Annotated in this window: 174 protein-coding genes and 1 tRNA gene (1 of these 175 cut by a window edge); 101 read left to right on the forward strand and 74 right to left on the reverse strand. The window is 59.8% G+C overall.

Annotated features, from left to right (window positions below; genetic code table 11):
• The 3 genes from acs to FJU08_RS16780 all read left to right on the forward strand — a co-directional run.
• Positions 1–1064, forward strand: partial view of an acetate--CoA ligase gene (acs, locus tag FJU08_RS16770; protein WP_141150187.1) — the 3' portion only. It extends 904 nt beyond the left edge of the window; 1064 of the gene's 1968 nt are visible here — the last part of the coding sequence; its start codon lies off the left edge, out of view; the stop codon is at positions 1062–1064.
• A 143-nt stretch (positions 1065–1207) separates the two neighbouring features.
• The gene (locus FJU08_RS16775; protein ID WP_141150188.1) at positions 1208–1984 is read left to right on the forward strand and encodes a pyrroline-5-carboxylate reductase; all 777 of its coding nucleotides are present in this window, start codon (positions 1208–1210) and stop codon (positions 1982–1984) included.
• Positions 1981–2211, forward strand: a complete 231-nt coding sequence (locus FJU08_RS16780; protein WP_210245263.1) for a DUF1413 domain-containing protein — start codon at positions 1981–1983, stop codon at positions 2209–2211. The genes FJU08_RS16775 and FJU08_RS16780 overlap by 4 nt, the downstream gene beginning before the upstream one ends.
• A 6-nt stretch (positions 2212–2217) precedes the next feature.
• On the opposite strand, the gene ispG is transcribed toward FJU08_RS16780, so the two are convergent.
• The 9 genes from ispG to FJU08_RS16825 form a co-directional block, all read right to left on the reverse strand.
• Positions 2218–3471, reverse strand: a complete 1254-nt coding sequence (gene ispG / locus FJU08_RS16785) for a flavodoxin-dependent (E)-4-hydroxy-3-methylbut-2-enyl-diphosphate synthase (protein ID WP_141150189.1) — start codon at positions 3469–3471, stop codon at positions 2218–2220.
• An 81-nt stretch (positions 3472–3552) separates the two neighbouring features.
• Positions 3553–4725, reverse strand: a complete 1173-nt coding sequence (locus FJU08_RS16790) for an MFS transporter (protein ID WP_235890762.1) — start codon at positions 4723–4725, stop codon at positions 3553–3555.
• Between the two features lie 10 nt (positions 4726–4735).
• The gene (locus tag FJU08_RS16795; protein WP_141150190.1) at positions 4736–5122 is read right to left on the reverse strand and encodes a VOC family protein; all 387 of its coding nucleotides are present in this window, start codon (positions 5120–5122) and stop codon (positions 4736–4738) included.
• Positions 5119–5898, reverse strand: coding sequence for a DeoR/GlpR family DNA-binding transcription regulator (locus tag FJU08_RS16800; protein WP_141150191.1), 780 nt, complete (start codon positions 5896–5898; stop codon positions 5119–5121). Before FJU08_RS16800 ends, FJU08_RS16795 begins: the two co-directional genes overlap by 4 nt.
• Positions 5899–6248: 350 nt before the next feature.
• Positions 6249–9713: a pyruvate carboxylase gene (pyc, locus tag FJU08_RS16805; RefSeq protein WP_141150192.1), complete on the reverse strand. Its 3465-nt coding sequence runs from the start codon at positions 9711–9713 to the stop codon at positions 6249–6251.
• Between the two features lie 111 nt (positions 9714–9824).
• Positions 9825–10766 carry a helix-turn-helix transcriptional regulator gene (locus tag FJU08_RS16810; RefSeq protein ID WP_141150193.1) on the reverse strand — a complete coding sequence of 314 codons (942 nt, stop codon included), beginning with the start codon at positions 10764–10766 and terminating at the stop codon, positions 9825–9827.
• 76 nt (positions 10767–10842) lie between these two features.
• Positions 10843–14043: an efflux RND transporter permease subunit gene (locus FJU08_RS16815; RefSeq protein ID WP_141150194.1), complete on the reverse strand. Its 3201-nt coding sequence runs from the start codon at positions 14041–14043 to the stop codon at positions 10843–10845.
• Positions 14040–15035 (reverse strand): efflux RND transporter periplasmic adaptor subunit, encoded by a 996-nt coding sequence (locus FJU08_RS16820; protein WP_235890764.1) that lies wholly within the window; start codon positions 15033–15035, stop codon positions 14040–14042. The genes FJU08_RS16815 and FJU08_RS16820 overlap by 4 nt, the downstream gene beginning before the upstream one ends.
• A 20-nt stretch (positions 15036–15055) precedes the next feature.
• Positions 15056–15256, reverse strand: coding sequence for a YgaP family membrane protein (locus FJU08_RS16825; protein WP_141150195.1), 201 nt, complete (start codon positions 15254–15256; stop codon positions 15056–15058).
• 433 nt (positions 15257–15689) lie between these two features.
• On the opposite strand from FJU08_RS16825, the gene FJU08_RS16830 reads away from it, so the two are divergent.
• The 6 genes from FJU08_RS16830 (at position 15690) to coaBC (ending at position 23643) form a co-directional block, all read left to right on the forward strand.
• A complete protein-coding gene (locus tag FJU08_RS16830) occupies positions 15690–16451 on the forward strand; it encodes a SapC family protein (RefSeq protein WP_141150196.1) in 762 nt (253 codons plus the stop codon).
• Between the two features lie 152 nt (positions 16452–16603).
• Positions 16604–17224 (forward strand): invasion associated locus B family protein, encoded by a 621-nt coding sequence (locus FJU08_RS16835; protein ID WP_181409894.1) that lies wholly within the window; start codon positions 16604–16606, stop codon positions 17222–17224.
• A gap of 552 nt (positions 17225–17776) precedes the next feature.
• Positions 17777–18874, forward strand: coding sequence for a carboxynorspermidine decarboxylase (gene nspC, locus FJU08_RS16840; RefSeq protein WP_181409904.1), 1098 nt, complete (start codon positions 17777–17779; stop codon positions 18872–18874).
• Between the two features lie 141 nt (positions 18875–19015).
• Entirely contained in the window at positions 19016–20260 is a 1245-nt protein-coding gene (locus FJU08_RS16845; RefSeq protein ID WP_141150199.1) for a saccharopine dehydrogenase family protein, read from the forward strand.
• Between the two features lie 456 nt (positions 20261–20716).
• Positions 20717–22333, forward strand: a complete 1617-nt coding sequence (locus FJU08_RS16850) for a GMC family oxidoreductase (RefSeq protein ID WP_141150200.1) — start codon at positions 20717–20719, stop codon at positions 22331–22333.
• A gap of 86 nt (positions 22334–22419) precedes the next feature.
• Entirely contained in the window at positions 22420–23643 is a 1224-nt protein-coding gene (coaBC, locus tag FJU08_RS16855) for a bifunctional phosphopantothenoylcysteine decarboxylase/phosphopantothenate--cysteine ligase CoaBC (RefSeq protein WP_141150201.1), read from the forward strand.
• Here the strand turns inward: coaBC and FJU08_RS16860 are convergent.
• From FJU08_RS16860 to FJU08_RS16870, 3 genes are all read right to left on the reverse strand, one after another.
• Positions 23627–23956 carry a chaperone modulator CbpM gene (locus FJU08_RS16860; protein ID WP_210245264.1) on the reverse strand — a complete coding sequence of 110 codons (330 nt, stop codon included), beginning with the start codon at positions 23954–23956 and terminating at the stop codon, positions 23627–23629. The two genes, coaBC and FJU08_RS16860, sit on opposite strands and share 17 nt — an antisense overlap.
• A complete protein-coding gene (locus FJU08_RS16865) occupies positions 23953–24894 on the reverse strand; it encodes a DnaJ C-terminal domain-containing protein (RefSeq protein ID WP_141150202.1) in 942 nt (313 codons plus the stop codon). The genes FJU08_RS16860 and FJU08_RS16865 overlap by 4 nt, the downstream gene beginning before the upstream one ends.
• Before the next feature lie 606 nt (positions 24895–25500).
• Entirely contained in the window at positions 25501–26904 is a 1404-nt protein-coding gene (locus FJU08_RS16870) for a helix-turn-helix domain-containing protein (protein WP_141150203.1), read from the reverse strand.
• 133 nt (positions 26905–27037) lie between these two features.
• Here FJU08_RS16870 and FJU08_RS16875 point away from each other — a divergent pair, with 133 nt between their 5' ends.
• The 5 genes from FJU08_RS16875 to FJU08_RS16895 all read left to right on the forward strand — a co-directional run bounded on the left by FJU08_RS16875 (position 27038) and on the right by FJU08_RS16895 (position 34447).
• Positions 27038–28570 (forward strand): acyl-CoA carboxylase subunit beta, encoded by a 1533-nt coding sequence (locus FJU08_RS16875; protein WP_141150204.1) that lies wholly within the window; start codon positions 27038–27040, stop codon positions 28568–28570.
• An 11-nt stretch (positions 28571–28581) separates the two neighbouring features.
• Entirely contained in the window at positions 28582–30585 is a 2004-nt protein-coding gene (locus FJU08_RS16880; protein ID WP_141150205.1) for an acetyl-CoA carboxylase biotin carboxylase subunit, read from the forward strand.
• 12 nt (positions 30586–30597) lie between these two features.
• Positions 30598–32733 carry a methylmalonyl-CoA mutase gene (gene scpA, locus FJU08_RS16885; protein ID WP_141150206.1) on the forward strand — a complete coding sequence of 712 codons (2136 nt, stop codon included), beginning with the start codon at positions 30598–30600 and terminating at the stop codon, positions 32731–32733.
• A gap of 7 nt (positions 32734–32740) precedes the next feature.
• Positions 32741–33136 carry a methylmalonyl-CoA epimerase gene (mce, locus tag FJU08_RS16890; protein ID WP_141150348.1) on the forward strand — a complete coding sequence of 132 codons (396 nt, stop codon included), beginning with the start codon at positions 32741–32743 and terminating at the stop codon, positions 33134–33136.
• A gap of 204 nt (positions 33137–33340) precedes the next feature.
• Complete coding sequence (locus FJU08_RS16895; RefSeq protein WP_141150207.1) at positions 33341–34447, forward strand: linear amide C-N hydrolase; 1107 nt, start codon at positions 33341–33343, stop codon at positions 34445–34447.
• A gap of 60 nt (positions 34448–34507) precedes the next feature.
• On the opposite strand, the gene FJU08_RS16900 is transcribed toward FJU08_RS16895, so the two are convergent.
• The 8 genes from FJU08_RS16900 to FJU08_RS16935 form a co-directional block, all read right to left on the reverse strand.
• A complete protein-coding gene (locus FJU08_RS16900) occupies positions 34508–35479 on the reverse strand; it encodes a quinone oxidoreductase family protein (RefSeq protein WP_141150208.1) in 972 nt (323 codons plus the stop codon).
• Positions 35480–35491: 12 nt separating this feature from the next.
• A complete protein-coding gene (locus FJU08_RS16905) occupies positions 35492–35896 on the reverse strand; it encodes a carboxymuconolactone decarboxylase family protein (RefSeq protein WP_141150209.1) in 405 nt (134 codons plus the stop codon).
• A gap of 35 nt (positions 35897–35931) precedes the next feature.
• Positions 35932–37431 (reverse strand): sugar ABC transporter ATP-binding protein, encoded by a 1500-nt coding sequence (locus FJU08_RS16910; protein ID WP_141150210.1) that lies wholly within the window; start codon positions 37429–37431, stop codon positions 35932–35934.
• Between the two features lies 1 nt (position 37432).
• Positions 37433–38491 carry an SMP-30/gluconolactonase/LRE family protein gene (locus tag FJU08_RS16915; protein ID WP_141150211.1) on the reverse strand — a complete coding sequence of 353 codons (1059 nt, stop codon included), beginning with the start codon at positions 38489–38491 and terminating at the stop codon, positions 37433–37435.
• On the reverse strand, positions 38488–40611 hold the full coding sequence (locus FJU08_RS16920) for an ABC transporter permease (protein WP_141150212.1): 2124 nt from the start codon (positions 40609–40611) through the stop codon (positions 38488–38490). The genes FJU08_RS16915 and FJU08_RS16920 overlap by 4 nt, the downstream gene beginning before the upstream one ends.
• 85 nt (positions 40612–40696) lie before the next feature.
• The gene (locus tag FJU08_RS16925; RefSeq protein WP_141150213.1) at positions 40697–41722 is read right to left on the reverse strand and encodes a sugar ABC transporter substrate-binding protein; all 1026 of its coding nucleotides are present in this window, start codon (positions 41720–41722) and stop codon (positions 40697–40699) included.
• A gap of 67 nt (positions 41723–41789) precedes the next feature.
• A complete protein-coding gene (locus FJU08_RS16930) occupies positions 41790–42761 on the reverse strand; it encodes an ABC transporter permease (protein ID WP_141150214.1) in 972 nt (323 codons plus the stop codon).
• A gap of 156 nt (positions 42762–42917) precedes the next feature.
• Positions 42918–43865, reverse strand: coding sequence for a LysR family transcriptional regulator (locus FJU08_RS16935; RefSeq protein WP_141150215.1), 948 nt, complete (start codon positions 43863–43865; stop codon positions 42918–42920).
• A 147-nt stretch (positions 43866–44012) separates the two neighbouring features.
• Here FJU08_RS16935 and FJU08_RS16940 point away from each other — a divergent pair, with 147 nt between their 5' ends.
• The 4 genes from FJU08_RS16940 to FJU08_RS16955 are packed head-to-tail and all read left to right on the forward strand — an operon-like array spanning position 44013 to position 47661.
• Positions 44013–44939 carry a MurR/RpiR family transcriptional regulator gene (locus FJU08_RS16940; protein WP_141150216.1) on the forward strand — a complete coding sequence of 309 codons (927 nt, stop codon included), beginning with the start codon at positions 44013–44015 and terminating at the stop codon, positions 44937–44939.
• Positions 44940–44943: 4 nt separating this feature from the next.
• Complete coding sequence (locus FJU08_RS16945) at positions 44944–45594, forward strand: cysteine hydrolase family protein (protein ID WP_235890766.1); 651 nt, start codon at positions 44944–44946, stop codon at positions 45592–45594.
• 4 nt (positions 45595–45598) lie between these two features.
• Positions 45599–46915 carry a type I glutamate--ammonia ligase gene (locus tag FJU08_RS16950; RefSeq protein ID WP_141150217.1) on the forward strand — a complete coding sequence of 439 codons (1317 nt, stop codon included), beginning with the start codon at positions 45599–45601 and terminating at the stop codon, positions 46913–46915.
• The gene (locus FJU08_RS16955; RefSeq protein ID WP_141150218.1) at positions 46915–47661 is read left to right on the forward strand and encodes an N-formylglutamate amidohydrolase; all 747 of its coding nucleotides are present in this window, start codon (positions 46915–46917) and stop codon (positions 47659–47661) included. Before FJU08_RS16950 ends, FJU08_RS16955 begins: the two co-directional genes overlap by 1 nt.
• Before the next feature lie 3 nt (positions 47662–47664).
• On the opposite strand, the gene eutC is transcribed toward FJU08_RS16955, so the two are convergent.
• From eutC to FJU08_RS22810, 11 genes are all read right to left on the reverse strand, one after another.
• Positions 47665–48450 carry an ethanolamine ammonia-lyase subunit EutC gene (gene eutC, locus FJU08_RS16960; RefSeq protein ID WP_141150219.1) on the reverse strand — a complete coding sequence of 262 codons (786 nt, stop codon included), beginning with the start codon at positions 48448–48450 and terminating at the stop codon, positions 47665–47667.
• Positions 48447–49823 carry an ethanolamine ammonia-lyase subunit EutB gene (locus FJU08_RS16965; protein ID WP_141150220.1) on the reverse strand — a complete coding sequence of 459 codons (1377 nt, stop codon included), beginning with the start codon at positions 49821–49823 and terminating at the stop codon, positions 48447–48449. The genes eutC and FJU08_RS16965 overlap by 4 nt, the downstream gene beginning before the upstream one ends.
• 99 nt (positions 49824–49922) lie before the next feature.
• Positions 49923–50906 (reverse strand): ABC transporter ATP-binding protein, encoded by a 984-nt coding sequence (locus FJU08_RS16970; protein ID WP_141150221.1) that lies wholly within the window; start codon positions 50904–50906, stop codon positions 49923–49925.
• 3 nt (positions 50907–50909) lie between these two features.
• A complete protein-coding gene (locus FJU08_RS16975; protein WP_141150222.1) occupies positions 50910–51929 on the reverse strand; it encodes an ABC transporter ATP-binding protein in 1020 nt (339 codons plus the stop codon).
• Positions 51929–52900, reverse strand: coding sequence for an ABC transporter permease (locus tag FJU08_RS16980; RefSeq protein ID WP_141150223.1), 972 nt, complete (start codon positions 52898–52900; stop codon positions 51929–51931). Before FJU08_RS16980 ends, FJU08_RS16975 begins: the two co-directional genes overlap by 1 nt.
• Before the next feature lie 12 nt (positions 52901–52912).
• Positions 52913–53941, reverse strand: a complete 1029-nt coding sequence (locus tag FJU08_RS16985; RefSeq protein ID WP_141150224.1) for an ABC transporter permease — start codon at positions 53939–53941, stop codon at positions 52913–52915.
• 70 nt (positions 53942–54011) lie between these two features.
• On the reverse strand, positions 54012–55703 hold the full coding sequence (locus FJU08_RS16990) for an ABC transporter substrate-binding protein (protein ID WP_235890768.1): 1692 nt from the start codon (positions 55701–55703) through the stop codon (positions 54012–54014).
• A gap of 92 nt (positions 55704–55795) precedes the next feature.
• On the reverse strand, positions 55796–56737 hold the full coding sequence (locus FJU08_RS16995) for a proline iminopeptidase-family hydrolase (RefSeq protein ID WP_141150225.1): 942 nt from the start codon (positions 56735–56737) through the stop codon (positions 55796–55798).
• Positions 56709–57299: an ANTAR domain-containing response regulator gene (locus FJU08_RS17000; protein WP_141150226.1), complete on the reverse strand. Its 591-nt coding sequence runs from the start codon at positions 57297–57299 to the stop codon at positions 56709–56711. The genes FJU08_RS16995 and FJU08_RS17000 overlap by 29 nt, the downstream gene beginning before the upstream one ends.
• Complete coding sequence (locus tag FJU08_RS17005; RefSeq protein WP_141150227.1) at positions 57296–58474, reverse strand: transporter substrate-binding protein; 1179 nt, start codon at positions 58472–58474, stop codon at positions 57296–57298. Before FJU08_RS17005 ends, FJU08_RS17000 begins: the two co-directional genes overlap by 4 nt.
• A gap of 226 nt (positions 58475–58700) precedes the next feature.
• Positions 58701–58862 carry a hypothetical protein gene (locus FJU08_RS22810; protein WP_181409895.1) on the reverse strand — a complete coding sequence of 54 codons (162 nt, stop codon included), beginning with the start codon at positions 58860–58862 and terminating at the stop codon, positions 58701–58703.
• A gap of 41 nt (positions 58863–58903) precedes the next feature.
• Here FJU08_RS22810 and FJU08_RS17010 point away from each other — a divergent pair, with 41 nt between their 5' ends.
• On the forward strand, positions 58904–59893 hold the full coding sequence (locus FJU08_RS17010) for a phosphotransferase enzyme family protein (protein ID WP_141150228.1): 990 nt from the start codon (positions 58904–58906) through the stop codon (positions 59891–59893).
• A gap of 9 nt (positions 59894–59902) precedes the next feature.
• Positions 59903–61234, forward strand: coding sequence for an aspartate aminotransferase family protein (locus FJU08_RS17015; protein WP_141150229.1), 1332 nt, complete (start codon positions 59903–59905; stop codon positions 61232–61234).
• Between the two features lie 77 nt (positions 61235–61311).
• On the opposite strand, the gene nifA is transcribed toward FJU08_RS17015, so the two are convergent.
• From nifA to FJU08_RS17070, 11 genes are all read right to left on the reverse strand, one after another.
• Positions 61312–63045, reverse strand: a complete 1734-nt coding sequence (gene nifA, locus FJU08_RS17020) for a nif-specific transcriptional activator NifA (protein ID WP_141150230.1) — start codon at positions 63043–63045, stop codon at positions 61312–61314.
• A gap of 426 nt (positions 63046–63471) precedes the next feature.
• Entirely contained in the window at positions 63472–63771 is a 300-nt protein-coding gene (locus FJU08_RS17025; protein WP_141150231.1) for a ferredoxin family protein, read from the reverse strand.
• Positions 63772–63796: 25 nt separating this feature from the next.
• A complete protein-coding gene (locus FJU08_RS17030; protein WP_141150232.1) occupies positions 63797–65104 on the reverse strand; it encodes an FAD-dependent oxidoreductase in 1308 nt (435 codons plus the stop codon).
• Positions 65105–65117: 13 nt separating this feature from the next.
• Positions 65118–66224: an electron transfer flavoprotein subunit alpha/FixB family protein gene (locus FJU08_RS17035; protein ID WP_141150233.1), complete on the reverse strand. Its 1107-nt coding sequence runs from the start codon at positions 66222–66224 to the stop codon at positions 65118–65120.
• A 13-nt stretch (positions 66225–66237) separates the two neighbouring features.
• Positions 66238–67089, reverse strand: a complete 852-nt coding sequence (locus FJU08_RS17040) for an electron transfer flavoprotein subunit beta/FixA family protein (protein WP_141150234.1) — start codon at positions 67087–67089, stop codon at positions 66238–66240.
• Between the two features lie 245 nt (positions 67090–67334).
• A complete protein-coding gene (gene nifW, locus FJU08_RS17045) occupies positions 67335–67715 on the reverse strand; it encodes a nitrogenase stabilizing/protective protein NifW (RefSeq protein WP_141150235.1) in 381 nt (126 codons plus the stop codon).
• A complete protein-coding gene (nifV, locus tag FJU08_RS17050) occupies positions 67712–68893 on the reverse strand; it encodes a homocitrate synthase (RefSeq protein ID WP_235890769.1) in 1182 nt (393 codons plus the stop codon). The genes nifW and nifV overlap by 4 nt, the downstream gene beginning before the upstream one ends.
• Positions 68886–70073, reverse strand: a complete 1188-nt coding sequence (locus tag FJU08_RS17055) for an aminotransferase class V-fold PLP-dependent enzyme (RefSeq protein WP_235890771.1) — start codon at positions 70071–70073, stop codon at positions 68886–68888. The genes nifV and FJU08_RS17055 overlap by 8 nt, the downstream gene beginning before the upstream one ends.
• Entirely contained in the window at positions 70070–70363 is a 294-nt protein-coding gene (locus FJU08_RS17060; protein ID WP_235890774.1) for a NifU family protein, read from the reverse strand. Before FJU08_RS17060 ends, FJU08_RS17055 begins: the two co-directional genes overlap by 4 nt.
• A 10-nt stretch (positions 70364–70373) precedes the next feature.
• Positions 70374–70694: a HesB/IscA family protein gene (locus tag FJU08_RS17065; protein WP_141150237.1), complete on the reverse strand. Its 321-nt coding sequence runs from the start codon at positions 70692–70694 to the stop codon at positions 70374–70376.
• 175 nt (positions 70695–70869) lie between these two features.
• Positions 70870–71496, reverse strand: coding sequence for a LysE family translocator (locus FJU08_RS17070; protein ID WP_141150238.1), 627 nt, complete (start codon positions 71494–71496; stop codon positions 70870–70872).
• Positions 71497–71822: 326 nt separating this feature from the next.
• Between FJU08_RS17070 and nifH the strand changes: the two genes are divergently transcribed.
• The 15 genes from nifH (at position 71823) to FJU08_RS17145 (ending at position 85764) form a co-directional block, all read left to right on the forward strand.
• Positions 71823–72707: a nitrogenase iron protein gene (gene nifH, locus FJU08_RS17075; protein ID WP_141150239.1), complete on the forward strand. Its 885-nt coding sequence runs from the start codon at positions 71823–71825 to the stop codon at positions 72705–72707.
• Positions 72708–72807: 100 nt separating this feature from the next.
• Positions 72808–74316, forward strand: a complete 1509-nt coding sequence (nifD, locus tag FJU08_RS17080) for a nitrogenase molybdenum-iron protein alpha chain (RefSeq protein ID WP_141150240.1) — start codon at positions 72808–72810, stop codon at positions 74314–74316.
• Between the two features lie 125 nt (positions 74317–74441).
• On the forward strand, positions 74442–75983 hold the full coding sequence (gene nifK, locus FJU08_RS17085; protein ID WP_141150241.1) for a nitrogenase molybdenum-iron protein subunit beta: 1542 nt from the start codon (positions 74442–74444) through the stop codon (positions 75981–75983).
• A gap of 79 nt (positions 75984–76062) precedes the next feature.
• Entirely contained in the window at positions 76063–77568 is a 1506-nt protein-coding gene (gene nifE, locus FJU08_RS17090; RefSeq protein WP_141150242.1) for a nitrogenase iron-molybdenum cofactor biosynthesis protein NifE, read from the forward strand.
• A complete protein-coding gene (nifN, locus tag FJU08_RS17095; protein ID WP_141150243.1) occupies positions 77568–78959 on the forward strand; it encodes a nitrogenase iron-molybdenum cofactor biosynthesis protein NifN in 1392 nt (463 codons plus the stop codon). The genes nifE and nifN overlap by 1 nt, the downstream gene beginning before the upstream one ends.
• Positions 78922–79425, forward strand: coding sequence for a nitrogen fixation protein NifX (gene nifX / locus FJU08_RS17100; RefSeq protein WP_141150244.1), 504 nt, complete (start codon positions 78922–78924; stop codon positions 79423–79425). Before nifN ends, nifX begins: the two co-directional genes overlap by 38 nt.
• Before the next feature lie 4 nt (positions 79426–79429).
• Positions 79430–79918: a NifX-associated nitrogen fixation protein gene (locus FJU08_RS17105; protein ID WP_141150245.1), complete on the forward strand. Its 489-nt coding sequence runs from the start codon at positions 79430–79432 to the stop codon at positions 79916–79918.
• A gap of 10 nt (positions 79919–79928) precedes the next feature.
• Positions 79929–80132, forward strand: a complete 204-nt coding sequence (locus FJU08_RS17110; RefSeq protein ID WP_141150246.1) for a CCE_0567 family metalloprotein — start codon at positions 79929–79931, stop codon at positions 80130–80132.
• On the forward strand, positions 80129–80449 hold the full coding sequence (gene fdxB / locus FJU08_RS17115) for a ferredoxin III, nif-specific (RefSeq protein WP_141150247.1): 321 nt from the start codon (positions 80129–80131) through the stop codon (positions 80447–80449). Before FJU08_RS17110 ends, fdxB begins: the two co-directional genes overlap by 4 nt.
• 155 nt (positions 80450–80604) lie before the next feature.
• Entirely contained in the window at positions 80605–81249 is a 645-nt protein-coding gene (locus tag FJU08_RS17120; protein ID WP_141150248.1) for a nitrogen fixation protein NifQ, read from the forward strand.
• Between the two features lie 149 nt (positions 81250–81398).
• Positions 81399–82259 carry a TOBE domain-containing protein gene (locus tag FJU08_RS17125; RefSeq protein WP_210245265.1) on the forward strand — a complete coding sequence of 287 codons (861 nt, stop codon included), beginning with the start codon at positions 81399–81401 and terminating at the stop codon, positions 82257–82259.
• 24 nt (positions 82260–82283) lie between these two features.
• Positions 82284–83030 (forward strand): molybdate ABC transporter substrate-binding protein, encoded by a 747-nt coding sequence (gene modA / locus FJU08_RS17130; protein ID WP_181409896.1) that lies wholly within the window; start codon positions 82284–82286, stop codon positions 83028–83030.
• Between the two features lie 39 nt (positions 83031–83069).
• Positions 83070–83735: a molybdate ABC transporter permease subunit gene (modB, locus tag FJU08_RS17135; protein WP_141150250.1), complete on the forward strand. Its 666-nt coding sequence runs from the start codon at positions 83070–83072 to the stop codon at positions 83733–83735.
• Positions 83732–84823, forward strand: a complete 1092-nt coding sequence (modC, locus tag FJU08_RS17140) for a molybdenum ABC transporter ATP-binding protein (RefSeq protein ID WP_141150251.1) — start codon at positions 83732–83734, stop codon at positions 84821–84823. The genes modB and modC overlap by 4 nt, the downstream gene beginning before the upstream one ends.
• Positions 84824–84915: 92 nt before the next feature.
• Positions 84916–85764: an NAD(P)-dependent oxidoreductase gene (locus FJU08_RS17145; protein WP_141150252.1), complete on the forward strand. Its 849-nt coding sequence runs from the start codon at positions 84916–84918 to the stop codon at positions 85762–85764.
• 21 nt (positions 85765–85785) lie between these two features.
• Here the strand turns inward: FJU08_RS17145 and FJU08_RS17150 are convergent, their stop codons facing one another.
• The gene (locus FJU08_RS17150; RefSeq protein WP_141150253.1) at positions 85786–86175 is read right to left on the reverse strand and encodes a cupin domain-containing protein; all 390 of its coding nucleotides are present in this window, start codon (positions 86173–86175) and stop codon (positions 85786–85788) included.
• 57 nt (positions 86176–86232) lie between these two features.
• Positions 86233–87717 carry a pyruvate kinase gene (locus FJU08_RS17155; protein ID WP_141150254.1) on the reverse strand — a complete coding sequence of 495 codons (1485 nt, stop codon included), beginning with the start codon at positions 87715–87717 and terminating at the stop codon, positions 86233–86235.
• A 67-nt stretch (positions 87718–87784) separates the two neighbouring features.
• On the opposite strand from FJU08_RS17155, the gene FJU08_RS23220 reads away from it, so the two are divergent.
• Positions 87785–87913, forward strand: a complete 129-nt coding sequence (locus FJU08_RS23220; protein WP_268932141.1) for a hypothetical protein — start codon at positions 87785–87787, stop codon at positions 87911–87913.
• Between the two features lie 4 nt (positions 87914–87917).
• Complete coding sequence (locus FJU08_RS23225; RefSeq protein WP_268932142.1) at positions 87918–88052, forward strand: hypothetical protein; 135 nt, start codon at positions 87918–87920, stop codon at positions 88050–88052.
• A gap of 129 nt (positions 88053–88181) precedes the next feature.
• Here FJU08_RS23225 and nth read toward each other — a convergent pair whose 3' ends face one another.
• Positions 88182–88934, reverse strand: a complete 753-nt coding sequence (gene nth, locus FJU08_RS17160) for an endonuclease III (protein ID WP_141150354.1) — start codon at positions 88932–88934, stop codon at positions 88182–88184.
• A 15-nt stretch (positions 88935–88949) separates the two neighbouring features.
• Between nth and FJU08_RS17165 the strand changes: the two genes are divergently transcribed.
• From FJU08_RS17165 to FJU08_RS17200, 8 genes are all read left to right on the forward strand, one after another.
• Positions 88950–89447 carry a DUF2244 domain-containing protein gene (locus FJU08_RS17165; protein WP_181409897.1) on the forward strand — a complete coding sequence of 166 codons (498 nt, stop codon included), beginning with the start codon at positions 88950–88952 and terminating at the stop codon, positions 89445–89447.
• Positions 89448–89519: 72 nt separating this feature from the next.
• Positions 89520–90404, forward strand: a complete 885-nt coding sequence (locus tag FJU08_RS17170) for a methylated-DNA--[protein]-cysteine S-methyltransferase (protein WP_141150255.1) — start codon at positions 89520–89522, stop codon at positions 90402–90404.
• A gap of 284 nt (positions 90405–90688) precedes the next feature.
• Positions 90689–91645 (forward strand): transaldolase, encoded by a 957-nt coding sequence (gene tal / locus FJU08_RS17175; RefSeq protein WP_141150256.1) that lies wholly within the window; start codon positions 90689–90691, stop codon positions 91643–91645.
• A gap of 387 nt (positions 91646–92032) precedes the next feature.
• Positions 92033–92272 (forward strand): hypothetical protein, encoded by a 240-nt coding sequence (locus FJU08_RS17180; RefSeq protein ID WP_141150257.1) that lies wholly within the window; start codon positions 92033–92035, stop codon positions 92270–92272.
• Between the two features lie 77 nt (positions 92273–92349).
• Entirely contained in the window at positions 92350–92598 is a 249-nt protein-coding gene (locus FJU08_RS17185; protein WP_141150258.1) for a hypothetical protein, read from the forward strand.
• Positions 92599–92696: 98 nt separating this feature from the next.
• Positions 92697–92945, forward strand: coding sequence for a hypothetical protein (locus FJU08_RS17190; RefSeq protein WP_141150259.1), 249 nt, complete (start codon positions 92697–92699; stop codon positions 92943–92945).
• A gap of 105 nt (positions 92946–93050) precedes the next feature.
• Positions 93051–93299, forward strand: a complete 249-nt coding sequence (locus tag FJU08_RS17195; protein ID WP_141150260.1) for a hypothetical protein — start codon at positions 93051–93053, stop codon at positions 93297–93299.
• Positions 93300–93404: 105 nt separating this feature from the next.
• Positions 93405–93635: a hypothetical protein gene (locus FJU08_RS17200; RefSeq protein WP_141150261.1), complete on the forward strand. Its 231-nt coding sequence runs from the start codon at positions 93405–93407 to the stop codon at positions 93633–93635.
• A gap of 142 nt (positions 93636–93777) precedes the next feature.
• On the opposite strand, the gene pgi is transcribed toward FJU08_RS17200, so the two are convergent.
• On the reverse strand, positions 93778–95403 hold the full coding sequence (gene pgi / locus FJU08_RS17205) for a glucose-6-phosphate isomerase (protein ID WP_141150262.1): 1626 nt from the start codon (positions 95401–95403) through the stop codon (positions 93778–93780).
• Positions 95404–95703: 300 nt separating this feature from the next.
• A complete protein-coding gene (locus FJU08_RS17210) occupies positions 95704–96120 on the reverse strand; it encodes a hypothetical protein (protein WP_141150263.1) in 417 nt (138 codons plus the stop codon).
• Positions 96121–96674: 554 nt separating this feature from the next.
• On the opposite strand from FJU08_RS17210, the gene cyoA reads away from it, so the two are divergent.
• The 6 genes from cyoA to guaD all read left to right on the forward strand — a co-directional run bounded on the left by cyoA (position 96675) and on the right by guaD (position 103105).
• Entirely contained in the window at positions 96675–97778 is a 1104-nt protein-coding gene (gene cyoA, locus FJU08_RS17215; RefSeq protein ID WP_235890776.1) for a ubiquinol oxidase subunit II, read from the forward strand.
• Positions 97775–99760 (forward strand): cytochrome o ubiquinol oxidase subunit I, encoded by a 1986-nt coding sequence (gene cyoB, locus FJU08_RS17220; RefSeq protein ID WP_141150264.1) that lies wholly within the window; start codon positions 97775–97777, stop codon positions 99758–99760. The genes cyoA and cyoB overlap by 4 nt, the downstream gene beginning before the upstream one ends.
• Complete coding sequence (cyoC, locus tag FJU08_RS17225) at positions 99757–100368, forward strand: cytochrome o ubiquinol oxidase subunit III (RefSeq protein WP_141150265.1); 612 nt, start codon at positions 99757–99759, stop codon at positions 100366–100368. Before cyoB ends, cyoC begins: the two co-directional genes overlap by 4 nt.
• Positions 100365–100814: a cytochrome o ubiquinol oxidase subunit IV gene (gene cyoD, locus FJU08_RS17230; protein ID WP_141150266.1), complete on the forward strand. Its 450-nt coding sequence runs from the start codon at positions 100365–100367 to the stop codon at positions 100812–100814. The genes cyoC and cyoD overlap by 4 nt, the downstream gene beginning before the upstream one ends.
• A 159-nt stretch (positions 100815–100973) precedes the next feature.
• A complete protein-coding gene (locus FJU08_RS17235) occupies positions 100974–101729 on the forward strand; it encodes an SURF1 family protein (RefSeq protein WP_141150267.1) in 756 nt (251 codons plus the stop codon).
• A 5-nt stretch (positions 101730–101734) separates the two neighbouring features.
• Positions 101735–103105, forward strand: coding sequence for a guanine deaminase (guaD, locus tag FJU08_RS17240; protein ID WP_141150268.1), 1371 nt, complete (start codon positions 101735–101737; stop codon positions 103103–103105).
• Between the two features lie 16 nt (positions 103106–103121).
• Here the strand turns inward: guaD and FJU08_RS17245 are convergent, their stop codons facing one another.
• Positions 103122–104186: a dipeptidase gene (locus FJU08_RS17245; protein ID WP_141150269.1), complete on the reverse strand. Its 1065-nt coding sequence runs from the start codon at positions 104184–104186 to the stop codon at positions 103122–103124.
• Positions 104187–104971: 785 nt separating this feature from the next.
• On the opposite strand from FJU08_RS17245, the gene nrdH reads away from it, so the two are divergent.
• The 4 genes from nrdH to nrdF are packed head-to-tail and all read left to right on the forward strand — an operon-like array spanning position 104972 to position 108795.
• A complete protein-coding gene (gene nrdH, locus FJU08_RS17250) occupies positions 104972–105193 on the forward strand; it encodes a glutaredoxin-like protein NrdH (RefSeq protein WP_141150270.1) in 222 nt (73 codons plus the stop codon).
• A gap of 31 nt (positions 105194–105224) precedes the next feature.
• Positions 105225–105626, forward strand: a complete 402-nt coding sequence (nrdI, locus tag FJU08_RS17255) for a class Ib ribonucleoside-diphosphate reductase assembly flavoprotein NrdI (protein WP_141150271.1) — start codon at positions 105225–105227, stop codon at positions 105624–105626.
• Positions 105623–107797: a class 1b ribonucleoside-diphosphate reductase subunit alpha gene (nrdE, locus tag FJU08_RS17260; RefSeq protein ID WP_407943721.1), complete on the forward strand. Its 2175-nt coding sequence runs from the start codon at positions 105623–105625 to the stop codon at positions 107795–107797. The genes nrdI and nrdE overlap by 4 nt, the downstream gene beginning before the upstream one ends.
• A 23-nt stretch (positions 107798–107820) precedes the next feature.
• The gene (gene nrdF, locus FJU08_RS17265; protein ID WP_141150273.1) at positions 107821–108795 is read left to right on the forward strand and encodes a class 1b ribonucleoside-diphosphate reductase subunit beta; all 975 of its coding nucleotides are present in this window, start codon (positions 107821–107823) and stop codon (positions 108793–108795) included.
• Between the two features lie 425 nt (positions 108796–109220).
• Here the strand turns inward: nrdF and FJU08_RS17270 are convergent, their stop codons facing one another.
• From FJU08_RS17270 to FJU08_RS17295, 6 genes are all read right to left on the reverse strand, one after another.
• Entirely contained in the window at positions 109221–110363 is a 1143-nt protein-coding gene (locus FJU08_RS17270; protein ID WP_235890778.1) for a tlde1 domain-containing protein, read from the reverse strand.
• 395 nt (positions 110364–110758) lie between these two features.
• On the reverse strand, positions 110759–111268 hold the full coding sequence (locus FJU08_RS17275; protein WP_141150275.1) for a hypothetical protein: 510 nt from the start codon (positions 111266–111268) through the stop codon (positions 110759–110761).
• A complete protein-coding gene (locus FJU08_RS23085) occupies positions 111261–112565 on the reverse strand; it encodes a hypothetical protein (RefSeq protein ID WP_235890780.1) in 1305 nt (434 codons plus the stop codon). Before FJU08_RS23085 ends, FJU08_RS17275 begins: the two co-directional genes overlap by 8 nt.
• A 2-nt stretch (positions 112566–112567) precedes the next feature.
• The gene (locus FJU08_RS17285; protein ID WP_141150276.1) at positions 112568–113323 is read right to left on the reverse strand and encodes an ABC transporter ATP-binding protein; all 756 of its coding nucleotides are present in this window, start codon (positions 113321–113323) and stop codon (positions 112568–112570) included.
• On the reverse strand, positions 113320–114375 hold the full coding sequence (locus FJU08_RS17290; RefSeq protein ID WP_141150277.1) for a FecCD family ABC transporter permease: 1056 nt from the start codon (positions 114373–114375) through the stop codon (positions 113320–113322). Before FJU08_RS17290 ends, FJU08_RS17285 begins: the two co-directional genes overlap by 4 nt.
• A complete protein-coding gene (locus FJU08_RS17295) occupies positions 114372–115457 on the reverse strand; it encodes an ABC transporter substrate-binding protein (RefSeq protein ID WP_141150278.1) in 1086 nt (361 codons plus the stop codon). The genes FJU08_RS17290 and FJU08_RS17295 overlap by 4 nt, the downstream gene beginning before the upstream one ends.
• A 299-nt stretch (positions 115458–115756) precedes the next feature.
• Here FJU08_RS17295 and FJU08_RS17300 point away from each other — a divergent pair, with 299 nt between their 5' ends.
• Complete coding sequence (locus FJU08_RS17300; protein ID WP_141150279.1) at positions 115757–117583, forward strand: SLC13 family permease; 1827 nt, start codon at positions 115757–115759, stop codon at positions 117581–117583.
• Positions 117584–117605: 22 nt separating this feature from the next.
• Here the strand turns inward: FJU08_RS17300 and nadC are convergent, their stop codons facing one another.
• The 4 genes from nadC to FJU08_RS17320 form a co-directional block, all read right to left on the reverse strand.
• Entirely contained in the window at positions 117606–118460 is an 855-nt protein-coding gene (gene nadC / locus FJU08_RS17305) for a carboxylating nicotinate-nucleotide diphosphorylase (protein ID WP_141150280.1), read from the reverse strand.
• A 3-nt stretch (positions 118461–118463) separates the two neighbouring features.
• On the reverse strand, positions 118464–119996 hold the full coding sequence (locus FJU08_RS17310) for an L-aspartate oxidase (RefSeq protein ID WP_141150281.1): 1533 nt from the start codon (positions 119994–119996) through the stop codon (positions 118464–118466).
• Positions 119993–120964, reverse strand: coding sequence for a quinolinate synthase NadA (nadA, locus tag FJU08_RS17315; protein ID WP_141150282.1), 972 nt, complete (start codon positions 120962–120964; stop codon positions 119993–119995). The genes FJU08_RS17310 and nadA overlap by 4 nt, the downstream gene beginning before the upstream one ends.
• 68 nt (positions 120965–121032) lie before the next feature.
• Complete coding sequence (locus FJU08_RS17320) at positions 121033–121941, reverse strand: NUDIX hydrolase (RefSeq protein WP_141150283.1); 909 nt, start codon at positions 121939–121941, stop codon at positions 121033–121035.
• A gap of 147 nt (positions 121942–122088) precedes the next feature.
• On the opposite strand from FJU08_RS17320, the gene FJU08_RS17325 reads away from it, so the two are divergent.
• A complete protein-coding gene (locus tag FJU08_RS17325) occupies positions 122089–122910 on the forward strand; it encodes a phosphatidylinositol-specific phospholipase C/glycerophosphodiester phosphodiesterase family protein (RefSeq protein WP_181409898.1) in 822 nt (273 codons plus the stop codon).
• Here the strand turns inward: FJU08_RS17325 and FJU08_RS17330 are convergent.
• A complete protein-coding gene (locus tag FJU08_RS17330; protein WP_181409899.1) occupies positions 122896–123414 on the reverse strand; it encodes an NUDIX hydrolase in 519 nt (172 codons plus the stop codon). The genes FJU08_RS17325 and FJU08_RS17330 overlap by 15 nt on opposite strands.
• 160 nt (positions 123415–123574) lie before the next feature.
• Entirely contained in the window at positions 123575–126055 is a 2481-nt protein-coding gene (locus FJU08_RS17335) for a beta-glucosidase (protein WP_141150286.1), read from the reverse strand.
• A 132-nt stretch (positions 126056–126187) separates the two neighbouring features.
• Between FJU08_RS17335 and FJU08_RS17340 the strand changes: the two genes are divergently transcribed.
• From FJU08_RS17340 to FJU08_RS17365, 6 genes are all read left to right on the forward strand, one after another.
• Positions 126188–126841, forward strand: a complete 654-nt coding sequence (locus FJU08_RS17340; RefSeq protein WP_210245266.1) for a TetR/AcrR family transcriptional regulator — start codon at positions 126188–126190, stop codon at positions 126839–126841.
• Between the two features lie 496 nt (positions 126842–127337).
• Positions 127338–128936 carry an ABC transporter substrate-binding protein gene (locus tag FJU08_RS17345; RefSeq protein WP_141150287.1) on the forward strand — a complete coding sequence of 533 codons (1599 nt, stop codon included), beginning with the start codon at positions 127338–127340 and terminating at the stop codon, positions 128934–128936.
• Positions 128937–128995: 59 nt separating this feature from the next.
• A complete protein-coding gene (locus FJU08_RS17350; RefSeq protein ID WP_141150288.1) occupies positions 128996–130003 on the forward strand; it encodes an ABC transporter permease subunit in 1008 nt (335 codons plus the stop codon).
• 10 nt (positions 130004–130013) lie between these two features.
• Positions 130014–130922: an ABC transporter permease subunit gene (locus FJU08_RS17355; RefSeq protein ID WP_141150289.1), complete on the forward strand. Its 909-nt coding sequence runs from the start codon at positions 130014–130016 to the stop codon at positions 130920–130922.
• A gap of 3 nt (positions 130923–130925) precedes the next feature.
• On the forward strand, positions 130926–131768 hold the full coding sequence (locus tag FJU08_RS17360; RefSeq protein ID WP_141150290.1) for an ABC transporter ATP-binding protein: 843 nt from the start codon (positions 130926–130928) through the stop codon (positions 131766–131768).
• On the forward strand, positions 131765–132610 hold the full coding sequence (locus FJU08_RS17365; protein ID WP_141150291.1) for a dipeptide ABC transporter ATP-binding protein: 846 nt from the start codon (positions 131765–131767) through the stop codon (positions 132608–132610). The genes FJU08_RS17360 and FJU08_RS17365 overlap by 4 nt, the downstream gene beginning before the upstream one ends.
• Positions 132611–132757: 147 nt before the next feature.
• On the opposite strand, the gene FJU08_RS17370 is transcribed toward FJU08_RS17365, so the two are convergent.
• The 3 genes from FJU08_RS17370 to FJU08_RS17380 all read right to left on the reverse strand — a co-directional run bounded on the left by FJU08_RS17370 (position 132758) and on the right by FJU08_RS17380 (position 136028).
• Complete coding sequence (locus FJU08_RS17370) at positions 132758–133336, reverse strand: hypothetical protein (RefSeq protein WP_141150292.1); 579 nt, start codon at positions 133334–133336, stop codon at positions 132758–132760.
• A 235-nt stretch (positions 133337–133571) separates the two neighbouring features.
• Positions 133572–134867, reverse strand: a complete 1296-nt coding sequence (locus FJU08_RS17375) for an Hsp70 family protein (RefSeq protein WP_141150293.1) — start codon at positions 134865–134867, stop codon at positions 133572–133574.
• Positions 134868–135074: 207 nt separating this feature from the next.
• Complete coding sequence (locus FJU08_RS17380; protein ID WP_141150294.1) at positions 135075–136028, reverse strand: bifunctional enoyl-CoA hydratase/phosphate acetyltransferase; 954 nt, start codon at positions 136026–136028, stop codon at positions 135075–135077.
• A 453-nt stretch (positions 136029–136481) separates the two neighbouring features.
• Between FJU08_RS17380 and FJU08_RS17385 the strand changes: the two genes are divergently transcribed.
• The gene (locus tag FJU08_RS17385) at positions 136482–136847 is read left to right on the forward strand and encodes an MliC family protein (RefSeq protein ID WP_141150295.1); all 366 of its coding nucleotides are present in this window, start codon (positions 136482–136484) and stop codon (positions 136845–136847) included.
• A gap of 26 nt (positions 136848–136873) precedes the next feature.
• Positions 136874–137404: an AAA family ATPase gene (locus FJU08_RS17390; protein WP_141150296.1), complete on the forward strand. Its 531-nt coding sequence runs from the start codon at positions 136874–136876 to the stop codon at positions 137402–137404.
• 19 nt (positions 137405–137423) lie between these two features.
• Here FJU08_RS17390 and FJU08_RS17395 read toward each other — a convergent pair whose 3' ends face one another.
• Positions 137424–137819: a VOC family protein gene (locus tag FJU08_RS17395; protein WP_141150297.1), complete on the reverse strand. Its 396-nt coding sequence runs from the start codon at positions 137817–137819 to the stop codon at positions 137424–137426.
• A gap of 253 nt (positions 137820–138072) precedes the next feature.
• Between FJU08_RS17395 and FJU08_RS17400 the strand changes: the two genes are divergently transcribed.
• Positions 138073–138960, forward strand: coding sequence for a DMT family transporter (locus FJU08_RS17400; RefSeq protein ID WP_141150298.1), 888 nt, complete (start codon positions 138073–138075; stop codon positions 138958–138960).
• Between the two features lie 272 nt (positions 138961–139232).
• Positions 139233–139308: transfer RNA gene (locus FJU08_RS17405), tRNA-Thr, on the forward strand.
• A gap of 55 nt (positions 139309–139363) precedes the next feature.
• Here the strand turns inward: FJU08_RS17405 and FJU08_RS17410 are convergent.
• The 6 genes from FJU08_RS17410 to FJU08_RS17430 form a co-directional block, all read right to left on the reverse strand.
• Positions 139364–140446 (reverse strand): tyrosine-type recombinase/integrase, encoded by a 1083-nt coding sequence (locus FJU08_RS17410; protein WP_141150299.1) that lies wholly within the window; start codon positions 140444–140446, stop codon positions 139364–139366.
• Positions 140440–140631 (reverse strand): hypothetical protein, encoded by a 192-nt coding sequence (locus tag FJU08_RS17415; protein ID WP_141150300.1) that lies wholly within the window; start codon positions 140629–140631, stop codon positions 140440–140442. Before FJU08_RS17415 ends, FJU08_RS17410 begins: the two co-directional genes overlap by 7 nt.
• Before the next feature lie 11 nt (positions 140632–140642).
• The gene (gene ssb / locus FJU08_RS17420) at positions 140643–141110 is read right to left on the reverse strand and encodes a single-stranded DNA-binding protein (protein ID WP_141150301.1); all 468 of its coding nucleotides are present in this window, start codon (positions 141108–141110) and stop codon (positions 140643–140645) included.
• 12 nt (positions 141111–141122) lie between these two features.
• Complete coding sequence (locus FJU08_RS17425; protein ID WP_141150302.1) at positions 141123–141818, reverse strand: hypothetical protein; 696 nt, start codon at positions 141816–141818, stop codon at positions 141123–141125.
• Between the two features lies 1 nt (position 141819).
• Positions 141820–141975, reverse strand: a complete 156-nt coding sequence (locus FJU08_RS22815; protein ID WP_181409900.1) for a hypothetical protein — start codon at positions 141973–141975, stop codon at positions 141820–141822.
• A 303-nt stretch (positions 141976–142278) separates the two neighbouring features.
• Positions 142279–142926, reverse strand: coding sequence for a LexA family transcriptional regulator (locus tag FJU08_RS17430; protein ID WP_141150303.1), 648 nt, complete (start codon positions 142924–142926; stop codon positions 142279–142281).
• Between the two features lie 59 nt (positions 142927–142985).
• On the opposite strand from FJU08_RS17430, the gene FJU08_RS17435 reads away from it, so the two are divergent.
• The 5 genes from FJU08_RS17435 (at position 142986) to FJU08_RS17455 (ending at position 144764) form a co-directional block, all read left to right on the forward strand.
• Complete coding sequence (locus tag FJU08_RS17435) at positions 142986–143177, forward strand: hypothetical protein (protein ID WP_141150304.1); 192 nt, start codon at positions 142986–142988, stop codon at positions 143175–143177.
• The gene (locus tag FJU08_RS17440; protein WP_141150305.1) at positions 143174–143380 is read left to right on the forward strand and encodes a hypothetical protein; all 207 of its coding nucleotides are present in this window, start codon (positions 143174–143176) and stop codon (positions 143378–143380) included. Before FJU08_RS17435 ends, FJU08_RS17440 begins: the two co-directional genes overlap by 4 nt.
• Positions 143381–143449: 69 nt before the next feature.
• Entirely contained in the window at positions 143450–143905 is a 456-nt protein-coding gene (locus FJU08_RS17445; RefSeq protein WP_141150306.1) for a hypothetical protein, read from the forward strand.
• 2 nt (positions 143906–143907) lie between these two features.
• Positions 143908–144093, forward strand: coding sequence for a hypothetical protein (locus FJU08_RS17450; RefSeq protein WP_141150307.1), 186 nt, complete (start codon positions 143908–143910; stop codon positions 144091–144093).
• On the forward strand, positions 144090–144764 hold the full coding sequence (locus tag FJU08_RS17455) for a GcrA family cell cycle regulator (RefSeq protein ID WP_181409901.1): 675 nt from the start codon (positions 144090–144092) through the stop codon (positions 144762–144764). Before FJU08_RS17450 ends, FJU08_RS17455 begins: the two co-directional genes overlap by 4 nt.
• 17 nt (positions 144765–144781) lie before the next feature.
• Here FJU08_RS17455 and FJU08_RS17460 read toward each other — a convergent pair whose 3' ends face one another.
• A complete protein-coding gene (locus FJU08_RS17460) occupies positions 144782–145897 on the reverse strand; it encodes a hypothetical protein (protein WP_141150309.1) in 1116 nt (371 codons plus the stop codon).
• Positions 145898–145962: 65 nt separating this feature from the next.
• Between FJU08_RS17460 and FJU08_RS17465 the strand changes: the two genes are divergently transcribed.
• Genes FJU08_RS17465 through FJU08_RS17475 form a run of 3 tightly spaced genes read left to right on the forward strand, consistent with a single transcriptional unit; the run spans position 145963 to position 147259 of the window.
• Positions 145963–146352: a hypothetical protein gene (locus FJU08_RS17465; protein WP_141150310.1), complete on the forward strand. Its 390-nt coding sequence runs from the start codon at positions 145963–145965 to the stop codon at positions 146350–146352.
• Entirely contained in the window at positions 146343–146540 is a 198-nt protein-coding gene (locus FJU08_RS17470; RefSeq protein ID WP_141150311.1) for a hypothetical protein, read from the forward strand. The genes FJU08_RS17465 and FJU08_RS17470 overlap by 10 nt, the downstream gene beginning before the upstream one ends.
• Complete coding sequence (locus FJU08_RS17475; RefSeq protein ID WP_141150312.1) at positions 146537–147259, forward strand: hypothetical protein; 723 nt, start codon at positions 146537–146539, stop codon at positions 147257–147259. The genes FJU08_RS17470 and FJU08_RS17475 overlap by 4 nt, the downstream gene beginning before the upstream one ends.
• Positions 147260–147267: 8 nt before the next feature.
• Here the strand turns inward: FJU08_RS17475 and FJU08_RS17480 are convergent, their stop codons facing one another.
• Both FJU08_RS17480 and FJU08_RS17485 read right to left on the reverse strand, forming a co-directional pair.
• Positions 147268–147696, reverse strand: a complete 429-nt coding sequence (locus tag FJU08_RS17480) for a type II toxin-antitoxin system HicB family antitoxin (protein ID WP_141150313.1) — start codon at positions 147694–147696, stop codon at positions 147268–147270.
• Positions 147697–147738: 42 nt separating this feature from the next.
• Positions 147739–147936 (reverse strand): hypothetical protein, encoded by a 198-nt coding sequence (locus tag FJU08_RS17485; protein WP_141150314.1) that lies wholly within the window; start codon positions 147934–147936, stop codon positions 147739–147741.
• 112 nt (positions 147937–148048) lie between these two features.
• On the opposite strand from FJU08_RS17485, the gene FJU08_RS17490 reads away from it, so the two are divergent.
• The 14 genes from FJU08_RS17490 to FJU08_RS17555 all read left to right on the forward strand — a co-directional run bounded on the left by FJU08_RS17490 (position 148049) and on the right by FJU08_RS17555 (position 160264).
• Positions 148049–149290 (forward strand): DUF7146 domain-containing protein, encoded by a 1242-nt coding sequence (locus FJU08_RS17490; RefSeq protein ID WP_141150315.1) that lies wholly within the window; start codon positions 148049–148051, stop codon positions 149288–149290.
• A complete protein-coding gene (locus FJU08_RS17495) occupies positions 149283–151079 on the forward strand; it encodes a DNA primase family protein (protein WP_141150316.1) in 1797 nt (598 codons plus the stop codon). Before FJU08_RS17490 ends, FJU08_RS17495 begins: the two co-directional genes overlap by 8 nt.
• A gap of 412 nt (positions 151080–151491) precedes the next feature.
• On the forward strand, positions 151492–152286 hold the full coding sequence (locus FJU08_RS17500) for a hypothetical protein (protein WP_141150317.1): 795 nt from the start codon (positions 151492–151494) through the stop codon (positions 152284–152286).
• Positions 152287–152409: 123 nt separating this feature from the next.
• Positions 152410–152793 carry an HNH endonuclease gene (locus FJU08_RS17505; RefSeq protein ID WP_141150318.1) on the forward strand — a complete coding sequence of 128 codons (384 nt, stop codon included), beginning with the start codon at positions 152410–152412 and terminating at the stop codon, positions 152791–152793.
• An 85-nt stretch (positions 152794–152878) separates the two neighbouring features.
• The gene (locus tag FJU08_RS17510) at positions 152879–153379 is read left to right on the forward strand and encodes a helix-turn-helix domain-containing protein (RefSeq protein ID WP_141150319.1); all 501 of its coding nucleotides are present in this window, start codon (positions 152879–152881) and stop codon (positions 153377–153379) included.
• Between the two features lie 11 nt (positions 153380–153390).
• Positions 153391–155121, forward strand: a complete 1731-nt coding sequence (locus tag FJU08_RS17515; protein WP_141150320.1) for a terminase large subunit — start codon at positions 153391–153393, stop codon at positions 155119–155121.
• 12 nt (positions 155122–155133) lie between these two features.
• Positions 155134–156354, forward strand: coding sequence for a phage portal protein (locus FJU08_RS17520; protein WP_141150359.1), 1221 nt, complete (start codon positions 155134–155136; stop codon positions 156352–156354).
• Positions 156344–156997, forward strand: a complete 654-nt coding sequence (locus tag FJU08_RS17525) for an HK97 family phage prohead protease (RefSeq protein ID WP_141150321.1) — start codon at positions 156344–156346, stop codon at positions 156995–156997. The genes FJU08_RS17520 and FJU08_RS17525 overlap by 11 nt, the downstream gene beginning before the upstream one ends.
• 39 nt (positions 156998–157036) lie before the next feature.
• A complete protein-coding gene (locus tag FJU08_RS17530) occupies positions 157037–158230 on the forward strand; it encodes a phage major capsid protein (RefSeq protein ID WP_141150322.1) in 1194 nt (397 codons plus the stop codon).
• Positions 158231–158284: 54 nt separating this feature from the next.
• Positions 158285–158800, forward strand: a complete 516-nt coding sequence (locus FJU08_RS17535) for a head-tail connector protein (protein ID WP_141150323.1) — start codon at positions 158285–158287, stop codon at positions 158798–158800.
• Between the two features lie 10 nt (positions 158801–158810).
• The gene (locus FJU08_RS17540) at positions 158811–159083 is read left to right on the forward strand and encodes a hypothetical protein (RefSeq protein WP_141150324.1); all 273 of its coding nucleotides are present in this window, start codon (positions 158811–158813) and stop codon (positions 159081–159083) included.
• A 2-nt stretch (positions 159084–159085) separates the two neighbouring features.
• Positions 159086–159418, forward strand: coding sequence for a phage head completion protein (locus FJU08_RS17545; RefSeq protein WP_210245267.1), 333 nt, complete (start codon positions 159086–159088; stop codon positions 159416–159418).
• The gene (locus FJU08_RS17550; RefSeq protein ID WP_141150326.1) at positions 159415–159828 is read left to right on the forward strand and encodes a DUF3168 domain-containing protein; all 414 of its coding nucleotides are present in this window, start codon (positions 159415–159417) and stop codon (positions 159826–159828) included. Before FJU08_RS17545 ends, FJU08_RS17550 begins: the two co-directional genes overlap by 4 nt.
• Positions 159821–160264, forward strand: a complete 444-nt coding sequence (locus FJU08_RS17555; RefSeq protein ID WP_141150327.1) for an HK97 gp10 family phage protein — start codon at positions 159821–159823, stop codon at positions 160262–160264. Before FJU08_RS17550 ends, FJU08_RS17555 begins: the two co-directional genes overlap by 8 nt.
• A 7-nt stretch (positions 160265–160271) precedes the next feature.
• Here the strand turns inward: FJU08_RS17555 and FJU08_RS23230 are convergent, their stop codons facing one another.
• Positions 160272–160403 carry a hypothetical protein gene (locus FJU08_RS23230; RefSeq protein WP_268932143.1) on the reverse strand — a complete coding sequence of 44 codons (132 nt, stop codon included), beginning with the start codon at positions 160401–160403 and terminating at the stop codon, positions 160272–160274.
• A gap of 165 nt (positions 160404–160568) precedes the next feature.
• On the opposite strand from FJU08_RS23230, the gene FJU08_RS17560 reads away from it, so the two are divergent.
• From FJU08_RS17560 to FJU08_RS17615, 12 genes are all read left to right on the forward strand, one after another.
• On the forward strand, positions 160569–161012 hold the full coding sequence (locus FJU08_RS17560) for a phage tail tube protein (RefSeq protein WP_141150328.1): 444 nt from the start codon (positions 160569–160571) through the stop codon (positions 161010–161012).
• Positions 161012–161569, forward strand: coding sequence for a gene transfer agent family protein (locus tag FJU08_RS17565; protein WP_141150329.1), 558 nt, complete (start codon positions 161012–161014; stop codon positions 161567–161569). The genes FJU08_RS17560 and FJU08_RS17565 overlap by 1 nt, the downstream gene beginning before the upstream one ends.
• Entirely contained in the window at positions 161553–163961 is a 2409-nt protein-coding gene (locus FJU08_RS17570) for a phage tail tape measure protein (RefSeq protein ID WP_141150330.1), read from the forward strand. Before FJU08_RS17565 ends, FJU08_RS17570 begins: the two co-directional genes overlap by 17 nt.
• A complete protein-coding gene (locus FJU08_RS17575) occupies positions 163961–164683 on the forward strand; it encodes a hypothetical protein (RefSeq protein ID WP_141150331.1) in 723 nt (240 codons plus the stop codon). The genes FJU08_RS17570 and FJU08_RS17575 overlap by 1 nt, the downstream gene beginning before the upstream one ends.
• Position 164684: 1 nt before the next feature.
• The gene (locus tag FJU08_RS17580) at positions 164685–165311 is read left to right on the forward strand and encodes a hypothetical protein (protein ID WP_141150332.1); all 627 of its coding nucleotides are present in this window, start codon (positions 164685–164687) and stop codon (positions 165309–165311) included.
• On the forward strand, positions 165308–165733 hold the full coding sequence (locus FJU08_RS17585; protein ID WP_141150333.1) for a DUF6950 family protein: 426 nt from the start codon (positions 165308–165310) through the stop codon (positions 165731–165733). The genes FJU08_RS17580 and FJU08_RS17585 overlap by 4 nt, the downstream gene beginning before the upstream one ends.
• Before the next feature lies 1 nt (position 165734).
• Complete coding sequence (locus tag FJU08_RS17590) at positions 165735–168431, forward strand: phage tail protein (protein WP_141150334.1); 2697 nt, start codon at positions 165735–165737, stop codon at positions 168429–168431.
• Positions 168431–168709: a hypothetical protein gene (locus FJU08_RS17595; RefSeq protein ID WP_141150335.1), complete on the forward strand. Its 279-nt coding sequence runs from the start codon at positions 168431–168433 to the stop codon at positions 168707–168709. The genes FJU08_RS17590 and FJU08_RS17595 overlap by 1 nt, the downstream gene beginning before the upstream one ends.
• Positions 168709–169368, forward strand: coding sequence for a hypothetical protein (locus FJU08_RS17600; protein ID WP_141150336.1), 660 nt, complete (start codon positions 168709–168711; stop codon positions 169366–169368). Before FJU08_RS17595 ends, FJU08_RS17600 begins: the two co-directional genes overlap by 1 nt.
• Before the next feature lie 10 nt (positions 169369–169378).
• A complete protein-coding gene (locus FJU08_RS17605) occupies positions 169379–170584 on the forward strand; it encodes a hypothetical protein (protein WP_141150337.1) in 1206 nt (401 codons plus the stop codon).
• On the forward strand, positions 170584–170823 hold the full coding sequence (locus FJU08_RS17610; protein ID WP_141150338.1) for a hypothetical protein: 240 nt from the start codon (positions 170584–170586) through the stop codon (positions 170821–170823). Before FJU08_RS17605 ends, FJU08_RS17610 begins: the two co-directional genes overlap by 1 nt.
• Before the next feature lie 17 nt (positions 170824–170840).
• A partial coding sequence (locus FJU08_RS17615) for a phage head spike fiber domain-containing protein (RefSeq protein ID WP_141150339.1) occupies positions 170841–171969 on the forward strand: 1129 nt, incomplete at its 3' end.

The raw sequence follows: 171969 nt of genomic DNA on the forward strand, positions 1-171969 counted from the left end.
GGTGCGCCGCCGATGTTGGCTGGGTCACCGGTCACTCCTATATCGTCTACGGGCCGCTTGCCAATTGCGCCACCACGGTGATGTTTGAGGGCACGCCGAATTTCCCTGATTACGGCCGGTTCTGGGAAGTGATCGACAAGCACAAGGTCAATATCCTCTACACCGCGCCGACGGCGATCCGTGCCCTGATGGGTGCTGGCGATGATCTGGTCAAAAAATCCTCGCGCGAAAGCCTGCGCCTTCTGGGCTCCGTCGGCGAACCGATCAACCCGGAAGCCTGGGAATGGTATCACCGTGTGGTCGGCGAAGAGCGCCTGCCAATCGTTGATACCTGGTGGCAGACGGAAACCGGGGGCATCATGATTTCGCCGTTCCCGGGCGCCACTGATCTCAAACCCGGTTCGGCCACAAAACCCTTCTTTGGCATCAAGCCGCAGCTGGTCGACAATGAGGGGAATGTGCTGGAAGGCGATGGTGCGCTTGACGGCAATCTCTGCATCACCGACAGCTGGCCCGGCCAGGCCCGCTCGGTCTATGGTGATCACAACCGTTTCATCCAGACCTATTTTTCCACCTATAAGGGGAAATATTTCACTGGCGACGGCTGCAAGCGCGATGAGGACGGCTATTACTGGATCACCGGCCGTGTCGACGATGTGCTCAACGTCTCCGGCCACCGGCTCGGCACGGCGGAAATCGAGAGCGCGCTGGTCTCGCATCACTTCGTCTCCGAGGCTGCCGTGGTCGGTTATCCGCATCCGGTCAAGGGGCAGGGGATCTATTGCTATGTGACGCTGATGAGCGAGCATGAGCCGAATGAGGCACTGCGACAGGAACTGGTGAAATGGGTGCGCGCCGAAATCGGCCCCATTGCAACGCCGGACAAGATCCAGTTTTCTCCCGGTCTGCCGAAAACCCGTTCCGGCAAGATCATGCGCCGTATTCTGCGCAAGATCGCCGAGGATGATTTCGGTGCGCTCGGCGATACATCGACGCTCGCCGATCCCGGCGTGGTTGATGATCTGATCGAAAATCGCCAGAACCGTTCCGACGCGGCGGCGTAAGTCCGGACCGGCATTCAAGTCGAAGGCCCGCAGCTGAGACAGGCTACGGGCCTTTTCTATGCGTCATCGATTGCAATCATGGTGTCACGGATTATGCTTTCCGCCCAAAATCATGGTTTTGAAACATCGGGAAGGAAAACGGCATGGCACTCGGCTTCATCGGTACCGGCGAAATCACCAAGGCGGTTGTGATCGGGCTCAGCACGGTTGCGGGCGAAAAGCCGGATATCATCCTGTCGCCCCGCAATGCGGATATTGCCGGAGAGCTGGCGACACGTTTCGACAATGTGACGGTGGCGGCAAGCAATCAGGCGGTGATTGATGCTGCGGATATGCTGTTTCTGGCGCTGCGCCCGCTTGGTGCGGCCGATATCCTGAAGACGCTGACCTTCCGCGCCGGCCAGCATGTCGTCTCCTTCATGGCAACCTATGATGTGACGGCCATCAAGGCGCTTGTCGCACCGGCTGACAAGGTGACACTGGTAACGCCGCTCCCGGCGGTTGCCTTCCATGGTGGGCCGACGCCGATCTATCCGCCCGATGACGAGATTGTCGCGATGTTTTCTCCGCTCGGCACGGCTGTCGCGGTTGAAACGGCAGAGGAATATCAGGCGCTCTGCGTTGCCACCTCCACCCTTGCCGGCGCCTTTGCCTATTACGAGACGATTGCCGATTGGCTGGAGGCGAAAAATGTCCCGGCCGACAAGGCGCGGACCTTTTCCGGCGCGGTCTTCTATGCGCTCGCAGCAACAGCGAAGAACGCACCGCATCTGAATTTTTCCGAGCTGACACTGGAATCGGCAACCAAGGGCGGCACCAATGAACAGGTGGTGAAACTGCTGAAGGAACGTGGCGTCTATGATGCGCTCAATGACGGCATGGATGCCATCTGGGAGCGTTTCGAAAACGCGAAGAAATGATGCTTGATGAACGGCTCTGCGAAAAACTGAAAACCAAGCTGTTGGGCCTTGAGCCGGGCGATTTTCATTTCCCGACACTTTACGGTGAAGGCTGGGACGACCTTTATATCGGCGACAAGGTTCGCCTCGGCCGCGAATTTCTGGCCGCCGTGCGCAAGGGCGCATTCTCCGGTGTCAGCGATACCGGGGAAAAGAAAGGCGGCGGACGGATTTACCGGAAGGACTGAGCCGCTCTATTCCGCCGCCTGGCTTCCTGCACCGAAGCGTTTTTCAATGTAATCGGCGACCAGGCCTTCGAAATCGGCGGCGATATTGGGGCCGCGCAGGGTCATGGCCTTCCTGCCGTCGATGAAGACCGGGGCGGCGGGGGTTTCGCCGGTTCCGGGCAGCGAAATGCCGATATCGGCATGCTTGCTCTCGCCCGGACCGTTGACGATACAGCCCATCACCGCGACATTCAACGCCTCGACGCCCGGATATTTCTCGCGCCAGACCGGCATGTTCTTGCGGATATCGGCCTGGATCTTGGAGGCCAGCTCCTGAAACACCGTCGAGGTGGTGCGGCCGCAGCCGGGACATGCGGCAACCACCGGCACGAACTGGCGGAAGCCCATCACCTGCAGCAATTCCTGCGCCACCTGCACCTCGCGGGTACGGTCGCCGCCGGGTTCCGGCGTCAGCGAGACGCGGATCGTGTCGCCAATGCCATGCTGCAGCACGTAGCCCATGGCGGCCGAGGAGGCGACAATGCCCTTGGTGCCCATGCCGGCCTCGGTGAGGCCGAGATGCAGCGCATGGTCTGAACGGCTCGCCAGCATCGAATTGACCGCAATCAGGTCCTGAACCTGGCTGACCTTGGCCGACAGGATGATCCGGTTGCGCGGCAGGCCAATCTCTTCGGCAAGCTCGGCCGACAGAAGTGCGGACTGGACGATCGCCTCGCGGGTGACCTCACGGGCGGAAAGCGGCGAACCGTTTTCGCTGTTTTCATCCATCAGCCTGGTCAGAAGCTCCTGATCAAGCGAACCCCAGTTGACGCCGATGCGCACCGGCTTGTCGTAGCGGATCGCCATTTCGATGATCTGGGCGAACTGCTTGTCGCGCTTGTCCTTGAAGCCGACATTGCCGGGATTGATGCGATATTTGGCCAGCGCCTCGGCGCAGGCCGGGTGATCGGCAAGCAGCTTGTGGCCGATATAGTGGAAATCGCCGATCAGCGGCACATCCATGCCAAGCCGCAGCAGCCGCTCGCGGATCTTCGGCACGGCGGCGGCGGCCTCATCGCGGTCCACCGTGATGCGCACCAGCTCCGATCCGGCCCGGTGAAGGGCGGCGACCTGGGCGACGGTTGCGTCGATATCAGCGGTATCGGTATTGGTCATCGACTGCACGACCACCGGCGCCCCGCCGCCGACAATCACACCGCCGACATCGACGGCAACGGAGGAACGGCGGGGTTTGGGATCAAAATTGTGCTCGGCTGTCATGACAGTCTCCGGCTCGGCTATTTTCATGTCCTTCAGGTGGATCAAAGCTTGGCTCATGTCAACATTGTCGAAGTTCCGGCATCAGCCCCGATCCGCATGGCGGGCGAGCGGGGCCAGTGCGAAAACCACCACGTGAAGCAGGGCAAGTCCGGCATAGACCGGGGCAAAGCCGGTGTGCTCGGCGATGAAACCGATGGCTGACGGTGCCACCAAAATGCCGGAATAGCCAAGCGTTGTCGTGACAGAAAGGCCAATGCCGGGTGCAAGGCCCGGCAGGTTGCCGGCAGCCGAAAAGGCGATCGGGATCATGTTGGAAATGCCGATACCGGCAATGGCAAAGCCCAGGATCACCAGCGGCACGGAAGGCGCAAGGCCAATCATGAGAAGCCCGATAACCGACATGGCGGCGCAGAAGCGCAGGGTCGAGACGGCGCCGAAACGGTCGCGCACCTTGTCGCCGGCAAAGCGCATCGCAGTCATGGCCAGCTCGAAGGCGGCAAAGCCGAAGCCGGACCAGGCGATGGCGACCATGCGCTCATCTTTCAGGTAAAGCGCGCTCCAGTCCATGATTGCCCCTTCCGGGATCATCGAAAACAGTGCCATGATGCCGATCAGCCATGGAAGGGGCGTCAGCGGCAGGCGCAGTTTTTCGCGCCTGGCCTCCGTTTCCGGCGCGTCCGGCGTGACATTTTTCCATGCAATTGCGATTAAGCCGCCGCCGATCAGCGTGGCGATAATCGCGTGGCCGAAAACACCGATGGCGGCGATCAGCATGCCGCCAAGGGCCGCACCGATCAGCCCGCCAAGGCTCCAGAAGGCGTGGCAGGACGACATGATCGAGCGATGCTCGACTTTCTCGACGCTGACCGCATTGCCATTCATCGATACATCCATCATCGCCATGGTGGAGCCGAACAGGATCATGATGATGACGGCGAGCGGTACGCTGGTGACAAGCGTGATCAGCAGCAGCATTGGCAGGAATGAAAGCGCCACGGTCTTCAGCACCCGCGCCGAGCCAAACCGGGCAATGGCGATGCCGGTCACGGGCATGGCGGCAATGGAGCCGAGACCAAAAGTCAGGATCATCAACCCGAGTGCACTTTCAGAGAGGTGAAGCCGTTCGGCAAATTCCGGGATCTTCGGCGCCCATGACCCGGTGAAGAAACCGTTCATGAGGAAGAGCAACGACACGGCGCCGCGCCTTTTCGTCATGTAGCGCGTCGGACGCGCAATGGAGGCAGATTCGGTCATAGCGTTCTCGTCAGGGCGTGATTTCAATCGGATTGCCATCAGGATCGGCAATCACCGCTTCGTAAAAGCCATCACCCGTGAGGCGTGGCGGGCTTTTCAGAAAGCCGTCCATCTCAGCCCTGCGGGCCATCCGGTTGACGGCATCGGCGCTTCCGAGTGCGATTGCCAGATGCGCATAGCCGGGCCGTTCCGCATCGGCAATAGGGGGCCCAAGTTGTGGCAATTGCATGATTTCTATGGCAGGCCCCTGAGACAGGGTGATGAAGCGGGACACGAATCCGGGTCTGCGCCGGCTTTCATAGCGCGGACCGATCGCAGCGCCGAAGTGATCACGGTAAAACGCCGCCATCCGTTCCAGATCACCGGTCCACATGGCCACATGGGCAATCGTCGTCATGGCGCTGTCTCCCTTCCGGCGGAAATCAGCCTGGCACCGGCAGATCGCAATGCCGCGCATGTTTCGCCGTCCAGGGCGGGATCGACGATCAGCCCGTCCAGGGCGGTGAGCGCGGTCACTGCATGCGGCGCACGGGTTGCGATCTTGTCCGCTGTGATAGCTGCGATCATCCGGTCGGCGCGGGCAGCGGCGGCGCGTTTGAACAGCGCATCGTCATAGTGAAAACAGGTCACCCCGGCCTCGATATCGACGCCGCAGGCGCCCAGCACGCAGAGATCAAAATGAAACTGTGACAGCTCCGACACCGCCTTGGCGTCCACAGCACCGCCAATGGTGCGGTGGATGACGCCGCCGATCATAATGACGCTTACAGCGGCATGGGCGTCGAGCGCTGCGGCGATCGCCGGTGCATTGGTGATCAGCGTTACATCTGTATCGGCCATGGCGCGGGCAGCGGCGATGTTGGTGCTGGAGGCATCGAGGAACACGCTCATGCCCGGCTTGATTTCGGCGGCGATGGCGCGGCCAAGCAGCGCCTTGGCGTCGCTGTTTTCATGCTCGCGGCGGCCAAGCCGGCCGCTTGATGGCGCAACCGGCAGCGCGCCGCCATAGACCCGTTCGCACAGGCCGCGCGCGGCAAGTTCACGCAGGTCCCGCCGGATCGTATCCTCGGAAACGGCAAAATCTGCCGCCAGATCGGCGGCAATCACCCGTCCTGCCTGCGAAAGCCGCTGCATGATGGCCGTCTGCCGCTCACGCATCAATATATCATTCATGCCGATCTTCCGGATTAATCGCGTTTGATCATGCATAAACGTGCATGAACCGGCATGCAAGCCCAAAAGCTAAGGGCCGCTTTCGCGGCCCTCAGATTGCAGACAAAGCCTAGCCCCTTCTTTAACGTCATGCCTGTGCTTGTCACAGGCATCCACCCGACGCGCGTCCGCGCGGCGAAAGACTCCGCTTATTCAAATCTTTAAGAGTATGGATCCCCGTGACAAGCACGGGGATGACGGCGGAGGCGATGGCTATTCCACCCCAAACAGACAAGCTGAATGACTTTGTCAGCAAGCTAAGGGCCGCTTTTGCGGCCCTCTCGATCGTCAAGCTGATGGTTTGTAGCGGCTTAAGCCTCGTAGACCACCAGAAGATCCTTGGCGTCGATCTGGTCACCGGCCTTGACATGGACTTCCTTGATCACGCCGTCACGGTCGGCATGAAGCGCGGATTCCATTTTCATCGCTTCGATGGAAACCAGAACGTCGCCGACGGAGACCTGCTGACCTGCCGCAACGGCAACGGTAGAGATCACGCCCGGCATTGGCGCACCGACATGGGCGGTATTGCCGACCTCGGCCTTCGGCCGGGCACCGGCGCCGGCGGCACCATGGGCGCGGTCCGGAACCTTGATGGTGCGCGGGGCGCCGTTCAGTTCGAAGAACACCGAAACCATGCCCTTTTCATCCACCGAGGTGATCGCCTGGTTCTGGATCACCAGTGTCTTGCCGCGTTCGATCTCGGCCAGCAATTCGTCGCCTTCGCCAATGCCGTAGAAATAGGACGGCGTCGGCAGAACGGCGACGGGACCATAGGTTTCCAGCGCCAGCGCATAATCGACGAACACCTTGGGATACATCAGATAGGCGGCAAGCTCGAAATCATCGAGCGGACGGCCGATCTTTTCAGAACCCTCCGCACGTTCCGCTTCGAGATCTGCATCTTCAAGCAGCGAGCCGGGGCGCACGACATAGGGCGTATCACCCTTCAGTGCCTTTTTCTGCAGCGCTTCCGGCCATCCGGCGGGTGGCTGGCCAAGGTCGCCCTTCAGCATCGAGATGACCGAATCGGGGAAGGACATATCCTTACCCGGATTTTCGACATCGGCGACGGAAAGATCCTGGCTCACCATCATCAGCGCCATATCGCCGACAACCTTGGAAGATGGCGTTACCTTGACGATATCGCCGAACATCTGGTTGGCATCGGCATAGGCCTGCGCCACTTCATGCCAGCGGCTTTCAAGGCCGAGCGAACGGGCCTGTTCCTTCAGATTGGTGAACTGGCCGCCCGGCATTTCATGCAGATAGACTTCCGAGGCCGGTCCCTTGAGATTGCTCTCGAAGGCCGAATACTGGTGGCGCACGGCTTCCCAGTAGAAGGAGATGCGGCGGATATAGCCGGTATCGAGACCCGGATCACGCTCATGACCCTTCAGCGCTTCGACAATCGAGCCAAGGCATGGCTGCGAGGTGTTGCCGGAGAAGGCATCCATGGCAGCGTCAACCGCGTCAACACCGGCATCGACGGCAGCCAGAACCGTTGCCGCTGCCACGCCCGACGTATCATGGGTGTGGAAGTGGATCGGCAGGCCGATCTCTTCGCGCAGCGCCTTGAACAGCACCTTGGCGGCCGCCGGCTTCAAAAGCCCCGCCATATCCTTGATGGCGATGATATGGGCACCGGCATTTTCCAGTTCCCTGGCCAGATCGACATAATATTTCAGGTCATATTGCGGACGCTTCGCGTTGAGAATGTCGCCCGTGTAGCAGATCGCCGCTTCGCAGAGCTTGTTTTCCTCGATCACGGCATCCATGGACACGCGCATATTGTCGACCCAGTTCAGGCAGTCGAAGACGCGGAACAGATCGATCCCGCCCTTGGCCGCCTGGCGGACGAAGAATTTCACCACATTGTCGGGATAGTTCTTGTAGCCGACGCCATTGGCACCGCGCAGCAGCATTTGCAGAAGCAGGTTCGGCGCCTTTTCGCGCACCAGCGCCAGCCGTTCCCACGGATCTTCCGTCAGGAAGCGCATGGAAACGTCAAAGGTGGCGCCACCCCAGCATTCCAGTGACAGCAGTTCCGGCAATGCCCGGGCATAGGTGCCGGCGATCGTGGCAATGTCATGGGTGCGCATGCGGGTGGCAAGCAGCGACTGGTGACCGTCACGCATGGTGGTGTCGGTGAAGAGCACGCGCTTTTCGTTGCGCATCCACTTGGCGAATTTCTCCGGCCCCATCTCGTCCAGCAACTGCTTGGTGCCGGCTCTGGGCTCTGTGTCGCCGATATGGGGGACGACCGGCGGGGCGATCTCATCGGATGGCTTCGGCCGGCCCTTGACCTCCGGGTGGCCGTTGACGGTCACGTCGGCGAGGTAGGTCAGAAGTTTGGTCGCACGGTCCTGACGTTTCACCTGCGAGAACAGCTCCGGCGTTTCATCGATGAAACGCGTCGTATAGCTGTATTCCATGAACTTCGGATGCGTGATGATCGCCTCAAGGAAGGTGAGGTTGGTCGCCACGCCGCGGATACGGAACTCGCGCAAGGCGCGGTTCATCCGGCGGGCGGCCTCTTCCGGCGTCGGTGCCCAGGAGGTGACCTTTTCCAGAAGCGGATCATAATAGCGGGTGATCACCGCACCGGAATAGGCCGTGCCGCCGTCCAGGCGGATGCCGAAACCGGTCGCGCCGCGATAGGCGGTGATACGGCCATAATCGGGAATGAAATTATGCTCCGGATCTTCCGTGGTGATGCGGCACTGAAGCGCATGACCGCGCAGCTTGATCTCGTCCTGCGGCGGAACGCCGGAGCCCTCGGTACCAATGGCAAAGCCATCGAGAATGTGGATCTGCGCCTTGACAATATCGATGCCGGTCACGGTTTCGGTGACGGTGTGCTCGACCTGAATACGCGGATTGACCTCGATGAAGTAGAATTTGCCGGTATCGGCATCCATCAGATATTCGACGGTGCCAGCGCCGATATAATTGGTCGCCTTGCCGATACGGATCGAATATTCGGCAAGCTCGGCACGCTGTTCTTCCGACAGATAGGGCGCAGGCGCACGTTCGACGACCTTCTGGTTGCGGCGCTGAATGGAACAGTCACGTTCAAACAGATGCACGACATTGCCATGGGTATCGCCAAGGATCTGGCTTTCGACGTGGCGGGCACGCTCGACCAGCTTTTCCAGATAGACTTCATCCTTGCCGAAGGCGGCCTTGGCCTCGCGCTTGGCTTCGGTCACCTCGCGGGCGAGATCGTCCTTCGAGCGGATGACGCGCATGCCGCGGCCACCGCCGCCCCAGGAGGCCTTAAGCATCACCGGATAGCCGATTGTCTCGGCCATCCTCGCCACTTCGTCCATATCTTCAGGCAGAGGCGGGGTCGCCGGAACCACCGGAACGCCGACCTCTATGGCAAGATTACGGGCAGCAACCTTGTTGCCGAGCCGGCGCATGGTTTCAGCCTTCGGGCCGATAAAGGTAATGCCGGCTTCGGCACAGGCATCGACAAATTCGGGGCTTTCGGACAGAAGGCCGTAGCCTGGATGAATGGCATCGGCGCCGGAAAGCTTGGCGACGCGGATGACTTCTTCGATCGACAGATAGCTTTCGATCGGTCCCAGATCATGGGAAAGATGCGGACCGCGACCGACCTGATAACTTTCATCGGCCTTGAAACGGTGAAGCGCCAGTTTGTCTTCCTCCGCCCAGATCGCGACCGTTTTTATATCGAGTTCGTTTGCGGCACGAAAAACACGGATGGCAATTTCTGAACGGTTGGCAACAAGAATCTTGGAAATCGGCAAGGACGGCCTCCTCAACAGCACGGGCGGAAAATTCGCTTGATAAAATTCATAATCAATGACCCGCTGAAGCGCAAACCGCTTACAGGAGACATCGACTTAATTCTGGCGCAATCAGGAGATTAGCCCAATTCGGAAGGCAGATGCTATCAGATTTTGTCGATTGCGTGCGTCAAGCTTTTCCTGCAGGCCGTTTACATACCAGTCGACGGTGTGGTTCGAAATGCCGATGGCACGGCCAATCTCAACCGAAGTCATGCCCTCGGCAAGCCGGCTGAGTATGCTTTTCTCGCGATCACTCAAAAGCACCTTCTTGCCGGATCCGCGCGGTATACGGGATCTGGTTGCAGGGCCAAATTTCAGGTGGCAATGGTAAGCCACATGCGCCGCGGTCGAGAAAAGAGTCAGTTCGAATGGCGAGAGTTCGATCCTGACATCAGAAGCGATCCACATATTGGCAACGAGGCCTTCGCGACGGAACACCGGCAGACAGAAGCCAGAAACCAGCCCCCGATTGATCGCTTCGGTGCGCAGCGTTTTAATTTGTGAATAGTGCGGATGAGCGCTGTCCACTGCCTGATAGGCCGTTTCCCAGGAATAGGGGGTTTCGGCTGTTTCGAGGTAGAGCATGGTTGGATCAAGACGGTAATATTCCTTGTCGAGATAATGCTCGAACGCTTCGGGCGGCAGGACCTGCCATATGGGTTCGGGAAGCATGGCATTGTCGAAGGCCATGATGCGATAAAGACCGAAATGCTTGAAATTATAGGCATTTACTGCCTTTTTAAGCGCAGCACCAACATCGCCATGGCGATTGACTTCATGCGCTATGACGAGAAATTCCAGAATCGAATTTATCTTGCTCAAAGGACGCTTTGTTCCCTTGTTTAGCCTGACGAGCAGGCAACCCCATTTGACACCCCCCTGAAAGGTGCATCGCAAAAATGTCCGATGAACGAACGGAATGCAAACTAAAATAGAATAGCGGCTCCCAGCAGGCAGCAATGCGGGTAAATTGAAACCTCTTTTCGGCAGCGTTAGCTGCGGCGAATCCAAAAAAGGTGACGCTCCATCGAAAAGCCGGGTCACGCCATAAGACGCGACCCGGCTGATAATTTGCGCTGTTTCCGGTTCAGGTTCTGAGCACCCGATAGATCGCCGGTATGATCAGCACCGTCAAAAGCGTCGATGAGATCAGCCCGAACAGAAGCGAGATCGCCAGCCCCTGGAAGATCGGGTCAGCCAGGATCACGGCCGCACCGATAATGGCGGCGAGTGCCGTCAGCAGGATCGGTTTGAAGCGGATCGCGCCGGCCTCGATCAGGGTTTCGGTCAGTGGCACATCCTCCGACTTTGCATGGCGGATGAAATCGACCAGCAGGATCGAGTTGCGCACGATAATACCGGCCAGTGCGATGAAACCGATCATCGATGTTGCGGTGAAGGGCGCATGGAACAGCCAGTGTCCGGCCATGATACCGATGAAGGTCAGCGGGATCGGGGTCAGGATGACCAGCGGTACCTTGAACGAGCCGAACTGGGCGACGACGAGGATATAGATCGCCAGAAGCGCCACCATGAAGGCCGCTCCCATATCGCGGAAGGTGACCCAGGTCACTTCCCATTCCCCATCCCACAACAGGATCGGACTGGCTTCGTCTTCCGGCTGGCCATGCAATTTGATGACCGGTTTTGGCAGGTCGCCCCAGTCCATCTGGTCAATCGCATCCTGAACGGCCAGCATGCCATAAAGCGGCGCCTCGAAATCGCCGGCAAGCTCACCGGTGACCATGTCGGCAAAATGGCCGTTGTGGCGGAAGATGGTGTAGGAGGTCGGTTCCTCGGAAACCTTCACGACATCGCCGAGTTCAACCACGTCAGACGTCGTACCATCACTGTTGGACGACGGAACGGGGGTTGAGAGGAAGCTCTCGTCCAGCACCTTGTCGCCCTTGGGGCGGCCAATCTCGATCGGGATCGGCTGGCGTCCGCCGCCACGATGCGAATAGCCTATCGTGGTGGTGGCGTTCAGCGCCTCCAGCGTGTCGAAGACATCATCTTCCGAAACGCCGTAATATTCGAGGTCGTCGCCGGAGATTGTCACGCGAAGCCGCTTGGTCTCTTGACCATAGCTGTCATCGACATCGACAATGAAGGGTACGGAATTGAAGGCTTCCCGCACCTTTTCCGCAACGGCGCGCCGGGTTTTTGCATCGGGCCCGTAGATTTCGGCCAGAAGTGTTGCCATGACCGGCGGTCCGGGGGGCGGCTCGACGACCTTGAGGGACGTGCCATCCGGCACGTGGACTTCGGCCAGGATCTGCTTGCGCAGATCCAGCGCGATCTCGTGGCTGGTGCGCGAGCGTTCCCCCTTGGGCGTCAGGTTGATCTGCACGTCTCCCTGCTGCGGCTGTTCGCGCATGTAATAGTGGCGGACGAGACCGTTGAAGTTGAAGGGATCGGCTGTGCCGGCATGGGTCTGCACCGAGACCACTTCCGGTGTCTTCAAGACGACGGCGGCGACCGCCTGGGCAACTGCGTCAGTTTCTTCAACAGATGAGCCTTCCGGCAGGTCAAGCGTGACCTGCAGTTCCGACTTGTTGTCGAAGGGCAGCAGTTTCACCGTGACGTGCTTGGTGTAGAACAGGCTCAGCGAACCGAAAGTGGCGATAACGACGATGGCGATGAAGCTCCAGGCTCTGAACTTGGTTTTCAGGATCGGCCGGGCAACGGCGGCATAGGCCTTTCCGAGAAGGCCACCGCCATGGGCATCCTCATTGTGCAGCTTGGCCGTTCCGGCAATCTTCACCATCAGCCAGGGCGTGATCATCACGGCAACGAAGAACGAGAAGATCATGGCTGCCGATGCCACGGCCGGGATCGGGCTCATATAGGGGCCCATCATGCCGGAGACGAACATCATTGGCAGCAGGGCTGCAACCACGGTGAGCGTCGCGACAATGGTCGGATTGCCGACTTCGGCAACCGCGTCGATCGCCGCGCTGATCCGCGAGCGTCCGTCCTTCATCGCCCAGTGGCGGGCAATGTTCTCGATGACGACGATGGCGTCATCGACGAGAATGCCGATCGAGAAGATCAGCGCGAACAGCGAAACGCGGTTCAGCGTGTAGCCCATGATATTGGCGGCAAACAGCGTTAGAAGGATTGTCACCGGAATGACGATGGCAACGACCAGCGCTTCCCTGAGACCGATGGCGATTGCGACCAGAATGATGATCGAGATTGTCGCCAGCGCCAGGTGGAACAGCAGTTCATTGGCTTTTTCGTTGGCGGTCTCGCCATAGTCGCGGGTCACCGCGACACTCATCGTGTCGGGGATCAGCCGGCTCTTCAGCTCATCCACACGATGCAGGATCTGATCGGCCACGGTCACCGCATTGGCGCCCGCCCGTTTGGCAACGGCAAGGGTAACGGCGGGAACGCGATCGACCGAGCCATCGGCATTGAGCGAGACATTGGCGGTGATGGCATCGGAATCATTGGTGATGAAGCTGACATTGGCAACATCGCGGACATAGACCGGCCGGCCGTCATTCGTGGTGATCAGCAGATTGCCGATCTCCTCTGGCGTTGACAGCGTCTCACCGGCCATGACGTCGATCTGCATATTGCTGTTGCGCACCGTGCCGGTGGAAAAGGCGCGGTTGGCCGCCGTCACCTTGGCCGTCAGGGCCTGCAGGCTGACGCCATAAAGCGCAAGTTTTTCCGGGTCAGGCGCAATCCGGATCGCATCACCTGTCTCGCCGACGAGATAGGTCAGTCCGACATCGTCGATCTTGGTGAGCTCGGTCTGCAATTCGCGGGCAACCCGCGACAGATCGGCCGCCGTCACATCCTGGCCTTTGTCGGTGCTTGGTGTCAGCGTCAGCGCGACAATCGCGACGTCGTCAATGGTGCGGCCGACAATGGAGGGTTCGGGAATGCCAATGGGGATGGCCGACATATTGGCCATGACCTTGTCATGGACGCGCAGCACCGCAGAATCCGCTGGCGTGCCGACCTTGAAGCGGGCGGTGAGCATGACCTGGTTGTCATTGGTCTGGCTGTAGACATGCTCGACGTCGTTAATGCCCTTGATGATGGTTTCAAGCGGTTCGGTGACGAGCTTGACGGCGTCCTCGGCCTTTAGGCCAGGGGCCTGAACGACGACATCGACCATGGGAACGGAAATCTGCGGCTCTTCCTCGCGCGGCAGCGTGAACAGCGCCACGATCCCCAGCGCAAGGGCTGCCAGCAGGAAAAGGGGCGTCAGCGGCGAAGAGATGAAATTCTTCGTCAGACCGCCGGCAATCCCGAGCTTTTGCGGTTTCATGGCAGGATCACCTCATCGCCGGTTTCGACCCCGGTCAGGACCTCGACCATATCCTTGCCATCGACCGTGTCGTGGCGGCCGGTGATTACGGTTTTCTCGCGTGTTTCGCCATTGCCGGCGTCAACGGTCACGAAATCGAGGCCATAACGTGTGGTAACGGCATCGGCGGGCACCATCAGAGCCTGACGGGAGCCGATCGGAACGCGCACGAGAATGCGCTGGCCGACATAGGCGGCCTGAAGATTATCGGCGGTGACATCGACATCGGCGATGATCCGTCCGTTTTCAAGTTCTGGATAGAGTTTGACCAGCCGGCCCTGCTGCAGCGCGCCGTCGGTGGCCCGGCTGATTTCCAGGGTCGAACCCTCCGAGAGCAGACTGGCATGGCGCTCGGGGATCGACAGGCGCAGGAAAATGCCGCCCGAGCCGATCGTCGCAACGGTTTCGCCCGACTGGATGACCGATCCCTTGACCAGCGGCACGGTGAGAACCCTGCCGGTTGCGGGTGCCACGACTTCGCCTTCATGCATCTGCTGCTCGACAACCGCCATGCTGGCCTTGGTCGAGGCGATATTGTTGGTGATCACGTCGGCATTGGTCTGCAGCGTGTCGAGCTGCTGTTTCGACAGCACACCGCGTTCATTCAGCTGCTTGCCGCGTTCGAGTTCCGACTGTGCGTTCTTCAGCGAAGCCTCGAGCCCCTGGAGCTGTGCCTCATAGGCCTTGATCTGATAGTCAAGCTTGTCATCTTCCACGGTTGCGATCACATCGCCGGCCTTGACCATGTCACCTTCGGTCACCACCAGCGTTTCCAGTGTGCCGCCGATACGCGCGCGGGCGGGAATGGTATCACGTGCCTCAACGGCACCATAGACCGCCTTCCATTCCGGAACGGTCACGGGCTCAAGCTTCAGTGTCGCGGCCACGGCCGGCCATGCGGCGAGCATGGCGCCGGCGATCATGGCGGAACGCCAGAACGGTATTTTCATCATCATTGCCCCTCGTCAGGCTTTCAGAATGCGCAGCCGGGTTTGAAGCCGAGCTTGCGGAAGATCATCGCGGCCGGGCAGAAACCGGTGAAAGCGGACTGCAGCATATTGGCGCCGATAAAGGCCGTGAACCAGAGAAAATAGATGCTGACAAACACTGTCAGCAGCACGGAAACCAGAACCATAATGCCAGCAAAAGCCAGAACCATACGATCAAGCGACATGGTGAACTCCCTCGAATTAATATACGTAGTTTCGTATATACGATATTATTGAAAATTTGCAAGCCTTTCCATGCATCTTGCAAACCGTTTATGCGTAAGGAGCCGGCCGGCATGCGTGGGGTTCCCATACGCAGCCACAATGATTGCCCGGGCGGGCGGCCTTTTTTGAACCGGTGCGGAATAAATTTGTTTATCAGGCTCATAGACAGACCACGCTGCGGCTGTGGAGGCGCTGTTTCCGGCGCGAGATGATGGGCCGGAAACCACTCATACAGGCTGGTCAAGCGCCACTCTGTCGGTAGCGGCCAAGTTTTTCGCGCTTTTTTGGACAAGTAATATTGGAGGTAGAAAGTTTCACGTTTATGTTATCTTAGGTTGTAGTAATTAAAATTTAACGTCATCTTATGGCGACCAAGCCAACGGAGCAGAAAAAATGGCTGACGACACGCTTCCGCTTTTCTATAAATCGCCGCAAGTCCTGCGATTTGAAGACCACAAGGACCTTGTGCTGGACACGCAGCCGGACTTTGCCTTTGCGGCAACAACAAATGCCATTCCGCTCCCGCCGAGTGAATTTGTCGCGGCCGCTCGCTGCTATCCGCTTGTCTTTGCCAAGACGGCGGGACTTCCCGCAGCCGTTGCCGTCACCGGTCTCAAGCAGAACCAGAACCTCTTTGTCGATGCCTCCGGCGCCTGGCTGGAGGGACATTATATTCCCGCCTATATCCGGCGCTATCCCTTCATCCTCATTCAGTCGCAGGATGAAACGCAGACCGTGCTTGGCTTTGAGGGGAGCTGCCAGCGTATCAGGCCGGCCGGTGATCTGGCCAAAGGGCTCCGTCTTTTCAATGAGGATGGCACGGCAGGTGAAGCAACCAAGCCAATGATGGAATTCTGCAGCGCCTACCATCAGCAGAGCCTCTTGGGCAATGAATTTATCAAGGCATTGCAGGAACATGATCTGCTGGTTGAAAAGCATGTCGAGATGAGCTTTGCGGACAAGGGCCGCTACCGCCTTGATGGCCTGCTCGTGGTCGATCAGGAGCGCTATCGTGCATTGCCTGAAACCGTTCTGTTCGAATGGCACAAGAAAGGTTTCACCGATGCCGTCGTGCTGCATCTGGCTTCAAGCCAGAACTGGCAGCACCTGCTTGAAATTGAAACCAAGCGCATCAGCGAAGCCAGGGCTGCCTGATTTCCGCCGGACGGCGGATGCGTGGCGATCCGGTCGCATCGATGGCGACCGGAAGGATCTCACGGTCGGCGCAAACGGTCGACCGCCTGGGCGGCCCAGCGCCGACACCCAGTTCAGAACCAATTTCAATTCAGGAAAAGAAGACAAGGATCATGTTGAAGCACAGACAAATTCGCGCCAGCCTCATGGCCATCACCGGTAGCATGTTTTTGGCAGGTCTGGCCTTGGCCCAGAGCGACGATGCCGTGCCGGCTTCGGATACGACAGTCTCCTATGGCGACTGGTCGCAGCATTGCATGCTGGTCCAGATCCAGAAAGAAGGCGATGCCGAGCCCGGAAAGCCGCAGCGCATTTGCGAGGTGACCCAGACATTGAACGCCCAGCAGAAAGATGGCCAGACCCAGCGTCTTCTGACCATTGCCGTGGGCAAGCTGCCGGCAACCGATAATTACCGCGCGGTGGTGCAGACACCGGCAAATGTGGATCTGAGGACCGGGGTAACGATGTCGCTTGGTGACAGCAGCATTGATGAACCCACCAAAGGCGATGCGGTAACCGCAATGCCCAAGCCAAACGACATTTCCCTGACCTATGTGACCTGCGGCCAGTTCTGCACCGCCGATATCGCGCTCAGCGATGCGCAGCTGATGGAACTGAAAAAGACCGATTCGGCGGCAGTGACCTTCAAGATGATGAACGGCAAGGCGCTGAAGGTGCCGCTTTCGATGAAGGGGTTCAAGGCCGCGCTCACGGCAGCGCCGCCGGTCAACTGACCTGAGATCCAAAAGCCGATGTCCGAACCGATCCGCCCTAGGGAAACAGCCGTGACGGTCATCCGCTGAGATTTCGCCCAGACGAACCGGTTTGGCCGCAGAAAGATGAAAGACCAGCTTCATATCAAAATCGGCGGACCCGGGGGCGATTGTTTCCGGGCCCGTTTTCTGTGCGTTGTCGCTTCAGGTATACATCTTGAAATTCAATCATATGAGGGCGTTTGGGAGGGAGGAGCCCCATAGGCCTTTTGCCATGTATCATAGGGTGTCGAGCACAGATTTGCCTGGATCATGAAGTGCAGACGTCTCGTGCGGGACTACAGGCAACTGACCGCTGTCGCCGAAACCCTCACTATCATCGTAGCATCCGCCACACTGATCAGGCGCTGGCGGTAAAGCTTCTCAAACGCGCGCTTAAAAACACCAACATCGCTTGATTTTGCCGACACCTTCGATAGATAGACGGTGCTCGCAACACGATAGATGCGCCGTATATTTCCGGCAGAAGCCGGACAGGATGAAACACCGTTCCCAGCGAAAGGCCGAAAGCAGATCATGCAGACGCCCTATTATCTGATCGACATGCCGCGCCTGAGGGCCAATATGGAAAAGATTGCCTGGCTGCGCGAACATTCCGGTGCCCGCGCATTGCTCGCGCTCAAATGCTTTGCCACCTGGTCCGCTTTCGAGATGATGAGCCGCTATATGGATGGCACGACATCATCGTCACTTTATGAGGTAAGGCTGGGCCGCGAGAAATTCCCGGGCGAAACCCATGCCTATTCGGTTGCTTATGCCGAACATGAGATCGCTGAGGTTCTGGAAAACTGCGACAAGATCATCTTCAACTCGATCGGCCAGCTGACCCGCTTTGAAGACGTCTCCCGCGACAAGATCCGCGGCCTGCGTGTGAACCCTCAGGTCTCCTCGTCCGATTTCGATCTGGCCGATCCCGCGCGCCCCTTCTCGCGACTGGGCGAGCATGATCCGGCACTGATCGAGGCCGTCATCGACCGCGTCTCGGGCTTTATGTTCCACAATAACTGTGAGAACGAGGATTTCGACCGGTTCGAAGCCATGCTGGGCGTAATCGAGCAGCGTTTCGGTCATCTTCTCGCACGGCTCGACTGGGTCTCGCTCGGCGGCGGCATTCATTTCACCGGTAAGGACTATCCGATTGAAAAGCTCGCCGCACGGCTGAAGGCCTTCGCCGAGAAATATCGCGTCCAGGTCTATCTCGAGCCCGGCGAGGCGGCGATTACAGGCGCTGCAACGCTCGAGGTCACCGTCCTCGACACACTCAACAATGGCAAGGATCTCGCCATCGTCGACAGCTCGATCGAGGCGCATATGCTGGATCTTCTGATCTATCGCGAGCGGGCAAAGATCCTGCCGGATAGCGGTCCGCACAAGGTTATGATCTGCGGCAAGTCCTGCCTTGCTGGCGATATTTTCGGCGAATTCTCCTTTGAAAAACCTGTAAAGGTTGGCGACCGCCTGTCGGTTGAAAACGCCGCCGGCTATACAATGGTCAAGAAAAACTGGTTCAATGGCGTTGCCATGCCGGCAATCGCGATCCGCGAGGAAGATGGGACAATCCGCGAAGTCCGGCGTTTCGGCTTCGATGATTATGTCGCAAGCCTGTCTTGAACCGATCCGATGCGATCCGTGAATGGTCGCTGTGTTGAATGTCATGGCAGGCCGCAGGCGGCCTGCCGGAACCTTGCTTTTCGCAGTTTTACCGGAGGGGAGGAACCCCGCCATGCTGCTTGAACCGGAGGTGTTTACCCGATGAAGAAGAATGTGCTGATTATCGGCGCTGGCGGGGTTGCCCAGGTGGTGGCCCATAAATGCGCACAAAATAACGACGTGCTCGGCGATATTCATATCGCCTCGCGCACCGGCGCCAAATGCGAAGCCATTATTGCCAGCATCCATGAAAAGAAGGCGATGAAGGTCGACGGCGTGATTGCCGCGCATGAACTCGATGCGCTCGACATTGCAGCGACAATTGCGCTGATCCGCAAGACCGGCGTCGAAATCGTCATCAATGTCGGCACGGCCTTCCTCAACATGTCCGTTCTGGAGGCCTGCCTGGAGACGGGTGCGGCCTATATCGACACGGCGATCCACGAAGAGCCGAACAAGATCTGCGAAACGCCGCCATGGTATGGAAACTATGAGTGGAAGCGCAAGGAACGCTGCGCCGAGAAAGGCGTTACCGCGATCCTCGGTGCAGGCTTCGACCCGGGCGTCGTCAATGCCTTTGCCCGCCTCGCCAAGGATGACTATGTCGACACGATCACGGATATCGACATCGTTGACATCAATGCCGGCGATCACGGCAAGTATTTCGCTACCAATTTCGACCCGGAAATCAATTTCCGCGAATTCACCGGCGTGGTCTATGCCTGGCAGAACAATGAATGGACCACCAACAAGATGTTCGAGATCGGCAAGGAATTTGACCTGCCGGTGGTTGGCAAGCGCATGGCCTATATGAGTGGCCACGACGAGATCCATTCCCTGTCGAAGAATATGGGTTCGCCCAATGTCCGCTTCTGGATGGGCTTTGGCGAGCATTATATCAACGTCTTTACCGTGCTGAAAAGCCTTGGCCTATTGTCGGAACAGCCGGTGAAAACCGCTGAAGGCCAGGATGTCGTGCCGCTCAAGGTTGTCAAGGCCGTGCTGCCTGATCCCTCTTCGCTGGCACCCGGCTATACCGGAAAGACCTGCATCGGCGATTTTGTCAAGGGAACCAAGGACGGCAAGCCGGCCGAAGTGTTCATCTATAACGTCGCCGACCACAAAGAGGCTTACGAAGAGGTTGGTTCGCAGGGCATTTCCTATACGGCCGGCGTTCCGCCGGTCGCGGCGGCCATGCTGGTTGCCTCCGGCGAATGGGACGCCAGGACCATGGTCAATGTCGAAGAGCTCAATCCCAAGCCTTTCCTCCATATCCTGAACCATATCGGCCTGCCGACCCGGATCAGGGATGAAAACGGCGACCGCGCGATCGACTTCTCGAAATAACGCAGCCTCTTCCGGCGCAGGCCTCAAGGGCTTGCGCCGATTTTCGGTCCTGAAGCATTTATACCAAGAGGCCTGATATGGGGCATAATCATTGGCTCTTGGGATGAGCCCGTCAGGGCGCATTTCCCGCGCTCGCTTTCGCCGTGCTCAGGTGCTGCCATCATTGCGGTCACGTCTGTTGCAGGAGCCAGCATTGCAATGGCCGGGACCGCTCTTCCTTAATTTGCCCCTGCCCCCCGACCTGCAGCCACGTTCTGTTATCTAAACGACAGCTGTGGGGCGGGGATTTCCTCTTCAGTTCACGTCAAATATCTAAGAAGTATAGCTTGAATTTTATTATTATTTTTATACAAGTATAAATATTATCAATACGTAATATCCTTCCTTTGTTTCTTGACCAAGACTTCGTCTTGCGACAAATTTATGCTTTTGACGACTGCGAATTCGGAGGAAAGCATGAAGTTTGACTATGTCATCGTCGGCGGTGGGTCCGGTGGGGCAACGCTTGCGGCGCGCCTGTCGGAAAATCGTCGGGTTTCCGTCTGCCTGCTGGAGGCGGGCGGCCAGGGCAAGCACATCCTGATCCGCATGCCCGCCGGTCTCGTGGCGATGATGCCGGGTTATGGACATATATCGAACTGGGCGTTTGAGACTGTGCCGCAACCTGGGCTGAACGGGCGCAAGGGGTATCAGCCGCGCGGCAAGGCGCTCGGTGGCTCCAGTGCCATCAATGCCATGGTGTATATTCGCGGCCACCGTCTCGATTATGAGCGCTGGGTTGACCTTGGCTGTAACGGCTGGGACTGGGAAACGTGCCTCACCTATTTCAAGAGGGCAGAAAGCCATGAGGACGGTGCAAACGCATTCCATGGCGGCCACGGCCCGCTGCATGTGGCGCATCAAAACAGCCCCCGCCCGATCAGTCGCGCCTTTGTCGAAGGCGGGATTTCACTTGGCTTTCCTGAAACATCCGATTTCAACACTGGCGACAATGAGGGCATCGGTCCATACCAGGTTACCCAGTTCCACAGCGTTGCCAGAAATGGCGAGCGCTGCTCGGCGGCGGCGGGTTATCTTCATCCGGTGCTAAACAGGCCCAACCTCACCGTTCTGACCGGTACCCATGCTCTTAAGGTAAGGTTTGAAGGCCGCCGCGCGACCGGCGTTGATATCCATCGCCGCGGCAAGACCTCGCTGATCGAGGCCGGCCGTGAGGTCATCTTGTGCGGCGGTGCCTTTGCGTCTCCGCAGCTTCTGCAGCTCTCCGGTGTCGGCAGGCCGGACATGCTGAAAAGACACGGCATTGCTGTTGTCCATGACCTACCGGGTGTCGGCGAAAATCTGCAAGATCATCTCGATCTGGTGCTCAGCTACAAAAGCCATGATCGCGACATGTTTGGCCTTGCCCCCTCGGCCCTGCCGAAAATGATCGGGGAAGCGCTGCAATGGCGCAAGGATGGCAATGGCATGCTGTCCTCACCCTATGGAGAGGGCGGCGCCTTCCTCAAAACCCTGCCCGATCTCGCACAGCCCGACATCCAGCTGCATTTTGCCGTGGCCATTGTCGAGGACCATGCCAGGCATATGCGAATGGGCCATGGCTATTCCTGCCATGTCTGCCTGTTGCAGCCCCACTCGCGCGGTACTGTCACGCTCAAGGATAGCAATCCGCTGTCTGCGCCGGCCATCGATCCCGGATTCCTTGATGATCCGCGTGATCTCGAAACAATGATACGCGGCGCCAAAATGACCCGCTCGATCATGCAGTCGCAACCGATGAAGCTCTATATCAAGGAAGAACTCAACGGCGTGAAAGACGGTATGAGCGATGCCGACTGGACGGATATCATTCGCCGCCGCGCCGATACGATCTACCACCCGGTCGGCACCTGCAAGATGGGACGTGATGCCATGGCCGTGGTCGACCCCAATTTGAAGGTGCACGGGCTTGATGGGCTGCGCGTCGTCGACGCCTCGGTCATGCCAACGGTTGTCAGCGGCAATACAAATGCGCCGACGATCATGATCGCCGAGCGCGCAGCCGAATTCATCAAGACCAGCGCCAATAGCTGACGCGACAACCCCGCTGGCCGCAAAGGCGGGGTTTTTCTTTTGCCGCTTCGTGCTAAAACCGTCCGGACGAAACGGGCGAACAAGACATGTCACTGAAAGACAAACGCATTCTGCTGATCATTGCCGGCGGCATTGCCGCCTATAAGAGCCTTGACCTGATCCGCAGGCTGAAAGAACGTGGCGCGGGCGTCACCCCGGTGATGACCAAAGCAGCGGCGGAATTCGTCACCCCGTTGGCCGTTGGCGCGCTTTCCGGGGGAACGGTTTTCACCGATCTCTTCTCCCGCACACAGGAGCAGGATATCGGCCATATCCGTCTGGCGCGCGAGAATGATCTGATTATCGTTGCACCGGCAACCGCCAATCTGATGGCGAAAATGGCCCATGGGCTTGCCGATGATCTTGCCAGTGCCGTGCTTCTGGCGCGCGACTGCCCGGTGCTGCTGGCGCCCGCCATGAACCCGAAAATGTGGTCGGCGGCGCCGACACAGCGCAATCTCGCTACCCTTCTGATGGACGGGGCTGAAACCATTGGCCCGATGAAAGGCGAGATGGCCGAGCGCGGCGAAGCGGGCAAGGGCCGCATGGCCGAACCGATGGAGATCGTTACGGCTGCGGAAAAGCTGCTTGATGACAGCCCCAAACCGCTGGCCGGAAAACATGCGATCGTCACGTCAGGCCCAACCGTGGAGGCCATCGATCCGGTGCGCTACATCGCCAACCGCTCGTCGGGACGACAGGGCCACGCCATTGCGGCAGCACTTGCGCGGCTGGGGGCACAGGTGACCCTCGTATCCGGCCCCGTCGCCATTGCTGATCCTTCAGGTGTTGAAACGCTCCATGTGGAGAGCGCACGCGACATGCTGAAGGCGGTGGAAAAGGCACTGCCTGCCGATATTGCCGTGATGGTCGCGGCCGTTTCTGACTGGCGCGCCGCCGATACCGCGACGCAGAAGATGAAGAAGAAGCCGGGCGAAGCGCCGCCACCGCTGGCGCTCACCGAAAATCCCGACATCCTCAAAACGATCGGCCATCACGCCAGGCGCCCGAAACTCGTGGTCGGCTTTGCCGCCGAAACCCGCGATGTCACCGCCTATGCCACCGACAAGCTTGCCCGCAAGGGCGCGGATCTGATCGTCGCCAATGACGTCTCCGAAGAGGGCGTGATGGGTGGCGGCCATAACCGGGTAACCCTGGTGACAAAGTCGGGCGCGGAGGAATGGCCGGACATGAGCAAGGATGCCGTCGCCGGGCGGCTGGCGCACTGGATTGCCGAACGCTTCGTCGCCCAGGCTAGCCTGCCATTCTGATCCGCTGCAGGATCGCCGAACAGGTTTCCGGTCCTTCCGCCAGAACGGCGGCGTCAAGCGTGCGCACATGACCACGCAGCGTGCTGACCTCATCCAGAAGACCCAGAATGAGCGGCACGGCCTCGTCATTGACCTCCATATCTTCCGTCAGTTCGACAATCAGGGCCAGACGGGCGACATCCGTTTCGTCAAAGGTCGGACCAAGGGCACCAGGCTGCGGCCTGACCCAGCTGCGGGTGATGCAGATGGACAAACGCTCCACTGTCAGCCTGTCGAGCCGTTGAAGAACCTCATTCTCGCTCAGCATGCTCATCTTTGCTCTCCCTTCCAGCCTGCGCGCGGATCATAGGCATGATCCGCCCGCCAGCTGCGGATTGCCTCTGCCAGTGCCTCATCTGCTTTCGGCGGCAGGACAATCTTGAGTGTCACCAGCAGATCGCCGGCGTTGCCGCCGGATTTGGGTACGCCCTTGCCCTTCAGCCGCATGACACGGCCGGAGGAGGAGTTTGCAGGCACTTTGAGATTAACGCGGCCCGTCGGCGTTGGCGCGGAAACACTGGCGCCCAGCACCGCCTCGTCGAGCGAAATCGGCAATTCCATTGCCACATCATCACCGACGCGTTCAAACACCGGATCCGGCGCAACGCTGATGCGGACATAGGCATCGCCGGACGGGCCGCCATTGAGGCCGGGTTCTCCCTTGCCGGACAGCCTGAGCGTCTTGCCATCCTCGATACCGGCAGGAATGGAAAGCTCGATCCGGCCACCCTCCGGCAGGTCGACGGTCTTTTTGGCACCCAGAAGCGCCTCGATGAAACCGACCGTCATCTGGAACTGCCGGTCCTGACCGCGCATCTTCATCCGCGCGCCGCCACCAGCGCCAAAGCCGCCGCGCCGTCCGCCAAAGGCCTGGGAAAAGAAGTCGCCAAGATCATCGAAATTGCCGTCATAGCCATAACGGCCCGACGGATCGGCCTCGGCATGGCTGCGATAATATTGCCGCTGCGGGCGCTCCTGCTGGTTCTCGTCAATCTCGCCCGCATCATAGCGCCGGCGCTTGTCCGGATCCGACAGAAGATCATAGGCAGCGGTCACTTTTGAAAATTCCTCTGCCTTCTTCTTGTCGCCGGGATTGAGATCGGGGTGCAGGGTCTTCGCCAGCTTGCGATAGGCCTTCTTGATATCGGCCTCGCTCGCATCCCTGGCGACGCCAAGCACGTCATAGGGGTTTCTGGTCTCGTTCTGCGCCATCTCGGGTTCCGTTCAAAAGCAGGCAATGTTGCGTTATCTGCCTGAAAATCTAGGTATCAACTCCGATTGTTTCCAGACTAGAAATCAGGCTGCAGCGGGGTTTTGTCGGGTTCAACAGCGAAAACCCGGCTCCGGTTTGCGGGATCGGGCTTTTCATCTGAACGGTGCGATGCTCTCGGTCTTTGTGCTGGCACGTCGGGTTCTCGAAAAAAATGATGCCCTGAATTCCATGCTGGCTACGGAAAGGGTATTCAAATTGGGTTCACTGCTGACCATTACCTCCCCGGGCGTTGTCGCGAATATAGCATATCCTGCTGTCGCTCAGGGGGAGGCATCGTTGCCAGGCTCATCAGCCCTGTTCTTGTTTTCGCCAGCAAGCGTCCGGCATGCTGGAAATTGTTGACAAAGGCGCGGGAAGATCGCAGCCAGCGATGATCTCTGGCGTGGCAAGGGGCTCTGCCCAAGTCATGCAGCTGCGTGAGGTCCCGACAATCCTTCAGGGTGATGGCAAAGTGGTGGGGCCCCTTGCTCCCGAACGGGTGGTGCCCAACGGGGCTTGCTCCTCTGCGCAAAGACACAATGCCGTATCGCGACCGGGCAGCAGGGTTACAGGAAGTCGTAAGGCAGATCGGCACGGCGGTCGGCGTCGATAACGATGTTGCGTTTCAGTGGCGGCTGGGCGCGGCTGGGGCAGTCCGCCCGCTCGCAGATACGGCAGGAAATACCGATCGGGTCGAAGCGTTTGCGATCTGCCGTTGCCAGATCGTCGGCATAGACAAATGCGTCGGCATGGGCAATCTCGCAGCCGAAGGCCAGCACATGGCTGACGCGGGAGCGGCTGAAGCCGCCCGGCCCCCTGGAAACGGCGGTGGCGAGTGACAGATAGCCGACGCCATCGGGGGTTTCAGCCAGCTGGCGGATGATGCGGCCCTGTGCCTCGAAGGCGAAATGGGCGTTCCATAAGGGGCAGGCTGAGCCGAAACGGGCAAATTGCAGCCGGGTGGCGCTGTGGCGCTTGGTGATGTTGCCGGCGCGGTCGATCCGGGCAAAGAAGATCGGCACACCCTTGTCATTCGGCCGCTGCAGGGTGGAAAGCCGGTGGCAGACCTGTTCCAGCGAGGTGCCGAAGCGCAGCGACAGAAGCTCGATATCGTGGCGCATCTCGCGGGCGGCGCGGGCGAAGATGCCGTAGGGCATCAACAGCGCGCCGGCGAAATAATTGGCAAGGCCGAGCCGGCAGATTGCGCCAGCCTCCTCATTGCGGAAACCGGCATCGGCAATCAGCTGGTCCATGATCTCATCGGCTTCCTGCTGGGCAATGGTGATGGCCAGCTGGAAGGCCTGGGAGGAGGGTGGTGCATAGGCGTTCAGGGTCAAGACGCCGGTCTTGCGGTTGTAATCGCGCTGATGCGCCGTGTCGGTGGCATAGGAAACGCGAATGCCGTGACTGCTTTCGAGGTGCTCCGCCAGTGCCGGGCGCTGATCATGGGAGGCCGCCTTCAGCGTTGCCGCACGGTTTTCGGCGGTTGCATCAAGCGCATGAATATAATTGTCGACGAAATGGAAGAAGTCGCGCACTTCCTCATAGGCCGTCATTTCGGTCATGCCGCGCCCGAGATCGCGATCAATGCTGACCAGCTGTTCGGAATTGCGGCGATAGGCCTGGTGGCAGGCAATCAACGCATGGGCAAAGCCTGGCGCGTTCTGGGTGATGAGCTTCAGTTCCTGCGGGCTCGGGCTATAGGCTTCGAACAGCGGATCGCTGAGGGCTTCCGAAAGGGCCGACAGCAGCCGGTCGGTTTCGCCGCTGGCAAGCTCGGAAAAATCCAGCTTGAACTTGTCGACCAGCGCCACAAGCACGGTGGCGGAGACGGGGCGCTGATTGCTCTCGATCTGGTTCAGATAGCTGGTCGAAATGCCAAGCCGTTCGGCAAACTGCGCCTGGGTTTGCCTGCTGGCGAGGCGGAGCTCGCGCACTTTCCGGCCGATGAAGAGCTTGCCTGTTGCCATGGGTCTATCCGGATTTTGCAAATTCGCAATTTCATATTTCCTATTTTATAATTCTGCAATTGCACATTCTCAACTCTTTTCGAGATCGCTCGTCGATTGTAATTTGCGATCGTCAATTTCGGAGGAGGAAATTGTGCGTTCAGTGATAGCGGAGGTGGAGCGCCGCCAGGCCGAAGCATGGCTTGGCGGCGGAGAGCATCGTATTGACGCCCAGCATGGCAAGGGCAAGCTGACGGCGCGTGAGCGTATCGAAGTGCTGCTTGACGAGGGCTCGTTCGAGGAATTCGACATGTACGTCACCCATCGTACGGTCGATTTCAACATGGCATCGCAGAAGATTGCCGGCGATGGCGTGGTGACCGGCTGGGGCACCATCAATGGCCGTCAGGTCTATGTCTTTTCCCAGGATTTCACCGTGCTCGGCGGCTCGCTGTCGGAAACCCATGCGGGCAAGATCTGCAAGATCATGGATATGGCGGCAAAGGTCGGCGCGCCGGTGATCGGGCTCAATGACAGCGGCGGCGCGCGCATTCAGGAAGGCGTTGCCTCGCTTGCGGGTTATGCCGAGGTGTTCCGCCGCAATGCCGAGGTTTCGGGCGTTATTCCGCAGATTTCCGTCATTATGGGCCCCTGCGCCGGCGGAGCGGTCTATTCGCCCGCCATGACCGACTTCATCTTTATGGTTCGCGATACCTCCTACATGTTCGTCACTGGTCCGGATGTGGTGAAGACGGTCACCGGCGAGGTCGTGACAGCCGAGGAATTGGGTGGCGCAAAAACCCATACGCAGAAATCCTCGGTCGCCGATGCCGCCTTCGACAATGATATCGATGCGCTGATGGAAGTCCGGCGGCTGTTTGATTTCCTGCCGCTCAACAATCGCGCGCCTGTGCCTGTCCGGCCGTTTCACGATGATCCCGAGCGGCTGGAAATGCGGCTTGATACGCTGGTGCCGGAAAGCGCGAGCAAGCCCTATGACATGCGCGAACTGATCGCGGCGCTCGCCGATGAGGGTGATTTCTGCGAGATCCAGGCGGCGCATGCGAAGAACATCCTCACTGGCTTTATCCGGCTTGAAGGGGCAACCATCGGCGTCGTCGCCAATCAGCCCATGGTGCTGGCGGGCTGTCTCGATATCGAAACCGCGCGCAAGGCGGCGCGTTTTGTCCGTTTCTGCGATGCTTTCTCGATCCCGATCCTGACACTGGTCGATGTACCGGGCTTTCTGCCCGGTGTGGCGCAGGAGACCGGCGGCGTTATCAAGCACGGCGCCAAGCTGCTGTTTGCCTATAGCGAAGCCACCGTGCCGATGGTGACGCTGATCACCCGCAAGGCCTATGGCGGTGCCTATGATGTGATGGCCTCGAAACATATCGGCGCCGATATCAACTATGCCTGGCCCACGGCCGAAATTGCCGTGATGGGCGCCAAGGGTGCGACGGAGATCCTCTACCGGTCGGAGCTTGGTGATGCGGACAAGATTGCCGCCCGCACTGAAGAATATGAGCGCCGCTTCGCCAATCCCTTTGTCGCTGCCGAACGCGGCTTCATCGATGAGGTGATCCAGCCGCACGCCTCCCGCCGCCGCATTGCCCGTGCCTTTGCCGCGCTCAGAAACAAGCGCCAGGCAACGCATTGGAAAAAGCACGACACGATCCCGCTTTGAGGGTGAGGAACATGATCAGGAAAATTCTCATTGCCAATCGTGGCGAAATCGCCTGCCGCGTGATCCGCACGGCGAAGAAGATGGGCATCCGCACGGTTGCCGTCTATTCCGATGCCGATCGTGATGCGCTTCATGTGGCTGAGGCGGATGAGGCGGTTCATATCGGGCCTGCGCCGTCATCGCAGTCCTATCTGGTGATCGAGCGCATTCTGGCGGCCATCGCGCAAACGGGGGCCGATGCGGTTCATCCGGGCTATGGTTTCCTCTCGGAAAACCAGGCCTTTGCCGAGGCGCTGGAAAAGGCCGGTGTCACCTTCATCGGCCCGCCTGCCGCAGCCATTGCCGCCATGGGCGACAAGATCACCTCGAAGAAACTGGCGGCAGAAGCGGGTGTCTCAACCGTTCCAGGCCATATGGGCCTGATCGCCGACGAGAACGAGGCTGCGGTGATTGCCGGAAAAATCGGTTATCCGGTGATGATCAAGGCCTCTGCCGGCGGTGGCGGCAAGGGCATGCGCATTGCCTGGAATGACGCTGAGGCGCGCGAAGGCTTTCGCCTGTCGAAGAGCGAGGCGCGCTCGGCCTTCGGCGATGATCGCATCTTCATCGAGAAATTCATTGTCGAACCGCGCCATATCGAGATCCAGGTTCTGGGCGACCGGCATGGCAATATCGTCCATCTCGGCGAGCGCGAATGTTCGATCCAGCGGCGTAACCAAAAGGTGATCGAGGAGGCGCCATCGCCCTTTCTCGATGCCGAAACCCGCGCAGCCATGGGGGCGGAGGCGGTGGCGCTGGCGCGTGCCGTCGGCTATTTCTCCGCCGGAACGGTTGAGTTCATCGTTGATCGGAACCGCAACTTCTATTTTCTCGAAATGAATACAAGGCTTCAGGTCGAGCATCCGGTGACCGAGCTGGTGACAGGCCTTGATCTGGTCGCAGAGATGATCCGCGTTGCCGATGGTGCGGAACTTGGCTTCTCCCAGAACGACATCACGCTTAAAGGCTCGGCAATCGAAAGCCGGCTCTACGCCGAAGATCCCTATCGCAATTTCTTGCCCTCGATCGGCCGGCTGACGCGATACCGGCCGCCAAAAGAGGGGCCGCAGCCCGACGGTTCGGTGATCCGCAATGATACCGGCGTTTATGAGGGTGGCGAGATCTCGATGTTTTACGATCCGATGATCGCCAAGCTCTGCGCCTTCGCAGCCGATCGCGAGCGTGCGGTCGCAGCCATGGCGACAGCGCTGGACCGGTTCGAGCTTGAGGGGATCGGCCATAATCTGCCCTTCCTTGCCGCCGTCATGCAGCAGCAGCGTTTCCGCGAAGGCCGGCTGTCGACGGCCTATATCGCCGAGGAATTTCCAGACGGTTTTTCCGGTGTTGCTCCTGACGGCATGGCCGCACGTGAGCTTGCTGCGATCGCCGCCGTTATTCACCACATGCTGGAACTGCGCGCAGCCTCCGTCTCCGGCACGATCGGCAATCATACGCGCAAGGTCGGCGGTGACTGGGTGGTGCGCTTTGGCGGCCACGCGCAGCCGGTTCATGTGGCCGTCGATGGTGCTGATTTTTCCCTCACCTTTCCCGGAGAGCAAAGCTTCGGCCTCGGCACGGACTGGAAGCCGGGGCGCACGCTCGCCCGGTTCGAATTCGGCAATGACGGCATTGACGCCAAGGTCGAGATCACCGGCACGGCGATCCGGCTGCGCTTCCGCGGCATGGATGTGACGAGCCGGGTCTATCGCCCGCGCGTGGCAGCGCTTGCCCGGCTGATGCCGGAAAAGGCGGCGCCCGATACGTCGAAACTGCTTCTTTGCCCCATGCCGGGCGTTATTACCTCGGTTGCCGTCCATGAGGGTGAAACGATCGAGGCGGGGCAGACGCTCGCCACCGTCGAGGCGATGAAGATGGAAAACGTGCTGCGCGCCGAGCGCAAGGCGGTGGTGAAGCGGGTTGCCGCGCAGGCCGGCCAGAGCCTTGCCGTCGATGAGCTGATCATGGAATTTTGCTGAAGGGGCGGGACGATGGCGAAGGAGCAGCTGGAAAACTGGAATGCGCTTGCCGAAAAGGAACTGAAGGCGTCACCCGAAACGCTGGTCTGGCAGACGGCGGAAGGCATTGCCGTCAAGCCGGTCTATACGGCCGATGATCTCGAAGGCATCGGCCATCTCGGCTCCATGCCGGGCGAGGCGCCGTTTCTGCGTGGTCCGCGCGCGACCATGTATACCGGACGGCCCTGGACCATCCGCCAATATGCCGGTTTTTCGACGGCGGAGGAATCCAACGCCTTTTACCGCCGCAATCTCGCTGCCGGGCAGAAAGGTCTGTCGGTCGCCTTCGATCTCGCCACCCATCGCGGTTATGACAGCGATCATCCGCGTGTCGAGGGCGATGTCGGCAAGGCGGGCGTGGCGATCGACAGCGTCGAGGACATGAAGATCCTGTTTGACGGCATTCCGCTGAAGGAGATGTCGGTTTCGATGACGATGAATGGTGCCGTGATCCCGATCCTGGCTGCCTTTATTGTCGCCGGAGAGGAGCAGGGCGTATCACGCGCCGAGCTCTCCGGTACGATCCAGAATGACATTCTCAAGGAGTTCATGGTCCGCAACACCTATATCTATCCGCCGGGACCCTCGATGCGGATCGTTGCCGATATCATCGCCTATACGGCGCGCGACATGCCGAAATTCAACTCGATTTCGATCTCCGGCTACCATATCCAGGAAGCCGGGGCGACACTGGTGCAGGAGCTTGCCTTCACCCTTGCCGACGGGCGCGAATATGTCCGCGCGGCGTTGAAAAACGGTCTCGATGTCGATGCCTTTGCGCCGCGCCTGTCCTTCTTTTTCGCCATCGGCATGAATTTCTTCATGGAGGCGGCGAAACTGCGTGCGGCGCGGCTGCTCTGGAGCCGGGTGATGGAGGGGTTCGATCCGAAGAAGCCGTCGTCGAAGATGCTGCGCACCCATTGTCAGACCTCCGGCGTGTCGCTGGCCGAGCAGGATCCCTATAACAATGTCGTCCGCACGGCTTACGAGGCGCTGGCGGCGGTGCTGGGCGGAACCCAGTCGCTGCATACCAATGCGCTGGATGAGGCCATCGCGCTGCCGACGGATTTTTCCGCCCGCATCGCCCGCAACACCCAGCTGATCCTCGCCCATGAAACCGGTATTTCCCGGGTCGTCGATCCGCTGGCCGGCTCCTATTATGTCGAGAGCCTCACCCATGAACTGGCCGAAAAGGCCTGGTCACTGATGGAGGAGATCGAGGCCGCCGGCGGCATGACCAGGGCCGTGAGCGATGGTCTGCCGAAGCGGATGATCGAGGCCGCAGCAACCGCCAGGCAGGCGCGCATTGATCGTGGCGAGGAGGTCGTTGTCGGCGTCAATCGTTTCCGTCTGGAAAACGAGGCACCGATCGAAACGCTTGCCATCGACAATTCCGCCGTGCGCGCAGCCCAGGTGAAGCGGCTGGACAGCATGCGCCGCTGGCGCGACCCGAAAAAGGTTGAAGCCTGTCTGACACGGCTGGAAGAGATTGCCCGGTCCGGCAATGGCAATCTTCTCGAGGCCGCCGTGGACGCAACGCGGGCGCGGGCCAGTCTCGGCGAGATTTCCGATGCCATGCGAAGGGTCTTCGGTGAGCATGACGCCGCCCCGAAGGTCGTCTCCGGCGTTTATGGTTCAGCTTTTTCCGGCGATGCTGAATATGAGGCGCTGGTGAACCGGCTGAACGGCTATGGACAAGAGAAGGGAAAGGCAAAGGTTCTGATCGCCAAGCTCGGGCAGGATGGCCATGATCGCGGCGCGAAGGTGATTGCCTCGGCCTTTGGTGATATCGGTTTTGACGTTGTCGCCGGCCCGCTGTTCCAGACCCCCGATGAGGCGGCTGACCTGGCGGTTTCCGAAAAGGTCAGGGTCGTCGGCATGTCTTCACTTGCCGCCGGGCATAAGACGCTGGCGCCGCAGCTGGTCAAGGCCCTGAAAGCGAAGGGGGCAGAGGATATTCTCGTCGTGGTCGGCGGGGTGATCCCGCGTGAGGACTATGATTTTCTGATGGAAAATGGCGTCTCCGCCGTCTTCGGTCCCGGCACCAATGTGCTGCACGCTGCCAATGCGATCATCGATCTTCTTGAAGGAAAGCGCCGCAATGTCTGAGGATCAGATGATCGGGCGGCTGAACCATGTTGCCATTGCCGTGCCGGACCTTGCGGCGGCGTCAACACTTTACCGCAATCTGGGGGCATCGGTCAGCGCGCCTGAAGCGCTTGTCGAACACGGCGTTACCGTCGTCTTCGTCTCTCTCGACAACACCAAGATCGAGTTGCTCGAACCGCTGGGCGAGGCGTCGCCTGTTGCGGCCTTTCTGGCGCGCAATCCGGCGGGTGGCGTACATCATCTCTGTTTCGAGGTCGACGATCTCGATCAGGCAATGGCACGGCTTGAGGCCGCAGGTACCCGCACTCTCGGGGCGCCAAAAATCGGCGCGCATGGCAAGCCGGTCATCTTCACCCATCCGAAGGATTTTGCCGGAACGCTGGTGGAGTTTGAACAGGCCTGATGCGGCGACGGTGCCGCTTCATTTCGTCGCCAGCCGGACCATTTCTGGTTTTTCATCCTGGCATTTGTAGACATTTGCCCGGTTGCCTTCCTAGCGTGGCGCCGTCCTCCTTCAAGGGGGACGATATAATGCCAATCATCATATTTGCCTTGCCAGGCGGGGGAGGGAGAAACCTCAACTTGCCGGGGCACTAGGAGAGGTTTCATGACATCCCGATTTTCAAAAGGCATGCGCCTTGTGGCGGCCGCCGTTACGGCTGCCATGCTGTTCGGCCCGGCCGCCGAGGCCTGCACTGGTATCACACTGACGGCTGAGGATGGTGCGGTGGTGCGCGCCCGTACCATGGAGTTCAACGTCGATCTCCACGCCTCTGTCATCGTCGTGCCGCATGGGCTGCAACGCGTGGGCGAGACGCCGGATGGCAAGACCGGCCTGTCCTGGAATGTCAAATATGCCAGCGTCGGCGCCAATCCCATGGGCCTGCCCTATCTGGTGGATGGTGTGAATGAGAAAGGGCTCTCCATGGGGCTTTTCTATTTTGCGCAGTCGGCTGAATACCAGCCCTATGATGCGGCTGATGCTGGCAAGACGCTCGCCTCCTGGCAGCTCGGCTCCTATATCCTCGACAATTTCGCCACGGTTGACGAGGTAAGGGCAGCGCTCGGCAACATCGTCGTCGCCCCGGTGATTTTCAAACAGTTCAACATGGTCCTTCCGGTTCATTTCGTTGTCACCGATGCGTCGGGCAAGACGATCGTGATCGAATATGTCGGTGGCAAGCTTCAGGTGAGCGATGATCCGATCGGCGTCATCACCAACAACCCGCCCTTTGACTGGCACATGACCAATTTGCAGAATTACGTCAATCTCGGCCTCGACAATGTGCCGCCGCAAAAGCTTGGCCCTGTCACGATCAACGGTCTCGGCCAGGGCACCGGCCTTCTGGGCATGCCGGGCGATTTCACCTCGCCGTCGCGTTTTGTCCGCGCCGCGATCTTCTCGCATGGTGTCGAACCCAGCAAGACCGGCGATGATGCGATCTTCGAGGCTTTCCACATCCTCAACAATTTCGACATTCCGCGCGGTGTCGCCCGCGATGCGGAAAAGGACGAGCATGGCAATATGGTTGCCGACTACACCCAGTGGACCTCGGCTGTCGACACCGTCAACAAGCGCTTCTATTTCCGTACCTATGACAATAGCGATATCCGCTTTGTCGATCTGACCAAGCAGGATCTCGATGCCACATCGGTAAAGACCTGGCAGATGGATGGTTATGAGGTTGCCCACGAGCTCGGCGCGCCGGAATAATCACGGACGAAAATGCCGCCCGCGCCTCGCCAGTCCGGTCAGGCGCGGGCTTTTTGGGGGCTAGACGGTCAGCACCAGCGAGCCGCGCGTCTTGCGGGTTTCCAGCGCGTCATGGGCGGCGCCTGCCTCTTGCAGCGGCATTTCGGTGATCACATCGGCTTTCACCGCACCGCTTTTCAGCTTGCCGAAAAGATCGTCGGCACGCATTTCGAGATCGGCGCGGGTGGCAACATAGTCGAACAGCATCGGCCGGTTGGCCGACAGCGACCCCCGGGCGAGGTCGGAAAGCTTGAAGCCCTCGATCATGCCGGAGGACTGGCCGAAATTGACGAACATGCCGAAGCGTTTGAGCACCGCCAGTGAGCCGCGCCAGGTATCCTTGCCGACACTGTCATAAACGGCTTCACAGCCCTTACCATCGGTCAGTTCCATCACCTTAGCGGCAAAATCTTCCGTGCGGTAATTGATCACATCGCTATAGCCGTGGGACAGCGCCAGCGCCACCTTCTCCTCCGAGCCCGCCGTGCCGATGGCGCGGGCGCCAAGCGCCTTCAGCCATTGCCCGAGAATGAGGCCGACACCGCCGGCCGCAGCATGAACCAGCACAGTCTCGCCGGGTTTGACGACATGGGAGGCGGTGACGAGATACTGCGCCGTCAGCCCCTTCAGCATCACGCTTGCCGCCAGCTTTTCCGAAATCCCGTCGGGCAGTTTCACCAGCCGCTCGGCCGGCATGATCCGCCTTTGCCGGTAGGCGCCGGTGCGCATCACATAGGCCACCCGGTCACCGGGTTTGAGATCGCTGACACCGGGGCCGATCTCTTCCACCACGCCAGCGGCTTCCGCACCGGGGATCATTGTGTCTTCCGCCCAGGGGTAAAGGCCGGAACGGAAATAGACATCGATGAAATTGACACCGATGGCGGTGTGGCGGACCAGAACCTCGCCGTCACCCGGCATGCCGGTTTCAAGCGCAGTCCATTCCATGACCCCGGACCCGCCGGGTCGCGTGGCGACAAGTGCCATGTCCATGATCTTCAGTCCTCAGGCGACAAATTCGGGATCGACGGGCACCTGCATGCCGGTCACCAGATGGTTGGTCTGGCCGGCAAGGGCAACGATCGACAAAAGCTCGGCATATTCCGCGTCGCTCATGCCTTTCGCCTTGGCCTGAGCGGTGTGGGAATGGACGCAATAGGTGCAGGCATTGGCAATCGACACGGCGGTGTAGATCATTTCCCGCGTCTTGGGATCAATGGCGCCGGGCACGGTCATGACCGCTTTCAGCCCTTCCCATGTGCGCTTCAGCAAAGCGGCATCAAAGGCCAGTGCGCGCCAGAAATTATTGATGAAGTCGGTCTTGCGGGTGGCGCGGATATCGTCAAACACCGCCTTGACCGCAGGATTTGCCTCCGCCTCTTCATCACTCATCAGTTTTACGGTCGCCATTTTGGTTTCCTTTTCGCGTTTCCCCATGCCGGCCATCAATGGACGGCGGCATACATGATTTTTTCTTCTGTTGCCTCGGCGGGCGAGAACTCTTCGACAATACGGCCCTGGCGGCAGACCAGAATGCGGTCGGAGAGATTCATGATCTCCGGCAGGTAAGACGAGATCACCACCACGGCGAGGCCGTCATCGGCGAGCTTGTTGATGATCTGGTGGATTTCCGCGATCGCGCCGACATCGACGCCGCGCGTCGGTTCATCGAAGATGACGAGCTTCGGCTCCTGCACCAGCCCCTTGCCGATCACCACCTTTTGCTGATTGCCGCCGGACAATTCGACCACGCGGGCATTGTCATTGATGGCGCGGATATTGAGCTTCTTCGACCAGTCGGCCGAAACCGCCTGCATTTCGGCACTGCTGACATACCAGGCCTTGTCGTGCCCGGCGGCGATCAGCCCGCCATAGATGTTCTCGGCGATCGACATGGTCTCGAAGAAACCTTCCGATTTGCGGTCCTCGGTGACATAGACAATGCCCTCCTTCACCGCCTCGCTCGGTACGTAGTAACGCACTGGTTTGTCGTTGAGCACGATTGATCCGCCGCGCAGGAAGTCACGCTTCTCGATGCCGGCCACGACCTTGAAGGTTTCGGTGCGGCCGGAGCCGATCAGCCCGAACACGCCGGTGATCTGGCCGGAAAACACTGAAAAGGAATTGTTGCGCACCATCGCGCCCATGGAAATATCCTGGACCGAGAGCACCTTCTTGCCTGCCTTGCGCACGCCGGTTTCCGAGCGGTCGCGATAAAGCGCGCCGGAAAGCTGGCGGCCGACCATGGCGGCAATGATGCTGTCGCGGGTGAAATCCTTCGTCTCGCCGGAAGCAACCAGCTCGCCATCGCGCAGAATGGTCAGCCGGTCGGAGATCATCAGCGCCTCTTCCAGGGCATGCGAGATGAAGACAACCGAGACGCCGCGCGCCTTCAGCCGCCGGATCAGTGCGAAGAAGTGGCGCTTCTCCTCCGGCGTCAGCGTCGCTGTCGGCTCGTCGAAAATGATCACCTCGGCATTGTGATGCACGGCGCGGGCGATCTCGACCATCTGCTTCTTGGCGGCACCCAGTGTTGCCACCAGCGCTGTCGGATCAACGGCGAAATTGAGCGACTGCAGGAACTGCTGGGCGGAAATATAGGTGCCGCGCAGCCGGTTCAGGAACTTCTCGGAGCCGAGATAAAGGTTCTGCGCCACCGTCATGGAGGGCACGAGGCTGGTTTCCTGAAACACCATGGCGATGCCGGAATCAAGGGCGGCACTCGGCGATGCGAATACGGTTTCCTTGCCGTGAAAGAACATTTTGCCCGCGGTCGGTTCGACAACGCCGGCCATCATCTTGGTCAGCGTCGATTTGCCCGCGCCATTCTCACCGAGAAGTGCGTGGATCTCGCCTTTCTTCAGCTCGAAGTCGACCTCTTTCACCGCTGGCACACCGCGATAGGCCTTGGTGATTTTGTCCATGCGGATGATCGGTTGGTCCATGTCAATGCACCTCGCTTGTCTTGTCGGCAAGGCTGACGATGATATCGCCGCCCTTGGACGCTGCGTGGATTTCGCCGCCAAAGGCAATGGCGCTGCAGATGCCATGGCGCTTGCCATCGGCGCGGCTGTGGACGCTTGAAACCGGGTTCATCTCACGGTCGAGCCGCACCACAAGCCCGTAGGAGCGGCTCGGTGACCAGGGCTTGTGTACGCCCATGGAACGGATGCCGCCGCATTGCAGCGGTTCGAGAAAGCTCTTGCCGGAGGAGAGTGCCGGGGCGATCCAGTAGGCGCGCGGCACGGTGGCGATCATGTCGAAGCGGTAATGGCTTTCCTGCAGCACAAGCTCGATCAGCCGGTTGCGCGGGGCGAAGACCGCCATCACTGCCCCGCCGTCTTCGCTCGGCATCAGCCGTGCCGGATAGCCGGGGATCTGCTCGATCAGCGCTGAAACATTGCCATCGGCATCGATTTCCATCAGCCGGTGACGCCAGCTTTCGGAAAAGACGACACTGCCGCCGGCGCGCGGCAGGAGGCCGTAGGGGAAGGCGAGGCTTGAAGCTTTTTTATGAAAGGCCTCGCCTTCCTTACGGCGCACCCAGAGCGAGCCGGTGGCCCGTTTCTTCATCAGGTCGGTTGCCCAGTCGGAGGCGGCATGTTCAGACGATCCATTGGCAAGCCAGAGCGCGCCGTCGGCGGCAAAGGCAAGCGCTGTGATCGCCCGGATCTCGGGAAGCAGGTGGATTGGCTCGTCACCGACAAGCAGCACCGCCGTTTCCAGCGCCACGGCAAGCTTGCCGGTGGGCGAGACGGCGAGCGCGGTGATCGGTGCTTCAAAGCTTTGCACCACTTGCGGCGCTTCACCTTGGGCAAGGCGGTAGAGCGCGTTGCCGGAGGAGCAATGCAGCACGCCATCAAGGACTACCAGATTGTCCGGCTCTGACAGCGTGGCTGCGATCTTCGCAGCATCAAGCCCGGAATTGGGGCGGAAGGCGCCATCGAGCGGGGGAATGGTGACCGCCTTGCCGCGGAAGAAATCGAGGATCGGATCGAAGATCATGCCCGGCCTCCCCAGTAGGAATCAAAGCCTGTCCAGTTTTGGTCCGCCCCGTCGATCCGGTAGCGGCCGATACGGTTGTTCAAAATGCCGCCGATGAACAGCTCGCCCTTGTGCTCGCGCATCGAGGTCACCATCGGATGGGACTGGCCGGAAAGGTCACCGAAGGCATGGATGATCTTGGCGTCATCGTCGAATTTGACGATACCGCCGGTATTGATGTTGGGGAACAGCCAGTCATCCTGCGGCAGCCGCCTTGTCATGCGCTTGCGCATGGCGGGATGGCGCAGCGACAGGTCGAAGCTCGGCGTGCGCATGCCAAGCCAGGCCATCCAGTAGGTGCCGTCGGAGGCGCGGTTGATATTGTCGGTATAGCCCGGCATGTCCTTGATGACGCATTCGGCGGTGCCTGCCTTCGGGCCTTCGATCCAGTAGCGGTGAATGCGGCAGGCCCAGCTTTCGGAGAAGAACAGCGACTTGCCGTCATGGGCCATGCAGACGCCATTGGTGTAGCGGTAGCCGTCCAGCAGGGTCTTGGTTGAACCGTCCTTCGGATCGTAGACGAGCAGGCGCCCGGTGCCGCGGTTTTCAATCGAATCCAGCGTCCATTCATGGGCGTCATAGCGCTTGGTACTGTCGGTGAAATAGATCTTTCCGTCCGGGGCGATATCGAGGTCGTTCGGGTCGCGCAGGCGCGCATCATCCACGATCGACGTCATCGAGCGCTTGGTTTCCGCTGAAAGCCGGGTGACCTCGCGATCGGGCGAGATCTTGTACAGTCCCATGGCGCCAACGCAGGAAATCAGGTTCTGGTCCTTGTCAAAGGCAAGGCCGAGCGGGAAGCCGCCGACATGGGCAAAAACTTCGGAACGGGTGTAATCGGGCGCAAAGAAGCGGACGATCTCGCCATGCCGCGTGCCGCAGTAAAGATGGTCGTCATTGTCGAGGATGACGTCTTCCGGTCCTTCGAGTTCGCCAAGGCCGATCGCATTTGCTTCGGAAAGCTGGTTGTTGAGCGCATAGGCGGTGCCGGAGCCGGGTTCTGCCGAAAGCGCCTCGCCCATCTTCAGATAGACCGGAGCGACATAGACCTCGTTCAGCACCTTGTGGCGGTTTTTCAGCCAGCGGATATCGATGGTGACGGCAACGGCCAGCATGATGCCAAGCACCATCTGATTGGTACCGGTGCCATAGCCAAGCCGGATCAGGCCGTTATTCATCACCAGAACGATAATGGCGCCCATCAGTCCCTTGGTGACCGAGCCACGCCCGCCGCCAAGCGCATTGCCGCCGACAACGGCTGCCGTCAGTGCCAGAATTTCCAGCCCCGAGCCCGTGCCGGGACCTGCGCCTGAAAGCCGGCAGGCAATGAGAAAGCCGGAAAAACCGGCACACAGCCCTGAAAAGACATAGGTGAGAAACACGGTGCGGCGCACGCGGATACCGGCATTGTGCGCCGAGCGGCGCGACCCGCCAACGGCCAGCACATGCCAGCCGGGGCGCGAGCGGGTCAGTGCGATATGGGTGATGATCGCCAGAATGATGGCGGAGAGAACCGGCACGGAAAGGCCGAGAACCGTGCTGTCGCCGATGAAATCCCAGGCATCCGACGACATGAAGGACATCTGGATCTCGGCGCCGAACTGGACGATCAATATGTCGAACAGCGCTCGGCCGATGATGAAGGTCACAAGCGTCGTCAAAAAGGCGCGCAGGCGTAAAAATCCGATCAGATAGCCGTTAATCGCGCCGAAGATGGCCCCCGTTGCCAGTGAGGCCAGCAGTGAGACCCAGACCGGCTGTTCGAGAATGAAGAAGGTCGAGACGGCCGAGAAGGTCGCAAGCGCGAAGATCGAGCCGACCGAAAGATCGATGCCGCCGCCGAGCATGACCACCGTCAGGCCGATGACGACAATGGCGAATTCGCCGAGCTGCCGGGTCGATTCCTGCAGTGAGAATGGCTCGAAGAAGCCGGGGATCGCCGTGCCGAAAATGGAGACGACGACGACGAGCGCCACAAAGGGAATGGCGTTGTCGGTCCAGCGCTTGGTCAGGATCTCGCCGATCAGGTGATCGGGAATGAGATTGTAGCGCAAGGCCTGAAGGCGTTCGCGAGAGAGCATCGATTATGACCGTATGAAAAGGCGTTCGGGATCATGGGGAGGCCTTTGGGAAGGCCTCCCGTCTCGTCGTGTGGGACGGGCGAAATCAGCCGTCGATTTCGGCCTGAAGCGCCTTTAAGTCCCAGCAGCTGTCGGGCTGCAGCGTGTCCTTGGTGGTCGCCTTCAAAAGCGTGTAGATATAGGGCGAGGACGTGCCGGCCGGCTGACCGCTCTGCAGGAGATATTTGATGATGGTGACCATGTTGAAGCTTTCCTGCTTCAATTCGGTGGTGACGACCGCATCATAGGTGCCATCCATCAGCGTGTCGCAGTCTGCCGTCTTCTCGCCGCCGCCAGTGGTGACGAGGTAGATCTGGTCTTCCATACCGGCATCGCGGATTGCCGCTGCCGCGCCGGTGGCATCGCCATCCCAGAAATCGATGATGCCGCAGAGATCGGGATGCTGCTGCAGCATGGTCGTGGTGACATTGCGCGATGTGGTGGCGTCCCAGTTGCTGTCGGGCTTGGCGACGACTTCGAAATCAGGATTGTCCTTCAGGACGTCCATGATACCGGCATACTGGAACAGGCTGGTGGCGTTGACCTGATCACCTTGAACAAGGCCGATCTTCTTCGACGAATCCGGGCCGCAGCCCTTGATGACCGCCGAGGCTTCAAGGCGGCCAAGCTCGGTCCAGTCGGAGCCGATATAGGCATCCGCCTTGAAGTTGGCCGGGTTGTCGATCAGGATCACATAGATGCCTGCGGCTTGCGCCTTCTTCATCAGCTTCGAATAGGAGTTGAGGTCCGGCGACATGACGACCAGCACATCCGGCTTTTCGGCCGAGGAGATCGCTTCGGTCAGCGCCTGGGCACCGGCTTCGACGCTCCAGTTCGGGTCACGCGTTTCGAATGTGCCGCCGAAAGCCTTGACTTCGCGTTCCAGAATGGCGGCCCAGCCCTGGGCCAGGTCAAAGCCCATGGCCATCGGCACCAGCATGACCTTCTTGCCGGCAAGAGCTTCGGAATAGATGCCCGGACCCGGATCGCCAGCGGCCTGGGCTGCCGAAATGCCGGTGAAGGAGAGGGCGGCGAATGCCGCCGCGGAAAGGATGGTCTTCGTCAGTTTCATTGTCGTCGTTCCCCTGGTTCGGTTCTGGTTTCCGCCCGGATGCGTTGCCGGGCGGGCATTCAAGGCGTCAGATATCGCCCTGCTGGGCGGTCTGTTCGTCACGCGGGTTCAACAGCCCGTCGATGATGATGGCGGCGAGCAGGATCGCCGACTTGATCAGGTTCTGATAAAGAAGCGGAATATCGAGGATGGTCATCGCATTGAGCATGATGCCGATCAGCGCCGCGCCGACGAGCACGTTGCGCACGCCGCCCTTGCCGCCGGAAAGGCCGATGCCGCCGATCACCGCAATCAGCACAATGTCGTAAAGCAGCGTCGAATTGACCACGCGGGTATTGATCGACTGCAGGCTGCCTGCCGTCAGAATACCGGCAGTAAAGGCGGAAATGGCCGAGAGCACATAGCGCAGCACCATCATCGGTCTCACCGGCATGCCGGCATTGCGGGCCGCTTCCGGATTGTCGCCGGCGTAATAGACGTAGCGGCCCCATTTGGAAAAGCGCAGGAAGATGAAGGCGGCGAAAGCCAGGGCTGCGAAAATGAATACCTCGATCGGCACATCGGCAAAGCGCAGACTGCCGAGAAACTCGATCCAGTGGCCATCGGGAACCGGTACGGCATCCGTGTCGATCAGCTGCGAGCGGACAAAGCCGAAGACGAAAGAGGCGGTGGCAAGCGTGACGAAGATCGCCGGAACATCGGCATAGGCGACGAGAAAGCCGTTGATCAGGCCGATGGCAATCACGCCGGACAGCGCCAGCAAAAGGGCGAAGCCATCGGGCGTGCCGTCATTCAGCATCTGCAGATACCAGGCCACCGTCATCGCCATGATGGCGACCATGGAAAGGTCAATGCCGCGGCCGATGATGATGATCGACATGCCAAGCGCCAATATGCCGAGCACCGAGATCGAGCGGACAATGGCGACCAGGTTTTCCGCCGAGAAGAAACCCGGCAGCATCAGCGAGGCCAGCGCGAAAATCGCGATGGTGATGGCGAAAACGATCCGCTCCTGATTGAGGTTGCGCAAGAATGCCATGTCCCCGTTATGCTCCTGCTTGAAATGCCTTGTTTGGGTGCAGTTTTGTGTTTTGCACAGCCGTTAGGCAGGCTAGCGCCAAGGCGAAAACATCGTCCAATGAATAATTCAGCGAAAAATCCATGCACAAATGGCATGAATGGATGACTGGACGCTTCAGATCACCTGAAGCCTTCCGTAGCGGGCGCCGGGCAGGCTTTCTGCAGATATGGCCTGATCGGCGCGGATATGTGCGCCCAGCGCATCGATGAAACGGCGGCCATAGGCCGGCAGCGGCTGGCGCGTATTCCACATGGCACAGATACCGAATTTCACCGCCGCACCCTTGAGCGCGATCGGCCGGCTGGTCAGCCGTTCCGATGGCGGGCGGGCGGAGGAGGGCACCACGGCAACGCCGTTGCCGCCTTCGGCCATAGCAAACAGTGTATGCGGCGAATAGCTTTCCAGCACGATCTCGGCCACGGTGCCGGAAACCCGGCAGGCAGCATCGAACACCTCGCGTGAGGCATGTTTGCGGTTGAGTGTCAGGATCGGCATGGCCAGAAGGTCCGAAAGCTCGACCGGCGCATGGCTGGTGCCGAGATAGTCCGGGCTGCCGACCGCAAGAAAGCCGAGTGTTCCCAGTGGCACGGCCTCGAAAATATCGATCGGCTGTGACGGTTCGGCGCTCACGGTCATGTGCAAAAGCCCGTCCTTCAGCTTGCCGGCAAGCTCCGGCCCGCCGCCATCTTCCAGCCGGATCTCGATGCCGGGATTGTCCTGCCGCCAGCCCTTGAGAAAGGATGGCAGGTAGCGTTCGATCAGCTGTGAGCAGGCGCCGATGCGGATCAGCCCGGTTTCGCCGCGACCAATGTCATCGGCAAAGATCCTGAGATTGCGCTCGGCAACCAACACCTCGTTGATGCGCGAATAAAGCGCCTCGCCCTCCGGCGTCAGCCGGATATTGCGGCCCGATTTTGCCGTCAGTGCCACACCCAGCGACGCTTCCAGCGCCTTGATCTGACGTGAGAGCGCTGGCTGGGTGATGTTCAGCGTCTCGGCGGCGCGCGTCACATTCATGGTTTCCGCGACGGCGACGAAGGCAGTATAGTTGCGGATATCCATGATCCGTAACCCCGCTATGTTCCCTTTGTTATGGCATGAGGCTAAGCCCGCTTGGCTATCGATGTCAATATCTCTTCATGGTTGACGATATTTCTTCATTCTGTATTTTTCTCTACAGAAACGACCACAGCACGGATCAGCGCCACCATGGCAATCAGGGACATTCTTCTCAGCGGCGGCCACGCCTTCACGCCCTCGGAGGAGAAGATCGTGCGTGTGCTGTTGACCGATTATCCGGCCGCAGGCCTTGGTCCGGCGACAGCGCTGGCGCGGCGCGCCGGTGTTTCCGATCCGACGGTCGGGCGGCTGGCGGTCAAGCTTGGTTTTGACGGCTATCCGGCGTTTCAGCATGCGCTTCTGGCAGAAGTTGAAGCCCGGCTTCATTCGCCGCTTTTGATGATGGAGGCCAAGCGCCCGCCCGCGGAAGCCGGCACGGCCGGTGCCTTTGCCGCCTATTTTGCCTCGGTAATCGACAGTCTGGAAAAATCCGTTTCGGCGACGCCGCCGCAGAGTTTCGAGCGGGCGGCAAAGCTGGTGATGGATCCAAAGCGCAAGGTCAGCCTGGTCGGGGGGCGCTTTTCCGGTTTCATTGCCTCAATGCTTTCCGCCTATCTTGGCCAGATGCGCGCCGATGTTCGTGATCTTGGCCCTTTGTCTCCGGCGCGCTTCGATCTTCTTCTCGATATTGGCCGGGCCGATACGCTGATCGTGTTCGATTATCGCCGTTATCAGGCCGATATCGTTTCCTTTGCCGAACAGGCAGCCAGCCAGGGGGCGCGGATCGTGCTGTTTACCGATCCGTGGTGCTCGCCGGTCACGGAGGTGGCCGAGGTGATGATCATGACCCAGGTTCAGGCGGCTTCACCCTTTGACACGATGGCGCCGGTCATGGCTCAGGCAGAGGCTTTTGCCTCCTATCTCATTGCCGATCTCGACCCGGCCGCGCGGGAGCGGATCGAGCGGCTGGAGGCCATCAGGGACAATAACCGGGTGACGCTTGGCGGCGGCAACCGGCCGCCGCGCAGCATCGGCCCGGGCGGACAGGCGGATGAAAAACAGCAAAATGGGGAATAGTGCAATGAATTCAGGCATGCTGATGCGGCGCGATGCGCCTTATGAAAAGGGCGCGACAGCCCTGCTTCTGGTTGATATGCAGCGCATCTGGCTGGTGCCGGGGGCCGATCCGCATCATCCCGAACGCGGGGCGGACCACTATTTCTATCGCATGGCGGCAAGCGAAACCGTGCCCAATGCCATAACGCTGGTCAAAGCCGCGCGCGCGGCGGGTGTTGAGGTGCTGCACACCATCATCCAGAGCCTGACGGAGGACGGGCGCGACCGCTCGCTCGATCACAAGCTGACGCCGATCCATATTCCGCCAAGCCTTGAGGACGGGCTGCCGCTGCCGGAATTGATGCCTGCTGGCGATGAAATCATGCTGCCCAAGACCTCGTCGGGCGTCTTCAATTCGACCAATATCGACTACATCCTGAAAAATCTCGGCATCCGTCAGCTGATCATTTTCGGCATCATGACCGATCAGTGCGTCGACATGGCGGTCCGAGATGCGGCAGACCGGGGCTATTATGTCACCTGCGTCACCGATGCCTGCATGACCGCGACGCCGGAACGCCAGGCGGCGGGTCTTGCCGCCTTTTCCGGCTATTGCTGGCAGGCCGATACGAAAACGGTGGTCGAAAGGCTGAATGCGCTTGGCAAGGGGGAGTGAGGCCATGAATTACGAGGCACTGACCGGAATTGTCACCACCGATTTAACCGCGATCACGCGCGGACGTTTCGTCGCCACCAAGGCGCTGGAAAAGGTGGAGAAAAACGGCGTCGGCTGGCTGCAGGCCAATCTGTCGCTGACACCCTTCGGCACGATTGCCGATCCAAATCCTTACGGCTCCACCGGCGATCTGAAGCTGATACCGGACATGACGGCGCGGTTCCGGACGGAAAACAGCGGCGCTGAGATCCCCTTCGATATGATCTGCGGTGATCTGGTGGAGCTTGACGGCTCGCCCTGGGTCTGCTGCTGCCGCACCATCCTGAAACAGGCACTGGCGCTTCTGGAGGCTGAGACCGGCTACCGGCTGAAAGTGGCCTTCGAGCATGAATTCCAGCTTCTGGGCGCGGATCTTCCCTTCGGCCATGTGCTTTCCTTTGCCGGTCTCAGGCGGGCGGGCGGCTTTGCCCCGCAGCTGATGGCAGCGCTTGACGAGGCGGGTGTCGAACCGGAGGTGGTGATTGCCGAATATGGGCTCGATCAGTTCGAGATTACCCATGCCCCCTGTGACGGGCTGGCGGCCGCAGACCGGGCAGTGGCGATCCGCGAAATCACCCGCGAAATCGCTCAAAATAGCGGTTTTCGCGCCAGTTTCGCGCCCAAAACGGCGCTTTCAGCTGTCGGAAACGGCGTGCATATCCATTTCAGCCTGATCGACCGCGCGGGCTATCCGGCAAGTTTCGATCCCTTCGGTCCGGCCTGCATGTCAGAGGCGCAGGGGCATTTTGCCGCCGGTATTTTAACCCATATGCGTGCCCTTGTGGCGCTGACGGCGTCAAGCCCGGCCTCCTTTTTCCGGCTGAAGCCGCATAGCTGGAGTGCGTCTTATACCTGGCTTGGCGACAAGGATCGTGAGGCCTCGCTCAGAGCCTGCCCGGTATCGTCTGCCAATGGCCGCAATCCGGCCAAACAGTTCAATCTGGAATATCGCGCGGCTGATGCCACCGCCAATCCCTATCTGGCACTTGCCGCGCTGGTCCTGGCTGGACTTGAGGGATTGAAGAAGCGGCTCGGTCCCCCGCCGGTCTTTTCCGGCGATCCGGCCGCGCTTTCGGATGCAGAACGCGAAGAGGCGGGGCTTTATCGCCTGCCGGAAAATCTGCCCGATGCACTGGCGGCCCTCGCTGCCGATCCGGTCGTCTGCGGCTTCTTCGATCCGCTTTTCATCGAAACACTGATCGGCGAGAAGCAGGCTGAGTTGATTGCCTGTGAGGATTTCGATGACGATACCGTCTGCGCCCTTTATCGGGATGCCTATTGATGGGTGAAAGGCTGCAGGACTGGCCGGTGCCGGTCGAGATCATCAATGCCGGTGGCGCATCGGAATTCGTGCTGATCTGCGAGCATGCATCGCGCTTCATTCCGGCGGAATTTGAAGGGCTTGGCCTGCCGGAAACCGAACTTTGCCGCCATATTGCCTGGGATATCGGCGCGGCTGATGTCTGTCGCGCATTGGCGGTGGCACTCGATGCCCCGGCCTTTCTCGGCACGGTTTCACGGCTGGTGCTTGATCTCAATCGCCCCAAGGGCGCTCAAAGCATGATGCCGGAGCGCTCCGAGGCGACCGGAATACCCGGCAATCGCGATCTTTCCGCCACCGAGGTCGACAAACGGATCGAACGGATCTTCGATCCGTTTCACGCAACCATCGCCGATTGTCTCGATACCCGGCTAAAGGCGGGCCGGAAGACCCGCATTGTCACCATCCATTCCTTCACGCCGGTCTTTCTCGGTGTTACCCGGCCCTGGCATGCCGGCGTGCTTTATGGCGCGGCGTCGGGCTTCGGCGAGGCTCTGCTTGCAGCGCTTGGTGCGGATGAAAGCCTCGTGCTCGGCGCCAATGTGCCCTATGCGATCGATCGGGACAGCGACTATGCCGTGCCGGTGCATGGCGATGATCGCGGTATCGATGCGGCGCTGGTCGAACTCAGGCAGGATCTGGTGGCAGAGCCTGCAGGCGTTGCGCTCTGGGCTAAGCGACTGGAAAAGGCGCTGGTGCGGATCTGAGCCTCAGTCCTCCGGCAGCATGGTGCCGGTCTCTTCCTTCAGATTGACGCCGGTCAGCCCGCGGCGCAGGCCCTCGCGGGTGAGCCAGAAGGCCTTTTCGGCGGCAAGCGGCGGCTTCAGCCCGCCGGCGCGGATATTGGAGATGCAGTTGCGCTCGGCATCTGAGCGACCAACCTTCGGCGCGAAGGTCAGATAGGCGCCGAGACTGTCGACCGAGGACAGACCCGGCCGCTCACCGATTGCCATGATCACCATGCGGGCTTTCAGGATTTCACCGATTTCGTCTGCGACCGCCACACGGCCATTTTCGACAATCGCCACCGGCCCGACCGAGAGCTTTATCCTGGTGAGCATCGGCAGAAGATGGCTGACGAAACCCAGCGCGTTGGCGGCAACTGCGGTGGTTGAAAGCCCGTCGGCAATCACCAGTGCAATGTCGCACGGTTTTGCGCCAAGCGCCGCAATGGCCTCTGCCGAGCTTTCGGAAAGCCGCCGTCCGAGATCGGGGCGGGCCAGATAGGTGGCGCGGTCGGGCACCCGGCTCGTTGCGCGGATGGTCGCAAGGCCGAGGGCCTGAAGGCCCTGTTCCAGCGGTTCGGGATCAAAGGGCGTATGCACGGCATCGCGGGCGCGGGCATGCGACAGGGCAAAGGACAGCACCTCTTCCGTCGGCAGCGAGGCCCCGGACCGGCCAATGGCGATGCGGGCATCGGTGAAGCGCTTCAACCCCTCCCATGGATCGTGGATGTGGCCGCTCGTCTTGTCCCCTTTGGTGGAATTGCCGGTCATGAGGCGATCCTCAGCAGGCTCTGGCCTGCATCCTGCGGCAGAAGCTGGCCGGCCGTGTCGGTCACCTTCACCTTTTCCAGCCAGGCTTCGAATTCCGGCGCCCGTTTCAGCCCGAGCACCTGGCGCAGATAGAGCTGGTCATGGAAGGAGGTCGACTGATAGTTCAGCATCACGTCGTCAGAGCCGGGAATGCCCATGATGAAACTCACGCCGGCGGTGCCCAGCAATGTCAGCAACGTATCCATATCGTCCTGATCGGCTTCGGCATGATTGGTGTAGCAGATGTCGCAGCCCATCGGCACGCCCATCAGCTTGCCGCAGAAATGGTCCTCAAGCCCGGCGCGGATGATCTGCTTTCCATCATAGAGATATTCCGGGCCGATAAAGCCGACCACGGTATTGACCAGAAGCGGCGAAAAGGCCCGCGCCACGCCATAGGCGCGCGCTTCCAGCGTCTGCTGGTCGCAGCCGAAAAACGCGTCCGCCGAAAGGGCCGAGCCCTGACCGGTCTCGAAATACATCACATTCTCGCCGACCGTGCCGCGCTTCAGCGAAAGCCCTGCCTCATGGCCCTCGCGCAGCATGTCAAGCGATATGCCGAAGGAGGTATTGGCTTTCTCGGTACCGGCGATCGACTGGAAGACGAGATCGACCGGCAGGCCGCGATTGGCCATCTCGATCGAGGTCGTCACATGGGTCAGCACGCAAGATTGCGTCGGGATCTCGTAGCGGGCGATAATCTCGGCCAGCATCTCGACGAGATCGGACAGCACCGCGACATTGTCGGAGGCCGGATTGATGCCGATCACCGCATCGCCGCAACCATAAAGCAGCCCGTCAACAATCGAGGCGGCAATGCCCATGCGGTCGTCGGAGGGATGGTTCGGTTGCAGCCGCACGGCCAGGCGGCCGGGAAGGCCGATCGTGTTGCGAAATTTCGTCACCACCCGGCATTTCTGCGCCGCCAGGATCAGATCCTGATTGCGCATCAGTTTGGAAACGGCGGCCGCCATTTCCGGTGTGATACCCGGGGCGATGCGGGAGAGCACAGTGCTGTCGGTCGTGTCTGACAGCAGGAAATCGCGAAAATCGCCGACGGTCAGGTGTGCAATTTCGGCAAAGGCGCGCTGATCATGGCTGTCGATGATCAGCCGCGTAACCTCGTCGTCCTCGTAAGGGATCAGCGCCTCTGTGAGGAAGGTGGACAGCGGCAGTTCGGCGAGCGCCATGCGTGCGGCAACGCTTTCTTCGGCACTGTCGGCGGCAACGCCCGCCAGCCGGTCACCGGAGCGCAGCGGCGTTGCCTTGGCCATCAATGTCTTCAGGTCGGCAAAACGCCACAGCGTTCCGCCCGCCATCATCGCATAGGTCATATTTCACCTGATCGCGGCCCTTAGGGCCGTCCGTTCCCCGTGTCTTGTCCGGGAATTAATGCAGATTTTGCGGCGCGAAGGAAGAAGCCATGACGAATTTTACGATCCGGCCGCCTCCAGCGGAAAGTGACAGGCAACCGCCCGGCCATCGTTGCGTTTTGCCAGCTGCGGCCGCTCGGCGCGGCATCGCTCCGTCGCCAGCGGACAGCGGGTGGAAAAGACGCAGCCTTTTGGCGGGTTCATCGGGCTCGGAATTTCGCCGGTGAGCAGGATACGCTTGCGCTTGCCGCGATTTTCCGGCTGCGGGATCGCCGAGAGCAGTGCCTGGGTATAGGGGTGCAGCGGCGCGGCATAGAGCGCGTCTGTCTCACCCGTTTCCATCAGCGTGCCGAGATACATCACCGCCACCCGGGTCGAGACCTGGCGGACGACGGCGAGATCGTGGGCGATGAAGACATAGGTCAGGCCGAGTTTTTCGCGCAGCTCGGTGAAAAGATTGACGATCTGCGCCTGGACTGAGACATCGAGGGCCGAGACCGGCTCATCGGCTACGATCAGTTCAGGCTCCACGGCGAGTGCTCTTGCAATGCCGATCCTCTGGCGCTGGCCGCCGGAAAATTCATGCGGATAGCGATCGAGATATTCCGGGCGCAGGCCGACCAGATCCATCAGCTCGTCCAGCCATTCATTGACCGCCCTGCCGCGGCGCAGTCCGTGCACCCGGACGGCATCGCCGACAATATCACGCACCCGGCGTTTCGGATTGAGCGAGGCGGAGGGATCCTGGAAGATCATCTGCATGCGCCGCCGCACGGGTAACAGCGAGTGCTCGCCGGTTCTGGTGATGTCGGTGCCGTCAAATTCAAGCCTGCCCGCCGTCGGCTCGTAAAGCCGGGTGAGGCAGCGGCCGAAGGTGGATTTGCCCGAGCCGGATTCGCCGACAAGGCCGAGCGTCTCGCCCTTCATCACGTCGAGGCTGACGCCTTCAACGGCGTGAACAATGCGGCCTGAGCCGGGGCGGATCGTCTTGCCAACGGTGAAATGCTTGGTCAGGTCGACAGCGGAAAGCAGTGGTTTTTCCATGGATTATGCCTCCGCCATCCGGTTGGACCAGGCAATGCGCATGGCGTCTGTTTCCTTGTCGTCAAGCACGCAAAGCGCGCTGTGGTCCTTGTCACGGCGGATCGGCGGGCGGGCGGTGCATTCCTTCCGCGCATGGGGACAGCGCGGGGCAAAGCCGCAGCCGGCGGGAATGTTTTCCGGGGTTGGCGGCATGCCGGGAATAGAGGAAAGCCGGGCAAGCTTCGGTCCCGTCAGCGGCGGGATCGACGATAGAAGCCCGACCGTGTAGGGATGCATCGGCCGCTCGAACACCTCTTCCGTCGTACCCTTTTCGACCATGCGGCCGGCATACATGACATGCACCCGGTCCGCGACTTCCGCCACGACCCCCATATCATGGGTGATGAGGATGATGGCCGAGCCGAATTCATCGCGCAGCCGCAATAGCAGGTCCAGCACCTGTGCCTGCACGGTGACATCGAGAGCCGTTGTCGGTTCGTCGGCGACCAGAAGGGCGGGGCGGCAGGCAAGCGCCATGGCGATCATGGCGCGCTGGCGCATGCCGCCGGAAAGCTGGTGCGGATAGCGGTCGACGGCCTCGTCAGGGTTTGGCAGGCCAACCGAGGCAAGCAGTTCGACGGCCCTCAGTCTTGCGGCTTTCTTCGAGACGTTTTCATGGGCGCGGATCGCCTCGGCGATCTGCCAGCCGATGGTATAGACCGGCGTCATCGCCGTCATCGGATCCTGCGAGATCAGCCCGATCCCCGCGCCGCGAATGCGCCGCAGCTCCCGGTCCGGCATTTCGAGGATATGCTTGCCGCGAAACGAGACCGCGCCTTCGACAAAGGAGGTCTTGCGGTCGTTGAGGCCCAGAAGCGACATCAGTGTCACGGATTTGCCCGAGCCGCTTTCGCCGACAATCGACAGGATCTCGCCCTTGGATACGCTGAAGGAGACATCATCGATCGCCTTCACCCGACCGCGGTCGGTGGCAAAGGAAACGGAAAGGCCCTGAACATCGAGAAGTGGTGTTGTCTCGCTCATCAGCGGCCCCTCACGCGCGGATCAATCACGACATAGAGAATGTCGACAATGGCATTGGTGACGACGACGAAGAAAGAGGCATACATCACGGTGGCAAGGATCATCGGCAGGTCGAGATTGAGCATGGCCTGATAGGTGAGGCGGCCAACACCGTTCAAGCCGAAGACCACTTCGGTAAGCAGCGCCGCTCCGCCGACCAGCACGCCGAAATCAAGCCCGAACATGGTGACAAAGGGGATCATCGACATGCGCAGCGCATGGCGCAGCATCACGCGTGAGGGTGCAAGTCCCTTGGCGCGGGCGGTGCGGATATAATCCTCCTGATAGGCCTCGACCAGATTGGCGCGCAGCACCCGGCCGTAAATGCCGATATAGAGTGCGGCCAGCGTGAACCACGGGATCACCAGTGTCTTGAACCAGAGCCAAGGCCCGTCGAAAAACGGCTTGTAGCCGAGGCCCGGCACCCAAGAGAACAGCCAGGTGTCATGGAACCGGCTCTGCGAGACGAGGTTCATGATCTCGCCGAACCAGAAGACCGGCATCGACACGCCGATCAGCGCCAGCACCATCAGCCCCTTGTCGATCACCGTGTCACGGGTGAGTGCGGCCAGCACGCCGACAATGATGGAGCCGATGACCCAGAGGACGGCGGCACCAAAGACAAGGGACAGGGTAATCGGCGCCGCATTCATCACCTGCGGCACGACCTTGAGGCCGCGATTGACGAAGGAGGTCAGGTCCTGGGTGACGAAGAGCTTCTTCATCATGATCACGTACTGGACCGGCAGCGGCTTGTCGAAGCCGAAATCGGCGCGGATGGCCTGCACGGTTTCCTGGGCCGCATTGCGCCCGGCGATACGCGCCGCCGGATCGGAACCCGGTGTGGCGAAGAAGATCAGGAACACCAGAACGGAAATGCCGAACAGGACAAAGACCATCTGGGCAAGGCGCTGGAGAATGGCAAGGATCATCTCTTTTCTCCCTCAGCGCAGCTTGGTGCGCGGATCAAGCGCATCACGCACGGCATCGCCCAGAACATTGAGCGCGAGAACTGTCAGCACGATCGAAATGCCCGGCGCCAGTGACACCATCGGACGCGTATAAAGCAGCGACTGGCCGTCCTGAATGATTGTTCCCCAGCTGGCATCGGGGGCCTGCACGCCGATGGACAGGAAGGAGAGCGCGCTTTCGGTGACGATATTCAGCGCCATCATGATCGGGATATAGACGATCAGCGTTGTCGTCACATTGGGCAGGATATCCTTGATCAGGATACGCCAGCGCGGAATGCCAAGTCCGCGGGCGGCGAGCACGAATTCGCTCTCGCGCATCGCCATCACCCGGCCGCGCACCGGACGGGCGATATAGGGCACATAGATGATGCCGATAATGCCGATCGGCAGGATCAGGCTGCCGGAGGTAATCTCGAAGGGGCCGATGACAAAGCCCTGCGAGAGCAGCACGATCGACAGCGAAATGGCGAGAAGATAGACCGGAAAGGCCCATAAGACATCGAGAATGCGCGACAGAACCATATCAACCCAGCCGCCGAAAAAGCCCGCCGTCACGCCAATCGCGGCGGCGAGCACCAGACAGATCAGCGTTGCGGCAGACGAGATCAGCAACGAATTGCGCCCGCCATAGAGAAGGCGCGCGGCAACGTCGCGCCCCTGCGTATCCGCGCCCAGCATATACTGGCCCTGCCATGTCGGCCCGATTGGCGTGACGCCGAGACCCAGCCCGGTGGTCGAGGCCTGCATGACCTTTTCCTTCTTGCCGTCAAGCGTGATCGATCCGTTGAGATTGGAGCGGAACGGATCGGTCTGGGCGACATAGCGGGCATAAAGCGGCGCCGCGAGGCAGGCCGCAACAATGGCCACGAGCACGATAAAGGAGGCAATCGCCGCCTTGTCCCGCAGCAAAATGGTCCAGGCGCGGCGAAACGGGCTCTGACCGGCGCGCGGTGCGGCGTCGGGCTCGCCTTCGGGCTGGGCGGCAAGGGCTTCGGACATTCAGTCTTCCGTCATCTTGAAAGGAAAGGTGCAGGCGCCGGAAAACCGGCACCTGCTGTGTCGGATCGGGTTACTGAACCCAGGACTGATCGATCACCCAGCGGAACTGGTTGGAGAACATGAAGTTTCCAACCCGCTTCGCGGTGAAATCGACATTTTTCGGGGTAAACAGCGGTGCAACCGGTGCCTCGGCCATATAGGCCTTGTCGATATCAGCCCACATGGTGTTGGCGCTTTCCGGATCGGTGATCGCCGTCTGCATGGCGTCCGTCATCTTGGCGTCGATATCCTTGTTGCAATAGCCGGCGATGTTGATCGAGGCATCGCTGCCCGGCGTGAACGAGGCGCAGGACAGAAGCACGTTGAGGAAGTTCGAGGCTGCCGGGTAATCCATGTACCACTGCGACACCGAGATCTGGACGTTGTTGTCCGTGTTCTGGATGTAGGTGAACTGGATATTCGGCGAGATCGCCTTCATCGTTGCATCATAGCCGAGATCGGAAAGCACCGACTGCAGATAGGTGCCGATGGCGCGCGACGTTGCCGTGTCTTCGGCGATCACGGTGACCTTCTCGCCGGCCGTGCCGGATTCTTCAACCAGCTGCTTGGCCTTTTCCATGTCCGGTGCAGACCAGCTCTCGCCCGGATCCTTGGTGTAGATGCAGCTGTCGACATGGCCGGGGAAATCCGGCGGCAGGATCTGGCAGGTTGGCTGGGCCAGAACCGGGCCGCCGAAAATGTTGACCAGCGCGTCACGGTCGATGGCGTAGTTCACGGCCTGGCGAACCTTGACATTGTCGAAGGGGGCCAGATTTGTGTTCATCGGCGCATACCAGAAGGCAGCCAGCGGATTGACGTGGACCTGATCGGCATATTGGGTGCCAAGCTCGTTCAGACGGTCAGCCGGCGGGGCATCGAACATCCAGTCGATCTGGCCGTTCTCGATCGCCGTGATCGCGGATTCTTCCGTCATGCCGAAACGATAGTCGATCTCGTCGGGGAAGCCGTCGGGCTGGGCGTCAGCGCTCCATTCGGCAAAGTTCGGATTGCGCTTCAGCACCATCTTGTCGTTCGGATCGTAGCTCTCGATCATGTAGGCGCCGGTGCCGGGAATATAGGCGGTGCCGGCATCGGTTGCAGGCGTATCAGCCGGCAGGATCGAGGCATGCGGAACGGCAAGCTTGTCGAAGAACTCCGAATCCGGCTGCACCAGATGGAAGGTGATGGTGTTGGCCGCGTCATCGGCGACAATCCCACCTTCCAGTGTGCAGTTGTCCGCATCGGCAAGGCATTTGTCGGCACCGACGATATTGTTGTAGAAGCTGCCCGAGGTCGGGCCGTGGATCTTGAAGATGCGCTGGAACGAGGCGACGACATCTTCCGGCGTAACCTCCTTGCCATTGGCAAATTTGATGCCCTTGCGCAGCGTGAAGACATAGGTCTTGCCGCCATCCTGGGGCTCGGGAATGGCCTCGGCCAGATCCGGCACGATTTCAAAGCCATCCGCGCGCGAGGCCTGCTTGAACTTGACCAGACCGTCATAGAGCATCTGGAACACCTGCCAGAATTCGGCGGTGTAGTTGACATGCGGGTCGATGGTACCGGCGGCCGATACGGCCGAGAGCGTCATCGTGCCGCCGCGGTGGGCGGCCATCAGGTCGGCACGCTCATCGGCATGGGCAATGCCGGAAAGGGCAGTCTGGCTCAAAAGGCCGATGGCAAGCGCGGTGCCGGCCATGCGGATCGTCTTGGCGAAGGTCATCTGGCTGTTCCTTGTTCTTGTGTCATGGTTGTTGTTTCAGTTTTCATGCGTCGGGGCGGGCGGCAGGGCTGCCACCCGTATTGCAGTAGAGGTCAGCAGGTCTTTTCATCGAGATAGGCGGCAACCGAAGCCATGCAGGCTGCCCGCTCTTCGACATGCGGCATATGCGATGAGTTGCCGAAGACGATCCAGCGCACATCCGGGATCTCGTCGAGATAGGGGGTGACACAGGCCTGCGTCGCCTCGTCATGACGGCCGGAAATCAGCAGGGTCGGGGCGATGATGGTGGAAAGCCTGCCGATGATCGACCAGTCTTTCATCGTGCCGATGACATGGAATTCATTCGGGCCGTTCATGGTGTGGTAGACGGTCGGGTCCTCGTCGATCTGGTCAAAGGTATGCTTGACCTCCGGCGGCATCGGCACGATGCGGCAGACATGGCGCTCGTTGAAGACGTCCGTTGCTGCCTTGTATTCGGCGCTGTCGGTGGTGCCGGCCGTCTCATGCTTCAAAAGCGTTTCCTGCACATCGGCGGGAAGGGCTTCACGCAGCCGGTTGGCTTCCGAAATCCAGGTTTCCATCTTGGCAGGAGAATTGGCAATCACCAGTGCCTTCAGGCCTTCCGGCTGGTCGACGGCGAATTCCGCTCCGAGCATACCGCCCCAGGACTGGCCGAGCAGGCAGTAGCCGTCACGGATGCCAAGATGATCGATCAGATTGTGCAGCTCTTTCTTGAAGAAATCGACGGTCCAGAAATCGGCGCCCTTTTCCGGCAGATGGGTCGATTTGCCATTGCCGATCTGATCGTAATGGATGACGGCGCGGCCGGTCTCGGCAATATCCTTGAAGCTGTCGACATAATCATGGGTGCAGCCGGGGCCGCCATGGGCGATGATCAGCGGCGGTTTGCCGGATTTGAGGTCACCGGTAATCCGGTACCAGGTCTGGTAATCGCCATAGGGCGCGAAACCTTCCACGATCGTCACGTTTTCTGCTCCTTTTTCCTCAGGCACCACGCCTGGTATGTCCGTCATCGCGGCAGATCGCTTCTGCCGCCTCCTCGATTGTCATCCGCCAGGTCATGGCGATGGCACGCAATGTCTTCATCGCCGCCTGTTCGTCGCGTGCCCCGTCATGCATCAGCTTCAAAACCGCATGCACGACAGCCGGGCGCTGTCTGAGCCGTGTTTCAAGGGCACGAATATCCTCTGTCCGGGTCCTGACGGCTTCAAAGGCGTGGGCGGCCATCAACAGCGCCGAATAGACCCCGGTCGAGCCGATCGGCTTCATCAGATGCGCGTTGGAGCCCTGCGACAGCGCCCATTCGATCCGCCCCGGCGCTTCCGAGCCGACAAGGGCGATCAGCGGCATGGGGGCAAAGCCGGCCGGCCAGGGAAACTGACCGTCATGGCCGCTATCGGCATCGAAGAAGATCACATCGGCGCTCGCATCGGCCTCATCAAGTTGTGGCCAGACATGACGGACGGAAACATGCAGCATTTCCAGTTGTCGGGTCAGCTGATCAACCGAGGAATGCGGCGGATGCAGGATGATTGCCCGCCACGCGGCGAGGTCGGGACGGCGGCGCTGGCTCATTTGATCACCGTCAGCCGGCCGGTCCAGTCGCTGTCCCTGTCAGGCGGCGGGTTAAGGGCGGCGCGGGCCGCGGGCGAGGCCAGATAGGGGTCGGCTGGAATCGCAGCCTCGCTGGAGGCGAAGATGGAAAAGCGCCCGTCCGTCCCGGCTTCCGCCAGATGATAGGGCAGGGCGGCATGCAATGTCTTGCGGCTGATGCTGATCGGGCCGATTGGCGTTGAAAACTGCCGGGCGGTGACGATTTCGCGAATGACGGAAGGGTCGTCACTGCCAGCCTCGGCGATGGCCTGGCCAAGGATGGCAGTGGCCGAATAGACCGAGGCAAACGGTGAGGAAATTGTCTTGGCGGCGCCGAGGCGCTCGCTCATCCGGGCCTTGAAAGCCCGGTTTTCCGCCGTGTCGAGCGCATCGAAATAGGGAGCTGCGGTGATGTGGCCGGCACCATCGCCGCCAAGCGCTTCAAGATCGACATCGGTGAGATTGCAGGAAATGACAGGCCGGTTTTTCGGCGCGAAATCGGCATTGTCGCGTCCAAGGGCGGCATAGGCGCGGACAAAGGCGCTCTGGCTCTCGCCCACCAGATTGGAGAGGATGAAATCAGGACGCTTGTCGATGATTTCGGCAATCAGATGCTCGGTGGTCTGGATGCCGAGCGGCAGGTAACGTTCGGCCAGAATCGTACCGCCCTTTGCCTCCACCAGTTCGCGGGCAATGCGCGCCACTTCCCAGCCCCAGATATAGTTGGACCCGACGATGAAAACCCGCGATCCGTAGCGCGGCAGGACATGGGCGAAAAGCGGCAGAAGATGCTGGTTCGGGCAGGCGCCGACATAGAGCGTCCGGTCGCTCGCCTCATAACCCTCATAGGGAAAGGCATACCAGAGCAGCCCTGCATGGCGCTCGACCACGGGGATGACTTCCTTGCGGCTGGAAGAGGTGATGGTGCCGACAACATGGCGTGCACCGGTTCGGATCTCGGCTTCGGCAAGCGTGGCATAGAGCGTATCAGAGCCGCCAGGATCGGCAATATGCGGCTCCAGCCGGATAGCGAGGCTGTCATCGGCATTGATATCGGCAATGGCGGCAAGGCCGCCAGCCAGCGCCTCGCGTCCGAGCGCTGCATAGGCGCCGGAGGTCGAAAACAGCAAGGTGACAGGGTAAACCGGAATTGCCATCGAAAACGGGTGCGCTCTTTAAAAACAAAAAACCCCGGCCTCATCCGCAAGCGAATGATGATCGGGGCGCAATTGCCATCGGCCAACAAGGGCCTGTGATGTTTCCAACATTAGGAGCAGGTGAATTTCTAGTCAAGTGAGGTTTTTGCCTAAAAAACGCGCTTTATGGCGATTTCTGCGAGATGCCACATTTTTCCTGCGATACCACACATCTTTTGGGGTCTTTTCATATCTGGCGCACAGATTGCTCCAAAAGGACACATTTTTTAGGATTTTTCATCCCAATCAATGGTGTAGTTGCCGATGAGCCATTCAAATAGTCGGTGCTTTTTCCATGGTCAGGACTTTTAGGTTGAGAGATTTTTGTTGCAGATGCAACGGCAATCATGTTGTATATCCCAAAAATGGGGAACGACAGACGGTTGGCGAATGCTCTACAGCGATGATTTTCTCAAGCGGCTTGAAAACGGTGTGCGTGGCGCGATCCCGAACTGGGGGATGCCGGCAGATATGCAGGTGAAACTGCTTACCATTTCTGAAAATGCCACCTATCTGGCAGAAGATTCGGCAGGCGGGGACAGGATGATCGTGCGGGTCCACCGGCCGGATTATCATACGCGCGAGCAGATCCTGTCCGAACTGGCCTGGATTACGGCGTTGCGCGAAGACGGCGTGGTGGAAACCCCGCAGCCGATTGCCACGACCGGCGGTGATTATCTGACCCAGTTTTCCGATGGCGAGCATCAGCGCCACGCTGTTGCCTTCTCCTTCATGTCGGGCAGCGAACCCGATGCCGACAGCGACCAGGTGAAGTGGTACGGACGGCTTGGCGCCATCAATGCCCGCCTTCATGGCCATGCGCGGCAGTGGCAAAAACCTCAGGGCTTTGATCGCAAGGTGTGGAATTTCGACACCATTCTCGGCCCGTCAGCCCATTGGGGCGACTGGCGTGACGCCCTTGGCCTGACGGCCGGCGGCAAGGCGGTGCTGGAGCGGACCCATGAGATTCTCAAGGCCGATACCGCCCGCTACGGCGAAGGTGAGGATCGTTTCGGCCTGGTTCACTGTGATATGCGGGCCGCCAATCTTCTCGTTGATGGCGACCGGCTCGGCGTGATCGATTTCGATGATTGCGGGCTGAGCTGGTATGCCTATGACTTTGCCGCCGCGATCTCCTTTCTTGAACATGAACCGGTCGTGCCGGAACTGATGGCCTCCTGGCTTGATGGCTATCGCAGCGTTGCGCCCTTTTCTGCCGAGCATGAGGCGGCGCTGCCGATGTTCATCATGCTGCGGCGCATGCAGTTGACCGCCTGGATCGCCTCGCATGCCGAAACGCCGACGGCCGAGGCCATGGGCACGGATTATACAGACGGCACGGTGGCACTCGCCGAGCGCTATCTCAGCAATCATCATTGAGGAAATCCCATGGGCATGCATGAAGGCATTCTCGATCACAACCGCTTCGATCCGGCCAAGGCCGGGGAGCTGGAAGGCCCGCTTGCCGAGCGGATCCGCGCGCGTTCGGCAACCTTCGGACCAGCCTCGGTACTGTTTTACGAAAGACCGATCGAGGCAGTCCGTGCCGAGGGCGCCTATATGTATGACGCCGACGGCAAGGCCTATCTCGATACCTATAACAATGTCCCCTCGGTCGGCCATTGCCATCCGCATGTGGCAGAAGCGATTGCCCGCCAATCGGCAACGCTGACAACGAATACCCGCTACCTTGTGAAAATCGTTGAGGATTATTCGGCGCGGCTGCTTTCAACCTTCCCCGGTGACCTGTCCAATGTGATTTTCACCTGCACCGGCAGTGAGGCCAATGACATTGCCATGCGGATTGCCCGTGAGGCGACCGGCAACAAGGGGTTCATCGTTACCGAGGCCGCCTATCATGGCAATACCGCCTTCGTGACCGAGATTTCGCCCGATATTTCGCGCAATCGCAAACCGGCCGACTGGGTGCGGGTCATCCCGGTGCCATCGCTGGCAGATGCGCCGGATGGTGATGTTGCTGGCTGGTTTGCAGCCAATGTGAAAAAGGCTGCCGAGGAGCTTGCCGAGGCCGGTTTCGGTCTTGCCGCATTCTTCGCCGACTCCATCTTTTCCAGCGATGGCATTCACGCTGATCCGGCTGGTTTCTTAAAGCCGGTGGTGGAAGCAGTGCATGACGCTGGTGGCCTTTATGTTGCCGATGAGGTTCAGCCCGGCTTTGGCCGCACCGGCGGCGGTCTCTGGGGTTTCATGCGGCATGGCATCGAGCCTGATATCGTCACCATGGGCAAGCCGATGGGCAATGGCTTTCCCATGGGCGCCTGCGTCACCCGCCCGGCCCTGTTGCAGGCCTTTTGTGCCGATACCAATTATTTCAATACCTTCGGCGGCAATCCGGTTGCCGCAGCCGCTGGTATGGCAGTGCTGGATGTGATTGAGGGAGAAGGTCTGGTAGACAATGCCAGGCAGACGGGTGCGCTGTTTCTCGATCAGCTAAAGGGTCTCAAATCCCGGCATGGCCGAATTGGCGCGGTGCGTGGCGCCGGCCTGTTTGTCGGTCTCGATCTTGTCGACGGTGCCGGTCAGCCGGATGCAACCCTGTCGAAAAGGGTGATCAATGCGATGAAGCTGAAGGGGGTTCTCGTCGGTGGCGCCGGGCGTTTTGCCAATACGCTGAAGATCCGCCCGCCGCTGATCTTCACGCCGGAGCAGTCGGAATTTTTTGTAACGGCGCTTGATCAGGTTCTGTCGGAAACCAACTGATCGCCGGAAAGCCGCGCACGAAAGCACCGCATCGACGAAGCGACGCGGTGCCTCGGACCACGCTGGGGAAAGCGCGATCAAAACCGTTTCACCGGTATGTCATGGCGGCGCAGCGCATAGCCAACCTGGCGCGGCGTCAGGCCCAAAAGCCTGGCCGCCTTGGCCTGCACCCAGCCGGATTTTTCCATCGCCTCAATCAGTCTCTCGCGCTCCGTCAGCCGTGCGCCCTTGGCGGGACAGCTCGGATCATCCGGGTCGCAGGCCTTGCTGGCATCGCTATAGGGATCGGTCGGTAGCGGGGCTGCTGGTGCCGGATGTGCTGCCGATGATGGCGGCGCGCCCATTGGCATGGTGTGGCCTTCCGCCAGGGCCGATATCTGCTCACTGCCGCTCATCGGATGGCCCGGCCCGGTCCACAAAAGGGCGGAAAGACAGTGGCCGCTCGAACAGGCGAGATCACGCGGCTGGATCACCGCGTCGCGGGCAAGGGTTGCTGTGCGCTGGACGCAGTTTTCCAGTTCGCGGACATTGCCGGGAAAAAAGCATTTCGACATCAGGTCGAGCGCGCGGCCATCAAAACTCAGATGACGGCGGTTTTCCTGGTTGAAGCGGGAAAGGAAATTTTCCGCCAGCGGCGGAATATCGCCGGCGCGCTCGCGCAGCGGCGGCAGGATGATCGGCACGACATTGATGCGGTAATAGAGATCGGCACGGAAATCGCCCTTGCGCACGGCGTCTTCCAGATCCTTGTTGGTGGCGCAGATCAGCCGCACATCGACCTTGATGGTCTTGTTGCCGCCGACACGCTCGAACTCGCCCTCCTGCAGCACGCGCAGCAGCTTGGCCTGAAAGGCAGGCGAAATCTCGCCGATCTCATCCAGCAAAAGCGTACCGCCATTGGCGATCTCGAAGCGCCCCATGCGCTGGCTGGTGGCACCGGTAAAGGCACCCTTTTCATGGCCGAAGAGCTCGGATTCCAATACGCTTTCCGGCAAGGCCGCGCAGTTGAGTTTGATGAAGGGGGCATCCTTGCGTTTGGAATGGGCATGGATCGTCTGGGCAAAAAGCTCCTTGCCGGTGCCGCTTTCACCACGCAGCAGCACGGTGGAATTGGTCCCGGCAACGATCTCGACCATTTCCAGCACGCGCCTGACCGCAGGCGAGGAGCCGACAATGCCGCTTGCCTTGCCATCAAGGCTGGCCTTGCGCAGCCGCCGCCGCGAACCATCCTCCAGCGATTTTTCCAGCCGCCGCTGCTGTTCCAGCATGCGCTGGCGATCCTCGCTCAAAAGCCGGTGCAGGCGGATTGTCTGGCCGACAAGATTGGCGACCATGGTGAGAAAGCGCACATCATCGTCATAGCGGAAGATGTTGGAACCGTCGCGCTCGCGGTCGATCGACAGTGTGCCGAGCACCTTATAGGCCGCCTTGACCGGCACACCGATAAAGGCGATCGGCTTGCCGTCGCGCTGCTTGTGAAACAGACCGCTCTCCGCCACATCGGGTATGACCAGTGGTGTTGCGGTGGCGACGATCTCGTCAATTACGGCCTGCGGCACAGGCGGATTGTCTCCGGCATCTTTCGGCAGCGATGTGCCGGCAATGGCCGTCAGTTCCGGAAGCCCGCCTTCATCAATCACGACAATCGCGCCGCCGCGCATCTGCAAGAATGAGGACAGGATATTGACGACATTGGCGAGCGTCAGCTCAAGCCGGGCGGGTTCTGCGAGAATTTTCGAAATCTCGTAAATGCCGCTCAGTGAAATATCGGCCGTGCGCGCTGTGCGCTGAGTTGTATTAGCAAATGCCATGGCCACCGCCTTTTGCCGTGCGAAAGGCGCAACAGGCGCTTCGCGACCGCATCAATCTGGATGCCATTCGACAGCGAAAAGTCCCGGGCGGTGTCCTCAAGGAGCGTATTTTTCTGATTTCCCACAAGGATAGAATGGTTCTCATCATTGTCAATTAAGAATCGTCAAAAAGCCCGAAAATACGGGATTTCCTGACAATGCAACGTGCCGGAGACCATCCGGAGCCAGGCATTTCATCAGAGATTCGAACAGGATAAAGTCTGATCAAAAAATCGATTTTCGAACATGGCTTCAGGCCGATCTGGTATTGCAATGCAAAAATCCTGTTCTAGCCAGATGCTGCGACAGCGCTCGACCAAAACGTGTAAGCGCTGTCGTCAGGCCAGGCTGCTGGCGGGGCTCGCCTGGCTGCCGCGGGATGATCGGTCAGCCGAATTTGAACAACACGCCATAGCCGCCGCGCGGCCAGTTCCACTGAATGTCACCGGCGGCTTCACACAAAACCCGGCAGGTGCCGCATTCCATGCAGCCATCAGCGGTGATTTCCACCTGGCCCTTGTCGTTGAGTTCATAGCATTTGGCCGGGCAGACCTTGGTCAGCGCCAGAAGATTGGCGCTCGGCGTCTCATGCGGCATGACCTTGATATGCGGGCGGCCGACATCGACCAGATAGCGGTTCTGATAGAGCTTGTCCTCGACGCGGACCTTTTTCACCATGGTTGTCATTGTCGTCTCCGGGGTCTGGTTGGTTTCAACGCCAGGCAAAGGCAAAGCGCACGGCATCGGACATCAGCCCGACGGCGGAGCGCCCGCGGATGAAACTCTTCATGATCGAAAGCTCGGCCGTGCGTTTCGGCGTGCCGTCGACGCGCAGGAAATTCTGCATCGCCTTATTGGTGAGCTCGGGATAGGTGAGAAAGAAGTTCTTCGAATTGGTATGCATCAGCGCCGGCATCTGCTTCAGCTTCTTCAGGTCCTTCATGACAAAGGAATTGTCGAGCTTCTTCTTGTAGAGTGCCAGATTGGCGCTGGTCATCGGCTCATGCCGGGTCTTGATATCGAAGATGGCCTCCGCCGCCATGCGGCCGGAGGTCATCGCCAGGTTGGAACCTTCGCGGTGAACCGCATTGTTGAAATGCGCCGCATCCCCCACCTGTACCCAGCCATCGCCATAGAGTTGGGGCACGGCCTTGAACCCGCCTTCGGGGATCAGATGGGCCGAATATTCCTTCACCTCGGAACCGGCAATCAGCGATCTGATAGAGGGATGGCGCTTCAGCACCTCCAGCATCTCATAGGGGCTTTCCTGCTGCTCGGCGAATTCGGAGACCAGACAGCCGACGCCAAGCGAAATGGATTCGCGGTTGGTATAGAGGAAGGCGAGACCGGTCATACCCTTGGAGAAAGTGCCGATCGCCTCCACCACCACGCCCTCATTGCCGGTGAGGCCAAAACGCTGGCAGATCACCTCTTCGGGCAGGAAATGCATTTCCTTCACCGCCAGCGCCACGGTTTCCGCCTTCGGCGTATGGCGCAGCCCGGCGCGGGTGGCAAGCAGCCCGTTGACGCCCTCGGCCAGCACCACGACATCGGCCATGATCGCGCCGCCGGTGCGGTCGGTCTTGACCCCGATCACCTTGCCTTTTGTGTCACGGACAAGTTCGGTCACGGTGGTTTCGCAGAGCACGGTCGCACCGGCCTCGCGGACCTTTGCATTGAACCACTTGTCGAATTGCGAGCGGATGATGGTGTAGCGGTTCGGCTTTTCTTCGTTGAAGTCATCGGACCGGTACTGCATGCCCGTATGCGAGCTATCATTCATCATGAAGAAACGCTGTTCGACGATATGGCGCTCCAGCGGCGCATCCTCGCGAAAATCCGGAATGATCTTTTCCAGCATGTTGGCATACATGATGGCGCCCTGGACATTCTTGGAGCCGGAATATTCGCCGCGTTCCAGTTGCAGCACCTTCATGCCTTTCGAGGCCATGACATAGGCTGCTGCATTGCCGGCCATACCGGCACCGACGACGATGGCATCGAATTTTTCATCAATCATGGTCCACTCTCCGTCAGCTTGCGATCTTGTCGCGGTTATGCGGCGAAAGCCGCCGCTTGAAGGCTTCCGTCAGCGCGGGCAGAAACCGGATTGCGTCAGTCACGAGACCGACATGAGCGAAATCGAAAATCGGCGCTGCGGGATCGGTGTTGATGGCGACGATCAGATCGGCGCCCTCGACGCCGACGCGATGCTGGATCGCGCCGGAAATGCCGGCGGCGATATAGAGCTTCGGACGGATTGTCTTGCCGGTCTGTCCCACCTGGCGTTCCGCCGGCATCCAGCCTTTCTGCACCACCGGCCGCGAACAGCCATATTCGGCGCCGAGTGTGGTGGCGAGGTTCTTCACCAGCTGCATGTTTTCCAGTGCACCAAGCCCCATGCCGCCGGCAATGACGACATCGGCATAGGCAAGGTTGGCCTTGTGCGACTGGGCATCGGGAATAAAATCCAGGATCTTGGTGATGATGCTTTCTTCCTTGAGATCAAGCTTCACCTCGACGACTTTGCCGACCGGGCGTTCGACACGGTCGGGCATCGACATCACGCGGGGGCGGATCGTTGCCATTTGCGGGCGGAAATTCAGCGTATAGATGGTGCAGAGCAGTGAGCCGCCGAAAGTCGGCCGGGTGGCGGCCAGCGACTTGTCATCGTCGACATCGAGCGCGGTGCAATCGGCGGTGAGGCCCGTCTTCAGCGTGGTGGCAACCGAACCGGCGAGATCGCGGCCAAGCGTGGTGGCGCCAAGCAGCAGGATCTCGGGCTTGTAGGTGTTGACCAGATCGGTCATCGCCTTGGTATAGGGCTCGTTGCGATAGTCGTGGAGAATGTCGTCTTCGACCAGATAAGCCATGTCGGCGCCGTAGCAGAAGGCTTCGGCAATGGCATGACGTGTTGCCTCGCCCGGCGGCCCCATGACGACGGCTGCCAGTTCAACACCAAGCTTGTCGGCGAGTTTACGGCCTTCGCCCAAAAGTTCGAAGGAGACCGGATGGACGGCACCGCGCTCCATTTCGATGGCGACCCAGACATGACGATAGGCCTTGAAATGGTCCGGCAGTTCTTTCTTCATGCCGCCGCGACCGGCAGCAGGGCGGGGGGCTGGTTTTGCCTCAGGCATGGTCTTGTCCCTTTCAGCGCTGGGCCAGCTCGGCCAGATCGGCTTCGAGATGGGGTTGTCGTTTCATCAGATCCTCGATCAGCGCTTCGGCGAGATCGCGGGGATTGTCATCGGCGACGGCAATGACGGCGGCTTTTTCCGAACGTGGCTGCGGCGAGAAAATCCGCTTCACCACGGTGGGCGAGCCACGCAATCCACATTTCAGCAGATCCTCGATACCGGCCTCTGCCGCCGACCAGGTGATCACTTCGGCGCGGGCGGCGCTGAGCGCATCATTGAGTGATCCACGGCGAATATCATTGGTGCCTTCCAGCATGGTGATGAGGCAGGGCAGCTTTGTCTTCAGCACCTGTACGCCGCCCTCGGCGCGCCGCTCCACGGTGATGGCGCGGGCCTCCAGATCAAGCGGGCCAAGTTTGGCGACATAGGTAAGCTGGTTGAGGCCGAGGCGCTTGGCGATACCGGGGCCGACCTGGGCAGTGTCGCCATCAATCGTCTGCTTGCCGGTGAAAACCACATCGGGCGCGCCGAAATCGCGGCCGATCTTCTCGATCGCCGCCGACAGCGCGAACGAGGTGGCAAGCGTGTCGGAACCGGCAAAATAGCGGTCCGTCAGCAGAACAGCGCGGTTGGCACCATAGGTGAGCGCCTTGCGCAGCGCATCCGCCGCCATCGGCGGCCCCATGGTCAAAACGGTCACTTCACCGCCATGGGTATCGCGCAGGCGCAGTGCCTCTTCCAGCGAGAAGAGATCATAAGGGTTGATGATGGTCGGAACGCCCTGTCGCATGATCGTATTGGTGACCGGGTGGACACGGATCTGCGCTGAGTCTGGAACCTGCTTGATACAGACGACAATATGCATGTTTGTCCGCCTTTCGCGCTTGAAATATCTCTGGCAAAGAAAAAGCATAAAGCGTGCCACGCCTTGGGTGGCGGATTAAATTATTGATTTTTATGTATTTATTTTTGAAGTGTGACAGAGCGGGTTGGTCTTTGTCGGCCTTGCGACATAGAAGCGTCGGATCAGCGACAGCCAGCATCGGGCACGAAAAAAGGGCAGGTCCCGAAGAACCCGCCCAAGTTGGCACAGCATGCGCTTCAGGGAACCTAAATCTCGTCGATCGGGCCGAGGATGGCCGAAAGCGGCACGAAGGCGCCGCGTTCCTCTGCCGGCCGGTCGGGATCATGGTCTTTCAGCACCTTGAAAACCCGTTTCGACAAAGGTGAGGCGCTTTCAAATTCGCCATAGGCGCGCTCCAGCGTGGCGCGCGCACGGGCAGCAACGATGCTGTCGGGCAGATCGTCAAAATCCTCTTCCGCCAGATATTGTCCCATGCGCTTCAGAATATGCAGCCGCGCCACATCCAGCACTTTCGGATCGTAGAAGACACCGAGCGCCATGAAGAAATCCTCTGCCGAGGACAGCTGCTTCAGCCGCTTCAATATATCCTTTACATCGATTTGCGGTGTCGATGAACATGAACTCATGGACCTGTCTCCCTGCTGCCGGCGGAAGCCGGGCTTTCGCGTTCAAGGGTCGAATAGAGCCGGACAAGATCGTCCGGCGGGATGGTGCGGCGCGTATCGGCGGCATGGCGGCGGATCCGCGCGACGAGAAGGGCGGCAAGCTCCGGATCGGCGGTAATGCCTTTTTCCGCCAGAACATGGCAGACGGCTGCGGCACCGGAATGCTTGCCGATGACAATGCGGTGGCAGCGGCCGATGATGGCCGGGTCGATGCCCTGATAGGTGCGGCTGTCCTTCAAGAGCCCGGCAACATGGATGCCGCTTTCATGGGTAAAGACATCGCGGCCGACAATCGCCTTGCCCGGCGCAATCGCCCGGCCCGAGGCCTCCGCCACCTGTTCGGCCAGTGCCGTGAGGCTTTGAAGATCAATGCCGGTGAGGCAGTCATTCCGGGTGGCAAGCGCCACCGCGATCTCTTCCAGCGCGGTATTGCCGGCGCGCTCGCCAAGCCCGCCAACGGTGACGGACAGGTGGTTGACGCCCGCTTTTACTGCGGCCAGCGCATTGGCCGTTGCCAGTCCCAGATCATTATGGGCGTGAAATTCCAGCGGAAGCTTTGCGTTTTCGCTGAGTGGCTGCAACAGGGCAAAGGTGGAAAACGGATCAAGAATGCCGACCGTGTCGGCGATCCGGACACGGAAGGCACCGGCTTCAGCGGCGACATGGATGACGTTGCCAAGATGGGCAGGATCGGCGCGCGAGCCATCCTCGCAGCCAACCGCCACCTCAAGCCCGGCCTGCCTAGCCCGGCGCACCATCTGGTCAATCCGCGCCAGTGCGGCTTCACGGCCAATGCCGAGCTTGGCGGAAAGCTGCAGGTCGGAGGCGGGCAGCGACAGGTTCACCGCCGTTACGCCGGACGCGCGGGCGGCTGCCAGGTCACGCTCGCTCATCCGGCACCAGGCCATCAGCCTGAGCGGCAGGTCGAGGGCCGAGACGGCGCGGATCGCAGCGATCTCGTCAGCCCCCATCACCGGTGTGCCGATCTCCAGTTCCGGCACGCCGCTCGCCGCCAGCGCCTCAGCAAGCTGCAATTTGTCGGTCAGGCTGAAGGCGACGCCTGGCGCCTGTTCACCATCGCGCAGCGTGGTGTCGTTGAGGAAGATCATGCGCGGTTCAGACAGCGGATCGTCAGACATGGGCTTCAGCCTTTTCAGGACGGGCGGGTGCCTCGGCTTTCAGGATTTGCGGCAGAACGGAAAGGACGTGATCAATCTCCGCAGCCGTGGTTTCGCGTGACAGCGAGAAGCGCAGGCCCGCGCGGGCATCCGCCTCGCGAAAGCCCATGGCGAGCAGAACCGGGCTTGGCAGCAATTGGCCCGCGCCGCAGGCCGAGCCGGCGGAACAGCAGATGCCGGCGCGATCAAGTCTGGTGAGCAGCGCATCGGTATTAAAATTGCGGAAGATGATCAGTGATGTGTTGGCGAGCCGGTTCAAGGTGCTGCCCACCGCCATGGCCTGCGGGCATAAGCGGAGAATGCCGGTTTCCAGCCGGTCGCGCAGTGCCGTCATCCGGCTTGCATCGTCTGCCATCCGCGTCATGGCGAGGTCGGCGGCGACGCCGAAGCCGACGGTTCCGGCGAGATTTTCGGTGCCGGCGCGGCGTCCGCGCTGCTGGCTACCGCCATGGATCAGCGGCGAGAAGCCAATCCCTTTTCTAAGGTAGAGCGCGCCGATCCCCTGCGGCCCGTGCAGTTTGTGGGCCGAGAGTGTCAGCATGTCGATATCATCGGCGACGATATTGACCGGGATGCGGCCCGCCGCCTGCACGGCATCGACATGGAACAGCGCACCGGCGGCATGGGCGATCTCGCCGATTACCTTGAGCGGAAAGATGATCCCGGTCTCATTATTGGCGGCCATGGTGCTGACGAGTGCGGTTTTCGGGCCAATGGCCGTCCTGAGCGCTTCGAGATCAAGCCCGCCTTCGCGGTCGACCGGGACAAGCCGCAGCCGCACCCCCTCACGCGCTTCAAGGTGGCGGCACAGCGTCAGGATGGCGGGGTGTTCGACGGTGGTGGTGACGATCTCGCTGCGACCCGGCAGGGCGGCAAGGCCGGCGCGGATGGCGGCATTGTCGCCCTCGCTGCCGCCGGAGGTGAACAGGATCTCGCCATCGGAACGCGCGCCGACAAGATGCTGCACCGATTTGCGGGCCTTTCGAACCGCCGCTGCCGCTGCCGCGCCGGCCTGATGCTTCGCCGCGGCATTGCCGAAATGCGCGCCGAAATAGGGCAGCATGGCGGCGACAACCGCCGGATCGGGCCTTGTCGTGGCATTATTGTCGAGATAGGTCAGCATCGTGATCGTATCCGTCAACCGCCCATTACCGGCTGGATCCTCAGCGGCAGATTGGTCGCCTCGATCAGCTTTTGACGGATGCCGTTCATTGTCAGCGCTGCAAGCTGGCAGCCGACACAGGTGCCAGTCAGCTTAAGCTTCACCGTATTGCCCTCGACGCCGACAAGTTCGCAATTGCCGCCATCACGGGCAAGACGCGGGCGCAGGTCATCAATCGCCTTTTCGATCAGCCGGTATTTGACGGCGGCAAGCGCTTCGGTGGTTTCCAGCGCTTCAGCGGTGTTCTGGCGGGACATGGTCGCTTCCATGGTCATCTCCTCAGCCGAAAGACTTGCCACAAGAGCATTTATTGGTTGCATTCGGGTTCTCGAACACGAAGCCGGAGGATTCCAGACCGGTGATGAAATCAACCGTCATGCCGGCCACATGGGCCTGCGAGGCCTGATCGACGAAAACCTTGACGCCACCGCTTTCGATCACGGCATCGCCGTCACGGGTCGCCGTTTCCAGCCCCATCATATATTTGAACCCGGCGCAGCCGCCGGCCTCGACCATGATTCGAAGCCCTTCGGCCGGACCCTTTGCCTGGGAAAGCGCGGATTTGACGGCTGCGGCGGCATTGTCTGTCAGTGTGATCATCGCTCAACTCCTTGAAACGGGTTTTTCGCAATGATGACCATGCAGATATCGTGCCACTGAAAATAAATATTATATTTCAGTTATTTATGTTGATTCTGTCGAATGTCGAGAATCCGACAACGTCGTGTCTGCGACAGAAAAAGTAGCTTTTGTCAAAAATCCGACGGGGATGGCTTCAACCGATCCGGGTTGTCAGAACCTTGATGGCAGCCAGGCCGAAAACGGCCGCAAAACAGGCCTCGAAGATGCGGTTAAGGCGGCGATAGATGCGCGCCACACCGGAAAGCGAAAACAGCATCGCATAGGTGACGAAGACAGCCGTGCTTTGAAGGCCGACGGCGATGATGACCTCGGCCAGAGTTGCAGCTCCCGCCTGCGCTGGCACGCCGACAGAATAGAGCGCCGCAAAGAAGAAGATCGCCTTGGGATTGGTAAGATGTAGCATCAACCCCTTTATATAAAGGCGCCTGGTCGAGGCAGCAGCAAGCGCGCGGCTGTCAAGCTCCCCCTTTTTCATGGCCGCGCGGGCCGCCTTATAGGCGAGAAAACCGAGATAGGCCGCACCGGCATAGCGCAGTATTTCAAACAGCGTGACGCTGGCCGCCATCAGGGCGGCAAGGCCGAAGGCTGCGGCAAGCGACCAGCTGAGCGAACCAGTGGCAACGCCCAGCGCCACCGACAATCCGGCGCGCCTGCCGGACGACAGTGACGTTCCGGCAATGGCAAGCGTTGCCGGTCCGGGCGAAGCAGTCGCCATGAATGCCGCCAGCAGGATCAGCGGCAGGTGAAGGCTCTCAGTCATGGTGTCCGGGTCCCGTTGGCATGGCCGTTTTCACCTTGCATCCTGCCATTGCCGCGCATCGCCCGCAACCATCCCAACGGACAGGAACTGTCGCTTTTGTCGGGTGTGCGACAGGAACTGTTGGGTTGCTGTCTGATGTGGCTGTCCGGATTGAAATCATATTAAGTAATTGAAAAACAATAATTAAAATAGATCGAAAAATCACGAAATTCAAACTGGCACGGCGCTTGAAAGGTATGGATCGGCGGCGGTCGAGACTGCCGGCCGGAGGAGCTCAAGGGAATGAACCCGCTCCGTTTGTCAAAACGCGAAGGAAGGAAGACGATATGTCCGGTCTGCGTCAGATCGCATTTTACGGCAAGGGTGGCATCGGCAAGTCCACCACCTCCCAGAATACGCTGGCCGCACTCGTCGATCTGGGTCAGAAGATCCTGATTGTCGGTTGCGACCCCAAGGCGGACTCCACCCGCCTCATCCTCAATTCCAAGGCCCAGGACACGGTTCTGCATCTCGCCGCCCAGGAAGGCTCGGTCGAGGATCTCGAACTCGAGGACGTCCTGAAGATGGGCTATAAGGGCATCAAATGCGTTGAATCCGGCGGCCCGGAGCCGGGCGTCGGCTGTGCCGGCCGCGGCGTTATCACCTCGATCAACTTTCTCGAGGAAAACGGCGCCTATGATGATGTCGACTATGTTTCCTATGATGTGCTCGGCGACGTCGTCTGTGGCGGTTTCGCCATGCCGATCCGCGAGAACAAGGCCCAGGAAATCTACATCGTCATGTCCGGCGAGATGATGGCGCTTTATGCCGCCAACAACATTGCCAAGGGCATTCTCAAATACGCCAATTCCGGCGGCGTGCGTCTCGGCGGTCTGATCTGCAACGAGCGCCAGACCGACCGCGAACTGGATCTGGCCGAGGCGCTGGCCAAGCGGCTGAATTCCAAGCTGATCCACTTCGTCCCGCGCGACAACATTGTTCAGCACGCTGAACTGCGCAAGCAGACGGTCATCCAGTATGCGCCCAACAGCCAGCAGGCCGAGGAATACCGCCAGCTGGCGCAGAAGATCCATAACAATTCGGGTCAGGGCACGATCCCGACCCCGATCACCATGGAAGAGCTGGAAGACATGCTGCTCGACTTCGGCATCATGAAGACCGACGAGCAGATGCTTGCCGAGCTCGCCGCCAAGGAAACCGCTGCCGAATAGGCGGGGGCATGCGGGGGCGGCGGCCTTGACCCGCCGCGCCCGCGACATATCCACCGGCGCCGACGGCGCGTTTTTCTGACCCGTTGAAAAAGGCAAAGCCATGAGCCTCGATTATGAAAATGACAGCCAGCTCCACGAGAAACTGATCGAGGATGTGCTGTCGAAATATCCCGACAAGGCGGCCAAGCGCCGCAAAAAACATCTTTCGGTTGCCAAGGCCGCCGAAGGTGAAACAGAAAGCGCCGAGCCGGTTTCCGAATGTTCGGTCAAATCCAACATCAAATCCATTCCGGGCGTCATGACCATTCGCGGCTGCGCCTATGCCGGTTCCAAGGGCGTTGTCTGGGGCCCGGTCAAGGATATGGTTCATATCTCGCACGGACCGGTTGGCTGCGGACAATATTCCTGGTCGCAGCGCCGCAATTATTATATCGGCACCACCGGTATCGACAGTTTCGTCACCATGCAGTTCACCTCCGATTTTCAGGAGAAGGACATTGTCTTTGGTGGCGACAAGAAGCTCGAAAAGGTGATCGACGAGATCGAAGAGCTGTTCCCGCTTGCCAAGGGGATTTCGGTCCAGTCCGAATGTCCGATTGGCCTCATCGGTGACGACATCGAGGCGGTGTCGCGCAAGAAGAAGAAAGAGCTCAACAAGACCATCGTTCCGGTACGCTGCGAGGGCTTTCGCGGTGTGTCGCAGTCGCTTGGCCACCACATCGCCAATGATGCGATCCGCGACTGGGTGCTGGAAGACGAAGACAAGCACGCCGATTTCGAAGCCGGTCCCTACGATGTGAACATTGTCGGCGACTACAATATCGGCGGTGATGCCTGGGCCTCGCGCATTCTGCTGGAGGAAATGGGCCTGCGCGTTGTCGGCAACTGGTCCGGTGATGCGACGCTGGCGGAGATGGAGCGCGCACCCAAGGCGAAGCTCAACCTGATCCATTGCTACCGGTCGATGAACTATATCTGCCGCTACATGGAAGAAAAATACGGCATCGCGTGGATGGAATATAATTTCTTCGGCCCCTCGCAGATTGCCGCCTCTCTGCGTGCGATCGCCAAGCATTTCGGGCCGGAGATCGAGGAAAAGGCCGAAGCCGTCATCGCCAAGTATCAGCCGATGGTTGACGCGGTGATCGCCAGATACAAGCCGCGCCTCGATGGCAAGACGGTGATGCTCTATGTCGGCGGCCTGCGCCCGCGTCACGTCATGACGGCCTATGAGGATCTCGGCATGAAGATCGTCGGAACGGGTTACGAGTTTGCCCATAACGACGATTACCAGCGCACCGGCCATTACGTGAAGGATGGCACGCTGATCTATGACGACGTCACCGGCTATGAGCTGGAAAAGTTCATCGAGGGGATCCGCCCCGATCTGGTCGGCTCCGGCATCAAGGAAAAATACCCGGTCCAGAAGATGGGCGTTCCCTTCCGCCAGATGCATAGCTGGGACTATTCCGGCCCCTATCACGGCTATGACGGCTTTGCGATCTTCGCCCGCGACATGGATCTCGCCATCAACAATCCGGTCTGGGGTCTTTATGACGCCCCCTGGAAGAAGAAGGCAAACCCTTCGCAGCTTCTCGCGGCGGAATGATTTCGGCCCGGGCCGTCCCCGTCACGGCCCGCCATGCATGAGAACCGGGCTCTCTAAAGCCCATCAATTCCCCTTTCAAACGCCCGTGTCGCCGTATGGAGCTGCCGGGCAAAGAGGTGATCGTCATGCCACAGTCGGCTGATAAAGTACTCGACCACGCGCCCCTGTTCCGCGAGCCCGAATATGTCGAAATGCTCAGGAACAAGAAGGAAAACTTCGAATGCCCGCATCCGGGCGAATGGGTGGATGACCAGCGCGAATTCACCAAGTCGTGGGACTATCGCGAGAAGAACCTCGCCCGCGAGGCGCTCGTCGTCAATCCGGCCAAGGCCTGCCAGCCGCTCGGCGCGGTGTTTGCCGCTGCCGGCTTCGAGCGCACCATGTCTTTCGTTCATGGGTCGCAGGGCTGCGTCGCCTATTACCGCTCGCATCTGTCGCGCCACTTCAAGGAGCCGGCTTCGGCCGTCTCCTCATCGATGACCGAGGATGCTGCGGTGTTTGGCGGGCTGAAGAACATGATCGACGGTCTGGCCAATACCTATTCGCTCTATGAGCCGAAGATGATTGCCGTCTCCACCACCTGCATGGCCGAAGTCATCGGTGATGACCTGCATGGCTTCATCGAAAACGCCAAGAATGAAGGCTCGGTGCCGAAGGACTTCGATGTTCCCTTCGCCCATACGCCTGCTTTCGTCGGCTCCCATGTCGATGGCTATGACAATATGGTGCGCGGCGTTTTCGAACATTTCTGGAAGGGCAAGACCCGCGAGGAGGTGACCGGTCGCTTCAATCTGATCCCCGGTTTCGACGGCTATTGCGTTGGCAATAACCGCGAGCTGAAGCGGATGCTGGCGCTGATGGGCGTTGAATACACTTTCATTCAGGATGCCTCCGACACCTATGATACGCCCTCGGACGGCGAGTTCCGTATGTATGACGGCGGCACGAAGCTTGAAGATATTGCCGATGCGCTGAATGCCGAATGGACGCTGTCGCTGCAGCATTACTGCACCAGAAAGACGCTGGAATATTGCGCCGAACAGGGCCAGAAGACCGCTTCGCTGCATTATCCGATGGGCGTTCGCGGCACGGATGATCTTTTGATGAAACTCTCGGAAATGACCGGCAAGGAGATCCCTGAAGCGCTCAGAATGGAGCGTGGCCGCCTCGTCGATGCCATGGCCGACAGTCAGGCCTATCTGCATGGCAAGCGCTATGCGATCTATGGCGATCCGGATTTCGTCTATGCCATGGCCCGCTTCATTCTGGAAACCGGCGGCGAGCCGGTCCATTGCCTGGCCACCAACGGCGGCAAGGTCTGGGCGCAGGAGATGCAGGATCTGTTCGACACTTCGCCCTTCGGCAAGGATTGCAAGGCCTGGCCGGGCAAGGATCTCTGGGCCATGCGCTCGCTGATGTTCACGGAACCGGTCGATCTCCTGATCGGCTCTTCCTATGGCAAATATCTGGAACGCGATACCGGCACGCCGTTGCTGCGGCTGACCTTCCCGATCTTCGACCGGCATCACCATCACCGTTTCCCCACCATGGGCTATCAGGGCGGGCTGCGCGTGCTGACCGAGATCCTCGACAAGTTCTTCGATCTCGCCGACCGCGAAACGGAAATCCCCGGCAAGACCGACTACTCCTTCGATCTCACTCGATAGGAGCAATTGACCGGCCGCACAGTCCCTTCGTGCGGCCGGTTTTCACCTCAAGTGACATCAAAGCGGAAGGTGTGACGACATGGCGGAACTGAAGGCGAAAGTGGCTGATCTCTTCAACGAGCCGGGCTGCGACAAGAACCAGACCAAGGACGAAAAAGCCCGCAAGAAAGGCTGTTCCAAGCCGCTGACGCCGGGTGCGGCGGCTGGCGGCTGTGCCTTTGACGGCGCCAAGATCGTGCTGCAGCCGGTGACGGATGTCGCCCATCTGATCCATGCGCCGCTGGCCTGCGAGGGCAATAGCTGGGACAATCGTCATGCGGCGTCCTCGGGCCCGGATCTGTGGCGCCGTTCCTTCACCACCGATCTCACCGAGCTTGATATCGTCATGGGGCAGGGGGAGAAAAAGCTCTTCCGGGCCATTCGCGAGATCGCGGAGAAATACGCGCCGCCCGCAATTTTCGTCTATTCCACCTGTGTCACTGCACTGATCGGCGATGACATCGACGCCGTCTGTCGCCGGGCAGCGGAGAAATTCGGACTTCCGGTTATCCCTGTCAATGCGCCCGGTTTTGTTGGATCGAAGAACCTCGGCAACAAGCTCGCCGGCGAGGCGATGCTCGATCATGTCATCGGCACGCGTGAGCCTGACGATATCTCGCCGCTCGATATCAACATTCTCGGCGAATATAACCTTTCGGGCGAATTCTGGTCGGTGAAGCCGCTGATCGAAAAGCTTGGCATGCGCATCCGCTGCGTCTTTCCGGGCGATGCGCGCTATCATGATATAGCCACTGCGCACCGCGCCAATGCGACGATGATGGTCTGTTCCACCGCGCTGATCAACCTCGCCCGCAAGATGGAGGAGCGCTATGGCATTCCCTATTTCGAAGGCTCTTTCTATGGCGTTTCCGATACGTCGGATGCGCTGCGGCAGCTGGCGACCATGCTGGTGGCGCGTGGCGCACCGCGCGATCTCCTTTCGCGAACGGAAGCGCTGATTGCCGAGGAGGAGGCGCTTGCCAATCAACGCCTTGCCGCCTTCCGCCCGCGCCTGGCCGGCAAGCGCGTGCTGCTCAATACCGGCGGGGTGAAAAGCTGGTCGGTGGTCAATGCGCTGCAATATGCCGGCATGGAGATCGTCGCCACCTCGGTGAAGAAATCGACCGACGAGGACAAGGAGCGCATCAAGGCGATCTTCAAGGGGGAGAACCATTCCTTCGAGGCAATGGCACCGAAGGAGATCTACGCCATGCTGAAGGAAAACCGCGCCGATATCATGCTGTCGGGCGGGCGCACCCAGTTTATCGCGCTGAAGGCCAAGATGCCCTGGCTCGACATCAATCAGGAGCGCCACAATCCCTATGCCGGCTATGACGGCATTGTCGAACTGGTGCGCCAGATCGACCTTGCCATTCACAACCCGGTTTTCGCTGCGGTGCGCGAACCCGCTCCCTTCGATGCCGATGGCAATCTCGTCGTCTGCAGCGACGGCGATGGCGCGGCTGTTGAAACGGAGATCGCTGCGCCGGTTCATGCATTCCGAAAATTCGAGACAAGTGTTGTCGATGAGACGGGAGATTGCTGATGGCCGAAATTGTCAGCCAGAGCAAATATGCGGCCGAAAATCCGCTGAAATCCTCGCAGACGCTGGGGGCAGCCTATGCCTATCTCGGTGTTGATGGCGCCATGCCGCTGTTTCACGGGTCTCAGGGCTGTACGGCCTTTGCGCTTGTCCTGTTTGTCCGCCATTTCAAGGAAGCGATCCCGCTGCAGACAACGGCGATGGATGAGGTTGCCACCATTCTCGGCGGTGCCGATCATCTGGAAGAAGCGATCCTCAACATCAAGAACCGCTCCAAACCGAAGCTGATCGGGCTTTGCACCACGGCGCTGGTGGAAACGCGCGGCGAGGACTTTGCCGGTGATCTTGCGCGCATCCGGAAAAAGCGTGCGGCAGAACTGGAAGGCACCGAGGTCGTCTTTGCCTCGACGCCGGATTTCGAAGGCTCGATCGAGGAGGGCTGGGCGCGCGCCGTCACAGCCATGATCGAGACCATCACGCTTGAAACGATCGCCCCGCGTGATCGCCAAAAGATCGCCATCCTTGCCGGTTCCAATCTCACCGTGGCCGATATCGAGGATTTGCGCGACAGCGCCGAGGCCTTCTCGCTCACGCCGGTTATCCTGCCGGATATTTCCGGTGCGCTGGATGGCACGGTGCCGGATCGCTGGATCCCGACCACCTATGGCGGCACCACTGTGGAGGATATCCGTGATCTCGGAACCTGCGCCCATGTGATTGCCGTTGGTGAACATATGCGTGGTCCGGCAGAGGCGCTGAAGCGCCGCACCGGGCTTGACTATACGCTGTTTCGCCAGCTGACCGGCCTGAAGGCCGCAGACCGTTTCATTCAGCTGCTGGCCACCCTGTCGGGGCAAAAGGTGCCGGCAAAGATCCGCCGCCGCCGGGCGCAGCTGCAGGATGCGCTGCTCGACGGGCATTTCTTCTTTTCCGGAAAGAAGATCGCCATCGCCGCCGAGCCGGATCTTCTCTACCAGTTCTCGACCTTCTTTCTCGGGATGGGCGCTGAGATCGTCACTGCTGTGACCACGACAGGCACATCGAAGATCCTGCCGCATATGCCGGTAGAGGTCGTCAAGGTGGGTGATCTTTCCGATTTCGAGGATATGGCAGGCGTTGCCGGGGCTGATCTTCTCGTCACCCATTCTCATGGCCGTCAGGCCTCCGCCCGGCTGCACCTGCCGCTGATGCGGGTCGGCTTTCCGGTGTTCGACCGGCTTGGCAGTCAGCACCGCAAGACCATTCTCTATGAGGGCGCGCGCAACCTGATTTTTGAGGCCGCCAATATTTTCCAGGCCGTGGATCACCATGCCACGCCGGAAGACCTGAACCCTTTCCTCAAACGGGAGCAAGACCATGACAGCCACCGTCCGCCGTCTCTCGCTCGTCACTGATGCCGAGCGCGGGCCTGCGCCTGCGCGTCCAGCCGGGGCGCTTCGCATCGCGATTGCGACGCAGGATATGAAAAACCTTAACGCCCATTTCGGCTCGGCGCGGTTTTTCGCCCTTTACGATGTGACACCGGAGGAGGCGCGCTTTGTCGAGGCGCTGGCCTTTGACGATGTTTCGGCGGAGACCGGCGAACACAAAACCGACGGGGATGACCGGATCACGCCCAAGGTCGATGCGCTCAAGAGTGCGCATCTGCTCTTCTGCCTGGCAATTGGCGGCCCGTCTGCGGCGAAAGTCGTTGCCGCGAAAATCCACCCGATCAAGGTGCCGGGCGAAAGTCCGATTTCCGAGGTGATCGCCCGCACCCAGACCATGCTGAAGAACGCGCCGCCGCCCTGGCTCCGCAAGGTGCTGGCCGAGGCCGGCGTTGCGCCAAAGAAACCCGATTTCGATGATGATCAGGAGTGAGAGAATGACAGAGACTGCGCCCCTTGCCACCGCATCGCCGGCCATCACATCGCCGGATGGAGAAATGACATCCTTCATGAAAAGCCTGGTGCAGCTGATGCGCGCCCAGGATGTCTATGACACCTGGGAGGGGCGCAGCGATGCCTCCATCCTGGAGGATTACATCGTCACCAAAGCGCAGCGGAAGGACATTCCGATCATCGGTGATCCGGACCCGGATGTGCTGTGGCGGCTGGAGATCTATTATTCCGCCATCGGCCTCGCCATCGAGAAGGAGACCGGCATTATCGCCTCGCCGATGATGAAGATGCATCACGAAGGCTTCGGCCGGGTGCTTCTGACCTGCGGGCGGCTTGTCGTGCTGGTGAAATCGCTGCGCGATGTGCATCGTTTCGGCTTTGAAAGCCTGGAAAAGATGGATGAGGCAGGGTCGAAACTGGTGGCCGAAGCGGTGGCGATGGTCGCGGCCTGGCCTGACGTTGCAAAGCTTTGAGGGCGGGCCGATGAGCGATTTCGACGAAATGCAGAAGAAGGTTCGCAAGCTCAATTCGCGTGCTGGCAATGCCAAGATGGAGCTGCATGATCTGGCCGAGGACCTGCCGGTCAACTGGGGCGAGATCGTCGCTGTCGCCGAGAAGACCTATAAGGTCTTCGCCGAGCTTGATGCTGCCAAGAAGGAACTGGCAGCGATGGAGGCGGGCGCATGAGCGAGGATTTCAAGACCCGCGACGGCTCGGCCTGGATGCCGGAATATCTCACCGCGATTGACGGGGCGACCTGCATTGGCTGCGGCCGTTGCTACAAGGTCTGTTCGCGCGATGTGATGCATCTCTACGGCGTTGACGATGAGGGCGCGATTCTCGGCATCTGCGACGAGGATGAGGATGATGATTTCGACGGCGAGCTGAACCGCATGATCATGGTGGTGGACAAGGCCGGCGCCTGTATCGGTTGCGGCGCCTGTTCGCGGGTCTGTCCCAAGGGCTGCCAGACGCATGTCCCGGCGGCAGCGCTTGCCGCGTGAACCTTCCCGTTAAGCGGGGATGGTCGGTGCGGGGGCGTGCTGGCGCTTCGATGCGCTCCCGCACCGGTTTGAAGACTGACCGCATGAGCGCGCGCCGGTTTCGAGATTTGAAGGCGATGGTTCAAGCGCCGGGTCAACAGGAGAAGGAGAGCGAAATGTTTGCCGATACCTATGCCTATCTTCTTGCCGCGCAATGGCCGGCGATTGATGCGGAAACCGGCTTTGACCGTCACGTGATGGCCTGCGTGCTGTCGCTTGCCCGCTTCGAGGTGGAGGAGGGGGCTAGTCCCTCTATCAGTGCGGCAACCGGTCTGACGCTGTCGGAGCTTTCACGCCTCATCAACCGCAATTTTCCCGGCCTGGATCGCCGGCTCTTCGATTTCGTTGCCTGCGAAGCCCCCGTCATTGATGACGAAGAGGCGATGCTCCAGCAATTGCTGCTGCGCCATGCAGCCAACGGCCTGGAGCTTGCACCGCTCTTTGCCAGGATTGTGGCACGCCGCGCCATGCATGACGATCATCTCTGGCAGGATCTCGGTCTTTTCTCCCGGCCGGAACTGTCGCGTATGCTCTATCGGAATTTTCCAACCCTTGCGGCAGGGAATACCAGCAACATGAAGTGGAAGAAGTACTTCTATCGGGCGCTGTGCGAGGCGGAGGGGTTTGTGCTGTGCACCGCGCCGTCCTGCAGGCAATGTGACGATTTCGAGGACTGCTTCGGGACTGAGGATGGTGAAAGCCGGCTGGCGCGGATCCGCAATGCCGCACCGGCCGAGGGCCTGTTTCACGCCGGGGCGTGATCCGGCAGTGATGTTGCCTTTCGTGTCAGGTTTCCGACCTGACGGGACCGCGATTGTCGGCTTTGTGACACGGAAAGCCTATATCGCCTGGCTGAATGCCCCTCAGCGAAGCGTTTCCGTTCTGGCACAGGGTTTGCTTTGAGTCTGTCATGCGTTATGTAGTCGAACTACATAACGCTCAAGCCAAGGGATCGAAGGATATGGTCAAGGGCAGCATTCAGCCAGCACTGACATTCGAAAACCAGACCGGTGACCGCGCCGGTGAGGAGCGTTTCGCCCTTCTGGCCGAGATTGACCGTCTCGGCTCGATTTCGGCAGCCGCAAAGGCAGTTGGCCTTTCCTACAAGGCCGCCTGGGATGCGGTGAACGCCATGAACAACCTGTTTCCGCGTCCGCTGATCATCAAGCGGCCGGGTGGTGCCCACGGCGGCGGAGCCGAGGTGACCGAGGAGGGCCGGCGCGCGCTTGCCGTTCACCGGCTGCTCACCGCCACACTTGGCGAGATCATATCCGGTCTTGAAACCACGATTTCGGGTGATCCTTCGATTTCCTTTCCCGCCAACTCGCTTCTCTGGAGCCCCGTTATGCGAACCAGTGCCCGAAATTGCTATCACGGCACGATCGAGGCCGTGACCCACGGTGCCGTCAATGCCGAAGTTCTTCTGAAAATTTCACCCGATGTCACGCTGACGGTGATCATTACCGAGCAGAGCGTCGCCAATCTGAAGATCGCGCCCGGCGTTCAGGCCTATGCGCTGATCAAGGCCTCGACCCCGATCCTGATCGAGGACGATGAAAAGATCATGACCTCGGCCCGCAACCGCATCACCGGCATGGTGATCTCGGTTGAACCCGGCGCGGTCAATGCCGAGGTCGTGCTCGATATCGGCGAGGGGAAGACGCTCTGTGCCATCGTTACCGATGACAGTGCCGAGGGGCTGGCGCTTGCCCCCGGCAAAAGCGTGACCGCGCTGATCAAATCCTCCCAGATCATTCTCGCGCTCGGCTGAGCGCCCTTAATCAGGATCGAAACGATGAAAAAGACATTTGCCCTTCTTGCCGCTGTTGCAGCCCTTCTCCCGGCCGGAGCCTTTGCCGGTGAGATCAATGTTGCCGTGGCCGCCAATTTCACCGAGGCCGCCAAGGATATTGCCGCCGCCTTCAATCAGGAAACCGGTAATGACGCCGTGCTGTCCTTCGGCTCCACCGGCAAGCTCTATACCCAGATCGCCAATGGTGCCCCCTTCACCGTCTTCCTCGCCGCTGATCAGGCCCGGCCGGAAAAGGCGGTGACGGAGGATCTCGCGGTCGAAGGCTCGGAATTCACCTATGCGATCGGCAAGCTGGTGCTTTACAGCAGCGATGCCGGACTGGTGGATGATGAAGGCGCCGTGCTCAAGAGCGAGGACGGCTTCGACAAGATTGCCATCGCCAATCCCGATGCCGCACCTTACGGCGCTGCCGCCGTTGAAACCATGAAGGCGCTCGGTCTCTATGACACGCTGACGCCGAAGATCGTCCAGGGTGACAGCATTTCCCAGACCTATCAGTTCGTCACCACCGGCAATGCCGAGCTCGGCTTTGTCGCATTGTCGCAGGTGATTGATACCGAAGGCGGCTCGCAATGGGTGGTTCCGGCCGATCTCTATACGCCGATCAAACAGGATGCCGTTCTGCTCAAGACCGGAGCCGATGACGAAACGTCGAAGGCCTTTATGGACTTCCTGAAAAGCGACACCGCCCATAAGATCATTGAAAGCTATGGCTACGCCGTCGAATAGCGCCGCGTTGCCAGTCACCACGCCTTGTTGGATTTCCCCATGGCCGAAGCCGTCTTTCTGACCTTGAAGCTCGCAGTCCTCACCACCGTTTTCCTTCTGGTGGTGGGGATTCCGATTGCCTGGTGGCTGGCGCGTTCGAAAGCCTGGTGGAAGGAGGCGGTGGGCGCCATTGTCTCCCTGCCGCTGGTGCTGCCGCCGACCGTGCTCGGCTTTTATCTTCTGCTGGCCTTCAGTCCGCAAAGCGCACTTGGTCAGGCTTTGAAATCGGTGATCGGCTTCACGCTTCCCTTTACCTTTGCCGGTCTGGTCGTCGGATCGGTGATCTATTCGCTGCCCTTTGCCGTGCAGCCAATCCGCAATGCCTTCGAGGCTTTCGGCGAGGAACCGCTGGAGGCGGCGGCGACCCTCAGGGCAGGCCCGCTCGACCGCTTCTTCACTGTCGCCCTGCCGCTGGCCCGGCCGGGCATTCTCACCGGGGCCATTCTGGGCTTTGCCCATACGGTCGGTGAATTCGGTGTCGTCTTGATGATTGGCGGCAATATTCCCGGCAAGACCAAGGTGCTCTCGGTGGCGATCTACGATTATGTCGAGACGCTGGAATGGGGCAAGGCCAATATTCTGGCGGGCTCCATGGTGGTCTTTTCCTTCATCGTCATCTTGTCGATGATGCTGATCGAAAAGCGGCTGAGGAACCGGCTGTCATGAGTGAACCCATGCTTTCCGCCCGTTTTGCCGGTCCGCTCGGTTCCTTCCGGCTCGATGCCGATTTTGTCTTTCCGGCCAATGGCGTCACCGCGCTGTTCGGTCCGTCGGGCTGTGGCAAGACCTCTATCCTGCGCGCCTTTGCCGGGTTGAACCGGCTGCCGGAGGGACATTTTGCCATCGGCGGCGAGACCTGGCAGGACGGCGGAACCTTCCTTCCGGCCCACCGTCGCGCCGTCGGCTATGTCTTCCAGCAGGCCAATCTGTTTGCCCATCTCTCGGTCAGGGACAATCTCGTCTTCGGCCTGAAGCGGCTCGACCGGCCGGCGCGCGAAAAGGCACAGGCCCGTTTTGACCATCTGGTTTTGCTGCTTGGCATCGGCCATCTGCTGCAGCGCGCACCACGCAATCTGTCCGGCGGCGAACGGCAGCGCGTTGCGATCGGCCGCGCACTGCTGACCGAGCCGAAACTCCTCTTGATGGATGAACCGCTTTCGGCGCTTGATCTCGCCTCCAAGCGCGAAATCCTGCCCTATCTGGAATCCTTGCGCAAAAATCTGTCGATCCCGGTTGTCTACGTCACTCATGCGCCGGATGAGGTGGCACGGCTTGCCGATCATCTGGCTGTCGTGGAGGCGGGGCGGGTGCTGGCCTCCGGCCCGCTGACCGAGACGCTTGCAAGGCTCGATCTGCCGATCCGCCGTGATGAAAATGCAGGCGTTGCCATCACCGCCACCGTTGAGGCGATCGACCCGCAATATCATCTGGCACGGGTCAGCTTTTCCGGCGGCACGCTTTTTGTGCGCGATCCCGGACTGCCGATCGGTTCGTCGCTCCGGGTCATGGTGCTGGCCCGCGATGTATCGCTTGGCCTTGGTGCCAGCGATACGCCGTCGTCCATCATGAACCGCTTCCCGGCGGTGGTCACCGAAATTGCCACCGGCGAGCATCCGGCGGTTCTGGCGGTGAAGATCGATGCTGGCGGCACGCCGCTTCTGGCCCGGCTGACGGCACGCTCGGCCGATCTGCTCGGCCTTCATCCCGGCATGGACGTCTTCGCCCAGGTAAAATCCGTGGCGATTGTCGAATAGGTGCCCTTTTTTCGTCATCTGCGGGTTACAGTCTGCGGCAAACCCCGTCCTGTCGCAGGTGACGGCAGCGACCATTGCCAGAGGATCCCAGAATGCTCAACATCGCTCTTATCGGACTTGGTCATATGGGCCGCGCCATTGCCGCCCATCTGGCCGGAACCGGCGCCTGCCAGGTCAGCGCCTGGAACCGCTCCGGCGTCACGCTTGATGGCGTGGGCGTGCTTGGCGATCCGGCCGATGCCTTTGATGCCGATGTGGTGATCACCATGCTGTCCGATGATGATGCAATCCGTGCCGCCCTTCTCGACAGCGGCGCTCTGGAAAGGGCAGGCAAGAACGCGATCCACATCGTCATGTCGACGATCTCGACCGGCTTTGCCGCTGAACTGACCGGCCTTCATGCCCGTCTCGGTCTTAACTTCCTGATGGCGCCGGTTTTTGGCCGCCCCGATGTGGCAGCGGCTGGCAAGCTCAATATCATCGCCGCCGGGGATGCTGCGGTCATCGCAAGGGCAAGGCCGGTTCTCGACCTGATCGGCCAGAAGACCTATATCGTCGGCGAAAGACCCGAAATGGCAAGCGCGGTAAAGCTTTCCGGCAACGCCATGCTGGTCAATGCAGTGGAGGCGATGGCCGAGGCCGCGGCCATTTCCGAGACCTATGGTGTCTCGCGCGCCGCCTTTCTTGATATCATGCTCAATACGCTGTTTTCGGCGCCGGTCTACAAGGGGTATGGCGCCAAGATCATCAGCGGCGATGACAGCGTCGGCTTTACGCTCACCCTTGCCGCCAAGGATATCCGTCTGGCGCTGGCGGCGGCCGGTTCCGATGCCGACGTGCCGCTGATTGCGCTTCTGCGTGACCGGATCGCGCAAGGTATCGACGAGGGACACGGCAATGAGGACCTCGCCGCCCTGTCAAAGGTCAGCCTCAGGGGGTGATGAAGAATATTCCCCAGCGTTTCAGGCGGATGGCGGGGCCAGGCCATTCGGCAGTGAAATCCAGATCACGGTCTGCGCTTCTGGCGAATGACGGGAGAGATGTCCCTTGCCATGCGTGTCCTCAACCAGCACGAATGTCCCGGCGGTGACGTGGCGAACCGCGCCGTCGCTTGTTTCATATTCAACCGCACCGTCGAGCCGTACTGTCAGAACCGGTTCCGGAACGGTGTGCCAGGCAACTTCGCGCATGCCGGCCGGAATGTGGGTGATGCGCATGCGTGATGCCGGATAGCTGGCGGTGACGTCGAAGGCAACCGCATCCGGATGCACGGCGGTCTTGGTTGTCGGCAGATCGATCTCGCCAAAATGAGATTCCCCGTCTGGCGTGGCATAGATGCGCAAGCAATGCATGGCTGCAGCCTTTCCGAATTTTGGATCGAGGGCGGTGGAGGTCTGTTGTTGAAGTTTCTACCAACTCTTCAGCGCCCGCAATTCGGGCGTCTTCTTGAAGATGTGGGCATCCATGCGGGTGAGCAGGCGGTCGAGCACGGAAACGGCTTCGCCGATCGCCGGGCCCTTGTTCAGCATCACGCATTCGGCGCGTGCGCCCATGGCGGCATCGGTCATCTCGCCGCGTGAGGGAACGCCGGATTTGACCAGGCTTTCCAGCACCTGGGTGGCCCAGATTACCGGCACGCTGGCCGCCTCGCAGATCCACAATATCTCCTCCTGCATCTCCGCCAGCCGTTCGAAGCCGATTTCGGCGGCAAGGTCGCCGCGGGCGATCATCACCGCAAAGGGGCGTTTTCCGGCAGCGCGGGCAATCAGCGCCGGCAGGTTTTTCACCGCCTCTGGCCGTTCGATCTTCGCCACCACGCCAAGGCCGGGATTGGCCGCACCCCCGGCAGACAGTTCCCGGTCGAGAAGGTCGAGATCTTCCGGCCGCGAGACGAAGGAATAGCCGATCATATCGGCAAGGCCGATCACGCTTTTGATATCGGCCTCGTCCTTGGCGGTGAGGGGCGACAGGCCGAGCGCCGTGTCAGGCAGGTTCAGCCCCTTTTCCGGTTTCAGCTTCACCCCACCGGCCTTGACCCGCACGGCGCGAATGATCGCCTCGTTGTCGCTGATGCTTTCAACCACCGCTTCCATCTTGCCGTCATCATAGAGCAGCCGGTCACCGACCTTTAGCCGCGTCACCATTTCCGGCAGTGAAACACAGGCGGAAAACCGGATGGTTTCGTCAATGCGCGGGATATCGCCGGTCAGAAGGCGGATCCTCTCGCCGGTCTCGATCCTGATCTTCCTTTCTGCCGTTGCCACGTTGCCGGTGCGGATTTTCGGCCCGGCAATATCCATCATCAGATGCAATCGCCGTCCGGTCACCTTGCGGGCGGTCTCAAGATTGGCGGCCATGGCTGCCCAATCCTCAGGACTGTCATGGGCGCAGTTGATCCGGGCGATATCCATGCCGCGCCGGGCAAGATCGCTCAGAAGCGCCGGGTCTGTCGCAGCGTCTTGAGGCAGGGTCACCATGATGCGGCTGCGCCGCGCGCCGCCCGGCCGGCCGAACATCAGATCAGCGGCTTCTTCCAGCCGTCGTTCACCATCAAAGAAGTCGCTCTGGTCCGGCAAAATAGCGGCGCTGTCGCGCCCGGCAAGGGCTGCAAGCGCCACAAGCACGGCATCAAGCGTTGGCAGAACACGGGCTTCAAGCCGTCCGAGTGAGGAGAGGCCATGGCGCATCAGCGCTTTTTGCAACGGCCGCAGATCATGATGGCGCAGTGCCAGATAATGGGCGAGGTTGCGCATTTCCGGCATGGCGGTTGCGTCAGGGCCGAAGCCGGTCAGGATCGCCTGTGCCTCGCTCAGCACCATGCCGCGCAGTGCAAAGACGCGGTCATGCAGGCTCCACAGATCGTCGATGTCGGTGAGATCGCTGAATTCGGCCATGAGGTCCTCCCGTTTTCTCCGAGCATAGGAATGATCCTTGACCGTTCAATGACCGAACGGAGCGCTTTTGTCACCCCGGCATGATCCGCGCCGTGCAGACGGGACAGGTGCCATGGCCGCTGCTGCCGATGCGGAGAAGAACCGCTTTGCCCTGATGCAGTCGCTGGCCAAGGATCAAGGGGCCCTGATCGCCTAAGGGCATGACGGTTAGTGACGCCGGCGAAGCGGCGATGATCAAGATGAGCAAAGTCGGTGCCCTCATGCCGGACGGCTGGATGAAGTCGGCAACGCCGGAACAGGCCAAGTTTATCAACGATTATAATGCAATGAACTGATCCTGCTTCCGACACAAAGGCTCATCATGCGGGGATCGAAATCCTTGCCGGTAACGGGCTTGATGTATAATGTTCCCGATGTCGCCCTTGTTCAGATCAGCGCGTCAGGGCCTGCCTGGCGGCTGAGGCTCAGGTGAGCGGCACCAGCGGCGCTGGCATTTCCGACGTTTTTTCGGCCGCCTTGCAGAGATCTGCGATCACGCAGGCCTGACAGTCTGGCTTGCGCGCCTTGCAGCAATAGCGGCCATGCAGGATCAGCCAGTGATGGGCGTGGAACAGGTAGTCCGGCGGGATCACCTTTTCGAGGCTTGCCTCCACCTTGTCCGGTGTCGGTCCGGGGGCAAGGCCGATCCGGTTGGCGATCCGGAAAATGTGCGTGTCGACGGCGATGGTGGCAATGCCAAAGGCCATCGACATCACGACATTGGCGGTCTTGCGGCCAACGCCGGGCAGCGTCACCAGTTCTTCCCGCGTCTTTGGCACCTCGCCGCCGAAATCGGTTATCAGCTTCTGGCTCATGGCGATGACATTCTTCGCCTTGTTGCGGTAAAGCCCGATGGTCTTAATATAGCCGATCAGCCGTTCCTCGCCGAGATCAAGCATTTGCTGCGGCGTGTCGACCACGGCAAAAAGCGCCCGCGTCGCCTTGTTGACCCCGACATCGGTGGCCTGCGCGGAAAGCGCCACGGCGACCAGAAGCGTGAAGGCATTGGTGTGGTCCAGCTCGCCCTTGGGTTCCGGCCGCTGGATCGAAAACCGGCGAAAGATCTCGCGGATTTCCTCAGGCGTATAAGATGTCAGCTTCGTCTTTGCCGATGCTCGCTTTGAAGGATTTGACTTTCGGGCGCTGGCGGTGCTGGATACGGGTCTGGCTTTTTTGATCATTCTCAAGTTCCCATGAGCGAGCACGTAATCGACATTTCCGGCGATCCGCCCGTCTTTTCGGCGGAACTTTTCCCCCATCGGTCGCTGGGGCGCAAGGGTTTTCGCGCTCTGATCGGGCTTTCGGGGCTTGTCGCTATGACTGAATTGATCGCTTTCCTGCATCAGGGCGCCTGGCCGATCGCGCTTTTTGCGGTGCTGCCGGTCGCGGCCATCATCACTGCCTTTGCCGTCTCCAATCGCGCTGCACGCATGCGCGAGGCCGTTTTTGTCAGCCGCGAGACCATCCTGGTGCGCCGCCTTTTCCCCTCCGGGAGGCTGGAAGAGCGACGCTTCAACCCCTTTGGCGCGCGGCTGGATGTGGACCGTTCGGCCGGTATCGGCATTGTCGCCATGCGGATTGCCGCGAGAGGCGAGGGGACGGAGATCGGCGCCTTCCTCAACCCGGAAGAGCGCGAGAGTTTTGCGCATGCATTCCGGGCCGCTCTTGCCAGCGTGACACGGCGGATCTGAGCCTCCGGCAAGAAACGGGTGGCGGCATGTCCACCGGCGTGCTTTGCTCGCATTTCCGCAGGAGAACGTGAGATGAATGCCCATCTGGAACGCATGACAGGCCCCGCAACGGACATTACGCCCGCCGGCGATGATTACCGGATCATCTGCGATGTGATCGCGCTGATCAGCGAGGATTATCGCGATCAGCCGGGCCTTGAGGAAATTGCGGCCAGTCTCGGCCTCAGTCAAAGCGTGCTGCAGAAAACCTTCAGCCGCTGGGCCGGGCTTTCGCCCAAGGCCTTTCTGCAGGCCGTGACGCTGAACCATGCCAAACGGCTTTTGGGGGCCGAGCAATTGCCGCTGCTGGAAGCCTCCTATGAAGTCGGCCTGTCCGGTCCCGGCCGGCTTCATGATCTCTTCGTCACCCATGAGGCGATGTCGCCGGGTGAGTGGAAGGCGCGCGGTGCCGGACTTGAAATCCGCTATGGCTTTGCTGCCTCGCCCTTCGGTCAGGCGCTCGTCATGGCGACCCGGCGCGGCCTTGCCGGCCTTGCCTTTGCTGATCCGGGTGAGGAACAGGCCGCCTTTGACGATATGGCCAGCCGCTGGCCGGAGGCGACCTATATCGCCGATGATGCGCTTGCCGCCCGCTATGCCGCGCGCATCTTCAATCCGGCCGAATGGTCGGCGGACAAGCCGTTGCGGGTGGTGCTGATCGGAACCGATTTTCAGGTCAAGGTCTGGGAGCGGCTGTTGCAGATCCCCATGGGCCGTGCCGTCACCTATTCCGATATTGCCGGTGATATCGGCCAGCCCAAGGCCTCACGCGCCGTTGGCGCGGCGGTTGGCCGCAACCCCGTCTCCTTTGTCGTGCCCTGCCATCGCGCACTCGGCAAAAGCGGGGCGCTGACCGGCTATCACTGGGGGATCACCCGCAAACGGGCAATGCTCGGCTGGGAGCAGGGGCAGCTGTGACGTGAAAATTTCCCTACATGGACTTGAGCGCGGTCAAACCGTCATCTAAATCGATTGATATGATGTGTTGACTTGGAAATGACGGGTGAGCCGCATGCCCGATGCCGTTTGTTGTCAAACCTGGCCTTGCGTCCGGCGCCTTTTATTGCCAACAGTCATGCAACAAACATCACAGCGCGCTATCCATTGGATAGGGCGTTGCTGCTGTTGAAGCGGCCCGGGAGGCTCGCCGCGCCCGACCGTTCAAAATGGGTTTGCCGGCAAGAGATATGAAGGAAATCATCATGACCTCTAAACTTGACCAATTGCGCGAAATGACCACGGTTGTTGCCGATACCGGTGACATTGAAGCAGTTGCCCGGATCAAGCCGGTCGATTGCACCACCAATCCAAGCATTGTTCTGAAGGCGCTTTCGACCGAAATGTTCGCCGATGCCGTTGAAAGCGCGGTCAAGTGGGGCAAAAGCCAGGGCGGCGACAAGGAAGCCGTCATCGGCGCCGTCGCCAGCCGTCTGGCCATCGATGTCGGCGAAGCCCTCGTCAAGATCGTTCCCGGCCGCGTTTCGACCGAAGTTGACGCTGACCTGTCCTTCAATGTCGCGGCTTCGATCGACAAGGCGCATGAAATCATCGCCGCCTATGAAGCCCGCGGCATTACCCGCGACCGCATCCTGATCAAGCTTGCCTCCACCTGGGAAGGCATCCGCGCCTGCGAAGTGCTGCAGAAGGAAGGCATTGACTGCAATCTGACGCTGCTCTTCTCCAAATGCCAGGCCATTGCCTGCGCTGATGCCGGCGCTTTCCTGATCTCGCCCTTCGTCGGCCGCATCCTCGACTGGTACAAGAAGGACACCGGCGAAACCTACACGACCGAAACCGATCCGGGCGTGCTTTCCGTCCGTTCGATCTACAACTACTACAAGTCCAACGACATCAAGACCGTCGTCATGGGCGCTTCCTTCCGCAATATCGGCGAAATCGAAGGTCTGGCCGGTTGCGACCGCCTGACAATTGCGCCGAACCTTCTCGAAGAGCTCGCCAATGACCAGGGCGATCTGCCGCGCGTGCTGTCGCCGGAAAAGATTACCGACGAGCCCAAGATCGACATGGACGAAAAGACGTTCCGCTGGATGCTGAACGAGGATGCCATGGCCACCGAGAAGCTGGCTGAAGGTATCCGTAACTTCGCCAAGGACCTCGGCAAGCTGCGCACCATCGTTTCTGCCAAGCTTGATGCCTGATTTCAGCAAAGTTCGGTAACAAATCGAGGGGTCTGGCGGCTTTCGCCAGGCCCTTTTTTCATGCGGGTCGTTCGGTTTTCGGCGAATTTTCACCCAATCTGATTTTTTTCAAACCCGGTCCGATCTTGTCAGGGCCTGTTGTTCATATCTTTGGCATATTGAAAATAAGTATTTAAAATCAATTATATGGCGAGCATGCAGAGTCCGTGGGCGTGTGGCCACTGATCGTGCAATTGCTCATTTTTTCAGCGCAGTCACGAATTTTGTGAACAATGCGATTACAATTTTCGACTTGTTAAGGCAGTTTTCCTTTCCTATTTAATCAATCGAACAAACAAACAAGTGCAGCGCGGCGCAAACCAAGGCTGCACACCCAAGGAGATGGAAATGACCAAGATTATTGCTTCGCTCGCCGTTGTCTCAAGCATTGCGCTTGCTCCGGCCGCTTTCGCCGCTCAGCCTGTTTCTCCGGTTGCCCCCGACGCCAGCCACCTGACCAAGTCGCCCGCTGGCAGCGTCGTCGAGATTTCCGGCCAGAACCAGTATGGCAACACGACTAACTACGTCTACAAGGTTCAGCAGGACGGCTCGCTGAAGCTCGTCTTTGCGGCTCAGCAGAACGACTGATTGATCTTGTAACAAATTGGAACTCTAATCGCTGTGCCCCGTTTTAAGGAACAGCGAGGCAAATAAGGAGCATCATCATGAAGAAGCTGATTGCATCCGCCGCATTTGCTGCTGCCCTTGTCGCAGCTCCGTTCGCCCTTGCCGCCCAGTCAGATAACCCGGTGGCACCGGATGCGGCACATCTGACCAAATCGCCTCCGGGCAGTGTGGTCACGATCGTTGGCACGAACAAGGCTGGTAATGAGACCAATTTCTACTATCGCGTCCAGCCAGACGGCTCGTTGAAGCTCATCTTCCAGGAAGCGATCAACGACAGCGACCGTTGATCTTGAGAGGCATTGAGCCTGCCAAAGATCCCGGTCGCAACGACAGCTCCCGATCAAGCCCCGGACACAGAGGGCGGGAGCACCCAAGGAGAGATAAAATGAACATGAAGATTGTATCGGCCGCGCTTGCCGCTGGCCTTATCGCTGCCCCTGCCGCTTTTGCCGCCCAGCCGGTTGCTCCGGTTGCTCCGAATGCGACGCACCTGACCAAGTCCCCTGCCGGCAGCGTTGTTGAAATCACTGGCCAGAACCAGTTCGGCAATGAAACCAACTACGTCTACAAGGTCCAGCAGGACGGTTCGCTGAAGCTCGAGTTCCAGAACACGGTTGAAGACAGCGACAACTGATCGGCAATGGCGGAGTTCCGCCGGCCCTCAGTCCCGTCCAATAAAGATGAAGGCTCCCGATCAAACCCCGGTCACTGAGGGTGGGAGCACCCAAGGAGAAATACAATGAACATGAAGATTGCTTCGGCCGCACTTGTTGCAGGCCTCATCGCCGCCCCTGCCGCTTTTGCCGCCCAGCCGGTTGCTCCGGTTGCCCCGAATGCGACGCACCTGACCAAATCCCCTGCCGGCAGCGTTGTTGAAATCACTGGCCAGAACCAGTTCGGCAATGAAACCAACTACGTCTACAAGGTCCAGCAGGACGGTTCGCTGAAGCTCGAGTTCCAGAACACGGTTGAAGACAGCGACAACTGATCGGCAACGGCGGATTTCCGCCGGCCCTCAGTCCCGTCCAATAAAAATGAAGGCTCCCGATCAAACCCCGGTCACAGAGGGTGGGAGCACCCAAGGAGAAATATCATGAACATGAAGATTGCTTCGGCCGCACTCGTTGCCGGCCTCATCGCCGCCCCTGCCGCTTTCGCCGCTCAGCCGGTTGCTCCGAATGCAAGCCCGCTGACCAAGTCCCCCGCCGGCAGCGTCGTCGAGATCTCCGGTCAGAACCAGTATGGCAACACGACCAACTACGTCTACAAGGTGCAGCAGGACGGTTCTCTGAAGCTTGTCTACCAGGCTCAGCAGAACGACTAAGAGATTGCATTGATCACTTGGCGGGCCACTGAACGTGCCGGTCCGCTGATTGATCCTTGGAAAAGGGCGGTTTGACGCCGCCTTTTTCATCTCCTGGGGATAGCCCGTGGCGGAAAACCGCCACGGGCTGTTTCCGTATGTGCTATCGCGCCATTGAAAGCAGTGTTGCGACAAGCCCCTTGGTCGAGCTGTCGTGTCCGTCTGCCGTTTCGGTTCCCGAAACGACCGGCAGAAGCCCGGTTGCAAGCTCCTTGCCGAGTTCCACGCCCCACTGATCAAAGGAATTGATGTTGAACAGCGCGCCTTCGACAAAGACACGATGTTCATAAAGCGCGATCAGGCGGCCAAGTGCGAAGGGCGTCAGGCTGTCATAGACAAAGGTGATTGACGGGCGGTTGCCGGAAAAGACCCGGTGCGGACCGATCTTGGCCGCCGTCGCCTCATCGGCGCCCTTGGCCAGAAGCTGGCCCTTGGCCTCTTCCAGCGAACGGCCCTTCATCAGTGCTTCTGACTGGGCCAGGCAATTGGCCATCAACAGCTGGTGCTGATGCCTGAGTTTCGGCTCGAAACCATTGGCAGCAATCATGAACTCGATCGGGATGATATTGGTGCCCTGGTGCAGCAGCTGGAAGAAGGCGTGCTGGCCATTGGTTCCGGGCTCGCCCCAGACGATCGGGCCCGTCGGCGTCGTTACATCCTTGGAATCGATTGTCACCGACTTGCCGTTGGATTCCATGTCGAGCTGCTGCAGATAGGCGGCAAAGCGTGACAGGCGCTGATCATAGGGAATGACCGCGCGCGACGGATAGCCGAGCACGACCCGCTGGTAAAAGCCGAGAAGACCGAGCATGAAGGGCAGGTTCTCACGTGTCGGCGCGGTTCGGAAATGATTGTCCATCGCATGGGCGCCGTCGAGGAAGCCGAGGAAATCAGCCTTGCCGATGGCGATCATCAGCGGCAGGCCGATCGCCGACCAGATCGAGTAGCGCCCGCCGACCCAATCCCAGAAACCGAAGATCCGGTCTTCGGCGATGCCGAAGGCGGCGACCTTGTCGAGTGCCGTTGAAACGGCAGCAAAATGGGCGCCGACAGCCTCTTCACCCAGCGCATCGGCAATGAAGGCACGCGCCGTCCCGGCGTTGGTCATTGTCTCGATTGTGGTGAAGGTCTTGGAGGCCACGATGAACAGGGTCGTCGCCGGATCGAGTTCCTTGATCGTGTCGGCGATATGGGCGCCGTCAACATTGGATACGTAATGGAGCTTCGGGCCATCATGGAAAGGCGCCAGCGCCAGCGTCGTCATGGCGGGGCCGAGATCGGAGCCGCCAATGCCGATATTGACGACGTCGGTGAAAGCCTTGCCGGTCGCACCGGTCAGCGCGCCCGAGCGGATCGCCTCGGCAAAGACGCCCATGGCGTCGAGTACGGCATTGACATCCGGCATGACATCGGCGCCATCGACCAGAACCGGCGTGTTGGAGCGGTTGCGCAGCGCGGTGTGCAGAACGGCACGGTCCTCGGTCAGGTTGATTTTCTCGCCGGCAAACATCGCCGCACGCTTCTCGGTAACACCGGCCTTGTCGGCGAGCGTCTCCAGAAGTGCGAGGATCTCGTCATTGACCGCCGATTTGGAGAAGTCCATCACCAGATCGTCAAAACGGATGCTGTAGCGCGAAAACCGGCCGGGATCAGTTGCAAAGGCGGCGCGCAGGTCGGTCGCGCCGGTCTTTTCGGCGGCCGTCTTTAGCTCTTGAATGATTGCGTCCATGGGAAAGCTCCTTGGGAATGTCCGGAAAAATCGCCGGAAGATCGCTGCAATTCTAGACTGTATTTAAAACGATTGAATGGACAAATGTCAGCTTCGCAAGGATAAATACCCTTACGCCATGACATTCAAGGCAGGCGAAACGACAAAATCAAGTCGGGCATCTGCTTTTCGTGGACCAAAGAGCTTCGCGGGGAGCGGCACACGCACGCTTGCCGCGCAGGCGCCGTGCGCTGCTGCGCGATCACAATGGCTGCGCCAGGAAACGGCGCGTCGGGCGCGCCGTCAGTTCATGCCCGTGTCTCAGACTTTTCCCAACTTGTGAGGAGCATTGCTTTCGGCATCGCGGCGATGGGCAAACAGCATGAAATAGATGAAGAAGAAGGGGATCGCCGAGAGATAGCAGATATCCTTGTGATGCCCCATGTCATTGGCCCGGAACACGGTGAAACGCCCGAAAGCAAGCCCCGGGATGATGGCATAGGCCGAAAGCCCGACATAATAGGCGGTCGAGAGCGCAAGCCCCGTGCCTCCGACAGCGCTTTCCAGCGGAAAGGCGAAATCAAGAAGATAGGAAATCACCAGGTTGACGACAAAAATCAGCCCGGCACGCAAGATATAATCGGTGCGGTTGTACTTGTATTTTCCGGTCGTCAGATAGACGCCAATCAAAACACCCGCAGCGCTGGTCGCATAGGGCAAAAAGAAAAGTCCAGACATTTCAATTCCTCCCGATGTTCTTGTTATGCGATTATTGTCGCATGTGTCAGATTGTCGCATATCCTTGCGCCCTTGTCGATTATAATGACGTGAACGTCAAAACAGGGGCCGTCCGGGCGTAATCGTAAGCATTGCCGGGCCTTGTCGGCGGCCGGTACGGTTCGGGGAACGGGGCTGTCACAAGGTTGATGTGAGTCAATGCCGACGGTGTGTGTCGTCCCGCACGAACGTAAATTTCCTGATATTGGTCAAAAACGGCTTCAAAAACGGCGAAAAGAGTGATGAAATCCGGTCACAAGGATGACGAAAATGCGGCCTTGTGCCAAAATGCCACAGTGGCGGGACTCACGTTTTCTTGAAAACTGCGTTAAGAGGCCGCAAAGCGCTTGTCTCTCCGAAAGGGGAGATAGGCTTTATTATAACTTTCACGTGCATTCTGGCATGATGGCAGCCGTCGCGGGGACCGGCGGTCGCGAAAGTGTCAAGTGCTAAGGGACAACCCAGTCCGGATCCTCCGCGCGGTTCCGGCATGTCGCTAGAGAGTGAAGACGATTGTGAACCTTCTTAAGTTTTTGAAACCGGCGCTGCTTCTACCTTTTGCGCTTCTCCTTTCGGGCTGTCAGCTGGTGCTTCTCAATCCTGCGGGTTGGGTAGCAGCACAGGAACGCGACCTTCTGGTGGTCTCGACGATCCTGATGCTGATCATCATCATTCCGGTGCTGATCATGGGCGTCTACATGCCTTGGCGTTACCGCGCCTCGCGCCCGAACACCGATGATTATGATCCTGAATTCGAACATTCTTCCGTCTTCGAAGCATTTATCTGGGGTGTACCTGTTCTCATCATCATCGCGCTTGGCGCGCTGACATGGATCTATACCCACAAGCTCGATCCCTATAAGCCGCTCGCCCATATCGACGCCAAACCGATCGAGGTTGAGGCGGTTTCGATGGACTGGAAGTGGCTGTTCATCTATCCCGAGCTGAACATTGCTTCGGTCAATGAGCTGGTGATACCCACGGGCCGCCCGGTCAATATGAAGCTGACCTCGACCTCGGTGATGAACACCTTCTCGGTTCCCGCGCTTGCCGGCATGATCTATTCCATGGCTGGCATGGAGACGAAGCTGCATTTCGTTGCTGACGAATCGGGCAAGTATTATGGCCGCTCGGCCAATTATTCCGGCCCTGGTTTCGCGCATATGGATTTCGTGACCTATGCGGTCAACGAGGACAATTTCGACAGCTGGGTCGACAAGGTGAAGAGCCAGGGCTCCGATCTTTCGATCGACAATTACCGCGTGCTTGAAAAGCCCTCCGTTGCCAACAGCGTTTCCTATTATAATGGCGTTGCTGACGGCCTGTTCGACAAGATCGTCGGTCTCTGCGTCGATCCGGGCAAGGTCTGCCTCGGTGACATGATGATGCAGGACATGATGGGCGGCGGCGGCCTTGACGGCATCAAGGACAAGGAAAAATACGTCTATGACGAGTTCACCCCTGGCGAAGGCTTTGACAGCCACGAATTCCAGGAAACTCTGCATGGCAATCCTGATGAGCCGACCAAGGGCCCGCTCGATGTCCGCAATCCCGACCAGACCGCCATGCTGATCAAGAACGGCACGACGCTCAACAATGACAAGGCGAGGCAGGAATGAGCTCTGAAAACCTTCAACACCTCTTGCTGGGCAAGCTGGACTGGTCACAGATCCCCTATAATGTCCTGATTCTCGACTTCACCTTCGCCGGTGTCGTCATTGCCGGTCTCGCCGTTCTCGGCGTGATCACCTATTACAAGAAGTGGGGCTATCTCTGGAGTGAGTGGTTCACCTCGGTCGACCACAAGAAGATCGGTATCATGTATATCGTTCTGGCGCTGGTCATGCTGTTCCGCGGCTTCACCGATGCCATCATGATGCGAACCCAGCAGGCGATTGCCGCCGGTGGTGCGCAGGGCTATCTGCCACCGCATCACTTCGACCAGATCTTCTCGGCTCACGGCACGATCATGATCTTCTTCTTCGCCATGGCCATGCTGGTCGGGGTGATGAACGTGGCCATGCCGCTGCAGATCGGCGCACGTGACGTTGCCTTTCCGTGGCTGAACAACTTCTCCTTCTGGATGACGGTGTCCGGCGCGATCCTGATCAACCTGTCGCTGTTCATCGGCCTGTTCTCGCGCACCGGCTGGCTTGCCATGCCGCCGCTGTCGGGGATTGCCTATTCACCGGATGTGGGTGTCGACTATTACATATGGGCGCTACAAATAGCGGGCATAGGCACGACCCTATCGGGCGTGAACATGATCGCGACCATCTTCAAGATGCGCGCCCCTGGCATGACGCTGATGCGCATGCCGGTCTTCACCTGGACCACGCTTTGCGCCAATGTTCTGATCGTCGCAGCCTTCCCGGTTCTGACGGCAACGCTGGCCATGCTCGCCCTTGACCGTTATTTCGGCATGCATTTCTTCACGAATGACATGGGCGGCAATCCGATGATGTATGTGAACCTCATCTGGATCTGGGGCCACCCGGAAGTCTACATCCTGATCCTGCCCTGCTTCGGCATCTTCTCCGAAGTGGTCGCCACCTTCTCCGGCAAGCCGCTGTTCGGCTATCGCTCGATGGTTTATGCGACGGCCTGCATCATGGTTCTGTCCTTCGTCGTCTGGCTCCACCACTTCTTCACCATGGGGTCGGGCGCCAACGTCAATACCTTCTTCGGTATTGCCACGATGGTGATCGCGGTTCCGACCGGTGCGAAGATCTTCAACTGGCTGTTCACGCTCTATCGCGGCAAGGTTCGCTTTGAGACCCCGATGTACTGGACGGTTGGCTTCCTGATCACCTTCACCATCGGTGGCATGACCGGCGTCATGCTGGCTGTTCCGCCGGCTGACTTCCAGCTGCACAACACGCTCTTCCTGATTGCCCACTTCCATAACGTCATTATCGGCGGCGTGGTCTTCGGCCTGATGGCGGGCTACACCTACTGGTGGCCGAAAATGCTCGGCTTCCGCCTTGACGACAAGTGGGGCCGCCGGTCCTTCTGGTTCTGGTTTGTCGGCTTCTACTTCGCCTTCATGCCGCTTTACGTTCTCGGTCTGATGGGTGTTACCCGCCGTCTGCAGAGCTATTCGGATGCGTCCTGGCAGATCTACTTCGTCATCGCCTTCTTCGGTGCGCTTCTGATCGCCTGCGGCATTGCCTGCACGGTTATCCAGCTCTTCGTGTCGATCAAGAACCGCGAGCAGCTGAAATGCGGTCCCGATCCGTGGAACGGCCGCACGCTGGAATGGGCAACCGCTTCGCCGTGCCCGCCCTATAACTTCCCGGGCGAGATCGAAGTTCACGGCCGTGATGCCTTCTGGCAGATGAAGAAGGACGGCTTTGAATGGCCGACCGACTACAAGCCGATCCATATGCCGAAATATACCTGGGCCGGTATCATCCCGGCGGGTATCTGCCTCATCCTCGGCTTTGCTCTGGTGTGGCATATCTGGTGGCTCGTCATCGTCGCCTTCCTTGGCGCCGTCGGCTCCATCATCGCCCACACCTTCAATTTCGATCGTGACTATTACATCCCGGCCGACGTGGTCGCCGAGACCGAAGCCAAGGCCAAGGAGGCTTACGTATGACGAGTGCACACGCCACGGCTGACGCTCACCACGACGAGCACGAGGGCCATCACGACAGCCCGACGGCGCTCGGCTTCTGGATCTACCTGATGAGCGACTGCCTGATTTTCGGCACGCTCTTCGCAACCTATGCCGTGCTCGGCCGCTCCTATGCGGGCGGCCCGGCGCCGCAGGACCTGTTCGAACTCGACTTCGCGCTGATTGAAACCGCGTTGCTGCTGTTCTCCTCGGTCACCTTCGGCGTCGGCATGCTGAAGATGGACAAGGGCGACAAGGCCGGCCTGATGAAATGGCTGGTTGTTGCCGGGCTCTTTGCCATCGGCTTCCTGGCGATGGAACTCTATGAATTCCATCACTTCATCGAGATCGGCGCAGGTCCGGACCGTTCGGCCTTCCTGTCGGCCTATTTCACCCTGGTCGGCACCCACGGCCTGCATGTGACCTTCGGCACGATCTGGCTGATCACGCTTCTGTTTCAGCTGTCGCGCAAGAATCTGAGCGAGGCCATGCGCCGCCGCGTTGCGACGCTGTCGATGTTCTGGCACTTCCTTGACCTGGTCTGGATCGGTGTCTTCTCGCTCGTCTATCTCACGGGAGTTGTTCTATGAGTGGCGCCAACCAACACGTTTCCCACGGCCATGGCAGCATGAAGAGCCTGATGACCGGCTTTGTGCTGGCCATCGTGCTCACCATCATCCCCTTCGGCCTTGTCATGGCCGATGCGATCTCCAGCAAGGCCTTCCTGCTGACGGTGATCATGATCTGCGCCGTTGCCCAGATCCTGGTGCATCTGAAATATTTCCTGCTTCTGTCCTCGTCGCAGGAAGAGGGCTTTACCATGGCGGCCGCGCTGCTGGCGCTGATCCTTCTTTTGATCATCCTGGCCGGTTCGCTCTGGGTCATGCACAACATGAACGAGAACATGATGCCGATCCCGACCGTGGGCGTGACCTATCTGGAAGATGGCACGATCATCTGCGAAACCCCGGAAATCGCCCAGCAGCTGCGCGATGCGGGTGTTACCGGCAATATCGTCGTCAAGCCAGCCCAGTAAGGTCTGCTGCGATCCATCGATTTTGCGCCTCCCTCCGGTCTTTCCGCGGGGAGGCGTTTTGCTTGAAGCGGCAAATCGTCCGCTGCCCTGATCGGCTTTGCCTCTCCGTCTGCGGGGCGTTATAAGCCGCCACAGCGCCGTCACCGATAAGGAATTCTTATGTCTGCCAGCATCAACAACCGCCGTCGCATCGCTGTTGCCACGCTTCTGGCCGCCTTCTTCTTCGCGGTTTTCGCAAGCCTTGGTATCTGGCAGATCTATCGGCTGCAGTGGAAGCTGGACCTGATCGCCCGCGTTGATGCCCGTGTTACAGCACCGGCCGTGCCTGCACCTGGCAAGGCGGAATGGGCCGGGATCACCAGTGAAAAGGACAGCTACCGTCATGTCACGGTGCATGGCACTTTTCTGAATGATGATGAGGTGCAGGTCTATTACTCGACCTCGCTCGGCCCGGGCTATTTCGTCATGACGCCGCTGAAACGCGATGACGGCACGATCGTGATGATCAATCGCGGCTATGTGCCGGAGGAAAAGCGCGATCCTTCGACCCGCGAACCGGTATCGGGCGAGACGACCGTGACGGGGCTTCTGCGCATGTCTGAAGACCATGGCTGGCTGTTTTCGCAGGACAACAAGCCGGATCAGGGCCGCTGGTACCGCCGTGACGTCGGTGCGATTGCCAGTGCCAAGGGTCTGTCCGACGTCGCGCCCTATTTCATCGATGCCGACAACACGCCCAATCCGGGAACCTATCCGATCGGCGGGCTGACGGTGGTGTCCTTCCGCAACGCGCATTTGAGCTACATCATCACCTGGTTCGGCATGGCGCTGGGCACGCTGATCGTCTACGGCGTGGTGTTGCGCCAGTTCGGTGTATGGGGCAAGCCGATACGTGACCCGGAAGACGAGGACTGAGAGCGATGGATCTGTGCGGAGGCTTCATTCTCGCCGATGGTTTTCATGCCCCCGTCGCCGGCGCGGTGGACGTACTGGACAAGGTGCTGATCGCCATTGACGGCCAGGGCGTGATCACTGCGGTAACGCGGCCGGATGCGCCCGACTATGCCGCCCGGCTGGCCGCAGCAAAAGCGTCGGGCCGGTTGGAACGGCTGGGGCAGGGGCAGTATCTGCTTCCGGGCTTTGTCGATTGCCATGTTCATGCGCCGCAATATCCCCAGCTCGGCAATGCACTGGACGTGCCGCTGGAGGTCTGGCTTCAGACCTATACCTTCCCGCTTGAGGCGCGCTATGCCGATCTTGACTTCGCCAGACAGGCCTATGGCCTGCTGGTTGATGATCTGATTGCAGGCGGCACTACGACAGCGCTCTATTTCGCCACAGTGCATGCGGAAGCGACCGAGTTGCTGGCTGATCTTTGCATCGAGAAGGGCCAGCGTGCGTTGGTCGGCAAGGTGGCAATGGATAATGCCGAAAGCTGCCCTGATTTCTACCGCGATGCCTCTTCTGAGGCCGCCATTGCCGGCACGCGGCGGCTGATCGACTACATCCGCAATCACCCTGAAAATCGCGAAAACCGGGTTCTGCCCGTTGTCACCCCTCGTTTCGTGCCGGCCTGCAGCGATGCGGCGCTGGAAGGGCTTGGAAAGCTGGCAGGCGAATGTGACTGCCATATTCAGACCCACTGTTCGGAGAGCGACTGGGAGCATGGTTACGTGTTGGAACGGCACGGTGTCAGCGATACCGAAAGCCTTGACCGTTTTGGCCTTTTGACGCGCAAGACCATGCTGGCCCATTCCAACCTGATGTCGCCTGCCGATATGGACCGGGTGCAGGAACGCGGTGCGGGCGTTGCCCATTGCCCGCTTTCCAACGCCTATTTTGCCGGGGCGGTCTTTCCGCTGCGCCGGGCGCTGGAAAAGGGGGTTCATGTCGGGCTGGGGACAGATATTTCCGGCGGGCCCAGCGCCTTCATGCTGGAAAATGCCCGTGCTGCCGTCATGGCGTCGCGCATGCTGGAAACCGGCGTGGACCCGGATTTAAGCCCGGACAAGCGGGCAAGCGGCGCGCCGGCGCGGATCGATTTCCGCCATGCCTTCCATGTCGCGACCGCCGGCGGTGCCGAAGCGCTGGATCTGCCGGTCGGACGGTTCGAGCCCGGCTATCGTTTCGATGCTGTGGTGGTCGATACAAGCGCCGATAAGGGGACGATCCGCCTGTTTGACGGGCTTGATACCGGCGAAGGGATTTTGCAGAAGATCGTCTACACCGCAAGCCGCGCCAATATTGCCCGTGTTTTTGTCGATGGGCGACGGGTGCATGGCGATCCGTAAGGCGTGCGGCGGGGCTTCAGGCCTCGCCCCAGCTCTTGGCCAGCACCCGCAGCCAGTTGTCCTGGCACAGCTTCTTCATCAGTGCGTCATCATAGCCATGCGCCTTCATCGCCGTGCGCAGTTTCGGCAGGCCGGCGACATCGCCGATCGCATTCGGCACCATGGCGCCGTCGAAATCCGAGCCGAATCCGACGCGGTCCTCGCCAAGACGGTCAATCAGATGATCGAGATGGCGCAGCATCACCTCCAGCGGCGTTTCGGAGACCATGCGGCCATCCGGGCGCAGGAAGGCGGTGGCGAAGTTGAGCCCGACCATGCCGTCGCTTTCGGCAATCACATCAAGCTGACGGTCGGTCAGGTTGCGGGCATGCGGTGAGACCGCATGGGCATTGGAATGGGTGGCGACGATCGGCGCATCGGTGATGGCGGCGACGTCGTCAAAGCCCTTCTCGTTCAGATGCGACATGTCGAGCATGATCTTCAGCCGGTTGCACTGGCGCACCAGTTCCTTGCCAAGATCGGTTAGACCCGGTCCGGTGTCGCCGGTGGACGGGAAGCGGAAGGGCACGCCATGGGCAAAGATGGTCGGCCGGCTCCAGACGGGGCCGAGTGAGCGCAGCCCGGCCGCATAAAGTGTTTCCAGCGTGTCGAATTCCGGATCAATGGCTTCCGCCCCTTCTAGATGCAGGATGGCGGCCAGCCGGTCGGTTTCAAGCGTAGCGCGGATCTCGGCCGTGGTGGTGCAGCCGATGATCATGCCGGCAGTCTCAAGGCGGCGGAAAATGGCGATCTCACCGATCACGGTCTTGATGGCGTCTGCCCATTCGACCATGGGCGGCAGCGGCACGTCATAGCGCAGCCCGGCCATGGCCTCGCTGCTGGAGCGGCCGCCCGTGGCGCGCGACGGCACCCAGATGGCGAAAAACCCGCCGCCGAAGCCGCCGGAGACCGCGCGCGGCAGGTCGATCTGGCCGCTTTCGACCCCCTCTATCGCCTGATCGATCGTGATGGCGCGCGATAGGATCCGCAGCATGAAATCATTATGGCCATCAAAGATCTTCGGCAGTGCGTCTGCGTTCATGGTTTCAATCCTCGGAAAGGGAAACACCCGATAGCGGTCCGTGGGAAAGGGAGCCAGTCTCAGGCCGTTTTGTCGGGAAAGCGCGGCCCCTCGACTGGCGGCTATAAAAACACCGCCCGCCTGCCTGTCAAGCGGCGTATCGGCGGGACCTGTCGCAATGAGCAAGCTGGGTCACGTCATGGCAGAGATATCCTTGGCCACGTGGAAAAGGAGGATTTTTGCGCTCCTTTTGTGGGTTCAACCTGTGGTCGCTGGAACGGGGCCGGGGTGTGGAGCGAAAACGGGGCGTGACGGAAATCAAGTCCCTGCCATGCAGGTTTAATTTACCCGTCAGGTGATTCGAAACCCTTTTCTGAAGGGGCAGGAAGCGGTTGGGACATTTCAACCCGTAATCGCCAAAATTCATCTCCCTGTTACCGAACTGTGCGAAATCTGATAATCGCTAAAACAATATGTTGACGTCTGAGGCCGACGTATTACGATATCTTGTGTTGTCGATGGTTCCTGTCGATTCGTCCCAGCGTAACCTTGTATGGCCACCAGCTTCCCTTTGTGATGTGTGCGGCGGTCTTTTTCAGGCGGTAGCGAGTTTCGGTTCTCCGCCTGCGGGTTTCTGCCGCCTTTTGCGTGGCTCAGGACGGGCCTTGGAGTGATTGGACAATGCCGGGGATGGGCTTGCAGCATGAAGCGTGATCGCGCTCAGCGTGTGGTCTGTTGCCGGGTTCGGGACAACCGCCATTCAAGACGGTCACCGCTTGTTGATGCATTAAATTTGCGAGGACGAAATGAAGATCACTGTCTATTCGAAGCCGGCCTGTGTGCAGTGCAACGCCACCACCCGCGCGCTGGAGCGAAAGGGCCTGGATTACGAAATCATCGACGTTTCGGTTGACAGTGACGCCTATGACTATGTCGTCGGCATGGGCTATCGCCAGGTTCCGGTCGTGGTTGCCGGTGAGCAGCACTGGTCCGGTTTCCGTCCCGACATGATCGGCACGCTCGCCTGATAAAAGTGAAACGGCAGATCGGGGAACGGCAATGGCGGGGCTTCTCGTCTATTATTCCAGCGCTACGGGCAATACCCATCGCTTCGTCGAGAAGACCGGGCTGAAGGCAAAGCGCCTGCCGCCGCAGGGAGAGACAAGCGCTGTCGAAGAGCCTTATGTGCTGGTGGTCCCCACCTATGCCGGCGGAGACGGGCGGGGCGCTGTGCCCAAGCCCGTCATCCAATTTCTGAACAAGCCGGAAAATCGCGCTTACATCAAGGGTGTGATCGCGGCCGGCAATTCAAACTTCGGCGAAACCTTTGGCATAGCCGGCGATATCATCGCAAAGAAATGCCAGGTGCCGTACCTCTACCGTTTCGAGCTTTTGGGAACGCAGGAGGATGTGATCAACGTCAGACAGGGACTGGAAGAATTTTGGAAACGGCAGAACTGACGACGGCAAGCCGCGCCGAAGCGCCCAAGCGCACGGAAAAGACCGCCAAGCCGCAGGGCACGACGCTCGATTACCATGCGCTCAACGCCATGCTGAACCTCTATGATGAAAACGGTCATATCCAGTTCGACAAGGACCGGATGGCGGCGAAGCAGTATTTTCTGCAGCATGTGAACCAGAATACGGTGTTTTTCCATAACCTTCGCGAAAAGCTCGATTATCTGGTCGATGAGGGCTATTACGAGCAGGAGGTGCTGGATCAGTATGCCTTCAATTTCGTCCGCGATCTCTATGATTACGCCTATGACAAGAAGTTCCGCTTCCAGACCTTCCTCGGCGCCTTCAAATATTACACCGCCTATACGCTGAAGACCTTTGACGGAAAGCGCTATCTCGAGCGCTATGAAGACCGCGTCTGCATGGTCGCCATGTCGCTTGCCGCTGGCAATGAAGAGCTGGCGCGCGCGTTGGTCGATGAAATGCTGTCGGGCCGGTTCCAGCCGGCAACGCCGACATTCCTCAATGCCGGCAAGAAGAGCCGCGGCGAGCTGGTCTCCTGCTTCCTGCTGCGCGTCGAAGACAATATGGAGAGCATCGGCCGCTCGATCAATTCGGCGCTGCAGCTGTCCAAGCGCGGCGGCGGTGTTGCGCTGTCGCTCACCAATATCCGCGAGGCCGGTGCGCCGATCAAGAAGATCGAGAACCAGTCTTCCGGCGTCATTCCGGTGATGAAGCTTCTGGAAGACTCATTCTCCTACGCCAACCAGCTTGGCGCGCGCCAGGGCGCGGGGGCGGTCTATCTCAACGCCCACCACCCCGATATCATGCGCTTCCTCGATACCAAGCGCGAAAATGCCGATGAGAAGATCCGCATCAAGACGCTGTCGCTCGGCGTCGTCATTCCCGATATCACCTTCGAACTCGCCCGCAACAACGAGGACATGTATCTGTTCTCGCCCTATGACGTCGAACGGGTTTACGGCCAGGCGATGACCGAGATCTCGGTCTCCGAGAAATATCGCGAGATGGTCGACAATCCCGAGATCCGCAAGAAGAAGATCAATGCCCGCGCCTTTTTCCAGACGCTGGCCGAACTTCAGTTTGAAAGCGGCTATCCCTACATCATGTTCGAAGACACGGTGAACCGCGCCAATCCGGTTGCCGGCCGGATTTCGATGAGCAATCTCTGCTCGGAAATCCTGCAGGTCTCGGAAGCTTCGGAATTCGACGACGACCTGTCCTACAAGCATATGGGCAAGGATATTTCCTGCAATCTCGGCTCGATGAACATTGCCATGGCCATGGACACGCCCGACTTTGGCAAAACCGTCGATACCGCCATTCGCGCCTTGACCGCCGTTTCCGACATGAGCCACATTTCCTCGGTTCCCTCCGTCGAGAAGGGCAATGATGAAAGCCACGCCATCGGCCTTGGCCAGATGAACCTGCATGGCTTCCTCGCCCGCGAGCGCATTTATTACGGCTCGGAAGAAGGCGTCGACTTCACCAATATGTATTTCTATGCCGTGACCTATCACGCGCTCAAGGCCTCGAACCGCATCGCCGTTGAACGCGGCGTCAGCTTTTCGGGGTTTGAGAATTCGAAATATGCCAGCGGTGAATATTTCGACAAATATACCGAGCAGGACTGGGCGCCGGCGACCGAAACCGTGCGGGCGCTGTTTGAAAAGGCCGGCATTGAACTGCCGACGCGCGCTGACTGGGAACAGCTGAAGGCCGATGTCATGGCGGGCGGGCTTTACAACCGCAACCTCCAGGCTGTGCCGCCGACGGGATCGATCTCCTATATCAACAATTCGACCGCCTCGATCCATCCGATCGTCTCGAAGATCGAGATCCGCAAGGAAGGCAAGATCGGCCGCGTTTATTACCCGGCGCCGTTCATGTCGAACGATAATCTCGATTATTATCAGGATGCCTATGAGATCGGGCCGGAAAAGATCATCGACACCTATGCGGCAGCCACCCAGCATGTCGATCAGGGTCTGTCGCTGACGCTGTTCTTCCGCGACACCGCGACCACGCGCGATGTCAACAAGGCGCAGATCTACGCCTGGAAGAAGGGCATCAAGACCATCTATTACATCCGCCTGCGTCAGATGGCGCTTTCGGGCACCGAGGTTGAAGGCTGCGTTTCCTGCAGCCTGTAAGACCTGATTGACGGAGAGAAATCATGAATTTTCAGGTCAAACCTACAGCTGGCATCCGCGCGGTTAACTGGAACCGCATCGAGGATGACAAGGACCTTGAGGTCTGGAACCGGCTGACCGGCAATTTCTGGCTGCCGGAAAAGGTGCCGCTGTCCAACGACATTCCTTCCTGGGCGACGTTGAAGGAAAACGAGCAGCAGCTCACCATCCGCGTTTTCACCGGTCTGACGCTGCTCGACACGATCCAGAACACGGTTGGTTCGATCACGCTGATGCCCGATGCGGTGACCCCGCATGAAGAGGCGGTGCTGTCGAACATCTCCTTCATGGAAGCGGTCCATGCCCGCTCCTATTCCTCGATCTTCTCCACGCTCTGCTCCATGGCCGAGGTGGATGATGCCTATCGCTGGTCGGAGGAAAATGCCTTCCTGCAGGAAAAATCCAAGCTCGTCCTGTCGGAATATCGTGCCGGTGATCCGCTGCGCAAGAAGGTCGCCAGCGTCTTTCTGGAAAGCTTCCTGTTCTATTCGGGCTTCTATCTGCCGATGTACTGGTCGAGCCGCGCCAAGCTGACCAATACCGCCGATCTTATCCGTCTCATCATCCGTGACGAGGCTGTGCATGGCTATTATATCGGCTACAAGTTCCAGCAGGGCCTGAAGAAGGTCAGCGAGGCCGAGCAGCAGGCAATCAAGGATTTCGCCTTCTCCCTGCTGTTCGAACTCTATGAGATCGAATCCAAATATACCGAGGCGCTCTATGACAGTGTCGGCCTGACCGAGGACGTGAAGGCCTTCCTGCATTATAATGCCAACAAGGCGCTGATGAATCTCGGTTATGAAGCACTGTTCCCGGCTGAGGCCTGCAAGGTCAATCCGGCGATTCTCTCCGCGCTTTCCCCCAATGCCGATGAAAACCACGACTTCTTCTCCGGCTCGGGTTCATCCTATGTCATCGGTAAGGCTGTTGCGACCGAGGATGAGGACTGGGATTTCTGATCCTTCTGTCTGATCCGGCACATTTGTCTTCTAGGCCCGCCACTGGCGGGCCTTCTGTTTGTTGACGAACCTCACCCCCTTCACTGACATCATGCCTGTGCTTGGTCCACAGGTATCCAGTCAACGCGCGTCTGTGCGAAGAAAAAACTGTTTATTCAATGCCTTATGAAACTGGATCCCCGTGACAAGCACGGGGATGACGACGGAGGGGGAGGCTATTCCACCTCAAACAAGCGATCTGAATGGCTTTGTCAGCAGTCTGAAGGCCCGCCACTGGCGGGCTTTTTTACATCTGCGCTTCTGCCGGGACGATGATCCCGAAAACCCGAAAATGTGAGCGGGAGATGCGCGCGGCGGCAACGTTCAACAAACAAAGGGCGCTGCCCGGCTTCGGGCGGCGCCCTGTTCGAAAGGCATGGAGATGGTCAGACCGTGCGGCGGGTCAGTTGCGCCAGCATGCCCTTCTGCAGGCTTGGCACCGCGACGATGTAATCGACCTTGTTCTTTTGGAAGGCCTCGAGGAACTTGTTATAGTTCTTGAACACAAGGCAACCGTGGGAATCGCCGGGCGTTGACAGCATATAGGTGTGCGCCAAAAGTCCTGTGCGGCCAAGCGGATCGGTGCCATCGACCGAGGTCATGCGCAGTGCCTGAACGCCGTGGAACAGCGATTCGCGCAAGGTCAGCTTGTAGGTTGCTGCCGGCACGGCGCCAGCCATCTTCAGATGGGTATAATCCGGGTTATCGCGATATTTGCCGCGACCGGAATGCGCCTCGAGAACGCTGCCGTCGGGCATATAGACCTTTGCAGTGGAGATATCGTAGACGGCGACCTTGGAGGTCGTTTCAGGCACGGCGTTGAAGAGCGTGCCGAGACTGTCGGTCTTGAGCGCGGCATAGGCCAGAGCCGTTCCGGCAGGACGCGGCTCGGGTACGGGGACCTCACCCGGCGCCATGCGGTTCTTGTCAGCGCCCTGCAGCACCAGCTTGAAGGCGTTTCCGGCATCGGTGCCGGTATCGGCGCTGGCAACAAGCGCCGATGCTGCCGTCACAGGTTCTGCCTTCGTCGCTGGGCGCGCGGCGGGTCTGCTCTGTGCAATGGTTCTGCTGGCTGCGGGCTTGGGCTGAAGTTCCGGCGGCGGGCTGGCAAGGGCGACCTGCACGGCGGCGCTGTTTTCCTCAACCTGCTTATTGATGATGTCGCGCTGGAGATTGGCAAGGGCAATCTTGCCGAATTGCTCAAGGCGTTGATGGAGCGCAGAGGTGCGAATATCGTCTGCCGTCAGGCCGCCGGCACGGTCCTGTCCCGAGCGGGCGGCGATCAGGCGTGCCGATTTATCGCTCTGGGCGCGTTCAGGCGCGCGGAAGGACGGGGCAATCATCAGGCGTGACAGGCCGGCTGTTTCATTGCCGCGCCCCGCGACGCTGCCCATCAGCACGGGCGCTGCCGCGATGGTGATGAAGGCACCACCAACCACGATGAAAGCAGATGCTGCAGCAGCAAGGCCAAGCAAACCGCCTTTTGCTTTTCGGGACCGTTCCGGGTTTTCGCTGTTGTTCAACGCCACGTCGCAAAACTCTCTACGCATTACTCGAAGGTGGCGAACCAGCCGCCGAGAAGAGGATAAGAGAAACAGGGTAAATAAATCCTTATGCGTTGATCGACTGTTCGGAACGCGCACCGTCTTTTCCGGTCGGCGCGGAACAATAAGTCCGCCATTCCGTTGTCCTTTGTTGTCTGTCCTTAGTGATGCGGCCCGTGGTGAGACCCCTGCCGCATTTTTGCTCTAGAAAAGAAAATAGGCAAAAATAAAGCAGCTCAGGCTAATTTAGTAAAGGCTGCAATAATGAAAGTTACCGCTTACATCCCTGTGGCGCCGCGGATCTTGACAATGAAAAAGCCAGCGCCGCGGCGCTGGCCTTGTGGTCTTGATCAAAGGCAAGGTGAAGGGTGGTTTCGGCCTCACAACAGCCTTGCGGTGTAGATCGCGTCTGCTGCAAGCGGGAGGAGCCGCTCTGCCATCTCGCGCTTCAAATTTTCGTGACGTGCGATTTCATCCGCGCTCTTGTCCTTTTTCGCGCCGAGCGTGACGAATTCTTCCAGCACATGTCCCGGTTTGATGACGGCTTCAGCGGTTTTGCCGCGATAGCTGAAGCGGAAAAGATAGGGGCCGGGCGGATCGGAGATCACGTCGCGGCCGCCGAGCTCGCGTTTGACCGTCAGGCGGCCATCGGTGAGGGCGCGGGTTACCATTTCCAGGGCATCGCGGCCGCCGGGGCCGGTAAAGGCGGTGAGGATTTCGATTTCACGCCGCTCCGGCGGTGTTTCGCTGAGCAGCGGGAAGGCGGCCTGCATGGCCTTCAGCCCGTGGACAACGCCACCGGGAAAGCCGCCGCCGTGATAGGCCAGGATGTCATCGAAAGAAAACGTCAGTTCAGTGCCGTTTTCGCAAACGGTGATGGTGTCATGCATGGATGAAGGCTTTCAGATTGGGAATGAAGCGATCGAGAAACCGGGTCGTTGCCGGCATGAAATGCGAGCCGTGGTGAAACATCGGATCAAGCGAGGAGACGATCATCCGGCCATTGGTGGAAACCGTATCGATGTAGAAGATCGCCCGCCCCTCGCCATCCTTCGCCAGCACGTCCGCGCCTTCCGGGGGCGTGAACCAGCCATGCAGGTGCCAGGTGACATCGCGGTTTTGAATACCGCGCATCAGCGGATGATCAGGCTGGGTGATCGAGACGCCGAGATCGGCCTCGGGATCAAGCCACCACCACCAGTTTGTCGGTGTCGGCGTGAAGGCGATTTCCGGCAGGAACAGCTGTGACTGGCTCTCGCCAAGCGCGATCACGGTTCCGCCGGCATCAAGATGACGGTCAATCACGGCACGCTGTGCCATCATGCGCCTGGCCGGTGTGCGGCATGGCACCCAGAGCACGTCGCCGGGCTGAAGCGTTTCGCTAAGCGCCTCGGGCGTGGTGATTACGTCAAACGCATCGCCGAAGGCCGGACCTTCAAGGCTGCGGATATGATAATAAGTGCCGGAGGAGGCTGCAACGAGACGCCTGCCTGCGTGGCTATTGCTGCTATGGCCGCCAAAGGTCTCGGCTTTGGCGATTGGCAGTTCTTCCAGTGGCGTTGCGGGCTGCACGGCATCCGTATCGATGCAGGCGCCGCCTTGCGCCCAGGTGATGATGCGCTCTGCCAGAAGCGGCGGCAGGCCGGTTTCCTGCCCCATGGTGGAAAGATCATTGCCGGCATGGGAGAAGATCCGGCCGCCATCTTCGCGCGGCCAGACCCAGTCGACCGGAACAGCCTTAGGGCCGAGGCCATTGATGGCAATGGCCCCGTCGGGCAATGGGTTGCAGCCGCGCCCGTAAAAGCCGGCAACCCCCTTATTGGTTTCGATCGCTTTCAGATCGATATCCTCGAAAATCGGATGCGGATTGATCGCGGCAAGATCGAAATCGGCGCGCTTAGGATGGGCGATCGAGCGATGCTGCGCCATGCCATCGACAAGAGGGCGCACCATCAGCCCGTTGAAAAACCAGCGGCCGCCGCGCGCCAGAAAGGCCTCAAGCGCCGGTTTGAAGGCCAGCATGGCATCCTGATCGAGCTGATTGCCGGTGATCAGGCCGGAATGGCTTTCAAGATGCGCTGCTGAAAACGCTTCCTGTGTGATGATGGTGAGCCGGCCATCGGCGGCGGCCTGGCGGAAGGTGGCGGAGGGGCCCTCATGGGCCGATTGCAGATAAAGAACGGGCATGTTCAGTGTTCCCTTCCGGCAAAGGCCGGAACAATGGCGCGGCGTTTGCCGCCATCATCGCCTTCGACATCGACCCAGCGCATCGTCACATCGTAAAGCGCCGATAGCGGTTCCGGCTGGATCATCTCGTCCACCGTGCCGAAGCGCTCGTGCCCGTCAGGCATCATCAGCAGCACGTCATCGGCCGCCGCCAGTGCGTGGTTGGGGTCATGGGTGGTAAACAGGATCGCCTTGTCACGGCGGGCCCGCAAAAGGTTCAGAAGATCGAGGGTTTTGGCCTGATTGCCGAGGTCAAGCGCCGAGGTCGGTTCATCGAAAATCAGCGCCTCGGAACCGGTTGCGAGCGCGCGGGCAATCAGGATCATCTGCCGCTGGCCGCCCGACATCCGGTCATAGCGCAGCGCGGCGAGCTTTGATGCGCCCACGGTTTCAAGCGCCTGGCGGGCCGCTTCAATATCTTCGCCTCCCGGTTGGCCAAACAGGCCGATCCGTGCGGCATGGCCCATCACCACGACATCGAGACCGGAGAGCTTTGCAGCCGACGCCCCGTGCTGCGGTACATAGCCGGCGATTTTCGGGGCCCGGCGTTTACCCTCCTTCAGCGGCTGGAAACCGAGCAGGGCGCGCAAAAGCGTGGTCTTGCCGCGGCCATTGGGCCCGAGAACCGCCATGGACCGGCCAACCGGAAGCGTGAAGCTGACATTTGCGAAGATGGTTTTGGCGCCGAAGGCGACACTGGCATTGTCGAGCCCGATCATGGCCGTTCCGCCTTTGAAAAATGCCGGCGCAGAAGCAGGCCGAAAACCGGTGCGCCAATCAGTGCCGTCAGCACGCCAAGCGGGATTTCTGCAGCTGTCAGCGTGCGTGCCAGCGTGTCGATGAAGGTCAGATAGGCCGCACCCAGTATGGCCGATGCAGGGATCAGCACGCGATGATCCTCGCCGACGAGAATGCGCGCCGCATGCGGAATGACGAGGCCGATCCAGCCGATGATCCCGGCAACGGCAACGGAGGTCGCTGTTGTCAGCGCTGTTGCAATGAAGATGATCCAGCGCTCGCGATCCGGATTGACGCCGAGCGAGCGGGCTTCGGTATCTTCCAGCGCCAGAAGGTTCAGCCGGTAGCGGAACAGGAAGATCACAGCCATGCCAATCACAAGGCCGGGCAGGCCGAGGAAGAGACGCGGCCAGGTGGCCGTCGAGAACGAGCCCATCAGCCAGTAGACGATTGCGGGCAGCGATGTATTGGGATCGGCAACGAACTGGACGACGGAGACGAGGGCGGCAAACAGTGCGCCGATCACCATGCCCGACAGAATGACGGTGACCACCTCGGTGCGTCCGTTGATGCGGGCGAGAAGCCCGACCATGACGAGAGCGGCAAGGCCGAAGAAGAAGGCAATGCCGAGCAGCGTGACGCCGGAAAAGCCGACGAGAATGGAAAGCGCACCGCCAAAGGCCGCCCCCTGGCTGATGCCCAGCACCTGCTGGGAGACCAGCGGATTGCGGAACACGCCCTGAAGCGCGGCCCCGCCGACCCCGAGCGCCGCCCCGGTGACGGCGGCGAGCAGCACGCGCGGCATGCGCACCAGAAGGACGATGCGCTGATCGATCGTTTCAAGCGGGGCTGAGGGATCGGCAATCCAGGTCAGGACGATCTCGGCGATCCTTGCCGGCGAGACTGCAAAGCGTCCCGCGCCGATGGCAAAGATCATCGCAGCAACAAGAGCGATCACCATGGTGGCAAAGAGGCCGATGCGCAGGGAGCCGGCCGCACGGAAGTTGCGCGACCCGGCTGAAATATCGGTCATGACCGGCTCTTGAACTGATCGTAATTGGCGGCACCTGCATTCAGGTCCATCCACAGGATCTGGTCGATATCCTCATCGCTCAGATCATAGTCATAGATGGTCTTGTAGGCCGTCTTCATCTCGGAGCGCAGGTCAAAGTCAAAGAGTTCGGGATGCAGAATATCGGCCAGCCACATCCAGGTCAGCGGACTTTCCTGGTTCGGCGGATCCCAGCGATAGCCGCCGAGCGGCATGCGATAGACCTTGTGGTTCTGGGCGGCATTGGTGAGTGAAAGGATCGGATCGGAGTAGATCCGCTCCGGGGATATGTCGCTTTCGAAATTGTTGAGCAGGATCACATCCGGATTCCAGCTGGCGATCTGCTCTGGATTGATGGTCACGCCATTGCCGACAAGATCGGCCGCGGCATTCTGGCCACCGGCAAGATCGATATACCAGGCATTATAGTTGCCTTCGGTGCCCGAGGCCTTGATGCCGTCCATGGCGCGCAGCAGATAGAGCACTTTCGGCCGGTCGCTGTCGCCAAGGCCCTCTGTCTTCGACTTGATGTCGGATGCCACCTCTTCGCGCCAGTCGATCAGCGGGGCGATGCGCTCGGGCTTGCCCATGGCTTCGGCCGTCATCGTCATATAGGCGCGGGCCTTTTCTTCGGTGCCGTAGGAAATCAGCATCGCGGTCATGCCGGCATTGGTGATCGGATCGACATAATCAGGGCCGCGATCGGCCCACTGGATCACCAGATCAGGATTGGTCGCCGCCAGTTCCTCGACATTCGGGATGAAATTCGGGGCCGTGATATCGGAGGGAATATCCTTTGCCTCAGGGAAGATCTTGCCGAGAATACCGTCCATGATCGCCTGCTTGGCTGAAGGGTTCATGCCGACCAGCCTGTCGGTGCCGCCGTCAATGGCAATCAGCGTCGAGGCCATCGGGATCGGGATCGAAGCGATGCGGCTTGCCGGTTCATCCAGCGTTACCGTCCGGTTTTCCTGGTCGGTGAAGGTGATCGGGTCGGCGAGCGCCGGTCCGGCGAGAAGCAAAGCGACGGCCGCCCCCAAATGGCGGGCTTTGACGATAGTCATCGGAAAATCCTGATTTTAATGGTCAACTATTGTACGGTCTTTTTACAAACATGATTATAATTATCAAGATAAAAAACGCAAAAATGCGACACTGTGCCGCGACCGGCTGTGCCGCGCCGCATCAGGCCCGGATCATTTCAGCAGGTGCAAAGACTGCGCAGCTGTGTCAGATTTGACAGGTGTCACCCGCTGGTGACCCGTCCCGGGGGAGTTTACATTTCAGCGCTGGCGAGTGCATAAGTCATTATATTGAATTTCTACTTTTCATTCCGTTCCGCTTTCTGGGGCCATTTGTTTTCATGGATTCGATCCATCTGATACTCACTTTTGTCATTATCGCGGGCGCTGTGATTGCCTTTGCGGTTGACCGTTTTTCCATCGAGGTCGTGTCGCTGGGCATCTTGTCGGCGCTTCTGGTTCTGTTCGGCACCTTTCCCTACACGTCGGGCAGCGGCGCGGTTCTTTCCATCGATCAATTGCTGGCCGGGTTTTCATCGCCAGCACTGGTGACCGTTCTGGCGCTGCTGATCGTCGGCAAGGGGCTTTTCGCCACCGATGCGCTGGAAGGGGTTGCCGATGTCATCGGGCGGATGAATCGCGGCAATCCGAAGCTTGCCGTCGTGGTGATCCTCGTCGTGGTTGGCGTTACTTCCGCCTTCCTCAACAATACGCCGGTGGTGGTGATCTTCATCCCGGTACTGACATCGCTGGCCGCGCGCTACCGCCTGTCGCCCTACCAGATCTTCATGCCGCTTTCCTTCGTCACCATTTTGGGTGGCATGACGACGATGATCGGTTCGTCGACCAATATGATTGCTGTCGGTCTTGCCAACCAGCTCGGCGTGAAGATGGGTTTTTTCTCGATCACCGGCATGGGCGTCATTCTGGCGGTGGTCGGCTATCTCTATGTGCTTCTTGTCATGCCGCGGGTGCTGTCGGGGCGCAAGGCGGAGGTCAAGCCTGCCGAGGATACCGATGGCACGCAATTTGTCGGCGACCTGGTCATTCTGCCCAATAGCCGCTTTATTGGCGAGCGGCCGCGCTCGGGCTTTTTTCCTGATCTCGCGCCGATGGCGCTGCATGTGCTGACGCGGGCGGATGGCACCACGCTCCTGCCGCCTTATGATGACAGCCTCGTTCTGGCGCCGGGCGACCGGCTGCAGCTGATCGGAACCCGAAAGGGCTTCATGGATCTGATCGCCAAGAGCGAATTCGACCTGACTGCCCCGCCTGATGGCTCGCTGCCGCGTGATCCGCGCAAGGCGGGTCCGCGCTATCATCTGGCCGAGGCGGTGGTTGCACCGGGGTCGATGTTTGAGGGCCGCACTGTACGTTTCAGTGGCATTCAGGCGCGTTTCAATGTCACTGTATTCGGGGTCCGGCGAAAATCGCGCATGGGCCGCATTCCGCTGACCTATATCCGGCTGGAGGCAGGCGACACATTGTTGCTTGGCGGTACGGAGGAAGATTTCGCCAGCACCCGCGGCAATCATGATGTGCTGCTGCTGGAACATTCCGCAGAACCGGTGCCGCCGCGCGACAAGTCCATTCTGGCGGCACTGATCTTTCTTGCCATCGTGGTGCTGTCGGCAACCGGTATTTCGCCGATCGCCGTCAATGCGGTTGCCGGCGCGGTGCTGATGGTGGCGTTTGGCTGCCTCACATTGCAGCAGGCAGCCCGCGCCTTTGACCGGCAGATCTTCCTGTTGATCGGCGCCTCGATCGGCATGGCGACGGCGCTGGAGGCGACCGGCGGGGCAAAGCTGATTGCCGAAACCGTGGTCGATCTCAGTGGCGGTGCCTCGGCGCCGGTGGTGATCACCATCCTGTTCATCACCGTGGCGATCCTTACCAATCTCCTGTCCAACAATGCCGCCGCCGCGCTGTTCATCCCGATCGCCATCAACATGGCGCGTCAGGTCGGCGCGCCACCGGAAGCCTTTGCCGCCGCCGTCATCTATGCGGCCAACTGCTCCTTTGCCACGCCGATCGGCTATCAGACCAATCTCATGGTCATGGGGCCGGGCCATTACAGCTTCAGGGATTTTATCCGTGCCGGCTTTCCGCTGGTGCTGGTGGTGACCATCACCTTCGCGCTTGTGGCACCGTGGTATTACGATCTCTGAATGGATACCGGCTCCGGCCGAATTATGCGCTCGAGACGAAATCAAGGCCGATATCGAGGATGGGCGCGGAATGGGTGAGCCAGCCGACCGAGATCAGGTCGACGCCGGCACGGGCAAGCGCTCCGGCCGTTTCCGGCGTAATGCCGCCCGAGGCTTCGGTGATCGCGCGGCCATCGACGATTGCGACAGCCTCGGCCAGCATGTCCGGTCCCATATTGTCGAGCAGCACGGCATCAATGCCGATATCCATCACGTCGCGAAGCTGGTCGAGCGTGTCGACCTCGACTTCGATCTTCACCATATGGCCGGCATTTTTCTTTGCCCGGTCGATGGCGGTGGCGATATTGCCCGCAATGGCAATGTGATTGTCCTTGATCAGTACAGCATCGAACAGGCCGAAGCGGTGATTGCCGCCGCCGCCCATGCGCACGGCGTATTTTTCCAGCGCGCGAAGTCCAGGCGTTGTCTTGCGGGTGCACACCACGGCAGCGCCCGTGCCGGCAACCGCCGCAACAATGCCAGCGGTAACGCTGGCAATGCCGGAGAGGTGTGACAGGATGTTGAGCGCAGTGCGCTCCCCGGTCAGAAGCCCGCGTGAGGGACCGGACAGCGTTGCGATCCGTGTGCCTGGCGAAACGGCATCGCCATCCTCCACATGCCGGGTCATGGTGATCGCCGGATCGACCAGCTCAAAGGCAAGCGCTGCCGCATCAAGCCCGGCCACCACGCCCTTCTTTCGGGTTGCCATGGTGACGGTGGAGCGATGACCGGCCGGGATCACCGCATTGGAGGTGATATCGCCGGCAAGGCCCAGATCCTCGACAAGGGCATTGCGGATCACGGGTTCGATCATCGGGCGGAGAAGGGGGGCAGTCATGGTTCAGGCACTCCGGGCAAGGGGGATGAGATTGCGGGCATGGTCGAGGATTGCATCGAGATCCATCCGGTTCCGGATCGCGCTCGTCCGCTTCTGCGGAAAGTCGGTGCGGGCATGGCCGCCACGCGTCTCCTCGCGCAGATCGGCGAAGACGGCGACTGCCAGCGCCACCAGCGCCGGATCGGCGTCGGCACCATCGGCGTCATAATGGGCAAGCAGCTCAGGGATTGCCTGATGAAGCCCGTCGGCCGAGCGCAGTACGCCGAGATGGCGGCTCATGATCGGGCGAATACGACCAGTCGTGGAACGCGCCTCCGGCAGAGCTTGGCTGAAACGTGCCGTTGCAATGGCGCGGTTTGGCGTTGCGGCCCCTGCTGCGGCTATATCTGCCGCTGCCCGCGCCCCGGTCACCACCGCCTCCGTCAGCGAATTGCTGGCCAGCCGGTTGGCGCCGTGCAGACCGGTCGCAGCGCATTCACCGGCTGCCCAGAGACCGGGAACAGAGGTTCGGGCGTGTTCGTCAACATCGATCCCGCCCATGTGATAATGCTGGGCCGGTGCCACGGGGATCAGATCGCGGGCGGGGTCAATACCGGCTTCCCGGCAGATCGCGGTGATCGCCGGGAAACGGGCGTAAAAGCCTGTGCCAAGGCAGGCGCGGGCATCGAGAAACACTTTGTTGCCGCGAGAAATCTCGGCGAAAATCGCCCGTGCTACCACGTCGCGCGGCGCAAGTTCGGCACCTTTGGCTGCGGCCATGAAGCGCTCGCCATGGTCATTGATCAGCACCGCACCTTCGCCGCGCACCGCCTCGCTGATCAGCGGAACCGGACGCGCATCAACGGCAAGGCCGGTCGGATGGAATTGGACGAATTCCATATCAGCAAGATGCGCGCCCGCGCGCGCGGCCAGCATGACGCCCTGGCCGAAATTGCCGGGTGGATTGGTCGAGGTCGCGTAAAGCCCGCCAATGCCGCCGGTTGCCAGCAGTACGCGGTCGCTCGAAAGGGTGAAAAACCGACCGCTTCTTTCGGCAAGTACGCCTTCTATCCGGCCTTCGCGGACAATCAGCCGCCGCACCGATGTGTCCGGCATCAGCGTGATTGACGGTGTTGACAGGACCCGGCTTGCAAGGGCTGCAACAATGGCGGCACCTGATCCGTCGCCGCCGGCATGCAATACGCGCCTGCGGCAATGGGCGGCTTCCAGCGCCAGGGCATAGGTGCCATCGTCATTGCGATCAAAAATAACGCCGTGGCGTTCCAGGCGCTGAATGGCTGCCGGTGCCTGGTTCAGGATGACTGCCGCAGCGACCGGATCGCAAAGCCCGTCGCCGGCCCGAAGCGTGTCTTCAAGCTGCAGTGCCGGGGCGTCATCCGGCGCCATGGCGGCAGCTATGCCGCCCTGGGCGAGCGCGCTGGAACTCTTCTCGCCGGCGCCTGCCCGGGTGATCAGCGTGACTGGCAGCGGCGCAAGCTCGAGCGCTGCCACAAGACCGGCAATGCCGCTGCCGATAATGATGACGGGCGTGTTCATAGGGCCAGCATCCGCTCAACGGCACGGCGCGCATCACCGGCGATTGCCGGGTCGACGGTCACGGCGTGGCGGTTGTTTTCCAGTGCGTCGCGGATGTTCTTCAATGTGATCCGCTTCATATGCGGGCAGAGATTGCAGGGCCGGACGAAATCGACCTCCGGGTGATCGACAGCGACATTGTCGCTCATCGAACATTCGGTCAGAAGCACCACACGCGCCGGCTTGTTGTCGCCGACATAGGCCGACATCAGCGCGGTCGAACCGGCGAAATCGGCTTCAGCCACCACATCGGGCGGACATTCGGGATGGGCCAGCACCTGAACGCCCGGCCAGGCCTCACGCATCTCGCGCACATCCTCGGCGGTGAAGAGTTCATGCACTTCGCAATGGCCCTTCCAGGTGATGATCTCGACATCGGTTTCGCGGGCAATGTTCTGGGCGAGATATTCATCCGGGATCATGATCACCTTCGGCACGCCAAGGCCTTCGACGATCTTTTTCGCATTGCCGGAGGTACAGCAGATATCCGATGCCGCCTTTACCGCAGCCGATGTGTTGACATAGGTGATCACCGGAACACCGGGATGGGCGGCGCGCAGCAGCGCCACATCTTCAGGTGTGATCGAATCGGCGAGCGAACAGCCTGCCCCCATATCGGGGATCAGCACGGTCTTTTCCGGGTTCAGGAGCTTGGCGGTTTCGGCCATGAAATGCACGCCCGCCAGAACGATGATATCGGCCTCCGCTTCTGCTGCCTTTCGGGCCAGCGCCAGGCTGTCGCCGACAATGTCGGCAACACCGTGGAAAATATCCGGCGTCTGGTAGTTGTGGGCGAGAATAACGGCATTCTTCTCATGTTTAAGCGCTAAAATGGCCTCCACGTCATCCGCATGGCTCAGCCATTCGGCCTTTGGCATTACCCGTGACACGCGCTCATACAGTCTGTTGGCGTCAAAACCGGCATTCATCGCTTTCTCCTTAATACTCTATTTGAGTATATTTAGAGCGCGATTCATATTCTCTCATTGAGTTTATGTCAATGGCGGGTGGTGGGGAGACGTGATCCGGAGAGCGCGCGCTCTTCGAGGATGGCATGGCGGTAGCGGAACAGCTTGGCGGGTCTGCCGCCGGTTTCAGCTGTCACAGCGCCGGTTTCCTCGATCAGTGCCTGCTGATCGATCTGGCGGCGGAAATTGGGCTTGTGCAGCCTGAGCCCCGCCAGCGCTTCGACGGCGCGCTGCAATTGCAAAAGCGTGAATTGCTCCGGCATCAGCTCGAAGACGACGGGGCGGTATTTGATCTTGGCGCGCAGCCTGGCAATGCCGGTCGCAAGAATGCGCCGGTGATCGGCGGCCATCGGCTTGCCGAACCAGAAGGCCGGTGCTGACCCGGCCTCGGCCACCAGCTTGGCCTCATACATCAGCTCATAGCGCTGCAGCACCAGATCCTCATTCCATGCGGCGCCGTTGAGGCCGAAGGCAAAATCGAGACGATGGCGGCGATAATCGCGGCCGGGCCGCTCGCTCTCGGCCCATTGGCGAAGCATGTCGACGATGTTTTCGAGGATGTCCGGGCGTCCGCCGCGCAGATCCTCCCAGGGAAAATAGCTGTACCAGTCCTTCCACAATGGCCGGCCGCCGCCGGGCGGGGCCTGCTCGCGCACCAGTCCGAGATAGGAGATTGAAATGATGTGCCGGTCATCGTCGCTGCGCGCGCCGCCGCGATCGCGATCGGCAAAGGTGTAAAGCTGCTCAAGATAGCCGACCGGATGGCCGGTCTGGTCCTCGACCCAGTCGCGAAGGCCGGCCTGAAGGCTGCGATGGCCGGAGATAAACGGGCCGGAGGGCAATTTCACGCCGGCCTCCACCGTCATCACACGCGGTGCATCCTCTGTCACGGCGGCAAGCACAGCAATCAGTTCGGCATGGGCGTTGGCATCGGTCACGGGCGGCTTGTCCTCAATTCTCCATCAATGGCGGTAGCACGGATGGGCTGTCGCGCCAATGACGACCGATAAAAGGATGAGGCTGTTACAGACATGTCATGCGTGACGCGTAGAGAGCGGAAATCCGATTTAACCAAAGACATTGCCATGCTCCGCCTTTTCACTGCCCTTTTCATTTCGCTTTTCCTTGGCTTTCCGGCTCTTGCCGTAACGCCGCTTGATCACGCTCATGCCCATAATGACTATTGGCACGAACGCCCGCTTTTCGATGCGCTGGATCATGGTTTCATGAGTATCGAGGCCGATATCATGCTGCGCGACGGCAGGCTTCTGGTCGGCCATACGGCCTCGGAACTCAGCGATGAGCGCACTCTGCAGGCGCTCTATCTTGATCCGCTTCAGGCTCTGATCCGCGATCAGGGCGGCAAGGTCTATCCCGGTCAGGATCAGCCGCTGATCCTGCTGGTCGATCTGAAGCAGGATGGACCGGATACCTATCGGGCGCTCGAAAAACTGCTGCCCGCCTATGCCGATATGCTGACAAGCTATCGCGATGGCGTGGTCACGCCCGGTGCCGTCACGCTGGTGCTGACCGGATCGTCCGCTTGGCAGGTGCTGCGCATGGAAAAGGAGCGCTACGCCTTCACCGATGCCAGCTATGTCGAGCTGAACCTCAACATGCCACCCGAGGCCATGGTGATGCTGAGCCAGAAATGGACGCAGATTACCCACTGGAAGGGCGAGGGGCCGCTGAACGAGAACGAGGACCGCTTCATCCGCAAGATCATCGCCAAGGGCCATGAACGCGGTGCCAAAGTGCGTTTCTATGCCACGCCGGATGAGCCGGGGCCGGGGCGCGATGCGGTCTGGACCTATCTTCTCGACGCTGGTGTCGATCTCATCAATACCGATGATCTTGACGGGCTTTCCGACTTCTTTGCCGCGCGTGCAGCCTCAGCCGAAAAATAACGGCAGGCGCGGGCGGATGCGCTCATCCACCGCATCAATAGACGTAACGGGAAACCATTCGGCCGCCTTCACCTCCGCCAGATCGGGGGTGAGGGTGCCGGACAGCCGGGCAGCGAAGCGGATATCGAGGTGATAATGCTCTGGCTCCTGCTTCTTGGGATTTTCGGCAATCCGGTGGAGATCGATGCTGATCGGCGTGGCGTCGGGCTTGAGTTCGGCCATCAGCCCGGTTTCCTCGCGGGTCTCGCGAAAGGCGGCACCCGTCAGGCTCTCGCCGGGTTCCAGGTGCCCGCCTGGCTGAAACCAGCGGCCGATGATCTTGTGATGGATCAGCAGCACGGCCGAAAGATCATCCGAAAACCCGAACAGCGAGGCGGTGACATGGACCGGAAAGGTCGAGCGCGCCGTATAGTCCCGGTCCTGCGCCACGAAATCGGCATAACGCGTCCAAAACCGGGCATCATAGGCGGCGATCACCTCTCGGATATGGTCGTTTTGCTCCACGCTGCCTGTCTCCTCGTTTGCCGGGCGAGTTTCAGCGTCTTGCGGCGTTGAAATCAAGTCCAAAAAATCCGCCCGTCCGGGGAGGGCCGGACGGGCGGTCAGTGACACCCGGACATGGGAGGGAGGAGAACCGGGTGCAATCTCTTGCCTGACGGTACAGTCAGGGCTTTTCGATCCAGTCGTTTTCAAGCGTCAGCGTCAGCCGGGCGCGTATATCCGTGGCACTGGCGGCTATGATGATTTCATAGTCGCCTGCATCGGCTCTGAAGGCGTGATCTTCAGCGCAGAAATAGGCGAGATCACGCGGCGACAGCGACAGGTTTGCCGTGCGAGTCTCACCGGGATCAAGCGTCAGACGGGCAAAGGCCTTCAGCTCCTTTATCGGCCGTTCGGCTTGCGGATTGTTCTCGCCGATATAAAGCTGCACGACGTCTGAGCCGCGCCGCGCGCCGGTATTGGTCACGTCAATCTCGATGCTCACGCCATCCTCGTCGATTGTCGCGGCTGAAAGTGACGGTTTGCCCCAACGGAATTCGGTATAGGAAAGCCCGAAGCCAAAGGGAAAGGCCGGATCTATCCCCGCGCGGTCGAAATGGCGGTAGCCGACGAAAATGCCTTCGCGATATTCCACATGTCCGTCGCGGCCGGGATAGCCGAGCGTGTCATTGCCGAAGGCGGAGACATCGTGGAGACGGGACGGAAAGGTCTGCGGCAACCGGCCGCCGGGCTCTGCCGCGCCAAACAGCAGATCGGCTGCGGCGTGGCCCAGCTCCTGGCCCGGATACCACATCTCGATCACGGCACGGACGCGCGACAGCCAGGGCATTTCCACCGGACCGCCGGTCTGAAGCACCACGATCGTATCAGGATTTTCGGCTGCAACGCGCGCGATCAGTTCATCCTGACGGCCGGGAAGCTGCATATCCGGCAGGTCGAGGCCTTCCGTATCCCATTCGCCTTGCCGCCCGACAAACAGCACGGCGATATCGGCTGCCTTGGCGGCCTCCACGGCAGCATCAATCTCGGTCTCGCCCAGCACATATTCAATGCCGAAGCGCATGGCACGAATATTGATGCCTTCTTCCTTCTCGTCGACCGGACGGTATTCGGCGGTGATTTCATAGCGCCGCCCGGCCAGAAGCTCGACCTTTGCGCGGCGCTCGTCATTGCCGGTGCCGAAATAATTATTGCCGCGCTTCCAGCCCGTTTCGCCATCAATCACCTTCTCCCCGTCAAGGAAGAGATTGGCAAGACCGGCATTGGTGAGGCCCAGCTCGTAAAGCCCGGTTTTTTCCGCGACAAAGCTGCCGGTGATGCGCACCGAAAAATCGTCGAGATCGATTTCCTTGTTCGGCATGTCGAACCAGAAAAAGTCACTCGCCTCCGCCGTGGTGACGTGAACTGGCGCGCCGGCCAGTTCGGTGCCCTGATAAAAGGCGACGGCAAGCGGCGTCTCCATCAGGCTTGCCAGCCGGTTGTTGGAGCAGCCGATTGCGGTCAGTACGGCATCATCGCCCAGGAGCGCCTTCAGCCCCTCCGCCGGACTGATGCGGTAATGGGCGTTGATCTGCGCGCTACCGCCGCCCATGATGCGGGCAACTGTTGCATTGGGGCCGATCGCGGCGATTTTCCGCACTCCGTTCTGTGTCAGCGGTAAAATGCCGTCATTCTTCAAAAGCACGCTGCCATCAGCGGCGAGTTTACGGATCAGGGCGCGGATTTCTGGTGTGTCGAGCGACGTTTCCGCCGGAATTTCGGGATCATCGAACGCGCCGACCCGCTCGATCAGCCTCAGCATGCGGGTCGCCGATGCCGCAACAAAATCGGCATCGAGCGCACCGCTTCTGACAGCGTCGACAAGCTTTTCGCCGCGGTCGCGCGTCGGGCCCGGCATTTCAAGGTCAAGCCCGGCCTTCACCGTGGCGATGGTGGAATGGGAGCCGAACCAGTCGGACATGACGATGCCGTCATAGCCCCATTCCTCACGCAACACCGTGGTCAAAAGCCAGCCGTTTTCGCTCGTATAGGTGCCGTTCAGCCGGTTATAGGAGGACATCACCGCCCAGACACCAGCCTTTTTCACCGCGGCCTCAAAGGGGGGCAGATAGATTTCGCGCAGCGTCCGTTCGTCAATGTCGGAGGAGATTGTCTGGCGCTGATATTCGGAATCATTGCCGACGAAATGCTTGATCGTCGCGGCAACACCATTGTCCTGCAGGCCGGCAATGTAGCCGACGGCAAGACCGGCCGTCAGTGCCGGATCTTCCGAATAGCATTCGAAATTGCGCCCGTTGAGACCTGAACGGTGGATGTTGACGGTCGGTGCCAGAAGCACGGCAGCCCCTTTCGAGCGGGCCTCCTTCGCCAGCGCCGCGCCCATCGCATAGGCTGCATCCGGGCTCCAGGAGGCGCCAAGCGCGATGGCACAGGGAAAGCAGCTTGCCTTGACGCCGCCAACCAGAGAACCACCGCCGCGCGCGCCATTGGGGCCATCGGAAACCTTGATTTTGGGGACGCCAAGCCGTGTCACGGCATTGGTGGTCCAGGAATCCGCACCGGAAAGCAGCGACACCTGCTCCTCAAGCGTCATGTCCTTCACCAGTGCTTCAATGGCGCGATTTGGTGCTACGGCATTGTCCATGGGGGTCCTCCGGCTTTTCTTCCACATAAAGATAGTATGATTGCGAGAAAAAGCTACCAAGCAGTAGGTAAATTATTCATGATTGTGCTGTCATCGCTTTTGCAGAAGAAAGAGGCGAGCAGAGGAGTGCTGATGGGAAAGCTGGATATGGGTGGCGGGACACAACTCAAAAGCAGGGGCGAGACGGTGCGCAAACGCTCGGCAAAGGGTGAGAAGCGGCGCGCCGAGATCGTGGCTGCTGCGGTCGAGATCTTCTCGCGTGAAGGCTATCGCGGTGCTTCGATTGCCTCTGTGGCGGCGCAGGTCGGCCTTACCCTTCCGGGTCTTTTGCATTATTTTCCCAGTAAGGTTGATCTGCTGTTGGAGGTGCTGGCCTGGCGTGACCGCCAGTCGGAGCGCAGTTTCGATCCTGATGTGGTTCACTGGCAGGCGCTGCTTGATCAACTGCTCGCCGCCAATCGCGCCAATGCCGGTATTCCCGACATGATCCGTGTGTTTTCGGTGCTAAATGCCGAGGGGCTCAGCGAAGATCACCCCGCCCATGACTGGTTTCGCGGCCGTTTCGACCGGATCACCCGGATGATGGCGGGTGCCTTTGCCCGCGGCATCGAAGCAGGCGAGGTGCGCCCCGACTGCGATCCTGAAGGCCTTGCCGTGGAAATTGTCGCGGTGATGGACGGGCTGCAGGTCGCCTGGCTCAGGGCGCCGGAAAAGGTCGATCTCGTCCAGCGTTTCGAGGCCTATGTCGCCCGGCTTAAAGCCTCGATCGCGGTGACGGCAGTCTGACTGTTCCACGACGATGCGCATGTCTTTCTGCAGTTATTCACGCTTTCCACATCAAGATGACAGGTATCAACCTTTGGGTTGAGCGCAACAGACGCGAAATTGTGACAGCCTTAGCGAAATGAAAATGCGTAAAGCCGGTCATATTTTCGCGCAACGCCCGTTTCGGCTGAAAAACGCAGGTCTTTGGTGGTTGTGGCGTGATCACAATGGCCAAAATCGGGCTAAATTTGATTGCACGGTCAAAAAAAAAGACTAGTCTCCCAGCACGCAAAGCGCGTGGCGCCGGGCCCTGATTGTTGCAACGGTCCCGTCACGAAGGCGCGTTACTCTCGCACGGTGGGTCGCGCAGGGTGCGCTTCTTCTCAAAGGCTTGGTTCGGAGGAAACATCTTGCAGATAGGCTGGTCTGCCTGATCACAGGCGTTCTTTCGGACCGTGATGAGTGGGGCCGCCCAGCTTGAAACAGCCGAGGCCCCGGTTTTTACAAGGGGAAAACCATGAAAAATTTCAAGGCTTTGGCTTTGGCGACCACGGTATTCGTGGCGCTCAGCGGTGCTGCGAGCGCCAAGACGCTCGTCTATTGCTCGGAAGGCTCGCCAGAGGGCTTTGACCCGTCCGCCTATACCAGCGGCACGACTTTCGACGCATCCTCGCGCACGATCTTCAACCGTCTGGTCGAGTTCAAGCATGGCAGCACGGAGACCGAACCCGGTCTTGCCACCAGCTATGACATTTCCGATGACGGACTGACCTATACGTTCCACCTGCGCCCGGGCGTCAAGTTCCAGACCACCGATTTCTTCACGCCGACGCGTGACATGAATGCCGATGATGTCGTGTTCTCCTTTGAGCGCCAGCTCGACAAGAATAATGAATGGTATTCCTATGCACCGGGTATTTCCTGGGAATATTTTGATGCGATGAGCTTCCCGAGCCTGATTGCGAGCGTCGAGAAGGTCGATGACATGACGGTCAAGTTCACCCTGAACCGTCCGGAAGCACCCTTCATCGCCGATCTGGCCATGGATTTTGCCTCGATCGTGTCGAAGGAATATGCCGATCAGCTCGCCGCTGCCGGTACCAAGGAACAGTTCAACCAGAAGCCGGTCGGCACGGGGCCGTTCCAGTTCGTTGCCTATCAGCAGGATGCGGTGATCCGCTACAAGGCATTTCCGGATTACTGGGCCGGCAAGCAGCCGATTGACGATCTCGTTTTCGCCATCACCACGGATGCCTCCGTTCGCCGTCAGAAGCTTGAAGCTGGCGAATGCCAGATCATGCCCTATCCCTCACCTGCCGATGTCGAGGCACTGAAGGGCAATGACAAGCTGAATGTCGAGGAAAGTGCCGGTCTCAACATCGGCTATCTCGCCTATAACACCACCCAGGCGCCCTTCGACAATCCGAAGGTCCGCAAGGCGCTCAACATGGCGATCGACAAGCAGGCCATCATCGATGCCGTGTTCCAGGGCACGGGCCAGGTTGCCAAGAACCCGATCCCGCCGACCATGTGGTCTTACAATGACGCGGTTCAGGATGACCCCTATGATCCCGATGCCGCCAAGAAGATGCTGGAAGATGCCGGTGTTACCGATCTTTCGATGAAGATCTGGGCGATGCCGGTTCAGCGTCCCTATAACCCCAATGCCCGCCGCATGGCCGAGCTTCTGCAGGCCGATTTCGCCAAGGTCGGCGTCAAGGCCGAGATCGTCTCTTATGAATGGGGCGAATATCTCTCGCGTGCCGGCGAAAAGGACCATGACGGTGCGGTTCTGCTCGGCTGGACCGGTGACAACGGCGATCCGGACAACTTCCTCGCCACGCTGCTCGGCTGCGATGCCGTCGGCACCACTTCGAATGTCGCCGAATTCTGCTATCAGCCCTATGAGGATCTGATCCAGAAGGCCAAGGTTACCTCGGACATGGCCGAGCGCACCAAGCTTTACGAACAGGCGCAGGTCGTCTTCAAGGAACAGGCACCGTGGGCGACGATTGCCCATTCCACGGTCTATATTCCGATGACCAAGTCGGTTGAAAACTTCGTCATCGATCCGCTCGGCTATCACCGTTTCGACGGTGTCGATATCGCTGATTAAGGTTTCAGAGACAAGAAGAGGGCCGCCTGAACGGCCCTCTTCCCTATCAGGGCATACCCATGATCAAATTCATTCTCGGCAAGCTCCTGCTGATTGTGCCGACCTTTATCGGCATCACCATTGTCGCCTTTGGTTTCGTTCGCGTGCTGCCGGGCGATCCGATCCTGCTGATGGCTGGCGAACATGGCATTTCACCGGAACGCTATCAGGAACTGGTCCATCAGTTCGGCTATGACCGGCCGATCGTCATTCAATATTTCGATTATGTCTGGGGGCTTTTGCACGGCGATTTCGGCATTTCGCTGTCGACCAAGCAGCCGGTGCTGACCGAATTTCTCGCCCGCTTCCCGGCAACGGCGGAGCTTTCCATCTGCGCCATGATCCTGGCGATTGCCATCGGTCTTCCGGCTGGTGTTCTGGCGGCGGTCAAGCGCGGCTCCTGGTTCGATCAGGCGGCCATGGGGGCGGCTTTGACGGGCTATTCCATGCCGATCTTCTGGTGGGGCCTGCTGCTGATCATCCTGTTTTCCGGTGTTTTGGGCTGGACACCGGTCTCCGGGCGTATCTCGCTTCTCTATTATTTCCCGGCCGTCACCGGCTTCATGACGATCGATTCCCTGCTTTCGGGTCAGGCGGGCGCGTTTACCTCGGCGCTGTCGCATCTCATCTTGCCTGCGATCGTGCTTGGCACCATTCCGCTGGCGGTGATTGCGCGGCAGACGCGCTCGGCTATGCTGGAAGTCATGGGCGAGGACTATGTCCGCACCGCCCGCGCCAAGGGCCTGTCGGGCAGCCGCGTCATCGGGGTTCATGCGCTCAGAAACGCGCTGATCCCGGTGGTCACCACGATCGGCCTCCAGGTCGGCATGCTGATGGCGGGCGCGATCCTGACGGAAACGATCTTTTCCTGGCCGGGTATCGGCAAGTGGATGATCGATTCCATTTCGCGCCGCGACTATCCCGTCGTCCAGGGCGGCCTCGTCCTGATCGCCGGTCTCGTCATGCTGGTCAACCTTGTGGTCGATCTCATGTATGGCCTTATCAATCCGCGTATTCGCCACCAATAGGAGGACCGCCATGACCGATAACGTCACCGTCACTGCGGCCCAGCGCAGACATGTCCGCCTGCAGATGATCGCCGAGTTCTGGCACTATTTCAGCCAGAGCAAGGGCGCAGTCATCGGCCTTGCCATCATTGTCGCGCTCATTCTCGTGGCGATTTTCGCCCCCTTTCTTGCCCCGCATAATCCCGATCAGCAAAATGTCGCCATGCGGCTGACCCCGCCGGTCTGGGAGGCCAAGGGCACTGTCACCTATCTGCTTGGCACCGATGCACTTGGCCGCGATATTCTCTCGCGACTGATCTTCGGCTCGCGCTTCTCGCTGCTGATCGGCATTGTCGTCGTCTCGATCGCGCTGTTTTTCGGCATCGTGCTCGGCCTCTTGGCCGGTTTCTTCCGCGGCTGGGTCGATGTGGCGATCATGCGGGTCATGGATGTCATTCTCGCCTTTCCGCCGCTGCTTCTGGCGTTGGTTCTGGTCGCGGTTCTCGGCCCCGGCCTGTTCAATGCCATGATTGCCATCGCGCTCGTGCTGCAGCCGCATTTTGCCCGTCTGACGCGCGCTGCCGTCATGGCCGAAGCCCGGCGCGAATATGTCATTTCTGCCCGCGTTGCCGGCGCGAAGAATGGCCGGCTGATGTTCCGGACCATTCTGCCGAACTGCCTGTCGCCGCTGATCGTTCAGGGCACGCTGTCGTTTTCGGATGCGATCCTCAACGCCGCCGCACTCGGCTTCCTCGGCATGGGTGCCCAGCCGCCGACCCCGGAATGGGGCACGATGCTGGCTGAAGCGCGTGAATTCATTCTCTCCGCCTGGTGGGTCGTCACCTTCCCCGGCCTTGCCATTCTGATCACGGTTCTGGCGATCAATCTGGTCGGCGACGGTCTGCGCGATGCCTTCGACCCGAAACTGAAGCGGAGCTGAGCCATGTCCCTTCTTGATGTGAAAAACCTTTCGGTTTCCTTCCCCACCGCTTCGGGTGAGACAACGGTGCTGCACAAGGCCTCCTATGTCATCGACAAGGGGGAGGTGCTCGCGATCGTCGGTGAATCGGGCTCCGGCAAATCGGTCGCCATGCTGGCGGTGATGGGGCTTTTGCCGCCAACGGCAACCGTGACCGCCGATCACGTGTTGTTTGAGGGGCGCGATCTGATGACCATGCCGGTCAAGGAGCGGCGCAGGATCATCGGCAAGGATATCGCCATGATCTTCCAGGAGCCGATTGCCAGCCTCAACCCGTGCTTTACCGCCGGCTACCAGATCGACGAGGTGCTGAAACAGCATCTGAAACTTGATCGCAAGGGGCGCCATGCCCGGGCGCTGGAACTTTTGAAGGCCGTCGGCATTCCCGAGCCGGAGGAGAAGCTGAAAGCCTATCCGCACCAGATGTCGGGCGGCCAGTGCCAGCGCATCATGATCGCCATCGCCATGGCCTGCGAGCCGAAGCTGCTGATTGCCGACGAGCCGACCACGGCGCTCGACGTGACGATCCAGAAGCAGATCCTCGAACTTCTGGCGCGGCTGCAGATCGAAACCGGCATGGCGATGATCATGATCACCCATGACATGGGCGTGGTGGCGGAAACCGCCGACCGCGTGATCGTGCAATATCACGGCCGCAAGATGGAAGAGGCCGATGTGCTGTCGCTGTTCGAAGCGCCGAAACACGCCTATACGCGGGCGCTTCTGTCGGCACTGCCGGAAAACGCCACCGGCGACCGGCTGCCGACCATCGATTACACGGCTGAATTTGCAGGAGATGGCGAATGAGCGATATCGTCGCCGAAGGCAGGAATATCACCCGCGATTACATCATTCCGGGCGGCATGTTCGGCAAGCCGCGTACCGTGCACGCGCTGAAGGGGATCGACTTTTCCGTCGAGCGCGGCAAGACGCTGGCGCTGGTGGGGGAATCGGGGTGCGGAAAATCGACGCTCGCCCGCATCATCACCATGATCGATCCGCAGACCTCCGGTGAGCTGAAGCTTGGCGGCCATGTTGTCGATATCGCCAGACACCGGCCAACGGCGGAGATGCGCCGCCGGGTGCAGATCGTGTTCCAGAACCCCTATGGCTCGCTCAATCCACGCCAGAAGGTCGGCGATGTGCTGACCGAGCCGCTGCTGCTCAATACCGATCTTTCGGCCGCAGACCGGCGCGACAAGGCGCATGACATGCTGAAAAAGGTCGGTCTGGGGCCGGAACATTACGAGCGATACCCGCATATGTTCTCGGGCGGTCAGCGCCAGCGCATCGCCATTGCCCGGGCATTGATCCTCAATCCGAGCCTGCTGGTTCTGGATGAGCCGGTGTCCGCGCTTGATCTTTCGGTCCAGGCACAGATCCTCAATCTTCTGGCGGATCTGCAGGATGAGCTGCAACTCACCTATATCTTCGTCAGCCATGACCTGTCGGTGGTGCGCTATATCTGCGATGAAATCATGGTGATGTATTTCGGTGAGGTGGTGGAGCGCGGTACGCGTGATGAGGTCTTTACCGATCCCAAGCATGATTACACCAGGACGCTGTTTTCCGCCACGCCACGCGCTGATGTCGATCATATTCGCGCCCGTCTTCAGGCCAAAAAAGCCCGGCTGGCCGCAGGCTTGTGAACCCCGTCCGATCTGCGGGAAGACACCGGACCGGAGACAGGCCGTCCCCGGTCCGGCAAGGTCAGAGATGATGCCATAGGGCGCGGGCGAGTTCAGCCCGTCATCCCGTGTGATCGCGTCGCTGCCAGCTGGTTCTTCCGGTGGCTTTCAGCGGATGTGGTGCGCGATGAACTTCTCTTTGGGAAGCAGTAGCTGATTGAACTTGGTCAATGCCTGCATGCGGTTTTCAGCCTGCGGCTGATAGTGGCCGCTCGAATTCGACCAGCCTTTCAGCGCGCCTTTGCTGAACCAGGCTGTGCCCGCATAAACCACATCCTCGCCATGGGTGATGGATGTATGGCCTTCCACGGCAAGATCTGCGTCTTCACCGGGCGTCTGTCCGCGCGCTGGTGCCGCAATAGCTGTATCGAACAATGTCGTCTTGCCGAGCAATATCGTGTTCGGGTCTGACGCTTTGATGGCAAAGACATAGGTGCCGTCTGGCCTCAATGGCTCGTCCGTCAGGTCTGCACCCATCCGGGCAAGGCCATAGTCATTGCCGCATTTACGCAGCGCGAAGATCTGGCTGTCATCGGCAGGTGCCTGAAGCGCTCGCGGTACGACGCAGATCCGCGATCTTATGACCGCGCTCTGGCGACTGTAGAGTCTGGAAAGCGCCCTGTGTTCGTCTCGCTGCGCTGGCCGGGTTTCTGCATCTGCTGCCTCAGGCATTCTTGCAGCGGGCACGACAGGTCTGGCTTCCTTTTTTGCGGGCTGTATCACCGGTCTTGCAATAAACGACGTGAATGCATTTTTAAATTTCATGAATAACTCCATATTACGAATAATTATATTTGATTCGCAATACGGATAATTATTTATTCGTCGTTTATTAGCTAATAGAATTTAGGTAATATTCATTATTACCTGTATATCCGGGCAGATTCTTTCAAATCATAGAGATGTTTTCTGCTTCTGCTTGTTAAATTTCCTTAGGGAAGTCGGCGCCAGCGCCGATCAGGGCCAGGCCATGCGCGATCGACAGCAGTTCGCCACCGGTTTCAATCCGGCTCTTGTCAAAGCGGTTTTCGAAAATCCGCCGGACTGCTGGCACGAAGGAGGAGCCGCCGGTCAGGAACACTTTGTCGATATCACTGGCCTGAAGGCCCGATGCGGCAATGCCTTCGTCAAGCGCGGCTTCCATAAGCGCGAGTTCACCGGCAATCCAGCCTTCGAAATCGCTCCGGCGCACGCTGGTGCGGCTGTCACGGCCAAGAGGGGCGAAGAAGAATTCGGCCTCCTCCGCGTCGGAAAGTGCCCGCTTGGTCGCAGACACGGCTTCATACAGCGGATAGCCCTCGTCATTGTCGATCAGATCGACAAAAAGTTCGAGTTTTTCGGGCTCGACCGCGTCGCGCATAAGGCTTTTCAGATCGGTGAAATCCCGCGTGGTCTTGAAGATTGACAGCTGGCTCCAGCGGCCGAAGCTGGCATAGTAATTCGACGGCACGTCGAGCAGCTTGCCGAAACTCCTATATTGCGACCCCTTGCCAATCATCGGACTGACGACATTGTCGATCAGGCGATAGTCGAACATGTCACCGGCAACGCCGACGCCGGAATGCGACAGCGGTTCGGCGGCGAGCTTCCCGGCTGCCTTTGAAAACCGGATGATCGAATAGTCGGTGGTGCCACCGCCGAAATCGGCGACCAGAACATTGGCATCGGATTTCAGACGTTCGGCAAAATACCAGGCGGCAGCGACCGGTTCGAGCACGAAACGGATTTCGGGAAAGCCGAAGCGCGACAGCGCCTCATTATAGCGTTCAAGCGCGAGATCCTCGTCCGCGCCGATGCCGGCAAAACGCACCGGCCGGCCCGCGACCACCCGGTTCACTTCGCTGGGCCAGTCGTCGCCGGCATAGGTCATCAGCTTGCGCAGGAACACCGCCATCAGATCGGGAAAGGAATGACGCCGTCCATGCACGGCCGTTTCCTTGAAGATCGGGCTGGCCGCATAGGTCTTGATCGACTGCAGGAAGCGGCATTCACCGGGGTGGTCGATCAGCGTGCGGATGGCGGCGGCCCCTGCCTCCGTCAAAAGCGGGGCGGCCGGCTGGCGGTCGCGCATGAAGGACAGGCAGGTGCGCATCGTGTCGGTCACGCCGGCAACGCTTTCAAATCTGAGCGAGTGGGTGGCGCCGGCTTTGCCACTTGTGATGTCAGGCATGGCAATCACGGTATTGGTCGTGCCGAAATCCAGTCCGAGAGCGGTCATGGCGACATCCTTTCGCAAGCAGCTATAACAATAGGGAAGGGGCGGCGTTTATACGCCTGTTCCTGCCGATTGCAATGGCCGGACGGCATAAAACCCGCCGCCATGGAATGGCGACGGGTTTGAAACGAGCAGCGCTTGCAATGTTACGGGGCAATCCGAACGAGGGTCAGACCAGCCTGACCGTCAGGGATCAGTCCCGGGCGCATGTCACAGCGCAGGCATGCGGCCGTTGCGGCGGGCATCCGCCATCAAAACGGCGATCGCGCAGGAACCGATGCGCGACTGCGCGCCATCGGCGCGGCTCGTCAGGATAACCGGGATACGGGCACCGAGAATAATGCCCGAGGAGGTGGCGCCACCGAGCAGAACCAGCTGCTTGGCCAGCATGTTGCCGCTTTCCAGATCCGGCGTCAGCAGGATGTCGGCGTCACCGGAAACGACCGAGGAAATGCCCTTGATCTTGGCGGCTTCAAGGCTGATCGCGTTGTCGAAGGCGAGCGGGCCGTCAACAATGGCGTTGGTGATCTGGCCGCGATCGGCCATTTTCGACAGGCAGGCCGCGTCGATCGTGGACTGGATGGCCGGGTTGACCGTTTCCACGGCGGACAGCACTGCGACCTTCGGTGTGATCGGGGTTTCGGAAATGCCGATCATCAGGTCGATGGCGTTCTGGGCGATATCGGCCTTGGCGGCCAGATCCGGCTTGATGTTCATCGCTGCATCAGTGATGAAAAAGGGCTTGGGATATTCGGGATCGACCATGGCGAAGACATGGCTGATGCGACGGCCGGTACGCAGGCCGGCATCCTTCTTCAGAACGGCGCTCATATATTCGTCGGTATGCAGGCTGCCCTTCATCAGGGCTTCGGCCTCACCCTTGGAAGCGAGTGCGACGGCCTGGGCGGCGGAGGCATGGCTGTGCGGTGTGTCGACGATCTGGTAGCCGGCGATATCGATACCGTTTTCTTCGGCAACGGCCTTGATCTTGGCTTCGGGGCCAACCAGGATCGGGATGATCAGCCCTTCGTGAGCGGCTTCAACGGCACCCAGAAGCGCATCGCGGCTGCAGGGATGAACGACGGCAACGGTGATCGCGGGCTTTTCGGCAGCGCGCTTGATGAAATCCTTGTTGAACCCTGCGACGTCGAATTTGTCAGCCATGGGAATGAACTCCTTTTAGAAATTCTTTGAGAGGAAGCTTGGGAGGGCGGTGGCGCAAGCAGTCGGAAGAACAGCGAAACCTGGCCCGTTATCTGTTGTTCTGGCCTTCATTTTTTCGGTCCGTCCTGCCATCCTTGCGCATGTGATTTGTCGGTTGTCGCTTTCGGCCCGGCCGCAGGCGGCAACTGCATTCGTTGCATTTTCATTCCCGTCGGCGGCCACAAGGCGCCAGTCCGGGACTGTCTAACCGGCCTGAATGACGTTATGACGAAAGCCCGGATGCGGGCAATCATGCGTTCGAAACAGGCTAGTATGCAAGTTGAATTACGACTTAAGGCTAAGGCTTGGCTCCGGCCTTGAGCAAGATCAATCGGGATGGCAGTGAATTGCCATTTCCGAAAATCAAAGTAACGGGAGACAGCCGGATTAATCGCCGGCCCAAAGGAGACGCGCATGAAACCCTTCTTCGCCCTGGCCGGCTCCGGCCTTGTCCTCACGCTTCTGGCTGCCGCGCCGACGCTTGCCGAAGACGCAATCTCCATTCCTCTGCCGGCCGGTGTCACGGCCGATACGATTGATGCTGATTACGATTGCAGCGGCACTTCGGTCAAGGTGCACTATATCAATGCCGGCGATGTCCATCTTGCAACGCTTGCCTTCGATGATCAGTTCATGGTTGCCTCGGAGGCGATCGCAGCCTCGGGCGCGCGCTATGTTTCCGGCTTTTACGTCTGGTGGACCAAGGGCAATGACGCCACGCTTTACGATCTGCGCAAGGGTGAGGGCGATCCCGGCATTGTCTGCAAGGGGGCCAGCTGATCGGTTCCTGGACGGAAAATTCTGTGATGGATCGCTTTATCCTGATCTCGGGCTGTTCTGGCGGTGGCAAGTCAAGTCTTGTTGACGCCCTTGCCGCGCGTGGCTTCAACACGGTGAGCGAACCCGGACGGCGGATCGTCGCTGCGGAAATATCCGGCGACGGCGCCAATCTGCCCTGGAAAAATCCAAGCGGATTTGCCCTGAGGCTGGTTGCCGTCGCGCTTTCAGATTACGCGGCTGCAACACGGCTTGCCGGTCCCGTCTTCTTCGACCGCGGTCTTGTCGATGCCATTTCAGCGCTCAGCCATGCGACAGGGCAGGCGGCGGATATTGCCCGTGCCCAACGCCATTTCTGTCACCGGCAGGTCTTCATGGCACCGCCCTGGCCGGAGATTTATGCGCAGGATGGCGAACGTCGCCACGGGCTTGCATCGGCGATTGAGGAATATCAGCGGCTGGCCGCCTTCTATCCTGCGCTCGGCTATGAGGTTGTGCCTCTGCCGAAAACGGATATTGCAGCCCGCGCCGATTTCGTTCTCGCCCGGCTTGGCTTATAGCGCCCGGAACGTCCGGCCTCTATTGGAAGCGTCCGCCGCGCTGAAGCACCTCGATCTTGTAGCCGTCGGGATCGGTGATGAAGAAGAAGCGGGCAAAGTCTGCCCCTTCGCGCTCCATGGTGACGAGTTTGCCGAGCGGCAGGCCGATCTTGCTCAGCCGTTCATATTCGGCATTAATGTCGTCAACCGACACGGCCAGATGACCATAGCCGTTGCCCAGCTCATAGGCCGCGCTCTGACCTTCGTTGACGGTCAGCTCCAGTTCGAAACCTGTTTCTTCATTGGCAAGATAGATCAGGGTGAACCCGTCAAAGGGATAGCGGTCGACAGGCTTCAGCCCGAAGACGACGTCGTAGAAATCGATCGATCGCGCTTCATCGAGAACGCGGATCATCGCGTGGATCATCTTGGCCATTATTTTTCCTCGGATCAGTTTGAACAGGCAGCGGGCGCTTGGCACCGGCAAATCCCGGCTTGCCAGAAAATCGCCTCAAGGCCAAGCCATCCCAATGGATCGCCGGGTGATTTTGCCGTTGGCGGGCGGATGGCTGACGGGTAATGTGCGCGCCACGATCGCCAGTTAAAGAGGGGGAGATAGTGGGAAAAGTCTTTGCAGTCATTGCTTTTACGTTGCCCCGCAGCGCCATTGCCGGGTTCGGTGCATCCGCATGAGTGTTTCACCGCCTTCAGTCTCAGGCCTTTCCGGGGCGGGTTTTGCCATTGTGGCGACGTTGTTTTTTTCAGGCGTTGATGCGCTTGCCAAGAGCCTTGGGGCAGAGCTTTCCAGCTTCCAGGTCGTCTTTCTGCGCACATCTGGCTCGGCGCTGTTTCTTGTGATCTTCATGGCCTTCGTTCTTAAGCGCGGCATTCGTCCGGGGCAGATGAAGAGCCATGCGCTGCGCGGTTTTCTGATGGCGGTGACAGCAATGCTGTTCTTTTATGCCGTGGCCAGGTTGCCGCTTGTCATGGCGCTGGCGCTGGCCATGACGTCCCCCATCTACCTGGCGCTGATGGGGGCTTTCTTTCTCAAGGAGCGCCTGGCGCCGGCAACGCTTGGCGCTGTGGTGCTGGCGGTTTTGGGAGCGGGGGTGATTACCTTTGCCCGCGACGGCGGCGGTGCGGACGATGCCGTTTCCCTCGCGCCGCTTCTGGCGGCACTTCTGGCGCCGCTCACCTATGCGGCGGGTGCCCTGGTGATGAAGCTTGATTCGGCCCGCGATCATCCGGCAGCCCTTTCGATGATGCAGAGCGCTTTTGCCGCCCTGTTTGCCTTGCCGACGGCGGCGATCTTCTGGCAAAGCCCCGATGCCGGGCTCTACTGGCAGATTGCGCTGATCGGCCTGTTTGGTGCGGTGGGCTATCTGTTGCTGATCGCCGGGCTTTCGCGTATTCCAGCCTCTGTCTATGCCGTGATTGATTATACCGCACTTGTCTGGGCCGGGTTGTTCGGCTTTCTCTTCTTTGGTGAAATCCCCACGCCAGCGACCCTTGCCGGCAGCGCACTGATCCTGTCGGCCTGCATCGTTTCGGCGCGCGCCATGCGCCATCGCAGGTAGAGCGCCGGGCGGGGAATTGGTTCCCGGCTTTTTGAAAACCCGACGCGCCAAAATGAAAGGGCCCGGCGCATCGGGCAATGTCGGCCAACCACTCGATGCTCTCGGCTTCAATTCGATCTGATAAAACCAGATCGGCGCTCTCGCGTGTTGTCTTGCCGCAGATCCTGTCGATCCTCGTTTCGTTGCGACGCTGATCTGCTTTTTTTCACTTTCATGGGGGAATGCGCTTGAAAAAGCCGCCTATTCCCTGTAACAGCCCCTCTGCATTGATTGCCGCTGTAGCTCAGTTGGTAGAGCACGTCATTCGTAATGATGGGGTCGTAGGTTCGAGTCCTATCAGCGGCACCACACCGCCCTATAAAAACAAGCAATTTCAAGTGCTTGGCGCGCGTTGTGTACCACGTCAAACCCATGCGTGGGACAGGTTGACCTTGTCCATGGCCGTCAGGGCCAGTTTCCAGCGTTCGACTCGGCGGGTGTAGATCTCACTTGTTTTGGCTTCTGAATGGCCAAGGATGGCCATAATTTCATACTGGCTGCATCCGAGTTCTGCGAGCAATTCAGCCAATCCCTTGCGAACGCCATGTGCGGAAAGATGTGGCAATCCGGCATCAACACACCATCGCTTGAACATTGCGGACATGCTGTCGCCGCTGGCAAACGGCTTCCCGCCGCGCCCCAGCACGTAGGTTATGCCTTCGACCTTCATCGATCGCGTGGCATCTTTCAGCGGTGGCAGCATGGGGATCGTCACTTCTGTCGACCCCTTCTTGCACGGCGTGAAGCGGATGGCTTCGATCCCGTCAAGAATGCATTCATGACGACGGCCGAGAATTGTCAGATCCTCGATGCGGCAGCCTGTCCAAAGCAGAACAGACATGGCGACATGTGGTTTTGTCCCAGGCTTGTGTTTGGCAAAGAAAGCTTTGACGTCAGTCGCTTTCCATGGGGTGGACCCGCTGCCCTTGATGTAGATCTTCTCAATGCCGTGTGCCGGGTTTTGCGACAAATAGCGCCGCTTCGCAGCCCAGTCATACATTACCCCGATGGCTGCGATGAAGGCGTCCGCCTGCGCAGGCGTGGCGCTCATTTCGTCCTGCATCTCGATCAGCTTTTCCTGAGGGATCAGCATCACCCGGTCGGGGCGTTTAAGCAGCCGGGCAAGCAGGTTTTTCTTTTTCTTCAGAGTCTTTGCACTTGTCGTGCCAGCTTCAACGCGCTTGGCGAGGTATTCGAGGTAGCTGTTGACCAGCCACCCGATTGATTTTGGCTTGGCATAGTCTGATGCCTGACGCAGCGGCTCCGGTTTCTCGCCGCGGCGGGCCGCCAGATATTGCCGCTGAAAGTCATCATCCCCCGGCTGGCAATGGATCTTGATCTTGCGCTTCGGGTTTCCCTCCGGGCGCACGCGGTAGCGAAAATTGCCGCTGGGAAGCTCTTCGCGAATAAGTCCGGGGAAATCGACTTTCATTGCATGACCTACCATTTTTCAAGATCCCCATCATCTATCGGGCTTCGAGGGCTCTCCAGATCGGCAAAGTGGATTTCAACCTTTCCACCGTCTATGCACATCTTATCCACAGTCAGGCCGGCTTCGCGCGCAACCTTCAGGTACGAGCGAACTGTCGCCGGGCTGGCACGCTGCTTTCGGTTATGCGGCAATGTGGTCATGGTCTCGCTCCTCAAAACGGAATGTCGTCATCAAGATCGGGCGGGCTTTGGTGCGTTGTCGCGCCTGAGCGCGTGCGCTCATGCCCGTAATCGGATGGATCTGACGCGGGTGGCGGGCGGTTTCCGCCGGTGCTATCGAGCATGGTCAGGACGGCATTGAAGCCCTGAAGCACGACCTCGGTCGCATAGCGGTCCTGACCGTCATTGCCCGGATATTTGCGGGTCTGCAGCTGGCCTTCGATGTAGACCTTTGCGCCTTTGCGCAGATACTGCTCGGCGATCTCGCACAGGCCTTCGGTGAAGATGACGACGCGATGCCATTCCGTGCGTTCCTTCCGGTCGCCGGTCTGCTTGTCGCGCCAGCTTTCCGAGGTGGCGATGCGCAAATTGGCGATCGGGCGTCCATCCTGTGTCCTGCGGATCTCAGGATCCGCGCCGAGGTTACCGATCAGAATGACCTTGTTGACCGATCCGGCCATATTCTTCTCCCTTCAGAGGCTGTTGAGGGCCGCATGTGCTGCTGCGGCGTGAGATGCATCCAGAGCGTGATCGTCGCCAATCAGTTGGCGTAGAAGGCTGAACCATTCGTCGGCGGCAGCCATCGCTGGCCATGGCGTCACAGCGCCCCTGGTTTTAGGTTTGACTGTTCGGGGAAGGCGCTTCGCGGCGGTATCGCCGAAAAGCGCGCGTACTTCTTCGCGCAGCATGCGCCGGTCCATGGTCTCGACCAGATGGCGCTGGCTGTTTGTCCAGAACTGAGGCGACGGCAGACCGGCCGCGCGATAGATGGCATCGTCCCAGCCGTCTTTCAGTCTCCTGAGGCTGCTACGGAACACATTGCCGGTGCCTGGCTTGGCTTGGTCGCAGATCGCGGCAATCGCGTCCTGTGCCGGCGTCACGATATCGCCGAACAGACCTTCATGCGCATCGTGGAGCAGAAACAGCGCCGCCGAAACGTCGTTGCCGCCTTCGTTCAGGATGGCGCGGGCACCCATGGCGCAATGCTGCGCAACGGAATAGGCCGGTCCATTATGGCGGCCATTGAAGCGGGCGATTTTGGAAAGTGCATCGCCGAGCGCAACGAAGTTGACCTCCTCGACCGCTGGCGCGAGCAGGTCCATGCGGCTGCCATTGGGTCGGAATGAGTGGACGGGTTCCGGCGCAAGTCGGGTGAAGGAAAGCTCCATTCTAAACTCCTGCTGCTGCGGCAAGTGCCGCCTCAAGGGCGAAAAGCTGGTGGATCAAAAGCACGATGGCGAAGGCAGACAGCGGCACAATGAATGCCAATGCGAGGCGGGCCATGAAGCGGCAATCCGCTGCGGTCAAAGGATGGCGGTGCGTCATGCGTCACCGCCTTGCGTGCCTTTGGCTTGTCGCCATTGAGAGAATTGTCTTGTCATCGCCACTAGCCTTTCCTCAGTGCCCGCCACCGGCCGGCACGTTGGTGCGGTGGTCAGTCCGGTGACGGGCGGGGATATCGGGCGGGAGGTAAGCCCGATGACGGAAAGGGTAACGGGCAATAGCCCATTTGTAAATGGGAAATAGCCCACTTTATAAATGTGAGATTTTGCGCGCCTTCACTGGGCAAAAAAATGGCCCGATCTAACGGGCCATCAACAGGATCTAGAAAAGCAAGAAAGGCATATATTAGTGATAGCCATTCCCCAAAGACTCTTGCGGGAGGATGGCGAAAATCTCGCCCAGCCAGATTGGTTCGGTTCCCTCGATCGGGGCTGCATTGAATGAGGTCAATGTCACTGGGGAGCCGCGCATAATTGTCTTGATAAAACGTCTGCCATCTGCGGTTCTTACGACGGCTTCACGGCCGAAAAACCATTCGATAGGGCGCTTCTGATCTTTGAAAACCACGATAACCATACCATCGCGGTAGACTGGAAGCATCGAAGATCCCCGGACCTGAAACGCAATCATATCAGCGGGCATGGGTAGTGGCATGGTGATTTGCTCAAGACCCTCAGGGGGCACTTGTTCGAAATCAGGTTCAATCTGCGCGCCGGCTCCAACATATCCCATTAGCGGAATTTCGAATCCTCCTCGTGGCGCATTGTCCAGGTCGGCCTCATCGATATCGAGAACACGAGCCAGAGCCTTCAGGTTCTCGAATGATGGCTCACGATTCCTCTTAAGCATATCGCGAACGAATGTCTCGCCGCGTCCGGCTTTCAGGGACGCAGCCTTCATGCTCATTCCCTTCGCCTGAAGGGCGGCTTCAATGCGCTTTTTCCAGTCATTGTTCATGGTTGGGACATTGCCCAAATCAGAAAGATTAGTCACGGGGGTTATTTCCCATTGCCAAATGGGCGATTGCCCATTACGTTGTCCGCATGATGGATATGGATGAACTGCTCAAAAAGATTGAGGCCTATTGTCGAGAGGTTGGTGTTGCTGAAACGACTTTCGGGAAGAGAGTTGTCAATGATGGCAAGCTGGTTGCCAGACTGAGGTCCGGGAAAACGATTAGCCTTTCGACTTTCAATCGCATCCTCCTCGTATTGGATGAAGGGCGGGTTGGGGTTGCAAAATGAAGATGCTCGATAACCGCGAAGTTCAGGATCAGTTTTTTTGTCATTTTGCAGTCAGACATGACACGCCTTCTTCTTTCGAGGCTATGGCAGCTTACCGTGCCTTCATCGTGTGCTGCCGGGGCTTCAATGTTGCGACGGCAATGCAGCAACATCAATTCAGGCGGCGCGATCCGCCTTCACTGCTGCTGATGCAAGAACCATAGCGGCGGTCCTTCCGCCAATCACCGAAGATTTTTCTGAAAAGTTTTCCTTGAATTCTCAGGGAGGGATACGTGCGCGCAATTTTTGACGAAAACGACAAGAAACTGAAAGCGGCAACGCGCCGTGCGATTAAGGCGGCTGGCGGCAGCGACAGCTTCGCGCATGTCACGCGGGTCTCGGTCGCGCAGCTTTCGAAATATGGGCTGGCGAGTGAAGACCATACCGAGACCTTCGTTCCGATCGATATCGCGCTTGAAGCGGATCTGGAGGCGGGGGCGCCTATCATTGCTTCTGAACTGGCGCGCCTGCAGGGGTTCCGCCTTGTGCGAGCTGCCGATGAGGATGCAGGACACAAGCTTGCCTTCCGCGATATTTCATCAATCGGGCTGACCTTCTCGAATTTCCAGAAGGCCATGCATGACGCGTTGGCCGATGACGGCTCGGTGGATGATGCTGAGCGCCAGGTTATCCAGCGTCATGGTGACAAAATGGCCCGTGCCCTTATCGAGCTCTTGGGGAGGGTATGAGCATGGCCACATCTCGTCTTGTTGCCAAAGAACATGACACCCAAAATGGGCAGCAATCGCCAAGCAAAGCTTCCAAGCCCTGCAAGATCTCCTATGGCTGCGGATTCTATTTCTGCCAGACCTGCGGCGGCAGCGACTACCCGAATGACAAACCCTTTGCCTGTGAGACATGGGGTGTCGGCGCATGATCTGGACCGACAAGAATATTCAGACGGCAGCCGAGCTTAGCCGCAGTGGCCTGAGCTATCGCGATATTGCGGAGAGATTCGGCGTCAGTCGTGGTTCAGTTGCAGGGCTTGCCAATCGCCGTCGCGACCTCTTCCCGAAGGCAGCCGCACGGGCCAAGACTGAAGCAAAGCCTGTCGAAGCGAAGAAACCCAAAGCCCGCGCGAAAAACTATGCGGATAGGTTTGCCTGGGATGATGCCAAGCGCCAGCGGGCAGTTTCGCTCTGGAAATCCGGCAAGAGCTATCGCGAAATTGGCGATGTGCTTGGCTGTGACCGCACGACGGTTGGCATGCTGGCAAAGCGCCGGCCCGATCTCTTCCCGAAGCACGAAAAGCCAAAGCCTGAGCCGGTTCGCAAGTTCACGAAGCCCACGGCACGCATGGCGTCATTTGCTCTTTCATTTCGCCAGAAGACGGCTTCAGGCACGCGGCGCGATCTATCGGTACACGCAATCGAGGGCGTCCCTTCGAAGAGATTTGTCGATGTCGGCGCCCATGAGTGCCGGTTTCCGCTGGTCGCCTTTGATGCGGCGGACGGACTTGATGTTCCGTGCTGTGCGGCCGAAACGATGCCTGGCCAAAGCTGGTGCGCGCATCACTTTCGAGTTGTCTTTCCGGGGAGGGGGAGATGAACATAACGGAGAGGATATCAATCGACATTCATGAAATCGTCAAAGCTCTCTCTTGCCGAGAGGAAACTGGACCAATCCATGGAGGTGAATTCTGTTTCATCAGATGTCAGAACGATCAAGCTAGGTATATTTTCGTATATGAAATAGCAATTTTTGAATTTTGCAGATATGAAAGACGTATCGGTAAATCTTTCGTAGAAAATAAAATTGCACCCGCTGAAATCGCAATCACAAAAATAGTTTTCATTAATATCGTCAATTCTTATTTCTTTAAATCTGCATTTAATAAAATAACAGTCACTAAAAGTTGCTTCTTTTGTGTCGATTTTACCGTTATATATTTTCACGTTACGAAAACTAATTTTCGGCTCTTGCATTATTGTGGAAATGTGAGGTCTATTTTCGTTCGTAATAATACCACCGCTGTAAGATTGGGATGCGAACCCTTCAACCAAAACCCACTCGAAATTGTCGTTCGGAGCTTCGAATACTGCGGAAATGTTGGATCGGGCGCCAAGTTTAATTCCCTCAGAAAGTGCATCTTTGATGAGTTTGAGATAGGGCAGGTCTGCAGCACTTTTGTAGTTCTCTTTCCATTCGGAAGCGATCAAAGTCATGGCCGGATTGCGAAGAACTTCATAGTCCAGCCCACAAATGACTTCGCGGAGGATCGCGACGCCGGCGATCTTTTGATGTGCTCCTTCAGCCTCGAGCAGTTTTGTGCCTTCAGCGAGAAGGTCAATGTATCGAGCTGCGTTGCTAGAGTCGATTTGTCTTCGAAGCAATTCAACCTGTTCTCTTTGTTGGTCGACCTGTTCTCTCTGGCGTTCAAGCTGATTAATTTGCGTGTCTACCTGTTCACGTTGAATGCGCACTTGCTGATCCGTCATCATACCGCGCCAAATGATTGTGGCGAAGGTTGTGAGGCCAGCTGCGATCAAAAGGTAGTCTTTCAAAATAGCAACGTGATCTTTATTGACTCTAGCCCAGCTCAAACCAAAGCCAAAGCTGAGGATTATGCTTCCAACGCCAACTACAATTGCGAAAAGCATCGCAACAAAACCAAGGCATCCTTGCCAGGTCTTTTCGTCAGTTTTCAAATTTGGCTTCATGCTCATTGTGCCCAGTTCCAACGCTTCTCCAAAAGCTATGACATAGTCTCCCGCCGAACTTCAAGCGTACTAGTCCAGGAGGGATCATGACTATGAGCAGACCTCGGCTCTATGTTGTTACGGACGATGCGGTCTGGGCCTGCCTGTCTGTTTTCGGCTGTGGCCTTTACGGCCTGCCGGAATGGGCCGCTATTGCTTCGGACGCTGATGCGATTGCCGCGATCCCGTCAGGTTCACTTCACATTGCCTGCTGGCACAGTTCAACGGCCGAAAGTCGCTTCTTGCAGCGCATCTGCACTGAGCGCTGGGCGGCGCGTGAACTGATTACTGCGCCATCAGACTGGCTTGTGCGGATCGAAGAGCTGATCGCGAAACGAGATCAGCTTCCAGATGTCGATGCGCGCAGACAGGAGTCTGCCAATCAGCCTGAAAACCAAGAAACACCGAAACATGCGAGGGCCGGAAAATGGCACTGACCAATGATCGACCCGAAGAGCTTCTCACGGGAAAGTTTGTTCAGCTTGAAACCGAATGGGAAGACTGTGTGTTTGGTGAGTTCGACTGCCGCCTGAGCGATCTCTTGCGTGCGCCTGAGCCATTGCGCAGCGAAGGCATAGCACTGATCAATCAGCGACATGAGGAACTGCTGGAGCAGGGCCGATGAAGACGCTGCGTGTCCTGATTGGTTGCGAGACTTCAGGCGTTGTGCGCCGTGCCTTCGATGCGCTCGGTCATGATGTTTGGTCTTGCGATCTGCTGCCTTCGGAAGATCGCAGTAACCGTCATGTTATCTGTGATGTGCGGGATATCCTGCTTGATGGCTGGGATCTTCTGGCGGTCATGCATCCGCCTTGCACGCGTCTTTGCAACAGTGGTGTCCGCTGGCTGAAAGAGCCGCCGAGAAACGTGCCAAATGAAGCAACGGCGGACGAAAAAGCCTTGTGGCCGATATTCTCGCGCGAAGAGAAGCCGGCGATCATGTGGCAGCTGCTGGATGAGGGGGCGGCGCTGTTTTCGGCCTGCTGGAATGCACCGATCAAGCGCATCGCTGTCGAAAACCCGATCATGCATCGATATGCAAAAGAGCGGATCGACGGCTATCAGAAACCGGCGCAGACGGTTCAGCCCTGGTGGTTCGGTGATCGTGCCTTCAAGGCCACGTCTTTCTATCTGCGTGGGCTTGATCCGCTGGTCGAGACAAACAGGCTTGTCCCGCCGAGGCCGCGCACGGATGAACACAAGAAATGGTCCATCGTCCATCGTGCCTCGCCAGGGCAGGATCGCGCCAGACTGCGCTCGCGTACCTATCCCGGTATCGCGGCTGCCATGGCGGCACAGTGGGGCGGCGCAGCCCTTGAGCAGGAATATGGAGAGGCAGCATGACCACTCTCCTACTCTGCGGCCTCCAGACCGATGACAAGGCGCTGGCCCATGGCCTCAAGGGCGGCGACCATGAGCGGCAGCTTGGTGCGGGTGTCCGGGTCGAGCAGGCGGCGGGCTTCCTTTTCATCCTTGCCAATGCGGCGGGCAAGCTCGCTGCGGGTGATCCCGGCTGCGCGAAAGGTCTCGATAACCGCGATCTTCAGGGCGGTTTCCGGTTCCGGCATGATCATCTCGCCGGACGCCTTTGCCTCAGGCAGGGGGCGTTCAAGCTCAAGATAGGTGAGCAGGGCAACGCCGAGCGCATCGGCCGCCATGTCGCGCGCTTCGGCCATGGTGTCACCCTCGGTGATGGCTTCCGGGATATCTTCGAAGCTGACGACAAAGCCTTCGCCTTCTTCCATTGGCTCGAATGTTGCTGCGTAAGCGTAAGTCTTCATGTTGTCTTGCCTTTCATCTTCTGGACAGGAGAGGTGAGGGGATCAGTTGATCCCCAGCGCCTTCTTGATCTTCGCTGCCGTCTTGGGATCGATTTCCCGGCTCGGCAGGGTGGTGAAGCGGTCACCGAAATAGATGGTTGCGTGTCCGCCCTTGCCCTTCGCCTTGTTGACCCGGAAGTCGAGGCCTCTGGCCTTTGCCTCCTGTTTCAGTTCGGCGATGAAGCGATCTCTCTTGTCCATTTCCCTCTCCGTTTCGATGATTTGAATGTCGGATATTTTTATCCGAACGTCAAGCGAAATCGGACAAAAATATCCGAAATCGTGACGGCGTCTGTGACAAGGGAGATCAGCTATGTCTGACCTGATTTCAGCCTTTGTCGAGGAAGCGCGGGCGGTCTCGCTGGATGTGGTTGCCGATCTGTTTGGCCGGGCGGCGATGCGCGGCAGCGAATGGACCGGGCCTTGCCCGCTTGCAGGTGGCAAGGATGCCTATGCGGTCAATGTGATCAAGGGTGTCTGGAACTGCCGAAAGTGCGGGACGGGCGGGCATGATGCGATTTCGCTGGTCGCCCATGAATGCGGCTTTGATCTCTCCAGTCGTTCCGGCTTTCTCGGTGCCTGCGCGGAAGTTCTCGGCCGGCCGGTACCTGATCCCGATCAGCGCGAAAGCGATGAGGAGCGGCAGGCGCGGGAAGCGCGGGCGGAACGGATGCGCGCCGAGGCGCAGGCGAAAGCACAGGATGCCGAGGAACGGAAACAGTATTTTCGTGACCGGGCCATTGTGCGGGCGCGCAACATCTATCTGAACGATCGCCATATCGTTGCGCCGGGCGCGGCGTTGATGGTACGGGATTATCTGCGTTTTCGCACGGGGTTCACGATGCCGGAAGCCGTGTTTGAAAGCATCCGCTATGACCGGCACCATACCTATTGGCATGGCCGGGACGAACGCGGATACCTCCGGGCGATCCATACCGGCGCGGCGATGCTGGCGCCCATTGTTGACCTCACGGGCAAGGTGTTCGGCTGCCATGAGACATGGATCGACCTTAAGGTCGAGCCGAAACGGCGGCCCCTGCTGATCGATGACAAGGGCGAACGTCTGCCCACCAAAAAGATGCAAGGCCAGCACAAGGGCATGCTGATCCCGGTGCTTGGTGACCTGGGCTCAAGCCGTTGGGTGATTGCCGAGGGGATCGAGAATGTCGCCGCCGTGGCCGGGCTTGAGGGCTTTCGGGCCGATACCTTCTATTGCGCGGCCGGGTCGCTTGGCAATCTCGCCGGGCCTGCCGCTTCGAAGGAACGCCACCCGACGCTGGTCAATATCGACAAGCGTGGCGCGCGGCGGCCGGCGATGGTTCCGGGGCCGATCCCTAAACCCGATCAGGATGCATCTGACGCGCTTCAGGTGCCGGGCCATGTCGATGTCCTCGTGCTGATCGGCGACGGCGACAGCGAGAAAATCATGACGACATGCGCGATGGAACGCGCGGAACTGAGGCTTTCAGCGCCAGGGCGGACGGTGACCACGGAATGGGCACCTAAGAGCGCCGGCGACTTTTCTGAATATTGCATGGGGATGGCCGATGGCTGATAACAAGAAGACGGGCGGGCTATCGCCGGAAGCATTGGCGGCAATTGCAAAGCGGGAGGCCAAACAGGCCGCCTATCTGAAAAACCCGGACCCCTTGCCGATTTCAGAACCGGAAGCCGAAGAACCCTTCCTTGAACTCTCGCCTGAGGAGATCATGGAAGAATGCGCCTTGCTGCCCGAAACAGACCTCGGCAATGCAAACCGTCTGCTGACGCGCTTCGGCGACAGGATGCACCATGTCACCCATGTCGGTTGGCATGGTTTCGACGGCAAGCGCTGGCTTGAGGATCAGTCTGGTGCCGTGGTGCGGGTAATGGCGCACCGCACGGCCGAACTGATCGAAGATGAGGCCATCAAGCTTGACTGCAGCGAGAGCGAGCGTGCCGATATCGAGGCCGGGAAGATAGCGCGTGAAGAAATGAAGGCGCTTGGCAAGCCCGGCAAGGGCTGGGATGCCGACAAGCTCAAACAGTTCGAAGGCCTGCAGAAGCTGATCGACGCGGGCGAGCTTGCCGATAAGGCACGGCGCGGCCGGCAATCATCGCGGCATAACCATGCCAAAAGCTCGGCCGGTTCTTCCAAGATCAACAATATGATGGCTGAGGCGGTGCCCTATTGCTCGATAGCGGTGCAGGATCTGAATACGGATCTATATGCTTTTAACACCCAAAACGGCACGTTGCGCTTCTACTCCGCCACTGTGGACGGCAGGACGGCTTGGCGCTGCCGTCTCGATAAGCACCGCTCGAAGGATCTGCTTTCGAAGCTTGCCGAGGCCGATGTGATTGCGGATGCCCCATGTCACCTGTTCTCGCAGTTCCTCATTCGGGTGATGCCGGATCCTGACAAGCGGGCCTTCCTGCAACGCTATATGGGCTATTGCCTTCTGGGGCTGACCGGTGAGCAATGCCTTGTCTTCTTCTACGGGGCAGGGCGAAACGGCAAATCGACCTTTGTTGACCTCATGGTCGAGATCCTCGGCGACTACGCCGTCTCCATGTCGATTGACAGCTTTGCCGGTGACAGCAAGCGCGGTGGCGCCGAGGCCACGCCGGATCTCGCCCGCCTGCCGGGTGCGCGCCTTGTGGCGGCATCCGAGCCGGAAATGGGTGTCCAGCTGAAGGATGCGTTGATCAAGACCTTGACCGGAGGCGAGCCAATTGCCGTGCGGCGCCTGCATCAGGATTTCTTCGAGCTGGTCCCGCACTTCAAGATCATCCTTTCGGGTAACCATAAGCCCCAGATCCGCGACGATAGCGACGGGATCTGGCGGCGCGTGCATCTGGTGCCGTGGGAAATCCAGATCCCTGAAGAAGAAGTTGACCGCGACCTGCCGCGCAAGCTGCGGCAGGAACGTGACGGGGTTCTCGCCTGGATGATCAAGGGCGCGCTGGACTACCTCGATACCGGGCTGCGGGTGCCCGACAGCATCCGGCTTGCAACGGCAGAATACCGGGAAGAGAGCGACCCGATCGGGGCATTTCTGCGCAATGCCTGCGATATCACCGGGTCCGACAGCGATATGGAGCGGCCGGACACCATGTTTGATGGCTATGCGCGCTATGCGGCCCGTGAAGGGCTTTCTGACTTCAAGAAATCAACCTTTGCGAGACGTCTGCCAGATCAGACGCGCAAGACATGGAAAGGACCGGATGGCTTGATGCATTCGTTTCGCAAGGCGCGCTCCAATGGCGCAATCTACTTTGGCATTCGCATCAGGGATGAATGGCGAAATGAGAGGCAGGGCGGATATGCGCCAACGTCAGACGACCTGCCCGAAGCATTTTAGGGCTTGAACCCGGACCCTTTGTTGTGTCACGCAGGACGTCTAGCAGCGTATCCGCCCATGAGTTCGGCCTGAAGGTTTGGACGGCGGACGGCAAGGACGGCTAGCCATCACAAGCGGACGGGAACGATTTCCTAAGGGTCCGGCGAATTCGATTTTAAATCAGATGGTTATGCAAGTGTGGACGGCTAGGACGGATAATCTGGATGTTTATGTGATGCGCGCGCGTCAAAAAGGCCATGTTGAGAAAACAAAGGCCTCATCACATAAACATGGATTTTACCCGTCCTATCCGTCCATATCTATGTAAGATGTTGATATTTATTGATTAAATATCGTCTCTACACGTCCATCTATCCGTCCATTTGAAAACTCTAGACGTCCTAGACGTCCAAATCAGCGGAAAGGCTTCGAAATGAAGAAGGTTGCGATCAATGAGCTTCTGACATGGGCTTTCACGGAAGAGCTTTGCAAGGAAGGGGCAGGGCCTAAGGCCTCGCTCGGCCCGGCCATGATCAAGAGTGCATGGTCGGCCATGTCGGAAGTGGAGACTTTGGGCACGGTCGTGGATCGCTCACCCAATGGCTTTGGCGTGATCCCGGCAGCGATTGACCTCGGCGAGCCGCATGAGGATGCGCTGAAGGTTGCCGAGGCCGTGCGGGCGCTGACGAAAGAAGGTTTCGACATTCCCGACAGCTGGCAGCCATTCCCGGAATGGGATGATGAGCGTGGGCTGATCGCCGCCGAGGTGGCCCGGGTGATGATGCATGAGAAGATGCGCGGCCAGCGCCGCACCGGCCGGCACGCCTATAACCTGATTGTCACATGCGCGGTGCTGAAGCACGGCCCGGACTGGCACGCCGAGCGCCCGGCCGAACAGATGATCATGCGGCAGGGCAAGCCCGCCTGGTTCATGATGAAACGCATGAAGGATAGCTTCGGCAATTGGCGTGAATATGAGGTTGATGGTTATGACCGCAAGGCACAACGGCCACGGAAGGGCGCCTATCGTAAGTACGAACTGGCGGAACCACTGCGAGGGGCGATCATTGCCAGAATTGACTGGCTGGTCTGGCGCTCGGCTCTGAAGTTGTTGGAGCGGGAACTGGCAGGGCAGCTGACGCGAAGCAGTTTGCTGTCGATAGCTTTTGATTCACAACCATGGAACATTCGGCAGGCGGTCAAAGTTCAAGTAACTGAAAACGCTTGATAAAATCCATGTCACTTTTTCCTTGATCTGCGGCAGCTATTTGACATAGCTTGAGCACACTGAAAAAGATCAGAAAACACCCGCTTCGGCAGCCGCCTGAGCGGGTTTTGTTTTGGCGGATATATGCCCTTCACCAAATCACCGCACACCAGACGGACCCGCTCGGGGCTGGCCGGTTCGCCGCGCCTGCTTGGCGGCACGGCGCCGGCATTGCTGAACCCGTCGATCCTGACGGGCGAGGGCGGCGAGCGGCGGCGGGATCAGGTGGTGGCGTGGCGCAGCTGGTACAAGACGACGCGCTGGCAGAAGCTGCGCTGGTCGGTGCTGAAGCGGGACGGTTTCACCTGCGCCATGTGCGGCAAGGTCGAGGCGGATACGAGCCAGCTCGTTGCCGACCATATGACCCCGCACCGTGGTGACGCGGTGCTGTTCTGGGACCGCGACAACCTGCAATGCCTGTGCAAGACCTGCCACGACAGCGAGAAACAGCGGGCCGAGCGGGCCTGAGCGCCGAGGCAGGGGGGCGGGTCTGACGTTCAAGGGGCTTTACACCCCAGACCCGCGCCCCTCACATCTGGAGAGTTTTTTTCCCGTGGCTGACGATTTTTCCGACGATGAGATCAAGCGCGACCTGTTCGGCAATCCATCGCTGCCGATTCGTGACCGTCGCGGTCGCAAGTCCTTTAGAAAAGATAAGGAAAATCAGGACTTTGTGATGGCGCGTGCGGCCGATGGCTGGAGCCAGAAGCGGATTGCCGAGGATATGGGCATCGATGAGAAGACACTGAGAAAGTATTTTTCCCGTGAGCTTGAATATGGCCCGACCTTCGTGCGCGGCATGATGCTCGATGTTCTGATGAAGAGGGCGCGGGAGGGACACGTCCCCTCGATCAAGCTTTTAGCCGACTGGCACAAGGATGCCGGGCCGCAGGCCCCGCGCAATGCCCGGCCCGACAAAGGCGCGGAGAAGGACGAGGACGGCGAGGAGGCTCCGAGCCGCCTCGGCAAGAAGGAACGCGAAGCGCTCGAAGCGCAGGACGTTCCCGACAATTACGGCGAGATCTTCGACCGGATGAGCCAGCACCGGCACTGAACTGGTGAGATATGCAAAACCCGATTTCCTTTGCCTGCCCGGACTGGGAGGACAAGCTGAAGCGTGGCGAAACGCCGATCGCGGACCTGCCGCTTGATCCGGTGCTGGCCGAGGCGGCGGTCGATCTGTTCAACCTGATCCGGGTGCCGGATATTCCCGGCCAACCGACTATGGCGGAAGCGGGCGGCGAATGGGTGCGCGATATCGTCCGCGCGGCTTTTGGTTCGTATGACCGGGAGAGCGGCAAGCGCTTCATTGGCGAGGTGTTCAACCTCGTGCCGAAGAAGAATTCGAAGACGACCAATGCGGCAGCGCTGGGCCTGATCGCGATGATGATGAACCGGCGGCCGAATGTCGATGGGGTGATCATCGGCCCGACGCAGGAGGTTGCCGATAAATGCTTCGCCCAGGCCTCGGGCATGATCGCGGCGGATACGTATCTGTCGCGCCGGTTCAAGGTGATCGAGCACAAGAAAACGATCATCGACCGGCACAAGGATCCTGATACCGGCGTTGCGCTCAATACCAAGCTGAAGATCAAGTCCTTTGACCCGAAGGTGGTCACCGGCTCGATCCCGGCCTTTGCCATCATCGACGAACTGCATCTGATGGCGGAAATGAAGGATGCGGCCCGCGTGATCGGGCAGATCCGGGGCGGGATGATCACCAATGATGACAGCCTGCTGATCATCATCACCACGCAATCGGAGATCCCGCCGACCGGCGTGTTCAAGGACGAACTCGAATATGCGCGGGGCGTTCGCGACGGCAAGATCACCGAGGGCGTGCGCATGCTGCCGGTGCTCTACGAGTTCCCGCTGACCATGCAGGCCGATGAGAAGAAGACCTGGCGCAATCCGAACCTCTGGCCGATGGTGCTGCCGAACCTTGGCCGCTCGATCACGATCGAACGCCTTGTCGGCCTCTATCAGCAGGAACGCGACAAGGGCAAAGAGGCCGAGATCCGCTGGGCCTCGCAGCATCTGAACATCCAGATCGGCGTCGGCATGCATGGCGATCAGTGGATCGGCGCCGAGAACTGGCCGCTCAGAGTGCGGCCGGGCCTGACATTCGAGACGATGCTCGATATCTGCGACGTGATGGTTGCCGGTGGGGACGCGGGCGGGGCAGATGACCTGTTCGGCTTTGGTGTCATCGGTCGGGAACGGCAGACGGGCTGCTGGCTGTCATGGTCATGGGCCTTCGCTCTGCCGATCCTGATGGAACGGCGCAAAAGCATCGCCCCGAAGATCGAGGAGCTGCAAAAGGCCGGTGATCTGACGGTGACCAAGACGGCCGGCGAACAGGTCGAGATCGTTGCCGATATCTGTTGCCGGATCCGCGATCGCGGGCTGTTTCCGAAAAAATCGGCAATCGGCCTTGATCCCCATGGGGTTGCCGCCCTTGTCCATGCGCTGGAGCTTGAAGGCTTTGCGCCGAATGAGGCGGTGGTGCCGGTCGGGCAGGGTTACAAGCTGAACGGGGCGATCAAGGGGCTGGAGCGGCGTCTCTTCGATGGCAATTTCCAGCATGGCGGACAGGCGCTGATGAACTGGTGCGTCGGCAATGCCAAGGCCGAGAAACGCGGCAACAATGTCTATATCACCAAGGAAAGCGCCGGCACGGCCAAGATCGATCCGCTGATCGCGCTGTTCAATGCGGCGATGCTGATGGACATGAACCCGGTGGCCGATGAGAGCCGGAATAACCGCAACAGCTATTTCCAACATCTGGGAGCCTGATCCGTGGGCGTCATGCAAAAAGCGCTGTCCCTTGTCGGGCTGGCGCGCAAATCCGATTCCGTCAGATGGACGGATGAGCGCGGCCAGCGCGGTTCGGTAGGCGATGCCGGTGAGGTGGTAACACCTGACAATGCGCTCGGGCTTTCCGCCGTCTGGGCCTGCGCCAATCTGGTGTCCGGCACGATCTCGTCGCTTCCCTTCGAGGTCTATCGCAAGGGCAGTGATGGTTATGCTGCCGTTGCGGGTGATCACCCACTGCATGGCGTGATCCATGAGAACCCGAACTATGATCAGACGGCGCTCGATTTCTGGGACTATCTCGGGCTTTCGATCGAGCTGCGCGGCAATGGCTTTGCGGCGGTGAAGCGTTCGGGCGGCAGGGTAACGGCGCTGGAGCCGATCCATCCCGGCGCCATGCATGTGAGGCGGCTGGCGAGCGGTGCGCTTGAATATCGCTGGAACGATGAGAGCGGCAAAGGCCACACCGGCACGGATCGCGATGTGCTGCATATTCGCGGCCCCGGCGGCAATCCGCTCGGCGGCATGTCGACGCTGCAGTTCGGCCATAACGCCTTTTCCGCAGCGCTGGCGGCAGAACGGGCGGCCGGTGGCATGTTCAGGAACGGGCTTCGCCCCTCCGGTGTCTTCACCTTTGAGGACTGGCTGACGCAGGAACAGAGAACGGTCGCCGAAGAAAAGCTGATCGAGAAATATGTCGGCGCCATGAATGCCGGGCGGCCGATCATCCTGGAGGGCGGTACCAAATATCAAAACCTGTCGATCTCGCCGGAAGATGCGCAGATGCTGGAGACACGGCAGTTCTCGATCGAGGAGATCTGCCGCTTCTTTCAGGTGCCGCCGGTGCTGATCGGCCATGCCGGATCGGCGACCGCCTGGCCGACCAGTGTCGAGCAGCAGATCATCATGTTCCAGACCTTCTATCTCAGAAAGCGTCTGAAGCGGATCGAGCAGGCGGTGACGAAACAGCTGCTGACGGCGGAAGACCGGGCGCAGGGCTATTCGGCGCGCTTCAACATGGAAGGCCTGTTGCGCGGTGACAGTGCGGCGCGCTCGGGCTTCTATCAGACCATGACCAATATCGGCGCCATGACGATCAACGAGGTCCGCGCGCGGGAAAACATGCGCGCGATTGCGGGCGGGGATGTGCCGCGCATGCAGATGCAGAACGTGCCGATCACTGAAACCGGAAAGGATGCCGGCAATGGAAACTAAGGCTTTTGCGCTTGATCTGAAGTCGGTGAGCGAGGCGGGCGTGATTGAGGGCTATGCCTCGATCTTCGGCAATGTCGATCTTGGCGGTGACAAGGTCATGCCCGGCGCCTTTGTCGACGGGCTGGTGAAGGCGCGTCAGACCGGCCGCAAGATCATGATGCTCTGGGATCATGATCCGAGCCAGCCGATCGGTGTCTGGGATGATCTCGCCGAAGATGCCAAGGGTCTGAGGGGCAAGGGCCAGCTGGTCATGGATGTGCCGCGCGCGCGGGAGGTTCATGCGCTTATCAAGGCCGGTGCCATTGGCGGGCTGTCGATCGGCTACAAGACGAAATCCGCCGAGCCTGAGGGCAATGTCCGGCTGTTGAAGGCGCTTGATCTCTACGAGGTCTCGCCGGTTGTCTTCCCGATGAATGAGCGGGCGAAGATCACCGCGGTCAAATCCGAGGGCAATGAGGATCTGGTGAACAAGCTTGCGGCCGGGGATCGGCTGAGCGAGCGGGAATTCGAGCGACTGGTCAAGGGCCTTGGCCTCTCGAATTCGCAGGCGGAACGTGCCGCACGTCTCCACCTGAAGGGGCAGGGGGAGCCTGCCACAGCGGCAAATGAGGAAGCCCTGTTCTGGGCTGCCATGCGGGGCTGACGCTCCCTTTACTCCACCGAAAATCAGAAAGGATCGGCCATGACCGAGACCAAGACTGCCGCAGAGCTTGCGGCGGAAACCAAAGCCGCGTTCGAAAATTCGATCAATGCGGTGAAAGCCATTGCCGAGGATGCGCTGGGCAAGGCCAAGAAGGGTGAGGATCTATCGGCCTCCATCAAGGAACAGACCGACGAGGCGCTGACGGCCATGAACGGGCTGAAAGCCCAGTTCTCGGAACTGGAACAGAAGCTGACGCGTGTCGCCGACACCAACCCCGAGCAGAAATCCTTCGGGTCGCAATTTGTCGAGACGGATGAGTTCAAGTCGCTGCAGCATTCACCGCGCAGTGGCTCGTCGGCCTCAATGTCGGTCAAGGCGGATATCTCGACGGCGACCGGGGTCGCAGGTGGCGCTGGCGCTGCCATCGTGCCGAACCGGCTTGCCGGCATTCAGGGCCTGCCGCAGCGGCGCATGACGGTGCGCGGCCTTTTGATGCCCGGCACCACTGACAGCCCGAATATCGAATATGTCCAGGAGACCGGCTTCAACAATGCCGCCGCCCCGGTTGCCGAAGGCGTGCTGAAACCGCAGTCGGATCTGAGGCTCGGTGACGTCTCGACCCGCACCAAGGTGATCGCCCACTGGTTCCGGGTGAACAAACAGACGCTGTCTGATGTGGCACAGATCCGCTCGCTGATCGACAACCGCCTGCTTTACGGTCTGGCGCTGGCGGAAGAAGCCCAGCTTCTCAACGGTGATGGTACCGGCGAGAACCTGCACGGCATTATCCCGCAGGCGACCGATTACGACAATCCGCTCGGCGCCGGTGACGAGACCTCGATCGACAAGATCCGGCTGATGATGCTGCAGGCGGTGCTGGCGGAATATCCAGCAACCGGTGTCGTCATGCATCCGGCCGACTGGGCCTGGATCGAGCTGCTCAAGGATTCCACGGGTCGTTTCATCATCGGCAATCCGCAGGGCAGCATTGCCCCGTCGCTCTGGGGCCTCCCGGTTGTTTCCAGCCCGGCCATGTCGATCGACAAGGTTCTGGTCGGTGCCTTCGATATGGGCGCGCAGATCTTCGATCAGTGGGCATCGCGGATCGAGACCGGCTTCCAGAATGACGACTTCACCAAGAACAAGGTGACCATTCTCGCAGAAGAGCGCCTGGCGCTGGCTGTCTATAGGCCGGAAGCCTTCATCTACGGGGATTTTGGCCGCGTTGAATAATCAGCAAAGGCGGGGCGTGAAACAGCGCCCCGCCGATCACCTCGCGGGACCATCATGACGATCTTACTTTGCAACGGGCCGGTGATCCCGACCCTTGTCACCGCGCCTGCCGATCAGCCGGTGACGCTGGATGAGGCCAAGGCGCATCTCGGCGTTGATTTTGCCGATGATGACGGGCTGATCGATGCCTTCATTCAGGCGGCAACGGCCTATCTCGATGGCTATCGCGGCGTTCTCGGCCGCTGCATCATGTTCCAGACCTGGCAGATTGCAGCGCCGGACGCTGGCACTGTCATCCTGCCCTTTCCCGATATCATCGCCGCCCGTCAGGACGGGACGAACCTCACCGTTACCGAGACCGGCCTTGGCCCGGTGGTGACGATCGCGGCGGCCGGCAACGTCACCTTCGATTGCCAGATGCCGCAATCCCAGCTGATCACGGTGAAGGCGATCGTCTTCATGCTGGTTTCCCATTGGTACAACAACCGCGCGGCCGGACAGGCGACGCAGGCAAGACTGCCGATGGCGGCGGAATGCTTGATCGCGTCCCTGCGCTGGCAGCGGCTCTGAGGAGTTCACCATGACATTCAATCGCAGATCCAAGGCGCCGAGCATGAGCAGCTTCGGCTTCAAGGGCAGGCAGGTCGATCTTTCCGGCGGCGACGTGCTGCTGGGTGACAGCGTCAAGGCCGTGGTGGTGATGGCGGCGGGTGATGTCTCCTATCGCCCGGCAGGTGAGACAGACGGGGCGCTGTTGTTCAGCAGCCTCATGTCAGGCGCCGTCCTTCCGCATGTTCCGGGCGTGATCTTCGCCGATGGCACCACCGCCACGCTCTGCACGGTCGAGGACTGAGCATGGCGGCGTTGAAAGAGCGGGTTGCCTTTGATGAACCGGCCAATATCAAGGGGCCGGGTGGTGTGATCTCACCCGGCTGGCAGCAGGGCCATGCCTGCCGGGCGCAGATGATTTATCAGCGCGGATCCGAGACGGTCGAGGCCGCGCGGCTGGAAGGGCGGGCGATCTTCAAGGTGAAGCTCCGTTCCTGCCTTGCCGCGCGCAAGATCACCACCGACTGGCGCATGCGCGACCTTCATCGCGACAATGCCGAATATGCGGTGGTCGAGGTCGATGCGATCACCGATCCGTTCTGGATCTATGTTGTTGTTGAAAGCGGGAGGGCTGCATGAGTGCCGCTGTTACCCTTCAGGATGCGATCTTTGACGCGCTGGTGGCCGATGCTGGCGTCACGGCGCTGGTCGGTGATCGCGTCTATGACAATGCGCCCGCCGCGCCCGTCTATCCCTATATCTCGTTTGGCCCGGCCCAGACGCTCACCGAGCCACTGGAATGTCTGGATGCGGAAGAAAACCACTTCCAGATCGATATCTGGACGCAGGAGGGCGGATCGAAGCGCGGGGCGAAGGCGATCTGCGCCGCGGTCAAATCCGCACTGCACTTCGCCGATTTGTCGCTCGCCGGGCCTTGTGCGCTGGTGCTGATCCGCGTTGATGACATGCAGGTGATGGATGATCCTGACGATCAGGTTGCCCATGGTGTCGTCAGCGTGGTTGCTTTCACGGAAGACAATGATGGTTGACGGACTGGCGGCGTTTAACCGGCGCTGGGGCCGGATGCCGGCGGCGGTGCGCAGGGCCGTTCAGGAGGCCATGGAAACGGGCGCCCGCGAAACGGTCGAGGCCATGAATGGGCGGACGCCGATCCCGGAAATCATTGTTGCCTGGACCTGGGGCAATGCGCCCGCCGGAAGCGTGACGCTTGCCGCAGCCGATGCGCCTGACAGCGTCGGGGATCTGCGCATCACCATCTATGCAACAGCGGTAATCGGCTCCGGTTCGTTTCCGGCGATCGCCCGCTGGTTCGAGTTTGGTACATCCGAGCGCCACAAGAAGACCGGGCAATATACCGGCCGGATCACGGCCAGCCCGTTCTTCTATCCGACATGGCGCAGCTATCAGCGGCGGGTGAAATCGCGGCTGTCGCGCGCCATGGGTAAGGCGATCAGAAGTCTCTGACGGTTGATTACTTCGCAGTCGCCATGCGGCGGTTCGCTGCGGTTTCGGCGCGATGAACGCTCATCAGGCTGCGGATCGTTTTGAAGACGACGATCGCGACGGCAATGTTTGCGACGATGACGAAGAATTCCTGAGACATTGTTTCCCACCCCTTGAGAGACTGCGCTTGATTGCGTGGTCTCCTGATAGCAAATCGCCTGCTGCCGGTGTGCGCGCAGAAGGCTCGGATTTGCGCTCGAAAGTATAGGTCGTGCCGTCGCACGTCCTCTTTCCGCCTCTTACAACCAGACAAGGACCTATTGACATGGCAACCGGAAAACAGACGAACCGGCTGGTGATCCAGCTTGGCGATGGTGGCGACCCCGAAACCTTCGCCTACACCTGCGGCGCGAACACATTCGGTGTGACGCTGACGAATAATCTCGGCGAGAACACCGTGCTGGATTGCGAGAACCCGCTCGACCTTCCGGCAACCATCATCCGCCATCTGGAAAGCCAGGACACCTCCTGCACGATCTCGGGCATGGTGACGGCCTCGGCGTGGCCGGTCTGGCGGCAATGGGCGGATGATGGCTCGGAAAAGAACATCAAGCTGTTCCTCGATGAGCCTGCCGCCAATAATGGTGGCTTCTGGACGCTTCCGGCCTTTCTCGGCTCGCTGGAGCTTTCCAAGGAAAACGCCGGCAAGGTCACCTTTTCCGCCTCGATCTCCGGGGCTGGCCAGCGTGTCTGGACGGATGCCGCGTAATGGCTGAACTGATCGATGAATGGGCGGGCCGGGAGCGTTGCTTCCGGCTTTCCTTTGGCAACGTCCTCGACCTTGAACAGGCCTGCCGTGGCGATGCGATCGGCGAGATCTTCCTGAGGCTCACCACCGGCAAGTTCCGGGTCGAGGATGTGTTCCACATCATCCGCATGGGCCTGATCGGCGGCGGCGAGACCACGGTCGAGGCCAAGCGCCTGGTCGAGACCCATTTCGATCAATATCCCTATCTCGACAATGCCGAGCTTGCCGGAAACATCCTGATTGCAGTCATGACCGGGATTGAGGATGCCGATACCGCAAGCAGCGACAGCGATGCAGTGCCGACGCCGATAAGCTTCTCGGAAGCTTCGCAGATCTGCCGGCTGTTCCATATGTCGCCGATTGAACTGAAGGCGATGGACTACGCCGATTTCATCAACATGCTGAAGGGTTTCAACGCCTCTTCGTCGCAGAAGGCCGAACCGCCAAGCGAGGAGGAGTTCGACGATATCCTTGCGCGCTACGAGCCGGAGGCCTTGACCCATGGCGGCAAGCTCTGAAGACAGGCTTTTGCTTCGTATCGAGGCGAGCCTTTCGAAGTTCGAGAAACAGATGGCCCGGGCGAGAAAGTCCGGGTCGGACACCGCCGGGCAGATCGAGCGGCAGTTTGCCAATTCGAACCGGAAAATGGCGCAGTCGGCCGAACAGGCAGCCTCCGCCATGGCCGGGGAAATGGATCGCCTGCGTGCGAAATATGATCCGCTGTTTCGCGCTTCCAAACAGTACGAGGCCGAACTGGAGGATTTGAACCGGGCGTTGGCCGTTGGTGCCATCAACCAGCGCAGCTATGGCGCGGCACTTGAAACCCTGAACGGCCGCTATGCCATTGCAGGCGGTGCGGTGCGCAAGATGACGGCCGAGGCCGAAGCACTGCGCCAGGTCTCGCCCCGGCTCACTATGGGGATCCAGAACACCGCCTATCAGATTGGCGACTTCGCGGTTCAGGTGGCCGCTGGCACGGCGGCCTCGCGCGCCATGGCAATGCAGCTGCCGCAGCTTCTCGGTGGCTTCGGTGTGCTCGGCGCGGTGCTTGGTGCGGTAGCCGCAATTGCCGTGCCACTGGCTTCGAGCTTCCTCGATCTCGGTGACAGCGGCGAGAAGGTGCAAAAGCAGATCTCGGCCCTGCAAAGGGCGGTTGACGATTATCGCTCGGCGGTTGCCGACGCCAGTCTGCCGACCAAGGAACTCGCCGAGAAATACGGCACGGCAACGGAAGCCGCCCGGCAGTTTCTGGAAAAGCTCGAGGAGATCAACAAGGTCCGCGCGCAACAGCAGGCCGATGATGCCTTCAGCGGGATCGCTGACAGCTTCGGCAAGCTGGAAGGTCACCTCGGTGGCATCGGCGCCGATGGCGAGCGGATCATGAGCTATAATGCCGGTGTGTTCTCGGCGATCAGCCGCATGTCGAAGCAACTCGATATCACAGTCGGTCAGGCCGAGCAGCTTGCCCGTGCCTTCGATCGTATGGGCGAGGCAAAGGGGCCGGACGAACAGGTTCAGGCGGCGCAAGATCTGCTGAAGGCACTTGAGGAAACACTGGGGCCTTTCGATCAGATGAGCGCCAAGGGGCAGGACGTTTATGAGGCCGTTTCCAAGGCCGCCGAACAGGCATCCGAATTGCAGGGCACGGTTCAGCTGGCGAGCGTGTCGATCTCGACCGCTGCCAGTGAGGCTGGCAAGCTTGCCGACGAAATGGGCCGGGCGGTCGAAAATGCTGCCCAGCTGGCCGCGCAGGGGATTTCTGATGTCCGGCGCGCGGAGATCCAGTGGCAATACCGTGATGATCCGGTCAAGCGTACCGGGGCGCTGGCCGGTGCAAGTTTTGACGAGCGGGTGAAGATACCGGACGGGACCGACAATATCCTGCGCAAGGTCATCGCCGATCAGCGGCAACAGGTTGTTGCGGATGCCGAAAAGGCGGCGCAGCTGCAGCAGGATCTCTCCAAATGGCAGAAGGATCAGGCCACCGCCTCCCGCAAGAGCGCAAGCGGATCGAAACGCGACAAGGGCAGTATCTTTGACACCAGCGACGATCAGCTGAAGCGGCTCGAGCGCAATCTTGAACTGCTCGGCAAGTCCGACCGGCAAGTCGCCGAACTGGAGGCGAAATGGTCGCTGCTCGATGCCGCCAAGGAACGCGGTCTCAACCTCGATCAGCGCCAGGCCGATACCGGAAAGAGCCTTCGCGAACAGATCGATGCCCAGGCGGAATCAATCGGCAACCTCTCGGAGAAATATGCCAAAGCCAAAGAGCAGGCCGAGTTCTATGACAGTCTTCAGTCGGACCTGAAGGACGGGATCGTCGATGCGATTGTCGAAGGCGAAGACTTTGTCGGTGTGCTGGAGGATATCGCCAAATCGCTGGCAAAGGCTGCATTACAGGCGGCACTCTTCAATGAGGGGCCGTTTGCCTCAACCAGCAGCGGGACAGGCTCGGGACTGCTTGGTGGCCTGTTCTCGGCTATCGGCGGTCTCTTCAAGTCAGCTAAGGGCAGTGCCTACGGAACGTCCGGGGTAAAGGCCTTTGCAAAGGGCGGCTCGTTTACGAACTCTGTTGTTTCCAGCCCGACGCTGTTCAGGTTCGGTTCTGGCGGTCAGAAGACCGGCGTCATGGGAGAGGCGGGCAAAGAGGCGATCATGCCGCTTGTCCGGGCTGCCAATGGTGATCTCGGCGTCAAGGCCGTCAATGCCGCGAACAAGGCCGGATCGACGGCGGTCACCACCAATAATGTCAGTCTTGGTGGTGTTACTGTCACCGTGCCGGAAGGGACGGATCCCAAAGATGCGGCCGCCATTGGCGAGGCGGTTCGAAAGCAGATCGAGCGCTTTTCCCGCTTTGAGCTTCCGGGCCGTCTGCAGCAGATCCAACGTAATCCGAACAGGGTAGGGTGATGAAGCCGCTTGCTGCGTTTTACGATCAGTTGCGCCTGAAACCATTTCGGTGGGATATTCAGCGCAATGACGAACAGTCGGGTTCAGGTGATGGTGTTTACTGGACGGCGTCGCTTGCGCCGCCGCTCTGGAAAGCCGAAGTCGGGTTATTCCCGGTCAATCTGCGCCACGCAGAGAAAGCATCTGCCCTGATCCGAAGCCTTTCCGGCGGAACGCCCTTTCTGTTTCGTTCCTCGGCAATTCCCGGCCCATTGCAGGATCCCACCGGGGCGCTGCTTGGTGATGCCTCGGTGACGGTCAGTGCGGTCAATGACGGACAGATCAGCCTTGCAGGGCTGCCGGGCAGTGCGGGCTATACCGACAGCGCCTTTGCGCTTGCGGAATGGCCGGAAGACGATGCGGCGCGGATTGGCGTTTCGCTCACCGCAACCGGCTCCTACGGGCTTTCCGTTGGTGATAAGCTCCAGATCACCTCGGCCGCGACGGGCAAGACCGCCTTTGTCGAGGTCGCTGAAGATGTTTCTGCCGGGGCTGGGGGAACGACGGGGCTGTTCGACGTGTTCCCGGCGCCGCCAGCCTATGTCGCTGCGGGTGATGCGGTGACACTGATCAAACCTGCCTGTCCCTGCATTCTGGTGCCTGGCTCATTTAATGCCGGGACTGCAAGCGGAAACATTGTTTCCGACATATCCTTTTCGATCATCCAGAAGCGAAACGTCTGACATGAAAAACATATCGGCGACATTCCTCGCGGCGCTCACCAATGCCCGCGACAAAGGCCTTGTTGTGCGTTCGCTTGTCTGGGTGAAGGCCCGCGACCGGGAGACGGGCAATGCAACGCCTGTCGGCTTCTGGACCGGCGGCGAAGACGTCGTGCTTTCAGTGATCGACGGCGAGACGGGGGCGACGGTTCAGCGGGCCTATTACGGTGACGTCAATCTGTCGCTGCCGGAGATCCCGCGTGTTTCCGACATGACAGTGCAGACCGTCGATGTGACTCTGTCGCAGATCGCACCGGAAGTGCAGCAGCTGGTGCGCGGCTATGACGCCCGGCTTGCTGCTGTCGAGATCCACCAAATGCTGCTTGATCCCAAAACGGGGCAGGCGGTGGGGGCGGCCGAGGTCGCCTTTCTCGGCCTTGTCGATGGCGAGCCGATCGTAACGCCAGCGGCGGGTGATGAAGGATCGATCACGCTCAATCTGATCTCATCGGCGATTTCGATGCTCGCCAGAACCAATCCGCTGAAATCCTCCTATGAGGGGCAGAAGCGGCGCTCGGACGATCAGTGGGGCAGGGATTCCGGCGTGGTCTCAAGCTGGGATATTCCATGGGGGAAATCATCCGCATGACCGATCTGAAACGACTGGACAGCTGGCGGGCGCGCTTCGATGCGGCCTGTGATGCCATGCGCTCCGAGCCTTTCACATGGGGTGAGAATGATTGTGCGGTCGGCCTGGTCGGTAATCTGACGCTGGCGCTGACCGGTGATGATCTCGCCGCCCCGTGGCGCGGGCGATACACCACGGCAGCCGGGGCATTGCGGGTGCTGCGCCATGACGGCTTTTCCGATCTTGCCGCGCTTGCCGCTTCAATCCTGCCCGAATGCCATATCGCGCGTGCGCGGATTGGCGATATTGCTGCGATCCCGTCTGAAGATGGCTTTGGCTTTGCGCTCGGCGTCGTCAATGGCGAGCGCATCTTTGTTCTGACCGATGCCGGGTTCGGCACGGTTGATCTGATGACTGCAAAACGGGCGTTCCGCGTCGGCTGACATGATCAAGATTTTCCTGATTTCCCTGGTTGCGGTTCTGACCGCCGCCATGCCGGCGCATGCCGGTCCCGTGGTTGCTGCCATTGGTGCGGTTGCCGGATGGATCGGCTCGCTTGGCGCTGTCGGCCAGTTCATCGTCGGCACGGTGCTTTCAGTCGGCGTGTCGCTGATCCAGAAAGCACTGACAAAGTCGTCAACCAGTGACACGACGGCAGAGACCGGCGTGACGCTTTTCGTCCAGATGGGCGACGATCAGCCGGTCACCTTTATTGCCGGGCGCCATGCCACGGCCGGGCGGCGCAAATATGCAGGCACATGGGGTGAGGATGGCAACACGCCGAACGCCTTCTTTGTCGACGTCATCGAACTGACCAATCTGCCCGTTTCCGGGCTGGATGCGGTCTGGGCCGGTGATGACAAGGTGACCCTGCTGACCGGCGAGGAAGATGGCGCGCGCGGCTTTCCCGTGTCCGAATACCGCGTCGACGGCACAGATTACCTTTGGGTCAAATTCTATGATGGCAGCCAGACGGCGGCAGATGCCTATCTTGTCGACAAGTTCGGCGGTGATGCTGACCGGCCCTATGGCGGGGACAGGATCGGCCGGGGCTGCGCCTATGCGATTGTGACCTGCCGCTATAATACTGATCTGTTCTCAGGTGTGCCGTCCATGCTGTTCGAAGTGGGATCGATCCCGCTTTATGACCCGCGTGCAGACACAAGCGTTGGCGGTGAGGGCGATCAGCGCTGGGATGATGCCGCCACATGGGCGCCGTCCAATAACCTCGCGGTGATCATCTATAACGTGATCCGAGGCGTCTATTACGGCGATCAGTGGATTTATGGCGGTCAGGATCTATCCGCCTATCGTCTGCCCTTTTCCAACTGGGCAGCGGCGATGAATGAATGTGATGCGCTGGTCGACGATGGCAATGGCAACATGGTTGCGGCTTATCAGGGCGGCTATGAATTCTCCGGCGATGAACGCCCGCTTGACGCCATCGAGAAGCTGCGGCAGGCCTGCAATGCCCGGCTGGCGGAAGTCGGCGGGATCTTCAAGATACAGGTCGGCGCGCCGGGCAGTGCGGTCTATGCCTTTACTGACGCTGATGTGGTCATTACCAAGGGCCAGACCTTCAATCCGCATGGATCGCTTGACGATACGGTCAACGCGATTGAGGCGACCTATCCCGAACCGGATGAGAAGTGGTCGAGCAAGGATGCGCCCGGACGCTATGACGATACGCTTGAAGCCGATGACGGTGACCGGCGCCTGCCTGCATCGGTGAGCTTTGAGGCCTGCCCCTATGGCGCTCAGGTGCAGCGGCTCATGCTGGCCATGCTGCAGGATGCAAGGCGGTTTCGCACACATCAGATCTGGCTGCCGCCGGAAGCCTGGCCGCTGGAACCAAACGACGTCGTATCGTGGACAAGCCTGCGCAATGGCTATTCTGCCAAGAAGTTTCTGGTGATTGCCGCCAGTGCGCCGATGAATGCCAATGTGCTTGTCTCGCTGAAAGAGATCGACCCGGCCGATTATGACTGGTCCGCGGCTGACGCCTTGCCGACGGTGACGGGCTGGATCGGCACGATTGAAGCGCCCTATCAGCAGATGACCGGCTGGACGGTGGAGCCGGCCACCATGGCGGATGGCAACGGGATCGGCCGTCTTGCGGCCATCCGGGTATCCTGCGGGGCGGGGATTGATGGCGTCACCGGGGTTGTCGTGCAGGTGCGCGAACGCGATAGCGGCGATGTGATCTTTTCCGGGCATCAGTCGGCCTATGAGGATCCCTATAGCTGGATCATCGGGCCATTGCCGCCGCTGACATGGGTTGAGGCACGCGGCCGGTTTGTCTCGGATCTGGCGATACAGGAATGGTCGGAATGGCTGGCGGTTGAAACGCCGAATGTCTCGTCACTGATTGCCGATCTCGATGCGCTCGGCGAAGACGTCAAAGCCCGCATGGAAGAGATGCAGAGCGAGCTTGACGACATTGTCGGGCGAAGGCTGGCGGACATTTCCGCAGCATTGTCGCTTCAGGGCAGTGTCGGCCTGCTGGAGCGAGTTGAAGTGCGCCAGCAGATCGGCGATGCCATTGCCGAGATCGTCACCGAACAGCTTGTGCGGGCCAGCGAAGACGAGGCGCTTGCACAGACCTTGACGCTTGTCGGGGCGGAAGTGACAGCAGCAACGGCAGCGGTGGCGCAGGAAACGACGGCAAGGGCTGCCGCTGATGAGGCATTGGCTGAAGAGATCGACACCGTGTCTGTCTCGCTCAATGACAGCTTTGCCGGCGGGCAGATAGCCTTTCGGGCGGCTGCCAATCAGGCGGGCGTCTCTGCCCGCTATTCGGTGATGCTGCGGGCAGGGACGGGCGGCGACTATATCGAAAGCGGGTTCTTCCTCGAGCTTTACAATGATGGCGGCACGCTGAAGAGCCGCTTTGCCGTCTCGGCCGATCAGTTCGTCGTTCTCGACAGCAATTCAAAGCCGTTCGTCTATGAGAACGGCACGCTCAAGACCTATGCGCTGCTGGCCGGATCGCTGAACATCAACAATCTGGTGACGATCAGCGAGGCCGGGCAGATCTCGATCAGATCGGCAAGCTCCGGCCAGCGGCTGGAGATCAATAACAGCCTTGTCCAGGTCTATGACGGCAACGGCACCTTGCGGGTGCGCATGGGGATCTGGTGATGACGGCGGGCTTGCAGACATTCGATGCGTCCGGCCGCATTGTTCTGGATACCACCAGCCGGACCGGCCGGGTGATCGGTCTCACCACGATCACCGGCACCAGCGGCAGCCATTCGGATAGCGGGCTTTCCACCGGCACACCGTTCTTTTTCTTCGCCACCACAAGCCCGGCCGTGGCGAAGGCGGTGACGGTGACAATCTCCGGCACAACGATCAGCTGGACGATTGCCTCTGATCAGGCGTCCTGGTCCTATCTTCTTGTCTATGGGGTTTACTGATGACGGCCGGTGTCGAGATCCGCAATGAAAGCGGCATTCTTCAGCTTGATCAGACCTATGGTGTCTACAAGCTGGTCGATGCCCGGACGATTGCGACGGATGGCAGCAGCAGCATTGTCAGCGGTGCGGCCTTTTACGGTTCCACCTTCTCATACACGGTGACGGCGGCTGACAGCGCGATTGTCTGCGTCCGGCCGGTGAGCGGCGGGGCCTGCGTCAATGCCGTCATTGCCAGTAATGGCGATGGCACGGTGACCGTCTCTGGTGCAATCGGCAGCGGAGCGCAGGGGGCAAAAACTGCAGCGCTCTATCTCTTCGATGCCAGCCCCTACACCCATTCCGCTGACAATTACGGGCTTGAGGTCTTCGACGATCAGGGGCGATCGGTGTTCCATTCGTCCGATCGGATCCTGCGGCTTTCGCAGACCTTTGTAAGCGGGCGGGATATGGCAATCCTGCCGGTAAAGCCCGCCGTTGCTGTCCGTGACTTCGCGCAACAGGGGCTCTGGTACTATTGGGGCGCCTGGTATCTGACCGGCGACAGTTCCGCGCCGGTCAGCGTCTATCAATATCCGGTGGCACCGGTGGCGGGGTCTGTGAGCAGCGCCTCCGATCCTGATGTCTCCTATCTCCTCGCTGACGTAACAAACTACCTCTGAGGCTTTCCCCATGACCCTATACACAACGGGCACGGTGACGCTGACCAACGGGTCGGCGGCCGTGACAGGCACCGGCACGGCCTGGCAGACGGCCGTGATCGCTGGCGGCGTGATTTATCCGGCGGCAGAAGGCAATGCGCTGCCGGTTGCCTCTGTCGACAGTGACACGGCGATCACGGCGGCCGTCACCTGGCAGGGGGCAACCGGCACCTATGCTTATGCGCTTGCCCGGCAGGATGACAGCCAGCAGGTGATTGCCAATGCCGTGGCGCTGGCCGATTATATCCAGCGGCTCAACAATCCGGCGCTCGCCTCCATTGCCGGGCTGACGCCTGCCGCTGACAGGCTGGCCTATTTTACCGGCACAAGTGCTGCGGGCCTTGCGACGCTGACAGCCTTTGCCCGGTCGCTGCTGGACGATACCGATGCAAGTGCGGCACTGACGACACTTGGCGTTTCCGCCTTTGCCAGAACACTTCTGGATGATGGCGATGCAGCAACGGCGCTGGCGACGTTGGGGGCGCTTGCCACATCCGGCGGCACGCTCACCGGCACGCTTGAGACCCGCAACCTGATCGCCAAAACGGGAACCGCCACTCCTGCAGGCGGGCGGTATTATTCCTACGCCTATGATGACCCGACCAAGCGCGCTTTCTTCTGCGGTTCCCAGCCTTCCGGCGCCCGGCCAAATGCCACGATCGGCGTCGAAAATGATTCTGAAGGGATCAGCGCCTATCTGATTTTTACCTGCGATGGGGATTTCTCGGTGCCCGGCAGCATTACCGGCGCGGCGAAGAATTTCCGCATCGATCATCCTGTCATTGATGGAAAGTCTCTGGTCTTCGCCTCGACCGAAAGCCCGCATAACGGCATTGAGGCCTGGGGTACGGCGACACTGGTTGACGGTCAGGCAACGGTCAATATCGACGTGGCCTGTGGTCTGACGGCCGGAACATGGGCGGCGCTGGCGCAAAACACCATTGTTGTCAGTCTGGTCAATCAGGATGGCTTTGCCCGCATCCGGCCCGCGAAGATAGACGAAAACGTCTTTGAGATCATCTGCGAGGATGAAACGGCAACCGACACAATCACATGGCTGGTCAAGGCCGATCGCGTCGATGCTGCCGTGAAGGCGCTCAACTATTGCGATCCGGCGACCGGGCTTCTGATCCCCGAACAGGACAAGCCATCTGAAACAAGCGAAGGGGTAGCCTGATGTTTCTTGGTCTTGCTCTTCGCCTTGGTACGGCTTCCGGTGAGGCAGCCGGGTTCAGGCTGACGCCTGCGACACGAACGGACTGGCCAGCTGACGCGGCCGGGCTTGTGGTCGGCACCATCGTGCCGTCCTCGGATGGCGACTGGGCCAGCTACGACGTTAAGACCGTGGCTGCGAGTGAATGGCCCGAAGATGACGCGGGCCGCATCGTCGGCACCATTACCCCTGATTTTAGCTGAGATGGAGGGTTTGCCCCATGGGTGACACCGCAGAAATCATTTCCGATCCGAGCGGCTGGTTCTCGGTCAATGGCATGGATATCCTTGCCGCCCCTGATGCCGTTGCCGGCAGCTATCCGATTGGCTACCGCGTGCTGCGCTCCGGCAAAGAGATCTTCACCGGCGCAAAGACTGTGACGATCACCGAAGATCCGTATGGGGTTGAGCTCGATGGCGGCGGGCGGATCTGGCCGGGTGTGCTCGCCAATATCAATGCTGCGCTCTATCGCCAGACGGCGCTTGCCGCGGGCAGCATTCCGGCCGCCAATGACAATGATATCTGGTTTCCGGCGCCTGAGGTTGATCTCGCTGAAATCCTGCCGCTCGAACGGCTCGGTGTTTCCACCTATACTGGCGCGGATGGGCTGATCCATGCGGCGGCGGTCGATACGGCCCGGCTAGACTGGCAGAATGGCAAGCGCCAGCTGGTCATTGAAGGTGAGAGCACCAACGTCATCACCCGATCCAGCCCGACGGCTTTGCTTCCATGGAACGACGGGGCTGTGAGCAACGGCATCACCGTGACAGTTGTAGGCTATGGCATGCTCGGTGACATGCCTTATGTGGACTACGCGCTTACCGGAACAGCAACGGCCAATCAGTGTGGTGCTTTTGCCCAGACCGGCCTGTCAAATGCCGCTGCGGTCGCCGGCGAAACATGGACCGCAAGCATCTATACGCAGCTGATCAGCGGGGAATGGCCGGCCGGGATCATTCTCGGCTCCGGCGTCTATGAGCAGCAGGACAACACATATCTGACGGGCACCGGTCCCGGTGAGGTGCCGGTGGCCAGTCTGACCCGCCTGTCGCGGACACGCACCCTGACCGAGGCGGCGACCAATCTTGTCCGCTCGGCAATCCAGGTCGCGAACATGACGGCGGGGGTGACGACGTTCAACGGCCAGGTTGTCCGGCTTGCCGGCTGGTCGCTGGAAAAGAAGCCCGGCCCGACTTCGCTGATCCAGACGCTGAGCGATGCCGCCGTCACCCGCGCCGAAGATGATTGCCGCCTGTCCGACAAGGCCGTTGCCATCCTGAACCGCGATCAGTGGACGATGCTGCTCGACTGTATTGCCGCCAATGTGAATGATGGCGAGCCGAGCGTTA

This window comes from Martelella alba, assembly GCF_006516955.1.
Classification (GTDB): domain Bacteria; phylum Pseudomonadota; class Alphaproteobacteria; order Rhizobiales; family Rhizobiaceae; genus Martelella; species Martelella alba.

What these genes read in the sequence shown, in the direction of transcription:
- FJU08_RS16775 (WP_141150188.1), top strand. Translation starts at nt 1,208, where the DNA reads ATGGCACTCGGCTTCATCGGTACCGGCGAAATCACCAAGGCGGTTGTG.
- FJU08_RS16780 (WP_210245263.1), top strand. Translation starts at nt 1,981, where the DNA reads ATGATGCTTGATGAACGGCTCTGCGAAAAACTGAAAACCAAGCTGTTG.
- ispG (WP_141150189.1), bottom strand. Translation starts at nt 3,471, where the DNA reads ATGACAGCCGAGCACAATTTTGATCCCAAACCCCGCCGTTCCTCCGTT.
- FJU08_RS16790 (WP_235890762.1), bottom strand. Translation starts at nt 4,725, where the DNA reads ATGACCGAATCTGCCTCCATTGCGCGTCCGACGCGCTACATGACGAAA.
- FJU08_RS16795 (WP_141150190.1), bottom strand. Translation starts at nt 5,122, where the DNA reads ATGACGACGATTGCCCATGTGGCCATGTGGACCGGTGATCTGGAACGG.
- FJU08_RS16800 (WP_141150191.1), bottom strand. Translation starts at nt 5,898, where the DNA reads ATGAATGATATATTGATGCGTGAGCGGCAGACGGCCATCATGCAGCGG.
- FJU08_RS16815 (WP_141150194.1), bottom strand. Translation starts at nt 14,043, where the DNA reads ATGAAACCGCAAAAGCTCGGGATTGCCGGCGGTCTGACGAAGAATTTC.
- FJU08_RS16820 (WP_235890764.1), bottom strand. Translation starts at nt 15,035, where the DNA reads ATGATGAAAATACCGTTCTGGCGTTCCGCCATGATCGCCGGCGCCATG.
- FJU08_RS16825 (WP_141150195.1), bottom strand. Translation starts at nt 15,256, where the DNA reads ATGTCGCTTGATCGTATGGTTCTGGCTTTTGCTGGCATTATGGTTCTG.
- FJU08_RS16830 (WP_141150196.1), top strand. Translation starts at nt 15,690, where the DNA reads ATGGCTGACGACACGCTTCCGCTTTTCTATAAATCGCCGCAAGTCCTG.
- FJU08_RS16835 (WP_181409894.1), top strand. Translation starts at nt 16,604, where the DNA reads ATGTTGAAGCACAGACAAATTCGCGCCAGCCTCATGGCCATCACCGGT.
- FJU08_RS16845 (WP_141150199.1), top strand. Translation starts at nt 19,016, where the DNA reads ATGAAGAAGAATGTGCTGATTATCGGCGCTGGCGGGGTTGCCCAGGTG.
- FJU08_RS16850 (WP_141150200.1), top strand. Translation starts at nt 20,717, where the DNA reads ATGAAGTTTGACTATGTCATCGTCGGCGGTGGGTCCGGTGGGGCAACG.
- coaBC (WP_141150201.1), top strand. Translation starts at nt 22,420, where the DNA reads ATGTCACTGAAAGACAAACGCATTCTGCTGATCATTGCCGGCGGCATT.
- FJU08_RS16860 (WP_210245264.1), bottom strand. Translation starts at nt 23,956, where the DNA reads ATGAGCATGCTGAGCGAGAATGAGGTTCTTCAACGGCTCGACAGGCTG.
- FJU08_RS16865 (WP_141150202.1), bottom strand. Translation starts at nt 24,894, where the DNA reads ATGGCGCAGAACGAGACCAGAAACCCCTATGACGTGCTTGGCGTCGCC.
- FJU08_RS16870 (WP_141150203.1), bottom strand. Translation starts at nt 26,904, where the DNA reads ATGGCAACAGGCAAGCTCTTCATCGGCCGGAAAGTGCGCGAGCTCCGC.
- FJU08_RS16880 (WP_141150205.1), top strand. Translation starts at nt 28,582, where the DNA reads ATGATCAGGAAAATTCTCATTGCCAATCGTGGCGAAATCGCCTGCCGC.
- scpA (WP_141150206.1), top strand. Translation starts at nt 30,598, where the DNA reads ATGGCGAAGGAGCAGCTGGAAAACTGGAATGCGCTTGCCGAAAAGGAA.
- mce (WP_141150348.1), top strand. Translation starts at nt 32,741, where the DNA reads ATGATCGGGCGGCTGAACCATGTTGCCATTGCCGTGCCGGACCTTGCG.
- FJU08_RS16895 (WP_141150207.1), top strand. Translation starts at nt 33,341, where the DNA reads ATGACATCCCGATTTTCAAAAGGCATGCGCCTTGTGGCGGCCGCCGTT.
- FJU08_RS16900 (WP_141150208.1), bottom strand. Translation starts at nt 35,479, where the DNA reads ATGGACATGGCACTTGTCGCCACGCGACCCGGCGGGTCCGGGGTCATG.
- FJU08_RS16905 (WP_141150209.1), bottom strand. Translation starts at nt 35,896, where the DNA reads ATGGCGACCGTAAAACTGATGAGTGATGAAGAGGCGGAGGCAAATCCT.
- FJU08_RS16910 (WP_141150210.1), bottom strand. Translation starts at nt 37,431, where the DNA reads ATGGACCAACCGATCATCCGCATGGACAAAATCACCAAGGCCTATCGC.
- FJU08_RS16915 (WP_141150211.1), bottom strand. Translation starts at nt 38,491, where the DNA reads ATGATCTTCGATCCGATCCTCGATTTCTTCCGCGGCAAGGCGGTCACC.
- FJU08_RS16920 (WP_141150212.1), bottom strand. Translation starts at nt 40,611, where the DNA reads ATGCTCTCTCGCGAACGCCTTCAGGCCTTGCGCTACAATCTCATTCCC.
- FJU08_RS16925 (WP_141150213.1), bottom strand. Translation starts at nt 41,722, where the DNA reads ATGAAACTGACGAAGACCATCCTTTCCGCGGCGGCATTCGCCGCCCTC.
- FJU08_RS16930 (WP_141150214.1), bottom strand. Translation starts at nt 42,761, where the DNA reads ATGGCATTCTTGCGCAACCTCAATCAGGAGCGGATCGTTTTCGCCATC.
- FJU08_RS16935 (WP_141150215.1), bottom strand. Translation starts at nt 43,865, where the DNA reads ATGGATATCCGCAACTATACTGCCTTCGTCGCCGTCGCGGAAACCATG.
- FJU08_RS16940 (WP_141150216.1), top strand. Translation starts at nt 44,013, where the DNA reads ATGGCAATCAGGGACATTCTTCTCAGCGGCGGCCACGCCTTCACGCCC.
- FJU08_RS16945 (WP_235890766.1), top strand. Translation starts at nt 44,944, where the DNA reads ATGAATTCAGGCATGCTGATGCGGCGCGATGCGCCTTATGAAAAGGGC.
- FJU08_RS16950 (WP_141150217.1), top strand. Translation starts at nt 45,599, where the DNA reads ATGAATTACGAGGCACTGACCGGAATTGTCACCACCGATTTAACCGCG.
- FJU08_RS16955 (WP_141150218.1), top strand. Translation starts at nt 46,915, where the DNA reads ATGGGTGAAAGGCTGCAGGACTGGCCGGTGCCGGTCGAGATCATCAAT.
- eutC (WP_141150219.1), bottom strand. Translation starts at nt 48,450, where the DNA reads ATGACCGGCAATTCCACCAAAGGGGACAAGACGAGCGGCCACATCCAC.
- FJU08_RS16965 (WP_141150220.1), bottom strand. Translation starts at nt 49,823, where the DNA reads ATGACCTATGCGATGATGGCGGGCGGAACGCTGTGGCGTTTTGCCGAC.
- FJU08_RS16970 (WP_141150221.1), bottom strand. Translation starts at nt 50,906, where the DNA reads ATGGAAAAACCACTGCTTTCCGCTGTCGACCTGACCAAGCATTTCACC.
- FJU08_RS16975 (WP_141150222.1), bottom strand. Translation starts at nt 51,929, where the DNA reads ATGAGCGAGACAACACCACTTCTCGATGTTCAGGGCCTTTCCGTTTCC.
- FJU08_RS16980 (WP_141150223.1), bottom strand. Translation starts at nt 52,900, where the DNA reads ATGATCCTTGCCATTCTCCAGCGCCTTGCCCAGATGGTCTTTGTCCTG.
- FJU08_RS16985 (WP_141150224.1), bottom strand. Translation starts at nt 53,941, where the DNA reads ATGTCCGAAGCCCTTGCCGCCCAGCCCGAAGGCGAGCCCGACGCCGCA.
- FJU08_RS16990 (WP_235890768.1), bottom strand. Translation starts at nt 55,703, where the DNA reads ATGACCTTCGCCAAGACGATCCGCATGGCCGGCACCGCGCTTGCCATC.
- FJU08_RS16995 (WP_141150225.1), bottom strand. Translation starts at nt 56,737, where the DNA reads ATGACGGACATACCAGGCGTGGTGCCTGAGGAAAAAGGAGCAGAAAAC.
- FJU08_RS17000 (WP_141150226.1), bottom strand. Translation starts at nt 57,299, where the DNA reads ATGAGCCAGCGCCGCCGTCCCGACCTCGCCGCGTGGCGGGCAATCATC.
- FJU08_RS17005 (WP_141150227.1), bottom strand. Translation starts at nt 58,474, where the DNA reads ATGGCAATTCCGGTTTACCCTGTCACCTTGCTGTTTTCGACCTCCGGC.
- FJU08_RS22810 (WP_181409895.1), bottom strand. Translation starts at nt 58,862, where the DNA reads ATGATTGCCGTTGCATCTGCAACAAAAATCTCTCAACCTAAAAGTCCT.
- FJU08_RS17010 (WP_141150228.1), top strand. Translation starts at nt 58,904, where the DNA reads ATGCTCTACAGCGATGATTTTCTCAAGCGGCTTGAAAACGGTGTGCGT.
- FJU08_RS17015 (WP_141150229.1), top strand. Translation starts at nt 59,903, where the DNA reads ATGGGCATGCATGAAGGCATTCTCGATCACAACCGCTTCGATCCGGCC.
- nifA (WP_141150230.1), bottom strand. Translation starts at nt 63,045, where the DNA reads ATGGCATTTGCTAATACAACTCAGCGCACAGCGCGCACGGCCGATATT.
- FJU08_RS17025 (WP_141150231.1), bottom strand. Translation starts at nt 63,771, where the DNA reads ATGACAACCATGGTGAAAAAGGTCCGCGTCGAGGACAAGCTCTATCAG.
- FJU08_RS17030 (WP_141150232.1), bottom strand. Translation starts at nt 65,104, where the DNA reads ATGATTGATGAAAAATTCGATGCCATCGTCGTCGGTGCCGGTATGGCC.
- FJU08_RS17035 (WP_141150233.1), bottom strand. Translation starts at nt 66,224, where the DNA reads ATGCCTGAGGCAAAACCAGCCCCCCGCCCTGCTGCCGGTCGCGGCGGC.
- FJU08_RS17040 (WP_141150234.1), bottom strand. Translation starts at nt 67,089, where the DNA reads ATGCATATTGTCGTCTGTATCAAGCAGGTTCCAGACTCAGCGCAGATC.
- nifW (WP_141150235.1), bottom strand. Translation starts at nt 67,715, where the DNA reads ATGAGTTCATGTTCATCGACACCGCAAATCGATGTAAAGGATATATTG.
- nifV (WP_235890769.1), bottom strand. Translation starts at nt 68,893, where the DNA reads ATGTCTGACGATCCGCTGTCTGAACCGCGCATGATCTTCCTCAACGAC.
- FJU08_RS17060 (WP_235890774.1), bottom strand. Translation starts at nt 70,363, where the DNA reads ATGGAAGCGACCATGTCCCGCCAGAACACCGCTGAAGCGCTGGAAACC.
- FJU08_RS17065 (WP_141150237.1), bottom strand. Translation starts at nt 70,694, where the DNA reads ATGATCACACTGACAGACAATGCCGCCGCAGCCGTCAAATCCGCGCTT.
- FJU08_RS17070 (WP_141150238.1), bottom strand. Translation starts at nt 71,496, where the DNA reads ATGACTGAGAGCCTTCACCTGCCGCTGATCCTGCTGGCGGCATTCATG.
- nifH (WP_141150239.1), top strand. Translation starts at nt 71,823, where the DNA reads ATGTCCGGTCTGCGTCAGATCGCATTTTACGGCAAGGGTGGCATCGGC.
- nifD (WP_141150240.1), top strand. Translation starts at nt 72,808, where the DNA reads ATGAGCCTCGATTATGAAAATGACAGCCAGCTCCACGAGAAACTGATC.
- nifK (WP_141150241.1), top strand. Translation starts at nt 74,442, where the DNA reads ATGCCACAGTCGGCTGATAAAGTACTCGACCACGCGCCCCTGTTCCGC.
- nifE (WP_141150242.1), top strand. Translation starts at nt 76,063, where the DNA reads ATGGCGGAACTGAAGGCGAAAGTGGCTGATCTCTTCAACGAGCCGGGC.
- nifN (WP_141150243.1), top strand. Translation starts at nt 77,568, where the DNA reads ATGGCCGAAATTGTCAGCCAGAGCAAATATGCGGCCGAAAATCCGCTG.
- nifX (WP_141150244.1), top strand. Translation starts at nt 78,922, where the DNA reads ATGACAGCCACCGTCCGCCGTCTCTCGCTCGTCACTGATGCCGAGCGC.
- FJU08_RS17105 (WP_141150245.1), top strand. Translation starts at nt 79,430, where the DNA reads ATGACAGAGACTGCGCCCCTTGCCACCGCATCGCCGGCCATCACATCG.
- FJU08_RS17110 (WP_141150246.1), top strand. Translation starts at nt 79,929, where the DNA reads ATGAGCGATTTCGACGAAATGCAGAAGAAGGTTCGCAAGCTCAATTCG.
- fdxB (WP_141150247.1), top strand. Translation starts at nt 80,129, where the DNA reads ATGAGCGAGGATTTCAAGACCCGCGACGGCTCGGCCTGGATGCCGGAA.
- FJU08_RS17120 (WP_141150248.1), top strand. Translation starts at nt 80,605, where the DNA reads ATGTTTGCCGATACCTATGCCTATCTTCTTGCCGCGCAATGGCCGGCG.
- FJU08_RS17125 (WP_210245265.1), top strand. Translation starts at nt 81,399, where the DNA reads ATGCGTTATGTAGTCGAACTACATAACGCTCAAGCCAAGGGATCGAAG.
- modA (WP_181409896.1), top strand. Translation starts at nt 82,284, where the DNA reads ATGAAAAAGACATTTGCCCTTCTTGCCGCTGTTGCAGCCCTTCTCCCG.
- modB (WP_141150250.1), top strand. Translation starts at nt 83,070, where the DNA reads ATGGCCGAAGCCGTCTTTCTGACCTTGAAGCTCGCAGTCCTCACCACC.
- modC (WP_141150251.1), top strand. Translation starts at nt 83,732, where the DNA reads ATGAGTGAACCCATGCTTTCCGCCCGTTTTGCCGGTCCGCTCGGTTCC.
- FJU08_RS17145 (WP_141150252.1), top strand. Translation starts at nt 84,916, where the DNA reads ATGCTCAACATCGCTCTTATCGGACTTGGTCATATGGGCCGCGCCATT.
- FJU08_RS17150 (WP_141150253.1), bottom strand. Translation starts at nt 86,175, where the DNA reads ATGCATTGCTTGCGCATCTATGCCACGCCAGACGGGGAATCTCATTTT.
- FJU08_RS17155 (WP_141150254.1), bottom strand. Translation starts at nt 87,717, where the DNA reads ATGGCCGAATTCAGCGATCTCACCGACATCGACGATCTGTGGAGCCTG.
- FJU08_RS23225 (WP_268932142.1), top strand. Translation starts at nt 87,918, where the DNA reads ATGACGGTTAGTGACGCCGGCGAAGCGGCGATGATCAAGATGAGCAAA.
- FJU08_RS17165 (WP_181409897.1), top strand. Translation starts at nt 88,950, where the DNA reads ATGAGCGAGCACGTAATCGACATTTCCGGCGATCCGCCCGTCTTTTCG.
- FJU08_RS17170 (WP_141150255.1), top strand. Translation starts at nt 89,520, where the DNA reads ATGAATGCCCATCTGGAACGCATGACAGGCCCCGCAACGGACATTACG.
- tal (WP_141150256.1), top strand. Translation starts at nt 90,689, where the DNA reads ATGACCTCTAAACTTGACCAATTGCGCGAAATGACCACGGTTGTTGCC.
- FJU08_RS17180 (WP_141150257.1), top strand. Translation starts at nt 92,033, where the DNA reads ATGACCAAGATTATTGCTTCGCTCGCCGTTGTCTCAAGCATTGCGCTT.
- FJU08_RS17185 (WP_141150258.1), top strand. Translation starts at nt 92,350, where the DNA reads ATGAAGAAGCTGATTGCATCCGCCGCATTTGCTGCTGCCCTTGTCGCA.
- FJU08_RS17190 (WP_141150259.1), top strand. Translation starts at nt 92,697, where the DNA reads ATGAACATGAAGATTGTATCGGCCGCGCTTGCCGCTGGCCTTATCGCT.
- FJU08_RS17195 (WP_141150260.1), top strand. Translation starts at nt 93,051, where the DNA reads ATGAACATGAAGATTGCTTCGGCCGCACTTGTTGCAGGCCTCATCGCC.
- FJU08_RS17200 (WP_141150261.1), top strand. Translation starts at nt 93,405, where the DNA reads ATGAACATGAAGATTGCTTCGGCCGCACTCGTTGCCGGCCTCATCGCC.
- pgi (WP_141150262.1), bottom strand. Translation starts at nt 95,403, where the DNA reads ATGGACGCAATCATTCAAGAGCTAAAGACGGCCGCCGAAAAGACCGGC.
- FJU08_RS17210 (WP_141150263.1), bottom strand. Translation starts at nt 96,120, where the DNA reads ATGTCTGGACTTTTCTTTTTGCCCTATGCGACCAGCGCTGCGGGTGTT.
- cyoB (WP_141150264.1), top strand. Translation starts at nt 97,775, where the DNA reads ATGAGCTCTGAAAACCTTCAACACCTCTTGCTGGGCAAGCTGGACTGG.
- cyoC (WP_141150265.1), top strand. Translation starts at nt 99,757, where the DNA reads ATGACGAGTGCACACGCCACGGCTGACGCTCACCACGACGAGCACGAG.
- cyoD (WP_141150266.1), top strand. Translation starts at nt 100,365, where the DNA reads ATGAGTGGCGCCAACCAACACGTTTCCCACGGCCATGGCAGCATGAAG.
- FJU08_RS17235 (WP_141150267.1), top strand. Translation starts at nt 100,974, where the DNA reads ATGTCTGCCAGCATCAACAACCGCCGTCGCATCGCTGTTGCCACGCTT.
- guaD (WP_141150268.1), top strand. Translation starts at nt 101,735, where the DNA reads ATGGATCTGTGCGGAGGCTTCATTCTCGCCGATGGTTTTCATGCCCCC.
- FJU08_RS17245 (WP_141150269.1), bottom strand. Translation starts at nt 104,186, where the DNA reads ATGAACGCAGACGCACTGCCGAAGATCTTTGATGGCCATAATGATTTC.
- nrdH (WP_141150270.1), top strand. Translation starts at nt 104,972, where the DNA reads ATGAAGATCACTGTCTATTCGAAGCCGGCCTGTGTGCAGTGCAACGCC.
- nrdI (WP_141150271.1), top strand. Translation starts at nt 105,225, where the DNA reads ATGGCGGGGCTTCTCGTCTATTATTCCAGCGCTACGGGCAATACCCAT.
- nrdF (WP_141150273.1), top strand. Translation starts at nt 107,821, where the DNA reads ATGAATTTTCAGGTCAAACCTACAGCTGGCATCCGCGCGGTTAACTGG.
- FJU08_RS17275 (WP_141150275.1), bottom strand. Translation starts at nt 111,268, where the DNA reads ATGCATGACACCATCACCGTTTGCGAAAACGGCACTGAACTGACGTTT.
- FJU08_RS23085 (WP_235890780.1), bottom strand. Translation starts at nt 112,565, where the DNA reads ATGCCCGTTCTTTATCTGCAATCGGCCCATGAGGGCCCCTCCGCCACC.
- FJU08_RS17285 (WP_141150276.1), bottom strand. Translation starts at nt 113,323, where the DNA reads ATGATCGGGCTCGACAATGCCAGTGTCGCCTTCGGCGCCAAAACCATC.
- FJU08_RS17290 (WP_141150277.1), bottom strand. Translation starts at nt 114,375, where the DNA reads ATGACCGATATTTCAGCCGGGTCGCGCAACTTCCGTGCGGCCGGCTCC.
- FJU08_RS17295 (WP_141150278.1), bottom strand. Translation starts at nt 115,457, where the DNA reads ATGACTATCGTCAAAGCCCGCCATTTGGGGGCGGCCGTCGCTTTGCTT.
- FJU08_RS17300 (WP_141150279.1), top strand. Translation starts at nt 115,757, where the DNA reads ATGGATTCGATCCATCTGATACTCACTTTTGTCATTATCGCGGGCGCT.
- nadC (WP_141150280.1), bottom strand. Translation starts at nt 118,460, where the DNA reads ATGACTGCCCCCCTTCTCCGCCCGATGATCGAACCCGTGATCCGCAAT.
- FJU08_RS17310 (WP_141150281.1), bottom strand. Translation starts at nt 119,996, where the DNA reads ATGAACACGCCCGTCATCATTATCGGCAGCGGCATTGCCGGTCTTGTG.
- nadA (WP_141150282.1), bottom strand. Translation starts at nt 120,964, where the DNA reads ATGAATGCCGGTTTTGACGCCAACAGACTGTATGAGCGCGTGTCACGG.
- FJU08_RS17325 (WP_181409898.1), top strand. Translation starts at nt 122,089, where the DNA reads ATGCTCCGCCTTTTCACTGCCCTTTTCATTTCGCTTTTCCTTGGCTTT.
- FJU08_RS17335 (WP_141150286.1), bottom strand. Translation starts at nt 126,055, where the DNA reads ATGGACAATGCCGTAGCACCAAATCGCGCCATTGAAGCACTGGTGAAG.
- FJU08_RS17340 (WP_210245266.1), top strand. Translation starts at nt 126,188, where the DNA reads ATGGGAAAGCTGGATATGGGTGGCGGGACACAACTCAAAAGCAGGGGC.
- FJU08_RS17345 (WP_141150287.1), top strand. Translation starts at nt 127,338, where the DNA reads ATGAAAAATTTCAAGGCTTTGGCTTTGGCGACCACGGTATTCGTGGCG.
- FJU08_RS17350 (WP_141150288.1), top strand. Translation starts at nt 128,996, where the DNA reads ATGATCAAATTCATTCTCGGCAAGCTCCTGCTGATTGTGCCGACCTTT.
- FJU08_RS17355 (WP_141150289.1), top strand. Translation starts at nt 130,014, where the DNA reads ATGACCGATAACGTCACCGTCACTGCGGCCCAGCGCAGACATGTCCGC.
- FJU08_RS17360 (WP_141150290.1), top strand. Translation starts at nt 130,926, where the DNA reads ATGTCCCTTCTTGATGTGAAAAACCTTTCGGTTTCCTTCCCCACCGCT.
- FJU08_RS17365 (WP_141150291.1), top strand. Translation starts at nt 131,765, where the DNA reads ATGAGCGATATCGTCGCCGAAGGCAGGAATATCACCCGCGATTACATC.
- FJU08_RS17375 (WP_141150293.1), bottom strand. Translation starts at nt 134,867, where the DNA reads ATGACCGCTCTCGGACTGGATTTCGGCACGACCAATACCGTGATTGCC.
- FJU08_RS17380 (WP_141150294.1), bottom strand. Translation starts at nt 136,028, where the DNA reads ATGGCTGACAAATTCGACGTCGCAGGGTTCAACAAGGATTTCATCAAG.
- FJU08_RS17385 (WP_141150295.1), top strand. Translation starts at nt 136,482, where the DNA reads ATGAAACCCTTCTTCGCCCTGGCCGGCTCCGGCCTTGTCCTCACGCTT.
- FJU08_RS17390 (WP_141150296.1), top strand. Translation starts at nt 136,874, where the DNA reads ATGGATCGCTTTATCCTGATCTCGGGCTGTTCTGGCGGTGGCAAGTCA.
- FJU08_RS17395 (WP_141150297.1), bottom strand. Translation starts at nt 137,819, where the DNA reads ATGGCCAAGATGATCCACGCGATGATCCGCGTTCTCGATGAAGCGCGA.
- FJU08_RS17400 (WP_141150298.1), top strand. Translation starts at nt 138,073, where the DNA reads ATGAGTGTTTCACCGCCTTCAGTCTCAGGCCTTTCCGGGGCGGGTTTT.
- FJU08_RS17410 (WP_141150299.1), bottom strand. Translation starts at nt 140,446, where the DNA reads ATGGTAGGTCATGCAATGAAAGTCGATTTCCCCGGACTTATTCGCGAA.
- FJU08_RS17415 (WP_141150300.1), bottom strand. Translation starts at nt 140,631, where the DNA reads ATGACCACATTGCCGCATAACCGAAAGCAGCGTGCCAGCCCGGCGACA.
- ssb (WP_141150301.1), bottom strand. Translation starts at nt 141,110, where the DNA reads ATGGCCGGATCGGTCAACAAGGTCATTCTGATCGGTAACCTCGGCGCG.
- FJU08_RS17425 (WP_141150302.1), bottom strand. Translation starts at nt 141,818, where the DNA reads ATGGAGCTTTCCTTCACCCGACTTGCGCCGGAACCCGTCCACTCATTC.
- FJU08_RS22815 (WP_181409900.1), bottom strand. Translation starts at nt 141,975, where the DNA reads ATGACGCACCGCCATCCTTTGACCGCAGCGGATTGCCGCTTCATGGCC.
- FJU08_RS17435 (WP_141150304.1), top strand. Translation starts at nt 142,986, where the DNA reads ATGGATGAACTGCTCAAAAAGATTGAGGCCTATTGTCGAGAGGTTGGT.
- FJU08_RS17440 (WP_141150305.1), top strand. Translation starts at nt 143,174, where the DNA reads ATGAAGATGCTCGATAACCGCGAAGTTCAGGATCAGTTTTTTTGTCAT.
- FJU08_RS17450 (WP_141150307.1), top strand. Translation starts at nt 143,908, where the DNA reads ATGGCCACATCTCGTCTTGTTGCCAAAGAACATGACACCCAAAATGGG.
- FJU08_RS17455 (WP_181409901.1), top strand. Translation starts at nt 144,090, where the DNA reads ATGATCTGGACCGACAAGAATATTCAGACGGCAGCCGAGCTTAGCCGC.
- FJU08_RS17465 (WP_141150310.1), top strand. Translation starts at nt 145,963, where the DNA reads ATGACTATGAGCAGACCTCGGCTCTATGTTGTTACGGACGATGCGGTC.
- FJU08_RS17470 (WP_141150311.1), top strand. Translation starts at nt 146,343, where the DNA reads ATGGCACTGACCAATGATCGACCCGAAGAGCTTCTCACGGGAAAGTTT.
- FJU08_RS17475 (WP_141150312.1), top strand. Translation starts at nt 146,537, where the DNA reads ATGAAGACGCTGCGTGTCCTGATTGGTTGCGAGACTTCAGGCGTTGTG.
- FJU08_RS17480 (WP_141150313.1), bottom strand. Translation starts at nt 147,696, where the DNA reads ATGAAGACTTACGCTTACGCAGCAACATTCGAGCCAATGGAAGAAGGC.
- FJU08_RS17485 (WP_141150314.1), bottom strand. Translation starts at nt 147,936, where the DNA reads ATGGACAAGAGAGATCGCTTCATCGCCGAACTGAAACAGGAGGCAAAG.
- FJU08_RS17490 (WP_141150315.1), top strand. Translation starts at nt 148,049, where the DNA reads ATGTCTGACCTGATTTCAGCCTTTGTCGAGGAAGCGCGGGCGGTCTCG.
- FJU08_RS17495 (WP_141150316.1), top strand. Translation starts at nt 149,283, where the DNA reads ATGGCTGATAACAAGAAGACGGGCGGGCTATCGCCGGAAGCATTGGCG.
- FJU08_RS17500 (WP_141150317.1), top strand. Translation starts at nt 151,492, where the DNA reads ATGAAGAAGGTTGCGATCAATGAGCTTCTGACATGGGCTTTCACGGAA.
- FJU08_RS17505 (WP_141150318.1), top strand. Translation starts at nt 152,410, where the DNA reads ATGCCCTTCACCAAATCACCGCACACCAGACGGACCCGCTCGGGGCTG.
- FJU08_RS17515 (WP_141150320.1), top strand. Translation starts at nt 153,391, where the DNA reads ATGCAAAACCCGATTTCCTTTGCCTGCCCGGACTGGGAGGACAAGCTG.
- FJU08_RS17520 (WP_141150359.1), top strand. Translation starts at nt 155,134, where the DNA reads ATGCAAAAAGCGCTGTCCCTTGTCGGGCTGGCGCGCAAATCCGATTCC.
- FJU08_RS17525 (WP_141150321.1), top strand. Translation starts at nt 156,344, where the DNA reads ATGGAAACTAAGGCTTTTGCGCTTGATCTGAAGTCGGTGAGCGAGGCG.
- FJU08_RS17530 (WP_141150322.1), top strand. Translation starts at nt 157,037, where the DNA reads ATGACCGAGACCAAGACTGCCGCAGAGCTTGCGGCGGAAACCAAAGCC.
- FJU08_RS17535 (WP_141150323.1), top strand. Translation starts at nt 158,285, where the DNA reads ATGACGATCTTACTTTGCAACGGGCCGGTGATCCCGACCCTTGTCACC.
- FJU08_RS17540 (WP_141150324.1), top strand. Translation starts at nt 158,811, where the DNA reads ATGACATTCAATCGCAGATCCAAGGCGCCGAGCATGAGCAGCTTCGGC.
- FJU08_RS17545 (WP_210245267.1), top strand. Translation starts at nt 159,086, where the DNA reads ATGGCGGCGTTGAAAGAGCGGGTTGCCTTTGATGAACCGGCCAATATC.
- FJU08_RS17550 (WP_141150326.1), top strand. Translation starts at nt 159,415, where the DNA reads ATGAGTGCCGCTGTTACCCTTCAGGATGCGATCTTTGACGCGCTGGTG.
- FJU08_RS17555 (WP_141150327.1), top strand. Translation starts at nt 159,821, where the DNA reads ATGGTTGACGGACTGGCGGCGTTTAACCGGCGCTGGGGCCGGATGCCG.
- FJU08_RS23230 (WP_268932143.1), bottom strand. Translation starts at nt 160,403, where the DNA reads ATGTCTCAGGAATTCTTCGTCATCGTCGCAAACATTGCCGTCGCGATC.
- FJU08_RS17560 (WP_141150328.1), top strand. Translation starts at nt 160,569, where the DNA reads ATGGCAACCGGAAAACAGACGAACCGGCTGGTGATCCAGCTTGGCGAT.
- FJU08_RS17565 (WP_141150329.1), top strand. Translation starts at nt 161,012, where the DNA reads ATGGCTGAACTGATCGATGAATGGGCGGGCCGGGAGCGTTGCTTCCGG.
- FJU08_RS17570 (WP_141150330.1), top strand. Translation starts at nt 161,553, where the DNA reads ATGGCGGCAAGCTCTGAAGACAGGCTTTTGCTTCGTATCGAGGCGAGC.
- FJU08_RS17575 (WP_141150331.1), top strand. Translation starts at nt 163,961, where the DNA reads ATGAAGCCGCTTGCTGCGTTTTACGATCAGTTGCGCCTGAAACCATTT.
- FJU08_RS17580 (WP_141150332.1), top strand. Translation starts at nt 164,685, where the DNA reads ATGAAAAACATATCGGCGACATTCCTCGCGGCGCTCACCAATGCCCGC.
- FJU08_RS17585 (WP_141150333.1), top strand. Translation starts at nt 165,308, where the DNA reads ATGACCGATCTGAAACGACTGGACAGCTGGCGGGCGCGCTTCGATGCG.
- FJU08_RS17590 (WP_141150334.1), top strand. Translation starts at nt 165,735, where the DNA reads ATGATCAAGATTTTCCTGATTTCCCTGGTTGCGGTTCTGACCGCCGCC.
- FJU08_RS17595 (WP_141150335.1), top strand. Translation starts at nt 168,431, where the DNA reads ATGACGGCGGGCTTGCAGACATTCGATGCGTCCGGCCGCATTGTTCTG.
- FJU08_RS17600 (WP_141150336.1), top strand. Translation starts at nt 168,709, where the DNA reads ATGACGGCCGGTGTCGAGATCCGCAATGAAAGCGGCATTCTTCAGCTT.
- FJU08_RS17605 (WP_141150337.1), top strand. Translation starts at nt 169,379, where the DNA reads ATGACCCTATACACAACGGGCACGGTGACGCTGACCAACGGGTCGGCG.
- FJU08_RS17610 (WP_141150338.1), top strand. Translation starts at nt 170,584, where the DNA reads ATGTTTCTTGGTCTTGCTCTTCGCCTTGGTACGGCTTCCGGTGAGGCA.